Source organism: Martelella limonii, from assembly GCF_013344475.1.
Classification (GTDB): domain Bacteria; phylum Pseudomonadota; class Alphaproteobacteria; order Rhizobiales; family Rhizobiaceae; genus Martelella; species Martelella limonii.
In genome coordinates this window covers 281185-507277 of sequence record NZ_JABUOU010000002.1, presented here as the reverse complement: position 1 = coordinate 507277, position 226093 = coordinate 281185, and the positions used below count along the sequence as shown (strand labels likewise).

Genomic DNA, 226093 nt, shown 5'->3' with positions numbered 1-226093 from the left:
GAGAAGGTGGAAGGCGCGCTCGTGACAAATCTCGTCGGAGAAGACGATCTCAACATTACCCTGCTCATCAAGGGCGGCACGCGCTTCGTTCCGGTCATCAGCCTCACGCTGCAGCGCAAGGGCGACCCGATGACGGTCGGCGCGATCAAGTAAGGCGTAGAGGAAACCGGCAGAGCGTCGCCCTGCCCGTCCCCAAAAGACAGATCCCGGATGAAGCGGTCAGGCCTGGCTGTCAGGTACGCGCACCGTCAGGCCGTCGAGTTCGGCCGACATGGTGATCTGACAGGAAAGCCTGGAATTGGCGCGGACATCGACTGCGAAGTCGAGCATGTCTTCTTCCATCGGCTCAGGTTCGCCGACCTTATCGGTCCATGCTTCATCCACATAGACATGACATGTGGCGCAGGCGCACGCACCGCCGCATTCGGCTTCGATGCCGGGCACGCCATTGCGCACGGCATTCTCCATCACCGTGGAACCATCCTGCACGTCAAGGTCGTAGACCGTATCGTCATTGCCGATGAATTTCAGTTTGAGCATTTTTGAGGGCCTTGGTCTTTTCGGAAGAACGTCCTGCGCTAAGTGGGCCATAAGGCAGAAGCAGTCAATATCGCGGGCGTCGATATGGCGATACGATGCCCCAAGATGCGGCGCAGTGCTTTCCGTTTTGCGTAAGCCTCAGAAAAGGCACATTATGGTTAATATTTGCTAAATGTCGGAATTTGATCGGTTTTTGCTGGCATAAACCGGTGTCTCCCCCCGTCGGCCAAGGTGGCGCTCGCTTGGCTCGCTTTCGATATGTTGTGCGGGTTTGACGAATGTGCGATTAAAAGGCGGGGATAATCCTTTGAAATAGAAGACATTTGCCCGCGTTTACTGGCCTTTTGGACCACCATAAGGCACCGTCGGAAGACGAAAATGTCTGCTGTTTCGCGAATATGTTCCGGGCCTCACAAGCGCCGCTTGTTGCTGGCCGGGAATGGAAAATGAGTATTCGGGCCGGGTTTTGCGACCATGCAAAGCCGGATCCTGTGTGTTGAGAGGCGTATCATGGCGAACCAAACTGGCGGCTCTTCGCTCGACGATCAGGCACTGCATGCGCTGGAAGATGCGCTTGCGCTCGATGTCGAGGAATTGAGCCCAACCGCCGGCGCAGACAAAAAGAAGCCGCGGCTGAGCGCCCCCTCGCAGCGGCATGAACGCGCCAGCGCCGCAACGACCCAGCCCGAGCGCACGACGCCTGCCAAGCCCCAGGCAGAGCGCGCTACCGCTGCACGTCCTAAGTCGCCTGAGTTCCGCCCGGCCAACGATCCCGGCATCGGCTCGACCCAGCGCGTGATGCGCGCCTTCGAGCGCAGGTCGACCGTCAGGGCGCTGCGCAATTCCACCATCATGTCGGCCGGCTGGCTGGCGCTCGGTATCGGCGGATCGCTGGTCGCGTTCGGCAGCGAACTGTTCCGTGCCCGCTCCTTCTCCGATATCCTGTCGATCGACGGCATCGGTCTGGCGGCAGCTCTGACCGTCGCCCCGATCTTCGTGTTCTACGCCTTCAACCTGATGCTGGCCCGCGCCCGCGACATGCAGGAAGCTGCCCGCTCGATGGCCGAGGTGGCTCTGAAGCTCTCGGATCCCGACGAGAACGCCGCCCAGCAGGTGCGCAATGTCAGCCAGGCCGTGCGCCGCGAAGTCTATGCCATGAATGAAGGCATCGAGCGCACCATTGCGCGTGCGTCCGAGCTCGAAAACCTCGTTCATTCCGAAGTCAACGCGCTTGAACGCAGCTATGCCGAAAACGAGATGCGCATCCGCAACCTCGTGCAGGAGCTTTCGTCCGAGCGCGAAGCCGTGGTCAACCACGCCGCCCGCATCCGTACCTCCCTGCTCGGCACCAACGACCAGATGAAGGCCGACATCGCGGCCGTGATGAACGAACTGACGCAGACCGTCGGCACGGCCGGCGACGGCGTTGCCAAGATGCTGGAAACCCGCGCAGCGGTTCTGACGGAGAGCACCAGCAGTGCCGCCCAGTCGCTCGGCGAGCTGCTGGAAGAACGCTCGACCACATTGCGCGAGGAATTCGACCGCAGCTACGGCCAGCTGACCGAACTCTTCGACGATCGCTTCAGCGATCTGTCGTCGCGTCTCGATGAGCGCGGCCGCACGCTGATCAACGACTTCCACGCCAGCGCCAGCGCAGTGAATGAAGACACCGAGAAGCTGACCGCCGCCCTTGGCGAGCGCGGGGCGAAGCTCGAGGAAATCCTCTCCGAACGCACAGCCACCCTGCGCGGCGTCGCCGAGGAAAGCGAGAGCGCGATGAATGCGGCGCTTGAACGCGTCGTCGGCGGATTGACGGAAACCATCACCGAGACCGAAGCGCGTTTCACCAGCAAAATCAACGATGCCAACGAAGAAGCTGCCAAGCGGTTCGAAGAGCGCAGCCAGTCTGTCGACCAGCGACTCGAAGCCACGCTTACCCGTCTCGGCAACGACATCGACGGCCGCCTCGAAACCTTCACCGGCAGCCTCGTTTCCAGCGGCAATGCGCTTGAAGACCGGCTCAATGGCGGCATCGAGCGGATCTCGCATTCGCTCTCCGAAAGCGAATCGACCATCGGCAACATGCTGGAGACCGCGTCGGAGCGCCTTCAGGAGCGCATGACGGACGAGACCCACGCCCTTGCCGCAGCGCTTTCCGCCAACGTCGAAGCGCTCGACCAGACGCTTGAACTCCGCAGCCGCGAACTCGGCCAGACCATTGGCGCCGAGCACGACCGCCTCGACCAGACCTTCAATGCAGCCGGCAATCGTCTCGAAACCAATCTCGCCCGCCTGAACGAGCAGCTCGCAAGCGGCGAAGCCAATATCAGCGCCTCGCTGAAGGATGCCGGCGACCGCCTTGGCGAACGCATGAACGATCAGGCAATCATGCTCACCACCACGCTTTCCATGAGCGAGGAAGGCCTGGCGCAGACGCTTGAGAGCCATTCGGCCCGCGTCGAAGAAAGCATGCGCACCGGCAATGAACGCCTGAGCGGCACGCTGACGGGCATCTCCGAACGTCTCGACGCCCAGCTCGAGCGCTTCAACACCCAGGTGGGCGACAGCGAAAGCGGCATCGCGGCCACATTCCAGAACGCGTCGCAGCGGCTGAAGGAAACGCTCGACGAGCACCAGCTCGATCTCGCCGCCACGCTCTCGGCGAGCCAGGCGACGTTCGGCCTGACGCTGGAAAACGAGGCCAGCAAGTTCAGCGACACGATCCGCGTCAGCGAAGAACAGCTCGATGGAACGCTCAAGACCGCAGCCGACAGGCTGGAAGAGCGCCTTGCCCGCTTCAACGCGCAGATCGGCGACAGCGAAACCGGTATTACCGCATCGCTGTCGGCAGCCTCCGAGCGCTTGAGCGATACGCTGAACGAGCAGACGATCATGCTTGCCACCGCGCTCTCGACCAGCGAGGAAAGCCTTGGCCAGACGCTCGACAGCCACTCCAGCCGCCTTGAAGAGACGCTAAGCGCCGGCCAGGGCCGTCTCGGCGTTGCCCTTGAGCAGGCAACCGGCGAAATCGGCAACCGCCTGGAACACTTCGCGGAACGCATCGGAACCGGCGAGGCCGGCATTGCGGCAGCTCTTTCCGGCGCGACCGAACGCCTCGATTCCCGGCTGCAGGAAACCTCCTCGCAGCTTCGCAACACGCTCTCCGCATCGGAAGCCTCGCTGCGCGACGCCTTCGATACCCATGCCGAACGGATTTCCGGCACTGTGAGCCAAGGCGAAACGCGCTTTGCAAGCGCCGTCGAAAGCGCGTCCGAGCGTCTCGACCAGCATTTCGCCCGCCTCGACCAGGGTCTGGGCAATGGCGAAAGCAGAATCGCAACCACGCTTGGCCGTGTCACCGAACAGCTTGACGAGCGCTTCAATGACCATGCCCTGATGATGGCGACGACGCTTTCGGCCAGTGAAGAGACCTTCGGCCAGACCATCGAAGCCAATACCGCCCGTCTGACGGCAGCGCTTGAGGCCGGCCAGAGCCACCTCACCGGCGCCTATGAGGGCGTTGCGAGCCGGCTGCAGTCCGCACTTGCCAACCAGAGCAGTGCGCTTGACAGCAAGGTCAACGAGATCGACAGCCGGATCACCGAAACCTTCGCCGCCCGCGAAGCCGGTATTCGCGATGCCTATCGGGATGGTCAGAGCCGCCTGGAAGACAGCCTGCGCGACAATGCGGGTGCGATCGGACGCGCCTTTGCCGATGCAACCGCCGACGTCAACCAGACGCTGACGGATCAGACCACCAATATCTCCGCATCGATCGCTGCATCGACCAGCCTTCTGGAAATGACGCTTGAAGGCCGTCAGGAAGCCCTGCTCGACACCATTGAAAAGGCAAGCGTCTCTATGGACGACCGCCTGCGCGGTTCTGCGGGCGCCATTGCCGAGAAGGTCTCCACCGCTGCGGGCCTGATCGTTCGCTCTGCCGATACCATGACGGGCCGTGTCGAAACCTCCTTCGGCGCACTCAACGAAACGCTCAATCGCCACGGCGAAGCGGTCGAAAAGGGTGCGCTGCGCATCGAATCGCTTGCAGAAGATGCCGGCAACCGTCTCGACACGACATTGTCGGGCCATGCCACCGCAATCGAACGCGCAAGCGAGGAGGCCCGCAACCGGATCGACACGACATTGTCCGGCCATGCCTCCTCCTTGGAGCGGGCAAGCGAGGACGCCCATGCGCGCATCGACACGACGCTCTCCGAGCGTGCCACAGCCATCGAACGCGCCAGCGAGGATGCACGCAACCGCCTCGATACGACGTTGACGGGTCACACGTCATCGTTCGAGCGTGCCAATGAAAACGCGCATGAGCGCCTGAACGCAACGCTTTCCGGTCATGCCTCCGCTATCGAACGCACGACCGAAGAGGCGCGCAATCGCCTCGACGCCACGCTGTCGGGTCATGCGGCGGCCATCGACAATTCGGGCAATGAAGCCCGCGCCCGCCTTGAAAACACCTTTGCCGAGCAGCGTTCCGCTTTCGATGCGACGGCAAACGATGCCGCAGGCCGGATCGGCGCTGCAGCCGAAGGCATCAACGCCCGTATCGCCGAAACGCTCGACGCGAACACCAAGCGCCTAGAACAGGCCGGCGAGACCGTTTCCGATCGCCTGCATGAAACCATGCTGACGCATGAAAACGCATTCTCGATGATCAGCGGACAATTCGACGAGCGCCTTTCGGGCATGCTGGACGAAAAGACCCGTGGCATCGAAAACACATCTGCGAGCGCTGCGGACCGGCTTGCCGAGACGCTGGACGCCCGCAACAGCCGGATCACCGCAACGCTGGAAGGCAGCCAAGGCCAGATCGAAGATCGGTTCGGCCGCCTGGAACAGGCGCTCGACCACGGGATCGGCAATCTCAACACCGCGCTGGACCGCCGTGCCGGCGAGCTTGCCGGGCGTCTGCGCGAAACGGTCGCCGAAGCCGCAGGCGACATGAGCCGCAACGCCGAGGAAGCCCGCCAGAAGCTCGAGACTGCCGGCAATGCCTTTGCCGAACAGATCACCAGCAGCGTCGCCACTGCCCGCGACGGAATGGAGCACTCGGCAAACGCGATCTTCGAGCGCGCCCGCGCGCTTCAGGATTCGCTTGCAGAACAGGCTTATGCCGCAAATGCCAGCGCCTCCGACAATGGCGCCCGCATCAGCGAACTGCTCTCGGCCACCAGCGCACGCATCGACAGCCAGATCGAGACCATCCGCTCCACCATGAGCGAGGCGGAGAACCTGCTTTCCGAGCGCAGCGACCGGATCAACGCCGGCATCACCAACGCCGCCGGCGCCCTTGCCCAGTCGATGGGCGAGAGCGAGCAGACCATGACCGAGCGGGCTGCGGCCCTTCGCGATAATCTCGGCGCACAGATCGCCTCGCTTCAGGAAGTCATGGCGGCGGCCGACCGCGCGCTTGCTGCCCGCAGCGAAGCCGTCACCGCAGCGCTCGACGAGCGTTCGCGTGACCTCAATTCGATGCTTGCCGGTCGCACGGCCGAGCTTAACGCCCTGATCGACGAAAAGGCACAGCCGCTGATTGCCCGCTATGGCGAAACCGGCCGGCTTGCCGCAGAGGAAATCCGTCAGGCCGCCGACGAGACCAGCCGTCAGCTGCGCGAGGAAAACAATGCGCTTGCCTCCAATGTTGAGGCACTGGTGCGCCATCTCGGCCAGAGCCATCAGTTGCTCGCGGGCGTCATCAACCAGGCGGCCGAAAGCCTGTCCTCTGTCGACGAAAATCTCAACCAGACCGCAAGCCGGATCAGCGAGACGGCGGAACGGACCGCATCCTCGATGTCGGCCGCGGGCACGCTTCTCGGCAACAAGGTCGACGCGCTCGACGGCAGCGCAACAGCATCGCTTTCAGCCGTGCGGGCGCTCGTCGAACAGATCGAAAGCCATGCCGGCATTCTCGACCGCGCCTCGAACCTCATCGGTTCCGCACAGTCGGATCTCGCCAACACGCTCACCGAGCGCCAGGAAGCGCTGGGCCTTCTCTCCGGCGGCCTTGCCGAGCGGTCTCAGGAAATCGAGCGCGGCCTGAAGGCTGTCGCCGCGATGGTCGCATCCACCATGGAAGAAACCGGCCGCGAGGCCGATGCCATGTCGAAGCGCGTCGGCGACACCATGCGCAGTTCGGTCGAGGACGCCGCCAAGCGCTTCTCGGGCGCCACGCGCGAGATCGAACAGGCGGCAGCGACGATCCGCGCCGAGCTGGAAGATACCCGCTCGGCCGTCAAGCGCAGCATTCACGACATGCCGGAAGAAGCCCGCGAAAGCGCGCAGGCCATGCGCAAGGCGGTTGAAGACCAGATCCGTGCCCTGCAGGACATCTCGACGCTGGTATCCTCCTCGCGCAGCCAGCTTGCCACGCCCGCACGCCCCGCAGTAGCGCCCGCAGAGGCCCCGCGCCGGGATGAAAGCCTGCAGCCCTACTCGTCGCCGTCCGCGGGCAGCTTTGCGAGCGAGCGTCCCTACGGCGCCATCGACAGCAAGCCGGCAGCCGCACCGGTGCAGCCCCAGCGTCAGGCCGTCACCCGCACCCCCGGCGCGGCAGCGCCTGGCGGCGAAGGCTGGATCAGCGACCTGCTGCGTGCCGCCGCCCGCGAGGAAGCCGGCCAGAGCGAAACCCGCAAGGCAGCCGAACGCCGCCCCGCCGCCGCCGATACGCTGAATGCCCTTTCGGTGGATATCGCACGCGCGGTCGACCACGACATCGCCGCCGATCTCTGGCGCCGCTACCAGCAGGGCGAACGCGAGATCTTCTCGCGCCGGCTCTATACGCTGAAGGGCCAGCGTTCCTTCGACGAGATCAAGACGCGCTATGAGGGCGACCGCGAGTTCCGCGCTTCGGTCGACCGTTACATCGCCGATTTCGAGAAGATGCTCTCCGACGTGATGCGCAACAACCGCGACCGCAACGTGGTTCAGTCCTACCTCACCTCGGATACCGGCAAGGTCTACACCATGCTTGCCCATGCCGCTGGCAGACTGCGGTAATAGCGCGCGTCGAACGTAACAAGGCGGCCCATGTGGCCGCCTTTTTTTTCGAAGAGGTGACAGCCTCAGGGGGGTTGATTGATGCCGACACCTGCCGAGGCGTCATCGTCGGACTTGCCCCGAGCATCGACGGTGAGCATGCACGTGGATGCAGCCTTCATTTCTTGATGCCGTGCATATATCTGTCTTGCCGCGGGCCGAGTGAGAGGATGATGCCCGTGAGGGCGAACAGGGTTGCCACGGCGCGAGCAAGCTCATGTGACCGCCAGCAGTCTAGGCCCTGCACTCTTGGACCCCTTGTCACCCGCCTGCCCTGACGAGCCAGCCGTCTTGAGAATAGCCCCGTCACACAACATCCCGGCTCCAGGGTCACTCGGATCGACCGCAGCATGCCGCGGATGAGGCCTGCGATAGACGGATGCTCTGGAACTCTGCCTCTTCAAGCAGGAAGAACGCCACCTCAGTTTCCGGCGGCGGTGATCAGCTTGTCGGGAGAAACCCGTTGCCTATCACGGACATCCCGCGCTTTGGCCCGCGCACGCCTTCAGGGCTGGCGTATCAGCCCCAGGCGGCGTTCTCGGCAAACGCAGAGACCATCTAGATCTCGCGCAGCAGCCTGACTGCAGTGGATGAGGGAATGGCGGCGCCGTAGAGCGGGCCGGTGGCGTAAGCGCAGCCTGATTCCATGAAGGCCGTGGCATCGCTTTCGCTGCTCAGATCGGAAATCCCGATGGCGGTGCCAAGCTTGTCCCCAAGCTCGGTGAACGCCCGGATGATATCCGTCTGCGGCTCCTGGCTGATCTTGAAGATCTGGCTGTCGATATAGGTCGCGTCGAACCGGAAGTTCTTCAGGAGCGTCAGCGAACCATGGCCGTTGCCGAAGCCGGAGAGTGTCACGCCGGCGCCGATCGAGCGCAGATACTGAAGCGCAAGCTTAGCCTGTTCCGGCGCGGACTGGACGATATCTTCCGGTATGGAGAACACGAACTGGCGCGGCGCGGCCTCGGATTCGCGCACGATGCTTTCCAGCTCGATCAGCGTGCTGGTGCGCAGCATCTCGTTGCAGTTGAGTTCGATCATCACGAAGGGGCGGACATTGGCTGCGGCTTGCTGCCAGGAGGCAAGATCGTTCGCCGCCTGCCGGGCGGTGTAGAGGGTCAGCTCCGCCGCACGTCCGTTTTCGCGGCTGAGTTCGAAAATCTCGCCGGCGCTGACATCGCCGCGCTGCGGATGTTTCCAGGCCAGCATGCAGCGGAATCCGGCAAGCTTCTGGCCTTCGAACTTGACCACCGGGCGATAGAGCACCGCCATTTCCTGACGGTCGATTGCGCGGCCGAGATCGGTTTGCATCTGCTTGCGCTCGTCATCGAGCATTCTGAGCGCCGGGCGGTAGGTTTCCACGGCATTGCCGCCCATGCGCTTGGCCCGCAACATGGCGAGGCGTGCATCCTCGAGGAAGGCTTCGGCGGTCTCGTGGTCGTTGTGCCAGGAGGCGATGCCGATCGCTGCCGTCAGCGTGATCTCGCGGTTTTCGAAGGTGATCGGCACGTCGATCGCCGACGTCAGCGCGTCGGTGAATTCGGCCACCGCATCGGCATCATGCTGCGATTGCAGGATGATGGCGAAACTCGTGCCCCAGATGCGCGAGAGCGTGTCCTCGGGCTTCAGCAGCCGCTGAATCCGGCGGGTGAGCGCGATCAGGATGTTGTCGCCGGCGGCAAAGCCCAGCGTCTCGTTGATTTCCTTGAACCGGTCGATATCGGCGACGATCAGTGTCGGGCGGAAATGGGGAGACGCCTCGGACATGGCGATCAGCGATTGCAGCCGGTCGATCAGGATGGTGTGATTGGGCAGGCCGGTCAGATTGTCGATCACCGCATCCTGCAGCAGGCGCTGGGTCGAGACCTTCTGGTCGGTCTGGTCGCTGAGCGTGCCGACGCAGCGGATCACCTCGCCGTCCGTGCTGAGCACGGGCCGGGCGCGGATCATCATGAAATGATAGTGGCCGTCATTGGCGCGCACCCGGAATTCCAGCTTCAGCCGCCCGCGACGCCATTCGAGGAACATGTCGAGCGTGGAGCGGAACCGGTCGCGGTCGGCGGGATGCAGATATTGCAGCCACGTGCGCGCCGGACCGTTGAGCGCGCCGGGGGAGAGGCCGAGCTTGGGTGCGAAATCGGGTTCGGTCACGATCCTGTCGCGGCCCACATCCCAGTCCCAGACCGTTGCGTCCGTTCCGAGGAAGGCAAGTGCCTGGCGCTCGAGATCGGAGAAAAGCCCCGGCTGGTAAACGCCGCCCGCAAACGAATGCTGGATCACCGTAAAGCCGAGCAGCAGCACGATCAGCACCATGCCGCCGTCAAGTGCGGGCTGGACGATGTCGTTGTCGATCCGGCCGGTGATCGTCATATAGGCGGCAAACAGCCAGGCGACGATCAGCGCCCAGGCCGGCACCAGCAGGATGGCGCGGTCATAGCGCCTTATGCTGAGATAGAGCATCAGCACGATGCCGGCGATCACGGTTGCCGCGAAGGAGACGCGTGCAATGCCGGCAGCAGCCGACGGGTCGAACAGCGCGACGCCGAACAGCGCCATCAGCAGCACGCCCCAGGCCGCCATGCCGTAGCCGAGCTGCGCATGCCAGCGGGCGAGATTGAGATAGGTAAACAGGAACACCACCAGCGAGAACGCGATCGCCACGTCCGCACTTGCCCGCCATATTCGTTGATCGCTTGCCGATAACGGTATGATCTGGTTCAGGAAATTGAAATCGATCGCAACATATAGCAGCACCGACCAGGCAAGCATTGCCGTTGCCGGCAACACAGAGGTGCCCTTGACGACGAACAGGATGCTGAGGAACACGGCGAGAAGGCCAGCGATGCCCAGCACCACGCCGTGATAGAGCGTGAAGGCGTTCTCGGTGTCCTTGTAGGCCTCGGGCTCCCACATGTAGAGCTGCGGGAGTTCGGCCGTGTTGAGCTCGGCAACAAAGGTGATCACCGCGCCCGGATTGAGCGTGATCGAAAACACGTCGGCGTCGTCGCTCTTCACCCTTGTCAGCGCAAAGCCCTCGCTCGGCGTGATCGCCTCGATCCGCGACGATCCGAGATCCGGCCAGAACAGACCGGAATCGGCGAGCCGGAAATGCGGTGCGACGATCAGCCGGTCAAGCTGTTCGTCGGACACGTTGGCAAGCGAAAAAACCGCCCAGTCTCCGCTATGCGATCCACCATTGGCGCGCACCTCGATACGGCGGCGGATGCCGTTGGTGTCGGGAACGGTCGAAATCTGGAAGCTCTCCCCCTGGTTGGGGTAAAGCTCGACCTGATTGGTGAGATCGATAGCGACATCGCCGCGCGAAACCTCGACCGGTTCCAGCGCCAGGGCCGGAAGGGCACACGCGATCATGACGAAGAATGCGAAAAGATGCGCCAGAAGCTGTCGGCCGAACCGGAAGGGAATGATTGGCATGGGTGGTCTTCAATTCCCTTTGCGGACGTCTTCTTCTTTGATCAGGGCGAAGAGCTGATGATCCTGCCACTGGCCGTTGATGCGCAGATATTTGTGCAAGTACCCTTCCTTCCGGAACCCGGCCTTTTGCAGCAGCGAAGCGCTGCGCATGTTGGTGGGGATACAGGCGGCCTCGATGCGGTGCAACCTCAGTTCATCGAAGATATAGCGAATTACGAGTTGAAGTGCGGCGAACATATGACCTTTGCCCGCATATTGTTCGCCCATCCAGTATCCGAGCATGCACATTTGCGCGACGCCCCGGCGGATAAGGCCGATCGTGATGCCGCCGATAAGTCTCTCGGGATCTTTCTGGAAGATGAAAAGCTGGATACTCGACCCTGCGTCGAACTCCAGGTTTACGCGCTCTATACGCTTGCGGAAGCTGTTCCGCGTCATCTCCTCGGCGCTCCAGACGGGCTCCCAGGGCTGCAGAAAATCACGGCTTTCGGTTCTGAGCTTGTGCCAGGCGCCGTAATCCGATGCTCTCGGAAGCCGGAGCATGTGGCTTGCCGATTGCAGCGCAAACCTGTGACGCCGGCGCGCGCGCGGCGAAGTCAGCAACGCAAGCACGCAGGCTACTCCGGCGGCTTCGAGACGGGGGCGCGTGAGCTTTCGCGCCATGTCGGCTTACCGCCCAGCATTCACCGCCTGCTTCTGATTGAAGGAAAGGCTGCCCGCGATCTCTTCCAGGGAGGCGAGGTGCTCGAGCGGACCGATGGCGGAAAGGGTCGGAGGCGCATCGTAGAAACAGCGTCCGGCAAGATCGGTCAGGCGTTTCGGGGTGATGTTCTCGATGCGAAGCATCATCTCCTCGTTCGGGATCGGCCGTCCCCACAACATCACCTGGCGGGCGATCTGTCCGGCGCGCGCCGACGCGCTTTCCTGGCCCATCAGAAGCTGGGCCCTGATCTGCTGGCGCGCCCGTTCGATCTCGCTTTCGTCGAACCGATCGGCGGCGCGCTGCAGCTCATCCACGATCACCGGCATCAGTTCGGGAAGCTGCTCGCCGCCCGTTGCCGCGTGGACGGCAAACACGCCGGAATCGGAAAAGCCCCAGTGGAAGGCATAGACTGAGTAACAGAGGCCACGGATTTCGCGCACTTCCTGAAACAGACGCGATGACATGCCGCCGCCAAGGATATTGGCGAGGATCTGCGAGCAGTAGAAGTCCTGCGCGTGATAGGCAGGGCCCTCGAAGCCAAGGATCACCTGCGCATCCGAAAGCGTGCGCAACTCGCGCACTTCGCCGCCGGTATAGATCGCCGTTTCCATCTGCGGCGGCGTTTCGGGCTTGCGGGGAAGCGCCGCGAAACGATCCTCGACCATCCGCGCAAACACCTGATGGTCGACCGCGCCGGTGGCGACGATGAAGATGCGGTCGGTGGTGTAGTTTCGGGCAAGGTAGCGGCGGATGTCATCGGGCGTGAAGGCCATGACGGTGTCCGGCGTTCCGAGGATCGGGCGGCCGATGGTCTGGTCGCGGAAGGCGGCACCGGCGAAATTGTCGAAGACGACATCGTCCGGCATGTCGCTCGCCGCGCCGATCTCCTGCATGATCACGTTCTTTTCGCGCGCCAGCTCGTCTTCATCGAAGGCGGAGCCGGTCAGGATATCGGCAAGGATATCGACGGCGAGAGGGAGATGGTCTTTCAGAACGCGGCAGTAATAGGACGTGGTTTCGGTCGATGTGGCGGCGTTGACCTCGCCCCCCACATTTTCGATCTCTTCCGCGATCTGGCGCGCCGTACGGCGCTTGGTGCCCTTGAAGGCCATGTGTTCCAGAAGGTGGGCGATGCCATGCTCGTCATGCAATTCGTTGCGGGAACCGGACTTGATCCAGGTTCCGATCGCGACGCTCTCGATATGCGGCATGTTCTGGGTAACGACGGTCAACCCGGATGAAAGCCGGGTGTACTCTACTGTCATGCGGTCCTGCCTTCGTGTTGTTCAGTGCTCAGCCTCAAGCGATTCCCTGGCGAATGAACGCCTCGATGGCATCGAGCTCGGGAGAAAGGACACTGAAACGCTCCTCCTTGTCCATCAGGCCAGCAAGCCACGCGGGAAGCGCCGGGTCAATACCGCTTGCAGATTTTACGGCGTCGGGGAATTTTGCCGGATGCGCGGTCGACAGCACAACCATCGGGTTTTCGGTGCGCTGATGGTCTCTGGCTACGGAAACGGCGACGGCCGTGTGGGGATCGATCAACACGCCGGTGTCCCGCAGGGAGCGCTCGATCTCGGCGGCGGCGGCCTTCTGGTCGGTGCGGCCGGCGGCAAACAGCTTGCGGATCTCGGCAAGCGTCTTTTCCTCGATATCGAAGGCTCCGGACTGCTTAAGGCTCGCCATGGCGCGGCGCACATAGTCGCTGTCGCGACCACTGGCCTCGAACAGAAGACGCTCGAAATTCGACGAGATCTGGATATCCATCGACGGCGAGGTGGTTGCCTCCACGCCCCGCATCTCGTAGCGCCCGGTCTCAAGCGTGCGGGCGAGAATATCGTTCTCGTTGGTGGCAATCACCAGCCTTCCGACGGGCAGCCCCATCTTCGAGGCGACATAGCCCGCGAAGATATCGCCGAAATTGCCGGTGGGCACAGTGAAGTCGATCGCGCGGTCCGGCGCGCCAAGCGCGATGCCGGCGGTGAAGTAATACACCACCTGCGCCATGATCCGCGCCCAGTTGATCGAGTTGACGCCGGAAAGCTTCACCTCGTTGCGGAACACGGTATCGGCGAACATCGCCTTCACCAGGTTCTGGCAGTCGTCGAAATGGCCTTCGACGGCGATGGCGTGAACATTTTCGGCGCCAAGCGTGGTCATCTGCCGCTGCTGGACGGGCGAAACCTTGCCGTGGGGGAACAGGATGAAGATGTCGGTGCGGGTGCTTGCCGCAAATGCATCGATTGCAGCGCCGCCGGTATCGCCCGACGTTGCGCCGACGATCGTTGCCCGCTGGCCACGCTTGGCCAGCACATGGTCCATCAGCCGGGCGAGAAGCTGCATGGCGACGTCCTTGAAGGCCAGCGTCGAGCCATGGAACAATTCCAGCGTGAAGCGGTTGGCGCCGCTCTGCACCAGCGGCGTCACGGCCTCGTGGCGGAAGGTCGCGTAGGCATCATCGATCATCGCCTTCAGTTCGCCGTCTTCGATCTCGCCGTCGATGAACGGCTTGATGATGGCAAAGGCGATATCCTGATAGGACTTGCCGCGCAGCGCGCGTACGCTGTCTGCGGGCAGATAGGGCCATTCGCGCGGCAAATAAAGCCCGCCATCCTCAGCAAGGCCGGCCAGAACCGCATCTGAAAATCCGAGGACAGGCGCCTCGCCGCGAGTAGAAATATAGTCCACGCAAAGCCCCTTTGTGCTTGCCAGAATCCGGAAATTGTCTAGCTTGTGGCAGGCTTTGGCCTTACCTGTTAAGACCGTTCGGACGGAGATGAGGGGGCGGTCAACCAGACAATCTGTGTTGGCGCTGATATAAAACAAAGCCGGAGGGGTTGCAAAGCCCTTGAGAGAGGAAAGGAAGTTTAGCCGTGTCATTTCGCACTACCCGCCGCGTGGCGGCCGTTCTTGCCGTTTCGGCATTGGCTGCCTGCTCTACCACGTCGTCCGAGCCGGAGGCGACGCCCGCGCGCCCGGTCACGCCCGGCGTCAACCTGACGGCGCTGACGAAGCTCTGCCCGCCGGTGATGCTCGATGACGACGTGGCGTTCCGCCGAATCTATGCGCCAGCCAATTCCGATGCGCCGGAAAATCTCGTCTATCAGGTGTCGCTCGGCGAGTTCAGCCGGACCTGTGGTCCCGCCCCCACGGGCGACAAGCTGATCGAGCAGATCTCCGTTGTCGGCCGTCTCGTCGGCGGCCCCAAGGCAAAGCCCGGCTCCTATACCGTTCCGGTTCGTGTCGAGGTGGTGGATGGCGACGTCGCAGTCTATTCGGAGGTGATCCAGCAGCAGGTGACTCTGCCAGCAGACGGCCTGTCCACGCAGTTCCTGTTCCGCGCCGACAATCTGCCCGTGCCGCTGACGGCAAGCCCGAACACCGCGGTCCGCATCGGAATCGCGAAGTAAGCCTTACGGCAGGCGCCGGAGAGAGCGCGGTCGGCGAAAGCGAATCAGCGGCCAGGCAGAAATGAAGGCCGTTCAAAGCGTTTTCGCGCGTCCGGTCGGGCTCCAAGCCTCGTAGGTCTATTGATGAAGGACCGGGGGTCTTCGGAGCGCCCGGTCCTTTCAAGTTCCGCAAAAGGCCGATTCCCGTTTTCAGCAAACGGGGATCGGCGTGCCGTTGCTTCGGTTCAGGCGGCCTTCGCCGTCGGCCGCCGACCGTTCATCAGCGAGATGATGTAATCGATCTTGGTGACGATATCCGGCGTGAGGACGAAGGGATAGAAATCCCTCTGCCCCATGGAGCGATGGATCGCGTTCATCGCGATGGTCAACGGAATCCATGCGGCGGCAAGACGTTCGCCATCAGCGCATTTATAGGGGTCGCCCAAAGGCGCAAGCTTGGCGTCGTCGACGGCAAGGCCGAACGACCGGGCCGTTTCCAGCGTGTCCACGATATGAAGCGCATGGGCAAAGCTTTCCGCGAAATCCTCCCAGGGATGGGTGGAGGCATAGGCGCTGACATGATGCTCCGGCCAATCAGGCCTCGGCCCGTTTTCATAATGACGCTGGAGCGCTTCCTGGTAGTCTTCGCGCTCGTCGCCGAAGAGCTGACGATAGTCTTCAAGACGTCCGCCGTCGCGCACCAGCCTGTCCCAGATATAGTGGCCGACCTCATGGCGGAAATGACCGAGCATCGTCCGGTAGGGCTCGTTCATCTGGTCGCGGATGATTTCGCGCGTGACGTGGTCGGCTTCGGCAACGCGCAGCGAAATCAGACCGTCCTCGTGGCCGGTCATGGCAGGCGTAACCGTCCCGTCCGGTGAAACCGTGTCTTCGAGGAAGTCGAAGACAAGACCGCTTTCAGGGTCCTGCTTGCGCGTCGGCGTCGCAACGTTCCAACGCAGCAGCGAATAGAAAAGATGCCGTTCGGCGGCGCAGATGCGGCGCATGCGGTCAAGCCCGATCTCCGTCGTGGTATCGGGAATCAAATTGTTGTGACGGCAGGAAACGCAGAAGGTCTCGTCCTCGCCTTCATCCACCAGCCAGTTGCAAACGCCGATCTTTGTGTTCTCGCAAAGACGGAACTTCCTGCTCCGGTCATTCGCCTTGTACCAGATATCACCCTCAGCCTGTTTGAGGGCATAGATGGCCAGATCGCTCGGTGCAAAGCCCAGGCGATGGCCGCAAGCCACGCAGGTGTCATTGTCGAAATAGACAGTCTGTCCGCAATGATCGCATTCGAAGAGTTTCATGGGGGCCTCGCAATTTGTGGTCGCACATCACGACCGACGCCCCTAAACGGTGTATAGGGCCGTTTTGTTTCAGGCGTGCCCGATATTTGTCGACAGCGACGATGGCCGCACGCCCATCGAGAACAGGGCACGCTCATATTTGCTGTCGAGATCGGAATCGAACACCATGTCTTCAATCGCCGGGCAGGTCAGCCAGTCATTGTTGGCGATCTCGCTTTCAAGCTGGCCCGGACCCCAGCCGGCATACCCCAGAAGCAATGCCGCCCGCTCCGGCCCCTTGCCGGCTGCAACTGATTTCAGCACATCGAGCGTACCTGTCATCGCCAGTTCGTCGCTGACCGGAATGCTGCCATCGCCCGAATAGTCATAGCTGTGCAGAACGAAACCGCGACCGGGCTCCACCGGCCCGCCGGAGAGCACCAGGAAATCCGCGAGCGCGGGCACGGAAAGCTCCGCTCCCTGATCCAGCAGAGCAAGCTGCTGCAGCACTTCCGGAAAGGTCACGTGCTGGGCGCGGTTGATGATGAAGCCCATCGCCCCTTCATCCGAATGCGCGCAGATATAGATGACGCTGCGTTCGAACGCGCTTTCCGCAAGCTGCGGCATAGCGATCAGGAACTGGCCGTCAAAAGGTCCGCGTTCACGTCCGTTCGCAAGGTTCTCAAGCAAATCGTTCTCCCGCGATGTCTTTGGATCGCATTTCAAATTCGTCGTCGGCATCAGATCAAGATGGGGCAATGTCACGCGATGTTCAAATGAAATTGTCCGCATTTCGGAGCGAAAGCCATATCGCCGCCGCATCCGGCCCGCTAAAGGAGTGATATGAACATTCGCTGCACCCTCGTTTTTACCGCTCTTGCGCTGTCGATCCCTGCCGGATCGGACGCCCATGCCGGCGCAACCCCATGGGCCGAGGACACCGGCGGGCGCATGCGCCTGATCGTGACCGCGCCCGATGCCGACGGAAGGATCCGCGGTGCCTTGCAGGTGGAGCCCGCCGATGGCTTCATCACCTATTGGCGCGAACCCGGTGAAAGCGGGATACCGCCGCAGATTTCGGTCAGCGCGGACAGTGACGTCAGCCTTGAAAGCATCGCCTATCCGGTGCCCAAGCGCATCGAACTGACCGGCGTGACCGATATGGGTTATGACGGCCCCGTGACCTTTCCGCTGATGCTGAAGGCAAGCCCCGGCACAATGCCGCAACTGGACGTCAGCGCCTTTATCGGGCTTTGCAAGGATATCTGCATCCCTTTCCAGGCGTCCTTTCATGTCGGGAAAGAAACCTACAAGGCAAGCGCGGTCGACACTGCGATCCTCGCCGTTGCCGCGACCACGCTTCCCGAAGCCCCGTCCGATGATTTTCGGATCGCAAGCGCGGTCATCACCGGCGAAGCGCTGACGCTTGCCCTCACCCTGCCCGATCAGACGGCGCCGGAAATCACGCTTGCAAGCAGCGACGGCTTCATCGTCAAGGCGCCTGAGGGCAGCTTTCAGGACGGCCGCTACGTGATCACCATTCCCGCATCTTCATTGCCGGATGGCGCGGAATCGCTCGAGAGCGAATGGCTGATACTGGTCAAGACCGGGGACCGGGCGCTGGAAACGCCGCTTGTCTTTGAGCATGACGCGCCCTAACTGTGTGCATGCAACGCCACCAAGGAGTTTCATCATGACCATTTCCAAGGGCGACGCCCTTCCCTCTTCCACCCTGCGTGAATTGACCGACAACGGTCCGGAAAAGGTGTCGACCGACGACATCTTCAAGGGCCGCAAAGTGGTGCTGTTCGCCGTTCCCGGCGCCTTTACCCCGACCTGCTCGATCAACCATCTGCCGACCTATCTCGAAAATCGTGACGCGATCCTTGCGCGCGGCGTCGATGAAATCGTGGTTGTCGCGGTCAACGATCCGTTCGTGATGGGCGGCTGGGCGAAGGCCACCGGCGGCGCGGGCAAGATCCGCTACCTTTCGGACGCGGATGCGTCTTTCACCAAGGAACTGGGGATGGAAACGGACATCCCCGGCCCTGGTCTCGGCACACGCTCGAAGCGATATTCGATGCTGGTCGAAGATGGCAAGGTTAAGGAACTCAACGTCGAGGAAAATTCCGGCGAAGCCACGGTCTCGGCGGCAGCCACTATTCTCGGCCAGCTCTGAGCGCCTGAAATCGAGGGCCGCCTGCAACGGGCGGCCTTCACGCCGGTGCGCCGCCGCTCCGGCTTCCGGTCGCAAATAGAAGGTGCAGCGGCATTTCCGCCTGGTTGACCAGCGCCTCCGCCGAACGTCATACGCCCCTAGAAAACAGAATATATCTTGCCATGCGTCTCTGCTACGATGCGCCCGATCGGAGATATGGATGGTTGGTGTGACGGTCACATCGCTGAGACGGGCGGCAACGGCAGTGCTTGCCGTTGCGCTGGTGGTCTCGACACCCTTTGTGGTGCCGAATGGCCTTGAGGCCGTGAAGCTTCTTGCCATGCACAACAATCCGGTCGAACTCACCGAATACCGTCTGGAGAAGCTGCGGCCTACCGATTACGACCGCGCGATCGCCGAAGCGCTGGCAAGCGACGATGCCGGCCTCGCCGAAAGCATCCTCGACCTTGCAGACAGCCGCGGCATCCGCATTGACGGCGTGACGCGCGAGCGGGTGGAGATGGCGGTCTCCGAAGAGGCAAGCCTCGGCAACCAGATCCAGGAGCTCTGGGACGGGGCCATTACCGGACGCCCGGACAGCGCAATCGGCATGGTGGGCGCGGTTGCGACCGATCTGACCACGGTCGGCGACGTTCGCGACATCATCATCGAGGGCGGCGCCTATCTTCAGGGAGAAGATTACGATTCCCTGATCCTTGGTCTTTCGGTTGCCGGCCTCGCCGTCACCGGCGCGGTCATCCTTTCGGGCGGCACGGCATCGGCTTCGAAGGTGGGAACCAGCGCGCTGAAGGCTGCCGGCAAGGCGGGCGCGATCGCCACGCCATTACGCCGCTCTTTCACCAGGCTTTCAAGCCAGGTCGTCAGCGGACCGGCCTTGCGCAAGACGATGCCGCTTCTGAAGCGCGGCAATATACCCGCTGCAAGGCGCGCCCTTCAAAGCTCGCTCAACACCAAGCCTCTTCTGAAGATGCAGGACGCGGCCATGGAAGTCGGCACGGTGATGGGCAAGAACGGGTTCAAGGCCGGTACCGACATGCTGAAGGTTGCAAGCACGCCGGCGGACCTCACCAAGCTCGGCAAGCTCTCCGCCCGCTTCGGCAAGCGCTTTCGCGCCATCGTCTTCCTGCTGGGCTCGGGCGCCATCACGCTGACGGGACTTTTGATCACGGCAGCAAGCTGGACCACCACCTTCGTGCTGTGGCTGGTGGGGGCCGCCTATTTCAGCTACCGCGCCGCAAGGTTCGGCTGGCGGTTCCTGTTCTATCCCGCAGGGCGCATGATCGGGCGGCTGATGGCCTAGCCGCGGCCCACATGCAATCGACAGGCGTCGGCGCCGCTCGCTCAGATCTTCATATCGAAAACGAGAATGCCGGAAATACCGCCGACGGCCGCCGCGACGATCTTTGCGCCGACCGCCTGATGGTCGGGATGCTCCAGATAGGCATCGCGCGCAGCAGCATCTTCGAAGGTTACGACGAAGCCGTCGGCGTAACCGCTATCGAGACCTTCCGGCGAGACATTCGCGCCCGCCTTCACATCGACGATGCCGGGAATGACCCGTTTAAGCGCGGAAATCTCGTCATAAAGCGCCTGTTTCTCGTCGCTTCCCGTTTCCTGCGGGAAACGAATGAAAACACAATGCATGATCATGATTTTGTTCGGAGGGCCTCAGCCCCCTCGCCCCTGTTTGAACGGTTCCATCCCCTCGCGCGCCAGTTCGTCCGCGCGCTCGTTTTCTTCGTGGCCGGCATGGCCCTTGACCCAGTGCAGGGTCACCTCATGCCGGTTGCGCTCGGTTTCGAGCGCCTGCCACAATTCGGCATTCTTCACGGGCTTCTTCGCGGCGGTTTTCCAGCCGTTCTTCTTCCACCCGAAGATCCACTTCGTTATCCCGTCCTTGACATAGACGCTGTCGGTATAGAGTTCCACCGTGCACGGTTCCTTGAGCGCCTTCAAGGCCTCGATCGCCGCCATCAGTTCCATGCGGTTATTGGTGGTCAGCTTCTCGCCGCCATTGAGCTCACGGCTCTTGTCGCCATAGCGCAGGATCGCGCCCCAGCCGCCAGGTCCGGGATTGCCCGAGCAGGCCCCGTCCGTAAAAATCTCGACCTGTTTCTTCACGACCGCTCCACACCGTATTCGCTGGCGCTCGTCACCGCGCGGTGGAAGCGCAGATAGCGCAGATATTCGAGCGGGTCCTTCTTGACCACCAGGGCGCCCGCAGGCGTGTTGAGCCAATCGTAAAGCCGCGTCAGGAAAAACCTGAGCGCCGAGCCGCGACAGAGCAGCGGCAGCGCCTCGATCTCATCATCGCCGAGCGGCCTTACGCTCTGATAGCCCTCGATCAGAGCGCGGGCCTTGGTCACGTTGAAGGAGCGGTCCTTCTCGAAACACCAGGCATTGAGGCAGATCGACAGGTCATAGGCGAGAAAATCATTGCAGGCGAAATAGAAGTCGATCACGCCCGAAAGCTGATCGCCGATGAAGAAGACGTTGTCGGGAAAGAGATCGGCATGGATCACGCCTTCCGGCAGGTCCACTGGCCAGCGGTCCTCAAGCGTGGCGAGTTCCATCGTGATCTCGCTTTCAAGACCGGGCTGCACCTCGTCGGCGCGCGATGCCGCCTTGTCCCAGAGATCGACCCAGCCCTTCAGCGCCAGCGCGTTCTTGCGCGACAGCGCGAAATCCTGACCGGCCACATGCATGCGGGCAAGCGCTGCGCCAAGTTCCCGGCAATGCTCTGCCGCCGGCTTCCTGAGCCACATGCCTTCCAGAAAGGAGATCAGCGCTGCGGGACGCCCGCAAAGCCTGCCATAGGGCTCGCCGTCGCTTCGGGCAAGCGGGAGCGGGCAGGAAAGCCCGCGGTCGGCCAGATGCTGCATCAAGCCGAGGTAGAACGGCAGATCGCCCTCATCCACCCGCTTTTCATATAGCGTCAGAATCAGTGGGAAACGGTCGGTATGCAGCAGGAAGTTGGAGTTCTCGACGCCCTCCGCGATGCCGCGATAGGACAGGAGCTCCCCGACGTCATAGGCTTTGAGAAACTGCCTGAGATCGTCTTCATTGATATCGGTATAGACGGCCAAATGCTTATCGTCCGTTGACGAAGGCCATGTCCTCGACGGTCAGTTCGACGTCGCGGAGCTGGCGGTTGACGAGAAAGTGTTCGTTTTCGATCGTGGTTTCGGCAAGTTCGATCGTGGTGTCGAATCGCTGCCGGAATGCCTCGATGATCTCGTTGACCACGACTTCGGGCGCGGAAGCACCGGCGGAAAGGCCGAGCGTGCGGACGTCGCCGATCGCTTCGAAATCAAGCTCCGAGGCGCGCTGGACCAGCATCGCTTCTTTGGCTCCGGCCCGTTTGGCGACCTCGACGAGGCGTTTGGAATTCGACGAATTCGGCGCGCCGACGATGATGAAGAGGTCGCAGCCGGGCGCTGCCGCCGACACCGATTCCTGCCGGTTGGTGGTGGCGTAGCAGATCGAGTCGGCTGAAGGCGCCGTGAGGTTCGGAAAGCGTTCACGCAACGTTGCAATCACGTCGGCGGTATCCTGCACCGAGAGCGTGGTCTGGGTGACATAGCCGAGATTGTCCGGATCCGCCGGCTGATAGCGCTTTGCGTCTTCCACCGTCTCGACCAGCGAGACGGCGCCGTCCGGCAACTGACCCATGGTGCCGATCACCTCCGGGTGGCCGGCATGGCCGATCAGGATCACATGGCGGCCGAGCCGTTCGTGGCGCATTGCCTGCTTGTGCACCTTGGAGACCAGCGGGCATGTGGCATCGAGGTAGAAAAGATTGCGGCTCTCGGCATCCTCCGGCACGGATTTCGGCACGCCATGGGCGGAAAACACCACAGGCTGCTCGCGATGCTCGGCCGGAATCTCGTCCAGCTCCTCGACGAAGATCGCGCCGCGCGCCTCAAGCCCTTCGACGACGTAGCGGTTGTGCACGATCTCGTGACGCACATAGACCGGCGCGCCATAGCGCTTCAGCGCCAGCACGACGATCTGGATCGCCCGGTCGACGCCGGCGCAGAAGCCGCGCGGGCCGCAAAGGCGAATAGTCAATGGGGTCATGGTCATCTCGCTCAAATCAGTTCTGGCAACTGATACCAATGATGACGGTCCTTTGTCCAATGCCCGTTTGCCGCAGAGGTCGAGGGCAGCGCGACAACCGGTATTCCATCGATCCCGCGCGGCTGGAGCCCACAGGCAATCCGGTTGTCGCCGAAATAGATGCGGGCGCCTGCGAGGCTGGTGAAGGCGACAAGACGCGGCCGGTAGGTTCTGATCTTTTCCTCGAAGGCGGGAATGTCGAATCCTGATGGCGTCAGGGCCTTGTCCATGCCGCTTTCCACCTGGTTCAGATCGGTCAGCCCGATGCCATAATCCAGAAGCTTGCGGAACTCGGCCGGGCCCACCCGCTCCGGCGTCAGGCCGATTTCGTGGAGGGTCAGATAGAACCGGTTCGAGGGATGGGCATAGAAGGAACCCGTGCGGGCAGAAACAAGGCCCTTCGCCGTGCCGCAGAAGACGACGGAAAGCCCTGGCGCCAACAGGTCACGCATGCCGGCGCCGGCCGCGCCAGGCCATCAGCGCGACGATCACCGCCAGCACCGTGGCAAGGCCGTACCATGTGATGGCATATTGCAGATGGTCGTTCGGAAACTCGATCCGGGTGACGCCGCCGACCGGCAGACCGCCCGGATTTTGCGTATCGTCGGCATCGACGAAGAACGGCAGAACCTCGCCTCCGGAAAGCCCCGTCGACTGCGCCATGGCATCGAGGTCCTTCCAGTAGAAGATGTTCTGCGGAATATCGTTTTCCGGAACCGCGAAGGAAGGCTTGCCGTCGAGCCGGTTGCGGGCGAGGCCCGTGACTGTCACGTCACCCTTGATCTGTCCTTCCGGCCGCGTTGCCGCTTCCTTGTCATCAAACGGCACGAAGCCACGATTGACGAACACGGCGCGGCCATCCTCAAGCCTGAGCGGCGTATAGACATAATAGCCGGATTGGCCTTCATGGGTCGCGAAGAAATGGCGTTCGCGGTCATGCTCGAACCGCCCAGTGGCAGTGACCGGACGATATTCGCGTTCGTCCTGCGGCAGCGCTTCGACGGCTCCAAGCGGCAGCGGCGCTTGCTCGACGCGCGCATCGACCGAGGCGATCAGCGCCTCCTTCCAGTGCAGGCGGCGGACCTGCCAATTGCCAAGCGAGATGAGGGCGATGAAGGCGAGTGCGGCCAGAACCAGCCCGATGACCCGCATCAACGACAGGCGGCTAGACATCGTCACCCTTCGGACCGATCTTTCCTTCTGCCGCGCTGTGGCGGTATTGCAGGACGATCAGGACGCCCTTAAAGGCCCTGAGGGCGGCAAGCGAAAGCCCGACTGCCACAGGTCCCCAGACGAGGATATGGACCCAGAACGGCGGCGAATACGTGATCTCCGTCCACAGCACAAGCGCGATCACCAGAAAGCCGACGGCAAGCATGACGAAGATCGCCGGTCCGTCGCCGGCATCGGCGAAGCTGTAGCTCAGCCCGCATTGCTCGCATTCCGTCTTCAGCGACAGGAAACCTTCGAAGAGATGGCCCTCGCCGCAACGCGGGCAGCGCCCCTTAAGGCCGGACAGGACAAGCGGGGCGAGCGGATTCGAATCAGCGGGCATGGCAAACTTTCGGCAGTCGGAAAGACAGGTCTTCAGTTGATGACGTCGTGCCACTCATCATGGTGGCGGACGCTGAGCGCCTTGAAGAAGGGACAGAGCGGAATGATCTTCCAGCCGCCCTTGCGGGCTTCGTCCACGGCATGCTCGGCAAGCACCTTGCCCACGCCCTTGCCGCGAAGCGCATCCGGCACGCCAGTATGATCGATGATGATCAGCCTGTCAGAGGCGCGGGAATAGGTCATCTCCGCCTCGTGGCCTTCAACGACGGTATAGTAGCGACCACCCGAAGCGGTCTTTTCTTCCTCTATCGACATCAAGCGCACTCCCTAAAAAATCCGCCGCCCGGTGGGCGGCGGAATGATATCCAGAACTCAGTGGCCGGTTTCTGCCAGCGGTGCGCCCCACCCGCCCCAGATATAGATGGTGAAGAACAGGAACAGCCAGACCACGTCGACGAAATGCCAGTACCAGGCCGCCGCCTCGAGGCCGAAATGGCGCTCCGGCGTGAAGGAACCCTTGGCGGCCCGGATCAGGCAGACGATCAGGAAGATCGTGCCCACGATCACATGGAAGCCATGGAAACCGGTCGCCATGAAGAAGGTTGCGCCATAAATGGAGTTCTTGAAGGCAAACGGCGCTTCATAATATTCATAGGCCTGAACACCGGTGAAGATAAGGCCGAGCAGGACGGTCAGCGACAGCCCCTGGATCAGGCCCTTGCGATCGCCATGGATCAGGGCGTGGTGTGCCCAGGTCAGCGTCGTGCCGGACAGAAGCAGGATCACGGTGTTGTAGAGCGGGAAGTGCCACGGATCGACGACCGCGATGCCTTCCGGCGGCCAGGTGCCGCCCGTTGCTTGAACGCGCGCTGCCTGGATGGCTTCGCCGGTGAACAGGCTCGCGTCGAAGAACGCCCAGAACCAGGCCACGAAGAACATCACCTCCGAGGCGATGAACATGATCATGCCGTAGCGCAGGTGGAGCGAAACCACCGGGGTATGATGGCCTTCGCGGCCTTCCTTGATCGTGTCCGACCACCAGCCGAAGAGCACGTAGAGAACGACCGCGAGGCCGATCAGCAGGATCCACGGCTGGGCAAGGTTGAGACCGAGGATTTCGAAGGTGCCTCCGCTCAGATAGCGCATGTAGCCGACGCCGCCAAAGGCCATCAGGAAGACGCCGATGGAGGCAACCAGCGGCCAGGGGCTCGGATCGATGATATGATAATCGTGGTTCTTGTGATGCGCGTCTGCCATTCCTGGTCCCCGTTTCCTCTCTCCCTGAAGCTCCCGTCGGGCGCCGCTTCAGTAAACTCTCTGGCAAATCAACCGAAGCTTTCAAAGCATTTGGTCCGAATTCACCGTCTTAATCAATCCCCGCCTCAAATAATCGGCGGCTCGTTACGAAGGTTCCGCGACCGCCTTGACGGCCGCAACCGGTTTCTCGTGCTCGAAAAACGTATAGGACAGCGTCAGCACCCGGATATCCCGCGTTTCCTCGGCATCCGCGAATGCCGGATCGACAAAGAAGACCACCGGCATTTCCAGCGTCTCGCCGGGCTGAAGCACCGTCTCGGTAAAGCAGAAGCACTCGACCTTGTTGAAATAGGCGCCAGCCTGCAGCGGCGTCACGTTGAAGATGGCCTGGCCACGCACAGGCTCGCTGCTCTTGTTGCGGGCATGGAACATCACCTGCACCGTCTCGCCGATCTTCGGCGAGACCGATTTCTGCTCAGGCGTGAACTCCCAGTCGAGACCCGGTGCGACATTGGCATCAAAGGTCACCTTGACCGTCTGGTCGAGCACGACATTCGAATATTGCTCCACGCGCTGGGCCGTGCCGTTATAGCCGGTGACCTGACAGAAGATGCGGTAAAGCGGAACGGCGGCAAAGCTCATCGCCGTCATGCCCACGACGAAAGTGAGGCACATCAGCACGATGGCGCCGTTGTTGCGTTGCCGCTTATCGCTCACGTCAGTCATACCCTCTCCCCCCAACGGATCGCTCACGAAGCGCCGAGCTTCACCATGGTCATGATGTAAAACAGGGCCACAAGGCCGAACAGCACGAAGCCAAGCGCGATATTGCGCGCGCGCCGGGCCTTCTTCTGCTTTTCGGTCAGCTTGACGGTCTCGATCATCCTATCACCCGATCATCAACATTGCGGCACGATCGACGATCAGAGCGGCGAAGATCGCTGAAAGATAGAAGAGCGAATAGCCAAACATCTTCTTGGCCGGCACCATCTTCTGGTCGCCCTCGGCCATCGCGCGCACCTTGAGCGAATGATAGACGAAGTAACCGCCGAGCGCTGCAGCGAAGACCGCATAGAAGGGGCTTGCAAGACCCGTGAACCACGGCGCGACGCCGGCAATGGCCGTCAGCACCGCATAGACAACCATCTGGTTCTTGGTGGAAGCCTCGCCGGCAACGTTCGGCATCATCGGAATGCCAACGTCGTCGTAGTCGCCCTTCTTGAAGAGCGCGAGCGCCCAGAAATGCGGCGGAGTCCACAGGAAGGTGATCGAGAACAGGATGACGCTGTCGAGCGAAATGCCGCCGGTGACGGCGGCCCAGCCGATCATGGGCGGAAATGCGCCGGCTGCACCGCCGATCACGATGTTCTGCGGCGTCGCCCGCTTCAGCCACATCGTGTAGAACACGGCGTAATAGAAGATCGTGAAGGCGAGAAGGCCGGCCGCGAACCAGTTGATCGCAAGGCCAAGCGTCGCCACGGAGAAGCAGGAAAGCGCGATGCCGAAGGCCAGCGCTTCATCCCGGCGGACCTTGCCCGCGGGAATCGGGCGCTTTGCCGTGCGCGACATGATCGCGTCGATATCGGCGTCGTACCACATGTTCAGCGCACCGGCGGCGCCTGCGCCAACCGCGATGCAGAGAATGGCGATCGCGCCCATGACCGGGTTGATCGGCCCTGGCGCCAGGAACAGGCCGGCAAAGGCCGTGAACACGACCAGCGACATTACCCGGGGCTTCAGCAGCGCGAAATAGTCGCGTCCGGTCGCTTCCGAAAGCACGAGATCGCCGCCGAGTTCATTGTCGATTGCTGTCATTATCCGCTCTCATTTCAAAAAGGCCCGCGCGCCGGAAGCGGCGCGCGAGACCAGTTTCTTTCGCTCCGCTTAGCGGATGCGCGGCAGTTCCGACCACTGGTGATAGGGCGGCGGCGATGAAAGCTGCCATTCCAGCGTGGTGGCGCCCGGGCCCCAGGGGTTGTCGCCGGCAACGCGCTTCTTCGAGAAAGCCTCGACGATGCCGATCAGGAAGATCACGACGCCGATCGCCGAGATATAGGAGCCGTAGGACGAGACCGCGTTCCACCCGGCAAAGGCATCCGGATAGTCGATGTAACGGCGCGGCATGCCCGACAGACCGAGGAAGTGCTGCGGGAAGAACACGAGGTTCACGCCCACAAACATCACCCAGAAGTGCAGGTTGGCGAGCTTTTCGCTGTACATGTAACCGGTGATCTTCGGGAACCAGTAGTACCAGCCGGCGAAGATCGCGAACACGGCGCCGAGCGACAGCACGTAGTGGAAGTGGGCCACCACGTAATAGGTGTCGTGCAGCGAACGGTCGAGACCGGCATTGGCGAGCTGAACGCCCGTCACGCCGCCGACGGTGAACAGGAAGATGAAGCCGATCGCCCAGACCATCGGCGCGCGGAACGAGATCGAACCGCCCCACATCGTCGCGATCCAGGAGAAGATCTTCACGCCCGTCGGCACCGCGATCACCATGGTGGCGAACACGAAGTAGCGCTGGGTGTCGAGCGACAGGCCGACCGTGTACATGTGGTGCGCCCACACGATGAAGCCGACGGCGCCGATCGCGACCATGGCATAGGCCATGCCGAGATAGCCGAAGACCGGCTTCTTCGAGAAGGTCGAGATGATGTGGCTGACGATACCGAAGGCCGGCAGGATCAGGATGTAGACTTCCGGATGCCCGAAGAACCAGAACAGGTGCTGGTAGAGAATCGGATCACCGCCGCCATCGGGCGAGAAGAAAGTGGTGCCGAAATTGCGGTCCGTCAGAAGCATGGTGATGCCACCCGCCAGAACCGGCAGCGACAGAAGCAGCAGGAAGGCGGTGACCAGAACCGACCAGGCAAACAGCGGCATCTTGTGCAGCGTCATGCCCGGTGCGCGCATGTTCAGGATCGTGGTGATGAAGTTGATGGCGCCGAGGATCGAGGAAATGCCGGCGACGTGGAGCGCGAAGATCGCAAGGTCGACCGCGGGTCCCGGCATGCCGGTCGTCGAGAACGGCGGATACATGGTCCAGCCGCCACCGACGCCGTTCGAGCCTGCAGGGCCTTCGACAAACATCGACAGCAGGAGCAGGATGAAGGCCGGAACGATCAGCCAGAACGAGATGTTGTTCAGACGCGGAAACGCCATGTCCGGCGCGCCGATCATGATCGGGATCATCCAGTTGGCGAAGCCGCCGATCAGCGCCGGCATGACCATGAAGAAGATCATGATCAGGCCATGGGCCGTGGTGAACACATTATAGAGATGCTTGCCCTGATCGATGGCAGCGGCGCCCGCATCGCCATAGACCATGGCGGCGAGACCGTTGAAGATCTGGATGCCGGGCTCCTGAAGCTCCATGCGCATGGCAACCGACAGAAGGCCGCCGATAATGCCCGCACAGATCGCGAAGATCAGATAGAGCGTGCCGATATCCTTGTGATTGGTCGAGAAAAACCATCGCGCCGCGAAGCCGGGCTTATGGTCGTGATCGTGAGCGTGTGCTGCTTCCGCCATATCGCCCTCCTCAATTCTTGTCGGCGAGCATGACGGCGTTTTCGCCCTGCTCTTGATTGTCGATGCTTGCCATCAAGGCACGATTGGCAGCTTCCACGTCGGTTGCGGCGGAAGCCTGCCAGGTGGTGAACTGCTCCGGCGACACCACGCGGATCGCAATCGGCATGAACGCATGATCCTTGCCGCACAGTTCCGAGCACTGGCCGTAATAGATGCCTTCTGCTTCGGCCTTGAACCAGGTCTCGTTGAGACGGCCCGGCACGGCATCGACCTTGATGCCGAATGCCGGCATGGCGAAGGAGTGGATCACGTCGGTGGGGGCTGCAGTGACCAGAACGCGCACGGTGGCGCCCATCGGAACGACCATTTCATTGTCGACGGCCAGAAGGCGCGGATATTCGGCGCGGTTTTCCTTGCCGTATTCGGCGCGCTGCTCATCCGTCAGCATGTAGGACGAATAGGAAATCGCACCATCCTCGATCTCGGGATAGTCATAGCTCCACAGCCACTGGGTGGCGGTTGCCTTGACGGTCAGATCGGGATCTTCCGGAAGGGTGAGCTGGTTGGTGAGCAGGTTGAACGAGGGAATGGCGAGAAACAGCAGAATCAGCACCGGCGCCACGGTCCAGACCACCTCGATCACGGTGTTGTGGCTGGTGCGGGACGCTTCAGGGTTCTTGGAAGCACGGAACTTCACCATCACCAGAATCAGAAGCGCCAGAACGAAAAGCACGATCGGCACGATAAACCAGAGCGTATACTGCTCGAACCAGGTAATCTGATGCATGATCGGCGACGCCGCCGGCTGCAGTGTCATCTCCCACGGCTGCGGCTGCGCCGCAAAGGCGCTCCCGCTGCCCGCAAGACAGAGAAGACCTGTCATGCATGCTCTGGCTTTATTCTTCACGTTGAATTCTCCCACCAATGTCTGGCTGAAACCAGACCGGATCCCTGTTCGACTGCCTCTGAAAGATCAAAACCGCGCGCATCGCGTGGCGGCCATGATATCATCTCCCACCCGGGGCGCACCCCTTGCCCGGCGATCCAATGACATCATCGACCCGGTTTTTCTCCCTCAGTCACAATTATGCCATAGCATTTGCTGATTTGAAGCGTCAAATTGTCAGCTGCGGCATAAGTTCACAGTGATATTTCGCCGCCCTTTCCCAGGTCAAGTCCTTCTTCAGCCGTTGAAAATTTCTTTCGAACGCGGCACAAAGCCGGTTGTGGTAATTAAGACCGTCCTAATCAGCCGAGGAGCCCGCCCAATGCCTGTCGTTCTTGCAAATCATGCGTATCGCAAGGCAGGCGCGCTCGCCCTCGCCGCGTTGCTGTGTTCCACTGCCCTTCCGGCAAGCGCGCAGGATAGCGGCGCTGCGCCTTCGGCCCGCACCTCCCGTCCCGTCGAGGAACCCGCGACAGGGACGGATCAGGCCGCACCGGAAACCACCGCGGCAGAAGAAACGCCTGAGGCGTCTGTTGGAGAAGCCGAGCCGCAAACAACGCAGGCGCCCGAGACTGAGGGCGCAGCGGATGCGACGCCCGCGCCTGCAGCTGATGAGCCCGGTGCTGCGACAAGCGATGCCGATGCGCAGGCGAGCGAGGAAGAACTGGCTCCGCTGCCGATCCCCGCAGAGGACACAGTCACGGAAAACGTGGTCCGCGAGAATCACGGCGCATGGTCGACGATCTGCGACCAGCCGCCCGGATCGAGCGTCGAGCAATGCGCGCTGATGCAGAACGTGATTGCCGAGGACCGTCCGGAAATCGGGCTTTCGATCGCCGTGCTGAAGACCGCCGACCGCGAGGCAACGCTGTTGCGCATCCTCTCCCCGCTCGGTGTCTTCCTGCCGTCCGGCATGGACATGTTCGTCGACGGCGTGAATATCGGAAAGGGTTACTTTACCCGATGCTATCTCGACGGCTGCTATGTCGAGATCGACATCGACGAGGATCTGATGAAGATCATGCGCGCCGGCCGCGAGGCGGTTTTCACGCTCACCTTCTCCGTCGATCAGGACACGATCGGCATTCCGGTCGACCTTACCGGCTTCGTCGAGGGTTTCGACAATCTGCCCTGATATCGCCCGGCGATCATTCCTATATGGGCGTCATGAACGACAAGAAGACGGAAACCACCATGACCGACCGCGACCTCCTCAGCCATTTCGATGCCGATGAAGCGACAATCCGGAGGGTCGTGGAAGACACGCTCCACGATGCCGATGACGGCGAACTCTATGTCGAATATTCCCAGAGCGAATCGCTCTCCTTTGATGACGGACGCCTGAAGAGCGGCTCGTTCAATACCGGCCACGGCTTCGGGTTGCGCGCCGTCGCGGGCGACGCCAGCGGCTTTGCCCACGCAGGCGAACTGTCGCTGGGCGCCCTGAAGCGGGCCGCCGAAACCGCAAAGGCCGTCACCAACGGCTATGCGGGCACCTATGCCGAGCCGCCGCGCGGCACCAACACGCGTCTTTATTCCGAGGAAAACCCGATCGGCGCGCCCTCCTTCGAGGAGAAGGTCCAGCTGCTCGGCGAGATCGATGCCTATTTGCGCGAACGCGATCCGCGCGTGCGGCAGGTCTCCGCCTCGCTTGCCGCAAGCCACCAGATCGTCGACATATTGCGCGCCGACGGTTACCGCGCCAGCGACGTGCGGCCGATGACGCGGCTCAACATTTCGGTGATCGTCGGCGATGGCGACCGCCAGGAAACAGGCTCCTTCGGCATCGGCGGACGGCATGGCTTTGCCGATCTGTTTGCCCGCCAGGACTGGCAGTCTGGCGCCGAAGAGGCGCTGCGCAAGGCCTTCGTCAATCTCGAGGCGATCGAGGCGCCGGCCGGGACCATGGACGTGGTGCTCGGCAATGGCTGGCCGGGCGTGATGATCCATGAGGCCGTCGGCCACGGGCTCGAGGGCGATTTCAACCGCAAGAACCTCTCTGCCTTTTCAGGCCTTGTCGGCGAGATGGTGGCGGCACCCGGCGTCACCATCGTCGACGACGGCACGATCGAAAGCCGCCGCGGTTCGATCTCGATCGATGACGAGGGCACGCCCTCCGCCTATAATGTGCTGATCGAAAACGGCAGGCTTACCGGCTACATGCAGGACCGCATGAATGCACGGCTGATGGGCGTTGCCCCCACCGGCAACGGGCGGCGGGAATCCTATTCAAGCCTGCCGATGCCGCGCATGACCAACACCTACATGCTTGCCGGCGACAAGACCAAGGAAGAGATCATCGCCTCGGTCAAGAAGGGCATCTATGCCGTCACCTTCGGCGGCGGGCAGGTCGACATCACATCGGGCCAGTTCGTGTTCTCCTGCACCGAGGCCTATCTGATCGAAAACGGCAAGATCGGCGCACCGATCAAGGGCGCGACCCTGATCGGCAACGGACCGGAAGCGATGAAGCGGGTCTCGATGGTCGGCAACGACCTCGCGCTCGACAATGGCATCGGCAATTGCGGCAAGGCAGGCCAGTGGGTCCCCGTCGGTGTCGGCCAGCCGCATCTCAGGCTCGACCAGATCACCGTCGGCGGCACGCAGGCATGAGGACAGCCGCGCCTTAGCGGCTTTAGCGGCTTTAGCGGATTGTTTACGGCTTTCGGGCTCAATGCGCCAATGTATTGCGTAGCCCGTTCCCCTCTCGGGGCATCATTTTCATCCGAGCATGTCATTCGCCCCTATCGGGCGGATGACAATCGCGTGCTGGCCGATATCTGGCATGCGGCCTCCGCTATCTCGCACCACTTCCTGCCAGAGCATCTGCTCGAAACGCAGAAGAAGCTGGTTGCGGAAAAATACCTGCCGGAAACGGAAACCTGGGTCGCTGTATCCGGCGAAACGCCGATCGGCTTCGTCGGCCTGATCGACAGTTTCATCGGCGGCCTGTTCGTGTCGCCGGATTGTCAGGGCGGCGGCATAGGGTCAGCGCTCCTCGACCATGCCTTCCGCCTCAAGGGCCATCTTCTGCTGGAGGTCTACGCCGCCAACCACCGCGCGCTTGCCTTCTACCGCCGTCACGGCTTTTGCGGCATCAAACGGCGCGCGACCGACGACAACGGCCTGCCCTTCCCACTGATCATGATGCAGAAACCGGTTCCGACAAGCTGGCAACGGTCGGAGGCAAGCGTCCTTGCGCGCGAGACCGGATCGCTTTGCGGCAGTGACCGTCCCTGAGGGACAGATCCCGGATTCTACGCCTTCACGAACTCCCTGAGCACGCCGACGATCAGCGCGTGATCGTCCTTGCTCGCAAGGCCGGAGACCGTGATGGCGGCCACGACGCCGACGCGCCTGATGCGCACCGGAAAGCTGCCGCCATGGTCGGCGTAATCGGAAAGGCTCAGCCCGAGCTCCGGCCCGATGGACCGGCCCTTGCGGCGATGTTCCAGCTCGATGGCGTAGGACGAACGGTGAAAATGGAAAACGGTGTTCGACTTGCGCCTGGCCCACAGATCATTGTCGGGAGCAGAACCGGGCAGCGCCGCGTGAAACAGCGTCCTGCTCGGCGTGCGGATATCGATCACCACCGGGGCTGCGTGCGCCATGGCGCGATCAACCAGCCGCTGACCGAGATCCCATGCGTCTTCCTCGTCAAAGCGGCCAAAAACAAGCGTCCGCTCTTCCTCTGCCACCTGATCTTCCAGTTCCCGCGTCATCTTCGGCCTCTTTCTTAAGGATACATGCGAACCTTGTGCCAGCCGCCCTCGGCCGCATTGCGGCGGAATTCGATGCGGTCGTGGAGACGGAACTTGCCGTCATGCCAGAACTCGATCGAAACCGGCTTCAGCCGGAAACCGGACCAGTATGGCGGGCGCGGAATTTCGCCGACGCCGTAGCGCGCCGTCGTCTGCGCAACCGCCGTTTCGAGCGCGAAGCGGCTTTCAAGCGCACGCGATTGTTTCGACGCCCAGGCGCCGATGCGGCTGCCCCTCGGGCGCGACTGGAAATAGGCGTCCGCCTCTTCTTCGGATACGACCTCTACCGGGCCCCTCAACCGCACCTGGCGACGCAGCGTTTTCCAGTGGAAGCACATCGCAGCCTTTGGCTGGCCGAGCAGCTCCCGGCCCTTCTGGCTTTCGAAATTCGTGTAGAAAACGAAGCCGTTCTTGTCGAATTCCTTCATCAGGACCATGCGCACATTCGGCAGGCCATCCTCATCGACGGTGGCGACCGCAACAGCGCTCGGATCGTTCGGCTCGCTTGCCTCGGCGTCCTTCAGCCATTTGGCGAACAGTTCGAAGGGATCGCTCTCCTTGGTGAAATCGGCCTTGCCGCCGCTCCCGTCAACCATTCTCGTCACTCCCGGATCGTGTCTTGTCTGCCGCAGGCACTGCCGCATCGTCTTCGGATTTCTGCGTAAGGCCTGAGGCATGGTTCGAAATCAGCGAAGCGCAAACCGCGCCCCGTTGCAAGGCGCTTTTACATCGCGAAAGCAGGTGACACAAAGAAAGGCCAGCTTGAACCGTTTAGCCGCCTATGCCATAGGCAGAAACCAAATGAGTTTCAAGGAGCATCGACACATGGCGGAAGCAACCGGCCTCATGAAAGGCAAACGCGGCATTATCCTCGGTGTCGCCAATAACCGTTCGATTGCATGGGGCATTGCCAAAGCGTGTCATGACGCCGGAGCCGAAATTGCACTGACGTGGCAGGGCGACAACCTGAAGAAGCGGGTTGAGCCGCTGGCAGCAGAACTGAACGCCCTCATGGCGGGCCACTGCGACGTTACCGATCCGGCCAGCATCGACGACGTGTTCGCGAAGCTTGAGCAGGAATGGGGCAAGATCGATTTCGTCGTTCACGCCATCGCCTTTTCCGACAAGGAAGAGCTGACCGGTCGCTATATCGATACCTCGCGCGAGAACTTCGCGAAGTCGATGGATATCTCGGTCTATTCCTTTACCGCCATTGCCCGCCGCGCCGAGAAGATGATGAATGACGGCGGATCGATGATCACGCTGACCTATTACGGCGCCGAAAAGGTGATGCCGCATTACAATGTCATGGGTGTCGCCAAGGCGGCCCTTGAAGCGAGCGTGCGCTATATGGCCGTCGATGTCGGCGGCCGCGGCATCCGCATCAACGCCATTTCGGCAGGCCCGATCAAGACGCTTGCAGGCTCCGCGATCGGCGACTTCCGCTACATCCTGAAGTGGAACGAGTACAATTCGCCGCTGAAGCGCAACGTCACGATCGACGAGGTCGGCAACACCGCGCTGTTCCTGCTGTCGGACCTTTCCACCTCGATCACCGGCGAGGTGCTTCATGCCGATTCGGGCTATCACGTCGTCGGCATGAAGGCCGTGGACGCGCCCGACATCTCGGTGGTCAAGGACTGACGATCAAAGGCGCGGCCATGACCGCGCCTTTTTCATTTTCGCGCGGGACAATCCCCGCCGCTCCTCCCAAAAGTGTGCAAAACACAAAAACCCATCTGAATTTTAGCATCGCACTGTAATGAAATTTGATCAGGTGATGCAAAGCCATAACGGGACCTGAACATTGCAGATCTATGTCATCCGCCACGGCCAGACCGACTGGAACGCCGCCTTCAGGCTTCAGGGCCAGAAGGACATACCGCTGAACGAAACCGGTCGCGGCCAGGCAACCGGCAATGGCAAGCAGTTGGCAGAAATCCTCGGCTCGGAAACGGGCCTTTACGATTTCGTCGCAAGCCCGCTTTCCAGAACCCGCGAAACCATGGAGCGGGTCCGCGCCTCGATGGGCCTGACACCGGAACTCTACCGCACCGACGACCGGCTGAAGGAACTCTCCTTCGGCGACTGGGAAGGCCGGACGCTGAAGGAAGTCGGAGACATCAGCCCTGCCCTTCTCGAACAGCGCGAGCAGGACAAGTGGGCCTTCGTGCCGCCGGGCGATGATGCCGAAAGCTACGAGATCCTCTCCTGGCGCGTCGGCGCATGGCTCAAGGACGTTGTCGGTCCGACGGTTTGCGTCGCCCATGGCGGTGTCATCCGCGCCCTGTTCCGGATCGTCGGCGGCGCAAGCACGCACGAAGCCGCCGAACTGCCGATCCCGCAGGACAATATATTGAGCGTCGATCCCGAAGCCGGCACGATCGGATGGGTTGTCTAGGATTTTCCACATCCGAGGGCTACGGCCTGAATGAAACGTCACGGCCCTCGCCGGGTGGGGAACATGGCATGCTTCCTGCGCGCCGCAGGCATGGCCCCGCACGTCGGATGATCGACGAACGCGGCCCCCGGTCTTTCCCTGGATGAGCAATTGCTATAGAGCCGTGCCAAACGAAAAGGCCGGCGCCGGCGGAGGTTTTTGATGTCGCACAACACATTCGGGCATATGTTCCGCGTCACCACCTGGGGCGAAAGCCACGGGCCGGCGCTTGGCTGCGTGGTGGATGGCTGCCCGCCCGGCATCGCCTTCACGCTTGAAGACATCCAGACCTTCCTTGACCGGCGCAAGCCCGGCCAGTCGCGGTTCGTGACCCAGCGCCGCGAGGCCGATGAGGTGAAGGTGCTGTCCGGCGTTCTGCCGCAGGATGACGGCGTCACCTTCATCACCACCGGAACGCCGATATCGCTGATGATCGAAAACACCGACCAGCGCTCCAAGGACTACGGCGAAATCTCGCGTCAATACCGTCCCGGCCATGCCGATTATACCTATGACGTGAAATACGGTCTGCGTGACTATCGCGGCGGCGGACGTTCTTCCGCGCGCGAGACGGCAGCGCGCGTTGCAGCCGGCGCCCTCGCCCGCAAGGTGCTGCCCGATGTCAGCTATCGTGGCGCGCTGGTACAGATCGGCAAGCACAGGGTCAACCGCGCCAACTGGAACTGGAACGAGGTCGACAACAATGCCTTCTTCTGCCCGGATGCCGAGATGGTGCCCGTATGGGAAGCCTATCTCGACGAGATCCGCAAGGCGGGCTCATCGGTCGGGGCGGTGATCGAGGTTGTCGCCGAAGGCGTTCCGGCAGGCCTTGGCGCGCCGATCTATGCCAAGCTCGACCAGGAGATTGCCGCCGGCCTGATGTCGATCAACGCGGTCAAGGGCGTCGAGATCGGCGAAGGCTTCAATTCGGCCGAACTGACGGGTGAGGAAAACGCCGACGAGATGCGGATCGGCAATGACGGCCGGCCGCGCTTCCTGTCGAACCATGCGGGCGGCATTCTCGGCGGCATATCGACGGGCGAGCCCATCGTCGCACGGTTTGCGGTCAAGCCCACCTCCTCGATCCTGACGACGCGTCAGTCCATCGACCGGGACGGGAAGGAAGTCGAGTTGCGCACCAAGGGCCGCCACGATCCCTGCGTCGGCATCCGTGCCGTGCCGATTGGCGAGGCCATGCTTGCATGCACCATCGCCGATCATTATCTGCGCGATCGCGGCCAGACCGGCCGCCTCGGCTGAGACGGCCGCGGACGGAGATTGCCTTTGGCGCGCCGTTCTGAAACAGTCGGGCGTCAGGGAGAAACGCATGGCCGACCAGAGCGATCATCAAAGATATGGTGACAAGCGCGAACGCGCGCTGATGCCCGCGATCATCAACGGGCTGAAATGCCGTTGCCCCAATTGCGGCAAGGGCAAGCTGTTCGGCCGCTTCCTGAAAACGGTCGATGCCTGCGCGGAATGCGGCACCGAAATTCACCACCACCGCGCAGATGACCTGCCGGCCTATCTTGTCATCCTGGTTCTCGGCCACTTCATCGTCGGCGGCTACATGGCGGGAGCGGAGCTGATGGATGTGCCCGACTGGGTCCATCTCGCCATCTGGGTGCCGCTGACGGCCATCGCCGCCTTTGCCATGATCCAGCCGATAAAGGGCGGCGTCGTTGGCCTGCAATGGGCGCTGAAGATGCACGGCTTCGACGGCAAGGGCGAAGACCGGCCCGCCGACTACTGATCGGCGATGCAGGCCCTGTTCTTGCCTTCCCGCTTGGCGCGGTAAAGCGCCAGATCGGCGCGGGCGTAGAGTTCGGTCTGCTCCTCACCCGGCACCACGGGAGCAACGCCTGCAGAGCAGGAATAGGAAAAATCCGGATGCTCGGGAAAGGGCCGCATCGCCCTGATCTGTTCAAGCATGCGGTTGACGATGACGGCGGCCTCTTCGCCGGATGTCGCAGGCAGCACCAGGCCAAATTCCTCCCCGCCCAGCCTGCCGAAGCAATCCGTCCTACGCACCAGCGCGGAAATTTCGCGCGCGAAGTCGATCAGCAGGCGATCGCCCGCAAAATGGCCGAAACGGTCGTTGACCTGCTTGAAATTGTCGAGATCGAGGATTGCGAAACAGCCGGGTTTCTGGAGGGTGAAGGCCGTTCCTCTTGATAACATGTCTGCCAGACGCTCCATCACGAACCGCCGGTTGGCAATGCCTGTCAGGTCGTCCGTCAGAGACCGGCGGAGCGCCTGATCCCGCTCCTGTCGAAGCGACCGTCCCTGGGCGCGCAGCGCGGTGATGTCGCTGGCGATGCAGATCATCCAGCCATCCTCGTCGACGCTTTCCGTCATCCACAGCCAGCGCCCGTCATGAACGTCCGTCTCGAAGGCGCGGAACGGCACCTTGCCGCGTCGCGACAGCGTTCCTTTCAGCCAGCTTTCGAAGTCATCCGTCGCAACCACGGTGCCACGCCGCTCTCGATGGTTGCGGCGCATCATCTCTCCCCACCAGGGGTATTCATCCGCAGTCAGAAAGAATGCATCGCGGTAACACTGGTTCGCGTAGACCAGAATGTCGTTCTCATCGAACACAGCAAAAAAAAGATCCGCCGTATCCATGAAGCGTATGATTTTTCTCAGCTTTGTCTTCATGTCAGCGCGATCGTTGGTTGATCGGTCGTCGTCATGGGCGAACCTCTGTCATAGTAGCCATCAAATTTCGCGATAAGCCACGACTTTTGACAGTCAGTTTTGCTCGCTTGCCGGCACAGCCAGCCAGATGACGTGCTTTGCGCCACGTCGCTTTGCGTTAGCCCTCACCATCTTTAATTCGGTCGCGAATCCGGCCTTCGCCATTCTTGCAGTAAATCGAGGATCAGGCGCCGAAGACCAGACCGACAGCACGCCCCCGCGCTTCAGCGCCTTGCGCGCGCGGCCAAGCCCACCGAGATCATAGAGCTTGTCGTTGCTGCCGCGCGTCAGACCATCGGGACCGTTGTCCACATCGAGCAGAATGGCATCGTATGCTTCCCTAGACGATGATATCAGTGATACGACGTCACCGGTGTGGATTTCGACACGCGGATCGTCGAGCGCGCCGGAAAACACCGACGCCATCTCCCCCCTCGCCCACTTCACCACGGCCGGCACCAGTTCGGCGACGATAATCCTTGCATCCGGCGGCAGAACGGCAAGCGCAGCGCGCAGCGTGAACCCCATACCAAGTCCGCCGATCAGAACGACGGGCTTCTTTCGTCCGGCGAGTTTCTCGCATGACAGCTCCGCCAGCGCCTCTTCGGAGCCCGACAGCCTGCTGTTCATCAACTCGTTGGCGCCGAGCATGATGGAGAATTCCTCGCCGCGCCGTTTGAGGCGGAGGGTCGTCGTCTCTCCGGGTATGTCGGCGGTATCAAGTTCTACCCAGGGAATCATTGGCGCCATCCGGTTCCGTGCACCAGACGAGCTGGCCGATGGCTCCCTACCTCGCCCAAAATCGCCGAAACTGCAACGCATCTGCCAAGAATTGCCCCAAGTTTGGCTTTTCAGAAAAGGTTGTATTGACTTTTACGCCAGGATTCGTAGTGTCCCGCCAGATTTTGCTGTGGCCTTCGGCCCGGCGAGCAGGCGAAGCTTTCCTACCGAAAGCTTCTCGATTTTCAGATAAAGTCCGGGCGTACCGGTTCCGTTTTCCGATGAGGATAGCGGATTGCTCTTGAAGGCGGAATAAAATGGCAAAGGCAACAACGATCAAGATCAAGCTGCTGTCGACGGCAGACACCGGCTTTTTCTACGTTACCAAGAAGAACAGCCGCACGATGACGGATAAGATGGTCAAGACCAAATACGATCCGATAGCGCGCAAGCACGTTGAATTCAAGGAAGCCAAGATCAAGTAATCTTGCGCAGTTCCTGAGTTTTTTGAAAACGCGTAGGCTCAGGCCCGCGCGTTTTTTTTGCGTTTCTGGCCTGCATCATCGGCAGGCATGACTGGCTCGCCCCTTCCGCAATCCGCATGAGTGCGGAGATTTGTCTGCCAGCCACATCGGCGGCAGGGTCTGCGACATTCAGACGTGATCGTCCGGTTGCTTGACGGCTTCTGCCGTCGCCGCGTCCTTCTGTTTCGCGGCTTTCCGCTCGGCACGGCGTTCCGCCTTCTTGCGGCGACGTTCCCGGCGCGCGTGGTTGAAGGCGATCAGCCGGGCGCGTGAGCCTGCCACCATGCCGCCGAGAAACGCCCTGCCCCTTCCCACTTCACGCAATTCCTGGGCATAGGCAATGGCAAGGGCGTTGCGATAGCTCTCGAGACCCTCCGTCAATGTTACCTGCACCCTGCGCATGACCGACACCCAGACCGGCGAGACCAGCAGCGTGATTGCAGTTACCGCGATCACCAGCCGGTAGAGATCCTCGCTCAGCGCGCTCGCGGCAAGGCCTGCAGCGGCAAGCACGAAGGAGAATTCCCCAAGCTGCGCCATCGACAGGCCGGCGATCAGCGCGGTCTGCGGCGAGGAGCCGGTCCAGCGCAGCAGCATTACGTTGAGGACCGATTTCACCGCCACGACGGCCACGGACGCCAGCAGCACGATGGCCAGATGCTCCCAGATGAAACCAAGATCGATCAACAGGCCGATCGACAGGAAAAAGATCACCAGAAGGACGCTCTGGATCGGCTCGACCACCGGAATGACCCGGCTGCGCAGGGTCGAATTGCCAATGCAGATACCCGCCAGGAAGGCGCCATAGGCCGGAGACAGGCCTGCGACGCCAGAGATCGCGGCGGCCGAGAAGCAGAGCGCGAGCGCGCCCAGCGCCAGCAGTTCGACCTTGTCTTCCACCTTGGCGGCAAACGGCACTTTCAGCTTTCCGAACCGGCCGAAATACCAGAGCAGGCCCGCCATGATGCCCACCGCGACGAAAACCCTGACCGCCGTGGTCATGATGTCGAAACCCTCGCCGCCGAAGCTCGAGACGAAGATCAGCATCGGCACCACGGCGATATCCTGCGCGATCAGCACACCAACGGCGATCCGGCCCGCATCGCCGCGCAGCGCGTCCATCTCATCCAGCATCTTCATGGCCACAACGGTGGACGAAATCGCGATGACGAAAGACAGAATGACAATCTCGCGCGTCGTCACATCAAGCACCAGGCCGATCATGATCGCCAGCAATGCAGCGCTGACAAGCTGGCCGCCGACGACCAGCAGCGCCTGTCGGAGCGACATGACGAAGGCCTTGATGGACAGTTCCATGCCGATGAAGAACAGCAGCACGACGACGCCCATCTCGCCAAGGAACGCAACGCTGTCGTTGTTTTCGATGAGGCCCATGCCAGTGGGCCCGAGCAGGATGCCGGCCAGAATGAAACCGACCAGCGGCGGCTGCCTGAGCCAGAGAAAGCCAAGGCCCGCAAGCGCTGCGATGGCGATCACAAGAGCGACGGCCGCGAAATTGCCGCCGTGAGAGCCCGCATGGGTCACGGCTTCTTGGACAACCTGCTCCATCAAATTCCTTTCAAACCTGCTGATAGAACAAACATAGGGCCGAACCCGCAAAAAGCTCAAGCGCCATCAGGCTCTCAAAAAAAATAGTCGCGTTACGGAAGCAGGAGCCGCCGCGCCGGTAACCATTTATGCTGCTGTTTTTGCTGATCTAGTCGTCCGCCGAAGAAAATCCGACCTGCGCGCCGTGCCGCCGTTCCGCCACAGTTTGTGCACCGCTTCAACAAATTCGCTTTGCGCAGGGGAAAAATCGTCATATATTCGTAACCATAAATGGAGGAGACGATATGACCTTTTCACGTTCCCTGCATACGATCCTGATCGGCGCCGCCTTCATCTTCATCGCGGCCATGCTGTTCATCTGAATGGATCGTCAAGCGTCGGCTTGGTTCTTCAAGGAACCGGCGCCCCTTGTTTAGCGTTATAGATTTTGAGTTCGCGGTGCTGCCTTCGGGCGCGCCGCGATGCCTCTTTTTCCGCCGCAATTTCCTGCGACGGTCTCTAAAACCGCAAGGGAGAATATCGATGTTCGACAGCAAGACTTCGGCGAGTGACCTGATCGACCGCCTCGGCTTTTCGCAGAAATCCCCCGTTGAGCGCGCGAGCGCCGCAGTGCGCGATGAGGTCGGCGCGCTCGCGAAGACCGCCCGCACCCACCCCGCAGCCAGCGGATCGGCCGTTGCCCTTGTGGGCCTGATCGCGTTCGGATTGGGCTTCCTCTCCGGTCACAGCACAGCCGGCGAAGGCTCCGTGCCGAAGAAGCGCCTGTTCAAGGAACGACACAGCGTCGGCAAGCCGGTAAACCACAAGCGCACGCCCTATTATGCGATGAAGAGCAAGCGTCGCGCCTCCGTTTGAGGTCCAAAGGCCGCCATCCGGAGAATACCGGTCAGGCGGCTTTTTTCTTTGGCTGACATCAATGGCACGGGTTGACGGTGCAGCGGCGCGTCTTAGCACCAGTTCTCGTCGATCCAGCGGGTCGGCAGCACGTGCTTGTAGATTTTCTTCCAGGCCTTTTCCACCGGCCATTCGCCGATCGCAGCCTCGTCAGGATCAGGCTTTCCCGTAAACGCCACGATCCGCGCGGTGCTCGGAAGCTTCGGCACCTTGAAGAAGTTGAGAGGCCAGGTCGGGACGAGCGTGTGCTTGAAACTCACGCACCATTCCTTCGGCCAGAACTCCATCCGATCAATGACGGCCGAGATGTAGACCTGCTCGATGCGATATTTCCGGCAGATCCCCTCGCCGTCCGCCTCGAAGTCATCGAAAATATGGGTGTGATCGCCGATATGCCAGCGGAACACCGAGGTATTGCCGATCCCCTGCCCGAGCTGCGTCCAGTTCTCGCAAGCACAGAACGCGCCGGGCTTGTAATCGAACATGCAATCGATGCTGCCGGTGATGACCACGTCAAGATCGAGAAACAGGACATCGCCCGAAAGATCGAAAAGGGGCGCCTGCCACAGCGAGATCTTGCGCCACGGGGTCCAGGCGACAGATTGCGGAATGACGATATCGGGCAGCGGTCTGGTCTCGACCGCCTGATCGATCCCGCTCGCATCTTCTGTAAAACAGATCAGCCGTGTCGGGCGACTGGTGTTGCGCCTGATCATAGACCACAGGCGGTTCACATAGTCCGCCGGGTAGCGCGTTCCCCACTTTATGCACACGATGGTCTGCACGATCAGTTCCTCGAAAGTTCGGCGCCTCCAAGGACTGGAGTGCCCCATGCGAAATACTTGTCAGCCATGGATGGAATGTGGCACATCCAACGCCAGCCGATCCGTGCTCTCGCCTTTTTTTTTTGCAAAGGTCTGGCGGCAATTGCCGCCTGCCTCTTGTTTGCAACCCTTTTTAACTTCACTTTCCTGCTGAGCAAGCGCGAACTTGGCAAAACACGACAACTTGTCCGCATTCATTGAAAGGCCACTCTTTTCATGAGAAGCCCGTCTCCGAAAATCCTGCAGCTTCTCCCGGCTCTCGGCGATGGCGGCGTCGAGCGTGGAACGGTCGAGATGGCCGGTTATCTGTCTCAAATGAAGATCGAAAACTGGGTCGTCAGTTCCGGAGGTCCCCTCACCGAACAACTCGCCGCAACCGATGCCCATTATATCAACCTCGATGTCGGCAGGAAATCGCCCTTCGCGATCCTTTCCAACGCCAGAAGGCTCGCGCGCATCATCGATGAAAACGGGATCGATCTGGTGCATGCGCGAAGCCGTGCGCCGGCCTGGGCGGGATGGCTTGCCTGCCGGCAATCGCGGCGCAAGCCGCGGTTTCTCACCACCTTTCACGGCGTCTACAGCCACGGCAACCGGTTCAAGCGCGCCTATAACAGCGTGATGCTGAAGGCACCGGTGGTTGTCGCCAATTCGGGCTTCATCCGCGACCATATCGTATCTGTCTACGGATTTCCGCTGGAACGGATCATCGTCTCCCAGCGCGGGGTCGATACCGCCATCTTCAACCCTGACCTCGTCAGCGCCGATGAGCGTTCAAGGGTCAGGGCCGCGCTCGGTGTTGCGGGCGATACGCCACTTGTCACGATCGTCGGGCGGATCACGGACTGGAAGGGCCATCGCTACATGATCGAGGCGATGGCGCTCTGCGAAAACAAGGCATTCAGGCTGGCGATCGTCGGCTCCGGCAACCAGGGCATCATCAACGAACTTGAGGCGAAGGTGAAAGAGCACGGCCTTTCCGAACGGGTGACGATCACCGGCAGCCGCAGGGACATTCCTGCGGTCATGGCGGCTTCGGACCTTGCGGTTTCGACGTCTACCCGCCCGGAGGCCTTTGGCCGCGTCGCGATCGAGGCTCAGGTGATGGGAACGCCCGTGATCGCCACCGCCCATGGCGGCAGCCTGGAGACCATCATCGAAGGGAAAACCGGTTTTCTGGTGCAACCGGCAAATGCAAAGGCGCTTGCCGAGGCCATCGATGCAGCGCTCGCAGACCCGGCACGCCTTCGCGCCATGGGGCAGGCAGGCCGCGCCAATATCCTCGAAAACTTCACGGTCGAACAGATGCTGGAAAACGAATTCGCGGCTTATCAAGCCCTGCTGGAAGCCTAGATCGCCACCAGACCTTCCTTCTTGATCTGGCGGATCGTCAGCATCGTGCGCACGGTGTCGACATGAGTATTGGCGGTCAGCACCTCGATCACGAAATCCTGGAACTGCATCAGGTTCTCGCACACGCAGTGCAGCAGGAAATCGGTTTCACCGGAGGTCATCCAGGCCTGGCGCACGATCGGCCAGTCCTCGGTGGCCCGCGCAAATGCCTTGAGCTCGACCTCCGACTGATGCTTGAGGCCGACCATGCAGAAGGCGACGAGATCATAGCCGAGCTTCGGCCCGTGCAGCATCGCAATGTAGCCTTCGATGATTCCCGTTTCCTCCAGCCGGCGCACCCGGCGCAGGCACGGCGGTGCGGAGATGCCGACGCGCTCGGCAAGCTCGACATTGGTCATGCGGCCGTCGCGCTGGAGCTCACGCAGGATTTTAAGATCGACGGAATCGAGATCGGCGCGCATTCATGGCTCCTGAGGCGGGAAAACAGGCGTATAAGCAATTTTATTACAACATGCAGCCAGATTCTTTCAACAGAATGAAATCGGCTGTTGGTAGCGCGCCGCGCGACCTTGAAAGAAAGCCCCTGGCAGCCATAAATGGGGCAAGACTTGCAATTAGAGCGGCGTACCGTCATCGGTGCGCTCAAAAGGATTCAGACATGGCAGACCACCATACGCAGGTGCTCATCATCGGTTCAGGCCCGGCCGGCTATACCGCCGCCATCTACGCCGCGCGCGCAATGATGAAGCCGGTGCTGATTGCAGGCCTCGAGCAGGGCGGCCAGCTGACGATCACCACCGATGTCGAGAACTACCCCGGTTTCGCCGAGCCGATCCAGGGCCCGTGGCTGATGGAACAGATGCTGGCGCAGGCCGAGAATGTCGGCACCGAAATCATCAACGATATCGTGACGAAGCTGGACCTCTCGAAGCGCCCCTTCACGGCAACCACCGATTCGGGTGAGGTCTGGACCGCCGAGACGGTGATTCTCGCCACCGGTGCCCAGGCGAAGTGGCTTGGCCTGGAGAGCGAGCAGACTTTTAACGGGGGCGGCGTATCAGCATGCGCGACCTGTGACGGCTTCTTCTATCGCGGCAAGGATGTCGTGGTCGTCGGCGGCGGCAATTCCGCAGTCGAGGAGGCGCTCTACCTCGCCAATATCGCAAAGTCCGTGACGGTGGTTCACCGGCGCGACAGTTTCCGCGCCGAACGCATTCTTCAGGAACGCCTGTTCGCGCTCGAAAATGTGAGGGTCGTCTGGGACCATGCGGTGGAAGATATCGTCGGCACCACCGCCGTGCCGCCGCTGCCGCCGTCCGTCACCGGCGTCGAGGTGAAGAACGTCAAGACCGGCGAAAAGCAGACAATTCCGGCGGATGGCGTGTTCATCGCGATCGGCCATACGCCCCAGGTTTCCCTGATCCGCGACCAGCTGCGGCTGAAGCCGAATGGCTATCTGTGGACGGAACCGGGCACGACCAAGACCAGCATCGAGGGCGTTTACGGCGCCGGCGATGTCACCGACGACAATTACCGGCAGGCGGTGACCGCCGCCGGCATGGGCTGCATGGCGGCTCTCGAGGCTGAACGTTTTCTGGCAGCGCTGAAAACCGGCACCCTGGCTGCCGCGGAGTAAGGTTTATGAAAAGCACGAGCATGCCTCTGGACTGGGACAAGCTCAGGATATTTCATGCCGCGGCGGAGGCAGGATCGTTCACGCATGCCGCCGACAAGCTCCATCTTTCGCAGTCGGCGATCAGCCGCCAGGTCTCTGCGCTGGAACAGGATGTCGGCGTCAAGCTGTTCCACCGCCATGCCCGCGGCCTGATTCTGACCGAACAGGGCGAATTGCTTTACCGCACGGCCAATGACGTTCTTCTGAAGCTCGAGGGCGTGCGTTCGCGCCTGACGGAAACCAAGGAGAAACCCTCCGGCAAGCTGCGCGTGACCACCACCGTCGGCCTCGGCCAGGGCTGGCTCACCGACAAGGTGCAGGAATTCCTGCAGCTCTATCCCGACATGCAGATCCAGCTGATTCTCGACAACGAGGAGTTGGACGTGAACATGCGCCATGCGGACTGCGCCATCCGCCTGCGTCAGCCTCAGCAGCCGGACCTGATCCAGCGCAAGCTGTTCACCGTGCACATGCATGTCTATGCCTCGCCTTCCTACATAAACCGGCATGGCGAACCCCAGGCGCTGGAAGATCTGGACAATCATAGGATCATCACCTTCGGCGAACCGGCACCGGCCTATCTGCTCGATGTCAACTGGCTCGAAATTGCCGGCCGCTCGCCCGACAATCCCCGACCGGCGCATCTGCAGATCAATTCGCTGACCTCGATCAAGCGCGCGGCGCTTCTTGGAATCGGCATCGTGATGCTGCCGGATTATATCGTCGGCCGCGACCCGGGCCTGCTGCAGCTCGTCACCCATGCAGATGTGCCGAGCTTCGACACCTATTTCTGCTATCCCGACGAACTGAAAAACTCCGCCAAGCTGAAAGTCTTCCGCGATTTCATCGTCGCCAAGGCCCGCAACTGGAGCTTCTGAGACCTCTGCCGCCAGAGGTTTTCACTGCTGCTTGCGAAAGCCACAAAAAGGCTGCCCTTTGGCTTGCATTTTATGACTATATTTTAGGCTAAAATCGAACCCGCTCCAATTTTAAGCAAAACTTGCAGCATTTTTCGCCAATCGCATGGCAGCCATGCACAAAAATGCATTGTCCAATGCCTAATCGGAGAGCATATAGCACGCAGCTGATGCAGGTGGTGCCCAACTTCTCCCTGGTGCACCGCAGCAGCTGTTCCCCTCTGGAGGTTTTGAGAGACCTTCTAACTCAAAGGGCCCCGGTTTTCCGGTGGCCCTCTTTTTTTGCCTGTATTTCTGTGGTGTTTTTTTTCGCAACGCGCGATGAAAACTATTGCATTGCGCACAAAAAAGAACCATATCAAATAATAGCTGATGCGTTTCGATACGGCTTGCGAGTCGTATTGCAGCAGCTGTTCCCCTCTGGAGGTTTTACCTTCACACTTACAAGGGCCCCATCTGGTGGCCCTTTTTTTTATGCTCTTTTCTGTGTTTTGCTGGCGTTTAACATGCGTAAACGCTTTTTTTCGGTTTCTGCGCTAGAGCGGTTGGTGTAGCGCTCGGGATATCGCGGGACTTTCAGAAAATTGCGTCGACACCGGGCTTCCGCTACAGATTGAGCGCGCGACCCGCCAGGGGAAGGAATTCGATGGCTAACCTTTTTGATCCCATTACGATCGGCGATGTCACCATCGAGAATCGCATCATCATGGCGCCGCTGATGCGCAACCGGTCCCCGGAATCGGTCCCCAACGAACTCAATGTCGAATATTACCGCCAGCGCGCCAGCGCCGGCCTGATCATTTCCGAAGCAACCGCCATCACCGAACAGGGCCAGGGCTATTCCAACGCGCCGGGCATCTACACCGATACCGCCGTCGAGGGCTGGCGCCACGTCACCACCGCCGTTCACGAGGCCGGGGGCAAGATCTTCTGCCAGTTGATGCATGTCGGCCGGGTATCGCACAAATCGCTGCAGCCCTTCGGCGACCCGCCGGTGGCCCCTTCGGCCGTCCAGGCCCGCGCCAAGACCTTTGTCGTCTACTCGGATCAGACCAGCGATTTCATCGAGACATCGATGCCGCGCGCTCTGAAGCCCTTCGAGATTTCCGGCATCATCGACGACTATCGTCGCGCAGCCGTGAGAGCCATGGAAGCGGGCTTCGACGGCATCGAGATCCATGGCGCCAACGGTTATCTGGTCGATCAGTTCCTGCGGTCCGGCAGCAACCAGCGCACCGATCTTTACGGCGGGCCGATCGAGAACCGGGCGCGTTTCATGTTCGACATCGTCGGCGCGATCTCGCGCGAGATCGGCGGCGGGCGCACCGCAATCCGGCTCTCGCCGGTGGCGCCCTCCAACGACATTCAGGACGACAATCCGCAGGCGCTGTTCAACTATCTCGCAAGCCAGCTCAGCGCCTATGATCTCGCCTATATCCACATCATCGAGGGCGCGACCGGGGGCGATCGCAGCTACTCCCAGGGCCCCCGCCCCTTCGATTACGAAGAGATGCGGGAAACCTATTACCGCACCGATGGTTCCGGCGCCTGGATGGTCAACAATGGCTATGACCGCCAGCTTGCGATTGACGCCCTGGAGAAGGAGCGTGCCGACCTCGTCTGTTTCGGGCGCGCTTTCATCGCCAATCCGGATTTGGTGCGCCGCCTGCGGATCAATGCGCAGCTGAATGCGTTGGATCAGAGAACGCTTTTCGGTGGCGAAGCCAAGGGCTACGTGGACTACCCCACGCTCGGCGGCTGACGCCACCGTCCAAAGCTTTCGTGGGACACACTGGCGCCCTGCGGCGCCATCACGGGGACGACTGATCGATGCTGAATTTTTTGCGCGGTGAAATCCTGCTTCTGCAGGCGCTGCCGGTGGGGGCCATTGCCTTTTTCGTTGAACATGACGTGATGCATGCCGGGCAGGTTTTCTCGCTCATTGCCGCAGGCCTTCTCGTCGTCTCCATCGCCTGCGCCTCGATGCGGGTGGCCCACCACGCCGAAATTCTCGCGGCCAAGGCCGGCGAACCTTACGGCACCATGATCCTGACGCTCTCGGCCGTCACGGTCGAAGTGCTGATCCTGATCATCATGATGACCGAAAGCGGCCAGCCGACGCTCGTCAGAGATACGATCTATGCCGCCGTTATGCTCGACATCAACGGCATCCTCGGCCTTGCTGCGCTCCTCGGCGGGCTGAAGCATGGCGAGCAGCCCTATAACGACGACTCGGGCAAGACCTATTCGGTGATGATCCTGACGGCCATGGGCATATCGATGGTGGTTCCCGATTTCATTCCGGAGGCGAGCTGGACCTATTATTCCGCCTTCACCATCGTTGCCATGCTCTCGCTTTACGCGCTGTTCCTGAAGCTTCAGGTTGGCCAGCACAGCTATTTCTTCTCTTACCGTTACCCCAAGATGCGCACCAAGCCGCAGGAAGAACAGGGCCATGCGGAGGAGCAGGGCTCGACCGCCAAGTCGGTTGCGATCATTCTCGTCGGCGTTGCGGTCATCGGCCTTCTGGCGGAATTCATGTCCGCCTTCCTCAATGACGGTCTGGAGGGAACCGGGGCGCCGCTTGCGCTGACGGCCATTCTGGTCGCCTCGATCGCCGCCGGACCGGAAATCCTGACCGCGATCCGCGCGGCACTCAACAACCGCATGCAGGCCGTGGTCAACATTGCACTTGGCGCTTCGCTCTCGACCGTCATCCTGACCGTGCCGGTGATCGAGGCGATCGCCCTCTATACCGGCCAGCCCTTTACCATGGCGATGACCCCGGTTCAGATCACCATGGCTGCGATTACGCTGATCGCCGCCGCCATCAATGTGAATGACGGCGAGACCAACGCGATCGAGGGCATGACCCATTTCGTGCTGTTTGCGACCTTCATCATGCTTTCGATACTGGGGCTCTGACGGGCAACGCGCCCGGAGCAGGTCGCTTCGGCGTCACGCCAATATCCTCGAGTGCCTGCCCGAGGGCGCTTTCGAGCGGCGTGCGCGGCTCGTGGCCGAGGACGGATACGAGCTTTTCGCTGGTCATGTGCAGCGGCTCCCTCCACAGATAGCGCACCTCCAGCAGTTCGCGCATCAACGTCACGAATGGCGCAAGCAGCGGCACGACGAACCAGGGAAAGCGCGCGATCTTCAGCTTCGGATCGCCGGCGACGCGGCGGATCGCTTGTCCCATCTCCATCCCGTCGGCGTCGTAAAACCCCTCGAAATGAAAGTTCGCGAAGGGGGGAAGCTGCCCTGCCCTGTCGTTGAGTGCTGCGAAGGTTTCGGCAAGATCCGGCAGATAGGCCCACTGATGGCCAACGCCCTTCCTTCCGGGATTGGTGATCCGGGTGAGCGGCGCATGCGGCTTGACCACCTGTCCGAACCAGCTGTTGCCGGCCGCATCCCCGCCGAAAAAGTCACCCGCGCGCACCAGGATCACCTGGGTGCCGCCATCGGCCGCCTCCCTGAGGCGCCTTTCCATCGCAATCCGGATGCGACCCTTGCGGGTGGTGGCGTTCTGCGGGCTGTCCTCGCGCGGGGACGGAAACACATCCCGCCCGAAATTATAGATCGTTGCGGGAAACAGAATGCGGGCACGGGACATCCGCGCCGCGGCAATCGTGTTCTCCAGCATCGCAGGCGCCAGCGACTTCCAGTTCTGGTAGCCGGGCGGGTTGACGCCGTGGAAGATCAGCTCCGCGCCCTGCGCTGCCTTCTCCACGTCTTCGTGGCGCATCGCATCGCCTTTAAGCCATTCATAGTCCGTCCGCTTTTCAGACAATCGCGACGGATCGCGATGGAGCGCGCGGATATGATAGCCACGCGCAAGCAGCGCCCGCGCAACCGCACCGCCAACACCGCCTGTCGCCCCCAGGATGAGCGCCACAGGCTTTCGGGTCATTTCGGTCATTACATTCTCCTTCTGTTGAGGTCGAGGAGAATATCAGCGCAGTAACACCTAAACGGAATTGTATAAAAATGTGCGCCTGATATACATAAATCCATGAACACACAGAGCTGGGATTTCTACCGCACCTTTCTGGCCGTCCTGGAAACCGGCTCCCTGTCCGGCGCGGCCCGGCTTCTGGGTCTGACCCAGCCCACGATCGGGCGCCATATCGAGGCGCTGGAGCGCGAGGCGGGCCAACAGCTCTTCACCCGCTCCCAACGCGGGCTGGAACCGACCGACACGGCCCATGCGATGAAGCCCCTCGCCGAAGCCATGGCCGCCTCGGCGGACGCGATGCGCAGAGCCGCCTCCGAAACGCGTGACGCGATTTCCGGCAGCGTCCGCATCAGCGCCAGCGATGTCGTTGCAATCGAAGTGCTGCCGGAGATTGTTGCCCCGGTAATGGCCTCTCATCCACGCCTCGCCATCGAACTTTCGGTCTCCGACGCGCTGGAGGATCTCCTGAGCCGCAAGGCCGATATCGCACTGAGGCTGGTGGAGCCCACCCAGGCCGCTCTGGTGGTGCGCCATGTCGGCAAGATCGAGATCGGCTGCTTTGCCCGCAAGGATGTCATCGCCCGCCACGGTACGCCGCAGTCCACCGAAGATCTGAGGCACCTGCCCACGATCGGCTTCGACCGCGAACTCGGCTATGTCCGCGATGTGCTGAAGGCCTTTCCAGAGCTTGCCCTCCCGGACTTCAACCTGCGCTCCGACAGCAACCTTGCCCAGCTCGCAGCCATCCGCGCCGGCTGCGGATTCGGCCTTTGCCAGCGACCGCTCGGACTGCGCGATGCCCGGCTGGCGGAAGTGCTTGAAGGTCAGATCCCGTTCGCGCTGCCGGTCTGGGTTGCCATGCATGAGGATCTGCGACGCTCGCCGCGCTGCCGCGTGGTGTTCGACGCGCTGGTGAAGGGCATGACGGATTATATCGGCCAGCAGAACTAACGCATCGGACCCAGATCGACGTCCAGTTCTCTAATTGGCGTCGGAGGGCAGGTAGCGCTCGACCGTCAGGTGCCATTGCTCGGTCCCAAGCGTCTTCAGGATCGCGATATTGATCGCCTCGCGCGACGGATCGCCCTGCGGCACGATCAACCCGTAATTCTGCTGGAAGAATTGAAGATTGGTCAGATAGAGCGCGCTGTATCCCTTCAGCGCCCATTGCAGGATCGCGCGGTCGTAGACGAAGGCGTCGATATCATGGCGGTCCAGCGCATCGAGGCCCTCATCGACGCTGTTGAACGTTGTGGACGTGATGTTGAGCAGGTCAAGCTCGGCGGCCGCGGCCGATTCGCTTACCGTTCCGACGTCAAGGCCCGACAGATCGCCGATATTGTCCACGAAATTGGAGTTGAGCGAGGATGTCAGTCCTGCTGCAAGCTGTGCGGTGGTGATCGCGGCGAGGATCAAGGCCGCAAACATCCAGAACATCGCAAGCAGCCTGCCGAGAAACGTGACCGGCGCCTTGTCGCCGTAACCGACCGTCGTCATCGTCACGGTTGCCCACCAGAAGCCGGAGAAGACGCCGCGGGCCGGACGCGGTTCGAACTGTTCCGGATTGGCCCGGCGCTCCAGCAGCCAGATCAGCGCGCCAATGACGAAGACCGGACCGGTCAGAAGACCGAGCATGTAGAGAAAGGCCGGTGAGGACAGCAGCTGGAACATGATCTTCGGTCCCAGCTTGTCGACGATCCGAAGCGCGATACCGAGGTCGCCGCTGTAATAGGGCAGCGTGAAATCGATGACCGCCTCGTCATCCGCATTGATCGGAACCGCGCCGAGCGCCATGTCGATCTGGCCACTTTCGACGGCAGCCACCATCTCTTCGGGACGAATTTCGACCGGCCGATACGTGGTGCCGAGCCGGCGTGTGACGGAGTTGAGAAGATCGATGCCGAGGCCGTACCAGCTTCCATCCCTGTCCCGCATCACATAGGGCGGAAGGGCGTGCACGCCGACGCGGAGCTCGGAGGGCTGCGGTCGCGGCTCGGCCGTCTGGGCATGCGCTGAAGACAGCGTGACGGCAAGAGCGAGCGCCGTCAGCATCATCTGCACCGTCAGCTTGAAACGGCGAAACAACCCGATGACGACCTGGAAATGTGACATGGCTTCCCGTAAGCGTTGAACCCCTTGTCGCCATTACCGTTTCCCGACAGGGGCCGCAACGAAAAAGGGCGCGCCCGGCAGGCGCGCCCTGATCGTTTTACTTGCAGGCGTTGCAGAACCGCTGGATGCGGATGCAGGACTCTTCGAGTTCCGCCTCCGACGTCGCGTAGGAGATGCGGAAGTTCGGGCCGAGACCGAAGGCCGAGCCATGCACGACGGCAATGCCTTCCGCTTCCAGAAGCTCGGTCACGAAATCCTCATCGGTTTCGATCACCTTGCCGCCCGGCGACGTCTTGCCGATCAGGCCGGCGCAGGACGGGTAGACGTAGAACGCGCCCTCCGGCGTCGGGCATTCGAGGCCTGGCGCCTGGTTCAGCATCGAGACGACGAGATCACGGCGCTTCTCGAAGGCTTTCCGGCTTTCGGCGATGAAATCCTGGTTGCCGTTCAGCGCTTCGACGGCGGCCCACTGCGCGATCGAGCAGGCGCCCGAGGTCTGCTGGCTCTGGATCGTCGTCATCGCATTGATCAGCTCTGCCGGACCGGCAGCGTAGCCAATACGCCAGCCCGTCATCGCATAGGCCTTGGACACGCCATTCATGGTCAGCGTACGGTTGTAAAGGCCGGGCTCCACTTCCGCCGGCGTCACGAACTTGAAACCGCCGAAGGTCAGGTGCTCATACATGTCGTCGGTCAGGATCCAGACCTGTTCGTGCTTCATCAGCACGTCGGTGAGCGCCTTGAGCTCGTCATGGGTATAGGCAGCACCCGTCGGGTTGGACGGCGAGTTGAAGATGAACCACTTTGTCTTCGGCGTGATCGCCTTCTCGAGATCCTCGGCCTGGAGCTTGAAGCCGTTTTCCTGGGTGGCCGAAACAAACACCGGCGTGCCGCCGCAAAGCGACACCATTTCCGGATAGGACACCCAGTAGGGCGCCGGAATGACGACTTCATCGCCCGGGTTCAGCGTTGCCATGAAGGCGTTGAACAGGATCTGCTTTCCGCCCGTGCCGACGATGGTCTGCGCGGCCTTGTAATCGAGATTGTTCTCGCGCTTGAACTTCGCGGCAATCGCCTCGCGCAGCGGCTGGATACCGGCAACCGGCGTATACTTTGTCTCGCCGCGATTGATGGCTTCGATCGCAGCCTTCTTGATGTTGTCGGGTGTATCGAAATCAGGCTCGCCCGCGCCAAGGCTGATGACATCGCGGCCTTTCGCTTTGAGTTCGCGTGCTTTCTGTGCCACGGCGATGGTGGCGGAAGGCTTCACACGAGAAAGGGCGTCAGCAAGAAGGGCCATTTTCAATGTCCTGATTATTTGATTGAACCATGGAAATGCGTCAGTCGGACGGTCACTTCCAAGAGTTTGGTCTAAACGCAATTTGCCCGACGTTTCAAGCGCTATCGTCCGCATCATGCCGATTCCCGGACAAGCAGGCGTCGCCGCGATGCCCAAAATCCGCAGTTCCACCTTGAATTGCGTTTTTGAGATCGACACCCGGGTCACAATTCAACCGCAAAATGGGTCTTGTTCAACCCATATTCATCCAGAAGTGGTCGTAATTACATGGCCTTCTGGGAATGCGCTGAAACTGTGCCGAAGGAGAAGGCAGATGAGGATGGTTCACAAGGCGGCGAAGCGCGTCGTCAGGGCTTTCAAACGCAGGTCTTACCTGCTTGCTGCGGGCTTTGCTGTACTTGCGCCGGCAGGCGCCTTCGCGCAGGAACGCCTTCAATCCGCGCCGCTGAGCGCCGACACTGCACAGGACATGCTCATGAGCGGCTATTTTCCGTTTTCCACCTCCGCCGGCAGCGACCTGCTGCAAGGCTTGATGACTCACACTGCCGCACGCGATCTCATGATTGCCATGATGTTTGCGGTCTGCCTCGCCATGGTGTTTGCCGCTTCCTATCTGTGGCGCGAAAATCTCAATCACCTGAAAGCCGATGCCGAGCGCAAGGAGCGCAACCGGCTGGACCGTCTCTAGGCGTTCGCGCCCGGCGCGTTCACGCCCTTGTGTTTGACGCTCCCCTTGCGCTTCGTGTGACGGGCCATATGTCGTTGAGAACAGCAGGAGGAGACTTCCATGAAAGCCACCCCCGCATTCGTCTTGCAGATCGCCACTGTGATCGCTGCGCTTGCTCCCCTTTCCGCCCTGGCCGACCAGCCTGACCTGAAGGTCGAACGCGTGGCAGAAGGCCTCAGCCACCCCTGGGCTGTCGAGGTCCTTCCAGATGGCAGCTATCTGGTGAGCGAGCGGCCCGGCCGCCTGACCGTCATCTCCCCATCCGGAGAAAAACAGCCGATTTCCGGACTTCCGTCCCTCTACGCCGCCGGACAGGGCGGGCTTCTCGACGTCGCGATCGATCCGGGCGCCGTCAACGGCTTGCGCATATTCTTCACCGCTTCCGTTTCCGGCGAAGGCGGACAGGGAACGGCGGTGTTTGCCGCCACCCTCGACCGGGAGGCCGCGCGGCTTCAGGATGTTGAGCAAATATTCGCGATGAACCGGTTTTCCGGCACCAATCGCCATTTCGGTTCGCGCATCGCGATCGATGCGTCCGGCGACCTGTTCTTCGGGATCGGGGACCGGGGCGAAAGCGAACGTGCCCAGGACCCCGGCGACCACGCGGGCTCGATCCTCAAGATCGCGCGCGACGGCAGCGCGGGTGACCCTGCCGCCAGCGGCTGGCAGCCCGAGATCTGGTCGATCGGCCACCGCAACCCCCAGGGCATCACCATCGATCCGGTCACAGGCACACTCTACACCGTCGAGCACGGCGCGCGTGGCGGCGATGAGATCAATACGCCGGAGCGAGGCCGCAATTACGGCTGGCCGGAGATTTCATACGGCGTCCATTACTCCGGTGAGAAGATCGGACAGGGCACTGAGGCCCCCGGGCTCGAACAACCGGTCTACTACTGGGACCCCTCGATCGCGCCGGGCGCCATCGCCGTCTATCGCGGAGACATGTTTCCCGAATGGGACGGCGATTTTCTGGTAACCGCGCTCAAGGACGAGTTGCTCGCACATATCATCCGCGACGACACCGGAACGGTGACCAGCGAGGAAAGGTTGTTCGAAAGGGAATACGGGCGGCTGCGCGACGTGACCATCGCACCTGATGGATCCCTGCTGATGGTCACCGACGAAGCCGACGGGGCACTGTTGCGGGTCTATCGGGCCGATTAGCCTCAGCGCTCGACGGCCTCCGTCGTGCCCATGGCGGGCCGCCATATCTCGGGCCAGTTTTCCGGCCCGACATCGACGCCGTCACAGGCCGTCTTCGACCGCTCGAGCGTCAACGCCAGCGGATTGCCTGTCGCCTCCGCATTGATCGTCCAGTAATGGGCAAGCCCGCAATCGCCAAGGCCGCGCCCGAGATAGACCGATGACAACGTCTTGGAGGCGAGGTCGAAATTGACGTTGTAGACCGTATCCAGAACCGTGATCCCGGCATCGCTGACATTCGGAAACTCGGCGCGGTGGAACTCCTGGTCGCGGCCGACGAACAGCTGATAGGGCTGATTATAGGCGCCGGCCGGCCCGCAGGGCAAAAGCATGATCGTGCTCTTGCCGGTATCATAGGCAAAGGCATCGGCCTGATCGATATGCGACTGGTCTGTGAAGCAGACGCTCTCCGGATCGCTCAGATTGCGCAGGATCGACGGCGGCAGCTGATCGTAGCTTTCGATCGACCAGATTGCGACGCGTTCCGGCGGCGGAGCCTCTCCGACGGAAACAAGCGCATCACTTCTGCCCGCGCGCCCCTGCCATTCATCGATGAAGCGCGCGGCATCCTTGAGCCCGGAAAGCGAAATGCGCGACGAATGGCGGCCGATGACGCCATCGTAGCGGATGATTGCCTCATGGCCTTCCGTCATCTGGCGAAAGAGCGCCACCAGCTTGACCGGGTCTTTGATGGCAAAGGCGCCCAGTTGATCGTCGCGGACGAGATCACTGACATTTGCCGAGAAATCCTCGACCCCGTCGACATCGATCGCCAGCCTGCCCTTGTCATCGCCGTTAGGCAGGAAGCCTGGCGGGTAAGGGAGACTGAGGACAAGAGGCGCGGACGGCGCAACCGTTCTCTGCCACTGGATTGCAAGCGGCGCAGGGCCCGTGCCGGCAACGGGCGTCAGGGAAATATTGCAGAGATAGGCGTTGTTGCAGCTGATGGCCCAGCCTTCAATCTGGCGATACTCGAAAGCCTCTGCTGCGGGAACCGTAAGCACGCAACAAGCAGTCAAGGACGCAAGGGTGCGTATGAGCATCTCATGACGCATGGCGTTCTCCTGATTTACCTCAATGGTCCGCGCACCGCCGACGCGCTCTTCTGGCGCGGCCGACCTGCCCGCTCCTACACCAGCTTAGCCGATAAAATCCAGAGCCTTGCAGGGAATGTCACAGGCTTTGACATGCAGGCGCGCGATCAGGCGGGCGATCAAGTTGCGAGAGTATATCCGGATTTGCTGTTCTTCTAATCATGCGATTAGAAAACCCAAATACATCAACCGCTGCCGTTAACCGCCCTCAGAGCACCCCCATCCAAAGTTTCGCTTGCCAAAAAACATGAAAGACAGCATTCTGTTCATGTTCGGGCATTTTGCGAGCACGGGAAGACCATATAAGCTGATGCGCGCCGGGAACGCCAAAATTTTTCCGGGCGGACCTTGATTTGTTTTGGCCTGCTGTCGCTTTCCATACAAATCGAAGCCCCGCGATAAAAGGTACCTTTCCTCCAAATTCGAGAAACGCCTGCGCTGCCCTCCGGGGCAAAACGAGCATCGAAATATCTGCCCGCCTTAGAGGGGATGGGCGAGAAAAGGACCTGGAAGCATGGCCGAAACTGGCACAGTGAAATTCTTCAATACCGACAAGGGCTACGGCTTCATCAAGCCGGATAATGGCGGCGCGGACATCTTTGTCCACATCTCGGCCGTGCAGTCATCCGGGCTGACGGGGTTGTCGGAAAACCAGAAAGTCAGCTACGACACCGAGCCCGACCGCCGCGGAAAAGGCCCGAAGGCCGTCAATCTGCAGGTTACGGACTAAGATTTTCAGGAGATCCGGCGCATCGCTCTGCGCCGGATCTCCTTTAACACTCAAGGCCCGCCATGGCCGGTGCGGCCCGCCCGTCATTCTTTCGGCAAGCCATGTTATTTGCCGGCACGACCCGCTTTGGCAAATCCCATTCGCCTGATCAGTGCGTCAAGTTCCTCGCATTGCGCGGTGGAGAGCACCCGCTTCGGGATCATGTGGTAGATGCGGGGCGCCTGATAGATCAGGAACAGGCTGTCGTTTTCCGCCACCCTGACCGTTTCCGCCCAACGCAGCAACTGCACCCCCCGGGCGTTGGCATAGCTGATACCGTCATCATCCCACCAGACCCCTTGTTCAAGCGCGATCGAGGGCTGCATGCGGATCGCCTTGCGGGCGCGCATGCGTCCGAGCGGCCAAAATCGCACGAAGGCAATCAGGACGAGGAGGCAGACAAAGAGGATGGCCGATAAGGCAATCACGGGCGTGGGAAACCGCGGCAGGAAAGACCATCCCGCCAGTTCGATCAGCGCGAGGAAAACGGCAAGCCCCGCCCCTGCGGTGAAAAGCGCAAGCGCGCCCCTCAGCGAGAAAAGCCAGCGCCGGTAATGCAGGCGCATGCCGGCCGCGATATCCTCTTCGCTGTAGGCAAACCACAATGCCCCGTCCGGCGCGCTGATCTCGGCCGCGAAAGTCGGTGCGGGCTGAAGGCCTGGCGCGGGCAAGCGGGTGCGCACCTTCCGCAGGCCCTGACGATCCAGCAGCCTTCCAAGATCCGCGATTTGCTGCGGCGACATCGCGCGCTTGGGGATGATGCGCATCAACAGCGTCCCCTGCCTGAAGACAAACACCGCGTCATTTTCCGCAGCAAACAGCAATTCCTGCCATTCGACCCGCACGGCCGATCCGCCGATGACCACAAAGACCGCGTCGTCATCCCACCAGCAGGCGATCGGATGGTGCAAATCCTTCTGAAGCCGATATTCGCCAGGCGCAGAAAACCGGTTGAAGAGCAGGATCGAGATCGCCGATACCAGATAGATTGCCGGAAACAGCGCAGATCCCCATCCGATGACGGTCAGCGCCATGTCGCGCTGATCCTGCATGAGGATAAGGACGGCCAGAGCCGGGAACAGGAAACAGGAAACGGCAAAGCTTGCCTTGCGACCGGAGATCATGGACCGGAACCAGAGCGCCCAGTTGGCACTGCGGATATCATCCAGCGTGGTGGTGAAGGTGACGGGGTGTTCGGCGGTGGGATAGGCTGGGCTCGGCATTCGGAAGTCCTGTCGGGGTTCTCAGGCGGTCGCAGTATCTGAAATTGCCGGATGGGTTGCATACTTTCAGATACAGAAAAACCCGGCCTTGCGACCGGGTTTCATTCGTTCCAGACATGTCGCCCGATCAGCTGTCGAGGAAGCTGCGGAGCTTGCGGCTGCGGCTCGGATGCTTCAGCTTGCGCAGCGCCTTCGCTTCGATCTGGCGGATACGTTCGCGGGTGACCGAGAACTGCTGGCCGACCTCTTCGAGCGTGTGGTCGGTGTTCATGCCGATGCCGAAGCGCATGCGCAGCACGCGTTCCTCGCGCGGGGTCAGCGAGGCGAGAACACGGGTGGTGGTCTCGCGCAGATTCGCCTGGATCGCGGCATCGATCGGCAGCAGCGCGTTCTTGTCCTCGATGAAGTCTCCGAGATGCGAATCTTCCTCGTCGCCCACAGGGGTCTCGAGAGAGATCGGCTCCTTGGCGATCTTCAGCACCTTGCGAACCTTTTCGAGCGGCATGTTGAGCTTCTCGGAAAGCTCCTCAGGCGTCGGCTCGCGGCCAATCTCGTGCAGCATCTGGCGCGATGTACGGACAATCTTGTTGATCGTCTCGATCATGTGCACCGGAATGCGGATCGTGCGGGCCTGGTCGGCGATCGAGCGGGTGATCGCCTGCCGGATCCACCATGTGGCATAGGTCGAGAACTTGTAGCCGCGGCGATACTCGAACTTGTCGACCGCCTTCATCAGGCCGATATTGCCTTCCTGAATGAGGTCGAGGAACTGCAGGCCGCGGTTCGTATATTTCTTGGCGATCGAGATCACCAGACGAAGATTGGCTTCCACCATCTCCTTCTTGGCGATGCGGGCCTCGCGCTCACCCTTCTTGACCATGTGCACGATGCGACGGAACTCGGCGATCGAGATGCCGGTTTCGGTCGCAAGGCTCTGGATTTCGGTCCGAAGCGCCTTGATGTCGGTGCCATCCTGGCTCGCGAATTCCTTCCAGCCCTTGCCGGCAAGATTGCCGATCGACTTCATCCAGTTCGGATCAAGCTCGGCGCCGTGATAGTGCTCGAGGAAGTCGTCGCGCTTGACGCCGCGATGGGTCGCCATGCGCAGAAGCTTGCCTTCGTTTTCAACGAGACGCTTGTTGATGTCGTAGAGCTGTTCGACCAGAAGATCGATGCGGTTCTGGTTGAGCGACAGCGACTTCACGGCGCCGATCAGGCCTTCCTTGAGCTCCTTGTAGCGGCGCTCCTGGGCATTGGTCAGCGTGCCGGTGGCGGCAAGACGCGCTTCAACCTGCTGGTCCTGCAGCTTCCTGAGCTTCACATAGGTCTCGGCGATCAGGTCGAGCGTGTCCATGACCTGCGGGCGCAGTTCGGCTTCCATCGCAGCAAGAGACAGGTTGGATTCGTCATCCTCCTCGTCTTCTTCCTCCGGCGCCATGCCTTCGCCCCCGACATCGGTGACGTCGTCTGAACGCTTCTTGCGGGCCTGTTCCTTTTCCTCGGCCTTCTTGCGGTCGGCCTCGATCTTCTCCGGGCTCTGAAACTGCGGTGCAGCCTTCGCCTCGGGACCGGAATAGGTGGTCTCCAGATCGATGATCTCGCGCAGCAGCGTCGTGCCTTCATTCAGCTCGTCGCGCCAGATGATCAGCGCCTGGAAGGTCAGCGGGCTTTCGCAAAGTCCGGCGATCATCGTCTCGCGGCCGGATTCGATCCGCTTCGCGATTGCGATTTCGCCTTCGCGCGACAGCAGCTCGACCGAGCCCATTTCGCGCAGATACATGCGGACCGGATCGTCGGTGCGGTCCGTCGGCTCTTTCTTCTTGGTCTGGGCGACAGCGGAACCGGTGGTCGTGGCGACCTCGGTGCTGTCGCTGTCATTGTCGCTGTCGTCGGAACTATCGTCGGAATTGTTGTCGTTATCGTTGTCGACTTCGTCTTCGTCCTCAACCACATTGATGCCCATATCGGAGAGCATCGCCATGGTATCTTCGATCTGTTCGGAGGTGACTTCCGACGACGGCAGGACCGAGTTCAACTCGTCCATGGTGACATAGCCGCGCTTCTTGGCGGCCTTGATCATCTTCTTGACGGCGTCATCGGAAAGGTCCAGAAGAGGGCCGTCGGTACCGCCTTCGCGTTCGGTTTCGGCTTCTTCGTTTTCCTTGACTTTTGTAGCCATAAATACTGCTTCCCTGACGCTTTGTCGCTGTTGCCAAGCGGCATTACCTGCAAATGATTAAGGAGCCCTTTTTGGGGGCCTTGCCGGCATCAAAAAACTCGGACACGAACAGGACACGCTCCATCCCGGCGGCTATTTCACCCCCGGTGGATGCTGTCCAGATCATGAGATTGTGCTGCTCACTGCCATTCGAACTGGTGATTCCCAGATTTTCGCCATCCGTCAAGCGTCAATTCCGTGTTTGTGCGAATTCATGCCGAAAATTCGCCTCGTGAAACGCTTCTGCCGATGTCTGCGCCGATGCAGTCACTCTGTCAGCCCATAAAGACGTAATTTAGAATGCTTCCCGGCAAATACAAGAGGCGGTCTGAAGGAATCAGTACGGGGGCCGTCTACGCCTGATGTTCTCAGGCGCCGTTGCGTGCCTTTCCGCCCCGTCCCGACATCAGCCCGAAACCGTCGATCTCAGCTTCCTGGTTGTCGATCCGCGCGATCTCGTTCTGCACGGAGATCAATGCGGGCATGAGTTCGGCCAGAAGCTCGGCATTGCCCTCCTCCGTCGCTTCCGCAATTTCGCGCTCGAGCTCGCTCTTCTGGCGGGCCAGAGACCGTGCGCGATTATGGAGCGCGAGCGCCTGCTGATAGATCTCGCGCACATCCTCAAGAGCGGCATCGGGACCGGCGATCCAGTGGACATTGCGCCCGACATGCGCGGAAATCTGGCTGACGACGCTTGCAAAACCCTGGGTCTCGAGCTTCAGCCTGAGCTTCTCGCGTCCCATGTCAGGCCGCGAAGCTTCCGCGAGAAAGACCGGCCAGAACGCGCGCATTTCGCTGGCGTCGAAGGAAAGCGCCGAGATGCTGTCGAAATCCTCGCGCACAAGCTCGGGATGCGAGATCAGGCAGAACACCAGCTGGCATTCGCGGAAGGTGAGATTGGTCGTCACCGGGCGCAGGCTGGCAAGCGGAGACCGCGACAGCCGGTCGGATGCGGACAGAATGCCACTTCCGCGCTGGCCGTTGAACCGCCCCTGCCCTTTCGGCGCGCCTGAAAAACTGCCGCCACCGCCGCCACTGCGGGACGGGCCGCGGAACCGCTGATAGAGGCGGTTGCGAAAATCCTGCTGGTAGTGGCGGCGCACGCTTTCATCCGCGATCGTTGCGACAAGCGCGTTGACGCGCGCCTCTATCGCCGCGCGCCGCTCCGGGGTCTCGCCCGCTTCCGGCGCACCAGCCTCACGCTCGAAAACAGTATCGGCCAGCGGTCGGGCCTGGGCGAGCACGGCGTCAAAGGCCTGCCTGCCGCCCTCGCGCACCAGATCGTCGGGGTCCTTGCCCCCGGGCAGAAGCGCAATCCGCAGCGAATGGCCGGGCTTCAGCAGTGGCAGGGCCAGTCCGGCGGCGCGCTCGGCCGCGCGAATGCCGGCGCCGTCGCCATCGAAGCAGAGCACGGGTTCGCTCGTCATCCGCCAGATCAGTTGCAGCTGGTTTTCGGTGAGCGCAGTACCAAGTGGTGCGACGGCGTTCTCTATGCCCGCCTGATGAAGCGCGATCACATCCATATAGCCTTCGACCGCGATGATCGTCTTCGCCCCGTCGGCGCCTGAGAGCGAACGGCGGGCGCGGGCAAAGTTGAACAGCACATTGCCCTTGTGAAACAGTTCGGTCTCGTTGGAATTGAGATATTTCGCCATCGCATCGGCGCGCATGGCGCGACCGCCGAAGGCGATCACCTTCTCGCGCGATGACAGGATCGGAAACATGATGCGGTCGCGGAACCGGTCGTAGGAGACCGCGATGTCGGGCCCGTGGACGACCAGCCCGCAGGCCTCGATCTCCTGTTTCTCGACGCCCTTCGACGCCAGGAACTCCTTCAGCGCATTGCGGCTTTCGGGCGCATAGCCCAGACGGAACGTGTCGATGGTCCGGGCCGAAAGGCCGCGTTCACGCAGATAGGCCCGCGCCTTTGCTCCCGCACCGGTCTGGAGCTGATCCTGGAAGAAGGAGGCCGCAAGCTCCATCACATCAACGAGGGTGCGCCGCTTTTCCTCCCGCCGTTCGGCCATCGGATCGCGTTCCGGCATCGCAACGCCCGCCATGTCGGCGATGCGCTCCACGGCCTCCGGAAAGGCCATGCCGTCGAGTTCCGTCAGAAAGCGGAAGTGATCACCCGTCACGCCGCAGCCGAAGCAGTGGTAGCGGCCCTTGCGGTCTTCGCAGTGGAAGCTCGGCGATTTCTCGCCGTGGAACGGGCAGCAGGCCCAATAGTCGCCGCGCCCGACATTGGTCTTCTTGCGGTCCCACGTCACGCGCGTGCCGATCAGCGAGGAGATCGGCACGCGGTCGCGGATTTCATCAAGAAAGGATGTCGGAAAACGCATCAAAGCCTCATCTGGCCGAGGGCCCGGTCCCCCACTATATGGGTATCCGTCCGGCAAATGTCAGTTCAGTTCGGAGACTGGTTGTTATCCCCGATATCCACATGGCTGCAGGGCCGCCGGAGTCAGCCCGGCAACCAGTTGCCGATCCGCTCCACCGCCTCGACGATCTCGGCCTCGGTCCCGGCATAGGAAAGCCTGAGAGAGCGTCCGCCGGTTTCAGGGTCGAAATCGAGGCCCGGCGTCACCGCAACATTGGCCTCGTTCAGGATCTTGCGGGCGAAGGCAAGGCTGTCATTGGTATAGCGGGAAACGTCAACATAAGCATAGAACGCGCCATCCATCGGCGAGGCGATCGGCAGGCCGATCTCCGGAAGCGCGCGGTTCAAGAAATCGCGGTTGGCGCGGTAGATATCGCAGTAGCCGTCAAGCTGCGCGCGGGCCGAAAGGGCTGCCTCGGCGGCAATCTGGGAAAGGTCGGGCGCGCAGATATAGATGTTCTGCGTCAGCTGCTCGAACACCCGGACCAGTTTTTCCGGAAGCACCATCCAGCCGATCCGCCAGCCGGTCATGCAGTAATATTTGGAGAACGAGTTGATGACCACCGCCTCGTCGGTAAACGACAGCGCGCTTGTCTCTTCGCCGGAAAACACCAGACCGTGATAGATTTCATCGGAGATGAAGGCCGTGCCGCGCTCGTGGCACCAGTCGGCAAGCCGCTTCAGGGCCGCACGCCCGGTCACGGTTCCGGTTGGGTTGGCAGGGCTTGCCAGCAGCACGCCCGCAAGCTTCACGCCATGAGCTTTCTCGGCTTCTTCGAGCGAGCCCGGCGTCAGCGTAAAATCGTGCGCGGCATCGGCATCGACCTCCACCACCTTCAGGTCGAGCGCCTTCAGGATGTTGCGGTAGGCGGGATAGCCCGGCCGGGCGATCGCCACCGCATCGCCGGCATCAAAGAGCGCGAGAAAGGCGAGGTTGAACCCCGCCGACGATCCGGTGGTCACAGCAATGCGCGCCGGATCGACAGCGATCCCCATCCGGTCGCGATAATCGGCCGCGATCGCCTCGCGCAGGCTGTCCCTTCCAAAGGCGTCGGTATAGCCAAGGTGACCATGCTCCAGTGCCTTGCGGGCCGCGATCAACGCTGTGTCCGGCGCCGGGTGCGAGGGCTGGCCGACCGCCATCGAGATCACCGGCCGCCCGGCGCGCTTCGCCCGGTTCGCCTCTGCCAGAACATCCATGGCCAGAAATGAATCGATGTCGCTGCGCTTGGAGGGCATATCTTGGTCCTTTGCGAGAATGCGTCATCGGGATGGACCAATACCGGCCCGCTCGCAATGGTGCGATGTAAAAAAACGGGAAATTGAGCGGTGTCGCGCCCTAATTGAACCGTCCGCTATAGACAATGCCCGCTTTTGCGCACAATTGGTGCCTAGAGCAGCCAGTCAGGTTGCATGAAAACCTGGGACGGTTTCAGCCTGGAACGGCGGGCGCGAACCATGATGCGGAAGGGGAGAACATGTCTTCGAAGGGACTGACACTCGCAGTGGGCGCGATCTTCGCGACGGCGATCGCAACGGCTGCGGCCACGACGGCGGCGATCTACCATTTCGCACCACCCCAGACGATGGCAGAGGCCCCGTTGCCCGAGAAGATCGCAGCGCCGCTGCCCGAAGCCCCTCAGATCGCGGAAGATGATGCCGCCTTCGGCGCACGCGTCCACGATTATCTCGTCAGCAATCCCGAAATCCTTCTCGATGTCCAGACCGCGCTTCAGCAGAAGCAGGCGGAAGAGCAGCAGGCGCAGGCCTCGCAGGTGATCGCCGCCAATCAGGACAAGCTTTACCTTCCCGACCACGACACCGTCCTCGGCAATCCGGATGGGGCAATCACCGTCGTCGAGTTCTTCGACTACAATTGCGGTTACTGCCGGCGCGCCATGTCCGACATGGACGACATCATCGCGAAAAATGACGACGTCCGTTTCGTGCTGAAGGAGATCCCGGTGCTCGGGCCGGAATCGGAAGCAACGCAGCGCATCTCCTACGCCTTCTTCAAGGCAGCCCCTGACAAATATGAGGAGTTCCACCGCGCGCTCATGGGCTCCGGCGCACGCGCGACGGAACAGACCGCCCGTGCCGTCGCCGCCTCGCTCGGCGTCGATGATGCAGCCATCGATCAGGCGATCAAGGATTATCCGGCCGAAGCGGCACTTGAGGAACATTTCGCTCTGGCAAGCGCGCTCGGCGTTTCGGGCACGCCGTCCTATATCGTCGGCGATACCATGCTGCCGGGCGCCATCGGCGCCGACCGGATCCAGCAGACCATCGACAACATCCGCGATTGCGGCAAGGGCGTATGCTCCTGATCATCCTCTGAAAACGTAGCTTAACCACGCCCTGTTGACGTTAAGGCTTGGGGCTTTTCCTGTAAGACGTGAACGTCTATAGGAGAAGGCGAAACCGGAATTGACCATGACGCGCCAAATATTCGTCCTCAACGGGCCCAATCTCAATCTGCTCGGCCAGCGTGAGCCCGGCATCTATGGTGCATTGTCGCTTGCATCGATCGAGACCGCGTGCCGCGCTCTGGGCGAGGAACTCGGGTTTCAGATCGACTTTCGCCAGTCCAATCACGAGGGCGTTCTGGTCGACTGGATCCACGAGGCCAACGAAAAGGCGGCCGGCGTCGCCATCAATCCCGGTGCCTACGGGCACACATCCATTGCGCTCCATGATGCCATCCGCGCCATTGCCGTGCCGGTGGTGGAGCTCCATCTATCCAACATCCATGCCCGCGAGGCGTTTCGCCACAAGAGTATGATAGCGCCCGTCGTAAAGGGTGTTATCTGTGGTCTTGGGCAAGACAGCTATCTTCTGGCGCTCCGCGCCCTGAAAACCCTCACGGAATAAAAAGAACAAAGGAATTTATCCCATGGCAGATGAGAAGAAGTCGATCGACGCGAAGCTTGTGCGCGAACTTGCGATTATCCTGAAGGATACGGATCTGACGGAAATCGAAGTGGAGCAGGATGACCTGCGCATCCGCGTCGCGCGCGAACTGATTGCAGCGCCCCAGCAGACCATTGCCTACGCAGCCGCGCCTGCTCCCGCTGCAGCAGCCCCCGCTGCACCCGCCGCCGCACCGGCGCCTGCAGCTGCCACCAACCGCGACAACGCCCTCAAGGCACCGATGGTCGGAACCGTCTATCTGGCGCCTGCGCCGGGCGCCCGCCCCTTCATCGAAGTCGGCGCCAACGTCAAGGAAGGCCAGACGCTTCTGATCATCGAGGCGATGAAGACCATGAACCAGATCCCGTCGCCCAAGAGCGGCAAGATCGTGGAAATTCTCGTGGACGATGCCCAACCGGTCGAGTTTGACGAAGCGCTCGTCGTTATCGAATAACGGGACAGAGCTCATGTTTTCCAAAATCCTGATCGCCAATCGCGGCGAAATCGCGCTTCGCGTGTTACGCGCCTGCAAGGAACTCGGCATCGCAACCGTTGCCGTGCATTCCACTGCCGATGCGGATGCCATGCATGTGCGCCTTGCCGACGAAAGCGTCTGCATCGGCCCGCCGTCATCGCGCGAAAGCTACCTCAACATTCACCAGATCGTCGCTGCCTGCGAGATCACCGGTGCGGATGCAGTGCATCCCGGTTATGGCTTCCTGTCGGAAAATGCCAAGTTTGCCGAGATCCTCGAGGCGCACGGCATCACCTTCATCGGCCCGACCAGCGAACACATTCGCATGATGGGCGACAAGATCACCGCCAAGACCACGGCCGAATCGCTGGGCATTCCGGTCGTGCCGGGTTCGGGCGGGGCAGTCGACACCGAAACCGACGCGATCCGCACTGCCGACGAAATCGGCTTTCCGGTGCTGATCAAGGCCACCGCCGGCGGCGGCGGTCGCGGCATGAAGCTTGCACGTTCCAAGGACGACCTGCTCGAGGCCTGGAGCACGGCGCGCGGCGAAGCCGCTGCCGCCTTCGGCAATGATTCCGTCTATATGGAAAAATACCTCGACAAGCCGCGCCATATCGAAGTGCAGGTGTTCGGCGATGGTGAAGGCGCGGCCGTTCATCTTGGCGAGCGCGACTGCTCGCTGCAGCGCCGCCACCAGAAGGTCTGGGAAGAGGCGAACTCTCCGGCTCTCAACGTCGAGCAGCGCATGACGATCGGCGAAATCTGCGCCGATGCCATGCGCAAGATGAAGTATCGCGGCGCCGGCACGATCGAATTCCTCTACGAAAACGGCGAGTTCTACTTCATCGAGATGAACACCCGCCTGCAGGTCGAGCATCCGATCACCGAAGCGATCACCGGCATCGACCTCGTGCACGAGCAGATCCGGGTCGCCGCGGGCGCCGGGCTTTCGGTCAAGCAGGAGGATATTTCCTTCTCCGGTCATGCGATCGAGTGCCGGATCAACGCCGAAAACGCGGCGACCTTCCGGCCGTCACCGGGCACGATCACGCATTTCCATGCGCCGGGCGGCCTTGGCGTCAGGATCGATTCGGGCGTCTATCAGGGCTACAAGATCCCGCCCTATTACGACAGCCTGATCGGCAAGCTGATCGTGCACGGTCGCACCCGCGTCGAATGCATGATGCGGCTCAAGCGTGCGCTCGACGAATTCGTCGTCGACGGCATCGACACGACCCTGCCGCTTTTTCAGGATCTGATCGCCAACCAGGACATCGCCAATGGCGACTATGATATCCACTGGCTGGAAAACTACCTGGAAGCCAAGGCGGCGAAAACAGAATAGCTGAGGAGCCATGGAAAGAGGCGGAAAGAAAGGCAGCGGCATTACCCCCGAACTGCTTTTGAATGCTTACAGCATCGGCCTCTTTCCCATGTCCGAATCCGCGGAGGATACGGAACTGTTCTGGGTGGAGCCGGAGATCCGCGGCATCATTCCGCTGGATGGGCTCCACGTCTCCCACAGCCTGCGCAAGATATTGCGCAGGTCACCCTATGATATCCGCTTCAATCATGATTTCGACGGCGTCATGGAGGCCTGTGCGGCCCCTGCCCCGGATCGTCCGCAAACCTGGATCAACGCCGAAATCCGCTCGCTCTACAACGCGCTGCACCGGATGGGCCACGCCCATTCCGTCGAGGCCTATGAGAATGGGGAACTGGTGGGCGGTCTTTACGGGGTTTCGCTGAGGGCCGCCTTCTTCGGCGAAAGCATGTTCTCGCGCCGGCCCAACGCCTCCAAGATCTGCCTTGTGCACCTGGTCGAACGGCTGAAGGAAAACCGGTTCCAGCTGCTCGACACGCAGTTTACCACCGACCACCTGAAGACGATGGGCGCGATCGACATCGAAAAGGACAGATACATGACGCTGCTGAACGCAGCGCTCGTGTGGCCCGATCAGCCGTTCCCGTGAGGGGTCAGGGTGCCGGCACTTCCTCCGCCGACACGCAGTCGGTCAGCCAGACATCATAGATCGGGTCTTCCACGGCATTGAGCGCGGGCGAATCTGCAAACATCCAGCCCGAGAAAATCCTGCCGATATCATTCTGAAGCGAAACCTTGTCGACCTGGACGAAGGCGTCGATCTGCTGTTCCTCGGTCTCGTCGCGCGAATAGCAGACCTGCGGCGTCACCTGAAGGCGGCCGAACTGCACGGTTTCGCCGACATAGGCATCGAAGGTGTAGGTGCGGCCGGTGATCTTGTCGATCCCGCCGAAGACGGCAACGGGATTCTCAACGCGGGCCGCCAGGGCGGGCGTGGCAGCAGCAATTGCCGCGACGGCGAGGCCAAAGGCGGCGACATGATTTGCAAACCCGTATTGACGCATTAATGATCCCTCTCAAACAAAGGCGCGAAGGCCTTGCTGCGCCTTCAAATCCCTACTGGGTCACACTCGGGCTTCACCCGAGTGTGACGCGGAGAGAGGGAAAGCGCTCGACAATGTCCACGACATCGAAGCACCGTCTCTCACCCATGCAGAAAGGCGGTACCGCAAAAATGCGGCGAAACGCGGGTCAGTTGCCGGGCGTCCAGGCGTCGTAGTCGCCGGTGACCTCGCGGCGCTTGCCTTCGACGGCAAGAGAGCCCTGCGGACGATAGGCAAGCGCGGTGCCCGTCAGGTTCGGGTTATGCGGCTTTTCCCATTCGCGCGCCTTGTAGTTCTGCTCGGGCGGCGGAACATCGGTGCGGTGGTGCATCCAGCCGTGCCAGCCGGGGGGAATGCTCGATGCATCGGCATAGCCCTTGTAGACAACCCAGCGGCGCTTCAGGCCATAGGTGGACATGCCGCCTTCGTAATAGATGTTGCCGAACTGGTCCTCGCCGACCTTCTTGCCGAAACGACGGGTGAATACGTCGGTTCCGATGGTCGAACCATTCCACCAGGTGAACATCTTGGTCAGAAAGCCAGCCATTTTCTTTCCTTCGTCCGGCCGAAACGGCCCGTTTGCATTAACCCGTGTATGGCGCGTCAGGCCGATCTTGTCCAGAGCCAGGCCCCGTCTCAGGCGCCTTTCAGCTTCATTTTGAATCCGTGATGCGACTGCCGGAAGCCGAGCCGTTCATAAAAGCGGTGGGCGTCCTCGCGCGATGTGTTGGACATCAGCTGCACCAGGCGGCAGCCCTCGATCTTCGCCTCGTCGATCGCGGTTTCGATCATCTTGGCGCCGATGCCAAGGCCGCGCCATTCTGGGTGAACCTGCACCGCCTCGATGGTGAGCGACGCCCCACCCCTGCCCGTCAGCGTGCGGATATAGGTGGTCTGGAAGGTACCGACGATCATGTCATCGAGTTCGGCCACATAAAGCGTATTGCTGGCCGATGCCTTGATCGCCTCGAAGGCATCGCGGTAATCGTCATAGGCCTCGTCGGAGGTGGTGTCGCCATGTCCGCCAAGCGTATCGGCCGCAAAGATCGAAATCAGCACCGGCAGATCGTCGAGACGCGCCTCGCGGATCACGAGATTTTCCAGATCAGCCACTTTCTCAGCCATGGGCAAGCTCCTTCTCCATCCGGATGGCCGGAATGCCGGAATTGGGCGCACCGCATTCATTGTGCCGTCCGACCTCGCGCATTCCATGCGCCTCGTAAAAGCGGATCGCAGGGGCGTTGTCCGGAACGACCTCGAGCGCCAGGCGCTTCGCATTCGGGAAACACGTCTCGATCTCGGCAAACAGCTGTTCGCCAATGCCCTGCCGCTGCAAGCCCGGCAGCACGTAGAGCTGGCTCAGATTGACCACGTCTGCATTGTCCTTCGACGGCGAGGCAAAGGCCATGCCGCCGATCAGGGCGCCGCTGTCGGCCACCAGAAACTCGCCATGGGGCTTGCGCAGCCGCCGCAGCATAGCCTCGGGTGACAGCCAGCTGTCGATGATCGTCTCGACCTTTTCCGGCCCGAGGATCGCGTCATAGGTGGCGTGCCAGGTTTCGGCTAGCAGGCTGCAAACCGCCGGGATATCGCCTTCCATCGCAGTGCGGACGAAGAACATCCAGCTTACTCCGTGACGCCGAGCTTTTCCTTGACGAGGGCCTGAACCGCCTGCGGATTGGCCTTGCCGCCGGATGCCTTCATCACCTGACCGACGAACCAGCCGGCAAGCGAGGGCTTGGCCTTGACCTTCTCGACCTGGTCCGGATTGGCGGCGATGATCTCGTCGACGATCTTCTCGATCGCGCCGGTATCGGTCACCTGCTTCATGCCGCGTTCCTCGACGATCGCCTTCGGGTCGCCGCCCTCGTTCCAGACGATCTCGAACAGGTCCTTGGCGATCTTGCCGGAGATCACGCCTTCCTTGAGAAGGTCGAGAATGGCACCTAGCTGCTCCGGAGAGACAGGCGTTTCGTCGATGCCCTTGCTGGCCTTGTTGAGCGCGCCAAGCAGATCGTTGATCACCCAGTTTGCGGCGGCCTTGGCATCACGGCCTTCTGCGAGCTTTTCGTAATAGTCGGAAACGGCCTTCTCGGAGACCAGCACCGAGGCGTCGTAGACCGACAGGCCGAGCTGATCGACGAAGCGGGCCTTCTTGTCGTCGGGGAGTTCCGGCAGGTCCTTCGCCAGTTCCGCGATGAAGGCGTCATCGAATTCGAGCGGCAGCAGGTCCGGATCGGGAAAATAACGGTAGTCCTGCGCATCTTCCTTCGAGCGCATCGAGCGGGTCTCGCCCTTGATCGGATCGAACAGGCGGGTCTCCTGATCGATCGAACCGCCCTCCTCCAGGATATCGATCTGGCGGCGCGCCTCGCTTTCGATCGCCTGACCGATGAAGCGGATCGAGTTGACGTTCTTGATCTCACAGCGCGTGCCGAATTCGCCGCCGGGCTTCCTGACCGAGACGTTGACGTCGGCGCGCATCGAGCCTTCGTCCATGTTGCCATCGCAGGTGCCGAGATAGCGCACGATGGTGCGAAGCTTGGTCATGTAGGCCTTGGCCTCGTCCGCCGAGCGCATGTCGGGCTTGGAGACGATCTCCATCAGGGCGACGCCCGACCGGTTCAGGTCGACGAAGGAGAACGAAGGGTGCTGGTCATGCATCAGCTTGCCGGCATCCTGCTCCAGATGAAGGCGCTCGATGCCGATCTCGATATCCTCGAAATTGCCCTGTTTGTCAGGCCCGAGCGAAATCGTGATCGTGCCTTCGCCGACGATCGGATCCTTGTACTGGGAAATCTGGTATCCCTGCGGTAGGTCGGGGTAGAAATAGTTCTTGCGGTCGAAGATCGAGCGCTTGTTGATCTTGGCCTTGAGGCCGAGACCGGTGCGCACGGCCTGGCGCACGCATTCCTCGTTGATCACCGGCAGCATGCCGGGCATGGCGGCATCGACCAGCGACACGTTGGCGTTCGGCGCCTTGCCGAACGTGGTGGATGAACCGGAAAACAGCTTTGACTGGCTGAGCACCTGCGCATGCACCTCCATGCCGATGATCACCTCCCAGTCGCCGGTGGCGCCGGGGATCAGTCGTTTTGGATCGGGCGTGCGAGTATCGACTAGGGTCATGGTCAGCTCATCGTTCATTCACGGAAATATCGTTCGTGAGGTAGAGCAATTGCAGCAAAGACGCAAGCGATTGGGTGGCCGCAAACGCGGCGATTCCTTGACCTTCAGCGCGTTCCAGCCTATCTGCAGGATGCACAAACGGAGTGTTTATGTCCAACCGTCTGGAATCCCGATAAGGGCCCTGCCCGCCTCTGCCTGACATCAGGCGAAAAGCGTGCAGCGGCCAAAACCCTTGAACTCCGCCGATCATGCGATCTGCGGCAATGGTTTTCCGTACCCTTAGAGCGCCGAGCGTCCGTCAGGACGCACAAAGAACGATGCAACTTATTGAATTTGCACATCGTTCTTTTTGAAAATCGATTCCGATTTTCAAGCCGATGCTCCGGGCACTGCTTTTGGACATCAAGACAATGGACATTTCGCGCGAAGAACAGCGCATACTCCACCTGCTCGCCCAGGGCGGCAGGATCGAACTCATCCGCAATGAAGCCAGAAAGATTGAACGGGCCGCGTGCTACACGCGCGATGGCTGGTTCTACCCCGGCGTGAGCCTGACACTTTTTCGCAAGCTGAAGGCGAAACGGGCAATCCGATCCCGCAACGGCGGCCCCTATATGGTGACGCGACGCGGGCTGGAGCTGGTCAGAAGCCAGTTGGATAACAGATGAAAACGAGGGGCGCGGCATGGCTGCGCCCCTTCTGACACGCTACTTCAGCATATCCTTGACCACGCCGGAGGCCTTGGAGAAGTCCATCTGGCCGGAATAGCGGTCCTTCAGCGTTTCGATACACTTGCCCATATCGCGAAGTCCCTGCGCGCCGGTTTCTTCAACCACGGAGGCGCAGACTTCACGGATCTTGTCCTCCGGCAGCTGCGCCGGCAGGAATTCACGGATGACCGCCATTTCCTGGCGCTCCTGGGCGGCAAGGTCGGGCCTGCCTTTTTCTTCGTAGAGACGGGAGGATTCCTTCCGCTGCTTCAGCATCTGGAACAGGATACCCGTGATATCGTCATCGCTGACCGGGTCCTTTCCGTTGGCACGATGGGAAAGATCGCGGTCCTTGATGGCCGCGTGAACCAATCTCAATGTGCAGAAGCGAACCGGATCTTCCTCCTTGGAAGATTCTTTCTGTGCAAATGCGAGTTTATCGCGCAACATTCATTCACTCCTGGCAACGCCATATATGAAGACCGCCATCGACCCATGCCGATTGGCGGCGGCGTTTACCGAATACCGGGTCTGTGATCAAATCAAAACTTCGGGATCGTCATTTATTTTCAGCAGATGCCACAACTGTGCAGGAAGAGCAATTGACCCGCAAGCAGGGTTTCACTATTTTCCCGCAACCGCATCAAAAAGTGGCCTACCTGAACGCAGCCCGTCCGCGAACCCTTTGTCTCGGGCATATATAGGGTCAGGTACGGGCCCATTCAATCGGCCTTGAGCCGGCGACTTAGCAAGGGATGATCATGACTGCCCCATGGACACAGGAAAAGCCGACGGCCGCGCTCGTGCTCGCCGACGGTACGGTAATCTACGGCAAGGGCGTTGGCGCCACCGGCAATGTCGAGGCCGAAGTCTGCTTCAACACCGCGCTGACCGGCTATCAGGAAATCCTGACGGACCCCTCCTATCTCGGCCAGATCGTGACCTTCACCTTTCCCCATATCGGCAATATCGGTGCCAATGGCGAGGATATCGAGGACTTGACGCCGGCTGCCCGCAAGGGTGCGGTCGGCGCGATCTTCAAGGCGGACATCACGGCGCCGTCCAACTACCGCTCCGCAGAAGACCTTGACAGCTGGCTGAAGAAGCGCGGCGTCATCGGCATGTCCGGCATCGACACACGTGCACTGACGGCCTGGATCCGCGAGCATGGCGCGCCCAACGCCGTCATCGCCCACGAGCCTTCCGGCAATTTCGACATCGAAGCGCTGAAGGCCAAGGCCAAGGCCTGGAGCGGTCTGGAAGGTCTCGACCTCGCCATCGAGGCGACGTCCGGCCAGTCTTCCAAGTGGGACGAAAAGCCGTGGGTCTGGGACGAGGGCTACGAGACGCTTGCCGAGAATGATGCCAGCTATCACATCGTCTGCATCGATTACGGCGTGAAGCGCAACATCCTGCGACTGTTTGCCGGGCTTTCCTGCAAGGTGACCGTGGTTCCGGCCAAGACCCCTGCGGAACAGATCCTGGCGCTTTCGCCCGATGGCGTATTCCTGTCCAACGGCCCGGGCGACCCGGCTGCGACCGGCGCATATGCCGTTCCGGTGATTCGCGACCTGATCGAAAGCGGCCTGCCGGTCTTCGGCATCTGCCTTGGCCACCAGATGCTGGCCCTGGCGCTCGGCGGCAAGACGGTCAAGATGCATCAGGGCCATCACGGCGCCAACCATCCGGTCAAGGATCACACCACCGGCAAGGTCGAGATCGTGTCGATGAACCATGGTTTCGCCGTTGATTCGGCATCGCTGCCTGCGGGCGTCGAAGAGACCCATGTGTCGCTGTTCGACAATTCCAATTGCGGCATCGCGCTTGCCGGCAAGCCGGTGTTCTCTGTCCAGCACCACCCCGAGGCCTCCCCCGGGCCGCAGGACAGCCATTATCTCTTCCGCCGCTTCATCAATCTCGTGCGCGAGAAGAAGGGCGAGGCGCTTCTGGAAGAGCGCGCCTGAGGCTCGACATCGACACTTGCCTCGGGTCACCCTCGGGCTTGACCCGAGGGTCGAGGCGGCGTTCTCCATAAGGACTGGATGCCCTTTTAAAGCATGAGCATGGCTGATGGGCGGATGGAAAAGCCGCTGGAACTCCGGTCAAGAGTGCCAGCGTTCCGCATCGCGTCAACCTGCCGACTTCTGCCGCTCCATCTCGGCGATCTCGTCGCCCTTTCGGTGGCCATAGCGCAGGCTCCAGGAGATCATCAGGGCGAACACGATGATCCACATCGCTTCCGAGACCACCAGAAACACATCGACCGGCAGCAGCGGTATCAGCAGCGCCCGCACGCTCGCCTCTCCGATCAGCACCACTGCCCAGGCAAGCGTCATCCGGCGCATCAGGGCCCGGTATGGCGGCGACACCTGCCACAGGCGTTCGCCGCTCGCACGCTCCTCGCCGCCCTTTTCCGTGGCGAAGTGGAACACCAGCGGGCGCGGCATCAGCAATGAGGCCGCAAACACCAGTCCGATGAAACCGGTGATCAGCGAATTCTTCAGGAGCGCCAGATAGGCGCTGTTGAAATAGAGGCTGCCGATCAGCGAGGCGAGCGTCGCCGCGAGCGTGATCACGCTGACGGGCGCAAGCTTGCGGCTTCTGATGTAGGAGAGCGCAATCACCGCGATCGGGAAGATCGAGCCGATCGCCAGCGCATGAACGGTCGAAAGGCCGAAATGGCGGGCGATCAGAAATGCCACATAGGGCAGCACCGCCCCAAAGATGATGTCGTTGCGCATACACGTGCCCCGATTCGCATGACCCGAGGCATCATTGCCGCGTTTTCGGGAAAAAATCTCTAAAAATCGCCGTCGAAGATCAGGATCACATAGGCGAAGAACACCGCCAGATGGACGACGCCCTGCAGCGAGTTGGTGCGGGTGCCGACGAAGGTGACGATACTGATGGCAAGCGACATCGTCAGCACCACCACGCCTGCGGGCGTTAGCCCCAGCTCGATCGGAAGGCCGACGAAATAGGCCGCGATCAGCACCGCCGGCACGGTCAGGCCAATGGTCGCGAGCGCGGAGCCGAGACAGATATTGACGGCGCGCTGGAGCTGGTTCTTGCGCGCGGAATCAAGCGCCGCCAGCGCCTCCGGCGTCAGGATCATGATCGCGACGATGAAACCGCCAAGCGCCACCGGCGCGCCGACCTGGGCAATGCCGAAATCGACATAGACGGCGAGCTTCTTCGACATCAGCACCAGCGGCAGCAACGCGGCCAACAAACCAGCGGCGTGAAAGCCCGCGCTTTTCGGCTGAAGGTCGTGATGATGATCGCCGGACTGATCGTCGTTCAGGCGCGGCTGCTGGAAGCTCACTGGGTTCTGCACGGTCTGAAACAGCAGAAACACCCCGTAAAGCACGAGCGAAATCAGGATCTGGGATACCGTTTGCAGATTGGAAAGCCCGCCGCCAGGCGCAGAAGACGTAAAGCTCGGCAGGATCAGGCTGGTGATCGCCACCGGCAGAAGCACGATCAGATAGGCATTGGCGCCCGACAGATTGAAGACCTGAAGCCCGTGGCGCAGCCCGCCCATCAGCAGGCTGAGACCGACCAGACCGTTCAGCACGATCATCAGAACCGAAAACATGGTGTCGCGGGCAAGCGTCGGCGTATTGTCGCCGGTCAGCATCACCGCCGTGATCAGCGCCACCTCGATGCCGATCACCGATAGCGTCAGGATCAGCGTGCCGAGCGGTTCGCCGAAGATCGCCGCCAGACATTCGGCGTGATGCACCACCCGGAACACCGCCATCAGCATCACCACGAAGATCACGCCGAGCACGATCAGAGCACCCGCCGTGCCGATATAACCCGGCTTCAGGGATGCCCCGAACGCGGCAAGCAGCGCAAACGCAGCCCAGATGAGCGCAATCGGCCATTCGCGCCAGATTGCCGTGTTTCGAGAAGTCACAGGCGGGCCTCGCAGATGATGATGAATGCGCCGGAAGAAGGCGCTGCCAATTCAACATTTTATGAGGCTTGACGCAAGTTTCCTTGAAAGATCTTGCTTATTTGTATCGTCGGGAGAAATGCACGCTCAGTGCGCAGCAGCCTGACGGGCCTTGGCGAGTTCGGCAAGGTCCGCGGCCTTCAGTTCCACCGATTCGCCGCAGCCGCAGGCCGAGGTCTCGTTTGGATTGCGGAACACGAAACCGGTGCGCAGCTTGGTGACCTCGAAATCCATCTCGGTTCCCAGCAGATAAAGTGCTGCAGCCGGATCGACCCAGACTTTTGCGCCGGAGTGCTCGACGAAATCGTCCTTGTCGTTGCGGTTTTCGCCGGTGACCAGATCGACGGCATATTCCATGCCGGCGCAGCCGCCCTTCTTGATCGACACGCGCAGCCCCAGCGCTTCCGCGCCTGCATTGCCGGTGATCTCGTTGATGCGCGTCGCTGCCGCATCGGTGAGCGTGATAACCTGAAAGCCCATTTTCATTCTCCATCAACATCCGGGTTCAAGGCCCGGCGTTATCGGTGCATTGCATCAGTACGCGGCGGCGGCGTCAATAGCGCGCCTCCTACCTGTCAGGCGGCGGGAGCATGAGCGCCCGTGTCGAAGCGCAACCGCGCTAACTGCCGGACACCCACTCCTCCCCCTCGGCGTCATCCTCGGGCTTGACCCGAGGATCCAATCCCGTCTCAGCACGAGCGGAGTGGCAGGCCGCATTACGCCTTGCAGCGCCTCGCTCTAACAAACCAGCGCCTTACGCCCGGCCCGGTGGTTGGATCCTCGGGTCAAGCCCGAGGATGACGCTGCGGGTGGTGGGTGGCACTGTGCCCTGCTCCAGTTCGGCGCTCCCAAAAGCAACACGACCTTTCCGTCGTCATATCTCCACCCTTGAGGGTGGATTTGATAGCCGCTCGCAGATGCGCCAGCAGACGTTACCTCAATACCAGCCGACAGCCACCTTGGCCTCTTCCGACATGCGGTCCGGCGTCCACGGCGGATCGAAGGTCATTTCGACTTCGACGCCCGAGACGCCCTCGACGGCGCCGACGGCGTTTTCGACCCAGCCCGGCATTTCGCCGGCAACCGGGCAACCCGGCGCGGTCAGCGTCATGTCGATCTTCACCAGCCGGTCGTCATCGACGTCGATCTTGTAGATCAGGCCGAGTTCGAAAATATCGGCGGGAATTTCCGGGTCGTAGACCGTCTTCAGCGCGGAGACGATATCGTCGGAAAGCCGCGCAAGCTCCTCCGGCGGGATCGAGGAGCCGGGTTCAACAGCGGTCTTGTCTTCGGTTTCAGCAGTCATCAGCGCCCCCTATCAGGCAAGCCATTCTCAGGCAAAGAAAGTGCGCGCATAATCCAGCGCTTCCACCAGCGCGTCCACTTCCGCGCGGGTATTGTAAAGGCCGAACGAGGCCCTGCAGGTCGATGTCACGCCAAAACGCGTCAGAAGCGGCTGGGCGCAATGGGTGCCGGCACGAACGGCGACGCCGCGCCGGTCGATGATGGTCGAAATGTCGTGGGCATGCACACCTTCGATCGCGAAGGAAAAGATACTGCCCTTGGCCTGAGCATCGCCGATCACCCGCAGCGCATTGACGTGGCCGAGCTGTTCCTTGGCATAGGCCGTCAGATCCGCCTCATGGGCCGCAATCGCCGACCGGCCGATGCCTTGCATATAGTCAAGGGCAGCGCCCAATCCAATAGCCTGGACGATCGGCGGGGTGCCCGCCTCGAAGCGGTGCGGCGGATCGGCATAGGTCACGCCCTCCATCGTCACATCGGCGATCATCTCGCCGCCGCCCTGGAACGGGCGCATCTCGGACAGCCGGTCATAAGTGCCGTAAAGCACGCCGATGCCGGAGGGGCCGTAAAGCTTGTGACCGGTCATCACATACCAGTCGCAGCCGATATCGCGGACGTCGACAGGCATGTGGACGGCGCCCTGCGATCCATCGACCAGAACCGGAATGCCGCGCTCATGGGCGATCCGGGTCACTTCCTTCACATCGACAATGGTGCCGAGCGCGTTCGACATCTGGGTGATGGCGACCAGCCTGGTCCGGTCCGTCAGGCATTTCTCGAAGTCCTCGATGTGGAACTCGCCATCGTCATCCACCGGCGCCCAGACGATCTTCACGCCCATGCGTTCGCGCAGGAAGTGCCAGGGAACGATGTTGGAGTGGTGTTCCATGATCGAAAGGACGATCTCGTCGCCTTCCTTCAGATGCGCCATCGCCCAGCCATAGGCGACCGTGTTGATCGCCTCGGTGGTGTTGCGGGTGAAGATCACCTCGTTGAGTGAACCGGCATTCAGGAAGGCGCGCACCTTCTCGCGCGCCGCCTCATAGGCGTCCGTTGCGGCATTGGAAAGGAAATGCAGGCCGCGATGGACATTCGCATATTCGTTGGAATAGGCGTTGGTGATCGCGTCGATGACCGCCTTCGGCTTCTGCGCCGAGGCGCCATTGTCGAGATAGACCAGCGGCTTTCCGTCATGGACGGTGCGCGACAGGATCGGGAAATCCTGCCGGATCTTGTCGACGTCGTAGGTCGAAACTTTAGTGTCCATAGCTGATGAACTCCATCAATGAGCCGTCCGGATCGCGGAAATAGACGCTGTCGCCTTTCCCGCCCGCTCCGTTGCGGCTGACCGGGCCAAGCTCCACATCGACGCCTTCCGCCTTCAGATGGGCGATCGCATCGGCGATCGGGCCATCCCAGCGAAAGCAGAGATCGCTGTTGCCGGGCTGAACCGGAATTTTCGCCACCGGCGCGGCATTAACGCCCGCGCCGTGAACATTGAGCTGCTGATGGCCGAGCCGGAAGGCACATGGCCCTTCAGCCCCGCCGATCACCGTCGCCCCGATCACTCTCGTGTAGAAGTCGCGCGCCCGTGCCCAGTCCGAGACATGGATGACGCAATGATCGAGGCCGACCGGCAGATCACGCATGGCCGTCGAGCCAGTCCGTGATGATCGCCTCGACGGCTTCCGTCAGCGCTTCGTTTTCGAGTTCTTCGACCACTTCGTCGACGAAGGCGTTGATCAGCAGGCCTTCGGCAACCTTCTTCGGAATGCCGCGCGCCATCAGGTAATAGAGATGGTTCGGGTCAAGGTCGGTCACCGTCGCGCCATGGCCGCATTGCACGTCATCGGCGAAGATTTCGAGCTCGGGCTTGGCATGGAACGACGCGAAATCGCTCATCAGCAGCGTGTTGCACGACATCTTGGCATCGGTCTTCTGGGCATCGGGGGCAACCCGGATCAGGCCCTGGAAGACGCCGCGCGCCTTGTCGAACACGACATTGCGGATGATCTCGGTGGACGTGGTGTTCGCCACGTTATGGCCGAGATCGAAGGTGATGTCGGTATGGGTCTCGCCGCCGAGCAGATTGACGCCGCGCAACATCAGGTCGGCGCCCTCGCCCTTGACGGTGCAATCGATTTCGTGGCGCACCAGCTTTCCGCCGGCATTGACGATCAGAAGCTTGAGCTTTGCGTTTTCGCCAAGCTCGATCTTCAGCTTGCCGAGATGGATGTCTTCCACGCCCTGCTGCTGCATCACAACATACGTGACCTCGGCATCCTTGCCGAGCGAGATCGCCGTCAGATTGCTCACCAGCGCGGCATCGCCATCGGGCGCGATATGGCGCTCGATTACCGTGCCGGTCACGCCCTCGGCAAAGGTGAGGCGGTTGCGGGTATGCACCTGGCCACCACCATGAACGGCCTGCAACTCGATCGGCGCGGCAAGCGTCTCCGCGATATCCAGAATGAAACCGTCACTGACGAGTGCACCGTTGATGCGGCCGATCGCATCATGTTCATGCGACAGCGGGAAGCGCACCGACTGATCGCCATCGGCAAGCGCGTCCGAGACTTTCGAAACGGCAACGCCATCGATGTCGTCGGCATCGCTGGCGCGGCCCTGCACCAGTTGGAGAACCTCGCTGCCTTCCAGCAGCGCCTTGACCGGATTGACCGCCTCGCCGCTATCGTCCGGCACCGTGCGGAGCAGGTTGCGCAGGTCGGTGTAGTGCCACGCCTCGATGCGGCGCGTCGGCAGACCCTTGTTGCGGATGTCACCGGCCAGCCGATCGCGTTCCATCGTCACATCGGCATTACCGGGCAACGATCCGGAAAGCCTGCCGAAGGAGGCGAGCAGCGCTTCCTCGGCGGCCGTCAGCGTTATCTTGTTTTGCATGTTCATCATCGCGCTCCCGCCTCAGGCTGCCTCGCCGATGATATCGGCATAGCCATTGGCTTCGAGTTCGTGGGCAAGTTCCTTGCCGCCGGTCTTGATGATCTGGCCCTTGTAGAGCACGTGGACGGTATCCGGAACGATGTAGTCGAGCAGGCGCTGATAGTGGGTGATCACCATCACGGAGCGATCGGGGGCTCTCAACGCATTGACGCCGTCGGCAACGATCTTCAGCGCGTCGATATCGAGGCCCGAGTCAGTCTCGTCCATCACGCAGAGCTTCGGCTCCAGGAGCGACATCTGCAGGATTTCCGCGCGCTTCTTCTCGCCGCCGGAAAAGCCGACATTGAGCGGGCGCTTCAGCATCTCGTAGTCGATCTTCAGTTCGGCAGCGCCTTCGCGCACCTTGCGGATGAAGTCCGGCGTCGAAAGCTCTTCCTCGCCACGCGCCTTGCGCTGCTCGTTGATCGCGACCTTCAGGAACTGCATGGTGGCAACGCCCGGAATTTCGACCGGATACTGGAAGGCCAGGAACAGCCCCTTGGCCGCGCGCTCGGCGGCATCGAGCTCCAGAATGTTCTCGCCGTTGAACAGCACCTCGCCTTCGGTGACCTCGTAATCCTCGCGGCCGGCAAGGATATAGGACAGCGTCGACTTGCCCGAACCGTTCGGGCCCATGATCGCCGCCACTTCGCCATCCTGAATGGTCAGGTTCAGCCCGCGAATGATCTCGGTGCCATCCTCGGCAATGCGTGCGTGCAGGTTCTTGATCTCAAGCATCTTTCGTTTCCTTCCGTCAGCGGCGGCGGCGATATCGCTCGGGCCCCTTTTATTCTCTGCGTCATCCTCGGGCTTGTCCCGAGGATCTAATCACGTCTCAACACGAGCGAAGTGTCGGGTCGCACTCTGCCTTGCCAGTCCTCACTCGAACAAACCAACGTCTCATCCTCTGCCCGGTGGTTAGATCCTCGGGACAAGCCCGAGGATGACGCCTGAGGGTGGGCCGGTGTTGTCAAAACTGACATTGTCTGCGCAGCGACGTCGCTCGTTCAGCTGTAGTCTCCATACTTCCGCATCCCAGGATGCGGTTTGTAAACATTCTCGATTTCATCAATGCGCTCGAACAAATCCAGCCAGTTCGGATTCAACTCTTCAACAAGCCCGATCTTCCAGTCTCGTCGATACCGTTTCAGGGACTTCTCCCGCTGAATTGCCAGCACGATGTTCGGGTGCAGTTCAAACCAGACCAGATTTTTCACCCTATATTTCGACGTAAACCCTTCGTGCGTTTCGTTTCTGTGCTCAAAGACCCGTCCATGAATGTCGCTCGTGACGCCGGTGTATATTACGCCGCGCGGCTTGTCCGACATCATGTAGACATAGCCTGTCATCGCACGTCCACCTCTCCGCTCGACATCCTCGGGCTTGTCCCGAGGATCTAATCACGTCTCCATACGAACGGCGTTTCGGGTACCATTCAGCTTTGCCAGTCCTCGCTCGAACAAACTCACGCTTCATTCCCGGCCCGGTGGTTGGATCCTCGGGTCAAGCCCGAGGATGACGGCTGAAAGAGTGGCTACCCAACGCTCCCTTCCAGCGAAATCCCGATCAGCTTCTGGGCCTCGACCGCGAATTCCATCGGCAGCTCCTGAATGACCTCGCGCACGAAGCCATTGACGATCAGCGCGATCGCCTCTTCTTCAGGGATGCCGCGCTGCATGCAGTAGAACAGCTGGTCCTCGGAAATCTTAGAGGTGGTGGCCTCGTGCTCGAAGCGGGCGGATGAATTGCCGGCCTCGATATAGGGCACGGTGTGAGCGCCGCACTTGTCGCCGATCAGCAAGCTGTCGCACTGGGTGAAGTTGCGCGCGTTTTCCGCCTTGCGGTGGGCCGAGACCTGGCCGCGATAGGTGTTATTGGAAACGCCCGCCGAAATACCCTTGGAGATGATCCGGCTCGATGTGTTCTTGCCGAGGTGGATCATCTTGGTGCCGCTGTCGATCTGCTGATGGCCGTTGGAGACCGCGATCGAATAGAACTCGCCGCGCGAATTGTCGCCGCGCAGCAGGCAGGACGGATATTTCCAGGTGATCGCCGAACCGGTTTCGACCTGCGTCCACGAGATCTTCGAATTGGCGCCACGGCAATCGCCGCGCTTGGTGACGAAGTTGTAGATGCCGCCCTTGCCTTCCTTGTCGCCCGGAAACCAGTTCTGGACGGTGGAATACTTGATCTCGGCATCATCCATCGCGATCAGCTCGACGACGGCCGCGTGCAGCTGGTTCTCGTCGCGCTGGGGCGCGGTGCAGCCTTCCAGATAGGAGACGTAAGACCCTTCTTCGGCAATGATCAGCGTGCGCTCGAACTGGCCGGTGTTCTTCTCGTTGATGCGGAAATAGGTCGACAGCTCCATGGGGCAACGCACGCCCTTGGGGATGTAGACAAACGAGCCATCGGTGAACACGGCGGCATTCAGCGCCGCATAGTAATTGTCTCCGCGCGGCACAACCGAGAACAGATATTTCTGAACCAGTTCCGGATACTCGCGGATCGCCTCGGAGATCGACATGAAGATCACGCCGGCCTTGGCAAGTTCCTTCTTGAAGGTGGTGACGACGGAAACGGAATCGAACACGGCATCGACGGCAACGCGGCTCTTGGGCTGGTGCTGCTTGTCTTCGACGCCGGCAAGAATTTCCTGCTCCTGCAGCGGAATGCCGAGCTTAGCATAGGTTGCCAGCAGTTCCGGATCGACCTCGTCCAGCGTCTTCGGGCCGGTGAAGGATTTCGGCGCGGCGTAGTAATAGATGTCGTTGAAATCGATCTTCGGATAATTCACCCGCGCCCAGCTCGGCTCTTCCATGGTGAGCCAGCGGCGATAGGCCTCAAGACGCCATTCCAGCATCCATTCCGGTTCGGATTTCTTGTGGGAGATGAAACGTATGATATCCTCGGACAGGCCCTTGGGCGCCTTGTCCACTTCGATCATCGTCTCAAAACCGTATTTGTACTGATCGACATCGATCTCGGCGACCTGATCGACGGTCTCTTTTACGGCAACCATATTGTCACTCCACTCTAACCGGATTCAAGGTCCGGCGGTTCGCATTCCCAAGCGGGTTCACCGCTCTATTTAATCAGACTGCGCAGCATTTACACCCCGCGCGGCCTGTCATTCATCAATTATTCATACAGCAGCAACCGGCAATCTTCGCCGCGCCGCGATCCGGGCGAAGGCCGCAATCGCCCTATCGACCGAAGCTTCATCCGTTTCCCAGCCCAGCGAGATACGCAAGGCGCCAAGCCGCGGATCAAGCCCCATCGCCTTCAGCACGTGGCTTTCGCCAACCTTGCCGGAGGAACAGGCAGAGCCTGCGGAAAGCGCGATGCCTTCCAGATCGAACGCGATCTGACCGGTTTCGGCCTTCAGCGCCGGCAGCATGAAGCACGTTGTATTGGGCAGGCGCGGCCCGCCTTCGCCGATGATCACCACATCCGCTGCCGCCGCCCGCATGCCTGCTTCGAGCCGGGTGCGCAAGGCCTCGATGCGGCCATTGCGTTCGGCAGGATCGCGCGAGGCGAAAGCGGACGCTGCGCCAAAGCCCATGATGCCGGCGATGTTCTCCGTGCCAGACCGATGCCCCTTTTCATGTCCGCCGCCACGGATCAACGGCGCGGGCATCAGCGTCTCTCCGCGTGTGACCAGCGCCCCGACGCCCTTGGGTCCGCCGATCTTGTGCGACGACAAGATCAGGAAATCGGCACCAAGCGCCTCAATCGAAACGGGCAGGCGCCCGACGGCCTGAACCGCATCGACCACGATGAGCCCGCCATGGGCATGGACAATGCGCGCGGCTTCAGCCACCGGCTGGATGATGCCGGTCTCGCTGTTGGCTGCCATGATGGCGACCATCGCGGGGCCGGCCGAGCGATCATGCGTGGCAAGCATTGCCTCAAGCGCATCAAGCCTGACAATGCCATCCGGGCCCACCGGTACTTCCTGGCGCGCGTCAAAGCGGCCGCCTTCGCGGACGGCGGGATGTTCGATTGCAGAGACGAAAAGTCCGCCGAGACGAACGGCGCTGCGCCCCATCCGGAAGTCCGGCGTCAGCACATGGTTTGCGGATTCCGTCGCCCCTGCCGAAAAGAAGACATGGGCCGCATCAGCGCCAACGAACTCTGCCACCTGGCGGCGCGCCGCATCAATGGCCGCACGCGCTGCCCGCCCCTCGCGATGGACGGAAGAGGCATTGCCCTGCAAAGCGAGGCCATCCAGCAGCGCCGTGCGCGCTTCAGGCAGAAGCGGCGCGGTCGCATTCCAGTCGAGATAAATCCGTTCGGCGTTGGTCATTGTCTCAAATTACCTGTCCGATATCTGCGGCAGGCGTATTTTCCTTGAAATTCACCAGTGGCTTGCCCTATTTGGACCGCAGAACAGACGATAGCTTATTTTCGAATGGTTCTAAACTGTTTGTAAAAAATATGACCGATTGAGTCAAGTCAACGTGACGCGCGCAAACAGACGAAAAATTCGAACCCCAGAATTCCGGAGAGCCAATGCCTGAAGTGATTTTCAACGGACCGGCCGGTCGCCTTGAAGGCCGTTACCAGCCATCCAAGGAAAAGAATGCGCCGATCGCGATCGTGCTGCATCCGCACCCCCGCTTCGGCGGCACCATGAACAACCCGATTGTCTACGAACTCTTCTACATGTTCCAGAAGCGCGGATTCACAACGCTGCGCTTCAATTTCCGCGGCATCGGCCGCAGCCAGGGCGAGTTCGACCACGGCTCCGGCGAATTGTCGGATGCGGCAGCAGCGCTTGACTGGGTGCAGAGCCTGCATCCCGATTCCAAGACCTGCTGGGTCGCCGGCTATTCGTTCGGCTCGTGGATCGGCATGCAGCTTCTGATGCGCCGTCCGGAGATCGAGGGCTTCATGTCGATCGCCCCTCAGCCCAACATTTACGATTTCTCGTTCCTCGCGCCCTGCCCTTCCTCCGGCCTCATCATCCACGGCGATGCCGACAAGGTGGCTCCGCCGCGCGATGTCAACGGCCTGGTTGAAAAGCTGAAGACCCAGAAGGGCATCCTGATCACCCAGAAGACGGTGACGGGTGCCAACCACTTCTTCTCCGGCAAGAATGAAGAGCTTCTGGGCGAATGCGAGGACTATCTCGACCGCCGCCTCGATGGCGAACTCGTGCCGGAACCCGCGCCGAAGCGGATCAGGTAATTGCCGACGCAATGACGCTTGAAATGGCCGGGGATGACCCGGCCGTTTTCGTTTTGGTGAGGATCAATACGAACCATGGAGCAAGCACATGCCTGAGATCGTGCAGCTGAAAGCGTTGGAAACCGCGCTTCATCAACCGGATATCCGACGCGATTCCACAAGACTCGCAGCCCTTCTTTCCGAAGACTTCACCGAATTCGGCAGTTCGGGAAGGCGCTTCGACAGGGTGGCGATACTCGCAGCGCTTCAAGCAGAGGAAGAGAACGACCATACGGTGGAAAGCGACAGCTATCAGCTCTATGCGATCAGCGATGATGCGGCGCTGCTGACCTATCGATCATTCCACCGGTTTCCCGACGGTTCGACAACGGCCCATTGCAACCGCAGCTCTCTCTGGCAGAGGATCGACGGAAACTGGCGTATGCGGTTTCATCAGGGAACGCCTGCAGCGCGGTGAAAAAGCCCGCCGCCTCTACCGGCGTACGCTGCGCGCCGCATGACCGGGCGGCCGGTCCGTTCGCGGACGGCACCGGGATGGCTTTTCCAAAAGCAGGTGCACATCGACAGAAAACCGTGCTAAAGCCCGCGCGTCTTTTATCCATCAATCGAAGTAAGCCCCATGTCGACGTTCAAATCCGAATTCCTGCACACGCTGTCAGAGCGCGGTTTTATCCATCAGATTTCCGATGAGACCGGCCTAGATGACCTTCTTTCGAAGGAGCAGGTGACGGCCTATATCGGCTTTGATCCGACGGCGCCTTCGCTGCATGCCGGCTCGCTGATACAGATCATGATGCTGCACTGGTTCCAGAAGACCGGCCACCGGCCGATCTCGCTGATGGGCGGCGGCACCGGAATGGTCGGCGACCCCTCGTTCAAGGACGAAGCCCGCAAGCTCATGACCGTCGATACCATCGCGGACAACATCGCCTCGATCCAACGCGTCTTTGCCAACTACATCGATTACGACAATGGCAATGCGCTGATGATCAACAATGCCGATTGGCTGCGCGACATCAATTATCTCGAATTCCTGCGCGATGTCGGCCGTCACTTCTCGGTCAACCGCATGCTGTCCTTCGACAGCGTCAAGACCAGGCTCGACCGCGAACAGTCGCTGTCCTTCCTCGAATTCAACTACATGATCCTGCAGGCCTACGATTTCGTCGAGCTTTACAGGAACTATGGCTGCCGGCTGCAGATGGGCGGCTCAGACCAGTGGGGCAACATCGTCAACGGCATCGATCTCGGCCATCGCATGGATGCACCGCAGCTTTACGCGCTGACGGCCCCGCTTCTGACGACCTCGTCCGGCGCCAAGATGGGCAAGTCTGCCAATGGCGCCGTCTGGCTCAACCCGGACATGCTGTCGGCCTATGATTTCTGGCAGTTCTGGCGCAACACCGAAGATGCCGATGTCGGCCGCTTCCTGAGGCTGTACACGACAATGCCGATGGACGAGATTGCGCGGCTTGCTGCCCTTGGCGGCGCCGAGATCAACGAGGTCAAGAAAATCCTCGCGACCGAAGTCACCGCCATCCTTCATGGCCGCGCGGCGGCGGAAGAGGCCGCAGAGACGGCGCGCAAGACCTTCGAGGAAGGCGCGCTCGCCGAAAACCTGCCGACGATCGAGGTCGCCAAGGCCGAGCTCGACGGCGGAATGGGCATCCTCACGCTGCTGGTTGCCGCAGGCCTTGCAGGCTCCAACGGCGAGGCACGCCGCCACATCAAGGGCGGCGCTGTGAAGGTCAACGACACGGCCGTATCCGACGAACGCATGGCGGTCGGCGCCGATGCGCTGTCGCCGGAAGGCGTGGTCAAGCTTTCGCTCGGCAAGAAAAAGCACATTCTGGTGCGCCCGGTCTAAGCGGACGCAGCCGGGCTCAGTTTGGTAAATAACCTGTCCTACCCCCTCGGGTCATCCTCGGACTTGATCCGAGGATCCATGAAGCCCGGCAAAGGGTTGCAACAAGTCTTGGGAAGCTCAACAACTTGAGCCGCCTGGATGCTCGGATCAAGTCCGAGCATGACACCTGTGGGAAGGGCAGTGGAGATATCGCCCCGCGCAGCTAGGTGTCTGTCAGCAATCTGTGGACGGCCGCAGCCGCCCTTCTTGGCGCGCACCCTTGCCCCTACTGAAACTCGAAAATCCTGCGGAACACGCCGGGCGCGATCGCCGACAGCGGATTGACGATCAGCTCCGGTTTCTCGGTCTTGCCGGTCAGGCGGAAGGTGATGCCGAACAGGCCCTTGTCATTGCCATTGCCGAGCAGCGGGCCGAGCAACGGAATTTCGGCGAAGATGCGGTTGAGGCCATAGGCGGGCATGAAGGTACCGGTCATGTCGATATTGCCGGCGGCATCGCGTACCACGCCCTTGACCGTCGCCCCAACCTGATCGCCGCGCACATAGGCATCGGACACCCGCACCACGCCATTGGAGATCTCGATCACCGCCTGGGCGCGCTGGAAACGCTGGTCGGTCTCGTTGATCTGGTTTTTGTAGGCGGCATTCAGGCTCTTGCCGTCGCCAGTGGTGGGCGCGGTGAGGATCTTCTTCAGCTGCTCGTCCTTTATCAGCTGGAAATCGGCCAGGGTCGCCATGCCCTGCCAGCCGGTTTCGGTCTCGATCATGTCGAAGTTGAGCTTGCCGCCCGTCATCTTCTGGTAGATGCCGACGAAACGCAGCAGGGCACCGGCACCCGAGGTCTGCAGCGATACCGACGTCTGGCCGCCATCCGGCGCGACAGTGAGCGTCATCGGCTGGGAGGATGCGGTCGTCGCCTTCAAGACGGCGTTGGTCATCGTCCCCTTGCGAACCGTGATATCGCCATTGACACCGGAAAGCTCGCGGTCGTTTTCGCCCGAAACGCGGGCAATATCGAAATGCACATCGACATCGCTGCCGCCGCTCTTTCCCTTGCCGCCCGCAGAACCGCCCTTGCCACCCTTTACCAGCTGGTCAAGCAGCGGCTTTGCCGAGAAGGAACGGCCGGTCAGCGTCACGGCAAGCGTGTCCTTGCCGCGCTGCACCCCGACATTCAGGCTGTCGCCTGCTGATAGCGCGACCCCCGTCAGCGTGGCCGACAGAAGACCGACCTTGTCGATCTTCACATTGCCGCTCGCCCCCAGTCCGCTTCCCGAAAGATGCAGTTTGTCGAGACTGGTCAGACCATTCTCGCCGGGCTTGAGGTTGAAGGAAAGGCTTGCCGCAACGCCCGGCGGCTTCTGCCAGCCGATGAATGGCAGGGACAGCGTGGCCTGCTGCAGGTCGACGGCAATCAGATTACCCTCTTCCGCGCCCTCGACCGTCACCGCGATCGGGCCGCTGACATAATCGTCGAGCCCCGGCGCGAACTGATTGCGCTCAGCGTCATTGAGATTACCGGAGACCCAGAGCACCGATTGCGCCGCCTCTCCTTCAAGCGTCGTACCCGGCTTGGTGATCGGCATGCTCCACTGCACCTTGAGCGGCACGCCGTCGGCATTGGCATTGCCTTCAAAGGCAACCCGGCTCGGCACAATCTCAACGAGACCATCGAGCTTGTCGATCTTGAAATTGTTGATCGGCTTGTCGATGGCGCCCTCGGTAATATCGGCGACCACATGCCAGTCGGGATCAAGGTCCACGTCCGGCTCAAGCGGGAAGGTTGCCTTGACGTTGACCTCAGCGCGGCCGGAAAAATCCTCCGGCACGAAGTCGGTCGCCCTCAGCGCATTGAAAGGCGGCTCCGCGGCAAGCGTGACCACGTCACGGGCCGTGCCGGAGATCATCACATCGACGGTTCCCATCAGCGGCTTGGTATATGTGTCGGCGATCGCGAACGTGCCCTCGTCGAGCTTGACGCTGTTCGTCTTGTCGACGCTGACCGTTCCATCCCTGATTTCGACGTTGACGCTTCCGCCCTTGATCGCGACATGGGCATCGCTGCGCTCCACATCCGGCATCTTGTCGCTGATCGTGATCCGCGTGTCGTCAATATCGAAAGCGACCTTCAGTTCGGTCTCGTCGAGCTGGACGGGAATCCCCGGCCCCTTGATTCTGCCCGCCGGCAGGAACATGGCGATATCGCCATTGGTGATCACGCCGCCATGAAGGTTGCGGCTTACCCACTCCCTCGGCTTCTTGGCGATCCAGAACGGCCAGAGCTGCTTGACCGCCTCGGTGTCCATCCGCTCCACCCGCGCACCGAAGCTGAGTTCGGGGCTTGCATCGCCGAACACCGCCTTGAACGAGCCCGCCATGATGCCCTGCGGAGAAGTGACCGAGATATCGTCGAGCAGCAGACGCGCCATCGAGCCGCGGTACTCGCCGCTCGCCTGGGCATCGAAGAGCAGTGGCGGCAGTCCCGGCTCGCGCGATTCGAAGCGGCCGCCGCGCACCAGCACATCAAGCGCATAGCCATCCTCGACCCCCGGCTGCTGCTGATCGAGATCAATGATGCCCGCCGTGAACGGAAATCTGCTGCCATCGAACTCGAACGAGGACTCGTCCATCTCGATCGAGCGCTTCTGCGGATCGTAGACGAGGTTGAGGTTGGCGTCGTTGAAGGGACGCGCAATCGAATCCGCGACGAAACGGCCGGCGCTGACATCGATTTCGGCAGCGATCTTCGGATCACTGCCTTCGCCGGCACGCCGAAGCGACAGAAGCAGGTCCGTCGTTGCATCCACGCCCATCAGCGGCACGCCGGCGCGGTTGGCGCGTAGCAGGAAGGGTGTCATCGCCAGATTGGTTACTTCGGCCTGAAGGCTCTCGGTGCGGCCATCGGCCTCCATCGCCTCGGCCGACACCGAGGCCACGGTGCCATCGAGCGAAATCTGGCTGTCGACACGCAAGATGCCGTCGGCGAGCAGGTTGAGATTGATTTCGCGGATATCGACATCGACCGTCTTGCCGGGCGAGGCGCTGCCAACCGGAAAGACGATATCGGTCAGGTGGATCGACCGCGTGTCGGCGGCCTCGAGAATGCTGCGCGCGAAATCCGTCTGCTGGAACGCCTTTTCCACCAGGGCGGGCAGGCTGTCGACGCGGTGCTCGGTGAGGCGGAACGTACCCGTGGATGGAAGAGCGGAGGAATCGAAGTTGATATGGTCGACGGAAACGGACTTGACGGCGACCTGCCCCCTGATCAGCTTCATCGGATCCACGGAGAAATCCAGTGTTCCGATCGATGCGATCTGCTTTTCGCCAGGACCGATCAGATCAACGCCGGCAACGCCGAGCTGGAAGTCGAGGTTGCCGCTGAGGCGCAGCTGCGCGGAACTGACGCGGGCATGATAGCCGGGCGGCGCGACGGCAGCGATCTGCTCATTGGCCTTTTCGGCAAGGAACAGGTCGATCGACCCGCTCTCGATCACATAAAGCGCGATGGCGAGGATGCCGGCGACGATGACAGCGAAAACCGTGAGAAACTGGAGGCAATGGCGCCGGAAGCTGCGGCGCCGCCCGGAGCGCACGAGCGTCGGTTCGTGGGTCTGGGCCGACGGCATCTTGTGAAGCGAAACGCTTTCGCCGCGACCAAACCGTGTGCGCTCGCCACGGACCAGGGTTTCTTTTTGCTTTTTGTCGCCCAAATTCGCTCCGTAAGCGTATAAGCTTCGCCTTGAAATCAACCGCCCGATGCGAATCTCCAGCCGCACTATTACGGCGAAGCGTATCGCTTGCAACCGGGCTATTCGGCGGAATGTATGCCGGTTAGTATTTGAACGCTAAATGAACAAAGGAGTGAGATTTTGACCGATCTGAAGGAAGGGGACAAAGCCCCGGATTTTTCGCTGCCGGTTTCTGACGCGGAGACCTTCAGCCTTGCCGACGCCAAGGGCAAGAAGCTGGTGCTCTACTTCTACCCGAAGGACGACACAAAAGGCTGCACGGTGGAAGCGATCGCCTTCACGGCACTCGCCGAAAGCTTTGAAAAGGCGAACACAATCGTGCTCGGCGTATCCCCAGATGGCGTGGCGAGCCATGCGAAGTTCGCAAAGAAACACGCGCTCTCCGTCATTCTCGGCGCCGATGAAGACCACAGCGTCGCAGAGGCCTATGGCGTCTGGAAGGAAAAGAGCATGTACGGCAAGAAATTCATGGGGATCGAGCGTTCGACCTTCCTGATCGATGCCGATGGCAAGCTCGAAAAGATCTGGCTGAAGGTCAAGGCCGATGGTCATGCAGAGGCCGTGCTTGAGGCGGTGACAAACAAGTAAACTGCGCAAAAGCGACAAAAAGGGCATTTCAACGCTTTGAAATGCCCTGTATATCCGGGTTTTCTTGACTCTTCGGCCATTTGATACTATCGAGCCCACCATACGCATGACGATGGTGAAAGCGCCGTCGTATTTGTCACGAAAACACGGAACCCGTTTCCCTTTGACCTCATTCTCCGATCTTGGGCTTAGCCCCAAAGTACTCTCCGCTGTGACCGAGGCTGGCTACAGCGTGCCCACGCCCATTCAGGCGGGAGCCATCCCGCATGCTCTGGAACGCCGCGACGTATGCGGCATCGCCCAGACCGGCACGGGAAAAACCGCCTCCTTCGTGCTGCCGATGCTGACGCTTCTGGAGCGTGGCCGCGCGCGGGCCCGCATGCCGCGGACCCTGATTCTCGAGCCGACCCGCGAGCTTGCTGCCCAGGTTGCCGAGAATTTCGACAAGTATGGCAAGAACCACAAGCTGAACGTCGCTCTTCTGATCGGCGGCGTCTCCTTCGAGGAACAGAACCGCAAGCTCGAACGCGGCGCCGATGTGCTGATCTGCACCCCCGGCCGCCTGCTCGACCACACCGAGCGCGGCAAGCTCCTGATGACCGGCGTCGAAATCCTCGTCATCGACGAAGCCGACCGTATGCTCGACATGGGCTTCATTCCCGATATCGAGCGGATCGCCAAGCTGATCCCGTTCACCCGCCAGACCCTGTTCTTCTCGGCAACGATGCCGCCGGAGATCCAGAAACTCGCCGACCGGTTCCTTCAGAACCCGGCCCGCATCGAGGTGGCTCCGCCCTCCTCCACTGCTGCGACCGTCGTGCAGAAGCTGGTTGCCACCAAGGGCAAGGACTACGAAAAGCGCGCAGCCCTTCGCGCCGTGATCGACGCCCAGACCGACCTGAAGAACGCGATCGTGTTCTGCAACCGCAAGAAATCCGTCGCCGACCTGCTGCAATCGCTGCAGCGCCATGATTATGCCTGCGGTGCGCTGCATGGCGACATGGACCAGCATTCGCGCACCACGATCCTGCAGAACTTCCGCGACGGCAAGCTGCCGATCCTGGTGGCCTCCGATGTGGCAGCGCGCGGCCTCGACATTCCCGATGTCAGCCACGTTTTCAATTATGACGTTCCGATCCATGCGGAAGATTACGTCCACCGCATTGGCCGTACCGGCCGCGCCGGGCGCAAGGGCGCGTCCTTCACGCTTGTCACCCCCAAGGACGCCAAGTTCCTGGACGCGATCGAAAAGCTGATCGACCGCAAGATCGAATGGCTTGATGGCGACGTCTCCTCGCTCGGAGCAGACGACGAGGCCGAAAAGCCTGCAGCGCGCACCCGCAAGGGCAAGGCGCGCAAGCCTGAAGCCAGGCAGGACAGCAAGCCGGTTCAGGAAGAAAAGCCGGCCGCCGCCGCACGCGAACCCGAGATGAAGAAACCCGCTCAGGATACCAGGCCCATGCAGGACAAGAAGCCCGCCAGCCAGGACAAGAAGCCTGCCAATGACGACCGCCGCCGCTCGCGCCGCCGCGACCGTGACGACGATCACACGCCTGTCGGCTTCGGCGACGATATCCCGGCCTTCATGCTGATCGGCGCCAAGGCCTAAGCCATCAAGGTCTGAAGCAATGAATAAAGAAGAACCGCTCCCGGTTACCGGAAGCGGTTCTTCGTGTTTGGAGCGCTTGTCACCCTGAAGGGCGGCATGCTCGGGCATGACCCGAGGAGTGCGGCAGGCTTGAACAGTCGCGTAAGATGGCGTTGAAATTCGATGCCCGCCGGTATCCATGCGAGGCTATCCAGTATGACGCCTCACGACGCGGCTGGCGGCCACCAGAGGCTCTGAAGCCGCGGCCTGTCGGCAGTCCGAGCCTCATCCGGATGCGGCTCATTGCTGATCTGACCCGGCTGGCAGGCACTGCCGTCTAACAGTGCGCGACAAGCCGCTCAGCCACGGATCCGGCCGTTTTTCCTATACCCGATGATAGCCGCGCCTGTAATAAAGCAGCGCCTCGTCATCGTCTTCCATCCGGACATCCACCACTTCACCGATCAGGATCCAGTGCGTCGACATCGGCTTGGCCTCGACGAGGCGGCACTCGAAGCTTGCCAGCGCATCGGCAAGAACCGGGGCGCCCGAGGCGCCGATCTTCCATTCGGCAAGCGCAAACCGCGCCTCGTCCGAAAGACCTGTAAATCCGGCAAACGCATCGGCGAGCGGACGATGGCGCGTCGCAAGTGCATTGAGCGCGAAATTGCCGGTTTCGGCAAATACGGCGTTGTGCGGGTTCATGCGGTTGACGCAGGCAAGCACGGTCGGCGGGGCGTCGGATACCGAGCAGGCCGCCGTCGCCGTGACGCCGCGCATCACACCGCCATGGGCGGTGGTGACGATCTGCACGTGCCCGGCATAAAGCGCCATCGCATCGCGATAGGCCTTGGCAAACTGCGGTCCCTCATCCATGGGAAGCACCGCGCTGATGCATGGAAAAAACTGTCAAGGACACATCCCTTTGATCTTCAGTTGGGCTACTTACGGCGTTGCCCCTGCATCTGGCAAGGGTTATGACAGGGGCAATGTGCCTGTCACGGAAAGAGAACGCGCGATCATGAAGTCCTTTCACGCCTGTCTCCTTGGCGTTGCCGTCTCGGCCCTCGCCCTTTCGCCCGCTATTGCAGCCGATCCGCTGAAGATCGGCATTGTTGCTCCTGTGACCGGCGACTACGCGATCCTCGGCCAGCAGACGCTGGATGGCGCAGGCCTTGCCGCACGCAATCACGATATCGTGCTGACGACGGTGGATGAAAGCTGCACGGACGACAGCGGGACCGCGATCGCAGACGCGCTGACGGCTGAAGGCGTCGACATCGCGATCGGTTTCTTCTGCAGCGAGACAATCCGCGGCGCCATGCCGGCGTTGAAACAGGCCGGCATTCCGGCGATCACGCTATCGGCCCGCTCCATGCCGCTGATGGCGACCGCGCTCGAAAACGGCTGGCCGCTGTTCCGGCTGGCGCCGAATGATCAGGACGAGATCGACGCGATCGTGAAATTCATCATGGGCGAATGGAGCGACAAGCCCGTGGCGCTTCTCGATGACGGCACGATCTATTTCCGGGAGATGATCAATTCCGTCCGCAATGCGCTGGAAGAGCGCGGGCTGAAACCGGTTCTGACGGACACGTTCCGCCCGGCGCAGGAGCAACAATTGTCGCTGGTGCGCAGGCTTGCGCAGGCGGGCGCCAACCACGTGCTCGTCGGGGGCACCCGCAGCGATGTCGCCATCCTTGCCCGCGATGCCCGCCAGGCAGGCGTGAATCTCACCCTCCTCGGCACTGAGGCAATGCGCGCCCAGCAGACGGACGTGCCGCTGGAGCCCGGCGTTCTCGCAATCGCGCTTGTCGAATATGGCGAGCTTCCGCCATCGGCAGCGCTCGTCGAGCAAGCCGAGAGCGTCAACATCATACCGGAAGGCTATGTCGTGCCGGCCGCGGCCGCCGTCGATGTTGCGGAAGGCGCCTATGCCGCAGCGGGTGGCGACCCTGCGCGGCTTGCAGCCATGCTTGCGACCCAGACGTTCGACACGCCCATGGGCCCCGTTGCCTTCACCGAAGGCCATGAACTTGCCGAAAATCCGTATTTTCTCATGCGCTGGCAGGGTCAACAATTCGTGCCAGTGTTCGATTCGGATCGATAAAAACAAAAGACCAACGAGGATATTCCTGTGAAACGCCCCTTGCGCATCGCCCCTTCCATTCTTTCTGCCGATTTCTCGAAGCTGGGCGAGGAAGTGCGCGCCGTCGTCGATGATGGCGCCGACTGGGTACACCTCGACGTCATGGACGGACATTTCGTGCCCAACATCACCTTCGGCCCGCCGATCATCGAAAAGCTGAGGCGCCATACCGACGCCGTGTTCGACTGCCACCTGATGATCGCACCGGCAGACCCCTATCTGGAGGCCTTCGCGAAGGCCGGATCGGACCGGATCACCGTCCATCAGGAGGCAGGTCCGCATCTGCACCGCTCTCTGCAGACGATCCGCAATCTCGGCAAGAAGGCGGGTGTGGCGCTGAACCCGGCAACGCCGGTGTCGATGATCGAAAACCTGATCGACGATCTGGACCTCATCCTGGTGATGACCGTCAATCCGGGCTTTGGCGGCCAGGCCTTCATTCCGGCCATGCTCGACAAGATCCGGCAGGTGGATGCGCTGATCGGCTACCGGCCGATCGAGCTGCAGGTCGATGGTGGCATTGCGCCCGACACGGTCGGCGCCGTCACCGAAGCCGGTGCCAATGTGCTGGTCGCTGGATCGGCAATATTCGGGAAGGCCGAGGGTGGCAATTACCGTGTCCCGATGGAGGCACTGCGCGCCGCAGGGCGGTGAGCCTGCGCCCCGGGCCCCGCCAACTGGATCATTGCGCAACGCGTGCCATACGCGTTGCCAAACCGCCGGATGCGCTCCGGCCTGAAACAAGGAGCCGCTCATGACAAGGCTTACCCGTCTGCTCGGGGCAGCGTTCGCCACCGGGCTTACCGCGAGTTTTGCAAGCGCCGGCGATTTTGCAACCTTCACGCCGCTCGGCTTTTCCGAGGATGGCAAGGTCTTCGCGTTCGAGGAATTCGGCCAGGAGGACGGCTCCGGTTTCGCCTATTCCAACATCTTCTTCATCGACACGGAAAAGGACGCCTATCTGGACGGCACGCCCTTCCGCACGCGGATCAAGGAGGATGGCGCATCCATCTCCGCGACACGGGCCATCGCCGTCAGCGAGGCCCTGCAGCTGATCCAGGATTACAAGCTGCTCGATCATCCGGGCTGGCTTGCCGCCTTCAATCCCGTCAGCGAAGAAAACGACGATCACGGCCGCATCCGCTATCGCGCGCATCCCAATCTCTCGCCCGTCAGCGAGATCACGCTCGAAACCTTTCCGCTGAAGCCGAACCCCCGCTGCGCCGACATCACGCCGGACGCCAAGGGCTTTCGCCTCACCTATCGCAGCCCGGAAGGAGCAGCGCAGGAGATCCACGAGGATCAGCGCCTGCCCGAAAGCCGCAGCTGTCCGCTCGACTATCGCCTCGGCGGCGTCATGACCTATGCCGGCGGCGGGCCGGACGGCGTGCATGTTGCGCTCGTCCACGTGCTGTCTCAAGGCTTCGAAGGACCGAACGCGCGCTGGATCGCAGTGCCTTTCCGCCCCTGAAAACTGCTTAGAAGACGCATTTTGGCCGCGCAAAGATTTCATTTGTGGCTGAAATGGTCTATGCGCTGTGCCAGATCAAAACGTGAAGGACGAAGCCTCGATGATACCGCGTTACTCCCGCCCCGAGATGACGGAAATCTGGTCGCCGGAAACGAAATTCCGCATCTGGTTTGAGATCGAGGCGCATGCCTGCAACGCGCTCGCCGAAATCGGCGTCATTCCGGAAAGTGCTGCTAAGACCATTTGGGAAAAGGGCAGTGCCGCGACCTTCGATGTCGCCCGGATCGACGAGATCGAGGCTGTCACCAAGCACGACGTCATCGCCTTCCTGACGCACCTCGCCGAAATCGTCGGCCCGGATGCCCGCTTCGTGCACCAGGGCATGACCTCTTCCGACGTGCTCGACACCTGCTTCAACGTTCAGCTGGTGCGCGCATCCGACCTCCTGCTTGCCGATCTCGACAAGCTGCTGGAAGCGCTGAAGCGCCGCGCCTTCGAGCACAAGGACACGATCACGATCGGCCGTTCGCATGGTATCCATGCCGAGCCGACAACCTTCGGCGTCAAGCTTGCCCAGGCCTATGCGGAATTCTCCCGCTGCCGTGACCGGATGGTCGCTGCGCGCGAGGAAATCGCCACCTGCGCGATCTCCGGCGCTGTCGGCACCTTCGCCAATATTGATCCGCGCGTGGAAGAACATGTCGCAGAAGCCTTGGGACTGAAGGCCGAGCCGGTTTCGACCCAGGTGATCCCGCGCGACCGCCATGCAATGTATTTTGCCACGCTCGGTGTCATTGCCTCTTCGGTCGAGCGGCTTGCCACCGAAATCCGCCACCTGCAGCGCACAGAAGTGCTCGAGGCAGAGGAATATTTCTCGCCGGGCCAGAAGGGCTCTTCGGCGATGCCGCACAAGCGCAATCCGGTTCTGACCGAAAACCTCACAGGGCTTGCCCGCATGGTGCGCTCCTTCGCGATGCCGGCCATGGAAAACGTGGCGCTCTGGCATGAGCGCGACATTTCCCACTCCTCGGTCGAGCGCATGATCGGCCCGGATGCGACAGTGACGCTCGATTTCGCGCTGGCGCGACTGACCGGCGTGATCGACAAGCTGCTCATCTACCCCGATACGATGATGAACAATCTCAACAAGTTCAGGGGTCTCGTCCATTCCCAGCGCGTGCTTCTCGCCCTCACCCAGGCGGGTGTATCGCGCGAGGACGCCTATCGTCTGGTCCAGCGCAATGCGATGCGCGTCTGGGAAGAAGGCAAGGATTTCCTTGAGGAGCTGCTCGCCGATGAAGAAGTGCGCGCCGCCCTCCCGGAAGAGGTGATCCGCGAAAAGTTCGATCTCGGCTACCACACCAAGCATGCCGATACGATCTTCAAGCGCGTGTTCGGCGAAGCGTAACGCCCCGCTCAGCAGCTGACCAGAAACCAAGACGGCCCTTCGCGCATGAAAGCCTCAGAAGCAGACATCATCCTGATCCCCGGCTACAAGAATGCCGGGCCCGGTCATTGGCAAAGCCGTTGGGAGCAGAAGCTCTCGACCGCCCGCCGCGTCGAACAGGCCGAATGGACGAAGCCGGTGAAGGAAGACTGGGTGGCAACCCTCGCGGAGGCGGTCAACGCCTCCGAGAAGCCCGTTGTGCTCGTTGCCCACTCGCTCGGCATTCCGACCGCGATCCATGCTCTTCCAATGTTCGAAAAGCCGGTCGCGGGCGCTTTCTTCGTGGCGCCGCCGGAAGTCGACAACCCGAAAATCCGCCCGAAGCACCTTCAGACCTTCGGTCCCTACCCGCGTGATCCCCTGCCGTTTCCGAGCATCGTGATTGCGAGCCGCAACGATTCCTTCGGTTCGTTCGAACACGCCGGCGATATCGCCAATGCCTGGGGCTCTGCCTTCTTCGATGCAGGAGAAGTCGGCCACATCAACGAGGAAGACGGGTTCGGGCCATGGCCGGAGGGCACGCTGATGTTCGGCCGGTTCCTTTCTCGTCTCTGAAAATGACAGGTTGGGAAATTAGACCTTTACTTACCAAAGCATGGCCTAATTTTGGCATTAACCCGCCGATTTCCTTATCCCTTTCAAAACCCAATTGACTTTCATCGGTCAACGGGCACACTTTCTCTGTTGGTCTATGATGACTTTGGAATCCCGATCGGCAAGAATGGCAGCATTCGGGAGCGCGGGCCGGCCTTGTGTGGCATTCGAATAGGAATCGCTAGCCTGCACCGGCGAGGTACGCCCTTCAGCAAGGGGACAGAAGTTGGCGGAGGACGATAAGTGTTTCTGGAGTTCTGGTGCAATCGCATCGGCGGCGATCGAGAATTCGGCCGTCGCGATGGTTGCGCTTGATCTTCAGAGCTGTTCCATCCTCGGCATCAACAATAGCTTCCAGGCGATAGCCCCCGGCAGGTATTTGATCGGCGCGAACATCACCGATTGGGTGCATGATGATGACCGTCCCTTGCTTCATGCGCTGCTGTCGCCTGACCCGGACCATGGGAAATCCAGTGCGCGTGAGATCAGGTTCGGCCAGCGCCCGGGCGGCCCCTGGCGCTGGATGCTTTGCAGCCTATCTTCACTGCCATCCGAACATGACAAACGGCGCGGGCTGCTGAGTTGTGCCAATATCGATGGCTCGAAGGTCAGGGAAATCGAGGCCAACGAGCGCGGGCGCCGCTGGGATTTTGCCCTTGTGAGTTCAGGACTAGGCGTGTGGGACCACGACTACCGCAACAGCCAGTTCTTCTACTCGCAGACATGGCTCAGCATGCGCGGTTTCCCCAGCGGCGGCCCTCCCCCCTTCTCCTCCACAGAGGAATGGTTGGAATCCGTCCATCCCGACGACCGCGCCTTCGTGGCCAAGGCGATCGCGCATCAGAAAACCGGTGATCCGCAATACATGAATTTCGAGTATCGCGAGCGCCATGCGGATGGCCACTGGATATGGATCGAATGCCGCGGTGATGCGGTTGCCTATCTGCCAGATCACACTCCGGCGCGAATCGTCGGCACCGACCGCGATATCACCGACCGCAAGAATGATGAGCTCCTGCTTGCGCGCACCCGCCAGCGTCTGGAGCTGGCGCTGAGCACGTCCCGCATCGGCGTATTCGAGTTCAACCAGACGAGCGGCATCGTCCACGCCGACGCCCGCATCGGGGAAATCTACGGACTGGACGACCAGCCGTCAGTCTTCGATGTCGAACGCCTCAGCAGTCTGGTGGACGCCGACGACGCAGAGCGCATTCGGACAAATTCACTCTCACTCGCGCCCGAGGACGAGCCGCTCTCCGATGAGTTCACGATCATTCGCGAAAGCGACGGCGTCGTTCGCCATATCCGCTGCCTGATCACCAAGCGGATCGACGAAGAGGGCCAGAACTACATCCTCTGCATCAACTGGGACGTCACCGACGAGGTGCGTCTGCGCCAGGACCTGACGACCGCCAAGCAGCTCGCGGAGGCGCGAAATTTCGAACTCGACCGCGCCAAGTCGGACATCGAACAGGCCGCGCTCCACGACTATCTGACGGCCCTGCCCAATCGCCGCTTTCTCGACGACGAACTCAGCCGCCGTGTCGATATGATCGCCTCGTCGAACAGCAAACTCGCTCTCGTCCAGATCGACATCGATGATTTCAAGGCGGTCAACGACACCTATGGGCATGGCGCAGGCGATGCGGTGCTGCGTCACGCCGCCAAGGTGCTTCTCAGCGCCAGCCGCCACAACGACTTCGTCGCGCGCATGGGTGGCGACGAATTCGGCCTGCTCATCAACCTCGGTAACGGTGCAGGCGGCGTCGAGCAGGTGGCGCGACGCCTGCTCCTGGAAATGTCGAAACCGATCGAGTTCGCGGGCGAACGTATCCGGGTGGGCGCCTGTATCGGTATCGTGACGGCAGATGACTGCGGCGATGATCTGTCGGCGGGCACGATGCTGAAAAACAGCGACCTCGCCATCAAGCGCGCCAAGCAGATGGGCCGCAACCGCATCGCCTATTACACGCCCGATCTGAAATTCGCCGTCGCCGTCAACCGCACGCCGACGGACCGCCTGATGCAGGCTGTGGAAGACAATGATTTCATCCCCTTCTACCAGCCGCAATATGATGCGCGGACGCTGAAACTCGCAGGCGTGGAAACGCTCGCGCGCTGGCGCCACGCCGATGGCAGCTTCGGACCGCCGGCAGAGTTTCTCTCGCTGGCCGAAACGCTGAACCTGATGAACATGATCGACACCAGCATCATGGGGCAGGCTGTAGGCGATTTCCGGCGCTGGAGCGAGCTCGGCCTCGACCCCCCGCGCATGTCGCTCAACCTGTCGCCGCGCCGCCTCAGCGATCCCGCACTGGTTTCAACGCTGGAGACGTTCGATCTGCCAACCGGAAAGCTGACCTTTGAATTGCTGGAATCGATATTCCTTGATGAGCCTGACGATATCAGCGCATACAATCTGAAGCAGTTGAGACGGCTGGGCATCGGCATCGATGTCGACGATTTCGGGACGGGCTACACGTCGATCACGGGCTTGCTCAAGGTCGCGCCCAACAGCCTGAAGATTGCCCGGGAACTGATCATGCCGCTCACCCGCTCGCCGCACCAGCGTGCCATTGTGAAATCAATTGTCGATATTGCAAAGACGTTGAAAATCAAGGTCATCGCCGAAGGCGTAGAAACGAAACGCCATGCCGAAATCGTCACCGAACTTGGCTGCGACGTGCTCCAGGGATACTGGCTGAACCGTCCGATGGCGGCCGACGCCTTCGAAACCGTGCTGCGCCGTCAGATGGAAGCGGCTTGATGGAAGAGTGCTGTGCGGGCCGCGCTCGTCGAGAGCATGTTGCAGTGAGTCAGGACCATCTCACGTCAGCGAACTCGCCATAGGCGAACTTGCCATCACACCATGAGAAAGGGCGGCATCGCGTGTTCAACAAGCGCGATGCCGCCCCGGATCTTATACCAGACGGCTCTGTTCCAGAGCAGCCTCGATGAAGCTTGCAAACAGCGGATGCGGCTCCAGCGGGCGGCTCTTCAGCTCCGGATGATACTGGACGCCGATGAACCAGGGATGGTCGGCATATTCGATCGTTTCCGGCAGAACGCCGTCCGGCGACGTTCCTGAGAACACCAGGCCGCAGGCTTCGAGCTTGTCGCGATATCCGAAATTCACCTCGTAGCGGTGACGGTGACGCTCGGAAATCTCGTTCGAACCGTAGATCTCGGCGATCTTGGTATCTTCGCCGAGCCGCGCCTTGTAGGCGCCAAGGCGCATCGTACCGCCCAGATCGTCGCTGTCGGAACGCTTCTCGAGCGTATTGCCCTTCACCCATTCGGTCATCAGACCGACGACCGGCTCCGGGGCGTTGCGGTCAAATTCGGTCGAGGAAGCATCCTTGATACCGGCAAGATTGCGCGCGGCTTCGATCACCGCCATCTGCATGCCGAAGCAGATGCCGAAATAGGGCACCTTGTGCATACGCGCAAACCGGGCCGCCTGGATCTTGCCTTCCGAACCGCGCTCGCCGAAGCCGCCCGGCACCAGAATGCCGTGAACCTTTTCCAGATAGGGCGACGGGTCTTCCTTCTCGAAGATCTCGGATTCGATCCATTCGAGATTGACCTTCACCCGGTTGGCGATGCCGCCATGGTGAAGCGCCTCGATCAGGGATTTGTAGGCATCCTTGAGCCCGGTATACTTGCCGACGATCGCGATCGTGACCTCGCCTTCCGGCGTGCGGATACGCTCCCCGACTTCTTTCCACGCATCCATGCGCGGGACCGGAGCCGGGTCTATTCCGAAGGCATTCAGAACTTCGTCGTCAAGACCCTCTCGGTGATAGGCGAGCGGCACATCGTAGATATTGGCGACATCGAGTGCCTGGATGACGGCGGACGAGCGCACATTGCAGAACAGCGAGAGCTTGCGGCGCTCGGCTTCCGGGATCTCGCGATCGGCGCGGACCAGGAGGATATCGGGGTGGATGCCGAGGGCCTGCAGTTCCTTCACCGAATGCTGGGTCGGCTTGGTCTTCAGCTCGCCGGCCGCCGGAATGTAGGGCATCAGCGTCAGATGGACATAGACGGCATTGCCGCGCGGCAGATCATTGCCGAGCTGGCGGATCGCCTCCATGAACGGCATAGCCTCGATATCGCCCACCGTGCCGCCGATCTCGCAGAGCACGAAATCGAAATCGTCATTGCCCTCAAGCACGAAATCCTTGATCTCGTTGGTCACATGCGGGATGACCTGGACGGTCGCGCCGAGATAGTCGCCGCGGCGTTCCTTGTCGAGAATGTTCTTGTAGATCCGGCCGGTGGTGATGTTGTCGGTCCTGGTGGCCGAGCGGCCCGTGAAGCGCTCGTAGTGACCGAGATCGAGGTCGGTTTCCGCCCCGTCGTCGGTGACGAACACTTCGCCATGCTGGGTCGGGCTCATCGTGCCCGGATCGACGTTGAGATAGGGGTCGAGTTTCCGAAGACGGACCCTGTAGCCCCGTGACTGCAGCAATGCACCGAGAGCTGCTGCGGCAATGCCTTTTCCAAGTGAGGAAACCACGCCGCCTGTGATGAATATATATCGCGCCATGGGCTTATTCCGATACCGTTTCCGGACCGATTCTGCCAGAGCCTATTTCAAAAAAGCGCCCGGAGCCGGTCAATTGTCAAAACAATACCGCTTCGTCCGCGCTTGCGCGGGACGAGCGGCTACAAAGAAAATCCGGCGGAAAACCGCCGGATGATGTCAGTTCTGTTTCGGCGCTCAGTTGCCGGTCGGAACGCCGGTGGCGTTCGAGTTCTCTGCCGGCGTGCTGACGGCCGGAGCCGACGCGTCGCCGTCCGTCGGAACGCCGCCCGTTTCGGACGTTGCCGGGCTCGTGGTCGAGATCGAGCCGCCAAGCTGGTCCAGAATCCCCTGGCCATCGGTTTCGGCGTTCTGCTCGATCCGGTCCAGAATATCGGAGGGGTTGCCCTGGTAACGGGCAAGAATGCCGAGCGCGAGCGAGGTCACGAAAAACAACGTTGCAAGAATGGCCGTGGTACGCGTCAGCGCATTGGCCGTGCCGCGCGCGGTCATGAAACCGGAACCACCGCCGATGCCGAGCCCGCCGCCTTCAGACCTCTGGATGAGGATCACACCAGCCAGCGCAACGACGATTATCAGGTGAATTACGATCAGTACCGTCTGCATGAATGTCCAATCCGGCCCCGCCATCAAGGTCCGGGCCCGCTAGAATAACTGGCGTCTCTCTACATGAGGCGGACGCGCAATCCAACCCCTTTTTCTGGCCGTTTTGGCCGAGATCCGAACTCCGGCATAAAGATCAGGAGGTCAGGATATCCTCATAGGCCCGGTAGATGGCGAGAAAATCGTCCGCTTTCAAGCTGGCGCCCCCGATCAGCGCGCCGTTGACATTGGCAACGCTCAGCAGTTCACGCGCATTCGCAGGCTTCACCGAGCCGCCGTAAAGCAGTCGGAAACCCTCGCCTGCCGCGCCGAAGCGCTCGACGAGGTCCGCGCGGATGGCGGCATGGACGTCCTCGACCTGTTCCGGACCCGGCGTCTGGCCGGTTCCGATCGCCCAGATCGGTTCGTAGGCGATCACCGTATTCTCCGGAGTCGCATCATCGGGCAGCGACTCGACAAGCTGGGTCTTCATCACGTCCATGGTGCGCCCGGCCGCATGTTCTTCGCGCGTTTCGCCAATGCATATGATCGCGGTCAGGCCCTGATCATAGGCAGCCCGCGCCTTTTTGGAAACGGTGTGGTTGCTTTCATGATGCTCGGCGCGGCGCTCGGAATGGCCGACGATGACGTGGCTCGCAAAGCAGTCGGCAATCATCTCGGCGGAGATGTCGCCGGTATGGGCGCCCGAACGCGCCTTCTCATGGCAGTCCTGCGCGCCGATCAGAAGCTTGGTATCGACGGTCAGCGTGGTTGCGACATAGATGAGCGTTGCGGGCGGGCAGATCAGCGCGTCGAGCTTCTCGGACAATGCGCCGCTGACCCCTTCGGAAATGGCCCGGATCTGATCGAGCGAGGCGCGGGTGCCGTTCATTTTCCAGTTTCCGGCAACCATCGGGCGTATTGCGGCAGTCATTGTCATGTCTCTCCCGTTTCAAATGATTTCAGAACGCTTTGTGGCCGGGCGATCCGGCATGGTCTACCGTTTTCTTACCTTTCAACGCCATCGTCAAAGGAAGTTTCGCTGCGCGCTGTTTGACTCAGGGCCCAATCGCGGCTTTATAAGCGCAAACAGGCTATCCACACCCTGCCGGCGACAAATGGGCGCAGCATCGCTTCCCGATCAAAACTTTGCCAGAATGACGGGGTGATTCGCCCAGACCGCGCCAGCAGTGGCCGCAACCGACCTCAACAGGCTGCCAGACACGATGGACAACAGCAAAGACCTCTTCGCCGATATCGGCGGCAGCAAGCCCGCAGCGCCGGAACCATCCGCGCCAGCGACACCTGCTGCCCAACGCTCGCAGCCGCTGGAAACGCCTGCCTCGAAATCCATCGACAACAGCGGCTATGGCGCCTCCTCGATCCGTGTGCTGGAAGGCCTAGAGCCCGTGCGGATGCGGCCGGGCATGTATATCGGCGGCACCGACGACAAGGCGCTTCACCATCTCTTTGCCGAAGTCATCGACAACTCCATGGACGAGGCGGTGGCCGGCCATGCGGATTTCATCGACGTCCACCTCGATACCGATGGCTTCCTGACCGTGACCGACAACGGCCGCGGCATTCCGGTCGAAAACCATCCGCAGGTGCCGGGCAAGTCGACGCTCGAAGTGATCATGACCAAGCTCCATGCCGGCGGCAAGTTTGATGGCAAGGCCTACGAGACCTCCGGCGGCCTGCACGGCGTCGGCGTGTCGGTGGTCAACGCACTGTCCGACCTTCTCGAAGTCGAGGTCGCGCGCGACCGGAGGCTCTACCGCCAGCGCTTTTCACGCGGCGTGCCCCAGGGCGGGCTTGAGGATTGCGGACCGATCCAGAACCGGCGCGGCACCCGGATCCGGTTCCATCCCGATGCCGAAATCTTCGGGCCGCGCGCGAAATTCGATCCGGCCCGGCTGTTCCGCATGGCGCGCTCCAAGGCCTATCTCTTTGGCGGCGTGAAGATCCGCTGGTCCTGCGATCCTTCGCTTGTCGAGGGCAAGGAAGACCTGCCGGAAAAGGCCGAGTTCCATTTTCCGGGCGGGCTGAAGGATTATCTCGCCGCAACCATCGGCAAGGACTTCACCGTCACCCGCGAAATCTTCGCAGGGAAGACCGAAAAGACCGGCGGGCATGGTGCCGTCGAATGGGCCGTGGCCTGGTATGGCGGCGATCCGAACGTCCATTCCTATTGCAACACCATTCCCACGCCGGAGGGCGGCACCCATGAGGCGGGCCTGCGCCAGGCGCTGATGCGCGGCCTCAAGAACTATGCCGAGATGATCAGCAACAAGCGCGGCGCCCAGATCACCACGGATGACGTGATGATTTCAGCTGTGGGCATGCTCTCCGTATTCATCCGCGAGCCGGAATTCGTCGGCCAGACCAAGGACAGGCTTGCAACCGGCGAGGCCCAGCGGATCGTCGAGAACGCGCTGCGCGATCCCTTCGACCTCTACTTATCGGCAAATCCCGCGGAAGCGGAAAAGCTGCTGGACTGGGTCATCGAACGCTCCGAAGAGCGGCTGCGCCGGCGCAAGGAGCGCGAGGTCAACCGCAAGACCGCCGTCAAGAAGCTGCGCTTGCCCGGCAAGCTTGCCGACTGTTCGCAGAACACGGCGGCAGGCGCGGAACTGTTTCTGGTCGAGGGCGATTCGGCCGGCGGCTCCGCCAAGCAGGCGCGCAACCGTGCCAATCAGGCCATCCTGCCCTTGCGCGGCAAGATCCTGAACGTTGCGAGTGCAGGCCGCGACAAGTTCACATCCAACCAGCTTCTGGCCGACCTGATCCAGGCGCTCGGCTGCGGCACGCGCTCCAAATATCGCGAGGAAGACCTGCGCTACGAGCGCATCGTGATCATGACCGATGCGGACGTCGATGGCGCCCATATCGCCTCGCTGCTGATCACCTTCTTCTACAGCGAGATGCCGGAACTGATCCGCCAGGGCCATCTCTTCCTCGCCGTGCCGCCGCTCTACAAGCTCACCCAGGGCGGCAAGACCGCCTATGCCCGCGACGACCGCCACCGCGAGGAGCTGATGCAGACGATGTTCACGGGTCGCGGCAAGGTCGAGATCAGCCGGTTCAAGGGTCTTGGCGAGATGCTGCCTAGCCAGCTCAAGGAAACCACCATGGACCCGAAGAAGCGGACGATGCTGCGCGTCGATATCGACGAGATCGATTTCGAGGGCACCAAGGCGGCCGTGGAAGACCTGATGGGCACCAAGCCGGAAGCGCGCTTCCGCTTCATCCAGGAAAACGCAGCCTTTGCGGAAAATCTGGATATCTGACGGCGGTCCGCCAACTGGCGCGGGATGTCACACGCCTGATAAGCCCTCGTGGCAGTAGCTCGATGACGGTCAAATCCGCCGTCTGAAACGAGGTGCTGCCATGAAATCCCTGCTCTCCACCACTGCGCTCTTCCTCGCGCTCGCCGCCTTCGCCAATGCGGCCGACGGCGGCCGGATGATCGCTGTCGATTGCCCGATCAATGATTGCGACAGCCCCGTTCGCCTGACCTTTGCGGGCGAATATTCCATCGACACCGGAACGATGATCGACGGCGTCGAATTCGGCGGCATTTCCGGGATCGACTACGACGCGCGAACCGGCCGGTACATCGCTATCTCCGACGACCGCTCGCAGAAGGCCCCGGCGCGCTTTTACGCGCTCGCGATCACCGCGTCTCAGGATGGCATCGCCGATGTCGCGGTGCTCGACACCGTGACGTTGCAGGATCAGGATGGAACGGCATTTGCGGAAAAATCCGTCGATCCCGAACAGATCCGCATTCTCGGCGACAGGCTGGTCTGGGCAAGCGAGGGTGACGGCAAGGCCATGATCCCGCCCTTCATCCGGATCGCCTCGCATGATGGTGCGTTCGAGCGGGAATTCAGCCTCCCGGAGGGCTTCGCGCCGAGCGCAAACCAAACAACGGGCATTCGCAACAACAATGCCTTCGAGAGCATCGCACTCCTTCCCTCAGGCGACATCATCGTCGCCAACGAGGCAGCGCTCTATCAGGACGGCCCCGCCTCGTCGCTCACAACAGCAAGCCCCACTCGCTTGGTGCGCTATGACGCTGCGAGCGGCCAGCCAGTGGCGCAATATGTCTACATGATCGACCCGATTCCCCACGCCCCGGTCAATGGCGGCGAATGGAACGACAATGGCCTCTCCGACATGCTGGCCCTTGATGATACCCACCTGCTGGCCGCAGAGCGCAGCTTTGCCGAAAATCGCGGCTTCACGATCCGCATCTTCATGGTCGATCTCGACGGCGCGACAGATGTACACAACATCCCTTCGCTTTCTGAAACCGACCAGCCGGTGGTCCCCGTCGCCAAATCGATGATCCTCGATCTCGGCGCCATCGGGATCGCGCCCGACAATATCGAGGCTATGACGCTCGGCAAGGCGGAGGATGGTTCACCGATGCTGGTGCTTGCTTCGGACAACAATTTCAATTCCGACCAGAAGACCCAGTTCCTGGCCTTCACCATCGAAGCCCTGCCGGGAGAGGGGACAGTCCTCAAACACTGACCGGAAACGGAAAGGGGCGCAGTCTGCGCCCCTTCTTGATGTGAATTTTATGGTTAACAAACAATTAGATAAAGGCCACTTTAAAAGTATCGCGCAAGATACTTAAAGCACTTTCTCGCAAACTGGCCGAAATGGGAGGGAGGCCGCGCTTGCCGGGGCCTCTGCGGCTCATTATAGTCATGGTGCCCGAAAAGAAAAAACTCGGAGAAACAATGACTTCGCGCCGCAACTTCATGATCGCCTCGGCAATCGGCCTGGCAAGCGCCACGGGGCTTGCCAAAGCGCAGAGCCGACCCGGAACCGTGACCTCCAAGATGCCGAGTGTAGCGCTGGAAAGCAACCCGCAAACGAGGATCGACCGGCCGCAAGGAACAGGCGAGTTCGCCCTTGCGCTTGGCGGCGGAGCGGCCAAGGCCTATGCCCATATTCCCTATTTGCAGAGCCTCGACTCCCTTGGCATTCGTCCGAAGCAGATGTCCGGCACCTCGATGGGATCCATCATTGGCGGGCTGTATGCAGGCGGCATGAGCGGCACCGAGATCCGCGAATATGCCATCGACCTCCTCACCCATCGACGCTCCCTGATCAAGCGCCTTCTGGTCGACACCGGCGACACCTGGGGATCGCTGCTGAACCTGATGCGCCCGGCCGTGATCGAGCCTGAAGTGCTGTTCAAGGCGCTTATGCCGGAGGAATTGCCGGAGACGTTCGACAAGCTCGGCATTCCGTTTGCAATCGTGGCGACCGATTTCTACCAGCAGAGCGAACATGTGATGCGCGACGGCCCGCTGCTCTCCGCCATCGCCGCCTCTTCCGCCCTGCCGGTGCTGCTGACGCCCGTCAGCCGGGATGGCAGGGTTCTGATCGACGGCGGCTTCGTCAATCCTACGCCCTTCGACATTCTGGATGCCGACCGCTATTTCACCATCGGCATCGATGTCACCGGCTCCACGATCGAGGACGATGGCGCGATTCCGGGCTCGCTTGAGACCTGGGCCGGCTCGTTTTCGATCACCGAACATTCGATCGTTGTGGAAAAGCTGAAGAATGCAGCGCCTGATCTTTTGGTAACGCCTGATGTAGGTCGATATAAACCGCTGGATTTCTTCAACATCGAAGCCATTCTCGCAAGCGTTGACAAGGAACAGGACGCCTTCAAGCGTCAGATCGAAACGCTCGTCGAGCACAACAATTAAGAACGGGTCGCCCGCAATGCAGACGCAAACGCCAGGAACCGCGCGCTGGTTTGATATCAGCTTTTTCGCCCTCGCGCTCGGATTGGCGTTCTTCGCCGCTTCGCTCACCCCTTCCCTGATCCCGCGCGCCTGGCCGTTGCAGGGCGTGCTGGCGGGGCTTGTGATGGCGCTCGGCTACATGATCGGCCGGTTTTTCGTGACGCTCTGGAAGAGCCTGCAATTCCCCGAACCGCGCGGGCGCCTGCGCATCGGGGTCCAGGCTGTGCTGGTGGTCATGGCGCTTGCACTCGTGATCTTCTGCCTTTCGATGTTCACCGCTTGGCAGAATTCGGTGCGCTCGCGGGTGGATATGGAACTGCTCGAAGGCGGCACGGTGCTCGGCATCGTCGCGATCGGAATTGCCGTCTTCTTCATCCTGTTTCTGATCGGCGCGGCGTTCCAGAAGGCTTTCGATCTCGTCCGGTTCTGGCTCTACCGGGTGATGTCGCCGCGGGCGGCCAACCTTCTCGGTATTGTCGCCGTGCTCCTCGCCATCATCGTTGCGAGCCGCGACTGGGTGGTGCCGGCGATCTTCGATTTCCTCGACCAGAGTTATGAAACAGCGCAGGACCTGTTCGAAACGGCTCCGCCCGCCCCCACCGATCCTCAGATTGCCGGCGGTCCCGGTTCGCTCGCCAGCTGGGAGGCGATGGGCCAGCCTGGCCGCAACTTCGTGACCAGCGCCGCCTCGGCCGAAGATATTGGCACCTTTACCGGACGGGAGGCCGAACGCCCGATCAGGGTCTATGTCGGCAGGTCCCAGGCCGACGACCCGCATGAGCGCGCAAAGATCGCACTCGAGGAGATGATACGCCTCGGCGCCTTCGACCGGCGCTATCTGATGATCGCAAGCCCGACGGGCACGGGCTGGCTCGATCCGGGCGCGCATGATACGTTCGAATACATGCACAATGGCGACGTCGCGACGGTCGCGGTGCAGTACTCCTTCCTGCAATCGCCGCTGGCGCTGATCTTCGAAACCGATACGGGTCTGGAGCAGGCCACGGCCACCACCGAGGAATTCTACCGCTACTGGCGCACCCTGCCGGAAGACAGCAGGCCGGAACTCTACATGCATGGGATCAGCCTTGGCGCCTGGTCGTCGATGTATTCCTTCAACGTCTTCCAGATGCTGGACGTGCCCGTCGCCGGCGCGCTCTGGGCCGGTCCGCCCTTCCCCTCCTATCTCTGGCGCCACACGGTTGCGGCCCGCAATGCCGGTACGCCCTACGTGCTGCCGGAGATCGACGACAACGCCGTCGTACGGTTCTCCTCCCAGTTCAGGACGCCGGAGCAGGAGGGCGATGACTGGGGCAGGATCAGGATCAACTTTCTGCAATATGCATCTGATCCGATTGTGTTTTTCGAGCCGAATTCAAGCTTTCGCGAACCGGAGTGGATGCGCGAGCCGCCCGCGCCCGACGTCTCACCCTATCTGAAGTTCGTCCCCGTCGTCACGCAGTTCCAGCTTGCACTCGACATGGCGCTTTCCAAGGCATTGCCGGGTGGTTTCGGGCACAACTATCTTGCCCGCGACTATATCGACGCCTGGGTGGCGGTATCGCCACCGGAGGACTGGTCGCCGGAGCGGACCGAGGCTCTGAAGGCCATCTGCAATCTGGGCAAGGACACCGGCTGCGCGGTGCAATAAAAGGCGACGCACAAAGGCAGCCCACTTTTGAGAACGCAGTCTTAAAGAAGCAGCTTTCAGGGCTTTCATGGGACAACCCGGCGGATGAACCGCTCAGGACATTCACCGGTTTGGTGCTGCTTTGCAGCGAAATGCGTGTTTTCCGCCACACTCGCCTAATCAAGTGATCTGTTCCCGTGATTGTGAACACGCGCCGCTATGAACCGAAAGGTCGGTCGGATAAAAGCCCTAATTGATAGACGCATTACAAATTCAAGAGGCTTGAATGCTCGTTGATAAAACGATGTCGCGCCGGACATTTCTTCTCGGCGCCGTTTCGACCACCGCTGTGCTTGCCGGCTGCGTTAGCCAGCGCGATATCACCCCGATCGTGCCGCCTGCCCCGACCAAACCGCCTGTACAGGACGGCCCCTATACCGTCGCCGAGCTCGAAGCCATGTATGGCCCGGTTGAAGACAACGGCTATATGATTCCGGCCGTGCCCTATCAGCAGATCGACCCGATATACTATCGTCAGCGCGTGATCGACCCGACCGGCGAAGCGCCCGGTACCGTTGTCGTCGATACACCCAATCGCTTCCTCTATCTGGTTGAACCCGATGGCACCGCGATGCGCTATGGCGTAGGCATCGGCCGCGCTGGCTTCTCCTGGGGCGGCAATGGCGTGATCAAGTGGAAGCAGGAATGGCCGAAGTGGTTCCCGCCGGCCGAAATGATCGAACGCGATCCGAAGCTCAAGGAATATTCGGAAAAGAACGGCGGCATGCCAGCTGGTCTGATGAACCCGCTCGGCGCCCGCGCGCTCTATATTTTCGAAAACGGCAAGGACACGCTTTATCGCGTCCACGGCAACCCGGACTGGACATCGATCGGCAAGGCGGTTTCGTCGGGCTGCATCCGCATGATCAACCAGGATGTCATCGACCTCTATAATCGAGTCGACAACCTGCCGACGCCGATCGTCGTCTATCAGTAAGACACGGATCCCCGGCTTGCCGGGGAACCCATCGGAGGCGCGCTACTTGCTGTCGTAAGCGGCGCGCGCCTCTTCGATATGCGCGATATTGTCGCGCACCCAATCCCCGAGATAAAGCACCGGATCGCTCAGCGAACGCCCAAGTCCGGTCAGCGCATACTCAACCTGCGGCGGGTTCGTCGGATAGGTCGTGCGGCTGATCAGTCCGTCGCGCTCCAGCGCCTTGAGCACACGCGTCAGCATCTGCTGCGAGATCCCGTCGATCCGGCGCTTCAGGGCATTGAAGCGGCAGGGACCGTCGATCAGCACGATGATGATCAGCATCGACCATTTGTCGCCGACGCGCTGCAGGATCGGTGCAACATTACGACACCGCTCCAGCACATGGCGGGTTTCCGGGCGGGTTTCCGGGCGCGTTTCCGCCCGTACTGCGGATGCCAGTTCTAGCCTTGCCTCGGGCAAATTTTCGGGCTTTACCCGCACTTGCACGCTGGGCTTTTTATCGGTGGCAGTCATATCAAAGTGACCTGGTCAAAATCATGTGCGCTCTTGCACGACTGTATGCAGTCACTTATTTTTATCAAGTCATTTTTTGTGACCAACTATGGTTGCATTCCTCCCAGGACGATGACACCCGGAAACGGGACATGACATTTCAGTTCGCCGCAGACGGCGGCAAGGAGACTTATTGTGAAACTCAACATCATTATCGGCAGCACCCGCCCCGGCCGCGTCAGCCCGAAGATTGCAAAATGGGTGGAAAGCGTTGCCCGCGAACACGGCAAATTCGAAGTCGAGCTCGTCGATCTTGCCGATTTCAACCTGCCCCTGCTCGATGAGCCGGCGCATCCGCGCATGCAGAAATACGAGCACGAGCACACGAAGAAGTGGAGCGCCAGCGTTTCGGCAGCCGACGCCTTCGTGTTCGTCACGCCGGAATATGACTACTTCCCGACCGCAGCGCTGATCAATGCCATTCAGGCCCTGTCGCTCGAATGGGGCTACAAGCCGGCAGGCGTGGTCAGCTATGGCGGCATTTCCGGCGGCCTGCGCGCAGCCCAGGAACTGCGCACCCTTCTCGGAAATCTCAATGTTCACGCCATTCCGCAGGTCGTGCCGGTTCCGCTGTTCCCGAAATTCATCGACGAGAACGGCACCTTCACGGCGGTCGAAGAAATGAACGCTGGCGCCAAGGCGATGCTCGACGAGCTCTACAAGTGGACCGGCCCGCTGGCCGGCATGCGCAACCAAGGCTGATTCGTCATGCAGCAGCGTCATTCTGCCGGTCTGGCGCTGGCTGCATTGTCAAAAAACGCAAAAACTTCATACAGCCGAAGCAAATTCGACATAAATGAAGTGGATACCCGCGCCCGCCGCTTGAAACCGGCGGGCGTTTTGTCATTCTTCAGCCCGTCGAGGAGACCCGGGTTGGAGGCGTGAGAATGGACATTCGTCGCATGAAAGTCTGGCTGATGGGATCCGATGAGGCCCTGCCCCTCGAACCCAGCGAAAACCGGCCTGACTGTCTCTGTCTTTCGGTCGCAGGTGAGACCGATCTCGCCGGCCGGGTTGAAAGCCTGCGCACCCTGATGCCGTCGCTGCCGATCTTCCTGATCTGCGAACCCATCTCGAAAGCCTATAACATTGCAGATTTTTCCGAGGCCGCGAAATGCGCGCCGGATGGCATTATCCTGCGCGGCGTGGAAAGCGCTGCCCGCATCCAGATGGCGGAAACACTGCTGCGCGTGGCCGAAGCGCGCCAGGGCCTTAAGGAAAACGCGATCGCGCTGATCGCCATGATCGGCGACAATGGCGGCGGCCTTCTGAATGCCCGCCATTTCGTCCACAAGGCAGGCCGCCTGATTGCGCTCGGCTACGACGCCGAACCGCTTGAGGGCGATCAGGGCGGCGCTGACATCGTGCGCCACGGCGCCGTCGCTACCATGCTGGCCGCGCGCAATCTCGGCATTCCGGCAATCGATTTCACCGGCACCGCGAGCGCCGCTGCCGCTTTCCGCACCGCATGCGACACGGCCGCGCGCACCGGCTTTGCTGGCAAGCTTGCCCGCAACCCGGAACATATCGGCATCATCAAGACCGCCTTCGGCACGGCCTGAAAGCTTTTCTCAGCGGCTTGTCGGCCGTTTCAGCTGGAACGGCTCGCCGCCATCGGCGTAATCCATATAACCCATACGCGCGACCGGGCGGACCTTCTTCATATCCAGAAGTCCGTTCTCGCTGATCGCTTCATCCCGGATGTGGATTCCCACAACCTGGCCGAAAACCATCCGGTTCGGGCTGTCGAAACCTTCGAGCGTCGGCGCGGCCATGGTCGTCGTCAGGCGGCATTCCAGCACCGCATAGGCTTCCGCCACATAAGGCGCATCGACGAGGCGGCCGGCAAGCGCCGTCAGGCCCGCGGCTTCGAACTCGCTCTCGCCGCGGGCAAGGGGCGCGGAAGTGACGTTCATCTTCTCCACGAGGTCGCGGCTGACCAGATTGGCGGTGAAGACGCCGGTCTCGACGATATTGGTGAAGCTGTCCTTGACGGTATCAGACGAGAACATGACAACCGGCGGGTCTGAAGAGACCGCGTTGAAAAACGAATAGGGCGCAAGATTCAGCGCCCCGTCCCTGCTTTTGGACCCGATCCAGCCGATCGGCCGGGGGCTGACGATCGCCTTGAACGGATCATGCGGCAGCCCGTGAGCATTGGACTCGGTGGTGTAGAACATGATCAAAATTCCCCTTGCCATGTCACGACGTCTGAAAGCTCCGGCCGCACGCGTTCGAACGGCGCCTCGGTGCGGGTGCCGATGTGAATGAAGCCCGCAACCTTTTCATCCGGCGCGATGCCAAGGGCTTCGGTGGCGCGCTCATCGAAAGCGTACCATTCCGTCAACCAGGTGGCACCGTAACCGAAGGCGTTGGCGGCAACGACGAGATTGTAGCAGACCGCGCCCGCAGACATGACCTGTTCCCATTCAGGGATCTTGGGGTGGACCGCTGCCCGGCTGACGACGGCGATCACCAGCGGCGCCCGCGCCAGACGGTCGCGCTCGAGCTGAAGCCGTTCCGGCGAGGACGCGGGGTCATCCGAGTTTACGATTTCCGCCAGTTTGTCGCCCGCGTCGTGCCGCGCCTCTCCGGCAAACACGATGAAGCGCCAGGGCGCCAGCTTGCCATGGTCGGGGATGCGGGACGCGATCGTCAGCATTTCCTCGACCTCCTGTCTTTGAGGACCGGGTTCTGCCAGTTGCAGCACGGGGGTCGAGCGGCGGGTCTTGAGGAAGTCGACTAGGGTTTCGTTCTTGGCAGTCACGGCAGGCCTCATCGGTCAAAAAATCACGCGGCGCTCTTGAAAACGCCACGATAATCAGGTCACAACGCAGTCGAGCCATGAAGTGAACATTTGCATTGAGCAAGTCAACCGGCGAGCAGAATGTATCCGCACAGAACGCCCCGACGCCCGATCCTTCAGACTGCAGTGCTTGTGCTGGCGGGGCTGATCGCGACGGCCCCTGCAAGCCTTGCACAATCGACGCCGTCCGTTCACTCCGACGATCCCTTCTCGATGATGCGCGGCACGCAGGAACCCGGCGAAAAGCGCCCGGTCAAGCTTGAGGCCCGCCTCGCCGAAGGCGGCAACGTCATGCGTGACGGCCTTTTCTGGCGGGTGTTCACGACCATTCCCGATACCGACGGCCATCTGAAACTCGTCGCCTCGGCCGAGGGCGGCAGCAAGACGATAAACCTGTCTCCCGGCGACTACTTCATCAACTGCGCCTTTGGGCGGGCTTCGGCGACGCGCAAGGTGCGCATCACCCACGAAGCCGGCGCCGGCGAGCAGATTTCCTTCGTGCTGAATGCGGGCGGACTGATGCTCAATGGCCGTCTCGGCGACAAGAAGCCGGCAGACAACACGCAGCTGACATTCGCCGTTTTCGAGGATCGCAACGAAAGGCGCGATCTGGTCGCGGAAAATATTGCTCCCGGCAGTATCCTGCGCCTGCGCGCCGGAACCTATGATGTCGTTTCGACCTACGGATCGCTGAATGCGGAGACCCATGCCCGCCTCAAGGTCAAGGCGGGTGAGATCACCGATGCCAAGCTGAAGATCAACGCAGCCGAGGTGAGCCTCCGGCTTGTCGGCAGCAAGGGCGGTGAAGCGATGGCCGATACCGCATGGACGGTGCTTGGCGCCTCGGGCGATGTCCTGACCGAAAGCAGCAGCGCGATGCCGACGATGATCCTTGCCGAGGGCAGCTACACGGCGGTCGCCCGCAACCAGGACAAGCTGTTCGAAAAGAACTTTACCGTCACCTCCGGCGAAGGCCAGAATGTGGAGCTCCTGCTGTCCGACGATCAGGCCAATACCGATGGTGAAGCCTACGACTGACGGCATGCCCGCGGCAGCAAGGCATCGCCGCGCGGACGCGCCGGATCCTGGCGGCATCCCCTTCCTTCCTCACGGCGACTGTACTAAAACCGTTGGCTGACTGAGGGGAGGCTCGCGTGCTGGTCTATATCATCAATCTGCCGAAGCACACCGAAAGGCGCAAGCATCTCGCCGAACGGTTTGCCGCCGCCGGGCTTGAACCGATCTGGGTCGAGGCCGTGGACGGTCACGCGATTGCGGATGAGGAAATCGCGGCGCGCGCGGCCTATCCCAGGGCCGGGAGCTATGCTCTCTCGCGCACCCAATATGGCTGCTATCTCAGCCACCTCAAATGCTGGCAGGCGTTTCTGGCAACGGATCAATCGCATGCTGCGATTTTCGAAGACGATATCCATCTGGGAGAAGGTTTCGGGAGCTTTCTCCATGAGGCGCAGAGGCATTTCCCCGCCGATGGCGACCTCGTCAAGCTGGAGACCTGCCTCCAGCTGGTGCGGATGCCGGCGCGCCCGATCTCCAAGATCAGCGACCGCGACCTCTACCGGCTGGCATCGCGCCATCTGGGAGCAGCCGCCTATATCGTCAGCCGCAAGGGCGCGCGCAAGCTGGAGGAAAACAGCGACAAGTTTTCCATGGGCGTGGATGCGATCCTCTTCAACCCGAGGCCTTTGCTCAAACATCCGATGGTCGCCTATCAGGTCGATCCGGCGATCTGCATCCAGGATGACATCGCCTATCGCTGCGGCCTTCCGCAGCTCGGCTTCTCTTCGGCCAACCCGGTCCCGAAAAGCAAACGCTCCTACGGCACCAGCAGGGTCCAGCACTGCCTTTATCTGTTGCGCGACAGCTTGCGCCGGCTGAAGCTGCGGATGGGCTACCTCACTGCGGGGTGCCGGAAGCGGCTTGTCGACTTTCGCTGACTGCGCGTATCGCCTTGCAAGCGCCCGGTGAGCGCTATAACACGGCAAAGCAATTTTTCAGGGCGCCCCACCATCGCCGGGCAAGGAATGCCGTGCACACATTCGTCATCAATCTCGACCGCGATACAGCTCGCCTTGCAAGGCTTGAAGCTCTGTTCGGGGACCGTGGCCTTGCCTTCACCCGCGTTGCGGCAGTGGATGCGAAGACGATGTCCGCAGCCGACATCGCCGGGCATTGCGCCTATCCCGAACCGGTGAGCATCCGGCTTCTGCCGGGAGAGGTCGCCTGCTATCTCAGCCACATCAAGGCCTGGCGGATGCTGATCGAGAGCGGCGAGCCGCATGCCGCGATCTTCGAGGACGACATCGACATCAGCGACGACGCCGCCGGCATACTTTCTGCGATCGGCGGATGGATGACCGACGAAGCCGATATCGTGAAGCTTGAGACCAGCCTCAAGCCCGCCGAACTTGGCCGCCACGTCACCGCGCCGCTCGGCGACCGCGAGCTTCGGCGGCTTGCCGGTTGCCACATCGGCGCTGCCGGCTATGTGATCTCGCGCGGCTGCGCCGCGAAGATGATCCGTGAAAGCGCGCAACTGAAAATGGCCGTCGACACCATGCTGTTCGATCCGCGCGGCGGCATCGCGGAGACGCTGTCGCTCTTCCAGCTCTCGCCTGCACTCTGCATCCAGACCCGCCTTCAGGATGACGACGAGACAAAAATCGAAAGCAACATCGCGGCGCGCGCGGACCAGAAATCCTACGGAACCAATTTTACCGACATTCTCGTAAACCGGGTGAAGGACAGGGCTGGCTATGCCGCGCGGCGGCTGCGCAATCTGGTGAATGGCGTCAGAACCCGCATGGTTGCGTTCAAGCCCTGAGCCTGCAAACAGGCAAGAACGGCCAGAAAGCCTTGCCCGACGGCTTCATCCCCTGCCCTGCACCGTGGATCCAGGCGCTCAACTGATTGAATGTCCTGAGCGCCGCTGCAAACGATTGCCGTGCTTTATGGCTCCTCATGTCAGGCACGAGGATGACACCGAACTCATGACATGTTTGCCAACAAATTGAAGGCGGGGCCGATGACCCCGCCTTCCCTGTCGATTACCCGCGTTTGCGCAGCAGGTCCGGAGGCGTTGCCTCTTCGATCAGCATTGCGAGGGCGTCACTCAGCGACATTGACTGCTGGTCGCGCGATCCGAGGCGGCGGATATTGACCGTCTCCTCTTCCGCCTCGCGCATGCCGCAGACCAGGATGACCGGCACCTTGGCAACCGAATGCTCGCGGACCTTGTAATTGATCTTCTCGTTGCGGAAGTCGGTCGAAACCGAAAGTCCCGCATCCCGCAGGCGCTCCGCCACCTTCTCGCCGTAACCATCGGCCTCGGAGGTGATGGTTGCAACCACCACCTGCTGGGGCGCAAACCACAGCGGCATGTGGCCTGCATGGTTTTCGATCAGGATACCGAGGAAGCGCTCGAGCGAGCCGCAGATGGCGCGATGCACCATGACCGGCTGCTTCTTTTCCGAGCTCGAGTCGATGTAGAAGGCGCCGAAACGCTCCGGCAGGTTGAAGTCGACCTGCGTGGTGCCGCACTGCCATTCGCGGCCGATCGCGTCCTTCAGCGTGTACTCGAATTTCGGCCCGTAGAAGGCGCCCTCGCCCGGCAGGATGCCGGTCTTGATGCGGCCGCCGGACTGTTCTTCGATGGTCTTGAGAACCGAGGTCATGATCTCCTCGGCATGATCCCAGCTCTCGTCCGAACCCACGCGTTTTTCCGGGCGGGTGGAGAGCTTCACCACGATTTCCTTGAAGCCGAAATCCTCATAGACCGACAGGATCAGGTCGTTGATCTTCAGGCATTCCTCGGCCAACTGGTCTTCGGTGCAGAAGATATGGGCATCATCCTGGGTGAAGCCGCGCACGCGCATTAGCCCGTGCATCGCGCCTGAGGGCTCGTAGCGATGGACGACGCCGAATTCCGCATAGCGGATCGGCAGTTCGCGGTAAGACTTCAGACCATGCTTGAAGAGCTGGACGTGGCCGGGGCAGTTCATCGGCTTGAGCGCGAAGACGCGCTTGTCTTCCGCTTCCTCATCCGCGCAGGCAACGGCGAACATGTTTTCGCGGTACCATTCCCAGTGGCCGGAGGTGCGCCACAGCGAAGTGTCGAGCACCTGGGGTGCGTTGACCTCCTCATACTCCCCGGCGAGCCGGCGGCGCATGTAGGACGTCAGCGACTGGAACATGCGCCAGCCCTTGGAATGCCAGAACACGACACCCGGGCCTTCTTCCTGGAAATGGAACAGGTCCATCTCGCGGCCGAGGCGGCGGTGGTCGCGCTTTTCGGCTTCTTCCAGGAAGGTCAGATAGGCGTCGAGATCCTTCTGTTCGGCCCAGGCGGTGCCATAGATGCGGGTCAGCATCGGGTTGTTGCTGTCGCCGCGCCAGTAGGCACCCGCCACCTTCATCAACTTGAAGGCATCGCCGATCTGGCCGGTAGACGCCATGTGCGGGCCGCGGCAGAGGTCGAACCAGTCGCCCTGCGCGTAGATCTTCAGGTCCTGGCCTTCCGGAATCGCGTCGACGAGCTCGACCTTGTAGGCCTCGCCCTTTTCGGCAAATACCTGACGCGCCTTGTCGCGCGGCCAGACCTGCTTGGTGAAGGCTGCGTTGCGCTTGATGATCTCGCGCATCTTCTTTTCGATCTTCGGCAGATCTTCCGGCGTAAACGGGGTCTCGCGCGCGAAGTCGTAGTAAAAGCCGTTCTCGATAACCGGACCGATGGTCACCTGGGTGCCGGGCCACAGTTCCTGCACGGCTTCCGCCATGACATGGGCGGCATCGTGGCGGATCAGTTCCAGCGCGCGGTCATCGGCGCGGGTCACGATCTCGATGCGGCCTTCGGTGACGGGGTCGGAAAGATCGCGCAGCTCGCCGTCAAGGGCGATCGCGACGGCCTTCTTGGCCAGCGACTTGGAAATCGATTCCGCGACGTCGCGGCCGGTGGTTCCGGCGGCGTATTCGCGCTTCGAACCATCCGGAAAGGTAAGGGAAATCTGCTCGGACATGTCATGCTCCTGAAAACCAGTCCCGCCAACGAATGCGGGTGGACACTCTGCCGCTCGCGCGGCCTCTCAAACGAGGCTGCTCAATAAAGAAAAAACGGCCCTGCGTAAAGCCGCACGACCGTTTCAATAAAATCATGAATGCTGCGTCAGAACTTGACGCCGATGCCTGCCTTGACCGCATGCGTGTGCATTCTCAACTGGGTGTCGACGCCCGCAAACGAGGCAACATCAGCGAGCGCATCCTGGTCGGGGTAGGCAGTATAACGGTATTCGAGCCGCCCGAAGACGTTGTCGGTAAAGGCGTAATCAAGACCGGCCCCCACGGTGTAGCCGTAGAGCGTATCGGTCAGGGAGGAACCGAGCGCGCGGAAATAGGCATTGGCAAGCGCCCCGCCGCCGGTGACATAGACCAGCGCATTGCCGACATTGTAGCCGACACGGCCGCGCAGACTGCCGCTCCAGTCGGAGCCGACATCGAGATCGATACCGAGGCCCGACGGGACGCTGTCCTTGCCCCAGCTGTAGTCCGCGTCTGCTTCAAGGCCGATGACGACATTGCCAAGCTGCTTGTTGTAGCCCGCAAACAGCGTCGCGATGGCCCCGTTGAAACCGAAATCCTCGGAGCCGAGACCAGACAGCGTGCCACGCGCGCCTGTCCAGCCATAGCCGCCCCCGATACCCGCATAAGCGCCATCCCACTGCAGAGCCGGCTCACTATAGGCCGGCTGATAGGCCACAGGCTGCAATTGCGGGCGCAACGCCAGATCGGCGGCATGTGCCGGAACGGCGGTAATGGCGATGACGGCGGCGAATGGTGCAACGACCCTCTTCATGGACCCCTCCATGGTTGAATGTGACCGAGCACTACCGCAGGGAGGGTTAAGAAAGCGTCATTCTATGGTTTACATAGCCTTAATGCATGCAACTTTTCATTGTTGTGCTCATTCTCCGTTGCGCGCGGTTTCGAGCTTCATGTAGTCGAGTGGCAACTGCGTCGAGAACTTGATCTGCTCCATGGCGAAGGACGAGGACACATCGCGTATCTCGATCTTGGCGATCAACCGCTTGTAGAAGGCATCATAGGCGGCGATGTCCGGCACGACCACGCGCAGGAGATAATCGACCTCCCCGCTCATGCGATAGAATTCAAGCACTTCGGGGAAATCGCCGATCACTTCGGAGAACCGTTTCAGCCACTCGACCGAATGGGTATTGGTGCGGATCGCGACGAATACCGTGACATTGGCATTGACCTTTTCCGGATCCAGCAGCGCCACGCGGCGCTTGATCACGCCCTCTTCTTCCATCTTCTGGATACGGCGCCAGCAGGGCGTGGTCGAAAGGCCGACCTTCTTGCCGATATCGGCAACCGCGAGTGTGGAGTCCTCCTGAAGAAGACGCAAAATTTTCCTATCCAAACGGTCCATATCCGCTCCATATAAAATATTTTGCTCTTATACCACGATTTTTGACGCTGAAAAGTGGCAATCAGCTCAACCGCCATAAAGCCTGACTGCCGCCTTCAGCTCGGGCAGCACCTCCTCCTCAAACCACGGATTGCGCTTCAGCCAGGCAGTATTGCGCCAGCTTGGATGCGGTAGCGGCAGGATGCGCGGAGCGGCATTGGCGAAATAACTCGCCCGCCAGTTCCTGACCGTTTCCGTCAGCGTCTTGCGGCTTGCTTTCCCCATATGCCATTTCTGGGCATACATGCCGATCGCCAGAACCAGTTCGACCTGCGGCATCGCCGCCATGGTCTGTTCGCGCCATTGGGGCGCGCATTCCCTGCGCGGCGGAAGATCGCTGCCGTTCTTGTCATAGCCAGGGAAGCAGAACCCCATGGGCAGGATCGCGAAACGGGCGCTATCGTAGAACGCCGCGCGATCGATCCCCATCCAGTCGCGCAACCGGTCGCCGGAGCGATCATTGAAGGGAATGCCGGTCTCATGAACGCGCAGGCCCGGGGCCTGGCCCGCGATCAGCACCCGCGCCGTCTCTGACAGCACCGCCACCGGGCGCGGCTCATGCGGGAGCGGCGCCTTCTCCTTCGGACAATCGCGACAGATCCGGCAGGCCGCAATCCGCGCGGCAAGTTCGCTCTGCTCCGTCAGTGGACATCTCCGCCGTTTCACCCCAGTTGCGGGATAGATGTATTACCGCAATCCTAAAAAACACCCCTAACAAATCCTTTACGAATTTCTTAAGAATTCGTTCGTATTCTCGGTTGCAATCGAGGATGGATGCGATGACGAACCGTGCCAAGCTGATTGTAAGCCAAGACACAAACGGGGAATTCCACGCAGCGCTGCAGAGCCTGCAGAAGAGCGCGCCTGCGGTGACGATCATGCTGGCGCTTGCCGGCTTCGGATTTCTTTATCTCGGCCGCGACCTGATCTTCGTGGTCTGGGCGCTGGCGGCGCTGATCCTCCACGCGATTGCCTTCATGACCGTTCGCCGCGCCGCGATCGAGGGTCGCGATACTGCAAGCGTCCGCAAATGGAACGCGCGCGTCATCGGGGCCTACTGGCTCGCCGGCGGCGCCTGGGCCCTTCTTGCGGTCCTCGAATGCAAGGCCTGCACCGGCACCGCCTTTCCGTTCTTCAAAGCATCGATGGTCATCGTCGCGCTGTCGATGATGGCGCTTGGTGCCGTTGCGCTGCCGCGTTCGGCCTGGCACGTGTTCATGCCGGCAGTCGCAGCCTTCGCCATCGCCGCCTATCGCAGCGGCGCGGTGTTCGATATCGGCCTTGCCGCAGTCCTTGCCATCGTCATGCTGTTCATCGCCTATTTCAACCATCATCTGGCGAAATCCGAAAAGGCGCTGAAGACCAAGGAAATCGAGAAGGACGCGCTGACCGAACGCCTGACCGAAAGCCTGGCAAAGGCAAAGGCAGCAGCCGCAGCGGCGGAACAGGCCAATCAGGCCAAATCGACCTTCCTCGCGGCCATGTCCCATGATCTGCGCACGCCGCTCAATGCCATCATCGGCTTTTCGGAAATCATGAAAACCGAGATGATGGGCCCGCTGCCGAACCCGTACTACCGCGAATATGCCGCCGACATTCACCAGTCCGGCCGTCACCTGCTCGACATGATCGACAGCGTCCTCGACCTGTCGCGGCTTGAAGCCGGCGGCTACCGTCTCAACGAGAAGCCGGTCTATCTGGTCGATGTGATCGATGCCTCGCTGGCGATGATCGGCGGGGAAGCCGCACGCCGGACGATTGCGCTGAAATGCGATGTCGCACCCGGATTGCGGCCGCTGTTTGCCGATGGCAGGGCCGTGAAACAGATGCTGATCAACCTGATTTCGAACGCCGTCAAATTCTCCGCCGCCGGTTCCGACGTTCTGATCCTTGCCGGCGAAACCGACGATGGCGGCCAGTATCTCAGCATCCGCGACTTTGGCTGCGGCATGGACGAAGATGCGCTGGCGCTGGCCACCACCGCGTTTTCGCGCGGCGCGGGAGCCCGCCATACCGAAGGGTTCGGGCTTGGCCTCTCGATCGTCAAGCAATTGGCGGAGGCCCATCAGGGCGAGCTCATCCTGCAGTCGGCGCCCCGCGAGGGCACGCTTGCGACCCTGCTGTTTCCGAAAGCCCGCGTCAACGCGATGCCGGAAGCCGCGGTTCAACATACCCCCACCGGCCTCTCGCTGCCGATCTCCGCCGAAAGGCACATGCCGTTCCAGCCGGACAGCATCACGCTTGATCCGCCGGCAAGCATTGCCGAGAGCCGCGACGCGCGCGACCGGCTGGCCGCGTCGCTGAAACGCCGCGCCCGCAGGATCGCCAATGACAGCCCGCGCGGCCCACGCGCAGACGATCAGGCCGACGCGAAGCTCGAAGCCGAGATCATCAGCGCGCTGATGGCGGAAGACCATACCGAAGGACGCAGCGCCGCCAATGCCGCATGATTTTCCAATACCCACATTCGAGACCGAAAGACTGAGACTGCGTCCGCTCGTTGAGGAAGACTGGACCGGCTATTTCGCCTTCCTCGCATCTGAACGCGCTATCCACATGGGCGGGCCGCACGGCGTTGAAACGGCATGGTCGTTCTTCTGCAACGATATCGCCCAATGGCATCTCTATGGTCACGGCGCATTGATGTTCGAGGACCGGTTATCGGGCGAAACGCTGGGACAGGTCGCCATCTGCAAGGGGCCGATGTTTCCCGAACTCGAACTCGGCTGGTTCCTCTACGAAGCGGCCGAAGGCAAGGGCTATGCGGTGGAAGCCGCCGCCGCGATGCGGGACTGGGCAAAGGAAAGGCTCGCGCCCGAGAGCCTCGTCAGCTACATCGATCCGGACAACACGCGTTCGATCCGGCTGGCCGAGCGGTTGGGCGCGGTTCTTGATCGCGATGCCCGAGCGCCCCATGAAGCGACGCTGGTCTACCGGCACATCTGACTTTAGAAGAACACCACGTAGACCGCATAGATCACGTTGCATGTGATCAGGCAGAAGGTCGCGAAGGATCCGAGGTCCTTGGCATGCTTGCCCTCGATCGAGCGCTCCGGCGACACCCGGTCGATGATCTCCTCGACGGCCGTGTTAAGCGATTCGACGGCGAACAGGACGAACATCAGCATCACGAAGATCATGAACTGGAGCGCGCTCGCTCCCGCGATGAAAAACACCACGAGGCCGAGCACGAATCCGATCAGTTCGTGACGGAAAGCCTCTTCCTTCAAAAGCCTTGTGAAGCCGTGGAACGAATATCCGCCGGCTGCGAACAAGTGGCTGAAACCCTTCTTCTTTTCGATCGGGGCCATACGTCGTCCTTCGTCGCTGCCGTTTCATTGCGGGAGAAGCTGCCACACGCCTGTGACAGGCCTGCGACAGCAAGGATCAATGGTCGCGGCCGGAAACGCCCGCTTCCTCGAAGGTCGCCATGCCAGAATGGCAGGCGGCCGCAGCCTTGACAAGGCTTGCCGCAAGCGCAGCCCCCGTGCCCTCTCCGAGCCGCATGCCAAGCGCCAGAAGCGGCGTCTTGCCGAGCTTCTGGATCAGCTTGAGGTGGCCGGGTTCTGCCGAAACATGGGCGATCATGCAATGATCGATCGCCGAAGGATTGGCCGCCTTCAGGACGGCGGCTGCAGCGGTTGCGACATAACCATCGATCAGCACCGGCACCTTCTGCATCCGCGCGGCGATGATCGCGCCAGCGATCGCGGCCAGTTCGCGTCCGCCAAGGCGGCGCAGCAGTTCGAGCGGATCGGAGAGATGGTCCTTGTGCACGGCGACCGCCCGTTCCACCAGCGCGAGCTTTCGCTCATATGCCTCGCCCTCGACCCCCGTGCCGGGACCAACCCAGTCGGCCGCAGTGCCGCCATAAAGCCCGTAGCACATCGCCGCCGCAATGGTGGTGTTGCCAATGCCCATTTCACCAAGACACAGAAGATCGACACCGCCCGCAACCGCTTCCATCCCATAGGCCATGGTAGCCGCGCAATCGCGCTCCGATAGGGCAGGCTCGACCGAGATATCTCCGGTCGGATGGTCAAGCGCCAGGTCGAAGATCTTCAGGCTGAGGTCCACGCTCGCGCAGATCTGGTTGATCGCGGCGCCGCCCTTGGCGAAATTCTCGACCATCTGCTTGGTCACCTCTGCCGGATAGGCGGAGACGCCGTGCTTCGCGATCCCGTGATTGCCGGCGAAAACTGCTACCATCGGACGATTGACGGCGGGCGGTCGCCCGCTCCATGCTGCAAGCCACATCGCGATCTCCTCGAGCCGTCCGAGCGAGCCCGCGGGCTTGGTAAGCAGAGCATTGCGCTTTCTCGCGGCAGAGAGTATCTCTGTATCGGCCTTGGGCAAGGCTTCCAGCAAAGTGCGAAAATCTTCGAAAGGCTGTTCGGCGCTCATTGTGCTTTCCTGTCTTTACTGAAAGTGTATGCCCACGCTCATATTTTCAGCTTGTCCCGCAATCAAGCCTTTGCAGCGAGCAAACGAGTAAAAGCGATGAAGCCGAAGCTTCTCATCACGGATCTTGCAAGCGCCGTCACCTTCCTTACGAGGCTGCGCGTTCCTCCATTCTTGTTGGGAGAAACGCCGGCCGGTGCGCGCGCTGCATGGGCGTATCCGCTTGCCGGTGGCATTGCAACCCTGCTTCCGGCGCTCGTGCTTGCGGGGCTCGTTGGGCTTTCAACGCCGCCCCTCATCGCGGCTCTGCTTTCCGTCCTGATCTGCGTGATGATCTGCGGCGGCCTGCATGAGGATGGGCTTGCCGATACCGCCGACGGGCTTTTCGGCGGACGTGACCGGGACGCGATGCTGAGGATCATGCGCGACAGCCATTCCGGCGTTTTCGGTGTGGTGGCGATCGTCATGTCCGTATTCCTGTTGGCCGTCACGCTCGCGGCGCTCGTGCTTGCCTATGGTCCGATCGCAGCCGGGCTTCTTTATATCGCGGGCGCCGTTGCCGGCCGCGCCTGTCTCGTGCTGCAATGGAGCATCCTGCCATCGGCGCGAACGGATGGGGCTGCCGCCACGCTCGGCCGTCCGGGGCGGGATGGCGCTCTTCTTGCCTTTGCGGTATCGCTCTTCGTCTGCACCGTCATCGGGCTTGTGACCGGCACCGTCCTTGCGGTCTCGACCGCGCTTCTGTCAGCCGTTGCCGCAGCATTGCTTCTGTCCGCATTCGTCAGCCGTCGGATCGGCGGCCATACCGGCGATACGCTCGGGGCGACGGCACAGGTCAGCCAGATCGTTTTCCTCCTCGCCCTTGTCATCGCCGCCTGAAGCCCGATATCCCAACGGTGATTTCTGATCGGGAGTGAATGCATTGCGGCTTTTCTGGATTTTGATCGCCATCGTGTCGGTCGGCATGATCCTGTTGATGGTGACAGGTGCCGATGGCACGACGCTCGGCGTCGACAGCGACAATTTCGCAACGGCGCTGTGGCTGGTGCCGATCCTGTTGCTGGTGTCGGCCGGCATCCTGCAGAGCCGCCGCGACCTCGGCTTCGTGTTCAAATCGCTGCTGGTCTGGGCGGCGATCCTGCTGCTGGTTGCAGCAGGCTACATCTTCCGCAATGACTTCCGCGATGTCGGCGCGCGGCTATCAGGCGGGCTTATCCCCGGCATGGCAACGGTCACGCGCTCGGCCGACGGCCGCGAGCAGGTTATCCTCAACAAGCGCCGCGACGGCCATTTCTCGGCCGATGTCGTCGTCGACGGGACATCGATCCCGATGCTGGTCGATAGCGGCGCAAGCCGGGTGACGCTGACCGCCAAAGACGCCGAACGAATCGGACTGAAGGCTTCCGACCTGAGCTACACGGCGATCGTCACGACCGCCAACGGCACCGCCATGGCCGCGCCGATCACGCTCGACGAAGTCTCGATCGGGCCGATTACGCGGCAGAATGTAAAGGCGATGGTGGCAACCGAGGGCAGGCTTCGGGAAAGCCTGCTCGGCATGAGTTTCCTGTCGACCCTGACATCGGTCGATATGCGCTCCGACGAACTGCGGCTGACGGAATAAAGCTTTGCCGGTTTGGCCTTGCGCTATCAGAAGAACGAGTAGAAGAACCGCGCTGAAATGATCAGCAGGAAGATGCCGAAGCCGGCTTCGAGCGTGCGCTTGCTGAGCTTGTGGGCGACAGTGACGCCGAGCGGCGCAATCAGCATCGTGATCGGGATGATCAGCGCGACGGCCACCCAGTTGATATAGCCGGTCGAGAATGGCGGCAGACCCGCCTTGCCCCAGCCGCCAATGACATTGCCGATAAAGCTCGGCAGCGAGATCAGGACACCGACACCCGCCGATGTTGCGACCGCCTGATGGATCGGCCGGTTGAACAGCGTCATGAATGTGTTGTTGAGCGTGCCGCCGCCAATGCCGACAAGCCCCGACAGCAGGCCGATGAACCAGCCATAGATGAAGAGCGCGGGATTTTTCGGCAGGTCGTCGCCAATCCGCCAGTGGGCGGACTTCGGGTAGAGCATCTTGAGGCCGATCAACAGCGTCAGGACGGCAAAGGTGCCGCGCAGCAAGCTGCCGGGCGCATAGGCGATCACCAGGGTCGACACGATCGCGCCGAACGGCACGGCGATCAGCCAGCGCTTCAGAAGCGCCATATCGACTGCGCCGCGTTTATAGTGCGACTGGAAGGAGCGCAGCGAGGTCGGAATGATGATGGCAAGGGAGGTGCCAACGCTGAGCTTGATACGGACGCTGTCATCGACGCCGAAAAGGGCAAAGGCCTGATAGAAGACCGGCACCAGTACCGCACCGCCGCCAATGCCGAAAAGACCCGCCAGAAAACCGGCCACGCCACCTGCAAGCGCCAGCAGACCGGCAAGTTCAAGAAGTTCGGAGAGCGGGGGCATGGTGTTCCTTTCGAAAGGATAGACTTCTTTCCAAGGCAACACGGCGGCTGGCAATGTGGGAAGGCGTGAAATGACGCGAGTCTTCCTACACCATCGGGATCAGGTCGAAAAGCTCAGATCCGCGATCTGCGGCGGCAGCGCCGATCCGTCGGGCAATGTACTGCAGAAACACGAAAGCCGGCTATTGCCGGCTTGAGAACGGGGCAAGCTCAGCGCCCCGCACACGCGGCGCTGATCCGCGCGCCGCAGCCGGGGAGAACCCCTCAGCCTTCCAGATCGACGTCGAGAATTGCCATCGAGAAATTGTAGGAACGGTCGCCGTCCTCATCGTCGAGATAGATCACGCCGATGAACTCCTCGCCGTTGTAAACCTCGCAGGAATCATCCTTGCGCGGACGCGTCCGGACGGCAAAGGCCGGACCGAAGAGACGTTTGAAATAGGCGTCGAGCTTTTTGATTTCTTCTTGCTTCAAGGTATTTTCTCCGTCTTTGCGTGTCGGCGGCTTTTGGCATGCACGCCGATGAAACGCAAACGTTCGCGTCAATGATTTGTTCGCCGGAACTTTCTATTCCTCGGAAATGATGAGTTGATCCATGGCGCGCGCCGGATCGGAGCAGCCTGCCGTGCCGACAACCTTGGCGGGCACGCCTGCCACGGTCGAATTCGGCGGCACCGGCTTCAGCACCACGGAGCCTGCGGCAATCCGCGAGCATTTGCCGATCGTGATATTGCCGAGCACCTTGGCGCCCGCGCCGATCAGCACGCTGTCGCCGATCTTCGGATGGCGATCGCCGGTTTCCTTCCCGGTCCCGCCAAGCGTGACGCCCTGCAGGATCGAGACATCGTCGCCGATCGTCGCCGTCATCCCGACGACCAGGCCTGTCGCATGGTCGAGGAAGATGCCCTTGCCCATTTTCGCGGCCGGATTGATATCGGTCTGGAACACGCTGGAGGAGCGGCTCTGCAGATAGAGCGCAAGGTCCCTGCGTCCCCGGTTCCAGAGCCAGTGCGCAAGCCGATGGGTCTGGATCGCGTGGAAACCCTTGAAATAGAGGACCGGCTCCATGAAGCGCGTGCAGGCGGGATCGCGGTCATAGACGGCCTGGATATCGACGCGCAGGATCTCGCCCCATTCCGGCCAGTCGCGGCGCATTTCCGCGAAGGTCTGACGCAGCAGGATCGCCTGCACATCCGGATGGTCGAGCCGCTCGCAGATGCGATGCACGACGCAGTCTTCCAGCGATTCATGGTTGAGGATGGTCGAGAACAGGAACGCCCCGAGGATCGGGTCCCGTTCCAGCGCATATTCGGCTTCAGCGCGAAGGCTGGCCCAGATCGGATCCACGGCCTTGAGGCTGGTATCCTGGCTCATCTTTTCGGAATGCGCGGCCATCGCGGCCTCCTCTTCTTCCGGTCTGTCCGGTCGTCGCACCCGGCGGCTACACCGCTGCGGACGTATTGGGCAGGAATATAGATCAGTGCGCCTGAATTACCAATGCGGCCCGTTTCAGTTTTTCGTGTCCGCCATCTCGCCCAGAAATTCGAGCGCGGCCTGTTTGAACACCTTGTCGCCGACGGCAAGCATGTGATCGCGATTGGGAATGTCGAGCGCGCGGGCATTGGGCATCAGATCGGCGAGCGCCTGCGCAGAGCCTGCAAGATCGTCCTTGGTGCCGACCCCGATCAACGCCGGCGCGGAAATCTCCGCAACATCCTCGCGGCTCACCAGTTCGCGGGACGTCTCGATACAGGCGGCAAGCGCGATCCGGTCGCTCTTTGTCTGATCGGCGAAGGTGCGGAACATGCGCCCGCGCGCGTGGGTGACGTCATCGAGCGACGGCGCGCGCAGCGCCGCAGCGATCGGGTCCCAGTCGCCCGCTCCATCGCAAAGCGCGATCCCGAGACCGCCGAAGATCAGGCTTCTGACCTTTTCAGGATTGGCGAGCGCCAGAAAGGCGGAAATCCTGGCACCCATGGAATAGCCCATCACATGCGCGCTTTCGATGCCGAGATGATCGAGCAGCGCCGCTGCATCGCCGGCCATCAGGCTCGGATGATAGCGGTCCGGATCATGCGGCTTGTCGCTCTTGCCATGGCCGCGATTGTCAAGCGCGATCACCCGGTATCCGGCCTCGCCGAAAGTCTTCAGCCAGCCCGGATGCACCCAGTTGACCGAGGCCGTTGAGGCAAAGCCATGGATCAGGAGAATCGGTTCGCCCTCGCCGACATCGAAATAGGCAAGTTCCAGTCCGTCATGCGTGAAACTGGCGAAATCGGGAAGATTGAAATTCATGGCTGCACCGCGGCTGATCATTGTCAGGAAGAGCCCCGCGAAAAGCCGCTGAAGCAGCCAATCGGGTACTACACATTTGCGGCAAAGAGTTATAGTGTCCGCGCCGAAAGCTCAAGGAACCGGAGACAATTATGGCTGGTCACGCGATCGCGCATTTCAAGAACGACGAGGGACATCGCTCCATCGAGATCGGGGTGAAGGAATTCATGTGCGTCGGCGCATCGGCGCCCTTCGACCATCCGCACATCTTCATCGACATGGGTGATGACAGCGAAGCCGTCTGTTCCTACTGCTCGACGCTCTACCGCTTCTCCCCTGCCCTGCACGGCGAAGAGACCAACCCGCCCGGCTGCGCCTATCAGGTCGACGCCGCCTGAGGCCAAGCCCGTCGCGCGCCGCAACGGGCGACGCGACCGGAGAGTGCCATGTCTGTTGATCATGTCGCCATTATCGGCGCGGGGATTGCGGGGCTGACCGCAGCGCTCGCGCTGGCCAGGCACGGCATTTCCAGCGAAATATTCGAACAGGCTGAAACGCTTGCCGAAGTTGGCGCCGGGCTGCAGATTTCGCCCAACGCCGCGCGCTGCCTCGACAGGCTTGGCGTGCTTGCCCTTCTGGAAAGCCAGTGGCGTGAACCGCAACAGGTGACACTGGCTTCCGGCATCAGCCTTCGGACGATTACCGGTGTGCCGGTCGGAGAAGCCCGCCGGCGCTGGAAGGCCCCTTACGGCGTTCTCCACCGCGCCACCCTGCAGACAGCGCTGACGAAGGCCGCCGCCGACGCCGAGCTCGTGACGCTGAGGCTTGGCCAGCGGATAGAATCGCCGGCAGCGCTCCGGCACAACGCCGAGCGCGCCCCGGATGTGATCATCTGTGCCGACGGGGTGTGGTCCAGAAGCCGCAACTGGATTGAAGGCGCGCCAAAGGCGCAGTTTTCCGGCAATGTCGCCTGGCGCTTCGTCGTTTCGGCGGAAGACATGCCCGCATTCTTCAACCGGGACCATGTCAGTGCGCTGATGGGCCCGATGGCCCATGTGGTGGCCTATCCGTTGCGCGATGTCGGCGGTTTCAACATCGTGGCAATCGCCTCCGGCAGCAATCCGGGCAAGACCTGGACGGGGGAGGCGCATGGCAGCTGGCGCCGCGCGATCGACAGCTATTTCTCTGACTGGCACCCTGCGCTTCAACGGCTGTTTGCAAGCGTCGATCCGGTCGTCTGGCCGCTCTACGAGGTGGGCAACGGGCGCTGGCACAATGGCCGCGACACCGTGCTCATCGGCGATGCCCTTCACGCCATGATGCCGTTTTCGGCGCAGGGCGCTGCGATGGCCATCGAAGACGCATTCGAGCTTGCAGCCTTTCTTGCGGAGCGCCCGGCCGCAGAGGCATTCACGGCCTTCGAAGCGCACCGCCGGCCGCGCCTGCAAAGACTTGCGCGCCGCACCGGCCTCAACAAGTTCGCCTATCATGCACGCGGCCCGTTCCGGGTTGGGCGCGATGTTGTATTGTCGCTGCGTTCTCCCGCATCGCTTGCAAGCGAACTGGACTGGCTCTACGGTTACGAGGCCTATGGCCTCGGCAACGGATGAAAAGCTAATTTAGAAGCTCCATGACGCGGTTTGTTCATCTCGCCTTCAGCCAGGGAACGATAGACTTCATTTTGCCATTACCTTTGCGTTAGCTGTGGCCTCAACACTCATTCGGGGAGCAAACATGAGAGCAAGCGCCGTTTTGAAATCCGCCGGCATTGCGCTGGTGGCGGCGTTGATGTCGGTTCAGGCGCATGCGGCCAATTCCGCCTTCGCCACGTCCAACGTCAACCTGCGCGCCGGACCTTCAACATCCTATCCCAGCATCACCCTGGTTCCGGCGGGCGCGAGCCTTGTGAACAATGGCTGCCTTGCCGATTACAGCTGGTGCGACGTTTCCTATGCGAATTATCGCGGCTGGCTCGCTTCGCAGTACATGCAGGTGGTGTACCAGAACCAGCGCCAGACGCTCTCGCCTGCGATCGCCTTTGCCTCGGGCGTTGCGATCACGGCCTTCACCCAGTCCTACTGGAACAATTATTACCGGAGCTATCCCTGGTACAATACCTGGGGCCGCTATCCGCCCTACCCGCCGGTGCGCCCCTATTATCCGCCACCCGGCTGGCGCGCCCCGCCCGGCTGGGGTGGCCCGCCACCCGGCTGGAGGGCGCCGCCCGGTTATCGTCCGTCCTGGGGTGCGCCGCCGCCGCCGGCCTATCGGCCGCCACCGCCGGCATACCGGCCCCCGCCGGTCAACCGTCCGGGCTACCGACCCCCGCCGCCCGGTTACCATGGCGGTCCGCGTCCGGACTATCAGCGTCCGCCGATGCCTGACTATCATGGCGGTGGTCCGCGGATGGAACGGCGTTGAAACAGCAAAGCCGGCGATCGGGAACGATCGCCGGCTTCTTCATGTCAGATGCTTGACCGCGACAGGCGCAAGGCGAGAGCATTTTGAACGTCAGGCGGAATCACCCGATGCCCGAATAAACGCGCCAAACGAATCGACAGGCCAGTTCCCTGATTCGATGAAACGTGCAAACGCTCTAGGCAGCGCGGGCGGCCGCAAGCCCCTTCTCAAGGTCGGCCATCAGATCCTCGACATCTTCGAGGCCGATCTGAAGCCGGATCAGCGGACCGTCCGACGGTGCCTTGCTGACGGTGCGGCCGGACAGGTTGACCGGCACGGCGAGCGACTCGTACCCGCCCCAGGAATAGCCGATCCCGAACAGTTCAAGCGCATCGAGAAATGCATGCTGACGCTTGCGGAAATCGCCTTCCTTGGCGGAGAGCACGATGGAAAACAGCCCGCTTGCGCCCTTGAAGTCGCGCTTCCAGAGATCATGCCCCGGAAAGGACGGCAGACCCGGATGGAGAACGCGCGAAACGCCCGGCTGACCTTCCAGCCAGGATGCGATCGCAAGTGCGCTCTTCTGGTGCTGGGCAAGGCGAACGCCCATGGTGCGCAGACCGCGCAGGATCTGGTAGCTGTCATCCGGCGCCGCGCACATGCCGGTCCAGGTATAGTGATCGAGGAGCTGTTCGTAGCATCGTTCATTGGCCGAGGCCGTGCCCATCAGGATATCGGAATGGCCGGAGGGATATTTCGTGGCGGCCCCGAGCGAGAGATCGACACCGAAATCGAGCGGCTTGAAATAGAGCGGCGTCGCCCAGGTATTGTCCATCGAAACCAGCGCGCCCCGGGCGTGGGCGATGTCGGACAGCATCCGGATATCCTGGATCTCGAAGGTGTTGGAACCCGGCGATTCGGTATGCAGGAGCCGGGTGTTGGGCTTGAACCGGGTCTCGATCTCGGCACCGATCGCGGGATCGTAATACTCGACCTCGATCCCCATCGCCGAAAGCACCTTGTCGGCGAAGCGGCGGGCGGGATCATAGACGGAATCAACGATCAGCAGATGATCGCCAGGCCGGAGGAATGCAAGCCAGGGCATTGTGATCGAGGCTAGGCCCGAGGGATAGAGCAACGTGCCCGCCGCATTTTCCAGCATCGTGAAAGCGGCCGTTGCGGCATCGGTGGTTGGGGTGCCGTGGGTGCCGTAGGTGTATTTCTGGAAGCCTTCCACCGTCGTCTTCGCATCGGGAAACAGCACGGTCGATGCGTGCACCACGGGCGGATTGACGAAACCGTGGAAGGAATGCGGGTCATGCCCGCAATGGGCGAGCGTGGTATTGTCTCCGCTTTGCGGCGCTTCGTGGTTTTTTCGGGCCATGTTGTCCATTCGCGGCTTTTTCAAAATTCTCCCGTTGTTTTGGAAGGTTGAGCATCGGCGGTCAAGATGCAAATCCCCCTGCCGCCTATACTCGACGCGACCAACAAATAGCGGATTCGACTGCCCTATTAGCCAGCAATCATGCGCCCAGATTTTATTCCACTGCTTAAATATTAGACTAAAGTGGACGTTTTCCCCGAAAACCGCCCATTTTTGAAACCCGAGTATTGACCATACGGAAAATAACGACTGAGATAAGTGCGCCCGCCCCGAGGGGACTGCGGGCAGTGGTCGCTTCTGCCTGTTGCTGAACTGGGCGGGCGGCAACTTAAGATTTCAACGATAAACAAAGGTTGGGAAAATGAAAAAGACGATTCTGTCAGCCGCGATCGGCGCAGTAGTCTTCGGCCTCGGCGCACAGGGCGCATCGGCCACGACACTTGAGGACGTCAAGTCGAAGGGAACTCTGACCTGCGGCGTGAGCACGGGTCTGCAGGGCTTTTCCGCGCCCGACAATGAGGGGAACTGGTCCGGTCTGGACGTCGATTATTGCCGCGCCATCGCTGCAGCGATCTTCGGCGATGCCTCCAAGGTGAACTTCGTAGCGCTGACCGCAACCGACCGATTCCCGGCGCTGCAGTCCGGCGAAGTCGACGTTCTGAGCCGCAACACAACCTGGACGCTTTCGCGCGACACTTCGCTCGGCCTCGATTTCCGCACCGTCAACTATTATGACGGCCAGGGCTTCATGGTCCCGAAGGATCTCGGCGTATCGTCGGCCAAGGAACTGTCGGGCGCTGCCGTCTGCGTCCAGTCCGGCACCACCACCGAGCTGAACCTTGCCGACTACTTCTCGGCCAACGGCATGGAATACAACCCGGTTGTTTACGAACAGCTCGAAGACGTCAACAACGCCTTCAACCAGGGCCGTTGCGACGTTTACACCACCGACCAGTCCGGCCTTTATGCGATCCGCCTGACGCTGACTGATCCGGACAACTATATCATTCTTCCGGAAATCATCTCCAAGGAGCCGCTCGGCCCGGCCGTTCGCCAGGGCGACGACCAGTGGGGCGACATCGTGTCGTGGGTTCACTACGCCATGCTGAACGCCGAAGAATTCGGCATCACGTCCGAAAACGTCGATGAGATGGCTGAGACCTCGGACAACCCCAACATCAAGCGTCTGCTCGGCACGGAAACCGACAGCAAGCTCGGCGCCGACCTCGGCCTTGATGAGAAGTGGGCGTACAACGTCATCAAGCACGTCGGCAATTACGGCGAAATCTTCGACAAGGACGTGGGCGCTGGCAGCCCGCTGAAGATCGAGCGTGGCCTGAACGCGCTTTGGACCAATGGCGGCCTGCAGTACGGCCCGCCGATCCGCTAAGCCGGACATCTGAACTTGAAAAATCAGGCGCATGGCGGTTATCCGCCGTGCGCCAAATAAAATAAGAACCCATCTGGGCATCAACCTTTCGGGTAAACCGGGGAACACATGGCTGACACGACAAGCAACGCTTCCTTTGGGGAGTCGCGGGCTGCCGCACTTCTGTACAATCCGACCTTCCGGGGTATCGTCTATCAGGCGGTAACGGTCATTCTGGTCGTGCTTTTCGTCTTGTGGGTGATCCACAATACCACCACCAACCTTCAGAACGCCGGCATCGCTTCCGGCTTCGGCTTCCTCGACAGCCGCGCCGGCTTCGATATTGCCCAGACGCCGATCGCCTATAACAACGACATGACCTACGGCCGCGCGCTTGTCGTCGGCATTATCAACACGATCTTCGTGTCGGTTGCAGGGATCATCACGGCCACCATTGTCGGCTTCCTCGTCGGTGTCGGACGGCTCTCCTCGAACTGGCTCGTCGCCAAGCTGAGCCAGGTCTATGTCGAAATCTTCCGCAACATTCCGCCGCTCCTGGTCATCTTCTTCTTCTACACGGGCGTCCTGTCGCTGCTGCCATCGGCGCGCGACTCGCTCGAGCTGCCCTTCGACATCTACCTGAACAATCGCGGTGTCGCCTTCCCCAAGGCCGTCTTCGGACCCGGATCCTGGCTGATGGGCGTGGCCCTGCTTGCAGCGATCGCCGCTGTCATCGGCCTCTCCATCTGGGCCCGCAAGCGCCAGATGGCCACCGGCCAGCAGTTTCCGGTGGTGCGCACCGGCATCCTGATCCTGATCCTTCTGCCGCTCATCGCCTATTTCGTCTCGGGCATGCCCGTCACCCTGGACATTCCTGAAAAGGGACGGTTCAACCTCTCCGGCGGCACCGTGATCGGCCCGGAATTCATGTCGCTCTACCTGGCGCTGTCGCTTTATACCGCAGCCTTCATGGCGGAAATCATCCGCGGCGGCATTCTGGGCGTTGCCAAGGGCCAGACCGAAGCCGCCAACGCGCTGGGTCTTCATCCGCGCAAGGTCACGCGCCTCGTGGTGGTTCCGCAAGCGATGCGCATCATCATTCCGCCGATGACCTCGGAATATCTGAGCCTTACCAAGAACTCCTCGCTCGCGGTTGCGATCGGTTACGCCGATATCGTCGCCGTCGGCAAGACCGTGCTCAACCAGACCGGTCAGGCCGTGGAAGTCGTGGTGATCTGGATGATCATCTATCTGACGCTGTCGATCCTGACATCGATCTTCATGAACTGGTTCAACGCCAAGATGGCACTGGTGGAGAGATAAGATGGCGCAAGATCTCGCTTATGTCCGCACCGAAATGCAGGAGCAGAAACCTGCGCCAAAGAAGGAAGGGACGGCGTTTCAGTGGGTGAAGGCCAATCTCTTCGCCACGCCGAAAGATGCGCTGCTTTCGATCTTCGCCATCATCTTCCTCGTGTGGGCGATCCCGCCCATGGTCGAGTGGCTGCTGATCAATGCCGCCTGGACCGGCACCGACCGCGCAACCTGCGCCACGATTGCCCAGGGCGGGGTGCGCCCTGATGGCTGGAGCGGCGCGTGCTGGGCTTTTATCGGCAACAAAATGGACCAGATCCTGTTCGGCCGCTATCCCGATCCGTGGCTCTGGCGTCCGGTTCTGGTGGCGGTGATCTTTACCGCACTTCTGATCCCGATGCTGATGCCGAAGGCGCCGCACAAGGGCTGGAACGCGCTGGCGCTGTTCATCATCCTGCCCATCGTCGGCTTCTTCATCATCTATGGCGGCGTATTCGGCCTTCCGGTTGTCGACACGTCGGACTGGGGCGGGCTGATGGTCACGCTGATCCTGTCCTACTTCGCCATCGCCGTATCGCTGCCGCTCGGCATTCTTCTGGCGCTCGGGCGCCGGTCGAAGCTGCCGGTGGTGCGCACGCTCTCGATCATCTTCATCGAGGTGGTGCGCGGCGTTCCGCTGATCACCATCCTGTTCATGGCAAGCGTGATGCTGCCGCTGTTCCTGCCGGAAGGCATGACCATCAACAAGTTCCTGCGCGCGATCGTCGGCGTGTCGCTGTTCATCTCCGCCTATATGGCCGAGGTCATCCGCGGCGGTCTTCAGGCGATGCCGAAGGGACAGTTCGAGGGGGCCGCCTCGCTCGGCCTCGGCTACTGGCAGACCATGCGGCTGATCATCCTGCCGCAGGCGATCAAGCTGGTCATCCCGGCGATCGTCAACCAGTTCATCTCGATCTTCAAGGACACGTCCCTGGTCTCGATCATCGGCATGTTCGACCTGCTCGGCATCATCAAGTTCAACTTCACCGATTCCACCTGGGCTTCGCCCGTCACCCCGATCACCGGTCTGATCTTTGCCGGTCTCGTCTTCTGGGTCTTCTGCTTCGGCATGTCGCGCTATTCCAGCTTCATGGAGCGCCATCTCGACACCGGACACAGAAGCTAGCTTATCAAGGGCGCAATCATGACAAATGTAGACACCGTCGAAACCCCTCACATGACCATCTCGGATACCGAGGTTGCGGTCGAGATGATCAATGTCAACAAGTGGTATGGCGACTTCCACGTGCTGCGTGACATCAACCTCAAGGTGATGAAGGGCGAGCGCATCGTCATCGCCGGGCCGTCAGGCTCCGGCAAGTCGACCATGATCCGCTGCATCAACCGGCTGGAGGAACACCAGAAGGGCAAGATCGTCGTCGACAACATCGAGCTCACCGACGACCTGAAGAAGATCGACGAGATCCGCCGCGAAGTCGGCATGGTGTTCCAGCACTTCAACCTGTTCCCGCATCTGACGATCCTGGAGAACTGCACGCTCGCGCCGATCTGGGTGCGCAAGATGCCGAAGAAGGAAGCGGAAGAAATCGCGATGCACTACCTGACGCGGGTGAAAATTCCCGATCAGGCCAACAAATATCCGGGGCAGCTGTCGGGCGGCCAGCAGCAGCGCGTGGCGATTGCCCGCTCGCTCTGCATGAGCCCAAAGATCATGCTGTTCGACGAGCCGACCTCCGCGCTCGACCCGGAAATGATCAAGGAAGTGCTCGACACCATGGTGGGCCTTGCCGAGGAAGGCATGACCATGCTGTGCGTGACCCACGAAATGGGCTTTGCCCGCCAGGTCGCCAACCGCGTGATCTTCATGGACCAGGGCCAGATCGTCGAGCAGAACGCGCCGGCCGAGTTCTTCGACAATCCGCAGCACGAGCGCACCAAGCTGTTCCTGAGCCAGATCCTGCACTAGGTTCGGGCAAAGGGATGATGGTGAAGGCCGACCTAGCGCCCTGCCTCAAAGCGGTGCCCAGTCCATCCTCGCATTCAGCGTCATCCTCGGGCTCGACCCGAGGATCCAGGAAACACGACGGGTGAATGTCAAAGGGTCTTGTCGATCAAGGCCCTAATCCGCCTGGATGCTCGGATCAAGTCCGAGCATGACCCTGGTGGCGAGGCCGATGCATCCAACAAGCCGCGCGTCTCCGGCTGGTCTGAGACGGCCTCTGCGGCCTACCCTTTGGCGGGCGCGTGACTGCCTTCGCCTCAAGACGGTCGGATCGCCACCACAAGCGCGGTCATGGCCAGCGCGAAAACCGCGATCTTCCAGAAATCCATGCGCTTCTTCAGACCGGGCAGCCCGAGCGGTTTGATGATCTGCACCGCCATGGCGGCAATCAGAAGCAGCGATATCAGCTTTGCCATGTCTCTCCCTGTCCGCCGGTTTCGGCGGGCTCATCCCTCTTACAATGGCAGCCCTGCTGCGTCACCCGCCGCGGGCACATTTGTTCGGTGCATTTTGCAGCGCAAGTGATAAAATCGGATCGGAACAAGTGCGGTGATGTTGCGTTGCAACCTTATCTGACAAATCAATTTTGAATGACCAGGCGATTTGATGAAACGAAATCTCTTTCCGGTTTTCGCGTTGCTCCTTGGCACGCTCTTCCTGTTTCTGGGCAACGGACTGCACGGCCTTCTCCTTCCGCTTCGCGGCGCAGCAGAGGGCTACAGCGACACCGCGCTCGGCTTTATCGGTACGTCATGGGCGTCCGGCTTCGTTCTCGGTTGCATGTTTGCGCCGCGGCTGATCATGCGGATTGGCCATGTCCGCGCCTTTTCCGGCTTCATCGCGATCATCTGCATGGTCGCACTGACGACGGGCATCTTCGTCGATGAATATGCCTGGATCGCGCTCAGAGCCGCCACCGGCTTCGCCATGGCCGGCACGCAGATGATCATCGAGAGCTGGCTCAACGAGCGGGTCGACAATTCGAGCCGCGGCGTGATCTTTACCTTCTACACCGGCATCACCCTATTTGGTGTCGTGGGCGGTCAGCTCGTGGTCGGCTTCGGCAACCCGAACACGCCGATCCTGTTCATGGTCGCGGGGATTTTCTACTGCATCGCCATGTTGCCGACAACGATCTCCAATGCCGCCTCCCCCCGCCCCCTGCAGGCCGTCAAGATCGACATCAAGCTGCTTTACCGGAACTCGCCCGTGGCCTGCATCGGCGTTCTCCTGACCGGCATTGCCAATGGCGCCTTCGGCACGCTGGTTGCCGTGTTCGCCACCCGTGCGGGGCTTCCGGATGCCGAAGTCGCGTTTCTGGTGACGGGCGCCATCCTGGCCGGCGCGATTGCCCAGGTGCCCTTCGGCAAGATTTCGGACATGACCGATCGCCGCTACGTGATCATGGGCCTTGCCGGTGCGGCTGCCCTTGCAGCCCTCTCGATCTTCCTCTTCAAGCCCGGTGCGCAGATCCTGATCGGTCTCGTCGTGATCTACGGCGCAACGGCCAACGTGCTCTACCCCGTCACCGCGTCTCATGCCAACGACTTCGCCCGGCCGGAAGACTATGTGAAGATTTCGAGCGGGCTGCTGTTCCTGTTCGGCATCGGCACGATCATCGGCCCGACGCTCGGCGGCCCGATCATGTCTGCCTATGGCCCCTACGCGCTCTTCATCATCACCGCATCCGCCCATGTCCTGATCCTCGCCTATGCGCTGCTGCGTTCGCGCCTGCGTGCGCCGGTCCCGCTCGCAGACCGCGAGGCCTTCATGGCGATGCCGGATGCCGGTACGCCGGTCTCCACCCGTGAGGGGGTTGCGCTGCGCACGCCCACCCGGGATTATCAGGACGACGAAAACCAGGGTGAAAAGGAGGAGCAGAAGAATGTGGGATGACGACGGTCGCGCCGCGCGCAAGAAGGAGAGCTACATCATCGGCACCGATCTGGAACCCCATTCCATCGAGGCGCTGAAGGGTTTTATCGGCGAACTGGAAGCCGAGATCGAACGGATCCAGACCGCAATCCGGCAGAAGGGCAGCGACCGGCAGGCGGCCGAAAGCTTCTTCCGGAAATAGCCGGTCCGGCGCCGGTAACGGTTTGTTAACCTTTCCGGTGTTTTATTGGGGATAGCCGCAATGCGGTATCGGAACCTCTGTCTTTATTCCGATCATCACCCTCTGACTCCAGAGCCGCCCCTTCGCGGCTCTTTTTTTCTGCCCGGGGGCACATTGGCGGTGGGTATTAACCCTTTATTAAGAAACGCCTTGCGGATTTCAGCTACGGGTATAATTGTTTTGAGCAGTGTCCAAGACCTGCCAATCATGCAGGCTGTGTAGTTTGAGTATGTTGATGACCAGTTCCGGTGCGAAACCCATCGATTTTGCAGGACGAGCGGCGAGCTCCCCGCAGTTTTACGCGCTTTATGCCGAAGGCATGAAGCTTGTGGAAACAACGGCCGCCTATCTCGATGGTCCGGGCCGCGCCGCATCGAAAATGCTGAGCCCGCTCGGGTCTGCACTCTATTCGACGGAATCGATCCGGCTGACGACCCGACTGATGCAGCTTGCCTCCTGGCTTCTGCTGCAGCGCTCGCTCAACACCGGCGAAATGTCGCTCGATCAGGTGGTGCAGGAGCGCCGCAAGCTGCGCCTTGGCGATGGCGAGGACCGCCTGCCCCAGGGCTGGAACGAACTGCCCCCCGGCTTCCGCGATCTCGCCGTACAGACCGAGCGTCTGGAAGCGCGTGTGCGCAAGCTTGATGACAGCCTGATGAAGCGGGCGGCCGCCGAAACGCCGGCGATGCCCGAAAACCAGGTGATCGCCCAGATCGACCTGTTGCAGACGGCTTTCGCGCGCCGTTAAGCAGAGCGCTGCCCCTGTCAGATATCTTTGACGCCGGGCTACGACCCGGAAGCCGCCACTCATGCGGCAAAAGCCCACCAAGACAATGATGTGATAGAGGGTCGCTGTGCGTTGAAAAGGCTGCGGCCCTTCGTCACACCCATCGGCCAGACAACAAAAAACCCGGCGCAAGCACCGGGTCTTTCGAAACAATTTCTCGGGCAGCAATCAGATGCCGAGACCGCCGAAGCGCTTGTTGAACTTCGACACGCGGCCACCGCGGTCGAGCATCTGCTGCGAGCCGCCGGTCCATGCCGGGTGCGAGGTCGGGTCGATGTCGAGGTTCAGGACATCGCCTTCCTTGCCCCAGGTGGAGCGGGTCTCGTATTCGGTGCCGTCGGTCATGACGACCTTGATCGTGTGATAATCGGGATGAATATCAGCCTTCATAACTCTCGTTCCTGCAAGCTCGTTTCAGGTCTGGCAGCCATTGCGCCGGCCGGGCCTATTGAATAAACAAAGCCGTGAGACCTCAAAAGGCCACGGCTGTCGAAAGGTTGCGGTCGCTATACAGGAACGTGAGGCGAATAACAAGAGCCGCCGAAATCATAATCTGCGTGCGCGCAAACGAGGAAATTCCATTGAGCCGAAATGAGCCTGAAGGCAGCCGCCAAATGCGGGCGCTCAGCCCGCTTGCCAATCTGTTTCCCTACATCAAGGCCTATCGCGGGCTTGTTGCAGGCGCACTGACCTTCCTGCTCACCGCCTCCCTCGTCACGCTCGCCCTGCCGATCGCCGTGCGCCGGGTGATCGACCACGGATTTTCCGATTCGGATGCCCAGCTGATCAACAACTACTTCATCGTTCTCGGCCTGATGGCGCTTGCGCTCGGGATTTCGAGCGCGCTTCGCTACTTCTTCGTGATGATTCTCGGCGAGCGCGTGGTGACGGACCTTCGCCGCGACGTCTTCAACAATGTCATCCGGCTTTCGCCCGCCTTCTTCGACGTCAACCAGTCCGGCGAGATCGTTTCGCGGCTGACGGCCGATACGGTGCAGATCAAGTCGGCCTTCGGCGCCACAGCGTCGATCGCGCTGCGCAACATGATCATGGGCCTCGGCGCGCTGGCGATGATGGTCTACACCTCGCCCAAGCTCTCGGTGATGGTGATCGCCGCAATCCCGATCGTGGTGCTGCCGCTGATTGCGGCTGGCCGCAATGTCCGCTCCCGCTCGCGGATGGCGCAGGACGAGCTCGCCGATGCAACCGCCTTTGCCGGGGAAGCGATCGGCGCCACCCGCACGCTCCAGGCCTTCACCGCCGAGGACATGGCCGGCCGGCGCTACGGCGCTGCGGTGGAGAACGCGTTCGCCGCCGTGCGAAAGACGCTGAAGGCGCGTGCGGGCCTCACCGCCGTCGCGATCAGCCTCGTTTTCTGCTCGATCACCGCCATTTTGTGGTTCGGCGCGCAGTCGGTGCTGGCCGGCACCATGTCCGGTGGCACGCTCGGTCAGTTCCTGCTCTATTCGGTGCTCGCTGCCGGCGCGCTCGGCCAGTTGTCCGAAGTCTGGGGCGAGCTTTCGCTGGCGGCAGGCGCTGCCGAACGGCTGGGCGAGTTGCTGCACGAACAGCGCCAGATCGCGCCGCCGGAAAACCCGGTTGCCCTGCCCTTCCCGGCAAACGGCGCTATCCAGGTGAACGACATCGCCTTCCGCTATCCAAGCGGCGGGGCGAAGGCCGGCGCGCTGTCCGGCGTCACGCTTGCCGTCGCTCCCGGAGAAACCGTTGCGGTTGTCGGCCCCTCGGGTGCGGGCAAGAGCACGCTGTTTTCGCTGCTCCTGCGCTTCTACGACCCCGACAAAGGGACCATCACACTCGATGGCGTCGACCTGCGCGATGTCGACCCGGAAGCGCTGCGCGAACGCTTTGCGCTCGTCCCGCAGGATCTCGCGATCTTCGCCGCCAGCATCCACGACAACATCGCCCTCGGCCGTCCCGATGCGACCCGTGACGAGGTACGCGCCGCCGCCATCGCCGCCCAGGCCGATAGCTTCATCGAGAAGCTCGAGGCTGGCTACGACACCATGGCGGGCGAACGCGGCATCACCCTTTCCGGCGGCCAGCGACAGCGGATCGCGATTGCACGCGCGATCCTGCGTGATGCGCCGGTGTTGCTGCTCGACGAGGCGACCTCCGCGCTCGATGCCGAAAGCGAGACGCTGGTGCAGCAGGCGCTCGGCACGCTGATGGAGGGGCGCACCACGCTGGTGATCGCCCACCGGCTCGCGACCGTTCTCTCCGCCGACCGGATCGTGGTCATGGATGAGGGCCGGATCGTGGAGGAAGGCCGTCACGAGGCGCTGGTGCAGAAGAACGGCCTTTATGCCCGCCTCGCCCGCCTTCAGTTCAATGCGACGCCGGAACGGCGTGCAGGCTAGGCTACGCTTTCCTGCGCGGCGCCGATGGCATGAAGGTCGCCAGAAAGATCAGCGCGATCCCCGCCCATACCAGCGGCGCGGGCCACTCGCCGAAAACCACGAGGCCGATCAGCACCGCCATCGGCAGTGCGGTATGGAGCGCTGGCGTCAACTCCACCGCATCCGCCATCGAGAACGCCCGCAGCATGCAGTAATTGCTGACATTGACGAGCGCTGCAGAGATGAGGAACAGGCCAAAATCCTCAAGGCTCATGCCCTGCCACATCCATGCCGCCGGAACAGCCGCGATCGCGGCCATCAGCGCATACATCCAGAACAACGCCGGGACGGTCGCCTCGCTCATCGCCACCTGCTTCAGCACGACATTCTTGAGCGCAAGCGCAACCGCGCCGCCGATCGCCACGAGACCGGCAAGCTGGAATGCCTCCGTGCCGGGCCGGAGAATCAGGAAAGCGCCGCACAAGCCGAGGCCGACGGCGAGCCAACGCCGCCAGTCGGCCCTTTCCTTCAGAATGAAGATCGCCAGCGGAATGAAGAAGAAGGTCTCGAGCTGCAGCAACGAGGCGGCAACCGTGAATGGCAGCAGCGACAGCGACGTCACGATCAGGAAGCTGACGACGACGCCGATCAGCGCGCGCAGGAGAAGAAGCCGCGGCGCGCGGATCGTGAACCCTGCCTTCCCCTGGCTGAAGGCGACCGGCAACATCATCAGGCAAGAAAGTCCGTATTGCATGAACATCACCACCACCGGCGCGTGGCGGTCTGTGAGCGTTTTTGCAAAGGTATCCACCAGAGTGAAGGCGATAACGCCGCCGATCATCAGAAAGATCGCGACAAGTCGGTTGTGCTGGTGTCCGGAGGACATGGCTTCTCCTGTCAGAGCTGTTTTCAAATGCTTCCTAGAGGAGCCCTCGTCCGCTTGGCAGGAAGAACAGCGCAGAAGAAGCGCGACGGCAGGGCGCACGCGCCTCGCCATCCTTGCGGAAGCTTGAGAATAGAAAAGCGTCGTCCGGAAGGCAAGGCTTCCGCACCACGCTTCACCCGAGGAGAAATGTGATTTGTTCAAGGCCAGGGAACCGTGTGGCGCCCATATCCGTTTTTATCGGCGGAACGATCATGTTCCGGAGGAACACATCATGAGCAGCACGTCAGACAAGATCAAGGGCAAGGCAAACGAAGTAGCCGGCAAGGCGCGCCAGAGTGTTGGCGAAGCCACCGGCAACAAGGAAACCAAGGCCAAGGGCGCCGCACAGGAAGCCAAGGGCCATGCCCAGCAGGCCAAAGGCAAGACCAAGGACACCGTAAAGAAGGTCGTCGACAAGGCCTGAGCCCGACAGCCTTTCAAATGAAAACCCGTAGTTCCTGCCGGAACTGCGGGTTTTCGCTTTTCTGGAGCAGCCTGAACCGCCGCGCTATCGCTCGGTCAGCTTGAACTCGATGCGGCGGTTCTGGGCGCGGGCCTCGGCATCTTCGCCGCTTGCGATCGGCTGATATTCGGCAAAGCCTGCGGCAACGAGACGGTTCGCCGGAACGCCCTGCGAGATCAGGTAGCGCACCACCGCATTGGCGCGGGCACTGGAAAGCTCCCAGTTGTCTGCAAACTTTCCGCCGGGTCTGATCGGCACATCATCGGTGTGGCCGTCGACGCGCAGCACCCAGTTGATGTCGTCCGGAATTTCCGGAACGATCTCCAGAAGCGCGGTCGCAAGCTTGCCAAGCTCCACCCGGCCGTCATCGTTGAGCTCGTCGGACCCCGAGGTGAACAGGACCTCAGACTGGAAAACGAAGCGGTCGCCGACAATGCGGATATTTTCGCGGTCGGAGAGAATCTGGCGCAGCCGCCCGAAAAAGTCCGACCGATAGCGGTTGAGCTCCTGAACCTTCTGGGCAAGCGCCACATTCAGCCTGCGACCGAGATCGGCGATACGGGCCTGGGAGGCCTCGTCCTTCGCCTCGGACACGTCGAGCGCCTCCTCGACAGCGGCAAGCTGGGCGCGGAGCGCTGCGATCTGCTGGTTCAACAGCGCGATCTGGTTCTGGGCGCGGGCAGAAAGCTGGCGTTCGGCCTCGAGGTCCTGCGATAGCGAGCCGATCTGCGCCTGGGCGCTGTCGCTCGCACCGGCTCCGGCATCGAGAAGCGCCTGAAGCCGCGTCCGCTCCGCCTGGGCGGAAGTGAGCGAGGCCTGCAGCGAGGCAATCAGGTCGTCAGCATCCTGATTATTGCCCTTTTCAAGCGCGAGCAGCTGCGTGAGTTCGGCGATCTGGCTGTTGAGCCGGTTCAGCACCTCATCCTTGCCGGAAATCTCGCGCGTGAGGATGAACTGCCCGATCACGAACACGGTGAGCAGGAACATGATCGCGAGCAGCAGCGTGGCGAGCGCGTCCACAAAGCCCGGCCAGTAATCGACGGTGCGATTGGATCGGCGGTTGCGGGCAAGCGCCATGATCAGCGGTCCCCGAGCTTGTCTGTCAGGCGCTGCAGGGTGCGGCGCAGCTCCTGGGCTTCTTCCTGCTGTGCCTCGATCCAGTCGCGCAGCATCTGCTGTTCGTTGCGCATGTTCTTGACGACGCCCTGAATGCCTTCGGCAAGCTGTGCCATCGCCGGAACGGAGCTGTTGCCGGCGCCGTTTTCAGCAATCCGCCGAAGTTCTTCAACGATGATTTCGATCTGCTCGCTCGAGCCGCCGGCAACGCCCTCAAGGGCGGGCGCGAGGTCGGACGTCACATCGGTCATCGACGACAACCAGTTCTCCAGCTCCATGTAGAAACGGTTCTGGGCGCGGCCTGCCTGAAGATCGAGAAAGCCGAGCACCAGCGAACCGGACAGACCCAGAAGCGAGGAGGAGAATGCCGTGCCCATGCCCGAAAGCGGGCCGGCAAGGCCTTCCTTCAGCGCATCGAGCACATCGGAGGAATCGCCGGAATTCGGATCGAGGTTCTGAATGATGTCGCCGATCGAGCCGATGGTGTTGAGAAGGCCCCAGAACGTGCCGAGAAGGCCGAGAAACACCAGCAGCCCAACAAGATAGCGCGAGGTGTCGCGTTGTTCGTCAAGACGCGTCGCCACCGAATCGAGGATCGAGCGGAGCGATGTAGTGGAAAGCGCCATGGTCTGGCGGCTGCCGATCAGCGCGCGCATCGGCGCCAGCAGCTTCGGATCCTGGCCGATACGATCGGCACTGCCTGCCGCGCGGAAGGAGTTGAGCCACGTGACTTCGCGGCGCAGCGCCAGCACCTGGGAGAACACCATCAGGATGCCGATCAGCAGGACGCCAAGGATCAGGCCGTTGAGGCCCGGATTGGTCATGAAGGCGGTATGGGCCTGGCGATAGAGGATCGCGACGCAGAACCCGATCAGGATCAGGAAGATGACCATCGTCCAGACGAAGGTCATCGGGCTCGACATCTTCAACGCGTGGACCTTGCGCTTCGGTGCGCGGTGGTCATCATGCTCGAGTTCGAAATCCGACATAGTCGCCAAATCCTTCCGCTTAACGCCAGACTCCGGCTTGCCCGAAAGCGGCTTTTCCTTCAGTCCCGCCATGCGCGGCCCCGCTCGAACAGACGTCAAACGGTGGCGAACAGCAGCGGGCTCTGCAAAGCTCTATTCGAAAACGGCGGCGATTTGAAGGGTGCGGCGCGCAAAACCGCGCAGCATCACGTTTCGAGGCGGCGCTGCAACTGGTCGTAGAGTGCGATGCGCATCATCTCGTTCCCCGCGATGACGCTTCCGGTTTCCAGGCACTGCTGGCCGCCCTTCATGTCGGACACGAAACCGCCTGCCTCGCGCACCAGGATCAGGCCTGCGGCCATGTCCCAGGAATTGAGACCCTCTTCCCAGAAACCGTCCATCCGGCCCGATGCAACATAGGCAAGATCGAGAGAGGCGGCGCCCAGACGGCGAATGCCGGCAACCTCGCCCATGACATGGCGCAGTTCGACAAGGAACTTGCCGTGGTGGCCGCGGCCGAGATGGGGAACGCCGCAGCCGATGACGGCATCGGTGAGCTTGCGGCGCGCCGAAACGCGGATGCGACGGTCGTTGCAAAACGCGCCGCCGCCCTTTTCCGCAACGAACAATTCATCGATCGCGGGATTGTAGACGACGCCGGCAACGATCTCGCCCGAGCGCTCAAGCGCGATCGATACCGCGAACTGCGGAATGCCATGCAGGAAGTTTGTGGTGCCATCGAGCGGATCGACGATCCAGCGGTGCTGGCCGTCCGTGCCCTTTTCCTCGCCGCTTTCCTCACCGAGGAATCCATAGGTGGGGCGGGCGCGCATCAATTCGGTATGAACGATCTTCTCGGCCTTCATGTCTGCCTGAGACACGAAATCGGAAGGTCCCTTGACCGACACCTGCAAGTTCTGAACCTCCCCGAAGTCACGCGTCAAAGAGCGGCCGGCCTTGAGCGCTGCCTGCACCATGACGTTGAGAAGAGCTGAACGAGCCATCGGGCAATTTCCTTGGTTCTTGACGCCACGCGCCTCAATCGGCGCATGGTGCTTTTATGACACGGCGGTTCATGATCACAGAATGCGGTGAAATTCAAGGCCTGTAGTGCTAAATGGCATCACCGGACATGGCCTGATCGCCGCTTCGATCAGCCGCTCTGGCGGGAACAGAGAGTACCTCTGTCCGGTTCCGCCCGGCATTCTTGGCCTTGTAGAGAGCCCTGTCAGCGCAATCAAGCGCTGCGGAAAGTCCCGTTTCGCCAACCGAATAACCGGCGACGCCCGCACTGACCGTCACGGAAAAGACCTCGCCTTCAAAGGCAAATTCCAGCTTTTCGATCGACATGCGGATCTGCTCGGCAACCCTGCGCCCGTCAGCGCATCCCGTCGACAACAGGATGACGGCGATCTCCTCGCCTCCATAACGAACTGCAAAATCGGAACGGCGGATGCGGCTGAGAACGGTGGCCGCGACTTTTTTCAGAACTTCGTCGCCGCGCCGGTGACCGAAGCGGTCATTGACCGCCTTGAACCGGTCGATGTCGATCATGATCACACAGCCCTCCTTCTTTTCAGAGGAAGTATCCCGATCGATCGTGTATTCGAGCCCGGCCAGCGCCCTGCGGTTGAAGAGGCCCGTCAACGGATCCCTGCTGGCGATGAATTCCACATCCTGGAGATAGAAGGTGGCGCGCCGGGTCGATTCCAGCGCTGCGCCCAGCAGGATCGTGCCGACGAACTGGATCGCCAGAAGCGGCATGCCGATGATCCGGAAAAGTTCAAGCGCACGCTCCGAACCGGTGGCCATGACGGACAGAAGATGCAGCGTACACAACGCACCCAGCAGCACGAGCGAACGAAAGTTCAGCTTTTTCGGCCCGAACAGCGAAAAGAGAATGCCGACGCCGCCGGCGATCGCGATGCCGATGACGCCGGAAACCATACCCTCTCCGCCGATCGCAATCCTTACGGCGGCAACGCAGAGTATCGTAATGACCCCGGCGATCGGCCCGCCGAAAGGCGCAGCCAAGGTCAGGAAAATTGCACGGGCATCGAACACATAGCCGGTCTGCGGTTCGATCGTATTGGCCATCGCGGCGATGGCGCCGCAAGAAAACACGATAGCGCTAGCAAGTCCGCGAAAACGGACCGCGTGTATGCGGCGTAGAATGAAGTTGTATCCGAGCACGATTAGCGCGCCGAGCCCGAGGCTGGCGATCAGATCGCTGACGATATTAAGCTGCCCCAAGCAAGATCCTCCGGCGATTGCTGTCGCAAGCTCGTTCTGCGGTCGCAACACTCAGAGCGGAAAATACACAATCCCCGGCGCAAGGCATAGTTAAATTGCCTGCGTTAGTCACACGCTACGGAAGAGCTTCAGTAGCGCTGCGCCAACGCACGCGAGCGCCGCACTGCGGAAGTGCGCATGTCCGGATCCAGCCCGTCGAGGACGGCCTCCATGTCGGGCTCGACAAGGCCAAGTCGGCGGGCGCTCAGATAAAAGGTGGCCGCGGTTTCGGGGTCGGCCTCGACGCCAATGCCCTTGCTATAGAGATAAGCAAGCCGGCTTGCGGCTGCGACATTGCCGTTGAGTGCCGCGCGGCGCAGCCAGTCAATGCCCTTTTCGAGGTTGCGCGGCATGCCCTGGCCATTGATCAGGGCAAGGGCGAGATCGAGCTGGGCGGTATCGTGATCGCCTTCGGCCGCGCGCCTCAACCAGAAAACGGAAAGCGCCTTCTTTTCCTCAGGCACGTCTTCCAGAGCCGGATAGAGCTGCGACAGCGCATATTGCGCGTCGGCAATGTCGGCTTCGGCGGACGCCTCGAACCATGGCAGGGCGCGGGTAAGGCCTTCCTTGCCGGGGTTTTCGTCGATCAGCAGGCTTCCATAATTGAAGGCGGCGAGCGGATCGCCGGCCTCGGCCGCCTGGCGGATCAGATCAGCACCCTTGTCGTGGTCGGCCTCTTCTCCAGAGGTCAGAAGCGCCATGCCATAGCGGTTGAGCGCGAAGGGCAACCCGCTTTCAGCCGCCATTCGATACCACTCAAGCGCCGTCCCTGCCCTGCTCTCGGCAATCAACCGCCGCTCGACGAGCTCACCGACTAGCGTTTCGGCGCGCGCATCACCCCGACCGGCACGCGCGAGCGCAGCCTCGTAGGCGGCGTTGTAAAGCCCGCGCTGGTAGGCGCCATAGGCCAGATCGACAGGCCCGTCATAGGCAGGTTCAGGCGGAGGATCGGGAAGATCGCCAACCTTGGCACCGGCAGGCTGGAGATGGTAGGGCGCCGGCCGTTCCGGCGCGATGCCCGGCGGCAACAGCCGTCCGCCGCCGAACAGCGACGACCGGTCGCCGGACACAAGTTCCGGATCTGTCGCAAACCGCCCAAGCGCCGAGGCATGGCTGATGCCGGGTGCAAGCGACAGGAGAATGATGGCGGTGACGAGCGGACGCAAGGTCATGCCCCTTCTAATAATCCAACCGTGGCGCTTTTTCGTCGAGCAGTGCGTTGAGTTCGGCCACCATGGCCGCAGGGCCGGACGGCGCATCGAAAACGGCCTTTCCGACGGCCACGAACTCGGCAGAGGTCAACGCAGCATCGACGACACCCTGAGGGTCAGTACCGGCCATGACGATACAGGGAATCTCGATCATCGACGCCCACCACTCGCCAAGATCGAGGTTTTTCGGATGCGGCGCGCCATGGGTATCGCCGTCGAGCTTGCCGAAGAACACGTAGTCGGGGTTCGCCTCACCGGCATCGAGTGCGGAATGGCGATCCTTGAAATCGCCGCCGCCCACGATCATGCGCGGGGAAAACCGTTCCATGGCATCGGCAAGCTCGCCGGCGTCCACATGAACGCCATCGGCCTTCGCACGGCCCGCCACCCGGGTGTCGCCCGCAACGAGCGCTGCGGCGCCATGATCCTGGATGATCGGCACGAGCTTTTCCGCGCGCTTCTGGAAATCTTCAACATTCTCCCCGTATTGCGGGATGATGACCGAAGCGACATCGCCGCCGCGCAACGCCTGGGACAGTTGCTCGGCCTGTTCGGCGACGTCTTCGATTTGCGGCACGATCAGCACCAGCCGGCAGCGATCCTGTTCATCAGTCATGTCATTCGATCCTTTTCAGGCCCGGAGCCGGGCCTCGCCAATTTGGGATAAATCCGTTAAAGCTCAGTTTCAACAGGTGCTTTGCTTTCATGCTTCCCGATCCGATCTTTTATGCGGCGGCCATCCCGGCCGTTATTCTCGTTGGCCTTGCCAAGGGCGGCATGGGCGGCGCGCTCTCGCTTCTCGGCGTTCCGATTCTCACCTTCGTGGTCGAGCCTGCCACAGCCGCGGCGATCATGCTCCCGATCCTGATCATGATGGATATCGTGGCGCTCTGGACCTGGCGCCAGCACAATCACTTGCCGACGCTCGCCGTGCTCCTGCCTGGCGCGCTGATCGGCACGGCGCTCGGCTGGATCACCTTTTCAACCGTACCCTTTGCGCTTACCCGCATGCTGGTCGGGCTTGCAACCGTGGTGTTTGCCGGAAAATATTTCTATGACCGTTTCAAGCCGGGCGAGAAGATCGAAAAGCCGCCTGCGCCACAGCGCCCCGTCGCGGCAACCTTCTGGGGCACGATTTCGGGTTACACCAGCTTCATCTCGCACTCCGGCGGCCCGCCCTTTCAGATCTACGCCCTTCCCCTGAAGCTAGACCCGCGCACCTATACCGGCACCAGCGTGCGGTTCTTCGCGATCGTGAACTTCATCAAGCTGCCGCCCTATTATCTTCTGGGGGAGCTTGCGGCGCCCAATCTCGCGGCATCCGCAAGCCTGCTGCCCTTCGCGGTGATCGCCACCATTCTGGGCGCAATGATCATCAAGCGCATGCGGATGGATGTGTTCTACCCGCTGATGTACGCCATGGCCGGCCTTGCCGGGCTCAAGCTTGTGTTCGACGGTTTTTGAGAAGCTTTGTCGCCTTCACGCGGCGGGCCGGCGGCGGATATAATGCCCCCGTAAAATGGCGCCTTGTATAGGCAGATCCCCGGAACTGCCCCCGGGGATCGAGGCGGCCGATGCCGCAGTAAAGGATGCGTTGGAAAGGCTTGGTGCTATTCGTCTTCCGGCGCGCGGATCATGCCGAGCGCGATCATGTAAGTATCGAGCACGGCCTCTTCTTCCATGCGCTCCTGCTCGTCCTTCTTGCGCAGTGCGATGATCTTGCGCAGCGCCTTGGTATCGAAGCCGGTGCCCTTGGCCTCGGCATAGACGTCCTTGATATCGTCGGCGATCGTCTTCTTTTCTTCTTCAAGACGCTCGATCCGCTCGATGATCGAACGCAACTGATCGCGCGCAATGCCGTGTGCGTCGTCGGCCATGCTCAACTCCTTCGTGTCACTGAAAAATGCTTGGGCCCTGCCTGCCGAAAACCACGGGTGAGGTCAAGGCTGATTTTGGCGGATGCCCGGTTGTTCGCTTAATCGCGCGGCCTGGCCTTCTCGAAGACGGCCTTCTGATCCGCCGTCGCCTCGCCCTGATGGCGCGCCTTCCACTCATCATACGGCATGCCGTAGATGATCTCCCGGGCCTCGTCCTTGCTGATCTCGATATGGTTCTCGGCAGCGGCCTCGCGATACCAGTTGGCAAGGCAGTTGCGGCAGAAGCCCGCAAGGTTCATCAGGTCGATATTCTGAACGTCGCTGCGCGCATCGAGATGGGCGACAAGCCTGCGGAACGCAGCCGCCTCCAGATCGCGCTTCTGCTCTTCGCCAAGCCTATCCATGCTGTTCTCCATCATTCGTTCATACCCGCGAGGGGAAATGCTGCCGGACATGCATTGTCTCATCGGCATTCAAAGCGGCGAAAATAGGAGCAAGGCGCTTCGCCCAGAGCGACACACCCTCAGGATCGCAGATCAGATCCTGGCGCACTTCCACCAGCGCATGGGCAATGCCCTTGGTCATGCAGTGCCGGTTCATCGTATCCCCCCGCAATGCGCCGTCATAGGGTTCGTTGTCGCCAACAATGATACCATCGATCTTCGCAAGCGCTTCGATCAGCGCGTTCGGCGCCCGCGAATCGCCATCCCAGAGAATACCGGCATGCCAGGGCCGCGGCACGCCCCTCCAGAGGGGGGTGAAGGAATGAAGCGAAAGCACCAGCGGCGGCCCGCCCGCAGCGGCAGTCGCCTTCCCGATCACACCGTCGCAGGCATTGTGATAGGGACGGTGAAAAAGATCGATCCGCCGCGCGCGATCCTCGCGCGAAAGCGGGTGGTTTGCCGGAATGATCGCGCCATCGGAGATTTTCATGATCAGCGTCGGATCGTCCTCGCCGCGGTTGGGATCGATCAGAAGCCGCGAGAATGTCGACATCACCGCCGGACAGCCGAGCTGTTCGGACAGGCGGCGCGTCAGGTCCGCAATCCCGATATCATAGGCGACATGGCGCGCGAAAACCGAGGGATCGAGGCCGAGGGCATCGTATTCATCCGGCACGTCGGACATGGCGTGATCTGCCAGCAGCACGATACCACTGTCATAATTTCCTTCTAAAATTTGGAATGCTGGCATGTTCGGCATGGATATCCAGTCGGAATTTGCGATAATGGGTGATGGCACACACCGCCCGCTGTCGGCAAGCGTGTATGCTGCCATTTGCCTCGCCTCGTGCGGGGCTCTATGATAACGCTGCAAATCGATTGAATGCGTACCTTGAAGGGACGCGCCACGAGATCAGGCCCCCATGCTGTCACTTCCGAATATCGTTTCCGCTGCCACCTCCCACAAGACAAGACGAGCCGCCAGCCGGCTCCTTTCCGGATTCGGCATTGCCGCAACCGGTCTTGTCGCCGCGGCCTTCTGGTCACCGGGTGAGGCGCATGCGGAATTTCGCGTGTGCAACGACACGCCAAATCTGGTCGGCGTCGCCGTCGGCTACCGGGCGGAAGAGGGATGGACCTCGGAAGGATGGTGGCAACTCCCGGCCACCACCTGTGCCACCGTCGTGCCCGGACCGCTTCAATCGCGCTATTACTATCTCTACGCTGAAGATGCGTCCGGAAGCGGCCGCTGGACCGGCTATACCAATATGTGCGTCGCCGAAGAGGAATTCGATATCACCGGAGTCCAGGACTGTTTCGCGCGCGGTTACCAGCAGATGGGTTTTAGCGAATACGACACAGGGCGGGAAGAAAGCTGGACTGTTCAGCTCTCCGACAAGCCCTCCACCCAGGAAAGCCAGAATTGATGAGACGTCACAGAAAAGTAAAGATCCTCGCCACGCTTGGCCCGGCCTCATCCGAGGAAGACCAGATCGAGGCGCTGCACAAGGCAGGCGCCGATCTGTTCCGAATCAACATGAGCCATGCCAGCCACGACCTGATGCGAACGCTGATGAAGCGCATCCGCAATGTCGAGGCCCGCTGCGGCCGTCCGATCGGCATTCTTTGCGACCTGCAGGGCCCCAAGCTGCGCGTCGGAAAGTTTCTCGACGGCAAGGTCGAACTCGAGATCGGACAGACCTTCACGCTCGACGACCGCGACGAACCCGGCAATGAAAAGCGCGTCTTCCTGCCGCACCCGGAAATCCTGCAGTCGGTTCAGCCCGGCCACCGCCTGCTGATCGACGACGGCAAGCTGCAGCTGCGCGCTGAAAAATGCGACGGCAAGAGCATCGAATGCACGGTCATCGCCGGCACCACGATTTCCGACCGCAAAGGCGTTTCGCTGCCCGATACGCTGCTCTCCGTCGGCGCGCTGACCGAAAAGGACCGCGCCGACCTCGACGCCGTTCTTGAAACCGGCGATGCCGACTGGGTGGCGCTCTCCTTCGTCCAGCGCCCGGACGATCTTGCCGAAGTGCGCAAGATTGCGCGCGGCCAGGTGGGCCTGATGTCGAAGATTGAAAAGCCCCAGGCAATCGAGCGCATCGAGGAAATCATCGAAATGAGCGACGCGCTGATGGTGGCCCGTGGCGATCTCGGCGTCGAAATGCCGCTCGAGACCGTACCGGGCCTGCAGAAGAAGCTGATTCGTCTCTGCCGCGCCGCCGGCAAGCCGGTGGTGGTCGCGACCCAGATGCTGGAATCGATGATCACCTCGCCGGTTCCCACCCGCGCGGAAGTTTCCGACGTCGCCACCGCCGTCTTCGAAGGCGCCGATGCGATCATGCTGTCGGCTGAATCGGCCGCCGGTGACTATCCGTCGGAAGCGGTCTCCACCATGGCCTCGATCGCCCGCACCATCGAGCGCGAGCAGCTTTACCCGCAGATCCTTTACGCCCAGCGGCCGCAGCCGGAAGCAACCGGCGCCGATGCGATTTCGCTCGCCTCGCGCGAGATTGCCGAAACGCTGAAGCTGACCGCGATGGTCTGCTACACCGCATCTGGCACCACCGGCCTTCGCGCCGCACGCGAGCGGCCAAACGTGCCGATCATCGCGCTGTCGCCCGTGGTCAAGACCGCCCGCCGCCTGTCCGTGGTCTGGGGCCTGCACTGTGTCGTCGCGGACGAGCCGACGGATCTGGAATCCATGGTCGATGGCGCCTGCCAGATCGTGGTTGACGAGGATATCGGCAAGCCGGGCGACCGGATCATCATCTCCGCAGGCGTTCCGCTTGGCACGCCGGGCGCGACCAACATGCTGCGCATCGCCTATATCGGCATGGATGGCCGTTCGGGCGTCTGATGCCCTTGAGGCGGCGGCGTTAAGGCCGCCGTTTACTGTCGTGGTGGCAAAGCAGGAGGCTTTGGCCTCCGTTTGTCATTGTGCCGTCGCCTTGTGTCATGCTCGGACTTGATCCGAGCATCCAGGCGGCTCAAGTGACTGTCTTTGTAAAGGGCTATAGTGACTCCCTGCCGGTGAGCCTGGATCCTCGTGTCAAGCACGAGGATGACGCGGAATCTGCGGAGACATTTATCAGCAAACTGGCGGCGGCGTTTCTTTGCAGCGCGGCTTGCAACTGGCTTTGCGGAGAGACTGGAAGGGCTTCCGGAAGCTGCTGGCCTCCGCAATAAACAGAGCCCCCTACAGCAATCCCAGCTCCGCAAGTTCTGCGCGCAGATCCTCAGGCATGTCATTGCCGCCATCGCCGAAATCGAGGTCGCGCGGGGCGTCATCGGCATTGAGATAGCGCCAGCCCTGGAAGGGTTTGCGCGGCACCGGCGCGGTGTCGATCACCTGCGGGCCGAGGATCAGATCGCAACGCTGAATGCCCTCGCCATCGGTGTGATTGGCGATATCGAGCAGAACCTGACGCGCCCGGATCTGTCCGTTGATGACCCAGTAGAGCGAGCCGCCATCGAGCAACTCATCGCGACGCTTCGGCGTCATGCGTGTGGTGTGAATGCTGTGCGGCTCCTGGCCGAGCGCCATGGCAGCCATAGAACGGCGCGACACCCATTCGCGCAGATCATCGATGCCGGTGGCACCGACGCAGAGTTTGAGGAGGTTGAGGCTCATGCCTCCATCAAACGCCAGCGGCGGTCTCAGTCAAGGCAGAATGTCGGCGGTTCTCAGCAATCCACCACATTGACGGCAAGCCCGCCGGTAGAGGTTTCCTTGTATTTCTCGTGCATGTCGTTGCCGGTCTGGCGCATGGTCTCGATGCAATTGTCGAGCGGCACGAAATGGCTGCCATCGCCCTTGAGCGCGAGCGACGCCGCCGTCACGGCCTTGACCGCGCCCAGCGCATTGCGCTCGATGCACGGCACCTGAACGAGGCCCGCGATCGGATCGCAGGTCATGCCGAGATGATGCTCAAGCGCGATCTCGGCGGCGTTTTCCACCTGTTCCGGCGTGCCGCCCATGGCGGCCGCAAGGCCCGCTGCCGCCATCGCGGAGGCGGAGCCGACCTCCCCCTGACAGCCGACCTCGGCGCCGGAGATCGAGGCATTGGTCTTGATGATGCCGCCGATCGCAGCAGCCGTCAGCAGGAAATCTCGGATCGCGGCCTTGCCCATCGGCTGTTCGAACTCAAGAAGGTAGCGAAGGGTGGCAGGGACCACGCCGGCAGCGCCGTTGGTCGGCGCGGTGACAACGCGCCCGCCGGCGGCATTTTCCTCGTTGACGGCCATCGCAAACATCGACAGCCAGTCATTCGCCATCATCGGGTCGAAACGGTTAAGGCGGCGCGCTTCGGAAAGCTTCTCGTGAAGCCGCCCCGCGCGGCGCTTGACCCTCAGCCCGCCCGGCAACTCGCCCTCGCCCTTGAGACCGCGCTCGATGCAGCCATCCATCGCGTCCCAGATCTGGTCAAGACCGGCATCGAGCGCGCTCCGCGACATCCGCGCTTCCTCGTTGGCACGCTTCATCGCGGCGATGCTGAGGCCGGAGCGGTTCGCCATCTCCAGCATCTCCCTCGCCGAGGCGAACGGAAAGGGCGTACCATCCTCCGCCTTCTCGGCCGCGGGAAAGGACTTCTGCTCCTTCCAGGCCTGAAGCTCGGTATCGGTCAGGACGAAGCCGCCGCCAATCGAATAGTAAACCTGCCTGAGCAGCACCGCGCCATCGGCGTTGAGCGCATAAAACGCCATGCCATTGGCGTGCCCCGGGAGAGCTTCCTTCTTCTCGAAAATCACATCCGCATCGCAATCGAAGCGATAGGCGGGGTGGCCGGGCGGCTCGACGGCGCCTCTTTCGCGGATTTCCCCGATGATCCGATCCATCGCATCGGGATCGACGGTTTCCGGCTTTTCGCCGGCAAGGCCCAGAATGACCGCGCGGTCGCTGGCATGCCCGACGCCGGTATAGGCGAGCGAGCCGTGCAGGCTGACCCTGAGGCCAGACACCACGGCGCCGGCGGGCCGCGGCCAGTCATTGGAGGCGATGAGTTCAAGAAACCGATTGGCAGCCGACATCGGACCCATGGTGTGGGAGCTCGAAGGGCCGATCCCGATCTTGAAAACCTCGAAAACCGAAAGAAACAAACCGCTACCTCCAAACACACTGCGCCCGGCAGGATGCCATATTCGGCGACCAGCGATCGCCGCGCATGTTCCGGACCGACATGGCCCCATGCGTCTACGACATCAAGCTTCAGGAACAGAAGAATAGGAAGAAGCGGAAACGAAAACAACGGCGGCCCGGTGGGGCAGCGCCGTTGTTTTCTTCAAATTCCGGGCCGATCAGACAGCGAGGATAAGATAGGCAAGTCCGAGAACAGCACCAAAGCCGATTACAGCCCTGAAGGTTACACCCCAACAGGATTTGTGTGCGGTATCTTCCATGATTACTCCGATTGACATATCCCGGCACGCGCTTGGGAGGATGCGTGCGGATGGTTACCGCTTTATTAAACTGTCACAGAAACTGCAATGGGTATCGCAAGAAATTTCTGAAATGGCCGCTTGCAATGGTTAAGGACAGCAGCCAAAACGATAACGTCGCGATCGAGAATGCTGCCGCGGGCGGACCGATCGGCAAGCGCCGGCTGAGGGTGAATGACGACACTTGATTTCTACGCCCTGATCTTCTTCCTGGCCTGCTGGTTCGTATTCGACAGCGTGGTGAGCGGGAGGTTCCGGCTGTTTTCCCGCAAGAGCCTCACCGAGGTGATCTCGATCCACCGCAAGCGCTGGATGATCAACTCGCTGACGCGCGACCTGAAGATCATCGATACCCAGATCATGGCCGGGCTGCAGAACGGCACTGCCTTCTTCGCCTCCACATCGATCTTTGCAATCGGCGGGTGCTTCGCGCTGATGGGCAATGCCGATCAGGCGCAGTCGCTGTTTCGGGACCTGCCCTTCCTCGCCTCCGGCACGCGCGCCGCCTTCGAGATGAAGGCCGGCGGACTGGCAGTGATCTTCGGCTATTCCTTCTTCAAGTTCGGCTGGTCGTACCGGCTGTTCAACTACAATACCATCCTGTTCGGCACCCTGCCGATGTCTGAGGAGACCGAGCGGGACAGAGGGCGGGCCGAACGGCTTGCCGTCAAAATCGCCGAGCTCAACATCATCGCCGCCCGGCACTTCAACACTGGCCTGCGGGCGATCTTCCTGTCGCTCGGCTATCTCGGCTGGTTCCTCGGCCCCTATGTCTTCATTGCGACCACCGCATTCGTGTTTATGATCCTCGCGCGCCGCCAGTATTTCTCCGACGCGCGCAAAACAGTCATTGCCGCCCTGGAGGGCGGGGAGGAAATATCTTGAACAGCAGTTCCCGCCGGATCCACGTCATCGATGCCGCCCGCGGCATCGCATTGCTGGCGATGGCGATCTACCATTTCACATGGGACCTCGGCAATTTCGGTTATGTTGCGCCCGATCTGGCGACGACCGGCGGATGGGCGATCTTCGCGCACATGATTGCCGGCAGCTTCCTGTTTCTCGCCGGCTACAGCCTCTGGATGGCGCATGGCCGGGATTTGCGCCTGCCGTCATTCCTGAAGCGGCTTGCACTTCTGGTGGCCGCAGCCATCGCCATCACGGTTGTATCGGTGTTTGCGACGCCGGACGCCGTCATCTATTTCGGCATTCTGCACGCCATAGCCGCCGCTTCTGTGATCGGGCTGTTGTTCCTGCGCGTGCCTGCGGCGATAACGCTGATCGTTGCGCTTGCCGCGGTCCTTCTGCCGCATTTTGTTAAGTTCGATGCGCTCGACCCCCGGTATCTCGCCTGGATCGGCATGGCGGCGCACCCGGTGTCATCAAACGACTACGTGCCCCTTCTGCCCTGGATCGGCCCGTTCCTCGCCGGCATTGCAGTCTCGAAACTGTCGCTCACCTGGCTGAAACGGCAACGTCAGCTGCCGCAGAACGAGAATGTTCTGACCTTTCTCGGACGCCACAGCCTGATCTTCTATCTGCTGCACCAGCCGATCCTGTTCGGACTGGTCTACCTTGCCGCCGTGGTGATGCCGCCCGACGCTTCGCCGTCCTATCTTTCGAGCTGCCAGGTCACCTGCGAGCGCAATGAAGATGCGGCATTCTGCACCTCCTATTGCGCCTGCACGCTCGACACGCTGAAGAAGGAAGGCCTTTTCATTCCGCTGATGCGCAATCAGACGACGGAGAAGGACTCGGTGGCACTCGGCCGGATTTCGATGATGTGCAGCATCCAGTAGGCGCTGGAAATCAGGTGCCGACGCCGATTTCGGCAAGCCGGCCGAGACAATTTTCCTCGGCCATGTCGAGCGCACCCATCATGTCGTCGATATCGCGGCGCTTCTGGCGCAACTGCTCGCGCCAGGACTTGATCGCTTCCATGGTGCGCTTGAGTTCGGCCGTTTCCGCAGGAAGCGTGTGAAACAGGTTGAGCACGTCCTTGATTTCCGAAAGTGTCAGGCCAATGCGGCGGCTGCGCAGGATTTCCCGGATCAACAGCCGCTCGCCCTCACTGTAGAGACGCGTGCGGCCGCGCCGTTCGGGCTGCAGCAGCCCCTCGTCCTCGTAGAAGCGAAGGGTTCGGGTCGAGACCCCGAATTCGCGCGTCAATTCCGAAATTGAATAATGCCGTCTCTGCACGTTGCGCCCCGAAAAATTCATTTAAGCAGGTTCAAATGTAAGTGTAGAGATAATTAGATGTTAAACCACCACGTGGCGATACCCAAAAACGAGAAAAACCCTATCACATCCGTAGTCGTGGTCACAAAAACGGACGATGATATGGCAGGGTCGGCGCCGGCGCGGTCGAGCAGCAGCGGAATGAGGATGCCGGCCATGGCGGCGGCAAACATGTTGATGATCATCGCGGCCGCCACGACGCCGCCGAGCTGCGGATTGTCGAACCAGTAACCGGCAGCAATTGCAATCAGGATCGCGAAGGCGATGCCGTTGAAAATCCCGACGCCCGCCTCCCTTCGGATGATCCGTGCGGCATTGTAGATGTCGAGATCGCGGGTCGCAAGCGCGCGCACCGTCACCGTCATGGTCTGCGTGCCTGCATTGCCGCCCATGGAAGCGACCACCGGCATCAACACCGCGAGCGCGATCATCTGGCCGATCGATTCGTCGAACAGGCCGATCACGCTTGCCGACAGGAAGGCTGTGAACATGTTGATCAGCAGCCAGCCGAAGCGGGACCTGACGGCGCGCAGGATATTGTCCGAGAGCTCTTCGTCGCCGACGCCGCCCATGCGCTTGATGTCTTCATCGGCCTCCTCATGGATCACGTCGACGACGTCATCGATGGTGAGCACGCCGACGAGGCGGTCATTGTTGTCGACCACGGCGGCGGAGAGAAGGTCGTACTGCTCGAATACCTGCGCGGCCTCTTCCTGATCGAGCTCGGCTGCGATCGGGTGGTTGGTATCGTGCATGATGGTTTCGATCTTGACCTGACGCTTGGTGCGCAGGATCTGGTCGAGATAGACGGCGCCGAGCAGGCGGAAGGTCGGATCGACGACGAAGATCTGGGAGAAACTGTCAGGCAGTTCCTCATCCTCGCGCATGTAGTCGATGGTCTGGCCGACGGTCCAGAAGGGCGGCACGGCCACGAACTCGGTCTGCATGCGCCGGCCGGCCGAGCTTTCGGGATAGTCCAGCGAACGGGCAAGGCGGATACGCTCGGTGAAGGGGAGCTTGGAGAGGATTTCCTCCCGCTCCTCATCGGCAAGGTCTTCCAGAATGTAGACGGCGTCGTCCGAATCAAGTTCGGTCAGCGCGTTGGCGAGTTGGTCTGCCGGCAGCGATTCGATGATGTCGAGACGGATGGCCTCGTCGACCTCGGTCAGCGCGGTCAGGTCGAAGTCGGCGCCAAGCAGGCGGACGAGCTCGGGGCGGCTCTCGTAGGGCAGCGCCTCGATGAGGTGGCCGGTTTCGGATTCGTGGCGGCCGGCGATCTGCTCGCGCAGGAAGTCGATGTCGGAATCGTCGATCGCCTGCTCCACGCGGGCGATGAAGTCGGCACTGACGGCGCCTTCCTCGTTATAGATTTCCAGCAGCGCTTCACGGGGTTCGGACTGCCCCGGCAATACTTCGTCCAGATGGCTCATTTTTGGATGACCTTTCTGTCTGCAACGCTGCCCTGCCGATGCGGTTCCCCGGCGCCCATCTCTTAGTGGGTTTCACAGCGAAATGGAAACGTTGACTGACAACCTTTTGATGACGCCGATGTGAAATCTTGGGTCGGAGAATCGATTGAACGGCAAATCGGATATTTGCTAAGCTCCGGCGACAAGGGAGACATCCGGATGGATCAGAAGGAAAAACGCGCCTCGAAGGCAGCCGGTGGCTGGCCGGCTCTGATTGCGTCCGGCAGGTCATTGCTGTCGAGCGGTGCGCCGCTTTCGGGCGTACGAGCGTTGTCGAAGGCCAACCAGCCGGATGGCTTCGACTGTCCCGGCTGCGCCTGGGGCGATCCAGAGCATGGCTCCTCCTTCGAATTCTGCGAAAACGGGGTGAAGGCAGTCTCCTGGGAGGCCACCGAACGGCGGGCGGACCCTGAACTGTTCCGGAAGATGAGCGTTCGCGAACTGCGCAAGCTCGACGACTATACGCTCGAAAACCATGGACGTCTCGTTCACCCGATGCGCTACAATCGCGCGACCGATCACTATGAGCCGGTCTCCTGGGATGTGGCCTTCGCCGAGATCGGCGCGCATCTCAAGGCTCTCTCAAGCCCCGACGAGGCCCAGTTCTATACGTCCGGCCGGGCGAGCAACGAGGCCGCCTATCTCTATCAGCTGTTCGTGCGGATCTTCGGCACCAACAACATGCCGGACTGTTCCAACATGTGCCACGAGGCCTCCGGCGTAGCGCTCGGCCAGGCGATCGGGGTTGGCAAGGGCACGGTGCGGCTTGAGGATTTCGAGGAAGCCGACGCAATCTTCGTCGTCGGCCAGAACCCCGGCACCAACCATCCGCGCATGCTCGGTGATCTCCGCCGTGCGGCCGAGCGCGGCGCTCGGATCGTGGTCTTCAACACGCTGAAGGAGCGCGGGCTGGAGCGATTTGCCGACCCGCAGCGCAAGCGAGAGATGATCGTCAACGGCAGCGCGGCCATCGCCAGCGACTATTTCCAGCCCCGTCTCGGCGGTGACATGGCCGTGTTCCGCGGCATGGCGAAGGCCGTGCTTGCGGCTGACCGCAAGGCGCGCGCCGAGGGCAGCAAGCCGCTGATCAACGATGCCTTCATTGCCGACCATACGGAGGGTTTCGACGCCTATGTCGCAGCCGTCGATGCCACGACATGGGAAGCGATCGAGGATCAGTCCGGCCTGTCCCGCGCGGAGATCGAGAAGGCGGCTGCGATCTATCTGTCGGCAGACAAGGTGATCTGCACTTGGGCGATGGGCATCACCCAGCACCGCCATTCGGTGATCACGATCCGCGAGATTGCAAGCTTCATGATGCTGCGCGGCCATATCGGCCGCAAGGGTGCGGGGCTCTGCCCGGTGCGCGGCCATTCCAATGTCCAGGGCGACCGCACCATGGGCATCAACGAAAAGCCGCCGGCAACCTTTCTCGATTCGCTGCAACGCGAATTCGGCTTCAACCCGCCCCGCAAGCACGGCAACAGCACGATCGAGGCAATCGGGGCGATGATCTCAGGGCGGTCGAAGGCCTTCATCGGCCTTGGCGGCAATTTCGCCCGTGCGGTGCCTGACAGCGGGCTGATCGAGGAGGCGCTGGACGGTCAGACCCTGACGGTGCAGATCGCGACCAAGCTCAATGCGAGCCACACGATGCCGGGAAAGAATGCCTATCTCCTCCCCTGTCTCGGGCGCACGGAAATCGACCTCAACGGCAAGAAAGAGCCGCAACTGGTCACGGTCGAGGATTCGATGAGCATGGTGCACGGCTCTGCCGGGATCAATCCGCCGGCGGGTGAGCAACTGCGCTCCGAAATCGCAATCATCGCCGGCATCGCAAACGCGACCGTCGGCTCTGCGATCGTCGACTGGCTGGCGCTTGCCGAGGATTACGACCGGATCCGCGACCTGATCGAAAGGACGATCCCGGGCTTTCACGATTTCAATAATCGGGTGCGCAAGCCGCGCGGCTTCGATCTCGGGAACGCGGCCGCGAGGCGGGAATGGAACACCCAAAACGGCCGCGCCAATTTCTTCACCGGCGCCCTGCCGGAAAAGACCGAATATCAGGCGCGCGCGGATGCGCCCGACCGCTTCGTCCTGCAGACGATGCGCAGCCACGACCAGTACAACACCACCGTCTACGGCATGGATGACCGATATCGCGGGGTCTACGGCGAAAGACGGGTGGTGTTCGTGCACCCGGACGATATCCGCGGCCTTGGCGCTGCGGCGCATCAGCGAGTGGACATTGCCGGACCGGACACCGGCGGCGTCACCCGGGTGGCGAAGGGCTTCAAGCTGATCCCCTACGACATACCACGCGGTTGTGTTGCGGGCTATTTCCCCGAACTCAACGTGCTGGTTCCGCTTTCAAGCTATGGCGATGAAAGCGGAACGCCGACGTCGAAATCGATACCCGTCCGGCTCTCCCTGAGCCGCCCGGGAGAGATCGCCTGATGCCATCCATGCCGCAGGAGGCCATGGCCCTTGCCGAGCGGCTTTGCGCAGGGGAGCGGCTTGCCGGTGACCGGTTGGCGGCAACGGTTCTCGCATTGGCGCTGCTTGATCTGGCGCGCGACAGCCGCACGGCTGCCCGCCTTGCAGAGAGCGCCCACGCACTGGTGCTGAGAGCGGTAACGACGCTTGCCGCAGAGCCTGCGCTGCTCGATCTCAGGGCCCGCGACCAGCGCACGATGCGGCAGCACTACGTCCCGACAATCCTGGCGATGAAAGCGCTTAACGATTTTAAAGCAAGCAATACCTTAGAATGATGGGGTTTGACTAAGACCCGACGCGAACTTATCAGAGGGTGGGTCAAAAAATTCAAATTCGAGGGATGCGCCCCCTCGCGGGATCAGGGACGATACTGAAGCGAGCGGCCATTTTGGCTGCCTTACGGGGGCGCGTGCACGACAGGGGTATCAAAATGCGAGTGAGTGCCGATGCGTTTGAGCGGACAGCACCCCCATGGGCAGGCTGAGCGACGTTTATAAACAGCGCGATCCGGAGCCGAATATACGGCTGCTGACGATCCTGACTGTTCTTTTCTTTGCGACGCTTGTGATCGGCACAGGTGCAGCGGGCCTGTTCCTGCGCGAATCCATCAAGGAGGAGCGGCGTGCGCTCGCCCATGATCGCATCGAGAATTTCTCGAAGGCGCTGGAGACCATCTTCCAGTTTACCGCACATGGCGCAGAAACGCTGACGACATCGCTGGAGAACAATAACGGCCCGGATATCGCCCGTTTCAAGCGACAGGCGGCAACCTTTCTGGCCGCGTCCCCCTGGACGAAGGCAATCATCCTGCGGCGCCCGGAACAGTCTTTCGTCATACCGCAAGACGCCAGCGAAGACATGCTCGGGCTTCCGGTCCCTCCCGGCGACGTCAACGACGCCAAATTTTTCGGCCCTTACACTCTGGCTGACGGCGAAGAGGGGCTGATCTACCGGATCCGGGCGGGAAGCGACATCCTCGAACTGGTGATCGGCGTAAGATCGCTCGTGAAGGAAGTCGGCCTGCTGGAGCTCGGCGGCTCGACGCAGCTGTCCGTGCACACCGACGGCACAGCAACGGACACGGCGGTTGCCGGCAATGCGAACCTCGAAGAGGACGAGACAGTCGGCTCGAGCTTCGACATCGGCAATTCGAAATGGACGATACGCGTCCGCCCTGCGCCTCTCGATGAAGGGCCGAATGACTGGATCCAGATTCTGTTGATGTTCGCCGCCGTCCTGGCGCTGGCGTTCCTGACGCCGTTCATCGGTCTCATCCTGCTGCTCAGGGCGCGCCTGCGGGACGAGCGGCGCCTGAATGATAGCATGAAGGCAATTGATGATCTGTCACGCCAGCTCGACGTCGCCCTCCAGGCCTCGAATATCGGGCTTTGGGAACATGATCTGGAAACGGGCCAGCAGATCTGGGACGACCAAATTTTGAGGATCTACGGCATCGAGGGCAAAGGACATGTCTACAGCTTCGACCAATGGCTGACCTTCCTGCATCCCGATGACCGTCCGCGTTTCCGAACCTTCAAATGGATCGAGGACGGCGAAACAGGCTTTCACCACGAATATCGTATCATCACGCCAGCGGGCGTTGAAAAGACGATACGCTCGGCTGGAAACTCGTTTCGCGATGCCAGAGGCCACAGAAAATTCGTCGGCGTGAACTGGGACTTTTCGCGCGACAAGAAATTGCAGGCAGCGTTGGAGGAAGCGCGCGCCAAGGCTGAAGCGCAGAACCTCGAACTGGAGCAGGCGCGACAGCAGATGGAAAAGATCGCGCTCGAGGATCCGCTGACAAATGTCGCCAATCGGCGGCATTTCGAAGAGAAACTCGATACGCTTCAGGCCGAAGGGCATATTGTGCCGGGAACGACGATCATCCTGATCGACCTCGACGGCTTCAAGACGCTGAACGACACGATGGGCCATCTTTTCGGCGATGAAGTCTTGCGTTTCGCAGCCGGGACATTCTGCGAGAAGCTCGGTCCGGGCTCTTTCCTTGCACGCACCGGCGGCGACGAATTCGTGATCATGATGCCGCCCGGAAGCGATGTCGATCAGTTTTCTCGGGACCTGGCGACGGTTTTTGCAAGACCGGTCCAGATCGACGACCGCGTCTGCCGGGTCGGCGTCAGCATCGGTATCGCCGAAGCCGATGACGATACCGCATCCGCGCGCGACCTCCTCGTGAAAGCCGATCTCGCGCTTTACGAGGCGAAGAACAGAGGTCGCGGCCGCACGGTGCGCTACACCCATGAGCTGATGGAGCAGACCTTCGCTCTGAAACAGCTTGCGGACGACCTGCACGAAGCGCTCGACCGGGACCAGATCACGGCATTCTACCAGCCCATTTTCGACACCAGGGACATGAAGATCATCGGGGTGGAGGCTCTGGCGCGGTGGCACCACCCCAAGCGCGGCCTGATGGAACCCAAGGGTTTCATCGACGTTGCCGAGCAGATGGGGCTTCTGCATCGCATAGACGATATCGTGTTCGGCAAGGCGATCTGCATGATGCGCCGCTGCGAGGCTGAGGGGATAGCGCTGCCGGTTCTCTCGGCAAATGTGTCCGCGCAGCGCCTGCAGGACCCAGGCCTGATCAGCGCGCTCGACGCGATCGACCTGCCGGCAGGCCGGTTTCATTTCGAACTGCTGGAATCGATTCCCTTCGACGATGGCGACAATGCGCTCCTGAAGGTCGTGAACATGATCCGGGCAAAGGGCTTCGGCATCGATCTCGACGATTTCGGCTCCGGCTACGCCTCGCTTGTGGGGTTGACCCAGGTGCGACCGGACCGGCTCAAGATCGCAGGTCAGCTGATCGAGCCGATCCTGCGTTCGCCCGAAAGCCTTCTGATCGTCGAAACGATCGTCCAGATTGCCGAATCCTTCGGCATCGACGTGATCTGTGAAGGCGTGCTTTCCAAAGAGCATCGTGAAAAGCTCGACATGATCGGCTGCCATATTCAGCAGGGCTTCCACTTCTCGCGGCCCATGGATGAGCGCCAGATCGTTGAATTCCTCGCGCAAAACCAGCGTTGACAGCCAGATCGGCCTCCAAAGAAGCACACCAGAATTGTTGAAGTCGAGATATGCGTCACGCGCATACCTTCCATGCCGAGTTCGCACTCCCCAAATGATCAAGGTCGCGCTATATATTCATCAACACGGTGATTGAGAAAGTTCGAAACGAACTGATCCTCACCGGCCCGGAAACGGGCAAGAAATTCGAAGCCGCGTCCTCCTCCTCCCAAACGCGCTTCGATGGGCTGATGACGCTCCTCCTCCCAGTCGTCAGCCAACGCAAATGACGCTCACCGGATCCTCCTCCCCCGGTGGGCGTTATTTTTTTGCGCGAAACTCAACCGCTTCCAATCCTTCTTTTCCCAATTGCACGCGAGCTCTGCTCGATGGCGCATTCTGTGCCTGCGGTTCCGCAAGTCTGTTGCGGTGGCTCTCCCTGTACGGGCACTATCTCGACAGCCTCAAAATTACGCACAGAGATCGGCTGCTCGTACAATGAGCAACACCGCGCACAAATGCATGGCAGTTGCATAAAACTTGCACAACAATATATGGCCAAATCCGCTATATCGGCATCACACAACAAATTCGGGGCAAAAGCTCCCAATGATTGCCGAGGAAACACCCATGCATCCCTTCGAATTCACCATGAAATGGTTCTCCTACCGACGCACCCGCGCTCAGCTGCGCAACCTGTCGGAAGCAGAACTCAAGGATATCGGCCTTCTGCCGTCCGATATCGATCGCGTTTCGGCGCGCGCTTTCCGCTAAGCGGCAGAGCGAACAGCCCTGTTTTGCGGCGCCTTCGGGCGCCGTTTGCGTTTCAGGGGCGTACCGCCTCGGACGCGGCCTTGCTTGCCATTGTCCGGCAACCGATTATGTTTGTGCGGATTTCAAACCGGAACGTATCCATGACCGATTTCCCGCGCTTCACCGAGCTTGCCAAAAACCTGCCCGCCACCGTTCCCTTTGTAGGACCGGAAGCGCTGGAACGCACACGCAACTATCCGATCATTGCGCGGCTGGGTGCCAATGAAAGCGGGTTCGGGCCCTCCTCCACCGTGCTTGCCGCAATGCGCGAGGCCGCCGGCGAAGTCTGGAAATATTCCGATCCCGAACATCTTTCGCTGCGCCAGGCGCTTGCACACCATCACGGCTGCAGCGTCGACAATATCGTCGTCGGCGAAGGCGTGGACGGTCTTCTGGGCATGACGGTGCGCCTGATCGTTTCGCCGGGAACGACTGTCGTGACCTCTCTCGGCGGCTACCCGACCTTCAACTATCACGTGGACGGTTACGGCGGAGCGCGCATCAACGTGCCCTATACCGGCGATCGCGAAGACCTGGACGGACTGCTTGCCGCCGTGAAGGCCCATGATGCGACCATGGTCTATTTCGCCAATCCCGATAATCCGATGGGCAGTTTCTGGCACAGGGACGATGTCATCCGCTTTGCGCAAGCGCTGCCGGAAACCTGCATGCTGGTGCTCGATGAGGCCTATTGCGAATGCGGCCCGGTCGAAGCCTTCCCCGAGATCGATCAATTCCTGGACCGGCCCAACATCCTGCGTTTCCGCACGTTCTCGAAGGCCTACGGGCTGGCAGGCGCGCGCGTCGGCTACGCCATCGGCGCGCCGCAGACGGTCCGCGCCTTTGACAAGATCCGGAACCATTTCGGCATGCCGATCCTGAGCCTTGTCGCGGCCGAAGCAGCGCTTGCCGACCAGGCCTATCTCCAGGCCGTCATCGGTCGCATCCGCACATCGCGTGAAGAGATTTCGGCCATTGCCACGGAAAACGGGCTCAACCCGCTCGCGTCCGCCACCAATTTCGTCTCCGTCGACTGCGGCCGCGACGGGACTTACGCGCGCGCGATCGTTGACGCGCTCGGCGCCCGCGGCATCTTCATCCGCATGCCCGGCGTGTCGCCGCTGAACCGCTGCATCCGGATTTCGACCGGTCCACACCGCGACATGCAACTGCTGGCAGAAGAGTTGCCGGCCGTCCTGAGCGCGCTCGGCTGAAACCGGGATACGCTCCTGATGGCATCGGCCAGCGTTTTGGATCGGCGACACCTGCAAGGTCATGACATTCATGGTGTTCGTGTCGTAAAACACTGTTCCAGACGATATAGATCGAACTGAAGCAGTGAAAAGGTCGCGGGTCCGGCGCAAGCGGGAGCCGCAAGACCGGCAGATGCAAGGGTGGAAACATGCAGGACTACGAACCGCTGGCAGCAAGGATCATCAGCCCAGAGCGCCAGCAGCCGCAGAGCTTTACTGATGCGCGGGAAGCCGTCGAGGCGCTGAAGGCGCTTTATGCACGCAACACCCGATTCCTGATCGACGCCTTCGTGGCGCTTGCCGGCGGCGCGCCGATCGAAGGCCGCTACCGCGCCTTCTATCCGCAGGTGAGCATCGAAACCGGCAGCTACGGCCTGACCGATTCCCGGCTTTCATACGGTCATGTCACCACGCCTGGCGAATATGCCACGGCGATCAGCCGTCCGGACCTGTTCGAGGACTACCTCGTTACCCAGTTGTCGCTGCTGATCAAGAATCATGGCGTCGCTGTTACCGTCGGCGAATCCGAGACGCCAATCCCGCTCCACTTCGCCTTTGGCGAAAACACCCATGTGGAGGCCGATCTCGCAGCGCTGTCCGACGTGCCGCTGCGCGACATTTTCGACACGCCCGACCTTTCGACCACCGACGACATGATCGCAAATGGCGACTTTGAGCCGGAACCCGGCAAACCGCAGCCGCTGGCGCCGTTCACCGCACAGCGCGTCGATTATTCGCTCGCCCGCCTCAGCCATTACACGGCAACGAGCGCGTCCCATTTCCAGAATTTCGTGCTGTTTACCAACTACCAGTTCTATGTCGACGAGTTCTGCGCCTTCGCCCGCGAGGCGATGGCGAATGGCGGCGATGGCTACACCGCCTTCGTCGAACCCGGCAATGTGATCACCCGCGCGGGCGCGATCGAGCCTGACGAAGGCAGCCGCCGCATGCCGCAAATGCCGGCCTACCATCTGAAGCGCGACGACAATTCCGGGATCACCCTGGTCAATATCGGCGTCGGCCCATCCAACGCCAAGACGATCACCGATCATATTGCGGTGCTGCGCCCGCATGCATGGCTGATGCTCGGCCATTGCGCCGGGCTGCGCAACAGCCAGAAACTCGGCGACTATGTGCTTGCCCATGCCTATGTCCGCGAGGACCACGTGCTCGACGACGATCTGCCGGTATGGGTGCCGATCCCCGCTCTCGCAGAGGTTCAGCTGGCGCTCGAGGAAGCGGTGGCGGAAGTCACCGGGCTGGAAGGTTACGAGTTGAAGCGGGTGATGCGGACCGGTACGGTCGCCACCATCGACAACCGAAACTGGGAGCTGTCGCCCCAGAGCGGCCCGGTCAAACGGCTGTCGCAATCGCGGGCGATCGCGCTCGACATGGAATCGGCAACGATCGCGGCCAACGGCTTCCGCTTCCGGGTGCCCTATGGCACGCTGCTGTGCGTTTCAGACCGCCCGCTCCATGGCGAGCTGAAGCTGCCGGGCATGGCGACGGCCTTTTACACCACGCAGGTCCGTCAGCACCTCCATATCGGCATAAAGGCCGTGCAAAAGCTGTCATCCATGCCGCCCGAAAGGCTGCATTCACGCAAGCTCCGAAGCTTTTACGAGACCGCATTTCAGTGAGGAAAACGCCACGCGGGCCGTTGTGGCGCGTGTGGCTCCCATCCGCTCGGAAGCCTCTCAGATGAGGGTGCTGTGCTGAGGCACCAGAACGTGCAGCGCGCGCGGATGCTGTTCGATCACGGCATGGTCGATGACGTCCATCAGATCGCCATCAAGCGACTGGTCCATGTTGGTATCCGAAAAATCGATGGTGATCCTGTCGACTTCGAACAGGATGGTGTTGTCGCGCTCTTCGAGATGACCGGTCAGATAGTCGAAGGCGACGCCGACCACATTGTCGAACTCGCTTGCCTTGACCAGATAGACGCCGAGCTTGCCGCCTTGCGGACGGTCCGAAAACGGCACGGCGTTGTGATGAATGCGGTTGTTTGAAATGCCGAGAAGCGCATATTCGCCCTCGCCCTTCCCGCGCTCGCTCTCATAGGTGACCTTGAGCTCGGACAATTCCCGCATCGTGTCGAACCAGGCCCGGGTGCTTGCCGAAATCTTTCCGAGACGCGAATCGTAATCGATCTTTTCGCGGTTCTTGATCATCGTGGCATGAAGACCGGCGGAAAACTGATGAATGAAGGGGCGACCGTTGATCGTCGGCATGTCGACCCGCGCCGTCTTGCCATTCGCAAGCTCGTAAAGCGCTTCCTCAATGTCGAGCGAGATGTCGAGGCTGCGGGCAAAGAGGTTCATCGTGCCGGCGGGCACGACGCCGAGAAGCTTCTCCCTGCCATGGAGAAATCCGGCAGCAAGCGAGACGGTGCCATCGCCGCCGCCGACGATCATGCCATCAAAGTCCGGCGTCTCGGCGGTTTTCTCGATCGCCTTCTTGACCTCGCTGCCCTTCACGATCTCGCAATCGAACTGATGGCCGGCATCCTCGAAGATGGTTTTCGCCAGCGCGTGAAACGCGTCCATGTCGGTCGTCTTGAACGTTCCGCCATCGCGGTTGAAGATGCCCTTGAGGCGCATGGTTTTTCCTTGAAAAGGTTGCAGCCATTAAACGCCGGGCGCAACACTATGGTTCCTGCCCGGCGCAAAAGCAGCAGTCCGATTGGAAGACTGCGATCACATGTTGGGGTAGACAGGCCCCTCGCCGCCCTGGGGCGGCGTCCACACGATGTTCTGGTTCGGGTCCTTGATGTCGCAGGTCTTGCAGTGGACGCAGTTCTGGGCGTTGATGACGAAGGTCTGCTCGCCTTCCTTCTCGACCCACTCATAGACGCCGGCCGGACAGTAGCGCGTGGAAGGACCGGCATAGACCTCGAGCTCCGAACGCTTCTGAAGCGCCATGTCGCGCACCTTGAGGTGGCAGGGCTGATCCTCCTCGTGATTGGTGTTTGACAGGAACACGGAGGACAGCCGGTCGAAGGTCAGCACGCCGTCCGGCTTCGGGTAGTCGATCGGCTTGTGTCGTGAGGCAGGCTCCAGCGCCTCCGCGTCGGTCTTGCCATGCTTGACCGTGCCGAACAGCGAAAGACCGAAGATGGAGTTCATCCACATGTCGAAACCGCCAAGCGCGATCCCCACAAAGGTTCCGAATTTCGACCAGAGCGGCTTGACGTTGCGGACGCGCTTCAGATCCTTGCCGATGATGCTTCCGCGCCAGTCCGCTTCGATCTCCGCGACCTCGTCGTTGCTGCGGCCGGCAGCAAGGGCCTCCGCCAGGCGCTCTGCGGCCAGAATGCCGGAATGGACCGCATTGTGCGAGCCCTTGATGCGGGGAACGTTGACGAGACCGGCCGAACAGCCGATCAGCGCGCCGCCCGGGAAGGACAGTTTCGGCACTGACTGATAGCCGCCTTCCGAGATCGCCCTGGCGCCATAGGAAAGCCGCTTGGCCCCCTCGAAGGTCGGCGCGATCGCCTGATGGGTCTTGAACCGCTGAAACTCCTCGAAGGGATAGAGGTAGGGGTTCTTGTAATTGAGGTGCACGACGAAGCCGACCGCGACCTGATTGTCTTCAAGGTGGTAGAGGAAAGAGCCGCCGCCGGTCTTGCCATCGAGCGGCCAGCCAAAGGAATGCTGGACCAGGCCGGGCCTGTGGTTCTCCGGCTTGACCTGCCAGAGCTCCTTGAGCCCGATTCCGTATTTCTGGGGCTCGCGATCCGCATCGAGCCGGTATTTATCGATGATCTGCTTGGCAAGCGATCCGCGAACGCCTTCCCCGATCAGCACATATTTGCCGAGAAGCTCCATGCCGCGGGTGAAGTTCGGACCATGGCTGCCGTCGCGTTCGACGCCCATGTCGCCCGTGGCAACGCCCCGGACAGCGCCGCTTTCATCGTAGAGGACCTCGGCTGCGGCAAAGCCCGGATAGATCTCGACGCCAAGCGCCTCTGCCTTTTCGGCAAGCCAGCGACAGACATTGCCGAGGGAGACCACGTAATTGCCGTGATTGCTCATGAGCGGCGGCATCAGAAAGTTCGGAAGCGATATCGAGCCTGCAGGGCCGAGCAACAGGAACTGATCCCTGGTTACCGGCGTCTTGAAGGGATGCCCCTCCTCCTCTCGCCAACCCGGCAGGAGCTTGTCGATGCCGGAGGGATCCACCACAGCGCCCGAGAGAATATGCGCACCAACCTCTGCCCCCTTCTCCAGAACGACAACGCTCAGCGCCTCGTCGATCTGCTTGAGCCGGATCGCGGCAGCAAGTCCGGCGGGGCCGGCGCCGACGATGACAACGTCAAATTCCATGCTCTCGCGTTCGGGCAGTTCTTCGGTCATGCGTTTCCTCTTTCCCTGCTGACAATGGCCAGTGGCACAAAGTATCGTAACGATTGCCGGATTTTCCAGCAGCAATTCGCTGAAATCCGAATAAAACCGATTCAGGAGAGCGGGCGTCCTGCGCCGGCGCGTTCCACATAGCGCCAGACATTGCCTGATGGCGCCCGATAGTGATTGAATCACGGCCGCGCGAAAGGCTATGGTGCGCCGGCCCGCCCCAAGGCAGATCAAAAGGAGTTCACCATGGATCTCGGTATCGCCGACAAGAAAGCCGTCATACTCGCCTCATCGCGCGGACTTGGCGCAGGGATTGCCGAGGCGCTGGCCAAGGAAGGCGCCCATGTTCTGCTGTGCGGGCGCACCGAAGACCGCCTTGCCCAGAACTGCAGGGTGATCAACGAGACGACGCCCGGAAAGGCGGATTACGTGATCGCAGACCTTGCGGATGAAAACGTGGTGGAAACGCTTCTGGCTGCCATCGACGAGAAGCTGGGCGGGGTCGATATCCTCGTCAACAATTCGGGCGGCCCAACGCCTGGCGGCGTTGCCGACATGACGCCGGAAAAACTTGACCGGTTCTTCAATTCCATGGTCGCACCCATCATCGCCCTGACCAGCCGGCTGGTGCCGCGCATGAAAGAGAAGGGTTGGGGCCGGATCCTGACCGTGGCTTCCGGCGGCGTGCAGGAACCGATTGCCAATCTCGCGCTTTCCAACACCCTGCGCTCGGCCCTTGTCGGCTGGAACAAGACGCTGGCAACCGAGGTGGCCTCTTCCGGCATCACCGCCAACCTGTTGCTGCCGGGACGCATCCATACAGACCGGATCGACGAACTCGACCACGCCAATGCCGAACGCAGCGGCAAGAGCCTGTCGGAGGTTCGCGCCCAGTCGCTGGGCTCGATTCCCGCAGGCCGCCTGGGCCGCGTGGAAGAATTTGCGGCGGTGGCTGCTTTTCTGTGCTCGCAGCCCGCAAGCTATGTCACGGGCAGCCTGATCCGCTGCGATGGCGGGGCGACCAAGAGCGTATAGCGGGCGAAAGCATGATGACGATCGCCAACAGCCTGACAGCGCGGGAAGCTGCCGCCCTCCTTGCCTTCTACGCCGATGCGGGCGTGGACGTGCTTCTGGAGGACAGTGCCGTCGACCTGACGGCCGCAGCCATGGAGCGGGAAAAAGCGGCCGCCGCAGCGCCCCGCCCGCAGGCGAAGGCGGAAGCCAAGACGCGCGCGCCAGAACCTTCCCGCACGGTGCAGGCCGCCATTCCCGACGACAAGGCGGTCTCCGAGGCGGGCTTTGCGGCTGGAAGCGCACGTTCACTCAGTGAACTCGCCGAGACCGTCCAGAACTTTTCAGGCTGCAATCTCAGACACAATGCCCGTTCAACCATCGTTCTGCAGAAAATGCCCGAAACCGGCATCATGGTCGTCTGCGGATTCCCGACCGGTGAGGATGACAAGGCCGGTCAGCCGCTGTCCGGCCCGGCAGGCGCGCTGTTCGAGCGCATGCTGGCCGCCATCGGTCTCTCCCGCGATGATGTCGGCGTGACGACCGCCCTTCCCTGGCGCACGCCCGGCGACCGGGCGCCGACCGTCTCAGAGACCCAGATCTGCCAGCCATTCCTCGAACGCCAGATCGCGCTCGCTGAGCCCAAACTTCTGATAACCCTCGGCAATTTTGCCTGTCGGATGGTGATCGATCCAAGCAAGACGGTGTTCGACCTGCGCGGAAGCTGGCATCACAAGGAGATCACAGGGCAGAGTTTCGAAACGCTCGTCACCTTTTCGCCTTCGGAACTTCTTGCTGCGCCGATGAACAAGAAAGCAGCGTGGCTCGACCTGCAGGCGCTGCGCGAGCGCATAGGGTGAATGCTCAAATCCTGATCAGTTTATTTCCGGTTAACGCCGACATGCACAAAACGCATAGCAGCCCACCAGCCGCCCCCATTGCTGCCGAAGCGCGAGTCTGAGATAAAAAAACATGTCTTGGGAGGACCATAAGGAACCAAGGCAGATGAAACCCTCAGACGATATGGACGCCACTCTGATGCAGAATACACGCCTTTCTCTCGAGCTCGGACGTTCGACCAATGGCTATCACGGCCAGCGCGGCATTGACCGGGCAATTGCCAAGGGCTTCTCCAAGTTCATCGGCCACCACGATGCCCGCACGCTGCGTCCGACGTCGCGCGCGCTCGGTGCTTAAGGCGACAAGCTTCAAAGCGAATATTTTAGCGATTTTGATGATGAACGAGCCGGTGTAACAGCCGGCTCTTTTTTTGTCCGGCTAGCCCTCGAAAGTGATTTCGACGGTCGTGCCTGCGGATATGGCAGTATCGATGGCAAAGCCCAGGCCGAGCGCTGCCGCTGCCTGCTGGGCCTCCACGAGCCCGGTATGGGAAATGCCAAGCGCAAGTTCAGGCTGACGGAAGACGGACTCAAGTTCCTGTTCGCCAAGACCGCGACCGATATCGGCGAATCGCGCGACGAACCCGCCGGGCCCCATCGGCGCCAGCGTGATACGCGCCTCGCAATAGGGTGGCGTTACGGCGATGGTGCGTTTGACGAGCTTCACGAACATCAAGGTCAGCATGTCTTCATCAAGGTCGACCAGCAGGCCCGTGTCCTCGACCTCCGTCGCCAGAAGCAGGCTTTCAGCCAAAGCCTCGTCGCGATAGCGCTGGATAGCCGATATCAGGCATTTCGCCGGCGAGATCTGCGGCAGGTCCTGGTGCCGCTCCTTGCTTTCGCGTGCCGACTGGAATTCTGCATAGATATCGCGACGCGCCGGATCGAAGCTGATGCGCGGGCGCGCCTCAACCGTTCCCGGCTTCACGGAATTCATGTTAGCGCTGTCAGAATTTTGTGGCTGGGACGTCGCGACAGGTTTCGCGGTTTCCGTCCGTGCAGCTACCGCTGACACGCCCGGCGCAATCAAAGCTTCAGCGGCCGGGGCCGGCGTGCGCAGGGCCTCATTGATCTCCGCCTTCTGACGATCCTCCTGCCTCGATGATTTCGCGGCGGCGCGACGGGCATGATTGTTCCACGGCATGCTGCCGGCAAGGGGCGACGCTGCCTGCGGCGGAGATGGCGCCGATGGCTCAGTTGGGACTGGCCTTGCAGGATGGCGTGACACGGCGTCAGGAACCGCATCTTCGGGCGCTTTCGCGGGAGCAGGCGTCACGGGCGCGTCGTCAACCCTCGGCATGCGCGGACGCGCCGGGCTGACGGCAGCAACCGCTGGTGTTGCGACCACGCAAATGCCGTCACGATTGCGCATGCGGGCGAAGGAGAGATTGATCGGCAACACCTTGCCTGCCGGGACGACGGACCGGACTTCCTCAAGACGGTTTCCGGGCTCATCGGCAACGACACGCGCGATCGCGACATCGATGCCGGCCGCTGCATCGGCCCCGAACAGGCTGGTGATACGACAGCCGAAGAGGCCAGCCTCATCCCTGTCAAACAGTGCAAGAGCAGGACCGTTCGCGAGTTCGATCATACCGGCAGAATCAAGCAGCAGGACGCTCTCAGGCGCCTGGTTCAGCGTCTGCGCCACCGGTGTCATTTTCGCCTTGCGCGAGAACTCGGAATTCATTTATGCGCACCCGCCTGTCGTGTATTGCCGGTCAAACACTGGCCCGACCTGATCGGCACCCGCTTCATGCAGGAAATACCAAAAGCAAAACCCAAACTATTTCTATTACATTAGAAGGATTGGGTAAATCGTGTCTTAACCAGTGTTTGCCGTGGAAATGCGGTTTTTTAGTATCGCGTGCTCCTGACGAGAGGGCAGGCAGCGGCAATTCAGGTTAGCGCGACCGCCCCACGGCTTGAAACACAACGTCAAGATGATGCGACTTCACGGCCTGCCAGCGGCAATACTCGCTGATAAAGCTCCGATCCACGCTCATCTCGCCTTCGAAGGGACGCACCTGCCAGCCAAGCACGCCGATCTCCGCGGCCTTGTGCAGAATGCGCTGCAGATGCGTGCGCGATATGAACATCTGCTCGGACAACCGGCGCGCATTGATCGGCGCAATCAGATAGTGATCGCCCGAGGGCAGCTTGTCGCCGATCTGCGAGACGATATGGTCCATGACCATCCCGCCCGAAATCGTGTTCTGCAGCAAAGCCAGACGCTTTGGCGGCTCGCGCCAGCCGACGTCGTGAAGGCAGGCCCTTGCAAGAGGTGGCTGGAGCGCAAACAGGAGCTCCGGCTTCTCCGTCAGCACCTGCGCGCGGTTCTGTCCATCGATCCGGTCGAGCAGCTGCAGGTTCAGCGTCATCCACACGGCCAGCGCGCCAATCACGATCTCGGTTGGCTGCCAGTAGCGCGGACGCAGCCGGCGGCTGGCCGGGTCGACGCGCAGGAAACCGTATTTGAAGGACTCCTCCATGAAGGCGCGAATGGTGTTGGGGCTGGCGACATTGTAGACAGACAGAACATCGATCAGGCCATTGACGGTGAGACCGTCCTCGCCGCCCCAGTAAAGCGCCATCGCCATTTGCGAGATCAGCCATTTGCGCTGTGACGCAAGGTTTACGCCAAGCCTCTGATTTTCATGATAGACTCCGGCAAGAGCCTCACCATAATCTGCGAGAGAAGGCAGAAAGCTCGGATGGGTGGCGATGGTATCTATTGCAAGCGGCATGGGTATCCAAGTTCAGAGCCTTCGCCCCGAATCATGGGACAATTACGAAATCGATCGTTATTTTTGGTCTCCGAAAGATAACATGCGCAAGGCGTCAACCGCAATTTACGGGCTGGCGGTTGCGGGTCAGGGCAGAACACCCTATAGGGCCGGGCTAAGCCACGGGCCGGTCTCCAAGGAGAGCCACCGTACCCTGTCACGATCGGAGCACGACGATCATGTTTGCCAGCCTCTTCTCCATCGCCAGCCTCATGCTCTCGACCTTCCTGATGATGGTCGGCTATGGCCTGATGAATTATCTCGTGCCCGTGCGCTCGGTTGCCGAAGGCTGGTCGCCGCTGCTGATCTCGCTGATCGCGACCGGCTACACCGTCGGCTTCACACTGTCCTGCATCGTCACGCCGACGCTTGTGTTGCGCGTCGGCCATGTGCGCGTGTTCGGCGCCCTGATCACGCTGCTGACGGCGGCGATCCTGGCAAGCTCGCTGGTTGTCGTATGGCAGGCATGGGCGGTGTTCCGCGCCATCGCCGGCTTTGCCGTGGCAGGTTGCTACCTGGTGATCGAAAGCTGGCTCAACGAGCGCGTCACCAATGAAAGCCGCGGATCGATGTTCTCGGTCTACATGATCGTGACGCTTTCCGGCGCTATCGGCGGACAGTATCTCGTGCCGCTCGGCGATCCGGAAACGACGACGCTGTTCATCGTCTGCGGCATCGTGTTTGCGATCTCGATCCTGCCCACGGCGCTTTCGACGGCCCAGTCGCCCGCACCGATCGCGCAGGTCCAGCTCGGCCTTGGCAAGCTCTATCGCCGGTCGCCGGTTTCCTTCATCGGCGCAATTCTCGCCGGGATCTTGTCGGGCACGTGGAGCAGCCTGGGCGGCGTCTACACGACCGGCAGCGGGCTATCAACGGCGCAGGGCGCAACCCTGCTCGCCGCCGTTCTCGCGGGTGGCGCGCTGGGACAGATCCCGATCGGCAAGATTTCCGACATGACCGACCGCCGCTATGTGATGATTGCATGCGGCGTCGCAGGCCTGATTGCCGCTTTCGCGATGTTCTTCATGAGCCCGGCAACGCCGAACCTTCTCTATTTCACCGCATTCATCGTCGGATCGATGCTCTACCCGATCTATGCGCTCAACGTCGCGCACGCGAACGACCGTGCCGATCCCAGCGAATATGTCACCATTTCGAGTTCGCTGATGGTGCTTTACGGGCTGGGAACGGTGGCGGGACCGCTGATCGGCGGCTCCGCCATGGAAATTGCAGGACCGAACGGGCTGATGCTCTACCTTTCCGTCGGCTTTGCCATTTACGCCGCCTATGCCGCATGGCGTGTCTGGCGCGGCAATCCGATGGTCACCGCAGAAGAGCGCTCCGACTTCCACGCGATCGCCGTTCCGATGCGGGGTACGGACCCCGCCGGCAGCCTGGCGGTGGATTATGACGAGGAATACAGCGCGCCCTCGACCCATGACGACCATGCCAGAACAGGCTGAGGGTCAGCCCGTTCCCGACAGCCGATGGCCGGGCGTCAGTTCGGGTTCTGCGTGGTCGTGACGCGGCGCAGTCGGCGGCGCTCAAGCCCGAGGCGGTGCTCGCGAAAGATGATGAATATGCCGGCGCCGACAACGAAGACCGATCCGGCAAGCGTGTTCAGCGACGGCACTTCTCCGAAGACGAAGTACGAAATGACGATCCCGAACAGGATCGAGCTATATTCGAACGGTGCGATGGTGGATGCATCGGCGAAGCGGTAGGATTCCGTCATCATGATCTGCCCGACGCCCCCGAACAGGCCGGCGACGATGAGCAGCAGGAGCGGTTTCATCCCAAGATCTGCCCAGCCGAATGGCAGCGTTGCAAGCGAGATCAGCGCGGCGAAGGTGGAAAAGTAAAGCACGATCGTGGGGCCGTTTTCGGTGACGAGAAGCCTGCGCACCTGCACCATGGCGAGGCCGCCGAGACAGGCGCCGCCAAGCACCATGACAACGGCGAGCGCCTCGGTTTCGCCGAACCCTCCCTGCCGGAACAGCGTCAGCTTCGGCCAGGAGATGATCAGCACCCCGAAGAGACCGATGGCAACGGCCGACCACCGGTAGACCCTGACAACCTCACCCAGAAGAATGGCTGCGAGAACGACCGACATCAACGGCATGGCATAGCCAAGAGCGATCACCTCCGGCAGGGGAAGATGCATGAGGCCGTAAAAGCCCATGCCCATGGAGGTGATGCCGATCAGGCTGCGCACGAAGTGTCCGAAGGGCCGGCTGGTCTTGTAAGCCCCCTTCAGTTCACGCCGCCAGGCCAGAAAAACGATGATCGGCACGATCCCGAAAAGCGATCGGTAGAAGGTCACCTGCCCCGGCGCAATGCCGCTCCCTGCGAGCTTGATGCAGGTCTGCATGCAGAGAAAGGCGAGAATGGACGAGAGCTTGAGGAGAATTCCGCGCAGGGGATCGTCAGTCTGGTGGGGCATTCACAGGGTTCTTCAGGGTTGAGATGACATAGCGGGCTCCATAAGCCAGATAGGGCGCCAATGCACAACTTCTCTCTGTGCGCCGAGAAAATTTGCATTTTCGGGCATTCGGCGCTTTCTTAGCGCTCGAATTCGCGCAGGCGCGCGACCAAGCGAAGAGGCTATGATGCGCAAAGACCGAACCGTCTATCTGAAAGATTACCGTCCCACCGATTTCATCATCGAAACCGTGGATCTGGCTTTCGAGCTGGGTGAGACGCTGACGACGGTTGCAAGCGAAATCAGGATGAAGCGCCGCCCGGGTGCAGGCGCAGATGCCCCACTCGAGCTTGTCGGCGACGGTCTGCAACTCGCGGGGCTTGCGCTGGACGGCAGGCCACTTCTGCCGGAGCGCTACGAGTGCACCTCCGATCACCTGAAAATCCTCGACCTTCCGGCCGAAGACGAATTCACGCTCACGATCAGGACGCATATCAATCCGACGGCCAATACCCAGCTTCTGGGGCTCTACCGCACCAACGGCATCTACTCGACCCAATGCGAGGCCGAAGGTTTTCGCCGGATCACCTATTTCTACGACCGGCCCGACGTGCTTGCCGTCTACAGCGTGACAATCATCGCCGACAAGGCGCGCAACCCGCTGCTCCTGTCCAATGGAAATCTCGTGGAAGAGCGCGATCTGGGCGACGGACGGCACATGGCGAAGTGGGACGATCCCTTCCGCAAGCCCTCCTACCTGTTTGCGCTGGTGGCCGGCGATCTGGCGATGATCGAGGATCATTTCACCACGATGTCCGGACGCGATGTGACGTTGCGCATCTATGTCGAACACGGCAAGGCCGGGCGCGCCGGCTATGCGATGGACTCGCTGAAGCGGTCGATGAAATGGGACGAAGAGCGCTTCGGGCGCGAATACGACCTCGATATCTTCATGATTGTCGCCGTATCCGATTTCAACATGGGCGCGATGGAGAACAAGGGCCTCAACATCTTCAACGACCGGCTCATCCTCGCCGATCCCGAGACCGCGACCGATGACGACTATGCCCGCATCGAAGCCGTCGTGGCACACGAATATTTCCACAACTGGACCGGAAACAGGATTACCTGCCGCGACTGGTTCCAGCTGAGCCTGAAAGAAGGCCTGACGGTTTTCCGCGAGCACGAATTTTCCGCCGACCAGCGTTCCAGGCCGGTGGTCAGGGTGGACGAGGTGAAGTTTCTGCGCGCGCATCAATTTCCCGAGGATGGCGGACCGCTTGCCCATCCGGTGCGGCCGACCCAGTATCTCGAGATCGACAATTTCTACACCACGACCGTTTACGAAAAGGGCTCCGAAGTCTCGCGCATGATCGCGACAGTGCTGGGCGAAGAGGGTTTCCGCAAGGGGCTCGACCTGTTCTTCGAACGCCATGACGGCGGCGCGGTGACGATCGAGGACTATCTGACGTGCTTCGAGGATGCGACGGGCCGCGATCTTTCGCACTTCTCGCTATGGTATCATCAGGCCGGAACGCCTCTCATTGCCGCAAGCAGCGCCTATGACGAAGCTTCGGGACGGCTGTCGCTGACGCTTTCCCAGACCACGCCGCCGACGCCTGGCGAGCGGGTAAAGAAGCCGCTCCACATTCCGCTGCGCGTCGGCCTCATCAGCCCGAATGGCGATGACATGGAACCGTCATCGTCAAGCGGCGGCGAGCGCACGGGCGATGTGCTGCACCTGACCGATACGGAGCAGACCTTCGTGTTCGAAGGGATCGGCGCAGCACCTGCGATCTCGCTCAACCGCGACTTTTCGGCGCCGGTCAGGGTGCGCTTCGATCAATCGCGCGAGAACCGGCTGCGGATCGCCGGTGCGGAAAGCGATCTGGTGGCCAGATGGGACACGATCAACGCCTTGGCGCTGGAGGTGCTGAGCCGTGCCACGGCCGCCATTCAGGCCGGAGACCCGGTCGACACCGATTCCGAACTCAGCGATATCCTGATCGCCACGGCAGAAGACGAGCGCCTGGAACCGGCGTTCCGCGCTCTTGCCCTGACCCTGCCAAGCGAGCTCGATATCGGCCGGGAGATCGCGAGCGACGTCGATCCCGAGGCCATTCACCTCGCCCGCAACGCGGTGTTCTCCGCGATCGCATCATCGGGTCGCGCGACCTTCCAGCGACTTGTGGAAAGCTTGCGGGAAGATGGCCCCTTCAGCCCGGACGCGGACAGTGCCGGCCGCCGCGCGCTGCGCAACGCGGCGCTGGCCTATCTGACCGTTGCCGATCAATCTCCGAAGGCTGCGGACGACGCCTATCGATCAGCGACCAACATGACGGACATGATCGCAGCACTTCGCATCCTGGCCCATCAGTTCCCCGACAGCACGGAAGCCGTGGAGGCGCTTTCGAACTTCCGCAAGCGCTTCGATGGCGAGCCACTGGTGCTCGACAAGTGGTTCACCGTGCAGGCGACGATACCCGGCGCAAAGACGCTTGACCGTGTCGCCGAGTTGATGGGCGATCCGGGCTTCGACGAAGGCAATCCGAACCGCGTGCGCGCCCTCGTTGGCGCCTTCGCGACGGGCAACCCGACAGGGTTCAACCGCCCCGATGGCGCGGGGTTCCGGTTCTTCGCAAACTTCATCCTCGCCACCGACCCGCGCAACGCCACGCTGACCGCGCGGATGATGACGGCGATGCGCTCATTCGAGGCGCTTGAGCCCGGCCGCCGCAAACTGGCCCGCGCTGAGATTGAACGCATAGCGGAGCACGAAGACCTGTCTCGCAACCTGAGGGATATCGTTGATCGCATGTTGAAAAGCTGATCGCGGACTTGCAAAAAAAAGCATTTGGAGTCCTTGCCTTTTCGGCTTCCGTTGTCAGCGGCCGCCGTTTTCGGCAGGGCCTTCCAGGCCTGATCACAAAAAAGTCTTTTTCTCCTTATGGTTAACAAAAGGTTCCGGCCGGGTGCTGGACAACGCGAATCACGTTTGATTCACTAGGGCAGATTCGCAAAGGCGGTTTGCCGAATCAGACGAGGGAATCAGACCAATGAACAGATCGGACATGCGGGATCATCCCGCAGTCAACGGGAAGTTGCGCGCTCAAGCAACCGCGCAACAGGCTGTCGCAGCGGCACATCAGGCGGGTTTCACCGGCCTTGATGGCTTCGCCAGCATCAACAGACCGATGATCGAAAGGGTCCTCAAGAAGTCCATCCCGCTCCTGATCATAGCCTTCCTCATCAGCGTTGCAGCAGCGCGCGGCCTTTCGCTGATGTCGACCCACGCCCGGATGGAAGATGCCGTCCGGCAGGCCACGGAGTTGACCGCCGCGCTGGGCCTTGCGGCGCTGGAAGATGAGCCGCAGCTGTTTTCCCCGGAAAGCGCGACGGCGACGCGCGATCGGCTTGTGACACTCGCAGCGGCAGGCGCGGATACCGATCTTGTCGTCATCGACACGCAGGGCGCCGTGCTGGCCGCAACCGGCGACAGCGCGACGCTGACCGGCCGGTCGCTCGCCTCGGTCTTCCCGCAGCTGACCTCCGCACGGCATCACCCCTCCACCAACGGCGTGGTCGAAACGCAGATCGACGGCGTTCCGTATCTGGTGTCGATGCATCTGGCCGGCAATGAAGGCGGCATGGTAATCGCGCTCCATTCCATGAAGAAGATGAATGCGCTGTGGCGGGCCGAGATCAACCTCAACGTGACGCTGTTCGCGGCGATGGCGCTTCTACTGCTGGTGGTGGTCTATGCCTATTACGCCCAGCTTAACCGCGCCGATGCGACAGCCGACGTGATGGCCGAGGCCGAAGCCCGCCGCGAGGCGATGCTCGCCAACGGTGAAACCGGCCTCTGGTCATTCGATCCGCGCGGAAGGTTTGCCCTGCTGGACGGCTCTTCTTCATCCTCGCTCGGCTTCGGCGCAGCACCGCGGCAGCTCAGCCTTCGCCAGTTGCTGGCGCTCGTGCATCCCGATGACCGCGCCGGCTTCTTCCGGCGGCTTCATCCCGCCGAGACCGGATTGATCGAGGCCAGCGCCCGCATCCGCAAGCGCGACGGCCAGTATATGCGCGTCGATATCCGCGCCCATGCCGGCTTCACCGGTGACCGCATCACTGTCAGCGGCATTGCAATTCGCACGGCGAGCGAAAGCCGACGCGAGATCGAGACGGCAACCCGGCGGGCAAGCCTTTATCAGGCGGCATTCGACGCCATGCCGCATGGGCTGGCAGTCTGGAACAAGGATGGCCGTCTGGAACTCGCCAATGCCAGCTTTACCTCCGCCTACGGTCTTGGCGAGGGCGGACGGCGCGACAGCCTGACGGAAGACGATGCCATCGTGGTGCGCCGCACCTGGAATGACGATGCCGTTGCAAGCGAAATCCGGACACCGCTCGGCCAGTGGCAGTCGGTCAGCGAAAACCAGTTCGGCAGCGGTTTGCTGCTGACGGTCAGCACGGACATCACCCCCTTCAAGACCCACGAGTGCCACCTGCAGGGCGAACAGGCTCGGCTGCGCGAGAAGATCGCTGCACTCTCGGCCGCGCGCCGGCGGCTCGAGCTGAAATGCGCAGCCCTGCACCGCGCGCTCGGCTTTGCACCGGTCGAAGAGCATCAAAACGCGCTCTTGCCGGCCGGAGAGAAGGACGCGCCGCGCCAGGGCACCATCATTCGCAAGACAGTCGCCTGAGGGCTATTCGCCCTCAACCGGCAGCAGCGTCTGGAATATCGAACGAACGCCACTCGCCGTGTCGGCAATCAGGGCTTCAAGGGTTTCGATGTCAGGGCAGTCCGCAAGCTTGCAGAGGCGATCGAGCAGGCCTGCAGGCGCAGATCCCGGCTCGAACCCGATGGTCAGGCAGGCCCGTGTCAGCTGGGCAATATCGGTGTAAAGCGCAAGCGCCCGCCGGCATGTCTCCAACTCGCCCGGCCCCAGCAGATCCGGTCCGAACCGGGCCAGAACATCATCCGTTGTCATGGTCTCCCTGCCGCCGCACTTTTCACGCGGTTGTCCCGATGCGAGATGGCAGAATTGGGCGAGAAACTCGATATCGACCAGACCACCAGGTATCAGCTTCAGATCCCATATGCTTTTTGCAGGCTTGTCGCGCTCGATGCGCGCCCTCATCTCCGCAATCTCGCGCGCGAGCACGGTGCGATCGCGCGGATTTACAAGCGCCCGGTCGATCACACCGCCGACATCGTCCATCAGCGATGCGTCGCCGCACAGCGGATGGGCCCGCGATAGCGCCATATGCTCCCACGTCCAGGCATCATTGGTCTGATACTTCTCGAAGGCCGCAAGCCGCGTGGCAAGCGGCCCCGCATTTCCGGAAGGCCGGAGGCGCATGTCGACCTCGTAAAGCACGCCCTCCGCCGTCGGTGCGCTCAGCGCTGCCACAAGACGCTGCGTGACGCGCGCGAAATAGCGCGGCGCATCAAGCGACCTCTGGCCATCGGAAGAACCGTGGGGGTCGTCGCAATCGTAGAGCACGATCACATCGACATCGGACCCGGCGGTGAGTTCGGCGCTGCCGAGCTTGCCCATGGCCAATACGCAAACGCGCTGGCCGGACAGCTTGCCATGAGCCTGCGCGATTTCGGAAACCACGCCCTCCAGCGCCTCGTCGATGACGAGCGTTGCAAGAAGGGTCAGCGCCCTGCCCGCAACGAAGCCGCCAATCGAGCCGGTCAGCAGGCGGATACCGATGAGAAACCGCTGTTCGGCCGCGAATATCCGAAGCCTGTCGAGCCTTTCCTCGTAGAGTTCGGCACCGCTCAGGAAGGCATCGAGGCGCTGCTTGAGGTACTCCCGCGTCGGGATTTCCGTCATCAGCGCCGGATCAAGCATGCCATCGACGATATGGGCCCGCGCTGCAATGATCTCCGCAAGGCGCGGAGCCGCCGACATGATCTCGACGAACAGAAGCAGAAGGTTGGGATTGCTTCTCAGAAGCGAAAACAGCTGAATACCGGCCGGCAGACCGGCAAGAAAACGGTCGAAGCGCAAAAGCGCCTCATCCGCCCGCCGGCTGGCGCCGAAAGCGGCGAGAAGATCGGGCATGATTTCTGTCAGGCGCTGCCTGGCCTTGGTGCTCTGAGTGGCGCGGTAACGACCGTAATGCCAGGTGCGGATGATACGGGCGATATCGGCGGGGCGCTCGAAGCCGAGCTTGGAAAGTGTCTCGAGCGTGCCTGGATCATCGTCTTCGCCGGTAAACACCAGATTGCCGGTTTCACCCGAAAGCGTCAGCTCGCGCTCGAACAGGCGCGCATAACGTTTCTCGACCGTCTTGAGTGTTTTGACGAGCGCTGCGGCGAAGTCCTCGACGCTTTGATATCCGCTCATCCGTGCGATCCGCAGCAGTTCGCCGTCGTCGTCCGGCAGCGTGTGGGTCTGTTCGTCCCGCACCATCTGGATGCGATGTTCCACATTGCGCAGGAACCAGTAGGCCGATTTCAGCTCCTCGGCGGTAACCTGATCGATCCATTGCGCCTGGTAAAGCGCGTCGAGCGCATCCACCGTGCGACGGCAGCGCAGGTGCGGCATGCGTCCGCCGGCAATCAGCTGCTGGGTCTGGGCAAAGAACTCGATTTCGCGAATGCCGCCACGGCCGAGCTTGACGTTATGGCCATGAACGGCCACCAGCCCGAAGCCCTTGTGGGCATGGATCTGTCGCTTGATCGCGTGAATGTCGGAAATCGCCGCATAATCCAGGTATTTGCGGAAAATGAAGGGCACCATTTCGGACAGAAACGCCTCGCCTGCGGCAATGTCACCGGCTATCGGCCGGGCCTTGATGTAGGCTGCACGTTCCCAGTTCTGTCCGCGGCTTTCGTAATAGATCAGGGCGGCTTCGACCGGGATGGCGAGCGCCGTGGATCCAGGATCGGGCCTCAGCCGCAAATCTGTCCTGAAGACATAGCCATCGCCGGTCCGCTCCTGAAGGATACGCACCAGCCGGCGCATGAGCCGCGGGAAGAGTTCGCGCGCATCGTCGGGATCGGTAATGATCTCTGCCTGCGCATCGAAGAACACGACAATGTCGATGTCGGAGGAATAGTTGAGCTCGCAGGCGCCGAGCTTGCCCATGCCAAGCACGACGATTCCGGAACGCTCGGAAGGATGCTCCTGCGAGACGAGCCGGATCTTGCCCTCGCTCGCCGCGGAGGCAAGAAGGTGATCAAGCGTGGCGGCAACCGCAGCGCCTGCAAAACGGCTGAGCAGCTTGGTGATGGTCTCGGCGGACAGGATGCCGCCAAGGTCGGCAAGCCCCGCCAGAAAGGCAATCCGGCGCTTGGCATCGCGAAGCCGCTTCATGATCACATCGTCACGGCCGGGCCCGTTTTCCGTTATCCAGGCGGTGCGCGCCCTTTCGATCTCGGTCTCGATCTCCGGCAAAACCGGCTTTTCGACATCCGCGAGCAAGGCGGGATGAGAGCGGAAGGTATCATGGAGGAAGGGCGACAAGGTGAATGCTGCCGCCAGGAAGCCGGCCAGCGGCGCCATGTCATCGGTTAATATGGCCGGAAGGTTGTGAGCGGTCACGGCATCCGCAATATCCCGACTGGCGCCTGCGGCCTCGGCATCGCCGAGAGCAGAAATCCGCCCTTCGCCTATGTCAGCCAGTCGCCTGCTGATCTCCTCCATCTTTTCCTCCACCGCATGTTGTTTTCTCCGGCTTAGCATCGAAGAGGCGGCAGCAAAAGCTGCTCAACGCTTGCGGTTGCTGGCGAGCGGAAAACGAAGAAGGGCGGCAAGGCCGCTGTATCCGGGAACATGGTTCTCCGCCTCGGCGAGGACGAAAGTGCCGCCATGCATATCGGTAACGGCCTCGACCATGGAAAGGCCAAGCCCGGTTCCGGGCTTCGAACGGCTTTCATCCAGCCGGAAAAACCGCTGTTTCACGTCATCCATCCGGTTGGCGGGAATGCCTGGTCCATTGTCGGCGACCGTGACCACCACGTCGCTTCCCTCGCGTTTGAGCGAAAGAAAGATGCGCGGTTGGTCCTCCTTGTCGGAAGCATATTTGATGGCGTTGTCGAGGAGGTTGAAAAGCGCCTGGCCGATCAGTTCGCGATTGCCGTGGACGAAAAGGTCCGGTTCGTTCTCGACATCGAGAACCATGCCCGCCTCCTCTGCCACAGGTCCGTAAAGTTCCGCGCTGTCCTCGACAATGGCAGACAGATTGAGTGGGGACATTTCCGCCGCCACGGCGCCCGCCTCGACCCGCGAGATCATCAGCAGCGCATTGAAGGTGCGGATCAGCTGATCGGATTCAGCAATGATGCCCTCAAGCGATGCGCGACGCTCTTCCGGATCCTCGGCAGCAGCAGCATCGGCAGCCTTGTTGCGGAGGCGCGTGAGCGGCGTCTTGAGATCGTGCGCGATATTGTCGGAGACCTGACGCAATCCCTCGTTCAGCCTGACGATGCGATCGAGCATGAGATTGAGCGAATTGGACAGGCGGTCGAATTCGTCGCCGGAACCGGCAACCGGCAGGCGCTGAGACAGATCGCCGGCCATGATCTTGCTACTGGCAGCAGACATGCGGTCGATGCGGTTGAGTGCATTGCGACCGATGGCAAACCAGATCACGAGCGCCCCCACGCCCATGATCAAAAGCGCAAGCAGCAAAGCCTGACGGACGATCTTATGGAGCCGTTGAGGGTCGCCAAGATCCCGTCCGATCAGCAGCTTCATGCCATTGTCGAGTTCGATCACATAACCGATGGCATGGCTGAAGCGGTCGCCGCCGTTGGTTTCGGCAAAGCCCTCATAGCGAAACGGCTTGTCCAGCCAGCCGGTTTCTTCGAGTATTCCAGGCTGCAGCGAGGCGACATTGCTTGCCAGGATTTCGCCTTGCGGGCTGGCGATGACATAGAGGTTGGCGCCGGGCTGGCGGGCGCGCCGCTCGATCATGTTAAACAGCAGCCTGATCCCGCCCTTTTCGAAAGCCTGGTCAAGCTGCGCGATCTCGTGATGGAGCGACTGTTCCATCTGGCGCTCAACGAGTTTCTCCGAGACGGTGGTAACATAGAAAACCATGACCGCCGCGCAGAGGCCGAACAGCAGGATATAGACCGCTGAAAGCCGAACCGCCGTCGATTTCAAAAGAAGCCTCAGCCGTCCCTTCATCCGCTAAACGCTAACCATCGTGCTTGATCATGTAGCCGGAACCGCGGATGGTCTTGAGCAGCGGCTTGTCGAAGTCCTTCTCGATCTTCGCGCGCAGCCTCGACACGTGGACGTCGATGACATTCGTCTGTGGATCGAAGTGATAATCCCAGACATTTTCCAGAAGCATGGTTCGCGTCACCACCTGGCCGGCATTTTTCATCAGATATTCAAGCAGCCGGTATTCGCGCGGCTGAAGCGTGATCTCGCGGCCGGCTCGGCGCACTTCATGCGACAGGCGATCAAGCTCAAGATCGCCGACCTTGTAGAGCACATCCTGATCAGGCGCACCCTTGCGCCGACCCAACACTTCCACCCGTGCAAGAAGCTCACTGAATGCATAGGGCTTCGGCAAATAGTCGTCACCTCCGGCCCTCAGGCCCGTGACCCTGTCATCCACCTGCCCCAGAGCCGAGAGAATCAGGACAGGCGTGTTGATCGAGCGGGCGCGCAGCGCCGAAATCACCGAAAGTCCGTCGCGGCGCGGCAACATGCGGTCGACGATCAAAACGTCATACTCGTTCTCGCTCGCCATGAACAAACCGCTTTCGCCATCGCCCGCATGTTCGCAGGAAATCCCGGACTCGCGAAAAGCCTTGGTCAGGTAGGCCGCAGCCTCGAGGTCATCTTCGATTACAAGAACGCGCATGGCGGCGACCATATCGCCATTGGCATCCGCGTGACAAGCAGGCTCTGACGGCACGTGCGAAAGCATTGGGGATCTCCTCGAAGCCAGAGAAGCGCATGCTTGCGCATGCGCCTCCTGAATGCCGGGCGGAATTAGCCGGCGTCCTCGGTTTCGGTTTCCGTCGGCAGGGCGGTGAACATGTTGCCATTCTCGGTCTCGACCTGGAACAGCGCCTGTTTGCGACCCTTATCGGCGGCGTCCTTCACCTGCTTGAGGATGTCCTCGGCGGAGCTGACCTCCTGGTTGTTGACGCTCAGGATCTTCTGACCTTCCGTCAGACCCTTCGTGGCGGCGGCCGAGTCAGGGTCAACAGCCGTGACGGTCACGCCCTTGCCGTCATCGGCGGGACGGACTTCAAAGCCAAGCTGCTTCATAAGAGAGCTTTCGACAGGCCCGCCCGTACCTTCTGCAGACGCGATGTCTTCATCAGCCGGGAACTCGCCGAGCTTTACCTCGATGGTCTGCGACTTGCCGTCGCGCCAGACAGACAGATCAACGGTCTGGCCAGGCTCCATCATGCCGATCATGCGGGAGAGTGAACGCGCGTCCTCGATCACGTCGCCGTTCACGGCGGTGATGACATCGCCCTGCTTGAGGCCGGCCTTTGCTCCGGGGCTATCGTTGGTCGGCTCGGAAATGAGCGCGCCTTCCGGCTTTGCGAGACCGATCGATTCGGCAATATCTTCGGTGACCGGCTGAATGCGGACGCCGAGCCAGCCGCGCTCGACGGCGCCATCCTGAATGAGATCCGTGACCACGTCCTGGGCGAGATGCGACGGAATTGCAAAGGCGATACCGACATTGCCGCCAGACGGCGAGAAGATCGCGGTGTTGACGCCAACGACCTCTCCACTCAGATCGAACGTCGGGCCACCCGAATTGCCGTGGTTCACGGCAGCATCGACCTGAATATAGTCGTCATAGGGACCAGAAGAGATATCGCGGCCGAGCGCCGAAACGATGCCCGAGGTCACAGTACCGCCGAGGCCAAACGGATTGCCGACTGCGACGACCCAGTCGCCGACACGCAGATTGGAATCATCGGCAAATTTCACATAGGTGAACTCGCGGTCGGCATCGACCTTCAGGACGGCCAGATCTGTCCGCGGGTCGGTTCCGATCAGCTTGGCATCGTATTCAGTGCCATCGTCCATGCGCACCGAGAATGCGTCGCCTTCGCGAACAACGTGGTTGTTGGTGACGAGGTAGCCGTCTTCGGATACGAAGAAGCCCGATCCCTGAGCAACAGGACGCGGGCCACCCTTGCGGGCCTGCGGAGGGGGAGCCGGCTCATTCGGAGCGCCGAAATCCTTGAAGAAACGCTTGAGGGGGTGGTCATCGGGAAGGTTGTCGAATCCGCGTCCACCGAAACCGAAGCCGAAGCTGCCATCCTGCTGCGCCACTGGCTGGACATTGCTTTCGACGACGACAGACACGACCGCCGGCGACACAGCTTCCACGACGTCTGCAAAGCCCGGAATCTCGGGCGCCTGAACATGAACCGGGTCAGCAAGCGCTTCCGTCGCTGTCAGCGGAACGCTGGCAGTAAACAGCGCAGCGGCAAAACCAGCAGCGACAGAGGCTTTCAGAAGTGACCTGTACTTATTCGGTCCGGTGGACTGATGGAACATGGGGTATCCTCTAGGGTCGATGGTTGAGGGTAGTCAAATCGAATAGAGGGGAGCTTAAAAGACCGTACCTTACAGCGCTCTTTCCGCTAAATGACGGATTGTTAATGGTCTTTGCCATCGGAAAGAAGCCGTTCGAGCCGCTCTTCTTCTTCCTGCGTAAGCGGCTTTTCCGTATTTCCGCGCGACCGGGAAAGCACCCAGAGACCGCACACGCCGAGCACGATCAGAAGGATAGGAGCGCCCCAGAGAAGATAGGTCCGCATCGAAAGACGCGGTCTCAGCAGGACGAACTCGCCATATCTGGAAACGACATAGTCGATCACTTCCGCATTGCTATCACCCGCAGACAGCCGGTTGCGCACGAGAAGGCGCAGATCGCGGGCAAGATCGGCGTTCGAATCGTCTATCGACTGGTTCTGGCAAACCATGCAGCGCAACTCGCTGGAAATTTCGCGCGCGCGCGCCTCCAGCGAAGGATCGGCAAGCATCTCGTCCGGTTCCACCGCAGCGGCAGCGAACGGCAACAGCAGAACCAGAAGCGAAAGCACGGCGCGCATCACTCCGCTGCCTCCACGCGGGGTGCCGAAGGCATAGGCCTGCGGCTGCGGGTGGGAACGCCAACCCGCAAACGCCGGTCGGAAAGCGAAAGCGCGCCGCCAGCTGCCATCGACACGCAACCGAGCCAGATGCAAAGGATGAACGGCTTCCACCAAACCCGCACGACCCAGGAGCCATCATCGCGCGGATCGCCAAGCGAAATGTAAAGTTGGCTCAGCCCGAATGTGATGATGCCGGCCTCGGTCGTCGGCATGTTGCTGGAGACGTAAACACGCTTTGCCGACTGCGTTTGCGCAATCCAGTCGCCCTCTCCCCGCTTGATCGAGAACCCGCCCTGATCGTCGATGTAATTCGGACCACGCACCTCTTGGGTTCCGTCGAACCGGACCGTGTAACCGCTGAGCACAACCGTTTCACCCGGTGACATTTCGAGTACGGTTTCGGTTTCGTAGAGCGACACGGCCATGATGCCAAGTACGCTCACGCCCAGCCCGAGATGTGCAAGCGCTGCGCCAAAAGCCGAGCGCGGCAGGCCGGTGAAACGCGGCCATGCTCTGGCAAACGGCATGCGCAGAAAACCGGCGCGCGCCCAGATATCCGCTATGGCGCCAAATATCAGCCAGAAGGCGATCGCAATGCCCGCAATCGCCAGAACCGGACCCCCGCTATGGAAATAGAAGAAGGCAGCGGCAAAGATCAGCGCCAGAACGGCAGCGACAAACAGGCGCTCCGATGCAGCCTTCATATCTCCCCTCTTCCAAGAAAGCATCGGACCAAATGGCACCGCCAGCAACAGCGGTATCATCAAAAGGCCAAAGGTGAGGTTGAAGAAGGGCGGCCCGACCGAAATCTTTTCGCCCGTAAGCGTCTCCAGCAGGAGCGGATAGAGCGTACCGATCAGCACGGTTCCCGTCGCAACCGTCAAGATGAGGTTGTTGAAGACCAGCGCCCCTTCACGCGAGATCGGTGAAAACAGGCCGCCCGCTTTCAGGAGCGGCACGCGCCAGGCGAACAGCACCAGCGCGCCGCCGATGAAAAAGGCAAGGATCGCCAAAATGAAGATCCCGCGGGTCGGATCGGTCGCAAAGGCGTGTACGGAGGTCAAAACGCCCGAGCGGACGAGAAAGGTTCCGAGAAGGGACAGCGAAAAGGTAAGGATCGAAAGAAGGACGGTCCAGATCTTGAGCGCCTCCCGCTTTTCCATGACAAGCGCCGAATGCAGCAACGCCGTCCCTGCTAGCCACGGCATGAAGGATGCGTTTTCAACCGGATCCCAGAACCACCAGCCGCCCCAGCCAAGCTCGTAATAGGCCCAGTAGGAGCCCATCGCTATGCCTGCGGTCAGGAAAACCCAGGCAAGGAGAGCCCAGGGGCGCACCCAGAGAGCCCAGGCCGAGTCGATGCGACCACTCATGAGGGCAGCCACGGCAAAGGAGAAACAAACGGAAAAACCCACATAGCCGAGATAAAGTAGCGGCGGGTGAATGGCGAGACCGATATCCTGAAGGATTGGATTGAGTTCCCGCCCCTCTGCCGGCGCCGGAAAGATCCGGTCGAAAGGGTTCGACGTCAGAAGGATGAAAAGAAGGAACGCGCTGGCGATCAGCGCCTGGACGGAAAGAACATTGGCACGCAGCTGCTCGGGCAGGTTCCGCCCGAATGCCGCCACCAGCGCGCTGAAGAACGATAGGATCAGCAACCATAGCAACATGGAGCCTTCGTGATTGCCCCACGTGCCGGAAAACTTGTAGATCAGCGGCATCAGCGAATGGGAATTCTCCCAGACATTTCGAACCGAAAAGTCGGACAGAAGATAGCTTCTGATCAGAATGGCAAAGGCGAACGCCACAAGCGCGAAGAGAGCCAATGTCCCGCTGCGGGCAATACCCATGAGCGCAAGATCGTTGCGCCTTGCGCCGAGCAACGGCAGCGTCGCCGTCAGCAGTGAGACGGCGAGTGCGAGGATCAGCGCATAGAGTCCAAGTTCGACAGTCATGGCTTGCCTCCGTCCTCCCCTTCCCAGACCCCTTCTGCTTTCAGACGATCAGCCACTTCCTTGGGCATGTAATTTTCATCATGCTTGGCGAGCACCGTTTCGGCGACAAAAACCCCGTCCGCGCCCATCCTGCCTTCTGTGACAACACCCTGGCCTTCACGAAACAGGTCTGGAAGAATGCCGCTGTAGACCACCGTCACCGAGGCACTTCCGTCGGTGACGGCAAACTTGACATCAGTCCCCTTGTTCCGCTCGACCGACCCTTCCTCGACGAGACCGCCCAGTCTGATACGGGTATCAGGCCCGATAGTGGCCGTATTGAAATCAGAAGGCATGAAGAAATAGGAGACGCTCCTGCTCAATGCAAAGAGCACGAGAATGACCGCAAGCGCGATGACCGCCACGCCGCCGCCGATGACGGCCAGCCTTTTTTGCTTCCGCGTCATGATCGGCTTCCAGAAAGAGAAAGTTCGGCGGCCAGAGCTTCGATTTGCCCCGCTTTCGCGGTGCCCTTGCCGAAGAAGGCCAAGGCTTCATCGACCGCAGCCTTCGCCGCGTCAGTGTCGCCCAGCACGGCATATGACCGGATCAGGCGCATCCACCCATCAACGTCATCCGGCTCATCGTTCAGACGCATCGCAAGCCCTTGCACCATGCCCTCGATCATCTCCGCACGCTGTTCCCTTGATAGCGATGCGGCGGCTTCGATATCCTGCTCGCTCGGGCCGATACCCTGCGCTTCGTCAAGCCGGCTTCGGTTGAAGGTGATGTGCTTCATGACGACCTCGCGCCCTCCCGCATTTTCCGGCAACGCCTCCTGAAGGGCGACGAACCGATCGAGCGCAACCCGATGGTCGCCCGCCTGTTCATCGGCGAGGGCAAGATAGAAGCGGGCATCGAGATTGCCTGGCGAAAGCGCCTCTAGCTGCCGGAATACCGCCGAGGCTTGCCCATCCACGACACCTGCATTCAAGGCAACGAGTGTCTGGCCAAGCCCCATCAACCGCTCCACGCTGGGACCGCCGGTTCTGATCGCGTTCTCGTAGGCGTCACGCGCCGGCTGCAGCCTGTTGTCGCGGAGATAGACAGGCGCGATTACATCCCACCCATCAACGTCGTCGGGATTTTGCGCAAGATGGCGCTCCACCTGCGCAATCAGCACGGCAAGCTCCGGTTCAGGGGCATTCAGTCGGGCAGACAACGGAAGATCTGTCGCGCCGGGCGTACCAATAAGCATGTACAGCGATCCGGCAGCAGCAAGAACGGCCAAAACGCCAACCGCTAAAGCCCATGGATGGCGCGACAGGCCGTCCGCATGACGTTCTCCCGCCGTCTTGCGCAGCGCCTCCGCGGCGATCAGGCGCCGCCCGATCTCAGCGCGCGCTGCGCCGTAGGCCACATCGTCCAGTGTGCCGAGTTCATGCTCGTGCTCGATCTCGCGAAGCTGGGCGCGGTAGACCGGATCTACCCCCTGCCCACCCGCGTCTGCACGTTGTCTGCGCCGCAAGAGCGGCAATGACACCGCGAAGGCGACAAGAACAGTCAATAAAATGGCGGCGGTCACAAACATCATGCGCTCTTCGTACGTTACCGCTGGAGAAATTCCAACACTTCAGAGCACCATGCCATTCGCCTGCCACAAAACGCCGCATGAAAGCCGGATCCGGCAGTTCAGTTGAGAAGGCTCCAGGAGCCGCCGGCATCCCGACAGGCCGCGCCGCGTCCGACATACTCCGATCCGCCAGCAAGGATGCGCTGCGTATACTGACGACAGTTCTGATCACCGACCTGATAGGGGCTCGCTGCGGTCACGCTGCCACGGGCATTCTTGCCCTGCCAGTCTACGGCTTCTCCCGCCGGAGCTGCCGCAAGTGCATACTGCTCGGCCTGCAAGGCGTTCGCCTGATCAAAGGCCGACAAAGAGGCGCCGCTTCTCTGCACCAGACCGCCCCCGAGCGCAGCTGCCTGCGGTGTCGACTGCTGAGCGGGAATTGGGGATGAGAGGGTTGGAACGCCACCGGTCGTGGAGCAGCCCGAGATGATGGAAACAAGAGCAATCACATGCCATTTTCTAATCACGAGATGGTCCGCCGTTATGATTATGGTCAATGAAGAAGAATCAGAATCATGAACATCGAAGCCGCCCTGCGGCGACCTGCGTCCAGCTTGGGCTAAGTACCGATTGTGGCCATAATTCGCTTTATCTACCCTGAAACAAAACTATTTTCTATTCTTGGCAGGCAAAACAACTTTCGCATGCAGACCGGAATGCTCGAGGCCCGTCAGCTCAAAACGCCCACCATAGGCCTGGACGATGTCGTCGACGATTGACAATCCCAAGCCGGAGCCAGCCCCGCTTTCGTCGAGCCTGTGACCACGTTTCATCGCACGCTGGATCTCTTCCGGCGTCAGCCCGGGGCCGTCGTCTTCAACCGTGATCTCTGCCCAGTCTCCTTGGGTCAACGCGTCCGTCAACCGGCGGGCGCTGACCTTGACTTCGTAATCCGCAAAACGGGCAGCATTTTCCAGAAGATTGCCAACGACTTCTTCCAGATCATGTTGCTCCGTCGCAAGAACAAGCCCGTTTTCACACGAGAAATCGAAAGATGTTTCCGGATTAAGTCTGCGCATCACCCGCACCAGCCGCTCCAGCACAGGCTCGGCTTCACAACGGGTCAGGACCGATTCGGTCTGGGCCGCGATTCTCGCCCTGTTGAGATAGGCCTGAACCTGAGACTGCATCATCACGACCTGCGATGCGATAAGCTTGCCTTCCTTTTCGCTCATGCCCTGCGCCTCGTTCAAGAGCACGGCGATTGGCGTCTTAAGGGAATGGGCGAGGTTGCCGACCTGCATGCGAGCGCGTTCGACGATCGCACGGTTGTTGGAAAGAAGTGCGTTGATCTCGTCGGCGAGAGGCTGAATTTCGACAGGAAACTGGCCGCGCATCTCACCATCACCCTTGTCGGAAATCTGGCTGAGGGCGACCCTTGCACGGTCAAGCGGGCGTAGCGCCCAGAGAATGATCAGTCCATTCAGCAGGATGCTCGCGATGCCGAACAGCGCGAGCGCAAGATATAGCCTGCGGGAAAACCAGCGCACATCACTGTCCACCGCATCGCGGTTGCCTGAAACCCTGATCCGCGTTGCACGATCATTCTCGTCCATCACGACCACGGTTTCGATGACGGAAACATCATTGTCGTGATCGTCGCGAACGATATAGGTTCGGCGATAGTCGCCGCCATAAGGCACTTCGCTTTCAGGCGTCACAGGCAGATCGAGTGCTCCGAGCGACGGCGATTTCAGAGGCGACTTCGACTTGTCGTAGAGTGGATCGACGATCCAGTACCAGCCGGTCTGGGGCTGCTGGTAGTTGAGGTTTCCAAGCTGTGGCGCGCCCTTGAGCTCACCCTTGTCGTCGATCGAAACCGAGTTGATGACATTGAACATTTCGGCCTGAAGCAGCTGCCTGAAGCCACGTTCAGCCGCATTGCGATAAAGCGCCGAAATCACCACCGCAATCACCAGCAAGGCGATGACGAACCAAAGGGTCGTCACCGCCAGCGAACGCAGCGTGAGGGACTTCCAGAGCCGCATCAAGGCGCCTGCATACGGTAGCCGAGGCCGCGAATCGTCTCGATCCAGTCAGCCCCGATCTTCTTGCGCAACCGGCCTACAAAAACCTCGATCGTGTTCGAGTCGCGATCGAAATCCTGATCATAGAGATGCTCGGTAAGCTCGGTCCTTGAAACGACCTCGCCCTGATGATGCATCAGATAGGACAGAAGGCGGTACTCGTGCGAGGTCAGGCGCAGAAGTTCACCGTTGACTGTGGCTTTCGACCCCTTCACGTCGAGTTCGATCGGTCCGCAACTGATCGTCGCTGTCGCATGGCCTGCTGCACGGCGGATCAGCGCCCTGATGCGCGCCATGACTTCTTCGATATGGAAGGGTTTGGTCACATAGTCATCAGCGCCGGCGTCGATGCCAGCCACCTTGTCGCTCCAACGGTCGCGCGCTGTCAGGATGAGAACGGGCATATTGCGTCCGGCCTGGCGCCACTTGTCGAGAACGGTCACGCCATCCATTTGCGGGAGGCCAATATCGAGAATGACCGCGTCATATGGCTCGGTCTCGCCCAGGAAATGGCCCTCCTCGCCATCATGGGCGCAGTCGACCACATAGTCCGCATCCCGCAACATCTGGGCAAGCTGACGGTTCAGGTTTTCATCATCTTCGATCAGGAGAATTCGCATTGCAGTCGTCCGCTCTGTGAGCCACCGGCCCGATTCTGTCAGCTTGCCGGCACGCGGCGGGTAATCTTGCGAGGCGGCTGCCCGTCATTTGCAGGCACGATTACCGTCACCATGCATGAATTCGAACCGTCCGGCGCGGGAACGGCCGAAAGCAAGTCGCCGCCAGTGCTTGCGGCGACCTGCCTTGCAGCGGCAGCACAGTCGGCGGCCATCGCAGGCACGCCGTGGGCGCCGAGCATCAGCCCAGCCAACGCCAGAATGTATATACGGTTCAAAGACATCAAACCTTCTTCTTCGCCCTTACTGTTTCCATCCATCAATCCTCATAAGGATATGCGGCTGAACTGCAAATGAATAGCCCCACAGAATTGCGTCTCATCAGGTTTTCGTCTGCTTTCGTATGGCCGCCCAAAGACAGAACTTCGGACGGTCATATATCTCAGCGCGTCAGCGCCGACCTTGCCGAAATTCGTCCAATCAGCGCCAGAACCCCGCCCGCAGCGCCGGCGATGGTTGTGATCGAGGCGGCCAGTTCGGTCTGCATACCTTCATCGAGATAGATGCCGGCAAGCTGCAGAAGCGGAGCGGCGACGGCCAGCAACGCGCCCCAGACAGTCTTGGAAAGATACCACTTCTTCGCGTCATCCATAGCGTCATCCTTTCGTTTCAATATGGGAGGAGGAATTCTTTCTGGACCGGAATGCCATGCGGCACCTTGCGGCCCATTTGGCGGAGCCTCACCGTCATCGCGGTTGCAGGGGCTCCGAAGTCACTCACCTGGGAGCTTTCGGGATAGTTCAGATTGGGCTCGGAAACCTCGAAGCTTCGCACCAGCAACGCCCCGTCGAACACTTCCACGAGATAGCGTTCGCTGTCCTCGTCCAGCGGGATCTCAGCGGCCGCCCAGTCGTCCGCGTCAAGCCTGGAGCGGCGTACCCAGTCAAAGCGCACATCGCCTGAGCCAAGCCTTCGTGCACGAAGATGAACGGGAGAAAGCGGGGTTTGCGCCCTCAACCCACCCGCGAAGGCGTAAGGCGCATGCGGGTCTTTCTGGCCGTAGGCCTGCTCCACCATGTAGTTGCGGGAAAGTCCGACATGCCGCGCGTCGAGCCCGAGAGGTATTACGGCATCGCCGAGGACGACCGCATCGGCGCCGGTTTCACTTCCCGCCCACATCGCATCCTCCGTGCCATGAAGCCCTCGCAGCAGCCCGCTCAGCCGCCAGCGACCTGGCGCAGTCTCGCTTGCGTTCAAGAAGCCGATGATTTCGAAGACGCCGTTCTGCGCGCGCAAGCAGATCCGGTTTGCCCCGCTGAGCACCGCCTCCCTCGAGGCCGAGGAAAGCCCGCCGAAATCGAGATCGATGACCAGATCTGCGCCAAAATCAAAGCGCCCGCTCACTCCGGATGAGAGCGCTTCTGCCAGACGCGCCGTCCCCGCAGGGCGTTCCACGATCACATTGGCCGTATACCCTTCCGCCGTCGCCGACGAGGAAACGAACACGCGGCGCCATGGCCGTGCGAACACCGCGACGCGCGCAAACCGCTCCGCGTCTGCGTTCCCGTCGCGAGGAAGATCGAGTAGCAAGACCCGAGGCGCAAAACCGTCTGTCCCGCCCGTGTTCGCGCGCGCAGCGGCCGCAAGCGGCAAGGAAGCGCCCACCATCGGTGCAAACGAACGCGCCTCCACCGTGAGGGCCTCCCCAAGCTCGACGCGTGAAATGATGAAGCGTCCTGCCGGGCCGCCATCGACGGTGAAGACGTCCCCGATTTCGAGCGCCCTCGTCTGCGGTGAGAGATCGATCGACACCGTGCGCTGCCCAACCCGGTTCTCGCGCAGCATTTGTCCCGCCAGCGAAAGCGCCGTCGTTTCGCCCACCACGGTCGGCAAGCCGTATCGCAGAACACGATTGTTTGCGGCGACGATTCGGCTCGATCGCACGCTCGCCTGCTCATAATCGATCGCCGGGTCAAAATAGGAAACCACCGCCTCTCCCGCGAGATCGCTCTCATGGCTGCGCAGCTCCCGGAAGGCGCCTGCATCCTCTCGCTCCGCCGTCACGTCGATCAGAGTCGGCGGCAGGCTTGCCTGCAGGCGCGAACGGAAATGAAGCTCTCCCTCGCGTTCGATGACATCGGCTGAATAAAGAGAAAGAAGCGGCTCCAGCAGGTTTCGCGCGCTGTCGATGTCAGCCTGCTGATAGCCCGTCAGGTCACCATTAAGCATGCGCACATCGCACGCGTCGAAGCCGTGATCCAGCAAAAGCGCACGCACCGTGTCGGCAAGGGTCGATGCCCCCAACCGGCCATTCAACCAATGGCCCGTATGCCAGTTCGCACCGTCGCTCCAGAGTGCGGTGTTCCGAGGGAAGGCCGGATAAGGCCTTGCATCCCAGCACCACAGGAACACGTGACCGGGGTCGACCGGCGTTTCGGCCGTTTCCGACCGGGCGAGCTGGGCCTCCAGAAACCGGCGCTGCTCGCTATCCGACCTTTCTCCCGACGAAAAATAGGGATAGGCCGATTCTGCAGACTTCGGATCCGCAAACACATTGGGCTGCCCTGCCCCCTTGTCGACAGCGCCGCAGCCGAGTTCGGAAAACCACACCGGCTTGGACATCGGTGACCAGGGCGACGGCGTTGCCGATTCGATGCCGCCGACCCGGTTGTAGTGAGGGTTGCGCCACCAGTTCTCGATATCCTTGTAGCGATAGATCCATGGCTTTCCGGCAAGTCCGTCGGTGATCGGGGTGCGCACGCGCGCCGACCGATCGGCAGCATTTGCATAGTACCAGTCAAACCCTTCGCCGGATGTGATCTGGCCCATAAGCGCGGCAGGATCGTTTGCGACCTTGAAACCATCCGGGTTTTCCGTACCAAGGTCACTGTCGCGCCAGTCCGAAATCGGCATGTAATTGTCGATACTGACGGCCGCGATATTGTGATGCGCCCAGAGCGGATCGAGATTGAAATAAACGTCCCCGCTGCCATCATCCGGATGATATCCGAAATATTCGCTCCAATCGGCGGCGTAGGTCACATGTGCGCGCACGCCTAATATGGCGCGCACATCAGTCGCAAGCGCAATCAGCCCCTCCACGAATGGAAAGTCATCATTTTCGTCGCGAATGGACGTCATGCCCTTCATTTCGGAACCGATGATGAAGCCGTCGACGCCACCAGCGGCATCCGCCACATGGGCACAGTGCAGGATGAAACGGCGATAGCCGGTATCGTCGCCGGCAAAATTCACCCGGCCGCCAACTCTCGTGAACTGCGCGGAAACGGCATCGCCGAGGAAAGCATCAACCTGGCTGCGGGCAGAAGCGCTGCGATCAGTGGTTCCCGGCTGGCCTGCGGCCGGATGGCAGGTGATCCGCCCGCGCCACGGATAGCGCGCCTGCTCGGCGCCGCCATGCGGATCCGGCAGACCGTTGCCAGCCGGCACATCCATCATCAGGAACGGATAGATATAGACGGCGAGACCGCGCGCCTTCAAATCGCGGATCGCTGCAATCAGTCCGGCATCATTCGGCGTTCCACCATAGGCCGGGCCGCCGTCATGCGATGAAACGATATGAGCATACCCCCGGTCGAAGCCAGAGACCCGCCACGGCGTGCTTTCCTCTTTTCGGAAGGGCGTTTCCACACCGGGGACGATCCGGCAGTGGCCCGCCCGCAAATCCGTGCCGAACCAAGCCACGACCAGGGCGACCCGTTCCAGATTGGGGCAAAGCGCCATCAGTTCGTCGATAGAGGCCTCCCAGTCCGTCGCCCGCGTCAGGGTATTCCGGTTGATGATGCGCTGCTGCCCGCTGCCGAGAGCCTCTGTCACGGGAAACGGGCACAGTCCGTGCTCGGTTGCGCCGGGAATGATCGCCATCGCCCGTATCTGGCTTTCGAGCGCGCCGGTCGGTTTCAGCACTTCGAATTGAAAGAGCGGAATCCTGTTGCCGAAGCCGTCCAGTGGCAAGCGCTCGAAGACGACATAGCACAGGCCTCGATAGGCCGGTGCACGGCCAACGCCCTGCTTGGCCTCGATCAGCGGATCCGGCAGTTGATTGTCGGAGCCTTGATAAAACCGCATCCCGATGTTTTCGAGATCGAGTTCGCGGCCGTCGGCCCACACGCGGCGGATCGCGGCAACGGGGCCCTCGCAGATGCCAAAGGCGAAATTGCCGAAATAGGCGAAGCTCTCCACCGAAGAACCCGATGCCTTGCCGCCGGCGCGCTCCTCCGTCACTTCCTCTTCGAAGCGGGTTGCCCAGATCAGCGTGCCGCCGATCCTTGCGGTTCCGTAGACCCGCGGAATGGCGCCCCCCTCTTCGGCCCCGCCGATCCGGGCACTCGAAAGGTGTCCGCCCTTGACCTTCTGCCCGCCTGAAAAGAGCACGCCGTCGAGCGCATTGCCGGCAAGCGCGCCGATCGCTCTGCCGGCAACGGCGCCGAACGGCCCCAAGAGACCGCCGAACACGGCACCGGCAGCCTGAAACACGATAGTCGCCATCGGGAAACCTCAATCTCGGTCAGGAAAACGGAAAACGCCGGCGATCTTGCGCCGCCAGGCCGGTACAAGAGCGGAGCGGATCACCCCTGCCTGCTCGTAAGCGTGAATGAAATGGTCGGCATCGCTCAGTATGCCTGCATGTTTGGCGGCAAACTGCGCGCGCCAGCGAAAGAGAAGAATATCGCCGGGCCGCATCGCACTCGGCTCGATCGCTGGCCCGCAATAGCGAAGCGCCGCCGCCAGAAGGCGCTCCTCGCCGCAACGTTCCGCCCAATCGGCCGCGTAAGGCGAAGGTGCCTCAGGGGCGCTGCCATAAAGCGTCTGCCAGACGCCGCGGATCAGCCCAAGGCAATCGCAGCCGACGCCCATCTCGCTCGCCTGGTGACGATAGGGCGTGCCCAGCCAGCGCTCCGCGGCTGCGACCGCGTCTTCGCCAGGTCCGGTCATTTGTAGATTGCCCGTCCGTCATGCTCGCTTTCGCCGTTCACGTAGGAATACGCAAAGTCGGCGCCCGGCACATGGGGAAAGCCGCGGAAGTTGAGATGATTTCCGAATTTCTCCCGGCAGGCGGAAAAGGACTTGTCGCAGCCTGCCGTCAGCCTGATCGCATCGCCCGGCGCCGGCATGGATTCCAGCGGAAGCCAAAGCTCAATGCTCATCGCCGCAGCGGCCCCGTGATTGTTTTCGATATCCACCCTCAGCCCTGAAAGCGGGCCCGTTTCGAAGGTGAGAACGCCGAAGGTGAAGAAGCCTCTGGCGAATTCCCCGCTCAACGAAACCGTCAACTGGGTGTTACTGCTTACCGCCGCGATCGTCCCGGTGGCGGTGAGCCCGGCGGCGGTCATATCGACGCCACACCGGCGGTCGCCAAGCGCGGCATCGCAGCGCCGCGAAAAGCTGCGTCCCTGCGGTTGGGAGAGACGATGTGAAACGGACCTGAGTTCCGCCGTAAATCCCCCGCCCTCGCGCGTCACTTCACCGATTTCGTGAACATGCATGCGCTGGTGCTGCGAGGGATCACGCCAGTTCACCAGATAGGCCTCGACCCTTGCTCCATCATAGCGCCCCGCAGAAAGTGCTTCCTCCGTGATCGCCCCGCTGGAAAAGCCACCCGCCAACTCGCTCGTGTTCGCAGCAAGCCCTTCCTCCATCTCGACATTGGATGCCGTAAAACCGCTCGCTGCCAGAAATGTCGTCTCGGCGAATGCAAGGTCGTGGTCGTGTTCGGTGAACCCCAAAACCGTCCCATCCTTCAGCACAACCCGCCAGCAGGAACAGACGGTGGTTGCGTCGCCTTCCAGATGCGCCTTCAGCCCCGTTTCTATTTCCCTCACGGCTTCACCTCCACCAGCGGTATCGATGGCACGCTACCGGCGTTGAACGTCTTCATGTTGATGTCGATGCGGTCGATATCAAACCGCACCGGCACGTCGAATTCGTAGCCGGCAAACACCGACGCCCCGCTTGGCGGAGGGCTCGCAAGCGTCACCAGCCCGGTCGTGCGGTCGACCGAGAAGCCGCTCACCTCGTTCCCGTTCACGGAAACCTTCACGCTTTCGGCAACCGGCTTGGTGATCGCGCGGGCGAGAGATGCTGCGCTGTCGCCGTAGGTCTTGATCAACTGAAATTGGTTCGCCGCACCGTCGCCGGTTCCGATCCACTGGTCGCCGGCGTCGGGCTGCGAAAGCGGACCGCAGGACTTGAAATCGACGGGATCTCGAAACCGGAAACCGTAGAGCTGCCCGCCGCGCGCCTCGAAGAAGCCCATCAACTCGTAAAGATCGGAGACCGATCTCAGCGCCGACCCCGCGTCATAGGACCGGCGGGAATCGCGCCAGCGCTGGTTTCTGGCCTCATGACCGTTGGAAAGGTTGACGATGTCGGTGCGCCGGACAGGACCGCCGCTGACGGACAGCGAAAGCCTGAGCGGAAATCGCACCTCATGAAAACTCGCGCTCATCTCCGCCTCCTCAGATATTGCGCTGGCCGGAACGCACCGTCCGCGCCAGCATGGCCGATATCTGCCCCTCGCTCTTGCGGAAGCTCTCCGCGTCGGGGGTGGACACGTTGAAGACGATCCGCGCGCCGCCGCCACCGCCGCCTGCAGCAACGCCAAGCGCGCCATCTGGACCGCGCCTGAGCGGCAGGATCGCCTCGCTTCCCGCTTCGCCCATCAGTCCCAGCCCGCCATTCATGCCGAAATAGGTCGGCGTCGAAACGATCCCGCCCGAGGCGAATGGCGTGACCCGGCCTGGCACACCGCCCTTGGCATGCGCAACGACGCGCACCAGCCCTTCCGTCAAAGAGCCGAGCTGGCTGGAGATCACGCCTTCGAGGGGTTTCAGCGCCGCATTCAGCGCCAGGTCATTCAACCGCCGGCCTAAATCGCCAAGAACGGTCTGCAAGCCCTTTCCGCCGATGGTGGCATCCTTCAACGCACCCGTCAGCGCATGGGAAAACCTGTCGGATTGCGTCTCCAGATCGACCAGCACATCATGCAGGGCGCCCGCGCCTTCACGTGCGCGCTCCAGATTTGTCTCTTCAATGTCCATGAAACCCTCTCAATTGTCGGGAAAACGGATCAAAAGCTCATCGAGCGTTGCCCGGCTCGGATAGGCTTCCGCCGGAGAAAGCGCCCCGGCCATCGCCGCAAACTCCATCGGCGACAGTGCCCAGAAAACCTCGGGTGAAAGCCGCAGCGTGCAGAGACCGGTATGGATCGCCGCCCGCCAGGGGAACGGGTCGGCGACGGGAGGTGCCGGCTCTGCCGCTGCGGCTACGAAGGGTCCGCCTTTCGCGGCGCTTCCCCTCCGGTGAAGGTGACGGTCAGAAGCTCGCCGACGAGGCCGGCATAGGCGGCAATGCCCCCCTCGATCCCCAGCGCTGCAACCTCCTCGTCGTCAATCGCGTTTCCGCCGCCTCTGAGACCCGCTCCGATGATGGCGATCAGATCGCGCGCCCTCAGCCTGCCAGAAGCAAGCCGAGCGCCGAGATCACCGAGGCCATCGGCGGCAAATGCCGTTTCGAGCTCTGCAAGGGCCCCAAGCGTCAGGCAGAGGATCCGGCGCTCGCCATCAAAGACCGCTTCCACCTCTCCGCGATGCCGGTTCGCGCGCGCCCGCATCATGCGATCGCCCCGAAGCTCACCGCGCCGCCGGATTCCAGCGCGATCTCGAACTGGACCTCGCCATTGTGCTGGCCGGAGTACTCGAGTGCGGATATCTGGAACGGACCGGCGATCATACCGAAACCCGGGATCACGATCTGCGCCTGCACCAGCGCTCCCGCAAAGAAGGCCGCCCGCACCGTTTCATCGGACGCCTGGTCCTTGAATATCCCCGAGCCCGACATCGACGCGCGCTGGACACCCGCCCCGGCGAGCAATTCCCGCCACCGGCCGGCGCTTTCGGAATCGGTGATATCCACCGTCTCCGCATTAAAGGCGAGGCGGCGCGCGCGCAGGCCCGCGACAGTCTCGTAGCCGCTGCCATTATGCAGCTTCAAAAGCAGGTCCTTGCCTTTCTGGGCAGTCATGGAACTCTCCGTTTTCAATCAAAAGATCACACCGGTTCGGTGACCGCGCGAAACCGCATTTCGGCGAGGAAATAGCCGGTCCGCGCCACCCTTTTCACTCTGGTCGAGCGATATGCGAGGTTCACCAGAACAGCGCCGTCGAGCGAAGGGGCCGCATCGTCGAGCACCGCCCTCACCCGCGCCTCGATGTCCTGCGCCAGCTTTCGCCCATGCGCCTCCGACCAGATTTCGAGCGTCAGAAAATGCTCGCAAAGCCTTCCGTCCGCCGTGGAGAGATCCACGGTTTCGCAGTCGCCGAAAACGATTGCCGGCAACTGCGGTCGCTGCAGCAGCCGGTCGAAAATCGCGTTCGGGCCGATCAGACCCGTCAGTTCGCCATCCCCGGAAAGCAGAGCGTGGATAGCGGCCAGGAGCGCGTTCTCTTGAGAACTCATGGCGCAACCTCCTCACAACGGCAGACGAGATAGCGTCCGCTCTCGTCGGGGTCGCGCCAGCCCTTGATCGCGAACATCCGCGCACCGCGGCGAAACCGCATGCCGGGCGTTAGATCGTCGCGTTTTCGGATCCAGATTTCATGCGTCAGCCGGAACACCTCGCCATTGGCTTCCTCGTCGAGCGCAATCGAAACCGGCTCGATCCGCGCCCAGAGCGCGTCGCGTGTTGAAAACGTCTCCGTCGCACCGCCCTGCCCGTCCCGCACAATCACCGGCGACAGCAGTTCCAACCGCGCCGAAAAGGCGCCTGGATCGAACGTCCGCATCAGAGCCTCCAGGCCTTGAGCGGCGCAACCAGCCGGTCGTAGCCTTCAGGCGCTCCTGCCGGCTGCTGATCGGGACCAACCGCACCGCGAAACACGAACATGTGGGCCACATGTCTGAGGATCGCCTGTTTCGCCACCTCCGGCACCGCCGCCGCCCCACCGAAACCTGCGATAAAGTCGACCTCGATGCCGTTGGTGCGCGCGCGCCATCCGCCCATGCCCGGCAGGTAAAGCCGCGCCGGACGCGCCCGTCCGTCGAGCCGCGCTGCGTCAAGCGCCACCTCGGTCGCCTCGCCGTCGCCATCATAGGCCGTGACCTTGGTCACAGCCTGCACCGGCCCGTGCGCCAGCGAAATCATCCCGCTCTGGGGCCAGCTGTCGCGATAAAGCCGCCATGTCTGCGTCACCAGCGAGAGCCCGGTGACGCTCTCCAGATATTCGCGGGCAGCAACGATCAGAGCCGTCACGACGTCATCTTCTTCATTGCCATCGAGGCGCATGAACATCTTGGCCTCATCGAGGCTAACCGGCTCTTCGCCCGGCGGCGTTATCAGTGCATAGCTCATCGTCAAATGTCCTTCGGCCACGAAAAAGCCCCGGCGCAACCGCCGGGGCTGTCTTGTCACAGACGTTTCTGCGTTCGGGGCATCCTCGGATCTGACCTCAGGATCGGCCAGAAAACCCGCCCCTCGAAGGCAGCCGCCCTTACGCCTCGCCGAACTTGATCAGCTTGATCGCCTCGAAGTTCTGCACCCCGCCGCCAACGCGCTTGGTGGTGTAGAACAGCACATAAGGCTTGGCAGAATAGGGATCGCGCAGCACCCGCACGCCGGTACGGTCGACCACCAGATAGCCGGCGGCGAAATCGCCGAATGCGATTGACGTTGCATCCACGCCGATATCCGGCATGTCCTCGGCTTCGGTCACCGGAAAACCCATCAGGGAGGCGGACTGACCAAGGCCCGCCGGCGGCTGCCAGAGATAATTGCCGTCATCGTCCTTGAACTTGCGGATCAGTCCTTGCGTCTTGCGGTTCATGACGAAATGCGCATTCTGGCGATGCGCTGCCTTCAGCGAATAGATCGTCTCGATCAGCGTGTCGGAAGGATCGGCAGGCTTGAACGCTCCGTCGACGCCGGTCGCCACATAGCCGATCTTGCCCCATTCCCAGGCATTCTCCGCCACATTGGTGTAGCTCAGAAACCCCTTGGGCATGGTCGCGCTGTTGCCGTTGATGAAGGCGTGGCTTTCCTGCTCGGCAAAGGCGATGTCGATCTCGCTCGCAATCCAGCTCTCCACATCAACCGCAGCATCGTCCAGAAGCGACGCGCTTGCAGCCGGCATTGCGTAGAGTTCCATCGTCGGAAACGACAGCTCGGAAATGTCGGGCGTCGCCGTCTGGTCGCGGTCGGCGATCTCGCCCACCCAGCCGGCGGTGAAGCCCGATGCGATGAACGGCTTCTTCAGCACCGCCCCCGAAACCTGGCGCACTGTCGCAAGCTTGCGGATCGGCGATACCGCCGTCAGCCGGCGGCCGATCTCGGTATCGGTTTCATCCGGCACCAGATAGCCGCCATCGCTTTCCGTGGTCGAGATCGCCTTCGCTTCCAGCGCCCTCAGGCCCTGCTCGTCGCCACGGCGGATATAGTTTTCAAACGCTGCCTTGTGCTCGCTTGCGGCAAGGCTGTTTGCCCGACCGAGCGAGGGACGCGCCTTCTTCAGCTGAATCTCGTCGATCAGCCGCGACTGGGCGTCCATCGCCCGGTTGATGCGCTCGACCTTGTCGCGTGTCACCGCGTCCTCGCCCATCTTGCTCTCGATTTCGCCGAGCCGGCGGTCATTGGCTTCCTTGAAGGCTTCGAAGCTCGACATGAAGTCCTCGAAAGCCTGGTTGATCGTCGCGCTCTTGATCTCGGGCGCGGTCCTCATCAAAATCCTGGTCACGGTCGTGTCCTCTCGGTTCATTGCGTTTATTGCAGCACCCTCCGGCGCCGCACTCTCATCAGTGTCGGGACGCCATCATTGCGCTTGCCCGCTGCATCAGCGTCACAAGCCGCTCGTCATCCGTCCCACCGGCGCCACTGGCCGCATCTTGCCTGCCAATCAGCGCCTCATAGCCGCCGGCCAGAAGCCGGCGCGCCGCCTTTCGGGAGAGGCCGGCATCCCGCGTCAGCCATCGCTCGAATTCTCGAATTGTCGGAAACATGTCACCTGCCTGCTTCACATTGGCGATCCGCGCCGATGGCAGCATCGGAAAGGTGACGATCGAAATTTCCCACAGGTCCGCCTCCAGCACCCGGCGCACGCCGGATTTCGCATCGGTGCGCGCCCTGACCGTCTGAAACCCGATCGAAAGCCCATCCAGGCCTCCGGCCTTCATCAGCGCATGCACCTCGCGGGCCCGTGCCACATCGGCCGACAGCACGCCCTCGACATAAAGCCCGCGGCCGTCCTCGCGGATCTTCGTCCAAGCCCCGATCGGCTCGCACGGATCATGCTGAAACAGCATGCGCACACCGCCGGCGCCGCGCTTCTGCAGCGATCGCGAAAACGCGCCGCGCTCGATCATGTCCTTGCCGAGATCGATCTCGCCAAAGAGGCTCGCATAGCCCGAAAACGAGCCATCGCCCGCAAGATCGGTCAGCGACAGGTCGGCATATTTCAGTTCGTCGGCCAGCATGGTTCCCATATCCACTCCTTCGGAAATTGCCTTCGCGGGTCAGTAGCCAACGGCCTCGCGCTTCTCGGCGTCAGAAAGAAAATCGGCAGACGCCATCCGGGCCCAGAGCGCGTCGCGCTCGGCCGAAAGCGCCGTCACCTGGTCGAGATCTGCCTCGAGCCGCAGACCCTCGCCATAAAGCGGCTGCAGCCAGCTTGTCAGAGCCGCAGAAGTGCGCGCGATCAGCGGCAGCACCGTCAGACGGTAGAAGGCGCGGTTCGCCTCCTGGTAGTTCGAATAGGTGTTGTCGCCGGGAATCCCGAGCATCATCGGCGGCACGCCGATGGCGAGCGCAATGTCGCGCGCTGCCCCATTGCGGGCCTCGGTGAAATCCATGTCGCGTGGCGTGAGCCCCATCGCCTTCCAGTCGAGCCCGCCTTCCAGCAGAAGCGGGCGTCCTGCCTTCACCGGGCCGGCATAGCCCTCCTCCAGCTCCTGCTTCAGCCGCTCATACTGCTCTTCAGTCAGGTTCCCGCCATCCTTCGGCTGATAGACCAGTGCGCCCGAGGGACGCGCCGAATTGTCGAGGAGCGCCTTGTTCCAGACCGACGAGGCATTGTGCAGGTCAAGCGCCATCTGCGCGGCGGCAAGGGGCGAAAGTCCGCTGTGATCATCAAGCGGATGAAAAAGCCGCATGTGCAGCACCGTCAGGCCCTCGGCCGGATAGCGGCTGACATGCGACCCGGCGCGATACTCATAAGCCTCCGGCCAGCCGTCCCGCCCCTCGATCACCCGCACCCGGTCGGGTCGCAGCAGGTGCAGTTCGCGCAGAGCGTCGCCGATCAACACCGGCTCGACATAGGCATTGCCGGACAGGAGCAGATGGCCGTAAAGCGCCTCGAAGAAATCCGATCCGCTCATCCGCCCGTTCGGTCGCTTCAGCAGCGACAGAAGCGGGTGATCGGTAATGAGCGTGCCATTCTCGAAAAGCTGCCACGGCATCGCCGCAGACGCCTCGGCGATCAACCGGATCGCGCGGTGCGCCACCGGGTTCTTCATGAATCCCTCGCGCGACAGCGATGCATAGGACCGCCCGGTCCAGCGCGCCTCGCCGCTGATCTGAAGCGCGGAAAGCATTGCCGGCGCCGCCTTTCTTTCAGACGCGGAAACCACGCCCGCCGGCCGCCGGCCCGGCAGATGGAACGGCATCTTCATGCCTCACCTCTCTGTTTTCAAAACAAAAAAAGCCCCGGCAAGCCGGAGCTGAACTGATCGAAAAATCTATCCATCACGCTATGCAACCACAGATACAGGTTGCGAAGGATCGCGTCGTTTCCCCGCACATCCTGGATGCTCCTGTCGAGCAAGAGCATGACACATGCCGGGGTTGCGCATACCCTCTAAGCCTCTGGTGCTGCTTCGCCACCGAATGATAACACCTTCAGATGGCGTCACTCTCGGGCTTGACCCGAGGGTCCAGGCGGCGTTCTCAGGCTCGCGCGGATATCACGCCCAACCGCCCTGACACCTACCCCGCAAACAGCGACGTCCTGACCGCCTTGTCGGCATCATAATCCGCCGCAATCCGCATTTCCCGAAGCGGGCGAACCGTCGCCGTCGACTTCTGGTAGATCGGATGCGCCCGGTAGGCCGCAAGCGCCGCTTCGTCCTCGAACTCACCATAGACGATGAAATCCACCTGGGCGTCATAGAGATCGGTGCGCGTATTGCGGCCGATTTCCAGCACCGTCGCATGCGGATTTTCCGTCAGCATCGAAAGTCCGGCCTCGATCGCATCCGCATCGCCCCCTTCGGGAACAGAGAAGAAAACAATGTGTCGTATCATGCCGAGACCCTTGCGCTGTTCGGGCTCCGGCTAGCACGCTCGATTGTGACGCGCAAGCCGCACAGCGCCCGGCTAGACGCCCCTGACCCTCGGCATGCCGTTGCCCTCCAGAAGCAGCGCGGTCAGCGCCCAGACCAGCGCATCCAGCCGGTCGGGCGAGCGCCCCGCCGAAAGTCCGTCCGGGCCAAAATCGCACATCTGGTCGACAAGCCGCGCGAAATGCCCGGCATGGCGCACACGTCCCTGCTCATAGAGTGCCGCAACTGGCTCCGCGCGCAGAAACTTGCCGCGCTTGGCCCTGACGGTGGCAACCGGCAGGCGCTCGTCCACGCTCCTCAGCATCGCCGTCACCATGTCGCCGCCCTGGTTGATCTCCGCCACCACCCGGTCGGCATCGAAACGGCGATAGGCCTCGACCACCGCCCGCGCCCATTGCGCCGGCGTCCCGCCTTCCACAGAACAATCGGCCAGCACCAGGGCGCCGCCATTTTCCATCGCGCCCGCCACCACTATGCCGCAGACCGAGTTGCGCCCGGACCCCGCCGGCGGATCGACCGCCACCACGATCCGTCCGGATGCCATGGCGCGCCGCGCCACGATCGTTTCCAGTTCGCTGCGGCGCCACAGCGCATCCTCGCGGTCCTCGATCAGTTCGCCGTCAAGCTCCTGCCGCCCGAGCCGCGTTCCGCCATACCGGTTCGAAAGCGCCTTGATGAAGCCCGGAGCCAGATTGGCGCGGTTATCGGCAGTCGCAATCCGTGCCAGCACCGTGTCGTCCTCCGCCATCAGCTGTTTCAACAGCGGCACCGCCCGCGGGGTCGTCGTCACCATCTGCCGGGGTGCGTCGCCGAGCCGCAGTCCAAACTGCAGCATGTCCCAGCATTCCTCGCCATAACGCCACTTCGCCAGTTCGTCGCACCAGGCATAGTGAAACTGCGGGCCGCGCAAGGCCTCCGGATCTTCCGAGGAAAACAGATGCGCCACCGCCCCGTTCGGCCAGATGAGCCTGCGCCGGGTGATCTCGAAATCCGGCTTCATCCGCCGTGCCACCCGGCAGATGCCGGAAACGCCGTCGATCATCACCTCGCGCGCATCGCCCAGCGTCTCCGCCACCAGCGCAATCCGCAACTCGCTGCGGGCGCCATCCGAAATCGCCAGTTCATGCACCCATTCGGCGCCTGCGCGGGTCTTGCCCGAGCCGCGACCGCCCATCAGGAGCCATGTCCGCCAGTCATCGGCAGGCGGCAACTGCTCGGGCCGCGCCAGAAACCGCCAGTCCTTGGCAAGAAAGGCTGCATAATGAAACGGATCAGCTTCCGGCAGCGGTTTCGCGCCCGGCAAGCTTTCGTTCCGCCAATTCCTCGGCCCGCTGTTCGATGAGGTCGAGGAAGTGGGCTTTGGCATGATCGTAATCCCTGAAATTCAGTTGACGCTCTTCCTCGTCCTTGCGTGCGGCGGCAAGCCGCCGCTGCAACTCGTCCGCCTTTTCCAAAGTCCGGATGATCAGCGCGATCGCATCGGTCGCCGCCTTCACCTCGGCGCGCTGATCGGCCTCGTCATTCTGGCTCGCGCGCTTTGCCGCCCGCATCCTCAGTCGCTTGAAGAAAGTATATTGCGCCCGCATCTCCGCGGTCAGATCATTGAGCAGCAGCCGCATGTCGTCATCGCCGCCTCCGCGGCGCGTCTTCGGCTCGATGAAATGGTAACCCGCCTCGGCGCGCGCCGTCCCGCCATCGAAATGTTGACCGCCCTCATAGCGCGGATTGCGCGGCCAGAGGCCGAACAGCGAAATGTCGAAATGGTCAGCCACAGCAAGCTCCTTCCGGCAGGCTCAGACAAGCCGGCCGTTCGACCATAAAAAAAGCCCGGTCGAAAAACCGGGCCAGTCTGAGTGACGAATGAGTGAGACGGGAGCTGCAGGATCAACCCGCACTTTCCCGACCGTATTGAGAACCTATCAAACCACCGTTACGGCGTCAAGGATTATTTTCCTATTTTAGGTATTATTTCTTATTCTGAAATTGATCGAAGACGCCTAGCCGGTCTTTTCGCCGGTCAGAACAGGCCATTCGATCAGGTAATCCTCATAATCCTCGACCGCCACCTTGAGCTCGCTGATTGTCCGGTCGCGCGCCGAAATCCCGGCCTGGTGCACCGTCTCGCGGTCGCCGGAAACCAGGTAATGCCACCAGTAGAGATCCTGCCCCTCATGGACAAGCCGATAGGCGCAGGTCGGCGGCAACCACGCGATCTCCTCCACGCCCTCGAGGTCGAGCTGGATGCATTCCGGCACCGTCTTCTGGCGGTGCTCATAATCAGAACACTGGCATGAATGGCCATCCAGAAGCCGGCATGCAACCGAGGTGTAAGCCACCTCGCCCGTTTCCCAGTCTTCCAGCTTGTTCAGGCAGCACAGCCCGCAACCATCGCAGAGGGATTCCCATTCGCGATTGTCCATCTCGTCGAGTCGTTTGACCCGCCAGAACGGTTGCACCGTTTCGTCAGCCATCATCCATCCTTTGCGCCGCTTGCGCCTATATGCGCTGATCGGGCTTTGCCTTCAACCCATGGCGGCCTGCGTAAGCAAGAGACGACTTAAACAAAGGTCTTATCACTATCGGTCAATTGCGACAATTCGCCCACTTGCTAGCATCCGGCCATGCGCTCCGGAGGACGAGCGTGTCTGCGCCGAGGAGGGCGCAGCCCTTTTCAAGACTTGGGAGGAGTCTGAATGTCTCGCTTTATCATGAACCGGCGCAGCCTGCTCAGAGCAGGTGCTGCAGCCGGCATCACCCTCGCAGCCCCCATGCATTTCGTTCGCGGCGCCTACGCTCAGGACATGATGTCCTGCAACATGCCGACCGGCAGCAATGTCGTGCTCGGCTTCAACGTGCCCCAGACAGGCCCCTACGCCGATGAAGGCCTCGATGAACTGAAAGCCCTTCAACTCGCCGCCAAGCATCTGAACGGCGAAGGCGACGGCGGCATGCTCGCCACCTTCTCGTCCAAGACGCTGAAGGGCAACGGCATTCTCGGCAAGAAGGTCGATTACGTCACCGGCGACACCCAGACCAAGTCGGATGCCGCCCGCGACGGCGCCAAGCGCATGATCGAAAAGGACGGCGCGGTGATGATCACCGGCGGTTCCTCGTCGGGCGTGGCCGTTGCCGTTCAGAGCCTCTGCCAGGACATGGGCGTCATCTTCATGGCAGGCCTTACCCACTCCAACGACACCACCGGCAAGGACAAGCGTCGCTACGGCTTCCGTCACTTCTTCAACGCCTACCAGTCCGGCGAAGCGCTCGGCCCGGTGCTTGCCGCCGAATACGGCAAGGACCGCCGCGCCTATCACCTGACCGCCGACTATACCTGGGGCTGGACCCAGGAAGAATCGATGAAGAACGCCACCGAGGCGCTTGGCTGGGAAACCGTTCAGACGGTCAAGACCCCGGTCGGTGCGGGCGACTTCTCGCAGTACATCACCCCGGTTCTCAATTCCGGCGCCGACGTGCTGATCCTCAACCACTATGGCGGCGACATGGTCAATTCTCTGACCCAGGCCGTCCAGTTCGGCCTCAAGGACAAGCAGGTCAACGGCAAGAATTTCGAGATCGTGGTCCCGCTGTTCTCCGACCTGATGGCAAAGGGTGCCGGTTCCGCCGCCCAGAACATCCTCGGCTCGGCCAACTGGCTATGGTCGCTCGAGGATGACGGCACGAAGGCGCTGGTTCAGTCGTTCGGGGCCGAATACGGCTTCCCGCCGTCCCAGGCCGCACAGACCTGCTACGTCCAGGCTCTCCTTTACGCCGATGCCGTCGAGCGCGCCGGAACCTTCTACGCCCCGGAAGTCATCAAGGCGCTGGAAGGCTTCGAGTTCGACGGTCTCGGCAACGGCCCGACGCTCTACCGCGCCGCCGACCATCAGTGCATGAAAGACGTTCTCGTGGTCCGCGGTAATCCGAAGCCGGAAAACGAATACGACCTCCTGAAGGTGGTAGAGATCGTGCCGCGCGCCCAGGTCGATTACGACCCGTCGATCTTCGGCGGCGAGCTTGGCCCCGATACCGCCAAGCAGTGCTGAGTTCGGGCAGTTGAACAACGGGCCGGGTGCTGCAATCGCCCCCGGCCCCACGCATCTCAACAGCGGATAGCGGGTCATGGACGCCATCATCATTCAAATTCTGAACGGTCTGGACAAGGGCGCGGCCTATTCGCTGATCGCCCTTGGCCTGACCCTGGTCTTCGGCACGCTTGGCGTGGTCAATTTCGCCCACGGCGCACTGTTCATGCTGGGCGCCTTCTGCTCCGTGGCCTTCAACGCGCTGATCACATGGCCGGTCCAGCCGCCAAAGGCGGAAGGCGCGCTGTTTGCGCCGCGCCCGATCCCCTACATGGAATATGCCTTCGGTGACACGGGCGCTGCAATCATCAACTGGTCCGTGCCGCTGTCGATCCTGCTTGCGATCCCGGTGATGCTGCTCTTCGGACTCGTCATGGAACGCGGGCTCATCCGGTTCTTCTACAAGCGGCCTCATGCCGACCAGATCCTCGTCACCTTCGGCCTTGCCATCGTGCTCCAGGAAATCATCAAGCAGATCTTCGGCGCCAACCCGATCCCTCAATCGGCACCTTCTGCCTTTGCCGGCACCGCCAATATCGGCGCTTGGATCGGCATGGCCGATTCCTTCATCGTCTATCCCTGGTGGCGTCTGATCTATTTCGTCACGGCCCTCCTCATCATCGGCGCGGTCTTCGCCTTCCTGCAATTCACGACCTACGGCATGGTGGTCCGCGCCGGCATGCGCGACCGGGAAACCGTCGGCCTGCTCGGCGTCGACATCGAAAAACGCTTCACCGTCGTCTTCGGCATCGCCGCCGTGGTCGCGGGCCTTGCGGGCGTGATGTACACGCCCATCCTGCCGCCGAACTATCACCTCGGCATGGATTTCCTGGTGCTTTCCTTCGTGGTCGTGGTCGTCGGCGGCATGGGTTCGCTGCCCGGCGCGATCATCGCCGGCTTCACCCTCGGCATTCTCCAGTCCTTCGCCTCGATGAACGAGGTCAAGGCCATCATCCCCGGCATCGACCAGGTCATCATCTACCTCGTCGCCGTCATCATTCTCTTGACCATGCCGCGCGGGCTCATGGGCCGCCGCGGCGTGATGGAGGAATAGATCCGCATGTTCGCCAACCTCTCCCGCAACGACTGGCTGCTGTTCATCATCTTCTCGGCGATCGTGCTGGCAGCGCCCATCCTGTTCATGCCGCTGGGTGCGGCCTATCCGGCGCTCCTGCAGAAATTCGCGATCTTCGGCATCTTCGCCATCGGCTTCAACATCCTGTTCGGGCTCACCGGCTATCTCTCGTTCGGCCATGCCGCCTTCCTCGGCGTCGGCTCCTATGCCGCGGTCTGGTCGTTCAAGCTTCTGACCATGAACGCAATCCCCGCAATCATCTTCGCGATGATCTGTTCCGGCCTGTTCGCCGCCGTCATCGGCTTCGTGACGCTGCGCCGCTCGGGCATCTATTTCTCGATCCTGACGCTCGCCTTCGCCCAGATGAGCTACAACCTCGCCTATTCGGTGCTGACCCCGATCACCAATGGCGAAACCGGCCTGCAGCTCTCGCACAATGATCCGCGCATCCTCGACCGGATGTTCTCCGAGGCCGGCGCAGGCCTGCCCTCGCCCGAATTCTTCGGGCTCGAGCTGCAGGGCTATCCGGGTTTTTATTTCTGCGCCATCGCGCTCCTGATCTGCTTCTACCTCACCATCCGCATCTTCCGTTCGCCCTTCGGCATGATGCTGAAGGCGGTGAAATCGAACCAGAACCGGATGATGTATACCGGCTTCAACACGCGGCCCTATCTGCGCTCCGCCTTCATCATTTCCGGCATGTTCGCGGGCCTCGCCGGCGCGCTGATGGCGGTCACCGATCCGCTGGCGGGCGCCGAGCGCATGCAGTGGACGGCCTCGGGCGAAGTCGTGCTGATGACCATTCTCGGCGGCGTCGGCACGCTGGTCGGCCCCGTGATCGGCGCCGTGATCATCAAGTATTTCGAGAACATCTTCTCGTCCTTCAACGAACAGGCCCTGCACCAGACCTTCTCCTTCCTGCCGAACGCGATCGAGACCCCGGTCGTCAAGTTGATCTCCCTGTTCGTCGGCGAAGGCTGGCACCTCACCCTCGGCCTGATCTTCATGGCGATCGTTATCTTCCTGCCCGGCGGCATCATGGAAGGCGTCAAACGGGTCCGCGCCCGCATCGGTGGCGGCGGCTCCGGCAAGGCGCAGGAACAATCCGTCGCCGAAGTCCAGCCAGCGGAGTAGCACCATGGCCGACAACAACATCGTTCTCCATGTGGATGACGTGCACAAGACATTCGGCGGCCTGAGGGCGCTCTCCGATGTCAATCTCGAGGTCGAAAGCGGCAAGGTCCACGCCATTATCGGCCCCAATGGCGCGGGCAAGTCCACGCTTCTCAACGTCTGCATCGGCCGGTTGAAGCCGACCCATGGCAGGGTCGTCTTCGATGGCAAGACGCTGACCAAACACCCGCCCCACGAGATCAACCAGATGGGCGTCTCGCGTGTTTTCCAGACGCCCGAGATCTTCCCGGACCTGACGCTTCTCGAAAACGTCATGATCCCCGCCTTTGCAAGGCGGGACGGTGCATTCCGGCTCAATGCGATCCGGGCGCTGGCCGGGGAGAGACAGGTCCGCGAGGAGGCCGAGGCGACGCTTGAAGACATCGGCCTTTCGGCGCGCCGAAACCATGAGGCTGGCTCGCTGTCACGCGGCGACAAACGCCGCCTGGAGCTTGCCATGTGCCTGATCCAGAAGCCCAAGCTTCTGTTGCTGGACGAGCCGACCGCCGGCATGGCCCGCCACGATACCAACCGCACCATCGAGCTTCTCCAGCGGATCAAGGCGCGTGGCATGACCAAGGTGATCATCGAGCACGACATGCATGTTGTGTTCTCCCTTGCCGACAAGATTTCGGTTCTTGCGCAGGGCCGCATCATCGCGGAAGGTTCTCCCGACGAGGTGCGCGGCAATCCGAAGGTCAGGGAAGCCTATCTCGGGGAATCAGAGACATGAACATGCTGCGCAACAATTTCGGCGAGGAGCAGAACCGGATGGCCACCGAAAAAGGCGATGCATTCTTCAGCGTCCGCGACATTCACGCCTGGTATGGCGAAAGCTACATCGTCCAGGGCGTCTCCTTCGATATCGCCAAGGGCGAGGTGCTGTCGCTCCTCGGCCGCAACGGCGCCGGCAAGACCACCACGCTCAGGACGCTTGCCCGCCTCGACAATCCGGGGCTCAAGAGCGGCGAAATCTGGCTCGACGGCGAACCGCTCCACAACAAGCGCGCCTTCCAGGCCGCCAAGATGGGCGTCCAGTTGGTTCCCGAAGACCGCCGCATCATCGGCGGGCTGACGGTCGAGGAAAACCTGATCCTTGCCCAGGTCTCCGGCGAAAAGGGCTGGACCATCGAAAGGATCTACGACCATTTCCCCCGTCTTGCCGAACGCCGCAAGCAGGACGCCGTCACCATGTCCGGCGGCGAACAGCAGATGCTGGCCGTTGCCCGCGCGCTTGCCCGCGACATCAAGATCCTGTTTCTCGATGAACCCTATGAGGGCCTCGCCCCCGTCATCGTCCACGAGATCGAAAGCATCGTCCGTCAGATCCGCGACCTTGGCATCACCACCATCATCGTCGAGCAGAACGCGGTGGCAGCGCTCCGCCTCTCCGACAAGGCGGTGATCATGGACACCGGTCAGATCGTCTTCTCCGGAACCGCGGCGGAAGTGCTGGAAAATGCCGAACTGCGCGAGGAATATCTGGCGATATGAGGCAGCAGGCTTGGCCTGCCCTCCCCGGTTTACCCCCTTCCTGCGCCCGCCAAATCCACCTGCGTCATCCTCGGCCTTGTGCCGAGGATCTAATCACGTTTGTCGCGAGAAGAGTTGGCGGGTCGCCACACACAACGGCGCCACGGGCAGCGCTCAACGACACGCCTGTCGTGTGGTGATGTGCTTAGATCCTCGGCACAAGGCCGAGGATGACGCCGAGAGAGCGGAGAGGCCGATACCCACACCGGTGCGATCAGAACGTCTGTCACCCGCTGCATTACCCCGCTCCCTTCGCTATGGTTAACATCTTTATAACGTTTTCTCCCTAACCTGTTGTCGTTAGAAGACATTTGTCGGGGAGTACGACCTTGGTCGATCGGTATCGGGAACTTGAAGGGCTGAAGAATACGCGCAATCTCGACGTCGTGCTGATGGCGACGGTGTCGGGTTTCGGTTCGCTCGACAATCCGAGCGCTGCCGAACGCCGGCGGTTCGCCGAACTCTTCGCTCCCGTCTACGAGGCCTCGTCGGTGGAAGCGCGCCGTCAGGCGGTGGCCGCCCTTTCCTGCCATGCCAACGTGCCGCAGGATGTCTGCCGCTATATCGGCAGCCGCGAAATCGCGATAGCCGCGCCGTTCCTTGCCCGTTCACCCGCGATCACCGATGACACGCTGATCGCGCTCATCGAAACCACCACCGAAGAACATATCCGCGCCATCATCCACCGCGCGGACCTGTCGCAGAAGGTCATCCAGGCGCTGATCGGCGCACGGCGTGCCGAAGACCGGCAGGAGCCCGAGGGCAATTTCGACAATATCGACGCCGGCACCCGCGATGACAGCGAGGTTCTGCGCCGCACGCTGAAGGCGATGGCGGCCGGAACCGACGACACAGACCGGCTCGGACTGGCAACGCTGAGCGAGTTGCAGACCGCCCTTCTCGTCCGCTTCGCCCGACGCGCCGAAAAATCCTTCTTCACCGAAACCTTCACGCGCGCGCTCGGCGGCGACCGGGTGCTGGCCCGCGAAATCCTCGCAGAACCCACGGGCCGCCGTCTGGCCGTCGCGCTGATTGCGCTCGGCACCAATGGCGAGGATACGCGCTACATTCTGCCGCGCGTCGCAAGGCTTGAGCGCAAGGACAACGAAACCACCGAGTTTGCCGTCGAAAAGATCGTCGGCCCGCTGAAGCCTGCCCAATGCGTGCAGGAGCTTATGGAATGGCAGCGCGCGCGCGAAACCCGCACGGCCACCGAAAAGCAGCAGACCGCCGCTCGCCGCTCGGCGTGAAACCGGTCGCGATCGTGGGCGACCCAAAGCGCTGGAGGTGAACCGCCCGAAGCGCAGCGCTTCCGGCCGCAGCCAAGATCAGCTGCCGTCCGCTATCTCGAAAAATCCGTCAATATCATCGCATTCCAGCGCAACCACCCAGAGGTCACTGTCAAAGCGCATCTCGCGCTCGAGCATCTCCGCCACCTTTTCAGAGGAGGCCGCAACCAGCCGCGCCTCGAACAGGCGGTCGGTCGCTCCCTCCTCGGCAAAGCTCTGGGGTGCGGGAAGATAGAGCGTCTCCTCGCCGTTTCGAAACACCTGCCGGATGGCAATCGCCCCGGCATCGGGTGAACCCTTGCGCTCGACCGCGGCAAAGCCGCCTGCGGCAAAGGCCCTGCGCACCAGCGCCGAGGCAAATATATCTGAGCGAAGGCGCATGCCGGTCTTTCCCGTTTACGGCAACAATCACAGGGCTGCCATCCAGCACCCGCCATGGCAGATGCGCATATGAAGGAACAACAGGGCGCTACAATGCGCCGATTTCTATCAGCTTGTCACGCACGCTTGCGCTCGGCTCTCCCGTTTCGGGCAACCGGTAATGCTTCTGGAATTCCAGGATCGCTTCACGCGTCGTGTTGCCGGCGACGCCGTCGGCCACCACGCCGTCATAGGCGATATTGATCAGTCCG

At 61.4% G+C, this 226093-nt stretch carries 218 protein-coding genes and 2 pseudogenes (2 of these 220 running past the window's edge); 92 read left to right on the top strand and 128 right to left on the bottom strand.

Annotation, left to right across the window (positions count from 1 at the left end; all coding sequences use genetic code 11):
• Positions 1-153, top strand: the 3' end of a protein-coding gene (locus tag HPQ62_RS07595; protein ID WP_174801905.1) for a hypothetical protein. It extends 378 nt beyond the left edge of the window; only the last 153 of its 531 coding nucleotides appear in the window; its start codon lies beyond the left edge, outside the window; its stop codon occupies positions 151-153.
• A 66-nt stretch (positions 154-219) separates the two neighbouring features.
• Here HPQ62_RS07595 and HPQ62_RS07590 read toward each other — a convergent pair whose 3' ends face one another.
• A complete protein-coding gene (locus HPQ62_RS07590) occupies positions 220-540 on the bottom strand; it encodes a 2Fe-2S iron-sulfur cluster-binding protein (protein WP_174801904.1) in 321 nt (106 codons plus the stop codon).
• Positions 541-1050: 510 nt separating this feature from the next.
• On the opposite strand from HPQ62_RS07590, the gene HPQ62_RS07585 reads away from it, so the two are divergent.
• Positions 1051-7554, top strand: a complete 6504-nt coding sequence (locus HPQ62_RS07585; protein ID WP_174801903.1) for an apolipoprotein A-IV repeat region-like domain-containing protein — start codon at positions 1051-1053, stop codon at positions 7552-7554.
• A gap of 597 nt (positions 7555-8151) precedes the next feature.
• Here HPQ62_RS07585 and HPQ62_RS07580 read toward each other — a convergent pair.
• The 4 genes from HPQ62_RS07580 to thrC form a co-directional block, all read right to left on the bottom strand.
• Positions 8152-11028: an EAL domain-containing protein gene (locus HPQ62_RS07580; RefSeq protein ID WP_174801902.1), complete on the bottom strand. Its 2877-nt coding sequence runs from the start codon at positions 11026-11028 to the stop codon at positions 8152-8154.
• A gap of 9 nt (positions 11029-11037) precedes the next feature.
• Positions 11038-11571, bottom strand: a complete 534-nt coding sequence (locus HPQ62_RS07575; RefSeq protein WP_244629606.1) for a GNAT family N-acetyltransferase — start codon at positions 11569-11571, stop codon at positions 11038-11040.
• 126 nt (positions 11572-11697) lie between these two features.
• A complete protein-coding gene (locus tag HPQ62_RS07570; protein WP_174801900.1) occupies positions 11698-12996 on the bottom strand; it encodes a M16 family metallopeptidase in 1299 nt (432 codons plus the stop codon).
• A gap of 34 nt (positions 12997-13030) precedes the next feature.
• Entirely contained in the window at positions 13031-14419 is a 1389-nt protein-coding gene (thrC, locus tag HPQ62_RS07565) for a threonine synthase (RefSeq protein ID WP_174801899.1), read from the bottom strand.
• A 185-nt stretch (positions 14420-14604) separates the two neighbouring features.
• Here thrC and HPQ62_RS07560 point away from each other — a divergent pair, with 185 nt between their 5' ends.
• A complete protein-coding gene (locus HPQ62_RS07560; protein ID WP_174801898.1) occupies positions 14605-15141 on the top strand; it encodes a hypothetical protein in 537 nt (178 codons plus the stop codon).
• A 224-nt stretch (positions 15142-15365) separates the two neighbouring features.
• Here the strand turns inward: HPQ62_RS07560 and HPQ62_RS07555 are convergent, their stop codons facing one another.
• Entirely contained in the window at positions 15366-16430 is a 1065-nt protein-coding gene (locus tag HPQ62_RS07555; protein WP_174801897.1) for a zinc-binding metallopeptidase family protein, read from the bottom strand.
• A gap of 69 nt (positions 16431-16499) precedes the next feature.
• Positions 16500-17150 (bottom strand): YqgE/AlgH family protein, encoded by a 651-nt coding sequence (locus tag HPQ62_RS07550; RefSeq protein WP_174801967.1) that lies wholly within the window; start codon positions 17148-17150, stop codon positions 16500-16502.
• 102 nt (positions 17151-17252) lie between these two features.
• Between HPQ62_RS07550 and HPQ62_RS07545 the strand changes: the two genes are divergently transcribed.
• From HPQ62_RS07545 to HPQ62_RS07535, 3 genes are all read left to right on the top strand, one after another.
• A complete protein-coding gene (locus HPQ62_RS07545; RefSeq protein WP_174801896.1) occupies positions 17253-18068 on the top strand; it encodes a protein-disulfide reductase DsbD domain-containing protein in 816 nt (271 codons plus the stop codon).
• A 34-nt stretch (positions 18069-18102) separates the two neighbouring features.
• Entirely contained in the window at positions 18103-18588 is a 486-nt protein-coding gene (locus HPQ62_RS07540; RefSeq protein ID WP_174801895.1) for a peroxiredoxin, read from the top strand.
• A 199-nt stretch (positions 18589-18787) separates the two neighbouring features.
• Positions 18788-19888: a hypothetical protein gene (locus HPQ62_RS07535; protein WP_174801894.1), complete on the top strand. Its 1101-nt coding sequence runs from the start codon at positions 18788-18790 to the stop codon at positions 19886-19888.
• Between the two features lie 41 nt (positions 19889-19929).
• Here HPQ62_RS07535 and HPQ62_RS07530 read toward each other — a convergent pair whose 3' ends face one another.
• The 14 genes from HPQ62_RS07530 to coxB form a co-directional block, all read right to left on the bottom strand.
• Entirely contained in the window at positions 19930-20238 is a 309-nt protein-coding gene (locus HPQ62_RS07530; RefSeq protein ID WP_174801893.1) for a Dabb family protein, read from the bottom strand.
• 18 nt (positions 20239-20256) lie between these two features.
• Positions 20257-20709, bottom strand: a complete 453-nt coding sequence (rnhA, locus tag HPQ62_RS07525) for a ribonuclease HI (protein WP_174801892.1) — start codon at positions 20707-20709, stop codon at positions 20257-20259.
• Positions 20706-21674: a homoserine kinase gene (locus HPQ62_RS07520; RefSeq protein ID WP_174801891.1), complete on the bottom strand. Its 969-nt coding sequence runs from the start codon at positions 21672-21674 to the stop codon at positions 20706-20708. Before HPQ62_RS07520 ends, rnhA begins: the two co-directional genes overlap by 4 nt.
• 4 nt (positions 21675-21678) lie before the next feature.
• A complete protein-coding gene (gene ispH / locus HPQ62_RS07515) occupies positions 21679-22674 on the bottom strand; it encodes a 4-hydroxy-3-methylbut-2-enyl diphosphate reductase (RefSeq protein WP_174801966.1) in 996 nt (331 codons plus the stop codon).
• A gap of 5 nt (positions 22675-22679) precedes the next feature.
• Entirely contained in the window at positions 22680-23159 is a 480-nt protein-coding gene (locus HPQ62_RS07510; RefSeq protein ID WP_174801890.1) for a mismatch-specific DNA-glycosylase, read from the bottom strand.
• On the bottom strand, positions 23152-23880 hold the full coding sequence (locus HPQ62_RS07505) for an SURF1 family protein (RefSeq protein WP_244629586.1): 729 nt from the start codon (positions 23878-23880) through the stop codon (positions 23152-23154). The genes HPQ62_RS07510 and HPQ62_RS07505 overlap by 8 nt, the downstream gene beginning before the upstream one ends.
• The gene (locus HPQ62_RS07500) at positions 23873-24262 is read right to left on the bottom strand and encodes a DUF983 domain-containing protein (RefSeq protein ID WP_174801889.1); all 390 of its coding nucleotides are present in this window, start codon (positions 24260-24262) and stop codon (positions 23873-23875) included. The genes HPQ62_RS07505 and HPQ62_RS07500 overlap by 8 nt, the downstream gene beginning before the upstream one ends.
• A 32-nt stretch (positions 24263-24294) precedes the next feature.
• The gene (locus HPQ62_RS07495; RefSeq protein ID WP_174801888.1) at positions 24295-24576 is read right to left on the bottom strand and encodes a GNAT family N-acetyltransferase; all 282 of its coding nucleotides are present in this window, start codon (positions 24574-24576) and stop codon (positions 24295-24297) included.
• Positions 24577-24633: 57 nt separating this feature from the next.
• On the bottom strand, positions 24634-25518 hold the full coding sequence (locus tag HPQ62_RS07490) for a cytochrome c oxidase subunit 3 (RefSeq protein WP_174801887.1): 885 nt from the start codon (positions 25516-25518) through the stop codon (positions 24634-24636).
• A gap of 144 nt (positions 25519-25662) precedes the next feature.
• Positions 25663-26244, bottom strand: coding sequence for a cytochrome c oxidase assembly protein (locus tag HPQ62_RS07485; RefSeq protein ID WP_174801886.1), 582 nt, complete (start codon positions 26242-26244; stop codon positions 25663-25665).
• A gap of 23 nt (positions 26245-26267) precedes the next feature.
• The gene (locus HPQ62_RS21175) at positions 26268-26402 is read right to left on the bottom strand and encodes a hypothetical protein (protein ID WP_280516260.1); all 135 of its coding nucleotides are present in this window, start codon (positions 26400-26402) and stop codon (positions 26268-26270) included.
• A gap of 4 nt (positions 26403-26406) precedes the next feature.
• Positions 26407-27333 (bottom strand): heme o synthase, encoded by a 927-nt coding sequence (locus HPQ62_RS07480; protein ID WP_174801885.1) that lies wholly within the window; start codon positions 27331-27333, stop codon positions 26407-26409.
• A 69-nt stretch (positions 27334-27402) separates the two neighbouring features.
• Positions 27403-29052, bottom strand: coding sequence for a cytochrome c oxidase subunit I (ctaD, locus tag HPQ62_RS07475; RefSeq protein WP_174801884.1), 1650 nt, complete (start codon positions 29050-29052; stop codon positions 27403-27405).
• A gap of 10 nt (positions 29053-29062) precedes the next feature.
• On the bottom strand, positions 29063-29935 hold the full coding sequence (coxB, locus tag HPQ62_RS07470; RefSeq protein ID WP_194246289.1) for a cytochrome c oxidase subunit II: 873 nt from the start codon (positions 29933-29935) through the stop codon (positions 29063-29065).
• Positions 29936-30662: 727 nt separating this feature from the next.
• Between coxB and HPQ62_RS21040 the strand changes: the two genes are divergently transcribed.
• The 3 genes from HPQ62_RS21040 to HPQ62_RS07455 all read left to right on the top strand — a co-directional run bounded on the left by HPQ62_RS21040 (position 30663) and on the right by HPQ62_RS07455 (position 33238).
• Positions 30663-31133 (top strand): invasion associated locus B family protein, encoded by a 471-nt coding sequence (locus HPQ62_RS21040; protein ID WP_244629605.1) that lies wholly within the window; start codon positions 30663-30665, stop codon positions 31131-31133.
• Positions 31134-31192: 59 nt separating this feature from the next.
• Entirely contained in the window at positions 31193-32611 is a 1419-nt protein-coding gene (gene tldD, locus HPQ62_RS07460; protein ID WP_174801964.1) for a metalloprotease TldD, read from the top strand.
• Between the two features lie 153 nt (positions 32612-32764).
• Positions 32765-33238, top strand: coding sequence for a GNAT family N-acetyltransferase (locus HPQ62_RS07455; RefSeq protein ID WP_342343683.1), 474 nt, complete (start codon positions 32765-32767; stop codon positions 33236-33238).
• A 17-nt stretch (positions 33239-33255) separates the two neighbouring features.
• On the opposite strand, the gene HPQ62_RS07450 is transcribed toward HPQ62_RS07455, so the two are convergent.
• Together HPQ62_RS07450 and pdxH are read right to left on the bottom strand one after the other, a co-directional pair.
• Complete coding sequence (locus tag HPQ62_RS07450) at positions 33256-33720, bottom strand: heme-degrading domain-containing protein (protein WP_174801880.1); 465 nt, start codon at positions 33718-33720, stop codon at positions 33256-33258.
• Between the two features lie 14 nt (positions 33721-33734).
• Positions 33735-34355 (bottom strand): pyridoxamine 5'-phosphate oxidase, encoded by a 621-nt coding sequence (pdxH, locus tag HPQ62_RS07445; protein ID WP_174801879.1) that lies wholly within the window; start codon positions 34353-34355, stop codon positions 33735-33737.
• A gap of 229 nt (positions 34356-34584) precedes the next feature.
• On the opposite strand from pdxH, the gene fabI reads away from it, so the two are divergent.
• The 4 genes from fabI to HPQ62_RS07425 all read left to right on the top strand — a co-directional run bounded on the left by fabI (position 34585) and on the right by HPQ62_RS07425 (position 37952).
• The gene (fabI, locus tag HPQ62_RS07440; protein WP_174801878.1) at positions 34585-35403 is read left to right on the top strand and encodes an enoyl-ACP reductase FabI; all 819 of its coding nucleotides are present in this window, start codon (positions 34585-34587) and stop codon (positions 35401-35403) included.
• A gap of 163 nt (positions 35404-35566) precedes the next feature.
• Complete coding sequence (locus HPQ62_RS07435) at positions 35567-36160, top strand: histidine phosphatase family protein (protein ID WP_174801877.1); 594 nt, start codon at positions 35567-35569, stop codon at positions 36158-36160.
• A gap of 201 nt (positions 36161-36361) precedes the next feature.
• Entirely contained in the window at positions 36362-37459 is a 1098-nt protein-coding gene (gene aroC, locus HPQ62_RS07430) for a chorismate synthase (RefSeq protein WP_174801876.1), read from the top strand.
• A gap of 67 nt (positions 37460-37526) precedes the next feature.
• Entirely contained in the window at positions 37527-37952 is a 426-nt protein-coding gene (locus tag HPQ62_RS07425; RefSeq protein WP_174801875.1) for a DUF983 domain-containing protein, read from the top strand.
• Here the strand turns inward: HPQ62_RS07425 and HPQ62_RS07420 are convergent.
• Complete coding sequence (locus HPQ62_RS07420; protein ID WP_174801874.1) at positions 37946-38857, bottom strand: GGDEF domain-containing protein; 912 nt, start codon at positions 38855-38857, stop codon at positions 37946-37948. The two genes, HPQ62_RS07425 and HPQ62_RS07420, sit on opposite strands and share 7 nt — an antisense overlap.
• A gap of 93 nt (positions 38858-38950) precedes the next feature.
• Entirely contained in the window at positions 38951-39637 is a 687-nt protein-coding gene (locus tag HPQ62_RS07415) for a spermidine synthase (protein WP_174801873.1), read from the bottom strand.
• A 296-nt stretch (positions 39638-39933) separates the two neighbouring features.
• On the opposite strand from HPQ62_RS07415, the gene rpmG reads away from it, so the two are divergent.
• Entirely contained in the window at positions 39934-40101 is a 168-nt protein-coding gene (gene rpmG / locus HPQ62_RS07410; RefSeq protein ID WP_045684232.1) for a 50S ribosomal protein L33, read from the top strand.
• A gap of 168 nt (positions 40102-40269) precedes the next feature.
• Here rpmG and HPQ62_RS07405 read toward each other — a convergent pair whose 3' ends face one another.
• Positions 40270-41709: a cation:proton antiporter domain-containing protein gene (locus HPQ62_RS07405; RefSeq protein WP_174801872.1), complete on the bottom strand. Its 1440-nt coding sequence runs from the start codon at positions 41707-41709 to the stop codon at positions 40270-40272.
• A gap of 522 nt (positions 41710-42231) precedes the next feature.
• On the opposite strand from HPQ62_RS07405, the gene HPQ62_RS07400 reads away from it, so the two are divergent.
• Positions 42232-42564 (top strand): hypothetical protein, encoded by a 333-nt coding sequence (locus HPQ62_RS07400; protein ID WP_174801871.1) that lies wholly within the window; start codon positions 42232-42234, stop codon positions 42562-42564.
• A gap of 92 nt (positions 42565-42656) precedes the next feature.
• Here HPQ62_RS07400 and HPQ62_RS07395 read toward each other — a convergent pair whose 3' ends face one another.
• Positions 42657-43388, bottom strand: a complete 732-nt coding sequence (locus HPQ62_RS07395; RefSeq protein ID WP_342343681.1) for a hypothetical protein — start codon at positions 43386-43388, stop codon at positions 42657-42659.
• Between the two features lie 60 nt (positions 43389-43448).
• Positions 43449-43625: a hypothetical protein gene (locus tag HPQ62_RS07390; RefSeq protein WP_174801870.1), complete on the bottom strand. Its 177-nt coding sequence runs from the start codon at positions 43623-43625 to the stop codon at positions 43449-43451.
• Positions 43626-43643: 18 nt separating this feature from the next.
• Here HPQ62_RS07390 and HPQ62_RS07385 point away from each other — a divergent pair, with 18 nt between their 5' ends.
• The gene (locus HPQ62_RS07385; protein WP_174801869.1) at positions 43644-44780 is read left to right on the top strand and encodes a glycosyltransferase family 4 protein; all 1137 of its coding nucleotides are present in this window, start codon (positions 43644-43646) and stop codon (positions 44778-44780) included.
• Here the strand turns inward: HPQ62_RS07385 and HPQ62_RS07380 are convergent.
• Positions 44777-45241: an Lrp/AsnC family transcriptional regulator gene (locus HPQ62_RS07380; RefSeq protein ID WP_174801868.1), complete on the bottom strand. Its 465-nt coding sequence runs from the start codon at positions 45239-45241 to the stop codon at positions 44777-44779. The genes HPQ62_RS07385 and HPQ62_RS07380 overlap by 4 nt on opposite strands.
• 197 nt (positions 45242-45438) lie before the next feature.
• On the opposite strand from HPQ62_RS07380, the gene trxB reads away from it, so the two are divergent.
• The 4 genes from trxB to HPQ62_RS07360 all read left to right on the top strand — a co-directional run bounded on the left by trxB (position 45439) and on the right by HPQ62_RS07360 (position 50297).
• On the top strand, positions 45439-46416 hold the full coding sequence (gene trxB, locus HPQ62_RS07375; protein WP_174801867.1) for a thioredoxin-disulfide reductase: 978 nt from the start codon (positions 45439-45441) through the stop codon (positions 46414-46416).
• Positions 46417-46436: 20 nt separating this feature from the next.
• Complete coding sequence (locus HPQ62_RS07370; RefSeq protein WP_174801962.1) at positions 46437-47333, top strand: LysR family transcriptional regulator VtlR; 897 nt, start codon at positions 46437-46439, stop codon at positions 47331-47333.
• Positions 47334-48018: 685 nt separating this feature from the next.
• Entirely contained in the window at positions 48019-49134 is a 1116-nt protein-coding gene (locus tag HPQ62_RS07365) for an alkene reductase (RefSeq protein WP_174801866.1), read from the top strand.
• A 68-nt stretch (positions 49135-49202) separates the two neighbouring features.
• The gene (locus HPQ62_RS07360) at positions 49203-50297 is read left to right on the top strand and encodes a calcium:cation antiporter (protein ID WP_174801865.1); all 1095 of its coding nucleotides are present in this window, start codon (positions 49203-49205) and stop codon (positions 50295-50297) included.
• On the opposite strand, the gene HPQ62_RS07355 is transcribed toward HPQ62_RS07360, so the two are convergent.
• Complete coding sequence (locus tag HPQ62_RS07355) at positions 50272-51291, bottom strand: NAD(P)H-binding protein (protein ID WP_174801864.1); 1020 nt, start codon at positions 51289-51291, stop codon at positions 50272-50274. The genes HPQ62_RS07360 and HPQ62_RS07355 overlap by 26 nt on opposite strands.
• A 93-nt stretch (positions 51292-51384) precedes the next feature.
• On the opposite strand from HPQ62_RS07355, the gene HPQ62_RS07350 reads away from it, so the two are divergent.
• Positions 51385-52278, top strand: coding sequence for a LysR family transcriptional regulator (locus HPQ62_RS07350; protein ID WP_174801863.1), 894 nt, complete (start codon positions 51385-51387; stop codon positions 52276-52278).
• Between the two features lie 30 nt (positions 52279-52308).
• Here HPQ62_RS07350 and HPQ62_RS07345 read toward each other — a convergent pair whose 3' ends face one another.
• Positions 52309-53439, bottom strand: a complete 1131-nt coding sequence (locus HPQ62_RS07345) for a transporter substrate-binding domain-containing protein (RefSeq protein ID WP_174801862.1) — start codon at positions 53437-53439, stop codon at positions 52309-52311.
• 97 nt (positions 53440-53536) lie between these two features.
• Positions 53537-54739, bottom strand: coding sequence for a pyridoxal phosphate-dependent aminotransferase (locus HPQ62_RS07340; RefSeq protein ID WP_174801861.1), 1203 nt, complete (start codon positions 54737-54739; stop codon positions 53537-53539).
• A 148-nt stretch (positions 54740-54887) separates the two neighbouring features.
• On the opposite strand from HPQ62_RS07340, the gene HPQ62_RS07335 reads away from it, so the two are divergent.
• Positions 54888-55427 carry a hypothetical protein gene (locus tag HPQ62_RS07335; RefSeq protein ID WP_174801860.1) on the top strand — a complete coding sequence of 180 codons (540 nt, stop codon included), beginning with the start codon at positions 54888-54890 and terminating at the stop codon, positions 55425-55427.
• Between the two features lie 99 nt (positions 55428-55526).
• Positions 55527-56633 carry a PQQ-dependent sugar dehydrogenase gene (locus HPQ62_RS07330; protein WP_174801859.1) on the top strand — a complete coding sequence of 369 codons (1107 nt, stop codon included), beginning with the start codon at positions 55527-55529 and terminating at the stop codon, positions 56631-56633.
• A 2-nt stretch (positions 56634-56635) separates the two neighbouring features.
• On the opposite strand, the gene HPQ62_RS07325 is transcribed toward HPQ62_RS07330, so the two are convergent.
• On the bottom strand, positions 56636-57727 hold the full coding sequence (locus HPQ62_RS07325; RefSeq protein ID WP_174801858.1) for a DUF1176 domain-containing protein: 1092 nt from the start codon (positions 57725-57727) through the stop codon (positions 56636-56638).
• On the opposite strand from HPQ62_RS07325, the gene HPQ62_RS07320 reads away from it, so the two are divergent.
• Positions 57719-57925, top strand: coding sequence for a hypothetical protein (locus HPQ62_RS07320; protein WP_174801857.1), 207 nt, complete (start codon positions 57719-57721; stop codon positions 57923-57925). The genes HPQ62_RS07325 and HPQ62_RS07320 overlap by 9 nt on opposite strands.
• Positions 57926-58280: 355 nt before the next feature.
• Positions 58281-58496, top strand: a complete 216-nt coding sequence (locus tag HPQ62_RS07315) for a cold-shock protein (protein ID WP_174801856.1) — start codon at positions 58281-58283, stop codon at positions 58494-58496.
• Positions 58497-58600: 104 nt separating this feature from the next.
• Here HPQ62_RS07315 and HPQ62_RS07310 read toward each other — a convergent pair whose 3' ends face one another.
• The 5 genes from HPQ62_RS07310 to HPQ62_RS07290 form a co-directional block, all read right to left on the bottom strand.
• Positions 58601-59758 (bottom strand): YcxB family protein, encoded by a 1158-nt coding sequence (locus HPQ62_RS07310; protein WP_174801855.1) that lies wholly within the window; start codon positions 59756-59758, stop codon positions 58601-58603.
• 127 nt (positions 59759-59885) lie between these two features.
• On the bottom strand, positions 59886-61937 hold the full coding sequence (gene rpoD / locus HPQ62_RS07305; protein WP_174801854.1) for an RNA polymerase sigma factor RpoD: 2052 nt from the start codon (positions 61935-61937) through the stop codon (positions 59886-59888).
• A 43-nt stretch (positions 61938-61980) separates the two neighbouring features.
• Positions 61981-62163, bottom strand: a complete 183-nt coding sequence (locus HPQ62_RS07300; RefSeq protein ID WP_174801853.1) for a hypothetical protein — start codon at positions 62161-62163, stop codon at positions 61981-61983.
• Positions 62164-62344: 181 nt separating this feature from the next.
• Positions 62345-64318, bottom strand: coding sequence for a DNA primase (gene dnaG / locus HPQ62_RS07295; protein ID WP_174801852.1), 1974 nt, complete (start codon positions 64316-64318; stop codon positions 62345-62347).
• A gap of 122 nt (positions 64319-64440) precedes the next feature.
• The gene (locus HPQ62_RS07290) at positions 64441-65595 is read right to left on the bottom strand and encodes a pyridoxal phosphate-dependent aminotransferase (RefSeq protein ID WP_174801851.1); all 1155 of its coding nucleotides are present in this window, start codon (positions 65593-65595) and stop codon (positions 64441-64443) included.
• A 239-nt stretch (positions 65596-65834) separates the two neighbouring features.
• Between HPQ62_RS07290 and HPQ62_RS07285 the strand changes: the two genes are divergently transcribed.
• The 5 genes from HPQ62_RS07285 (at position 65835) to aat (ending at position 69717) form a co-directional block, all read left to right on the top strand.
• Positions 65835-66683, top strand: coding sequence for a DsbA family protein (locus HPQ62_RS07285; RefSeq protein ID WP_174801850.1), 849 nt, complete (start codon positions 65835-65837; stop codon positions 66681-66683).
• A 106-nt stretch (positions 66684-66789) separates the two neighbouring features.
• Positions 66790-67227 (top strand): type II 3-dehydroquinate dehydratase, encoded by a 438-nt coding sequence (gene aroQ / locus HPQ62_RS07280; protein WP_174801849.1) that lies wholly within the window; start codon positions 66790-66792, stop codon positions 67225-67227.
• Between the two features lie 22 nt (positions 67228-67249).
• A complete protein-coding gene (gene accB / locus HPQ62_RS07275; protein WP_174801848.1) occupies positions 67250-67720 on the top strand; it encodes an acetyl-CoA carboxylase biotin carboxyl carrier protein in 471 nt (156 codons plus the stop codon).
• A gap of 13 nt (positions 67721-67733) precedes the next feature.
• The gene (gene accC, locus HPQ62_RS07270; RefSeq protein ID WP_174801847.1) at positions 67734-69089 is read left to right on the top strand and encodes an acetyl-CoA carboxylase biotin carboxylase subunit; all 1356 of its coding nucleotides are present in this window, start codon (positions 67734-67736) and stop codon (positions 69087-69089) included.
• Between the two features lie 10 nt (positions 69090-69099).
• Positions 69100-69717: a leucyl/phenylalanyl-tRNA--protein transferase gene (gene aat / locus HPQ62_RS07265; protein ID WP_174801846.1), complete on the top strand. Its 618-nt coding sequence runs from the start codon at positions 69100-69102 to the stop codon at positions 69715-69717.
• A 4-nt stretch (positions 69718-69721) separates the two neighbouring features.
• Here the strand turns inward: aat and HPQ62_RS07260 are convergent, their stop codons facing one another.
• The 5 genes from HPQ62_RS07260 to gatB all read right to left on the bottom strand — a co-directional run bounded on the left by HPQ62_RS07260 (position 69722) and on the right by gatB (position 73300).
• On the bottom strand, positions 69722-70132 hold the full coding sequence (locus HPQ62_RS07260) for a DUF2155 domain-containing protein (RefSeq protein WP_174801845.1): 411 nt from the start codon (positions 70130-70132) through the stop codon (positions 69722-69724).
• 187 nt (positions 70133-70319) lie between these two features.
• On the bottom strand, positions 70320-70718 hold the full coding sequence (locus HPQ62_RS07255; RefSeq protein WP_174801844.1) for an NADH:ubiquinone oxidoreductase subunit NDUFA12: 399 nt from the start codon (positions 70716-70718) through the stop codon (positions 70320-70322).
• 89 nt (positions 70719-70807) lie between these two features.
• Complete coding sequence (locus HPQ62_RS07250) at positions 70808-71296, bottom strand: GNAT family N-acetyltransferase (protein ID WP_174801843.1); 489 nt, start codon at positions 71294-71296, stop codon at positions 70808-70810.
• A complete protein-coding gene (locus HPQ62_RS07245) occupies positions 71289-71792 on the bottom strand; it encodes a GNAT family N-acetyltransferase (protein WP_174801842.1) in 504 nt (167 codons plus the stop codon). The genes HPQ62_RS07250 and HPQ62_RS07245 overlap by 8 nt, the downstream gene beginning before the upstream one ends.
• A gap of 5 nt (positions 71793-71797) precedes the next feature.
• A complete protein-coding gene (gatB, locus tag HPQ62_RS07240) occupies positions 71798-73300 on the bottom strand; it encodes an Asp-tRNA(Asn)/Glu-tRNA(Gln) amidotransferase subunit GatB (RefSeq protein ID WP_174801961.1) in 1503 nt (500 codons plus the stop codon).
• Between the two features lie 410 nt (positions 73301-73710).
• Between gatB and HPQ62_RS07235 the strand changes: the two genes are divergently transcribed.
• A complete protein-coding gene (locus tag HPQ62_RS07235) occupies positions 73711-73968 on the top strand; it encodes a YjhX family toxin (protein WP_174801841.1) in 258 nt (85 codons plus the stop codon).
• A 39-nt stretch (positions 73969-74007) separates the two neighbouring features.
• On the opposite strand, the gene HPQ62_RS07230 is transcribed toward HPQ62_RS07235, so the two are convergent.
• A complete protein-coding gene (locus tag HPQ62_RS07230) occupies positions 74008-74457 on the bottom strand; it encodes a GatB/YqeY domain-containing protein (protein WP_244629604.1) in 450 nt (149 codons plus the stop codon).
• A gap of 308 nt (positions 74458-74765) precedes the next feature.
• On the opposite strand from HPQ62_RS07230, the gene carA reads away from it, so the two are divergent.
• Positions 74766-75974, top strand: a complete 1209-nt coding sequence (gene carA, locus HPQ62_RS07225; RefSeq protein WP_174801839.1) for a glutamine-hydrolyzing carbamoyl-phosphate synthase small subunit — start codon at positions 74766-74768, stop codon at positions 75972-75974.
• A 165-nt stretch (positions 75975-76139) separates the two neighbouring features.
• Here carA and HPQ62_RS07220 read toward each other — a convergent pair whose 3' ends face one another.
• The 11 genes from HPQ62_RS07220 to HPQ62_RS07170 form a co-directional block, all read right to left on the bottom strand.
• Positions 76140-76751, bottom strand: a complete 612-nt coding sequence (locus HPQ62_RS07220) for a VC0807 family protein (RefSeq protein ID WP_174801838.1) — start codon at positions 76749-76751, stop codon at positions 76140-76142.
• 59 nt (positions 76752-76810) lie between these two features.
• Positions 76811-77932 (bottom strand): calcium:cation antiporter, encoded by a 1122-nt coding sequence (locus HPQ62_RS07215; RefSeq protein ID WP_174801837.1) that lies wholly within the window; start codon positions 77930-77932, stop codon positions 76811-76813.
• Positions 77933-78058: 126 nt separating this feature from the next.
• Positions 78059-78451 (bottom strand): Fe-S cluster assembly scaffold SufA, encoded by a 393-nt coding sequence (sufA, locus tag HPQ62_RS07210; RefSeq protein ID WP_174801836.1) that lies wholly within the window; start codon positions 78449-78451, stop codon positions 78059-78061.
• A gap of 457 nt (positions 78452-78908) precedes the next feature.
• Positions 78909-79277: an SUF system Fe-S cluster assembly protein gene (locus HPQ62_RS07205; RefSeq protein WP_174801835.1), complete on the bottom strand. Its 369-nt coding sequence runs from the start codon at positions 79275-79277 to the stop codon at positions 78909-78911.
• A 27-nt stretch (positions 79278-79304) separates the two neighbouring features.
• Positions 79305-80543: a cysteine desulfurase gene (locus HPQ62_RS07200; protein WP_174801834.1), complete on the bottom strand. Its 1239-nt coding sequence runs from the start codon at positions 80541-80543 to the stop codon at positions 79305-79307.
• Positions 80533-80925: a VOC family protein gene (locus tag HPQ62_RS07195; protein WP_174801833.1), complete on the bottom strand. Its 393-nt coding sequence runs from the start codon at positions 80923-80925 to the stop codon at positions 80533-80535. Before HPQ62_RS07195 ends, HPQ62_RS07200 begins: the two co-directional genes overlap by 11 nt.
• The gene (sufD, locus tag HPQ62_RS07190) at positions 80918-82183 is read right to left on the bottom strand and encodes a Fe-S cluster assembly protein SufD (RefSeq protein ID WP_174801832.1); all 1266 of its coding nucleotides are present in this window, start codon (positions 82181-82183) and stop codon (positions 80918-80920) included. Before sufD ends, HPQ62_RS07195 begins: the two co-directional genes overlap by 8 nt.
• A 15-nt stretch (positions 82184-82198) precedes the next feature.
• The gene (gene sufC / locus HPQ62_RS07185; protein ID WP_174801831.1) at positions 82199-82954 is read right to left on the bottom strand and encodes a Fe-S cluster assembly ATPase SufC; all 756 of its coding nucleotides are present in this window, start codon (positions 82952-82954) and stop codon (positions 82199-82201) included.
• A 269-nt stretch (positions 82955-83223) separates the two neighbouring features.
• Positions 83224-83565: a GIY-YIG nuclease family protein gene (locus HPQ62_RS07180; RefSeq protein WP_174801830.1), complete on the bottom strand. Its 342-nt coding sequence runs from the start codon at positions 83563-83565 to the stop codon at positions 83224-83226.
• Between the two features lie 185 nt (positions 83566-83750).
• On the bottom strand, positions 83751-85238 hold the full coding sequence (gene sufB, locus HPQ62_RS07175; RefSeq protein ID WP_174801829.1) for a Fe-S cluster assembly protein SufB: 1488 nt from the start codon (positions 85236-85238) through the stop codon (positions 83751-83753).
• 123 nt (positions 85239-85361) lie between these two features.
• Positions 85362-86525, bottom strand: a complete 1164-nt coding sequence (locus HPQ62_RS07170; RefSeq protein WP_174801828.1) for a cysteine desulfurase family protein — start codon at positions 86523-86525, stop codon at positions 85362-85364.
• A gap of 197 nt (positions 86526-86722) precedes the next feature.
• On the opposite strand from HPQ62_RS07170, the pseudogene HPQ62_RS07165 reads away from it, so the two are divergent.
• The 3 genes and pseudogenes from HPQ62_RS07165 to tyrS form a co-directional block, all read left to right on the top strand.
• Positions 86723-87409: pseudogene (locus HPQ62_RS07165) on the top strand (alpha/beta hydrolase); the annotation flags it as partial.
• Positions 87410-87497: 88 nt separating this feature from the next.
• On the top strand, positions 87498-87866 hold the full coding sequence (locus HPQ62_RS07160; RefSeq protein WP_174801826.1) for a nuclear transport factor 2 family protein: 369 nt from the start codon (positions 87498-87500) through the stop codon (positions 87864-87866).
• A gap of 162 nt (positions 87867-88028) precedes the next feature.
• Positions 88029-89276, top strand: a complete 1248-nt coding sequence (gene tyrS, locus HPQ62_RS07155; protein WP_174801825.1) for a tyrosine--tRNA ligase — start codon at positions 88029-88031, stop codon at positions 89274-89276.
• 265 nt (positions 89277-89541) lie between these two features.
• Here the strand turns inward: tyrS and HPQ62_RS07150 are convergent, their stop codons facing one another.
• A complete protein-coding gene (locus tag HPQ62_RS07150; protein WP_174801824.1) occupies positions 89542-92985 on the bottom strand; it encodes a YhdP family protein in 3444 nt (1147 codons plus the stop codon).
• Positions 92986-93144: 159 nt separating this feature from the next.
• Here HPQ62_RS07150 and bcp point away from each other — a divergent pair, with 159 nt between their 5' ends.
• Together bcp and HPQ62_RS07140 are read left to right on the top strand one after the other, a co-directional pair.
• Positions 93145-93612 carry a thioredoxin-dependent thiol peroxidase gene (gene bcp, locus HPQ62_RS07145; protein ID WP_174801823.1) on the top strand — a complete coding sequence of 156 codons (468 nt, stop codon included), beginning with the start codon at positions 93145-93147 and terminating at the stop codon, positions 93610-93612.
• Between the two features lie 112 nt (positions 93613-93724).
• Positions 93725-95221 (top strand): DEAD/DEAH box helicase, encoded by a 1497-nt coding sequence (locus tag HPQ62_RS07140; RefSeq protein ID WP_174801960.1) that lies wholly within the window; start codon positions 93725-93727, stop codon positions 95219-95221.
• A 363-nt stretch (positions 95222-95584) separates the two neighbouring features.
• On the opposite strand, the gene HPQ62_RS07135 is transcribed toward HPQ62_RS07140, so the two are convergent.
• Positions 95585-96076, bottom strand: a complete 492-nt coding sequence (locus HPQ62_RS07135; protein ID WP_174801822.1) for a flavin reductase family protein — start codon at positions 96074-96076, stop codon at positions 95585-95587.
• 145 nt (positions 96077-96221) lie between these two features.
• Here HPQ62_RS07135 and HPQ62_RS07130 point away from each other — a divergent pair, with 145 nt between their 5' ends.
• From HPQ62_RS07130 to HPQ62_RS07105, 6 genes are all read left to right on the top strand, one after another.
• The gene (locus HPQ62_RS07130) at positions 96222-97310 is read left to right on the top strand and encodes a branched-chain amino acid ABC transporter substrate-binding protein (RefSeq protein ID WP_174801821.1); all 1089 of its coding nucleotides are present in this window, start codon (positions 96222-96224) and stop codon (positions 97308-97310) included.
• A 27-nt stretch (positions 97311-97337) separates the two neighbouring features.
• Entirely contained in the window at positions 97338-98003 is a 666-nt protein-coding gene (gene rpe, locus HPQ62_RS07125; protein WP_174801820.1) for a ribulose-phosphate 3-epimerase, read from the top strand.
• 100 nt (positions 98004-98103) lie between these two features.
• On the top strand, positions 98104-98820 hold the full coding sequence (locus HPQ62_RS07120) for a DUF2259 domain-containing protein (protein WP_174801819.1): 717 nt from the start codon (positions 98104-98106) through the stop codon (positions 98818-98820).
• A gap of 100 nt (positions 98821-98920) precedes the next feature.
• On the top strand, positions 98921-100228 hold the full coding sequence (gene purB / locus HPQ62_RS07115; protein WP_174801959.1) for an adenylosuccinate lyase: 1308 nt from the start codon (positions 98921-98923) through the stop codon (positions 100226-100228).
• A gap of 45 nt (positions 100229-100273) precedes the next feature.
• Positions 100274-100822 (top strand): RBBP9/YdeN family alpha/beta hydrolase, encoded by a 549-nt coding sequence (locus HPQ62_RS07110; RefSeq protein WP_174801818.1) that lies wholly within the window; start codon positions 100274-100276, stop codon positions 100820-100822.
• Between the two features lie 265 nt (positions 100823-101087).
• Positions 101088-103628, top strand: a complete 2541-nt coding sequence (locus tag HPQ62_RS07105) for a sensor domain-containing protein (protein WP_174801817.1) — start codon at positions 101088-101090, stop codon at positions 103626-103628.
• Between the two features lie 153 nt (positions 103629-103781).
• Here the strand turns inward: HPQ62_RS07105 and HPQ62_RS07100 are convergent, their stop codons facing one another.
• From HPQ62_RS07100 to tpiA, 3 genes are all read right to left on the bottom strand, one after another.
• Entirely contained in the window at positions 103782-105413 is a 1632-nt protein-coding gene (locus HPQ62_RS07100; protein WP_174801816.1) for a CTP synthase, read from the bottom strand.
• Positions 105414-105587: 174 nt separating this feature from the next.
• Positions 105588-106016 (bottom strand): preprotein translocase subunit SecG, encoded by a 429-nt coding sequence (secG, locus tag HPQ62_RS07095; RefSeq protein ID WP_174801815.1) that lies wholly within the window; start codon positions 106014-106016, stop codon positions 105588-105590.
• 133 nt (positions 106017-106149) lie between these two features.
• Positions 106150-106926, bottom strand: coding sequence for a triose-phosphate isomerase (gene tpiA, locus HPQ62_RS07090; protein WP_174801814.1), 777 nt, complete (start codon positions 106924-106926; stop codon positions 106150-106152).
• 292 nt (positions 106927-107218) lie between these two features.
• Here tpiA and parE point away from each other — a divergent pair, with 292 nt between their 5' ends.
• The 5 genes from parE to HPQ62_RS07065 all read left to right on the top strand — a co-directional run bounded on the left by parE (position 107219) and on the right by HPQ62_RS07065 (position 114396).
• Entirely contained in the window at positions 107219-109282 is a 2064-nt protein-coding gene (parE, locus tag HPQ62_RS07085; protein ID WP_174801813.1) for a DNA topoisomerase IV subunit B, read from the top strand.
• Between the two features lie 100 nt (positions 109283-109382).
• Positions 109383-110534 carry an esterase-like activity of phytase family protein gene (locus tag HPQ62_RS07080; protein ID WP_174801812.1) on the top strand — a complete coding sequence of 384 codons (1152 nt, stop codon included), beginning with the start codon at positions 109383-109385 and terminating at the stop codon, positions 110532-110534.
• 212 nt (positions 110535-110746) lie between these two features.
• Positions 110747-111730 carry a patatin-like phospholipase family protein gene (locus HPQ62_RS07075; RefSeq protein WP_174801811.1) on the top strand — a complete coding sequence of 328 codons (984 nt, stop codon included), beginning with the start codon at positions 110747-110749 and terminating at the stop codon, positions 111728-111730.
• 16 nt (positions 111731-111746) lie between these two features.
• Positions 111747-113420, top strand: a complete 1674-nt coding sequence (locus HPQ62_RS07070; protein ID WP_174801810.1) for an alpha/beta hydrolase — start codon at positions 111747-111749, stop codon at positions 113418-113420.
• Between the two features lie 265 nt (positions 113421-113685).
• Positions 113686-114396 (top strand): L,D-transpeptidase, encoded by a 711-nt coding sequence (locus tag HPQ62_RS07065; protein WP_174801809.1) that lies wholly within the window; start codon positions 113686-113688, stop codon positions 114394-114396.
• A 42-nt stretch (positions 114397-114438) separates the two neighbouring features.
• On the opposite strand, the gene HPQ62_RS07060 is transcribed toward HPQ62_RS07065, so the two are convergent.
• Positions 114439-114912, bottom strand: a complete 474-nt coding sequence (locus HPQ62_RS07060) for a winged helix-turn-helix transcriptional regulator (RefSeq protein WP_174801808.1) — start codon at positions 114910-114912, stop codon at positions 114439-114441.
• A 174-nt stretch (positions 114913-115086) separates the two neighbouring features.
• On the opposite strand from HPQ62_RS07060, the gene HPQ62_RS07055 reads away from it, so the two are divergent.
• Together HPQ62_RS07055 and HPQ62_RS07050 are read left to right on the top strand one after the other, a co-directional pair.
• Entirely contained in the window at positions 115087-115653 is a 567-nt protein-coding gene (locus tag HPQ62_RS07055) for an NADPH-dependent FMN reductase (protein ID WP_342343680.1), read from the top strand.
• Between the two features lie 185 nt (positions 115654-115838).
• Positions 115839-116513 (top strand): hypothetical protein, encoded by a 675-nt coding sequence (locus HPQ62_RS07050; protein WP_174801807.1) that lies wholly within the window; start codon positions 115839-115841, stop codon positions 116511-116513.
• Positions 116514-116522: 9 nt separating this feature from the next.
• Here the strand turns inward: HPQ62_RS07050 and HPQ62_RS07045 are convergent, their stop codons facing one another.
• Positions 116523-117131: a flavin reductase family protein gene (locus HPQ62_RS07045; RefSeq protein ID WP_174801806.1), complete on the bottom strand. Its 609-nt coding sequence runs from the start codon at positions 117129-117131 to the stop codon at positions 116523-116525.
• Positions 117132-117133: 2 nt separating this feature from the next.
• A complete protein-coding gene (locus HPQ62_RS07040) occupies positions 117134-117718 on the bottom strand; it encodes a nitroreductase family protein (protein ID WP_342343679.1) in 585 nt (194 codons plus the stop codon).
• A gap of 120 nt (positions 117719-117838) precedes the next feature.
• Between HPQ62_RS07040 and HPQ62_RS07035 the strand changes: the two genes are divergently transcribed.
• The 3 genes from HPQ62_RS07035 to HPQ62_RS07025 all read left to right on the top strand — a co-directional run bounded on the left by HPQ62_RS07035 (position 117839) and on the right by HPQ62_RS07025 (position 120599).
• Entirely contained in the window at positions 117839-118795 is a 957-nt protein-coding gene (locus HPQ62_RS07035; RefSeq protein WP_174801804.1) for a hypothetical protein, read from the top strand.
• Positions 118796-118911: 116 nt separating this feature from the next.
• Entirely contained in the window at positions 118912-119712 is an 801-nt protein-coding gene (locus HPQ62_RS07030; protein ID WP_174801803.1) for a glycosyltransferase family 25 protein, read from the top strand.
• A 92-nt stretch (positions 119713-119804) separates the two neighbouring features.
• Complete coding sequence (locus HPQ62_RS07025) at positions 119805-120599, top strand: glycosyltransferase family 25 protein (protein WP_174801802.1); 795 nt, start codon at positions 119805-119807, stop codon at positions 120597-120599.
• A gap of 223 nt (positions 120600-120822) precedes the next feature.
• Here the strand turns inward: HPQ62_RS07025 and thrS are convergent, their stop codons facing one another.
• From thrS to HPQ62_RS07005, 4 genes are all read right to left on the bottom strand, one after another.
• The gene (gene thrS / locus HPQ62_RS07020; protein WP_174801801.1) at positions 120823-122790 is read right to left on the bottom strand and encodes a threonine--tRNA ligase; all 1968 of its coding nucleotides are present in this window, start codon (positions 122788-122790) and stop codon (positions 120823-120825) included.
• Positions 122791-122936: 146 nt separating this feature from the next.
• Positions 122937-123623 carry an outer membrane protein gene (locus HPQ62_RS07015; RefSeq protein WP_174801800.1) on the bottom strand — a complete coding sequence of 229 codons (687 nt, stop codon included), beginning with the start codon at positions 123621-123623 and terminating at the stop codon, positions 122937-122939.
• Between the two features lie 108 nt (positions 123624-123731).
• Complete coding sequence (locus tag HPQ62_RS07010) at positions 123732-124217, bottom strand: Lrp/AsnC family transcriptional regulator (protein WP_174801799.1); 486 nt, start codon at positions 124215-124217, stop codon at positions 123732-123734.
• Between the two features lie 66 nt (positions 124218-124283).
• On the bottom strand, positions 124284-124901 hold the full coding sequence (locus HPQ62_RS07005) for a uracil-DNA glycosylase family protein (RefSeq protein WP_174801957.1): 618 nt from the start codon (positions 124899-124901) through the stop codon (positions 124284-124286).
• A gap of 134 nt (positions 124902-125035) precedes the next feature.
• Here HPQ62_RS07005 and HPQ62_RS07000 point away from each other — a divergent pair, with 134 nt between their 5' ends.
• Both HPQ62_RS07000 and HPQ62_RS06995 read left to right on the top strand, forming a co-directional pair.
• Entirely contained in the window at positions 125036-126706 is a 1671-nt protein-coding gene (locus tag HPQ62_RS07000; protein WP_174801798.1) for a sensor histidine kinase, read from the top strand.
• The gene (locus tag HPQ62_RS06995; protein WP_174801797.1) at positions 126696-127202 is read left to right on the top strand and encodes a GNAT family N-acetyltransferase; all 507 of its coding nucleotides are present in this window, start codon (positions 126696-126698) and stop codon (positions 127200-127202) included. The genes HPQ62_RS07000 and HPQ62_RS06995 overlap by 11 nt, the downstream gene beginning before the upstream one ends.
• A gap of 2 nt (positions 127203-127204) precedes the next feature.
• On the opposite strand, the gene HPQ62_RS06990 is transcribed toward HPQ62_RS06995, so the two are convergent.
• Both HPQ62_RS06990 and cobT read right to left on the bottom strand, forming a co-directional pair.
• Complete coding sequence (locus tag HPQ62_RS06990) at positions 127205-127567, bottom strand: diacylglycerol kinase (RefSeq protein WP_174801796.1); 363 nt, start codon at positions 127565-127567, stop codon at positions 127205-127207.
• 76 nt (positions 127568-127643) lie between these two features.
• Positions 127644-128660 carry a nicotinate-nucleotide--dimethylbenzimidazole phosphoribosyltransferase gene (gene cobT / locus HPQ62_RS06985; RefSeq protein WP_174801795.1) on the bottom strand — a complete coding sequence of 339 codons (1017 nt, stop codon included), beginning with the start codon at positions 128658-128660 and terminating at the stop codon, positions 127644-127646.
• A 96-nt stretch (positions 128661-128756) separates the two neighbouring features.
• On the opposite strand from cobT, the gene HPQ62_RS06980 reads away from it, so the two are divergent.
• Both HPQ62_RS06980 and HPQ62_RS06975 read left to right on the top strand, forming a co-directional pair.
• Positions 128757-129536, top strand: a complete 780-nt coding sequence (locus tag HPQ62_RS06980; RefSeq protein ID WP_174801794.1) for an adenosylcobinamide-GDP ribazoletransferase — start codon at positions 128757-128759, stop codon at positions 129534-129536.
• Between the two features lie 43 nt (positions 129537-129579).
• Positions 129580-130281 carry a retropepsin-like aspartic protease family protein gene (locus tag HPQ62_RS06975; RefSeq protein WP_174801793.1) on the top strand — a complete coding sequence of 234 codons (702 nt, stop codon included), beginning with the start codon at positions 129580-129582 and terminating at the stop codon, positions 130279-130281.
• Between the two features lie 26 nt (positions 130282-130307).
• Here the strand turns inward: HPQ62_RS06975 and HPQ62_RS06970 are convergent, their stop codons facing one another.
• From HPQ62_RS06970 to HPQ62_RS06955, 4 genes are all read right to left on the bottom strand, one after another.
• On the bottom strand, positions 130308-131129 hold the full coding sequence (locus HPQ62_RS06970) for a sulfite exporter TauE/SafE family protein (RefSeq protein WP_174801792.1): 822 nt from the start codon (positions 131127-131129) through the stop codon (positions 130308-130310).
• Between the two features lie 263 nt (positions 131130-131392).
• Positions 131393-131602, bottom strand: a complete 210-nt coding sequence (locus HPQ62_RS06965; RefSeq protein ID WP_174801791.1) for a DUF3126 family protein — start codon at positions 131600-131602, stop codon at positions 131393-131395.
• 93 nt (positions 131603-131695) lie between these two features.
• Positions 131696-132523, bottom strand: a complete 828-nt coding sequence (gene cysE / locus HPQ62_RS06960) for a serine O-acetyltransferase (protein WP_174801790.1) — start codon at positions 132521-132523, stop codon at positions 131696-131698.
• Positions 132524-132637: 114 nt separating this feature from the next.
• Positions 132638-133423, bottom strand: a complete 786-nt coding sequence (locus HPQ62_RS06955) for an alpha/beta fold hydrolase (RefSeq protein WP_174801789.1) — start codon at positions 133421-133423, stop codon at positions 132638-132640.
• 131 nt (positions 133424-133554) lie between these two features.
• Between HPQ62_RS06955 and HPQ62_RS06950 the strand changes: the two genes are divergently transcribed.
• From HPQ62_RS06950 to HPQ62_RS06940, 3 genes are all read left to right on the top strand, one after another.
• Positions 133555-133800, top strand: coding sequence for a zinc-finger domain-containing protein (locus HPQ62_RS06950; protein ID WP_174801788.1), 246 nt, complete (start codon positions 133555-133557; stop codon positions 133798-133800).
• Between the two features lie 48 nt (positions 133801-133848).
• The gene (locus HPQ62_RS06945) at positions 133849-135012 is read left to right on the top strand and encodes an FAD-dependent monooxygenase (protein WP_174801787.1); all 1164 of its coding nucleotides are present in this window, start codon (positions 133849-133851) and stop codon (positions 135010-135012) included.
• A 124-nt stretch (positions 135013-135136) separates the two neighbouring features.
• Entirely contained in the window at positions 135137-135823 is a 687-nt protein-coding gene (locus HPQ62_RS06940) for an SH3 domain-containing protein (protein ID WP_174801786.1), read from the top strand.
• A gap of 175 nt (positions 135824-135998) precedes the next feature.
• Here HPQ62_RS06940 and HPQ62_RS06935 read toward each other — a convergent pair whose 3' ends face one another.
• The gene (locus HPQ62_RS06935; RefSeq protein WP_174801785.1) at positions 135999-137186 is read right to left on the bottom strand and encodes a cystathionine beta-lyase; all 1188 of its coding nucleotides are present in this window, start codon (positions 137184-137186) and stop codon (positions 135999-136001) included.
• A 361-nt stretch (positions 137187-137547) separates the two neighbouring features.
• Here HPQ62_RS06935 and HPQ62_RS06930 point away from each other — a divergent pair, with 361 nt between their 5' ends.
• The 4 genes from HPQ62_RS06930 to HPQ62_RS06915 all read left to right on the top strand — a co-directional run bounded on the left by HPQ62_RS06930 (position 137548) and on the right by HPQ62_RS06915 (position 141835).
• Complete coding sequence (locus HPQ62_RS06930) at positions 137548-138576, top strand: amino acid ABC transporter substrate-binding protein (protein ID WP_174801784.1); 1029 nt, start codon at positions 137548-137550, stop codon at positions 138574-138576.
• Between the two features lie 108 nt (positions 138577-138684).
• Positions 138685-139878 (top strand): amino acid ABC transporter permease, encoded by a 1194-nt coding sequence (locus HPQ62_RS06925; protein ID WP_174801783.1) that lies wholly within the window; start codon positions 138685-138687, stop codon positions 139876-139878.
• Position 139879: 1 nt separating this feature from the next.
• Positions 139880-141034 (top strand): amino acid ABC transporter permease, encoded by a 1155-nt coding sequence (locus HPQ62_RS06920; RefSeq protein WP_174801782.1) that lies wholly within the window; start codon positions 139880-139882, stop codon positions 141032-141034.
• 18 nt (positions 141035-141052) lie between these two features.
• Positions 141053-141835, top strand: coding sequence for an amino acid ABC transporter ATP-binding protein (locus HPQ62_RS06915; RefSeq protein WP_280516257.1), 783 nt, complete (start codon positions 141053-141055; stop codon positions 141833-141835).
• A 293-nt stretch (positions 141836-142128) separates the two neighbouring features.
• Here HPQ62_RS06915 and HPQ62_RS06910 read toward each other — a convergent pair whose 3' ends face one another.
• Positions 142129-142287: a hypothetical protein gene (locus HPQ62_RS06910; protein ID WP_174801781.1), complete on the bottom strand. Its 159-nt coding sequence runs from the start codon at positions 142285-142287 to the stop codon at positions 142129-142131.
• Between the two features lie 190 nt (positions 142288-142477).
• On the opposite strand from HPQ62_RS06910, the gene HPQ62_RS06905 reads away from it, so the two are divergent.
• The 3 genes from HPQ62_RS06905 to rcdA all read left to right on the top strand — a co-directional run bounded on the left by HPQ62_RS06905 (position 142478) and on the right by rcdA (position 144735).
• Positions 142478-143767, top strand: a complete 1290-nt coding sequence (locus HPQ62_RS06905; protein WP_174801780.1) for an MFS transporter — start codon at positions 142478-142480, stop codon at positions 143765-143767.
• Positions 143757-143948, top strand: coding sequence for a DUF1192 domain-containing protein (locus HPQ62_RS06900; RefSeq protein ID WP_174801779.1), 192 nt, complete (start codon positions 143757-143759; stop codon positions 143946-143948). Before HPQ62_RS06905 ends, HPQ62_RS06900 begins: the two co-directional genes overlap by 11 nt.
• A 274-nt stretch (positions 143949-144222) precedes the next feature.
• On the top strand, positions 144223-144735 hold the full coding sequence (gene rcdA / locus HPQ62_RS06895) for a protease adaptor protein RcdA (protein ID WP_174801778.1): 513 nt from the start codon (positions 144223-144225) through the stop codon (positions 144733-144735).
• Positions 144736-144942: 207 nt separating this feature from the next.
• Here rcdA and rpmE read toward each other — a convergent pair whose 3' ends face one another.
• Entirely contained in the window at positions 144943-145164 is a 222-nt protein-coding gene (gene rpmE / locus HPQ62_RS06890; RefSeq protein WP_174801777.1) for a 50S ribosomal protein L31, read from the bottom strand.
• Positions 145165-145388: 224 nt separating this feature from the next.
• On the opposite strand from rpmE, the gene HPQ62_RS06885 reads away from it, so the two are divergent.
• Entirely contained in the window at positions 145389-147152 is a 1764-nt protein-coding gene (locus tag HPQ62_RS06885; RefSeq protein ID WP_174801955.1) for an ABC transporter transmembrane domain-containing protein, read from the top strand.
• 1 nt (position 147153) lies between these two features.
• On the opposite strand, the gene HPQ62_RS06880 is transcribed toward HPQ62_RS06885, so the two are convergent.
• Positions 147154-148017, bottom strand: a complete 864-nt coding sequence (locus tag HPQ62_RS06880) for a DMT family transporter (RefSeq protein WP_174801776.1) — start codon at positions 148015-148017, stop codon at positions 147154-147156.
• Positions 148018-148288: 271 nt separating this feature from the next.
• On the opposite strand from HPQ62_RS06880, the gene HPQ62_RS06875 reads away from it, so the two are divergent.
• Positions 148289-148480, top strand: coding sequence for a CsbD family protein (locus HPQ62_RS06875; protein ID WP_174801775.1), 192 nt, complete (start codon positions 148289-148291; stop codon positions 148478-148480).
• A gap of 84 nt (positions 148481-148564) precedes the next feature.
• Here HPQ62_RS06875 and HPQ62_RS06870 read toward each other — a convergent pair whose 3' ends face one another.
• From HPQ62_RS06870 to HPQ62_RS06845, 6 genes are all read right to left on the bottom strand, one after another.
• The gene (locus HPQ62_RS06870) at positions 148565-149596 is read right to left on the bottom strand and encodes a peptidoglycan -binding protein (protein WP_174801774.1); all 1032 of its coding nucleotides are present in this window, start codon (positions 149594-149596) and stop codon (positions 148565-148567) included.
• Positions 149597-149598: 2 nt separating this feature from the next.
• Positions 149599-150624: a MotA/TolQ/ExbB proton channel family protein gene (locus HPQ62_RS06865; protein ID WP_174801773.1), complete on the bottom strand. Its 1026-nt coding sequence runs from the start codon at positions 150622-150624 to the stop codon at positions 149599-149601.
• Between the two features lie 185 nt (positions 150625-150809).
• Positions 150810-151607 (bottom strand): inositol monophosphatase family protein, encoded by a 798-nt coding sequence (locus tag HPQ62_RS06860; RefSeq protein WP_174801772.1) that lies wholly within the window; start codon positions 151605-151607, stop codon positions 150810-150812.
• A gap of 109 nt (positions 151608-151716) precedes the next feature.
• Positions 151717-152856: a GGDEF domain-containing protein gene (locus tag HPQ62_RS06855; protein ID WP_174801771.1), complete on the bottom strand. Its 1140-nt coding sequence runs from the start codon at positions 152854-152856 to the stop codon at positions 151717-151719.
• A gap of 128 nt (positions 152857-152984) precedes the next feature.
• Positions 152985-154067, bottom strand: coding sequence for a tetratricopeptide repeat protein (locus HPQ62_RS06850; RefSeq protein WP_174801770.1), 1083 nt, complete (start codon positions 154065-154067; stop codon positions 152985-152987).
• Between the two features lie 7 nt (positions 154068-154074).
• Entirely contained in the window at positions 154075-154722 is a 648-nt protein-coding gene (locus HPQ62_RS06845) for a thiamine phosphate synthase (protein WP_174801769.1), read from the bottom strand.
• An 89-nt stretch (positions 154723-154811) separates the two neighbouring features.
• Here HPQ62_RS06845 and HPQ62_RS06840 point away from each other — a divergent pair, with 89 nt between their 5' ends.
• Positions 154812-155570, top strand: coding sequence for a sulfite exporter TauE/SafE family protein (locus HPQ62_RS06840; RefSeq protein WP_174801768.1), 759 nt, complete (start codon positions 154812-154814; stop codon positions 155568-155570).
• A gap of 146 nt (positions 155571-155716) precedes the next feature.
• On the opposite strand, the gene HPQ62_RS06835 is transcribed toward HPQ62_RS06840, so the two are convergent.
• From HPQ62_RS06835 to HPQ62_RS06825, 3 genes are all read right to left on the bottom strand, one after another.
• Complete coding sequence (locus tag HPQ62_RS06835) at positions 155717-155983, bottom strand: DUF2312 domain-containing protein (protein WP_024706522.1); 267 nt, start codon at positions 155981-155983, stop codon at positions 155717-155719.
• A gap of 98 nt (positions 155984-156081) precedes the next feature.
• Complete coding sequence (locus HPQ62_RS06830) at positions 156082-156387, bottom strand: DUF1244 domain-containing protein (protein WP_174801767.1); 306 nt, start codon at positions 156385-156387, stop codon at positions 156082-156084.
• Positions 156388-156406: 19 nt separating this feature from the next.
• Positions 156407-157186, bottom strand: coding sequence for an N-formylglutamate amidohydrolase (locus HPQ62_RS06825; protein WP_174801954.1), 780 nt, complete (start codon positions 157184-157186; stop codon positions 156407-156409).
• Positions 157187-157349: 163 nt separating this feature from the next.
• Here HPQ62_RS06825 and HPQ62_RS06820 point away from each other — a divergent pair, with 163 nt between their 5' ends.
• Both HPQ62_RS06820 and pyk read left to right on the top strand, forming a co-directional pair.
• On the top strand, positions 157350-157853 hold the full coding sequence (locus HPQ62_RS06820; RefSeq protein ID WP_174801766.1) for a DUF1036 domain-containing protein: 504 nt from the start codon (positions 157350-157352) through the stop codon (positions 157851-157853).
• Entirely contained in the window at positions 157853-159292 is a 1440-nt protein-coding gene (gene pyk / locus HPQ62_RS06815) for a pyruvate kinase (RefSeq protein WP_174801765.1), read from the top strand. The genes HPQ62_RS06820 and pyk overlap by 1 nt, the downstream gene beginning before the upstream one ends.
• A gap of 339 nt (positions 159293-159631) precedes the next feature.
• Here the strand turns inward: pyk and HPQ62_RS06810 are convergent, their stop codons facing one another.
• Positions 159632-160066: a DUF1489 family protein gene (locus HPQ62_RS06810; protein ID WP_174801764.1), complete on the bottom strand. Its 435-nt coding sequence runs from the start codon at positions 160064-160066 to the stop codon at positions 159632-159634.
• A gap of 53 nt (positions 160067-160119) precedes the next feature.
• A complete protein-coding gene (locus HPQ62_RS06805) occupies positions 160120-161532 on the bottom strand; it encodes an L-serine ammonia-lyase (protein ID WP_174801763.1) in 1413 nt (470 codons plus the stop codon).
• A gap of 513 nt (positions 161533-162045) precedes the next feature.
• Between HPQ62_RS06805 and HPQ62_RS06800 the strand changes: the two genes are divergently transcribed.
• Together HPQ62_RS06800 and HPQ62_RS06795 are read left to right on the top strand one after the other, a co-directional pair.
• Positions 162046-162756, top strand: coding sequence for a DUF599 domain-containing protein (locus HPQ62_RS06800; RefSeq protein ID WP_174801762.1), 711 nt, complete (start codon positions 162046-162048; stop codon positions 162754-162756).
• Positions 162753-163670, top strand: coding sequence for an acetyltransferase domain-containing protein (locus tag HPQ62_RS06795; protein ID WP_244629584.1), 918 nt, complete (start codon positions 162753-162755; stop codon positions 163668-163670). Before HPQ62_RS06800 ends, HPQ62_RS06795 begins: the two co-directional genes overlap by 4 nt.
• A gap of 10 nt (positions 163671-163680) precedes the next feature.
• On the opposite strand, the gene HPQ62_RS06790 is transcribed toward HPQ62_RS06795, so the two are convergent.
• Together HPQ62_RS06790 and mgtE are read right to left on the bottom strand one after the other, a co-directional pair.
• On the bottom strand, positions 163681-164070 hold the full coding sequence (locus HPQ62_RS06790; protein WP_425312602.1) for a MerR family transcriptional regulator: 390 nt from the start codon (positions 164068-164070) through the stop codon (positions 163681-163683).
• Between the two features lie 53 nt (positions 164071-164123).
• Positions 164124-165539: a magnesium transporter gene (gene mgtE / locus HPQ62_RS06785; RefSeq protein ID WP_174801760.1), complete on the bottom strand. Its 1416-nt coding sequence runs from the start codon at positions 165537-165539 to the stop codon at positions 164124-164126.
• Positions 165540-165737: 198 nt separating this feature from the next.
• Between mgtE and HPQ62_RS06780 the strand changes: the two genes are divergently transcribed.
• The 6 genes from HPQ62_RS06780 (at position 165738) to HPQ62_RS06755 (ending at position 174813) form a co-directional block, all read left to right on the top strand.
• Positions 165738-168038: an FdhF/YdeP family oxidoreductase gene (locus HPQ62_RS06780; RefSeq protein WP_174801759.1), complete on the top strand. Its 2301-nt coding sequence runs from the start codon at positions 165738-165740 to the stop codon at positions 168036-168038.
• The gene (locus HPQ62_RS06775; protein ID WP_174801758.1) at positions 168038-168352 is read left to right on the top strand and encodes a hypothetical protein; all 315 of its coding nucleotides are present in this window, start codon (positions 168038-168040) and stop codon (positions 168350-168352) included. The genes HPQ62_RS06780 and HPQ62_RS06775 overlap by 1 nt, the downstream gene beginning before the upstream one ends.
• Before the next feature lie 196 nt (positions 168353-168548).
• On the top strand, positions 168549-171128 hold the full coding sequence (locus HPQ62_RS06770; protein WP_174801757.1) for a putative bifunctional diguanylate cyclase/phosphodiesterase: 2580 nt from the start codon (positions 168549-168551) through the stop codon (positions 171126-171128).
• A gap of 609 nt (positions 171129-171737) precedes the next feature.
• On the top strand, positions 171738-171881 hold the full coding sequence (locus HPQ62_RS06765; RefSeq protein WP_174801756.1) for a DUF1127 domain-containing protein: 144 nt from the start codon (positions 171738-171740) through the stop codon (positions 171879-171881).
• 140 nt (positions 171882-172021) lie between these two features.
• Entirely contained in the window at positions 172022-173134 is a 1113-nt protein-coding gene (locus HPQ62_RS06760; protein WP_174801755.1) for a pyridoxal phosphate-dependent aminotransferase, read from the top strand.
• Positions 173135-173322: 188 nt separating this feature from the next.
• The gene (locus HPQ62_RS06755) at positions 173323-174813 is read left to right on the top strand and encodes an AMP nucleosidase (protein WP_174801754.1); all 1491 of its coding nucleotides are present in this window, start codon (positions 173323-173325) and stop codon (positions 174811-174813) included.
• Between the two features lie 57 nt (positions 174814-174870).
• On the opposite strand, the gene HPQ62_RS06750 is transcribed toward HPQ62_RS06755, so the two are convergent.
• A complete protein-coding gene (locus HPQ62_RS06750) occupies positions 174871-175776 on the bottom strand; it encodes a diacylglycerol/lipid kinase family protein (RefSeq protein WP_174801753.1) in 906 nt (301 codons plus the stop codon).
• Between the two features lie 96 nt (positions 175777-175872).
• On the bottom strand, positions 175873-177531 hold the full coding sequence (locus tag HPQ62_RS06745; RefSeq protein ID WP_174801752.1) for an electron transfer flavoprotein-ubiquinone oxidoreductase: 1659 nt from the start codon (positions 177529-177531) through the stop codon (positions 175873-175875).
• A 243-nt stretch (positions 177532-177774) separates the two neighbouring features.
• On the opposite strand from HPQ62_RS06745, the gene HPQ62_RS06740 reads away from it, so the two are divergent.
• From HPQ62_RS06740 to HPQ62_RS06730, 3 genes are all read left to right on the top strand, one after another.
• On the top strand, positions 177775-178563 hold the full coding sequence (locus tag HPQ62_RS06740; protein ID WP_174801751.1) for an SDR family oxidoreductase: 789 nt from the start codon (positions 177775-177777) through the stop codon (positions 178561-178563).
• Between the two features lie 11 nt (positions 178564-178574).
• Complete coding sequence (locus tag HPQ62_RS06735; RefSeq protein ID WP_244629583.1) at positions 178575-179399, top strand: uracil-DNA glycosylase; 825 nt, start codon at positions 178575-178577, stop codon at positions 179397-179399.
• Between the two features lie 145 nt (positions 179400-179544).
• Positions 179545-179736 carry a hypothetical protein gene (locus tag HPQ62_RS06730; RefSeq protein ID WP_174801750.1) on the top strand — a complete coding sequence of 64 codons (192 nt, stop codon included), beginning with the start codon at positions 179545-179547 and terminating at the stop codon, positions 179734-179736.
• A gap of 81 nt (positions 179737-179817) precedes the next feature.
• Here HPQ62_RS06730 and HPQ62_RS06725 read toward each other — a convergent pair whose 3' ends face one another.
• On the bottom strand, positions 179818-181128 hold the full coding sequence (locus HPQ62_RS06725; protein ID WP_174801749.1) for a PAS domain-containing protein: 1311 nt from the start codon (positions 181126-181128) through the stop codon (positions 179818-179820).
• A 214-nt stretch (positions 181129-181342) separates the two neighbouring features.
• Positions 181343-182185: a hypothetical protein gene (locus HPQ62_RS06720; protein ID WP_174801748.1), complete on the bottom strand. Its 843-nt coding sequence runs from the start codon at positions 182183-182185 to the stop codon at positions 181343-181345.
• Between the two features lie 218 nt (positions 182186-182403).
• On the opposite strand from HPQ62_RS06720, the gene HPQ62_RS06715 reads away from it, so the two are divergent.
• Complete coding sequence (locus HPQ62_RS06715) at positions 182404-183687, top strand: MFS transporter (RefSeq protein ID WP_174801747.1); 1284 nt, start codon at positions 182404-182406, stop codon at positions 183685-183687.
• A 35-nt stretch (positions 183688-183722) separates the two neighbouring features.
• Here the strand turns inward: HPQ62_RS06715 and HPQ62_RS06710 are convergent, their stop codons facing one another.
• The gene (locus HPQ62_RS06710; protein ID WP_174801746.1) at positions 183723-184667 is read right to left on the bottom strand and encodes a DMT family transporter; all 945 of its coding nucleotides are present in this window, start codon (positions 184665-184667) and stop codon (positions 183723-183725) included.
• Positions 184668-184833: 166 nt separating this feature from the next.
• Between HPQ62_RS06710 and pepN the strand changes: the two genes are divergently transcribed.
• Both pepN and HPQ62_RS06700 read left to right on the top strand, forming a co-directional pair.
• A complete protein-coding gene (gene pepN, locus HPQ62_RS06705; protein ID WP_174801745.1) occupies positions 184834-187476 on the top strand; it encodes an aminopeptidase N in 2643 nt (880 codons plus the stop codon).
• 226 nt (positions 187477-187702) lie between these two features.
• The gene (locus tag HPQ62_RS06700; protein ID WP_174801744.1) at positions 187703-189346 is read left to right on the top strand and encodes a PAS domain-containing protein; all 1644 of its coding nucleotides are present in this window, start codon (positions 187703-187705) and stop codon (positions 189344-189346) included.
• Between the two features lie 3 nt (positions 189347-189349).
• Here the strand turns inward: HPQ62_RS06700 and HPQ62_RS06695 are convergent, their stop codons facing one another.
• From HPQ62_RS06695 to HPQ62_RS06545, 31 genes and pseudogenes are all read right to left on the bottom strand, one after another.
• Positions 189350-192307 (bottom strand): bifunctional [glutamine synthetase] adenylyltransferase/[glutamine synthetase]-adenylyl-L-tyrosine phosphorylase, encoded by a 2958-nt coding sequence (locus HPQ62_RS06695; protein ID WP_174801743.1) that lies wholly within the window; start codon positions 192305-192307, stop codon positions 189350-189352.
• A 63-nt stretch (positions 192308-192370) separates the two neighbouring features.
• Positions 192371-193795: a sensor histidine kinase gene (locus tag HPQ62_RS06690; RefSeq protein WP_174801742.1), complete on the bottom strand. Its 1425-nt coding sequence runs from the start codon at positions 193793-193795 to the stop codon at positions 192371-192373.
• A gap of 10 nt (positions 193796-193805) precedes the next feature.
• On the bottom strand, positions 193806-194495 hold the full coding sequence (locus HPQ62_RS06685) for a response regulator transcription factor (protein WP_174801951.1): 690 nt from the start codon (positions 194493-194495) through the stop codon (positions 193806-193808).
• A gap of 119 nt (positions 194496-194614) precedes the next feature.
• Complete coding sequence (locus tag HPQ62_RS06680) at positions 194615-196153, bottom strand: Do family serine endopeptidase (RefSeq protein WP_174801741.1); 1539 nt, start codon at positions 196151-196153, stop codon at positions 194615-194617.
• Positions 196154-196254: 101 nt separating this feature from the next.
• Positions 196255-196710: a cytochrome c-type biogenesis protein gene (locus HPQ62_RS06675; RefSeq protein ID WP_174801740.1), complete on the bottom strand. Its 456-nt coding sequence runs from the start codon at positions 196708-196710 to the stop codon at positions 196255-196257.
• On the bottom strand, positions 196710-198707 hold the full coding sequence (locus HPQ62_RS06670; RefSeq protein ID WP_174801739.1) for a heme lyase CcmF/NrfE family subunit: 1998 nt from the start codon (positions 198705-198707) through the stop codon (positions 196710-196712). The genes HPQ62_RS06675 and HPQ62_RS06670 overlap by 1 nt, the downstream gene beginning before the upstream one ends.
• On the bottom strand, positions 198704-199153 hold the full coding sequence (ccmE, locus tag HPQ62_RS06665) for a cytochrome c maturation protein CcmE (protein ID WP_174801738.1): 450 nt from the start codon (positions 199151-199153) through the stop codon (positions 198704-198706). The genes HPQ62_RS06670 and ccmE overlap by 4 nt, the downstream gene beginning before the upstream one ends.
• The gene (gene ccmI, locus HPQ62_RS06660) at positions 199150-200280 is read right to left on the bottom strand and encodes a c-type cytochrome biogenesis protein CcmI (RefSeq protein ID WP_174801737.1); all 1131 of its coding nucleotides are present in this window, start codon (positions 200278-200280) and stop codon (positions 199150-199152) included. The genes ccmE and ccmI overlap by 4 nt, the downstream gene beginning before the upstream one ends.
• A gap of 98 nt (positions 200281-200378) precedes the next feature.
• Positions 200379-200600, bottom strand: a complete 222-nt coding sequence (locus HPQ62_RS21035) for a hypothetical protein (RefSeq protein WP_244629582.1) — start codon at positions 200598-200600, stop codon at positions 200379-200381.
• A gap of 327 nt (positions 200601-200927) precedes the next feature.
• Positions 200928-202307, bottom strand: a complete 1380-nt coding sequence (locus HPQ62_RS06650; RefSeq protein ID WP_174801735.1) for a sensor histidine kinase — start codon at positions 202305-202307, stop codon at positions 200928-200930.
• A complete protein-coding gene (locus tag HPQ62_RS06645) occupies positions 202307-202966 on the bottom strand; it encodes a response regulator transcription factor (RefSeq protein ID WP_174801734.1) in 660 nt (219 codons plus the stop codon). Before HPQ62_RS06645 ends, HPQ62_RS06650 begins: the two co-directional genes overlap by 1 nt.
• 38 nt (positions 202967-203004) lie before the next feature.
• Positions 203005-203247, bottom strand: coding sequence for a hypothetical protein (locus tag HPQ62_RS06640; protein ID WP_174801733.1), 243 nt, complete (start codon positions 203245-203247; stop codon positions 203005-203007).
• 158 nt (positions 203248-203405) lie between these two features.
• The gene (locus HPQ62_RS06635) at positions 203406-203615 is read right to left on the bottom strand and encodes a hypothetical protein (protein ID WP_174801732.1); all 210 of its coding nucleotides are present in this window, start codon (positions 203613-203615) and stop codon (positions 203406-203408) included.
• Between the two features lie 17 nt (positions 203616-203632).
• The gene (locus HPQ62_RS06630) at positions 203633-207472 is read right to left on the bottom strand and encodes a baseplate multidomain protein megatron (protein WP_174801731.1); all 3840 of its coding nucleotides are present in this window, start codon (positions 207470-207472) and stop codon (positions 203633-203635) included.
• Between the two features lie 9 nt (positions 207473-207481).
• Entirely contained in the window at positions 207482-207919 is a 438-nt protein-coding gene (locus HPQ62_RS06625) for an NlpC/P60 family protein (protein WP_174801730.1), read from the bottom strand.
• Entirely contained in the window at positions 207916-208806 is an 891-nt protein-coding gene (locus HPQ62_RS06620) for a baseplate hub domain-containing protein (RefSeq protein WP_174801729.1), read from the bottom strand. The genes HPQ62_RS06625 and HPQ62_RS06620 overlap by 4 nt, the downstream gene beginning before the upstream one ends.
• Positions 208803-209432: a DUF2460 domain-containing protein gene (locus tag HPQ62_RS06615; protein ID WP_174801728.1), complete on the bottom strand. Its 630-nt coding sequence runs from the start codon at positions 209430-209432 to the stop codon at positions 208803-208805. Before HPQ62_RS06615 ends, HPQ62_RS06620 begins: the two co-directional genes overlap by 4 nt.
• A gap of 10 nt (positions 209433-209442) precedes the next feature.
• Positions 209443-210024, bottom strand: a complete 582-nt coding sequence (locus tag HPQ62_RS06610) for a phage tail tape measure protein (RefSeq protein WP_174801727.1) — start codon at positions 210022-210024, stop codon at positions 209443-209445.
• Positions 210025-210033: 9 nt separating this feature from the next.
• Positions 210034-210201: pseudogene (locus tag HPQ62_RS06605) on the bottom strand (rcc01693 family protein); the annotation flags it as partial.
• 47 nt (positions 210202-210248) lie between these two features.
• Positions 210249-210599: a gene transfer agent family protein gene (locus tag HPQ62_RS06600; protein ID WP_174801726.1), complete on the bottom strand. Its 351-nt coding sequence runs from the start codon at positions 210597-210599 to the stop codon at positions 210249-210251.
• Positions 210596-211006 (bottom strand): phage major tail protein, TP901-1 family, encoded by a 411-nt coding sequence (locus HPQ62_RS06595; RefSeq protein ID WP_174801725.1) that lies wholly within the window; start codon positions 211004-211006, stop codon positions 210596-210598. The genes HPQ62_RS06600 and HPQ62_RS06595 overlap by 4 nt, the downstream gene beginning before the upstream one ends.
• A gap of 26 nt (positions 211007-211032) precedes the next feature.
• Positions 211033-211440 carry a DUF3168 domain-containing protein gene (locus HPQ62_RS06590; RefSeq protein ID WP_174801724.1) on the bottom strand — a complete coding sequence of 136 codons (408 nt, stop codon included), beginning with the start codon at positions 211438-211440 and terminating at the stop codon, positions 211033-211035.
• Positions 211437-211766 carry a phage head closure protein gene (locus HPQ62_RS06585; RefSeq protein ID WP_174801723.1) on the bottom strand — a complete coding sequence of 110 codons (330 nt, stop codon included), beginning with the start codon at positions 211764-211766 and terminating at the stop codon, positions 211437-211439. The genes HPQ62_RS06590 and HPQ62_RS06585 overlap by 4 nt, the downstream gene beginning before the upstream one ends.
• Positions 211766-212332 (bottom strand): head-tail connector protein, encoded by a 567-nt coding sequence (locus tag HPQ62_RS06580; protein WP_174801722.1) that lies wholly within the window; start codon positions 212330-212332, stop codon positions 211766-211768. Before HPQ62_RS06580 ends, HPQ62_RS06585 begins: the two co-directional genes overlap by 1 nt.
• A 139-nt stretch (positions 212333-212471) precedes the next feature.
• Positions 212472-213695 (bottom strand): phage major capsid protein, encoded by a 1224-nt coding sequence (locus HPQ62_RS06575; protein ID WP_174801949.1) that lies wholly within the window; start codon positions 213693-213695, stop codon positions 212472-212474.
• A gap of 73 nt (positions 213696-213768) precedes the next feature.
• Positions 213769-214455 carry an HK97 family phage prohead protease gene (locus HPQ62_RS06570; protein WP_174801721.1) on the bottom strand — a complete coding sequence of 229 codons (687 nt, stop codon included), beginning with the start codon at positions 214453-214455 and terminating at the stop codon, positions 213769-213771.
• Between the two features lie 30 nt (positions 214456-214485).
• Positions 214486-215640: a phage portal protein gene (locus tag HPQ62_RS06565; RefSeq protein ID WP_174801720.1), complete on the bottom strand. Its 1155-nt coding sequence runs from the start codon at positions 215638-215640 to the stop codon at positions 214486-214488.
• Positions 215641-215953: 313 nt separating this feature from the next.
• Positions 215954-216271 (bottom strand): Dabb family protein, encoded by a 318-nt coding sequence (locus HPQ62_RS06560; protein WP_174801719.1) that lies wholly within the window; start codon positions 216269-216271, stop codon positions 215954-215956.
• 72 nt (positions 216272-216343) lie between these two features.
• Positions 216344-217675: a DNA-packaging protein gene (locus tag HPQ62_RS06555; RefSeq protein WP_425312599.1), complete on the bottom strand. Its 1332-nt coding sequence runs from the start codon at positions 217673-217675 to the stop codon at positions 216344-216346.
• Complete coding sequence (locus tag HPQ62_RS06550) at positions 217581-218081, bottom strand: hypothetical protein (protein WP_174801718.1); 501 nt, start codon at positions 218079-218081, stop codon at positions 217581-217583. The genes HPQ62_RS06555 and HPQ62_RS06550 overlap by 95 nt, the downstream gene beginning before the upstream one ends.
• Positions 218082-218306: 225 nt before the next feature.
• Complete coding sequence (locus HPQ62_RS06545; RefSeq protein ID WP_174801717.1) at positions 218307-218780, bottom strand: YcgN family cysteine cluster protein; 474 nt, start codon at positions 218778-218780, stop codon at positions 218307-218309.
• A 222-nt stretch (positions 218781-219002) separates the two neighbouring features.
• On the opposite strand from HPQ62_RS06545, the gene HPQ62_RS06540 reads away from it, so the two are divergent.
• From HPQ62_RS06540 to HPQ62_RS06515, 6 genes are all read left to right on the top strand, one after another.
• The gene (locus HPQ62_RS06540; protein WP_174801716.1) at positions 219003-220352 is read left to right on the top strand and encodes a substrate-binding protein; all 1350 of its coding nucleotides are present in this window, start codon (positions 219003-219005) and stop codon (positions 220350-220352) included.
• Positions 220353-220428: 76 nt separating this feature from the next.
• On the top strand, positions 220429-221445 hold the full coding sequence (locus HPQ62_RS06535) for a branched-chain amino acid ABC transporter permease (RefSeq protein WP_174801715.1): 1017 nt from the start codon (positions 220429-220431) through the stop codon (positions 221443-221445).
• Positions 221446-221451: 6 nt separating this feature from the next.
• Entirely contained in the window at positions 221452-222600 is a 1149-nt protein-coding gene (locus HPQ62_RS06530; RefSeq protein ID WP_174801714.1) for a branched-chain amino acid ABC transporter permease, read from the top strand.
• 4 nt (positions 222601-222604) lie between these two features.
• Positions 222605-223372 carry an ABC transporter ATP-binding protein gene (locus HPQ62_RS06525; protein WP_174801713.1) on the top strand — a complete coding sequence of 256 codons (768 nt, stop codon included), beginning with the start codon at positions 222605-222607 and terminating at the stop codon, positions 223370-223372.
• Between the two features lie 2 nt (positions 223373-223374).
• On the top strand, positions 223375-224133 hold the full coding sequence (locus tag HPQ62_RS06520; protein WP_425312610.1) for an ABC transporter ATP-binding protein: 759 nt from the start codon (positions 223375-223377) through the stop codon (positions 224131-224133).
• A gap of 368 nt (positions 224134-224501) precedes the next feature.
• On the top strand, positions 224502-225422 hold the full coding sequence (locus tag HPQ62_RS06515) for a DUF2336 domain-containing protein (RefSeq protein WP_174801711.1): 921 nt from the start codon (positions 224502-224504) through the stop codon (positions 225420-225422).
• Between the two features lie 78 nt (positions 225423-225500).
• On the opposite strand, the gene HPQ62_RS06510 is transcribed toward HPQ62_RS06515, so the two are convergent.
• Positions 225501-225842, bottom strand: a complete 342-nt coding sequence (locus HPQ62_RS06510) for a DUF1491 family protein (RefSeq protein WP_174801710.1) — start codon at positions 225840-225842, stop codon at positions 225501-225503.
• Positions 225843-225930: 88 nt separating this feature from the next.
• Positions 225931-226093: the end of a peptidoglycan-binding domain-containing protein gene (locus HPQ62_RS06505; protein ID WP_174801709.1), read on the bottom strand. 731 nt of this gene lie beyond the right edge of the window; 163 of the gene's 894 nt are visible here — the last part of the coding sequence; its start codon lies beyond the right edge, outside the window; its stop codon occupies positions 225931-225933.

What these genes read in the sequence shown, in the direction of transcription:
- HPQ62_RS07590 (WP_174801904.1), bottom strand. Translation starts at nt 540, where the DNA reads ATGCTCAAACTGAAATTCATCGGCAATGACGATACGGTCTACGACCTT.
- HPQ62_RS07585 (WP_174801903.1), top strand. Translation starts at nt 1,051, where the DNA reads ATGGCGAACCAAACTGGCGGCTCTTCGCTCGACGATCAGGCACTGCAT.
- HPQ62_RS07580 (WP_174801902.1), bottom strand. Translation starts at nt 11,028, where the DNA reads ATGCCAATCATTCCCTTCCGGTTCGGCCGACAGCTTCTGGCGCATCTT.
- HPQ62_RS07575 (WP_244629606.1), bottom strand. Translation starts at nt 11,571, where the DNA reads ATGCTCCGGCTTCCGAGAGCATCGGATTACGGCGCCTGGCACAAGCTC.
- HPQ62_RS07570 (WP_174801900.1), bottom strand. Translation starts at nt 12,996, where the DNA reads ATGACAGTAGAGTACACCCGGCTTTCATCCGGGTTGACCGTCGTTACC.
- HPQ62_RS07555 (WP_174801897.1), bottom strand. Translation starts at nt 16,430, where the DNA reads ATGAAACTCTTCGAATGCGATCATTGCGGACAGACTGTCTATTTCGAC.
- HPQ62_RS07550 (WP_174801967.1), bottom strand. Translation starts at nt 17,150, where the DNA reads ATGCCGACGACGAATTTGAAATGCGATCCAAAGACATCGCGGGAGAAC.
- HPQ62_RS07545 (WP_174801896.1), top strand. Translation starts at nt 17,253, where the DNA reads ATGAACATTCGCTGCACCCTCGTTTTTACCGCTCTTGCGCTGTCGATC.
- HPQ62_RS07540 (WP_174801895.1), top strand. Translation starts at nt 18,103, where the DNA reads ATGACCATTTCCAAGGGCGACGCCCTTCCCTCTTCCACCCTGCGTGAA.
- HPQ62_RS07535 (WP_174801894.1), top strand. Translation starts at nt 18,788, where the DNA reads ATGGTTGGTGTGACGGTCACATCGCTGAGACGGGCGGCAACGGCAGTG.
- HPQ62_RS07530 (WP_174801893.1), bottom strand. Translation starts at nt 20,238, where the DNA reads ATGATCATGCATTGTGTTTTCATTCGTTTCCCGCAGGAAACGGGAAGC.
- ispH (WP_174801966.1), bottom strand. Translation starts at nt 22,674, where the DNA reads ATGACCATGACCCCATTGACTATTCGCCTTTGCGGCCCGCGCGGCTTC.
- HPQ62_RS07510 (WP_174801890.1), bottom strand. Translation starts at nt 23,159, where the DNA reads ATGCGTGACCTGTTGGCGCCAGGGCTTTCCGTCGTCTTCTGCGGCACG.
- HPQ62_RS07505 (WP_244629586.1), bottom strand. Translation starts at nt 23,880, where the DNA reads ATGTCTAGCCGCCTGTCGTTGATGCGGGTCATCGGGCTGGTTCTGGCC.
- HPQ62_RS07500 (WP_174801889.1), bottom strand. Translation starts at nt 24,262, where the DNA reads ATGCCCGCTGATTCGAATCCGCTCGCCCCGCTTGTCCTGTCCGGCCTT.
- HPQ62_RS07495 (WP_174801888.1), bottom strand. Translation starts at nt 24,576, where the DNA reads ATGTCGATAGAGGAAGAAAAGACCGCTTCGGGTGGTCGCTACTATACC.
- HPQ62_RS07490 (WP_174801887.1), bottom strand. Translation starts at nt 25,518, where the DNA reads ATGGCAGACGCGCATCACAAGAACCACGATTATCATATCATCGATCCG.
- HPQ62_RS07485 (WP_174801886.1), bottom strand. Translation starts at nt 26,244, where the DNA reads ATGACTGACGTGAGCGATAAGCGGCAACGCAACAACGGCGCCATCGTG.
- HPQ62_RS21175 (WP_280516260.1), bottom strand. Translation starts at nt 26,402, where the DNA reads ATGATCGAGACCGTCAAGCTGACCGAAAAGCAGAAGAAGGCCCGGCGC.
- HPQ62_RS07480 (WP_174801885.1), bottom strand. Translation starts at nt 27,333, where the DNA reads ATGACAGCAATCGACAATGAACTCGGCGGCGATCTCGTGCTTTCGGAA.
- ctaD (WP_174801884.1), bottom strand. Translation starts at nt 29,052, where the DNA reads ATGGCGGAAGCAGCACACGCTCACGATCACGACCATAAGCCCGGCTTC.
- coxB (WP_194246289.1), bottom strand. Translation starts at nt 29,935, where the DNA reads ATGACAGGTCTTCTCTGTCTTGCGGGCAGCGGGAGCGCCTTTGCGGCG.
- tldD (WP_174801964.1), top strand. Translation starts at nt 31,193, where the DNA reads ATGACCGACCGCGACCTCCTCAGCCATTTCGATGCCGATGAAGCGACA.
- HPQ62_RS07450 (WP_174801880.1), bottom strand. Translation starts at nt 33,720, where the DNA reads ATGACGCGGGAACTGGAAGATCAGGTGGCAGAGGAAGAGCGGACGCTT.
- pdxH (WP_174801879.1), bottom strand. Translation starts at nt 34,355, where the DNA reads ATGGTTGACGGGAGCGGCGGCAAGGCCGATTTCACCAAGGAGAGCGAT.
- fabI (WP_174801878.1), top strand. Translation starts at nt 34,585, where the DNA reads ATGGCGGAAGCAACCGGCCTCATGAAAGGCAAACGCGGCATTATCCTC.
- aroC (WP_174801876.1), top strand. Translation starts at nt 36,362, where the DNA reads ATGTCGCACAACACATTCGGGCATATGTTCCGCGTCACCACCTGGGGC.
- HPQ62_RS07425 (WP_174801875.1), top strand. Translation starts at nt 37,527, where the DNA reads ATGGCCGACCAGAGCGATCATCAAAGATATGGTGACAAGCGCGAACGC.
- HPQ62_RS07420 (WP_174801874.1), bottom strand. Translation starts at nt 38,857, where the DNA reads ATGAAGACAAAGCTGAGAAAAATCATACGCTTCATGGATACGGCGGAT.
- HPQ62_RS07415 (WP_174801873.1), bottom strand. Translation starts at nt 39,637, where the DNA reads ATGATTCCCTGGGTAGAACTTGATACCGCCGACATACCCGGAGAGACG.
- rpmG (WP_045684232.1), top strand. Translation starts at nt 39,934, where the DNA reads ATGGCAAAGGCAACAACGATCAAGATCAAGCTGCTGTCGACGGCAGAC.
- HPQ62_RS07405 (WP_174801872.1), bottom strand. Translation starts at nt 41,709, where the DNA reads ATGGAGCAGGTTGTCCAAGAAGCCGTGACCCATGCGGGCTCTCACGGC.
- HPQ62_RS07400 (WP_174801871.1), top strand. Translation starts at nt 42,232, where the DNA reads ATGTTCGACAGCAAGACTTCGGCGAGTGACCTGATCGACCGCCTCGGC.
- HPQ62_RS07390 (WP_174801870.1), bottom strand. Translation starts at nt 43,625, where the DNA reads ATGAATGCGGACAAGTTGTCGTGTTTTGCCAAGTTCGCGCTTGCTCAG.
- HPQ62_RS07385 (WP_174801869.1), top strand. Translation starts at nt 43,644, where the DNA reads ATGAGAAGCCCGTCTCCGAAAATCCTGCAGCTTCTCCCGGCTCTCGGC.
- HPQ62_RS07380 (WP_174801868.1), bottom strand. Translation starts at nt 45,241, where the DNA reads ATGCGCGCCGATCTCGATTCCGTCGATCTTAAAATCCTGCGTGAGCTC.
- trxB (WP_174801867.1), top strand. Translation starts at nt 45,439, where the DNA reads ATGGCAGACCACCATACGCAGGTGCTCATCATCGGTTCAGGCCCGGCC.
- HPQ62_RS07370 (WP_174801962.1), top strand. Translation starts at nt 46,437, where the DNA reads ATGCCTCTGGACTGGGACAAGCTCAGGATATTTCATGCCGCGGCGGAG.
- HPQ62_RS07365 (WP_174801866.1), top strand. Translation starts at nt 48,019, where the DNA reads ATGGCTAACCTTTTTGATCCCATTACGATCGGCGATGTCACCATCGAG.
- HPQ62_RS07360 (WP_174801865.1), top strand. Translation starts at nt 49,203, where the DNA reads ATGCTGAATTTTTTGCGCGGTGAAATCCTGCTTCTGCAGGCGCTGCCG.
- HPQ62_RS07355 (WP_174801864.1), bottom strand. Translation starts at nt 51,291, where the DNA reads ATGACCGAAATGACCCGAAAGCCTGTGGCGCTCATCCTGGGGGCGACA.
- HPQ62_RS07350 (WP_174801863.1), top strand. Translation starts at nt 51,385, where the DNA reads ATGAACACACAGAGCTGGGATTTCTACCGCACCTTTCTGGCCGTCCTG.
- HPQ62_RS07345 (WP_174801862.1), bottom strand. Translation starts at nt 53,439, where the DNA reads ATGTCACATTTCCAGGTCGTCATCGGGTTGTTTCGCCGTTTCAAGCTG.
- HPQ62_RS07340 (WP_174801861.1), bottom strand. Translation starts at nt 54,739, where the DNA reads ATGGCCCTTCTTGCTGACGCCCTTTCTCGTGTGAAGCCTTCCGCCACC.
- HPQ62_RS07335 (WP_174801860.1), top strand. Translation starts at nt 54,888, where the DNA reads ATGCCCAAAATCCGCAGTTCCACCTTGAATTGCGTTTTTGAGATCGAC.
- HPQ62_RS07330 (WP_174801859.1), top strand. Translation starts at nt 55,527, where the DNA reads ATGAAAGCCACCCCCGCATTCGTCTTGCAGATCGCCACTGTGATCGCT.
- HPQ62_RS07320 (WP_174801857.1), top strand. Translation starts at nt 57,719, where the DNA reads ATGACGCATGGCGTTCTCCTGATTTACCTCAATGGTCCGCGCACCGCC.
- HPQ62_RS07325 (WP_174801858.1), bottom strand. Translation starts at nt 57,727, where the DNA reads ATGCGTCATGAGATGCTCATACGCACCCTTGCGTCCTTGACTGCTTGT.
- HPQ62_RS07315 (WP_174801856.1), top strand. Translation starts at nt 58,281, where the DNA reads ATGGCCGAAACTGGCACAGTGAAATTCTTCAATACCGACAAGGGCTAC.
- HPQ62_RS07310 (WP_174801855.1), bottom strand. Translation starts at nt 59,758, where the DNA reads ATGCCGAGCCCAGCCTATCCCACCGCCGAACACCCCGTCACCTTCACC.
- rpoD (WP_174801854.1), bottom strand. Translation starts at nt 61,937, where the DNA reads ATGGCTACAAAAGTCAAGGAAAACGAAGAAGCCGAAACCGAACGCGAA.
- dnaG (WP_174801852.1), bottom strand. Translation starts at nt 64,318, where the DNA reads ATGCGTTTTCCGACATCCTTTCTTGATGAAATCCGCGACCGCGTGCCG.
- HPQ62_RS07290 (WP_174801851.1), bottom strand. Translation starts at nt 65,595, where the DNA reads ATGCCCTCCAAGCGCAGCGACATCGATTCATTTCTGGCCATGGATGTT.
- HPQ62_RS07285 (WP_174801850.1), top strand. Translation starts at nt 65,835, where the DNA reads ATGTCTTCGAAGGGACTGACACTCGCAGTGGGCGCGATCTTCGCGACG.
- aroQ (WP_174801849.1), top strand. Translation starts at nt 66,790, where the DNA reads ATGACGCGCCAAATATTCGTCCTCAACGGGCCCAATCTCAATCTGCTC.
- accB (WP_174801848.1), top strand. Translation starts at nt 67,250, where the DNA reads ATGGCAGATGAGAAGAAGTCGATCGACGCGAAGCTTGTGCGCGAACTT.
- accC (WP_174801847.1), top strand. Translation starts at nt 67,734, where the DNA reads ATGTTTTCCAAAATCCTGATCGCCAATCGCGGCGAAATCGCGCTTCGC.
- aat (WP_174801846.1), top strand. Translation starts at nt 69,100, where the DNA reads ATGGAAAGAGGCGGAAAGAAAGGCAGCGGCATTACCCCCGAACTGCTT.
- HPQ62_RS07260 (WP_174801845.1), bottom strand. Translation starts at nt 70,132, where the DNA reads ATGCGTCAATACGGGTTTGCAAATCATGTCGCCGCCTTTGGCCTCGCC.
- HPQ62_RS07255 (WP_174801844.1), bottom strand. Translation starts at nt 70,718, where the DNA reads ATGGCTGGCTTTCTGACCAAGATGTTCACCTGGTGGAATGGTTCGACC.
- HPQ62_RS07250 (WP_174801843.1), bottom strand. Translation starts at nt 71,296, where the DNA reads ATGGCTGAGAAAGTGGCTGATCTGGAAAATCTCGTGATCCGCGAGGCG.
- HPQ62_RS07245 (WP_174801842.1), bottom strand. Translation starts at nt 71,792, where the DNA reads ATGTTCTTCGTCCGCACTGCGATGGAAGGCGATATCCCGGCGGTTTGC.
- gatB (WP_174801961.1), bottom strand. Translation starts at nt 73,300, where the DNA reads ATGACCCTAGTCGATACTCGCACGCCCGATCCAAAACGACTGATCCCC.
- HPQ62_RS07235 (WP_174801841.1), top strand. Translation starts at nt 73,711, where the DNA reads ATGGACATTTCGCGCGAAGAACAGCGCATACTCCACCTGCTCGCCCAG.
- carA (WP_174801839.1), top strand. Translation starts at nt 74,766, where the DNA reads ATGATCATGACTGCCCCATGGACACAGGAAAAGCCGACGGCCGCGCTC.
- HPQ62_RS07220 (WP_174801838.1), bottom strand. Translation starts at nt 76,751, where the DNA reads ATGCGCAACGACATCATCTTTGGGGCGGTGCTGCCCTATGTGGCATTT.
- sufA (WP_174801836.1), bottom strand. Translation starts at nt 78,451, where the DNA reads ATGGGCTTTCAGGTTATCACGCTCACCGATGCGGCAGCGACGCGCATC.
- HPQ62_RS07205 (WP_174801835.1), bottom strand. Translation starts at nt 79,277, where the DNA reads ATGACTGCTGAAACCGAAGACAAGACCGCTGTTGAACCCGGCTCCTCG.
- HPQ62_RS07200 (WP_174801834.1), bottom strand. Translation starts at nt 80,543, where the DNA reads ATGGACACTAAAGTTTCGACCTACGACGTCGACAAGATCCGGCAGGAT.
- HPQ62_RS07195 (WP_174801833.1), bottom strand. Translation starts at nt 80,925, where the DNA reads ATGCGTGATCTGCCGGTCGGCCTCGATCATTGCGTCATCCATGTCTCG.
- sufD (WP_174801832.1), bottom strand. Translation starts at nt 82,183, where the DNA reads ATGAACATGCAAAACAAGATAACGCTGACGGCCGCCGAGGAAGCGCTG.
- sufC (WP_174801831.1), bottom strand. Translation starts at nt 82,954, where the DNA reads ATGCTTGAGATCAAGAACCTGCACGCACGCATTGCCGAGGATGGCACC.
- HPQ62_RS07180 (WP_174801830.1), bottom strand. Translation starts at nt 83,565, where the DNA reads ATGACAGGCTATGTCTACATGATGTCGGACAAGCCGCGCGGCGTAATA.
- sufB (WP_174801829.1), bottom strand. Translation starts at nt 85,238, where the DNA reads ATGGTTGCCGTAAAAGAGACCGTCGATCAGGTCGCCGAGATCGATGTC.
- HPQ62_RS07170 (WP_174801828.1), bottom strand. Translation starts at nt 86,525, where the DNA reads ATGACCAACGCCGAACGGATTTATCTCGACTGGAATGCGACCGCGCCG.
- HPQ62_RS07160 (WP_174801826.1), top strand. Translation starts at nt 87,498, where the DNA reads ATGCCTGAGATCGTGCAGCTGAAAGCGTTGGAAACCGCGCTTCATCAA.
- tyrS (WP_174801825.1), top strand. Translation starts at nt 88,029, where the DNA reads ATGTCGACGTTCAAATCCGAATTCCTGCACACGCTGTCAGAGCGCGGT.
- HPQ62_RS07140 (WP_174801960.1), top strand. Translation starts at nt 93,725, where the DNA reads ATGGTGAAAGCGCCGTCGTATTTGTCACGAAAACACGGAACCCGTTTC.
- HPQ62_RS07135 (WP_174801822.1), bottom strand. Translation starts at nt 96,076, where the DNA reads ATGGATGAGGGACCGCAGTTTGCCAAGGCCTATCGCGATGCGATGGCG.
- HPQ62_RS07130 (WP_174801821.1), top strand. Translation starts at nt 96,222, where the DNA reads ATGAAGTCCTTTCACGCCTGTCTCCTTGGCGTTGCCGTCTCGGCCCTC.
- HPQ62_RS07120 (WP_174801819.1), top strand. Translation starts at nt 98,104, where the DNA reads ATGACAAGGCTTACCCGTCTGCTCGGGGCAGCGTTCGCCACCGGGCTT.
- purB (WP_174801959.1), top strand. Translation starts at nt 98,921, where the DNA reads ATGATACCGCGTTACTCCCGCCCCGAGATGACGGAAATCTGGTCGCCG.
- HPQ62_RS07110 (WP_174801818.1), top strand. Translation starts at nt 100,274, where the DNA reads ATGAAAGCCTCAGAAGCAGACATCATCCTGATCCCCGGCTACAAGAAT.
- HPQ62_RS07100 (WP_174801816.1), bottom strand. Translation starts at nt 105,413, where the DNA reads ATGGCGCGATATATATTCATCACAGGCGGCGTGGTTTCCTCACTTGGA.
- secG (WP_174801815.1), bottom strand. Translation starts at nt 106,016, where the DNA reads ATGCAGACGGTACTGATCGTAATTCACCTGATAATCGTCGTTGCGCTG.
- tpiA (WP_174801814.1), bottom strand. Translation starts at nt 106,926, where the DNA reads ATGACTGCCGCAATACGCCCGATGGTTGCCGGAAACTGGAAAATGAAC.
- parE (WP_174801813.1), top strand. Translation starts at nt 107,219, where the DNA reads ATGGACAACAGCAAAGACCTCTTCGCCGATATCGGCGGCAGCAAGCCC.
- HPQ62_RS07080 (WP_174801812.1), top strand. Translation starts at nt 109,383, where the DNA reads ATGAAATCCCTGCTCTCCACCACTGCGCTCTTCCTCGCGCTCGCCGCC.
- HPQ62_RS07075 (WP_174801811.1), top strand. Translation starts at nt 110,747, where the DNA reads ATGACTTCGCGCCGCAACTTCATGATCGCCTCGGCAATCGGCCTGGCA.
- HPQ62_RS07070 (WP_174801810.1), top strand. Translation starts at nt 111,747, where the DNA reads ATGCAGACGCAAACGCCAGGAACCGCGCGCTGGTTTGATATCAGCTTT.
- HPQ62_RS07065 (WP_174801809.1), top strand. Translation starts at nt 113,686, where the DNA reads ATGCTCGTTGATAAAACGATGTCGCGCCGGACATTTCTTCTCGGCGCC.
- HPQ62_RS07060 (WP_174801808.1), bottom strand. Translation starts at nt 114,912, where the DNA reads ATGACTGCCACCGATAAAAAGCCCAGCGTGCAAGTGCGGGTAAAGCCC.
- HPQ62_RS07050 (WP_174801807.1), top strand. Translation starts at nt 115,839, where the DNA reads ATGGACATTCGTCGCATGAAAGTCTGGCTGATGGGATCCGATGAGGCC.
- HPQ62_RS07045 (WP_174801806.1), bottom strand. Translation starts at nt 117,131, where the DNA reads ATGTTCTACACCACCGAGTCCAATGCTCACGGGCTGCCGCATGATCCG.
- HPQ62_RS07035 (WP_174801804.1), top strand. Translation starts at nt 117,839, where the DNA reads ATGTATCCGCACAGAACGCCCCGACGCCCGATCCTTCAGACTGCAGTG.
- thrS (WP_174801801.1), bottom strand. Translation starts at nt 122,790, where the DNA reads ATGTCCGAGCAGATTTCCCTTACCTTTCCGGATGGTTCGAAGCGCGAA.
- HPQ62_RS07015 (WP_174801800.1), bottom strand. Translation starts at nt 123,623, where the DNA reads ATGAAGAGGGTCGTTGCACCATTCGCCGCCGTCATCGCCATTACCGCC.
- HPQ62_RS07010 (WP_174801799.1), bottom strand. Translation starts at nt 124,217, where the DNA reads ATGGACCGTTTGGATAGGAAAATTTTGCGTCTTCTTCAGGAGGACTCC.
- HPQ62_RS07000 (WP_174801798.1), top strand. Translation starts at nt 125,036, where the DNA reads ATGACGAACCGTGCCAAGCTGATTGTAAGCCAAGACACAAACGGGGAA.
- HPQ62_RS06995 (WP_174801797.1), top strand. Translation starts at nt 126,696, where the DNA reads ATGCCGCATGATTTTCCAATACCCACATTCGAGACCGAAAGACTGAGA.
- HPQ62_RS06990 (WP_174801796.1), bottom strand. Translation starts at nt 127,567, where the DNA reads ATGGCCCCGATCGAAAAGAAGAAGGGTTTCAGCCACTTGTTCGCAGCC.
- cobT (WP_174801795.1), bottom strand. Translation starts at nt 128,660, where the DNA reads ATGAGCGCCGAACAGCCTTTCGAAGATTTTCGCACTTTGCTGGAAGCC.
- HPQ62_RS06980 (WP_174801794.1), top strand. Translation starts at nt 128,757, where the DNA reads ATGAAGCCGAAGCTTCTCATCACGGATCTTGCAAGCGCCGTCACCTTC.
- HPQ62_RS06970 (WP_174801792.1), bottom strand. Translation starts at nt 131,129, where the DNA reads ATGCCCCCGCTCTCCGAACTTCTTGAACTTGCCGGTCTGCTGGCGCTT.
- cysE (WP_174801790.1), bottom strand. Translation starts at nt 132,523, where the DNA reads ATGGCCGCGCATTCCGAAAAGATGAGCCAGGATACCAGCCTCAAGGCC.
- HPQ62_RS06955 (WP_174801789.1), bottom strand. Translation starts at nt 133,423, where the DNA reads ATGAATTTCAATCTTCCCGATTTCGCCAGTTTCACGCATGACGGACTG.
- HPQ62_RS06950 (WP_174801788.1), top strand. Translation starts at nt 133,555, where the DNA reads ATGGCTGGTCACGCGATCGCGCATTTCAAGAACGACGAGGGACATCGC.
- HPQ62_RS06945 (WP_174801787.1), top strand. Translation starts at nt 133,849, where the DNA reads ATGTCTGTTGATCATGTCGCCATTATCGGCGCGGGGATTGCGGGGCTG.
- HPQ62_RS06940 (WP_174801786.1), top strand. Translation starts at nt 135,137, where the DNA reads ATGAGAGCAAGCGCCGTTTTGAAATCCGCCGGCATTGCGCTGGTGGCG.
- HPQ62_RS06935 (WP_174801785.1), bottom strand. Translation starts at nt 137,186, where the DNA reads ATGGCCCGAAAAAACCACGAAGCGCCGCAAAGCGGAGACAATACCACG.
- HPQ62_RS06930 (WP_174801784.1), top strand. Translation starts at nt 137,548, where the DNA reads ATGAAAAAGACGATTCTGTCAGCCGCGATCGGCGCAGTAGTCTTCGGC.
- HPQ62_RS06925 (WP_174801783.1), top strand. Translation starts at nt 138,685, where the DNA reads ATGGCTGACACGACAAGCAACGCTTCCTTTGGGGAGTCGCGGGCTGCC.
- HPQ62_RS06920 (WP_174801782.1), top strand. Translation starts at nt 139,880, where the DNA reads ATGGCGCAAGATCTCGCTTATGTCCGCACCGAAATGCAGGAGCAGAAA.
- HPQ62_RS06915 (WP_280516257.1), top strand. Translation starts at nt 141,053, where the DNA reads ATGACAAATGTAGACACCGTCGAAACCCCTCACATGACCATCTCGGAT.
- HPQ62_RS06910 (WP_174801781.1), bottom strand. Translation starts at nt 142,287, where the DNA reads ATGGCAAAGCTGATATCGCTGCTTCTGATTGCCGCCATGGCGGTGCAG.
- HPQ62_RS06905 (WP_174801780.1), top strand. Translation starts at nt 142,478, where the DNA reads ATGAAACGAAATCTCTTTCCGGTTTTCGCGTTGCTCCTTGGCACGCTC.
- HPQ62_RS06900 (WP_174801779.1), top strand. Translation starts at nt 143,757, where the DNA reads ATGTGGGATGACGACGGTCGCGCCGCGCGCAAGAAGGAGAGCTACATC.
- rcdA (WP_174801778.1), top strand. Translation starts at nt 144,223, where the DNA reads ATGACCAGTTCCGGTGCGAAACCCATCGATTTTGCAGGACGAGCGGCG.
- rpmE (WP_174801777.1), bottom strand. Translation starts at nt 145,164, where the DNA reads ATGAAGGCTGATATTCATCCCGATTATCACACGATCAAGGTCGTCATG.
- HPQ62_RS06885 (WP_174801955.1), top strand. Translation starts at nt 145,389, where the DNA reads ATGCGGGCGCTCAGCCCGCTTGCCAATCTGTTTCCCTACATCAAGGCC.
- HPQ62_RS06880 (WP_174801776.1), bottom strand. Translation starts at nt 148,017, where the DNA reads ATGTCCTCCGGACACCAGCACAACCGACTTGTCGCGATCTTTCTGATG.
- HPQ62_RS06875 (WP_174801775.1), top strand. Translation starts at nt 148,289, where the DNA reads ATGAGCAGCACGTCAGACAAGATCAAGGGCAAGGCAAACGAAGTAGCC.
- HPQ62_RS06870 (WP_174801774.1), bottom strand. Translation starts at nt 149,596, where the DNA reads ATGGCGCTTGCCCGCAACCGCCGATCCAATCGCACCGTCGATTACTGG.
- HPQ62_RS06865 (WP_174801773.1), bottom strand. Translation starts at nt 150,624, where the DNA reads ATGTCGGATTTCGAACTCGAGCATGATGACCACCGCGCACCGAAGCGC.
- HPQ62_RS06860 (WP_174801772.1), bottom strand. Translation starts at nt 151,607, where the DNA reads ATGGCTCGTTCAGCTCTTCTCAACGTCATGGTGCAGGCAGCGCTCAAG.
- HPQ62_RS06850 (WP_174801770.1), bottom strand. Translation starts at nt 154,067, where the DNA reads ATGACCTTGCGTCCGCTCGTCACCGCCATCATTCTCCTGTCGCTTGCA.
- HPQ62_RS06845 (WP_174801769.1), bottom strand. Translation starts at nt 154,722, where the DNA reads ATGACTGATGAACAGGATCGCTGCCGGCTGGTGCTGATCGTGCCGCAA.
- HPQ62_RS06840 (WP_174801768.1), top strand. Translation starts at nt 154,812, where the DNA reads ATGCTTCCCGATCCGATCTTTTATGCGGCGGCCATCCCGGCCGTTATT.
- HPQ62_RS06835 (WP_024706522.1), bottom strand. Translation starts at nt 155,983, where the DNA reads ATGGCCGACGACGCACACGGCATTGCGCGCGATCAGTTGCGTTCGATC.
- HPQ62_RS06830 (WP_174801767.1), bottom strand. Translation starts at nt 156,387, where the DNA reads ATGGATAGGCTTGGCGAAGAGCAGAAGCGCGATCTGGAGGCGGCTGCG.
- HPQ62_RS06825 (WP_174801954.1), bottom strand. Translation starts at nt 157,186, where the DNA reads ATGCCGAACATGCCAGCATTCCAAATTTTAGAAGGAAATTATGACAGT.
- HPQ62_RS06820 (WP_174801766.1), top strand. Translation starts at nt 157,350, where the DNA reads ATGCTGTCACTTCCGAATATCGTTTCCGCTGCCACCTCCCACAAGACA.
- pyk (WP_174801765.1), top strand. Translation starts at nt 157,853, where the DNA reads ATGAGACGTCACAGAAAAGTAAAGATCCTCGCCACGCTTGGCCCGGCC.
- HPQ62_RS06810 (WP_174801764.1), bottom strand. Translation starts at nt 160,066, where the DNA reads ATGAGCCTCAACCTCCTCAAACTCTGCGTCGGTGCCACCGGCATCGAT.
- HPQ62_RS06800 (WP_174801762.1), top strand. Translation starts at nt 162,046, where the DNA reads ATGACGACACTTGATTTCTACGCCCTGATCTTCTTCCTGGCCTGCTGG.
- mgtE (WP_174801760.1), bottom strand. Translation starts at nt 165,539, where the DNA reads ATGAGCCATCTGGACGAAGTATTGCCGGGGCAGTCCGAACCCCGTGAA.
- HPQ62_RS06780 (WP_174801759.1), top strand. Translation starts at nt 165,738, where the DNA reads ATGGATCAGAAGGAAAAACGCGCCTCGAAGGCAGCCGGTGGCTGGCCG.
- HPQ62_RS06775 (WP_174801758.1), top strand. Translation starts at nt 168,038, where the DNA reads ATGCCATCCATGCCGCAGGAGGCCATGGCCCTTGCCGAGCGGCTTTGC.
- HPQ62_RS06770 (WP_174801757.1), top strand. Translation starts at nt 168,549, where the DNA reads ATGGGCAGGCTGAGCGACGTTTATAAACAGCGCGATCCGGAGCCGAAT.
- HPQ62_RS06765 (WP_174801756.1), top strand. Translation starts at nt 171,738, where the DNA reads ATGCATCCCTTCGAATTCACCATGAAATGGTTCTCCTACCGACGCACC.
- HPQ62_RS06760 (WP_174801755.1), top strand. Translation starts at nt 172,022, where the DNA reads ATGACCGATTTCCCGCGCTTCACCGAGCTTGCCAAAAACCTGCCCGCC.
- HPQ62_RS06755 (WP_174801754.1), top strand. Translation starts at nt 173,323, where the DNA reads ATGCAGGACTACGAACCGCTGGCAGCAAGGATCATCAGCCCAGAGCGC.
- HPQ62_RS06750 (WP_174801753.1), bottom strand. Translation starts at nt 175,776, where the DNA reads ATGCGCCTCAAGGGCATCTTCAACCGCGATGGCGGAACGTTCAAGACG.
- HPQ62_RS06745 (WP_174801752.1), bottom strand. Translation starts at nt 177,531, where the DNA reads ATGACCGAAGAACTGCCCGAACGCGAGAGCATGGAATTTGACGTTGTC.
- HPQ62_RS06740 (WP_174801751.1), top strand. Translation starts at nt 177,775, where the DNA reads ATGGATCTCGGTATCGCCGACAAGAAAGCCGTCATACTCGCCTCATCG.
- HPQ62_RS06735 (WP_244629583.1), top strand. Translation starts at nt 178,575, where the DNA reads ATGATGACGATCGCCAACAGCCTGACAGCGCGGGAAGCTGCCGCCCTC.
- HPQ62_RS06730 (WP_174801750.1), top strand. Translation starts at nt 179,545, where the DNA reads ATGAAACCCTCAGACGATATGGACGCCACTCTGATGCAGAATACACGC.
- HPQ62_RS06725 (WP_174801749.1), bottom strand. Translation starts at nt 181,128, where the DNA reads ATGAATTCCGAGTTCTCGCGCAAGGCGAAAATGACACCGGTGGCGCAG.
- HPQ62_RS06720 (WP_174801748.1), bottom strand. Translation starts at nt 182,185, where the DNA reads ATGCCGCTTGCAATAGATACCATCGCCACCCATCCGAGCTTTCTGCCT.
- HPQ62_RS06715 (WP_174801747.1), top strand. Translation starts at nt 182,404, where the DNA reads ATGTTTGCCAGCCTCTTCTCCATCGCCAGCCTCATGCTCTCGACCTTC.
- HPQ62_RS06710 (WP_174801746.1), bottom strand. Translation starts at nt 184,667, where the DNA reads ATGCCCCACCAGACTGACGATCCCCTGCGCGGAATTCTCCTCAAGCTC.
- pepN (WP_174801745.1), top strand. Translation starts at nt 184,834, where the DNA reads ATGCGCAAAGACCGAACCGTCTATCTGAAAGATTACCGTCCCACCGAT.
- HPQ62_RS06700 (WP_174801744.1), top strand. Translation starts at nt 187,703, where the DNA reads ATGAACAGATCGGACATGCGGGATCATCCCGCAGTCAACGGGAAGTTG.
- HPQ62_RS06695 (WP_174801743.1), bottom strand. Translation starts at nt 192,307, where the DNA reads ATGGAGGAGATCAGCAGGCGACTGGCTGACATAGGCGAAGGGCGGATT.
- HPQ62_RS06690 (WP_174801742.1), bottom strand. Translation starts at nt 193,795, where the DNA reads ATGAAGGGACGGCTGAGGCTTCTTTTGAAATCGACGGCGGTTCGGCTT.
- HPQ62_RS06685 (WP_174801951.1), bottom strand. Translation starts at nt 194,495, where the DNA reads ATGGTCGCCGCCATGCGCGTTCTTGTAATCGAAGATGACCTCGAGGCT.
- HPQ62_RS06680 (WP_174801741.1), bottom strand. Translation starts at nt 196,153, where the DNA reads ATGTTCCATCAGTCCACCGGACCGAATAAGTACAGGTCACTTCTGAAA.
- HPQ62_RS06675 (WP_174801740.1), bottom strand. Translation starts at nt 196,710, where the DNA reads ATGCGCGCCGTGCTTTCGCTTCTGGTTCTGCTGTTGCCGTTCGCTGCC.
- HPQ62_RS06670 (WP_174801739.1), bottom strand. Translation starts at nt 198,707, where the DNA reads ATGACTGTCGAACTTGGACTCTATGCGCTGATCCTCGCACTCGCCGTC.
- ccmE (WP_174801738.1), bottom strand. Translation starts at nt 199,153, where the DNA reads ATGACGCGGAAGCAAAAAAGGCTGGCCGTCATCGGCGGCGGCGTGGCG.
- ccmI (WP_174801737.1), bottom strand. Translation starts at nt 200,280, where the DNA reads ATGATGTTTGTGACCGCCGCCATTTTATTGACTGTTCTTGTCGCCTTC.
- HPQ62_RS06650 (WP_174801735.1), bottom strand. Translation starts at nt 202,307, where the DNA reads ATGCGGCTCTGGAAGTCCCTCACGCTGCGTTCGCTGGCGGTGACGACC.
- HPQ62_RS06645 (WP_174801734.1), bottom strand. Translation starts at nt 202,966, where the DNA reads ATGCGAATTCTCCTGATCGAAGATGATGAAAACCTGAACCGTCAGCTT.
- HPQ62_RS06640 (WP_174801733.1), bottom strand. Translation starts at nt 203,247, where the DNA reads ATGTCTTTGAACCGTATATACATTCTGGCGTTGGCTGGGCTGATGCTC.
- HPQ62_RS06635 (WP_174801732.1), bottom strand. Translation starts at nt 203,615, where the DNA reads ATGGATGACGCGAAGAAGTGGTATCTTTCCAAGACTGTCTGGGGCGCG.
- HPQ62_RS06630 (WP_174801731.1), bottom strand. Translation starts at nt 207,472, where the DNA reads ATGGCGACTATCGTGTTTCAGGCTGCCGGTGCCGTGTTCGGCGGTCTC.
- HPQ62_RS06625 (WP_174801730.1), bottom strand. Translation starts at nt 207,919, where the DNA reads ATGACCGGACCTGGCGAAGACGCGGTCGCAGCCGCGGAGCGCTGGCTG.
- HPQ62_RS06615 (WP_174801728.1), bottom strand. Translation starts at nt 209,432, where the DNA reads ATGAGCGCGAGTTTTCATGAGGTGCGATTTCCGCTCAGGCTTTCGCTG.
- HPQ62_RS06610 (WP_174801727.1), bottom strand. Translation starts at nt 210,024, where the DNA reads ATGGACATTGAAGAGACAAATCTGGAGCGCGCACGTGAAGGCGCGGGC.
- HPQ62_RS06600 (WP_174801726.1), bottom strand. Translation starts at nt 210,599, where the DNA reads ATGATGCGGGCGCGCGCGAACCGGCATCGCGGAGAGGTGGAAGCGGTC.
- HPQ62_RS06595 (WP_174801725.1), bottom strand. Translation starts at nt 211,006, where the DNA reads ATGACTGCCCAGAAAGGCAAGGACCTGCTTTTGAAGCTGCATAATGGC.
- HPQ62_RS06590 (WP_174801724.1), bottom strand. Translation starts at nt 211,440, where the DNA reads ATGAGTTCTCAAGAGAACGCGCTCCTGGCCGCTATCCACGCTCTGCTT.
- HPQ62_RS06585 (WP_174801723.1), bottom strand. Translation starts at nt 211,766, where the DNA reads ATGCGGACGTTCGATCCAGGCGCCTTTTCGGCGCGGTTGGAACTGCTG.
- HPQ62_RS06580 (WP_174801722.1), bottom strand. Translation starts at nt 212,332, where the DNA reads ATGAGCTATGCACTGATAACGCCGCCGGGCGAAGAGCCGGTTAGCCTC.
- HPQ62_RS06575 (WP_174801949.1), bottom strand. Translation starts at nt 213,695, where the DNA reads ATGAGGACCGCGCCCGAGATCAAGAGCGCGACGATCAACCAGGCTTTC.
- HPQ62_RS06570 (WP_174801721.1), bottom strand. Translation starts at nt 214,455, where the DNA reads ATGGGAACCATGCTGGCCGACGAACTGAAATATGCCGACCTGTCGCTG.
- HPQ62_RS06565 (WP_174801720.1), bottom strand. Translation starts at nt 215,640, where the DNA reads ATGAAGATGCCGTTCCATCTGCCGGGCCGGCGGCCGGCGGGCGTGGTT.
- HPQ62_RS06560 (WP_174801719.1), bottom strand. Translation starts at nt 216,271, where the DNA reads ATGATACGACACATTGTTTTCTTCTCTGTTCCCGAAGGGGGCGATGCG.
- HPQ62_RS06555 (WP_425312599.1), bottom strand. Translation starts at nt 217,675, where the DNA reads ATGCCAAAGCCCACTTCCTCGACCTCATCGAACAGCGGGCCGAGGAAT.
- HPQ62_RS06545 (WP_174801717.1), bottom strand. Translation starts at nt 218,780, where the DNA reads ATGGCTGACGAAACGGTGCAACCGTTCTGGCGGGTCAAACGACTCGAC.
- HPQ62_RS06540 (WP_174801716.1), top strand. Translation starts at nt 219,003, where the DNA reads ATGTCTCGCTTTATCATGAACCGGCGCAGCCTGCTCAGAGCAGGTGCT.
- HPQ62_RS06535 (WP_174801715.1), top strand. Translation starts at nt 220,429, where the DNA reads ATGGACGCCATCATCATTCAAATTCTGAACGGTCTGGACAAGGGCGCG.
- HPQ62_RS06530 (WP_174801714.1), top strand. Translation starts at nt 221,452, where the DNA reads ATGTTCGCCAACCTCTCCCGCAACGACTGGCTGCTGTTCATCATCTTC.
- HPQ62_RS06525 (WP_174801713.1), top strand. Translation starts at nt 222,605, where the DNA reads ATGGCCGACAACAACATCGTTCTCCATGTGGATGACGTGCACAAGACA.
- HPQ62_RS06520 (WP_425312610.1), top strand. Translation starts at nt 223,375, where the DNA reads ATGCTGCGCAACAATTTCGGCGAGGAGCAGAACCGGATGGCCACCGAA.
- HPQ62_RS06510 (WP_174801710.1), bottom strand. Translation starts at nt 225,842, where the DNA reads ATGCGCCTTCGCTCAGATATATTTGCCTCGGCGCTGGTGCGCAGGGCC.